The 225,791-nt window shown below is 71.8% G+C and carries 207 protein-coding genes and 4 tRNA genes (1 of these 211 running past the window's edge); 107 read left to right on the forward strand and 104 right to left on the reverse strand.

Annotation, left to right across the window (positions count from 1 at the left end; all coding sequences use genetic code 11):
- Window positions 1–141: 141 nt before the first annotated feature.
- The 3 genes from DAE25_RS11640 to DAE25_RS11650 form a co-directional block, all read right to left on the reverse strand.
- Window positions 142–951, reverse strand: a complete 810-nt coding sequence (locus tag DAE25_RS11640; protein WP_107766384.1) for an ABC transporter permease — start codon at window positions 949–951, stop codon at window positions 142–144.
- Window positions 948–1,967 carry an ABC transporter ATP-binding protein gene (locus tag DAE25_RS11645; protein WP_199907561.1) on the reverse strand — a complete coding sequence of 340 codons (1,020 nt, stop codon included), beginning with the start codon at window positions 1,965–1,967 and terminating at the stop codon, window positions 948–950. Before DAE25_RS11645 ends, DAE25_RS11640 begins: the two co-directional genes overlap by 4 nt.
- A 218-nt stretch (window positions 1,968–2,185) precedes the next feature.
- A complete protein-coding gene (locus tag DAE25_RS11650; RefSeq protein ID WP_107766385.1) occupies window positions 2,186–2,962 on the reverse strand; it encodes an isocitrate lyase/PEP mutase family protein in 777 nt (258 codons plus the stop codon).
- Window positions 2,963–3,032: 70 nt separating this feature from the next.
- Here DAE25_RS11650 and DAE25_RS11655 point away from each other — a divergent pair, with 70 nt between their 5' ends.
- Window positions 3,033–3,668 carry a maleylpyruvate isomerase family mycothiol-dependent enzyme gene (locus DAE25_RS11655; RefSeq protein ID WP_107766386.1) on the forward strand — a complete coding sequence of 212 codons (636 nt, stop codon included), beginning with the start codon at window positions 3,033–3,035 and terminating at the stop codon, window positions 3,666–3,668.
- A gap of 64 nt (window positions 3,669–3,732) precedes the next feature.
- Here DAE25_RS11655 and DAE25_RS11660 read toward each other — a convergent pair whose 3' ends face one another.
- From DAE25_RS11660 to DAE25_RS11670, 3 genes are all read right to left on the reverse strand, one after another.
- Window positions 3,733–8,697, reverse strand: a complete 4,965-nt coding sequence (locus tag DAE25_RS11660) for an Ig-like domain repeat protein (protein ID WP_107766387.1) — start codon at window positions 8,695–8,697, stop codon at window positions 3,733–3,735.
- A gap of 141 nt (window positions 8,698–8,838) precedes the next feature.
- On the reverse strand, window positions 8,839–10,287 hold the full coding sequence (locus DAE25_RS11665) for an MFS transporter (RefSeq protein ID WP_107766388.1): 1,449 nt from the start codon (window positions 10,285–10,287) through the stop codon (window positions 8,839–8,841).
- Complete coding sequence (locus DAE25_RS11670) at window positions 10,284–11,642, reverse strand: M20/M25/M40 family metallo-hydrolase (RefSeq protein WP_107766389.1); 1,359 nt, start codon at window positions 11,640–11,642, stop codon at window positions 10,284–10,286. Before DAE25_RS11670 ends, DAE25_RS11665 begins: the two co-directional genes overlap by 4 nt.
- A gap of 214 nt (window positions 11,643–11,856) precedes the next feature.
- Between DAE25_RS11670 and DAE25_RS23160 the strand changes: the two genes are divergently transcribed.
- The 3 genes from DAE25_RS23160 to DAE25_RS11680 all read left to right on the forward strand — a co-directional run bounded on the left by DAE25_RS23160 (window position 11,857) and on the right by DAE25_RS11680 (window position 14,728).
- Window positions 11,857–12,012 carry a hypothetical protein gene (locus tag DAE25_RS23160; protein WP_159083689.1) on the forward strand — a complete coding sequence of 52 codons (156 nt, stop codon included), beginning with the start codon at window positions 11,857–11,859 and terminating at the stop codon, window positions 12,010–12,012.
- Window positions 12,013–12,107: 95 nt separating this feature from the next.
- A complete protein-coding gene (locus DAE25_RS11675; protein ID WP_107766390.1) occupies window positions 12,108–13,874 on the forward strand; it encodes an ABC transporter ATP-binding protein in 1,767 nt (588 codons plus the stop codon).
- Window positions 13,871–14,728 carry a protein kinase domain-containing protein gene (locus DAE25_RS11680; protein ID WP_107766391.1) on the forward strand — a complete coding sequence of 286 codons (858 nt, stop codon included), beginning with the start codon at window positions 13,871–13,873 and terminating at the stop codon, window positions 14,726–14,728. The genes DAE25_RS11675 and DAE25_RS11680 overlap by 4 nt, the downstream gene beginning before the upstream one ends.
- Before the next feature lie 7 nt (window positions 14,729–14,735).
- On the opposite strand, the gene DAE25_RS11685 is transcribed toward DAE25_RS11680, so the two are convergent.
- The 3 genes from DAE25_RS11685 to DAE25_RS11695 all read right to left on the reverse strand — a co-directional run bounded on the left by DAE25_RS11685 (window position 14,736) and on the right by DAE25_RS11695 (window position 17,543).
- A complete protein-coding gene (locus DAE25_RS11685) occupies window positions 14,736–15,758 on the reverse strand; it encodes an NADPH:quinone reductase (protein WP_107766392.1) in 1,023 nt (340 codons plus the stop codon).
- On the reverse strand, window positions 15,758–16,831 hold the full coding sequence (locus DAE25_RS11690) for an alkene reductase (RefSeq protein ID WP_199907562.1): 1,074 nt from the start codon (window positions 16,829–16,831) through the stop codon (window positions 15,758–15,760). Before DAE25_RS11690 ends, DAE25_RS11685 begins: the two co-directional genes overlap by 1 nt.
- Window positions 16,832–16,946: 115 nt before the next feature.
- Entirely contained in the window at window positions 16,947–17,543 is a 597-nt protein-coding gene (locus DAE25_RS11695) for a nitroreductase family protein (RefSeq protein ID WP_107766393.1), read from the reverse strand.
- 25 nt (window positions 17,544–17,568) lie between these two features.
- Between DAE25_RS11695 and DAE25_RS11700 the strand changes: the two genes are divergently transcribed.
- The 4 genes from DAE25_RS11700 to hutI all read left to right on the forward strand — a co-directional run bounded on the left by DAE25_RS11700 (window position 17,569) and on the right by hutI (window position 22,594).
- Window positions 17,569–18,678, forward strand: a complete 1,110-nt coding sequence (locus DAE25_RS11700; RefSeq protein WP_107766707.1) for a PLP-dependent cysteine synthase family protein — start codon at window positions 17,569–17,571, stop codon at window positions 18,676–18,678.
- Window positions 18,679–18,783: 105 nt separating this feature from the next.
- Window positions 18,784–20,097 (forward strand): allantoate amidohydrolase, encoded by a 1,314-nt coding sequence (locus tag DAE25_RS11705; protein ID WP_107766394.1) that lies wholly within the window; start codon window positions 18,784–18,786, stop codon window positions 20,095–20,097.
- A complete protein-coding gene (locus DAE25_RS11710) occupies window positions 20,094–21,431 on the forward strand; it encodes a formimidoylglutamate deiminase (RefSeq protein ID WP_107766395.1) in 1,338 nt (445 codons plus the stop codon). Before DAE25_RS11705 ends, DAE25_RS11710 begins: the two co-directional genes overlap by 4 nt.
- On the forward strand, window positions 21,428–22,594 hold the full coding sequence (hutI, locus tag DAE25_RS11715; protein ID WP_107766396.1) for an imidazolonepropionase: 1,167 nt from the start codon (window positions 21,428–21,430) through the stop codon (window positions 22,592–22,594). The genes DAE25_RS11710 and hutI overlap by 4 nt, the downstream gene beginning before the upstream one ends.
- A gap of 399 nt (window positions 22,595–22,993) precedes the next feature.
- Here hutI and DAE25_RS11720 read toward each other — a convergent pair whose 3' ends face one another.
- Window positions 22,994–25,552: a CHAT domain-containing protein gene (locus DAE25_RS11720; RefSeq protein ID WP_159083690.1), complete on the reverse strand. Its 2,559-nt coding sequence runs from the start codon at window positions 25,550–25,552 to the stop codon at window positions 22,994–22,996.
- Between the two features lie 104 nt (window positions 25,553–25,656).
- On the opposite strand from DAE25_RS11720, the gene DAE25_RS11725 reads away from it, so the two are divergent.
- Window positions 25,657–26,946, forward strand: a complete 1,290-nt coding sequence (locus DAE25_RS11725; protein WP_159083691.1) for a S8 family peptidase — start codon at window positions 25,657–25,659, stop codon at window positions 26,944–26,946.
- Window positions 26,947–27,008: 62 nt separating this feature from the next.
- On the opposite strand, the gene DAE25_RS11730 is transcribed toward DAE25_RS11725, so the two are convergent.
- Both DAE25_RS11730 and DAE25_RS11735 read right to left on the reverse strand, forming a co-directional pair.
- Window positions 27,009–27,458: a carboxypeptidase regulatory-like domain-containing protein gene (locus DAE25_RS11730; protein WP_107766399.1), complete on the reverse strand. Its 450-nt coding sequence runs from the start codon at window positions 27,456–27,458 to the stop codon at window positions 27,009–27,011.
- Window positions 27,455–28,090, reverse strand: a complete 636-nt coding sequence (locus DAE25_RS11735; RefSeq protein ID WP_107766400.1) for an RNA polymerase sigma factor — start codon at window positions 28,088–28,090, stop codon at window positions 27,455–27,457. The genes DAE25_RS11730 and DAE25_RS11735 overlap by 4 nt, the downstream gene beginning before the upstream one ends.
- 232 nt (window positions 28,091–28,322) lie before the next feature.
- On the opposite strand from DAE25_RS11735, the gene DAE25_RS24135 reads away from it, so the two are divergent.
- The 6 genes from DAE25_RS24135 (at window position 28,323) to DAE25_RS11760 (ending at window position 35,967) form a co-directional block, all read left to right on the forward strand.
- The gene (locus DAE25_RS24135; RefSeq protein ID WP_267895256.1) at window positions 28,323–28,448 is read left to right on the forward strand and encodes a hypothetical protein; all 126 of its coding nucleotides are present in this window, start codon (window positions 28,323–28,325) and stop codon (window positions 28,446–28,448) included.
- 56 nt (window positions 28,449–28,504) lie between these two features.
- Entirely contained in the window at window positions 28,505–31,465 is a 2,961-nt protein-coding gene (locus DAE25_RS24210) for a helix-turn-helix transcriptional regulator (protein ID WP_159083692.1), read from the forward strand.
- Window positions 31,466–31,515: 50 nt separating this feature from the next.
- Window positions 31,516–32,301, forward strand: coding sequence for a sucrase ferredoxin (locus tag DAE25_RS23165; RefSeq protein ID WP_159083693.1), 786 nt, complete (start codon window positions 31,516–31,518; stop codon window positions 32,299–32,301).
- Between the two features lie 19 nt (window positions 32,302–32,320).
- Complete coding sequence (locus tag DAE25_RS11750) at window positions 32,321–33,724, forward strand: cytochrome P450 (RefSeq protein ID WP_107766403.1); 1,404 nt, start codon at window positions 32,321–32,323, stop codon at window positions 33,722–33,724.
- A 60-nt stretch (window positions 33,725–33,784) separates the two neighbouring features.
- Window positions 33,785–35,080 carry an MFS transporter gene (locus DAE25_RS11755; protein WP_234411001.1) on the forward strand — a complete coding sequence of 432 codons (1,296 nt, stop codon included), beginning with the start codon at window positions 33,785–33,787 and terminating at the stop codon, window positions 35,078–35,080.
- A gap of 341 nt (window positions 35,081–35,421) precedes the next feature.
- Entirely contained in the window at window positions 35,422–35,967 is a 546-nt protein-coding gene (locus tag DAE25_RS11760) for a hypothetical protein (protein WP_107766404.1), read from the forward strand.
- Here the strand turns inward: DAE25_RS11760 and DAE25_RS11765 are convergent.
- Together DAE25_RS11765 and DAE25_RS11770 are read right to left on the reverse strand one after the other, a co-directional pair.
- Window positions 35,954–37,147 carry an MFS transporter gene (locus tag DAE25_RS11765; RefSeq protein ID WP_107766405.1) on the reverse strand — a complete coding sequence of 398 codons (1,194 nt, stop codon included), beginning with the start codon at window positions 37,145–37,147 and terminating at the stop codon, window positions 35,954–35,956. The genes DAE25_RS11760 and DAE25_RS11765 overlap by 14 nt on opposite strands.
- A 127-nt stretch (window positions 37,148–37,274) precedes the next feature.
- Complete coding sequence (locus DAE25_RS11770) at window positions 37,275–38,120, reverse strand: aldo/keto reductase (RefSeq protein ID WP_107766406.1); 846 nt, start codon at window positions 38,118–38,120, stop codon at window positions 37,275–37,277.
- A 62-nt stretch (window positions 38,121–38,182) separates the two neighbouring features.
- Here DAE25_RS11770 and DAE25_RS11775 point away from each other — a divergent pair, with 62 nt between their 5' ends.
- Window positions 38,183–38,968 carry a nucleotidyltransferase domain-containing protein gene (locus DAE25_RS11775; protein ID WP_159083694.1) on the forward strand — a complete coding sequence of 262 codons (786 nt, stop codon included), beginning with the start codon at window positions 38,183–38,185 and terminating at the stop codon, window positions 38,966–38,968.
- Here DAE25_RS11775 and DAE25_RS11780 read toward each other — a convergent pair.
- A complete protein-coding gene (locus tag DAE25_RS11780) occupies window positions 38,961–40,973 on the reverse strand; it encodes a M4 family metallopeptidase (protein ID WP_234411002.1) in 2,013 nt (670 codons plus the stop codon). The two genes, DAE25_RS11775 and DAE25_RS11780, sit on opposite strands and share 8 nt — an antisense overlap.
- A gap of 144 nt (window positions 40,974–41,117) precedes the next feature.
- Between DAE25_RS11780 and DAE25_RS11785 the strand changes: the two genes are divergently transcribed.
- Entirely contained in the window at window positions 41,118–41,897 is a 780-nt protein-coding gene (locus DAE25_RS11785) for a GNAT family N-acetyltransferase (protein ID WP_107766409.1), read from the forward strand.
- Between the two features lie 95 nt (window positions 41,898–41,992).
- Here DAE25_RS11785 and DAE25_RS11790 read toward each other — a convergent pair whose 3' ends face one another.
- Window positions 41,993–42,679 carry an SGNH/GDSL hydrolase family protein gene (locus DAE25_RS11790; protein ID WP_107766410.1) on the reverse strand — a complete coding sequence of 229 codons (687 nt, stop codon included), beginning with the start codon at window positions 42,677–42,679 and terminating at the stop codon, window positions 41,993–41,995.
- Window positions 42,680–42,904: 225 nt separating this feature from the next.
- Between DAE25_RS11790 and dnaK the strand changes: the two genes are divergently transcribed.
- From dnaK to DAE25_RS11810, 4 genes are all read left to right on the forward strand, one after another.
- Window positions 42,905–44,770 (forward strand): molecular chaperone DnaK, encoded by a 1,866-nt coding sequence (dnaK, locus tag DAE25_RS11795; RefSeq protein WP_107766411.1) that lies wholly within the window; start codon window positions 42,905–42,907, stop codon window positions 44,768–44,770.
- A complete protein-coding gene (gene grpE / locus DAE25_RS11800) occupies window positions 44,767–45,483 on the forward strand; it encodes a nucleotide exchange factor GrpE (protein WP_234411003.1) in 717 nt (238 codons plus the stop codon). The genes dnaK and grpE overlap by 4 nt, the downstream gene beginning before the upstream one ends.
- 81 nt (window positions 45,484–45,564) lie before the next feature.
- Window positions 45,565–46,755, forward strand: coding sequence for a molecular chaperone DnaJ (gene dnaJ / locus DAE25_RS11805; protein WP_107766412.1), 1,191 nt, complete (start codon window positions 45,565–45,567; stop codon window positions 46,753–46,755).
- Window position 46,756: 1 nt separating this feature from the next.
- Window positions 46,757–47,194, forward strand: coding sequence for a heat shock protein transcriptional repressor HspR (locus DAE25_RS11810; protein WP_234411004.1), 438 nt, complete (start codon window positions 46,757–46,759; stop codon window positions 47,192–47,194).
- A 6-nt stretch (window positions 47,195–47,200) separates the two neighbouring features.
- Here the strand turns inward: DAE25_RS11810 and DAE25_RS11815 are convergent, their stop codons facing one another.
- The 4 genes from DAE25_RS11815 to DAE25_RS11830 form a co-directional block, all read right to left on the reverse strand.
- Window positions 47,201–48,148, reverse strand: a complete 948-nt coding sequence (locus tag DAE25_RS11815) for a PfkB family carbohydrate kinase (RefSeq protein ID WP_107766413.1) — start codon at window positions 48,146–48,148, stop codon at window positions 47,201–47,203.
- Entirely contained in the window at window positions 48,145–48,696 is a 552-nt protein-coding gene (locus DAE25_RS11820; RefSeq protein WP_107766414.1) for a cysteine hydrolase family protein, read from the reverse strand. Before DAE25_RS11820 ends, DAE25_RS11815 begins: the two co-directional genes overlap by 4 nt.
- A gap of 5 nt (window positions 48,697–48,701) precedes the next feature.
- Window positions 48,702–49,490: a pentapeptide repeat-containing protein gene (locus tag DAE25_RS11825; protein ID WP_234411005.1), complete on the reverse strand. Its 789-nt coding sequence runs from the start codon at window positions 49,488–49,490 to the stop codon at window positions 48,702–48,704.
- Window positions 49,491–49,695: 205 nt separating this feature from the next.
- The gene (locus DAE25_RS11830) at window positions 49,696–50,766 is read right to left on the reverse strand and encodes a hypothetical protein (protein WP_199907563.1); all 1,071 of its coding nucleotides are present in this window, start codon (window positions 50,764–50,766) and stop codon (window positions 49,696–49,698) included.
- A gap of 94 nt (window positions 50,767–50,860) precedes the next feature.
- On the opposite strand from DAE25_RS11830, the gene DAE25_RS11835 reads away from it, so the two are divergent.
- A complete protein-coding gene (locus DAE25_RS11835; RefSeq protein ID WP_107766416.1) occupies window positions 50,861–51,319 on the forward strand; it encodes an NUDIX hydrolase in 459 nt (152 codons plus the stop codon).
- Here DAE25_RS11835 and DAE25_RS11840 read toward each other — a convergent pair.
- The gene (locus DAE25_RS11840) at window positions 51,288–51,896 is read right to left on the reverse strand and encodes a hypothetical protein (protein WP_107766417.1); all 609 of its coding nucleotides are present in this window, start codon (window positions 51,894–51,896) and stop codon (window positions 51,288–51,290) included. The two genes, DAE25_RS11835 and DAE25_RS11840, sit on opposite strands and share 32 nt — an antisense overlap.
- A gap of 179 nt (window positions 51,897–52,075) precedes the next feature.
- Here DAE25_RS11840 and clpB point away from each other — a divergent pair, with 179 nt between their 5' ends.
- Entirely contained in the window at window positions 52,076–54,658 is a 2,583-nt protein-coding gene (clpB, locus tag DAE25_RS11845; protein ID WP_107766418.1) for an ATP-dependent chaperone ClpB, read from the forward strand.
- Between the two features lie 182 nt (window positions 54,659–54,840).
- Window positions 54,841–55,668, forward strand: coding sequence for a CPBP family intramembrane glutamic endopeptidase (locus tag DAE25_RS11850; protein WP_234411006.1), 828 nt, complete (start codon window positions 54,841–54,843; stop codon window positions 55,666–55,668).
- On the opposite strand, the gene DAE25_RS11855 is transcribed toward DAE25_RS11850, so the two are convergent.
- The 3 genes from DAE25_RS11855 to DAE25_RS11865 all read right to left on the reverse strand — a co-directional run bounded on the left by DAE25_RS11855 (window position 55,665) and on the right by DAE25_RS11865 (window position 58,528).
- The gene (locus DAE25_RS11855; RefSeq protein ID WP_107766420.1) at window positions 55,665–56,060 is read right to left on the reverse strand and encodes a DoxX family protein; all 396 of its coding nucleotides are present in this window, start codon (window positions 56,058–56,060) and stop codon (window positions 55,665–55,667) included. The two genes, DAE25_RS11850 and DAE25_RS11855, sit on opposite strands and share 4 nt — an antisense overlap.
- 86 nt (window positions 56,061–56,146) lie before the next feature.
- Window positions 56,147–57,592, reverse strand: a complete 1,446-nt coding sequence (locus tag DAE25_RS11860; RefSeq protein ID WP_107766421.1) for an FAD-binding oxidoreductase — start codon at window positions 57,590–57,592, stop codon at window positions 56,147–56,149.
- A gap of 24 nt (window positions 57,593–57,616) precedes the next feature.
- Entirely contained in the window at window positions 57,617–58,528 is a 912-nt protein-coding gene (locus tag DAE25_RS11865; RefSeq protein ID WP_107766422.1) for an AEC family transporter, read from the reverse strand.
- An 86-nt stretch (window positions 58,529–58,614) separates the two neighbouring features.
- Here DAE25_RS11865 and DAE25_RS11870 point away from each other — a divergent pair, with 86 nt between their 5' ends.
- On the forward strand, window positions 58,615–59,535 hold the full coding sequence (locus DAE25_RS11870; protein ID WP_234411007.1) for a 2-hydroxyacid dehydrogenase: 921 nt from the start codon (window positions 58,615–58,617) through the stop codon (window positions 59,533–59,535).
- Between the two features lie 2 nt (window positions 59,536–59,537).
- On the opposite strand, the gene DAE25_RS11875 is transcribed toward DAE25_RS11870, so the two are convergent.
- Window positions 59,538–60,779, reverse strand: coding sequence for an alpha-hydroxy acid oxidase (locus DAE25_RS11875; RefSeq protein ID WP_107766423.1), 1,242 nt, complete (start codon window positions 60,777–60,779; stop codon window positions 59,538–59,540).
- A 74-nt stretch (window positions 60,780–60,853) separates the two neighbouring features.
- Between DAE25_RS11875 and DAE25_RS11880 the strand changes: the two genes are divergently transcribed.
- Window positions 60,854–61,972 (forward strand): L-talarate/galactarate dehydratase, encoded by a 1,119-nt coding sequence (locus DAE25_RS11880; protein WP_107766424.1) that lies wholly within the window; start codon window positions 60,854–60,856, stop codon window positions 61,970–61,972.
- Between the two features lie 39 nt (window positions 61,973–62,011).
- Entirely contained in the window at window positions 62,012–62,686 is a 675-nt protein-coding gene (locus DAE25_RS11885; RefSeq protein WP_107766425.1) for a FadR/GntR family transcriptional regulator, read from the forward strand.
- Between the two features lie 4 nt (window positions 62,687–62,690).
- On the opposite strand, the gene DAE25_RS11890 is transcribed toward DAE25_RS11885, so the two are convergent.
- From DAE25_RS11890 to DAE25_RS11910, 5 genes are read right to left on the reverse strand one after another with little or no spacing between them, the layout of a single operon-like run.
- Complete coding sequence (locus DAE25_RS11890; RefSeq protein ID WP_107766426.1) at window positions 62,691–63,956, reverse strand: glucarate dehydratase family protein; 1,266 nt, start codon at window positions 63,954–63,956, stop codon at window positions 62,691–62,693.
- Window positions 63,953–64,348, reverse strand: coding sequence for a universal stress protein (locus DAE25_RS11895; RefSeq protein ID WP_107766427.1), 396 nt, complete (start codon window positions 64,346–64,348; stop codon window positions 63,953–63,955). Before DAE25_RS11895 ends, DAE25_RS11890 begins: the two co-directional genes overlap by 4 nt.
- On the reverse strand, window positions 64,345–65,904 hold the full coding sequence (locus DAE25_RS11900; RefSeq protein ID WP_107766428.1) for a tripartite tricarboxylate transporter permease: 1,560 nt from the start codon (window positions 65,902–65,904) through the stop codon (window positions 64,345–64,347). Before DAE25_RS11900 ends, DAE25_RS11895 begins: the two co-directional genes overlap by 4 nt.
- Before the next feature lie 19 nt (window positions 65,905–65,923).
- On the reverse strand, window positions 65,924–66,463 hold the full coding sequence (locus tag DAE25_RS11905) for a tripartite tricarboxylate transporter TctB family protein (RefSeq protein WP_234411008.1): 540 nt from the start codon (window positions 66,461–66,463) through the stop codon (window positions 65,924–65,926).
- A 46-nt stretch (window positions 66,464–66,509) separates the two neighbouring features.
- Window positions 66,510–67,508 carry a Bug family tripartite tricarboxylate transporter substrate binding protein gene (locus tag DAE25_RS11910; protein WP_107766430.1) on the reverse strand — a complete coding sequence of 333 codons (999 nt, stop codon included), beginning with the start codon at window positions 67,506–67,508 and terminating at the stop codon, window positions 66,510–66,512.
- A gap of 118 nt (window positions 67,509–67,626) precedes the next feature.
- On the opposite strand from DAE25_RS11910, the gene DAE25_RS11915 reads away from it, so the two are divergent.
- Window positions 67,627–68,538: a LysR family transcriptional regulator gene (locus DAE25_RS11915; RefSeq protein ID WP_107766431.1), complete on the forward strand. Its 912-nt coding sequence runs from the start codon at window positions 67,627–67,629 to the stop codon at window positions 68,536–68,538.
- A gap of 18 nt (window positions 68,539–68,556) precedes the next feature.
- Here the strand turns inward: DAE25_RS11915 and DAE25_RS11920 are convergent, their stop codons facing one another.
- Both DAE25_RS11920 and DAE25_RS11925 read right to left on the reverse strand, forming a co-directional pair.
- Window positions 68,557–69,024 carry a hypothetical protein gene (locus tag DAE25_RS11920; RefSeq protein ID WP_159083695.1) on the reverse strand — a complete coding sequence of 156 codons (468 nt, stop codon included), beginning with the start codon at window positions 69,022–69,024 and terminating at the stop codon, window positions 68,557–68,559.
- A gap of 91 nt (window positions 69,025–69,115) precedes the next feature.
- The gene (locus DAE25_RS11925; RefSeq protein ID WP_107766433.1) at window positions 69,116–70,255 is read right to left on the reverse strand and encodes a CDP-glycerol glycerophosphotransferase family protein; all 1,140 of its coding nucleotides are present in this window, start codon (window positions 70,253–70,255) and stop codon (window positions 69,116–69,118) included.
- A gap of 221 nt (window positions 70,256–70,476) precedes the next feature.
- On the opposite strand from DAE25_RS11925, the gene DAE25_RS11930 reads away from it, so the two are divergent.
- Window positions 70,477–72,279 carry a sensor histidine kinase gene (locus tag DAE25_RS11930; RefSeq protein WP_159083696.1) on the forward strand — a complete coding sequence of 601 codons (1,803 nt, stop codon included), beginning with the start codon at window positions 70,477–70,479 and terminating at the stop codon, window positions 72,277–72,279.
- A gap of 139 nt (window positions 72,280–72,418) precedes the next feature.
- Here DAE25_RS11930 and DAE25_RS11935 read toward each other — a convergent pair whose 3' ends face one another.
- The gene (locus DAE25_RS11935) at window positions 72,419–73,240 is read right to left on the reverse strand and encodes an NAD-dependent epimerase/dehydratase family protein (RefSeq protein WP_199907565.1); all 822 of its coding nucleotides are present in this window, start codon (window positions 73,238–73,240) and stop codon (window positions 72,419–72,421) included.
- Window positions 73,241–73,268: 28 nt separating this feature from the next.
- Here DAE25_RS11935 and DAE25_RS11940 point away from each other — a divergent pair, with 28 nt between their 5' ends.
- Both DAE25_RS11940 and DAE25_RS11945 read left to right on the forward strand, forming a co-directional pair.
- Complete coding sequence (locus tag DAE25_RS11940; RefSeq protein ID WP_107766435.1) at window positions 73,269–74,111, forward strand: alpha/beta fold hydrolase; 843 nt, start codon at window positions 73,269–73,271, stop codon at window positions 74,109–74,111.
- Window positions 74,112–74,159: 48 nt separating this feature from the next.
- Window positions 74,160–75,560, forward strand: coding sequence for an NAD(P)-binding protein (locus tag DAE25_RS11945; RefSeq protein WP_107766714.1), 1,401 nt, complete (start codon window positions 74,160–74,162; stop codon window positions 75,558–75,560).
- 110 nt (window positions 75,561–75,670) lie between these two features.
- On the opposite strand, the gene DAE25_RS11950 is transcribed toward DAE25_RS11945, so the two are convergent.
- Window positions 75,671–77,299 carry an MBL fold metallo-hydrolase gene (locus DAE25_RS11950; RefSeq protein ID WP_107766436.1) on the reverse strand — a complete coding sequence of 543 codons (1,629 nt, stop codon included), beginning with the start codon at window positions 77,297–77,299 and terminating at the stop codon, window positions 75,671–75,673.
- A gap of 192 nt (window positions 77,300–77,491) precedes the next feature.
- Window positions 77,492–79,135, reverse strand: a complete 1,644-nt coding sequence (locus DAE25_RS11955; RefSeq protein WP_107766437.1) for an ABC-F family ATP-binding cassette domain-containing protein — start codon at window positions 79,133–79,135, stop codon at window positions 77,492–77,494.
- A gap of 242 nt (window positions 79,136–79,377) precedes the next feature.
- On the opposite strand from DAE25_RS11955, the gene DAE25_RS11960 reads away from it, so the two are divergent.
- Complete coding sequence (locus DAE25_RS11960) at window positions 79,378–79,581, forward strand: cold-shock protein (protein ID WP_056886861.1); 204 nt, start codon at window positions 79,378–79,380, stop codon at window positions 79,579–79,581.
- A 76-nt stretch (window positions 79,582–79,657) separates the two neighbouring features.
- Here the strand turns inward: DAE25_RS11960 and DAE25_RS11965 are convergent, their stop codons facing one another.
- Window positions 79,658–81,076, reverse strand: a complete 1,419-nt coding sequence (locus tag DAE25_RS11965) for an amidase family protein (RefSeq protein ID WP_107766438.1) — start codon at window positions 81,074–81,076, stop codon at window positions 79,658–79,660.
- A gap of 182 nt (window positions 81,077–81,258) precedes the next feature.
- Between DAE25_RS11965 and DAE25_RS11970 the strand changes: the two genes are divergently transcribed.
- Window positions 81,259–82,224 (forward strand): sensor histidine kinase, encoded by a 966-nt coding sequence (locus tag DAE25_RS11970; protein WP_159083697.1) that lies wholly within the window; start codon window positions 81,259–81,261, stop codon window positions 82,222–82,224.
- Here the strand turns inward: DAE25_RS11970 and DAE25_RS11975 are convergent.
- Both DAE25_RS11975 and DAE25_RS11980 read right to left on the reverse strand, forming a co-directional pair.
- Window positions 82,207–83,592 carry a sensor histidine kinase gene (locus DAE25_RS11975; RefSeq protein WP_107766440.1) on the reverse strand — a complete coding sequence of 462 codons (1,386 nt, stop codon included), beginning with the start codon at window positions 83,590–83,592 and terminating at the stop codon, window positions 82,207–82,209. The two genes, DAE25_RS11970 and DAE25_RS11975, sit on opposite strands and share 18 nt — an antisense overlap.
- Entirely contained in the window at window positions 83,592–85,247 is a 1,656-nt protein-coding gene (locus DAE25_RS11980; protein ID WP_107766441.1) for an FAD-dependent oxidoreductase, read from the reverse strand. Before DAE25_RS11980 ends, DAE25_RS11975 begins: the two co-directional genes overlap by 1 nt.
- A gap of 271 nt (window positions 85,248–85,518) precedes the next feature.
- Here DAE25_RS11980 and kdgD point away from each other — a divergent pair, with 271 nt between their 5' ends.
- The 4 genes from kdgD to DAE25_RS12000 are packed head-to-tail and all read left to right on the forward strand — an operon-like array spanning window position 85,519 to window position 90,529.
- A complete protein-coding gene (gene kdgD / locus DAE25_RS11985; protein WP_107766442.1) occupies window positions 85,519–86,433 on the forward strand; it encodes a 5-dehydro-4-deoxyglucarate dehydratase in 915 nt (304 codons plus the stop codon).
- Window positions 86,434–86,485: 52 nt separating this feature from the next.
- Complete coding sequence (locus DAE25_RS11990; RefSeq protein ID WP_107766443.1) at window positions 86,486–88,012, forward strand: aldehyde dehydrogenase (NADP(+)); 1,527 nt, start codon at window positions 86,486–86,488, stop codon at window positions 88,010–88,012.
- Window positions 88,009–89,334 (forward strand): enolase C-terminal domain-like protein, encoded by a 1,326-nt coding sequence (locus DAE25_RS11995; protein ID WP_107766444.1) that lies wholly within the window; start codon window positions 88,009–88,011, stop codon window positions 89,332–89,334. Before DAE25_RS11990 ends, DAE25_RS11995 begins: the two co-directional genes overlap by 4 nt.
- A 58-nt stretch (window positions 89,335–89,392) precedes the next feature.
- A complete protein-coding gene (locus DAE25_RS12000) occupies window positions 89,393–90,529 on the forward strand; it encodes a hypothetical protein (RefSeq protein ID WP_107766445.1) in 1,137 nt (378 codons plus the stop codon).
- A gap of 293 nt (window positions 90,530–90,822) precedes the next feature.
- On the opposite strand, the gene DAE25_RS12005 is transcribed toward DAE25_RS12000, so the two are convergent.
- The 3 genes from DAE25_RS12005 to DAE25_RS12015 are packed head-to-tail and all read right to left on the reverse strand — an operon-like array spanning window position 90,823 to window position 92,892.
- The gene (locus tag DAE25_RS12005) at window positions 90,823–91,200 is read right to left on the reverse strand and encodes a VOC family protein (protein ID WP_107766446.1); all 378 of its coding nucleotides are present in this window, start codon (window positions 91,198–91,200) and stop codon (window positions 90,823–90,825) included.
- Between the two features lie 44 nt (window positions 91,201–91,244).
- Window positions 91,245–91,724 carry an NUDIX domain-containing protein gene (locus DAE25_RS12010; protein WP_107766447.1) on the reverse strand — a complete coding sequence of 160 codons (480 nt, stop codon included), beginning with the start codon at window positions 91,722–91,724 and terminating at the stop codon, window positions 91,245–91,247.
- Window position 91,725: 1 nt separating this feature from the next.
- Window positions 91,726–92,892: a pyridoxal phosphate-dependent aminotransferase gene (locus DAE25_RS12015; RefSeq protein WP_107766448.1), complete on the reverse strand. Its 1,167-nt coding sequence runs from the start codon at window positions 92,890–92,892 to the stop codon at window positions 91,726–91,728.
- 31 nt (window positions 92,893–92,923) lie between these two features.
- Between DAE25_RS12015 and DAE25_RS12020 the strand changes: the two genes are divergently transcribed.
- The 3 genes from DAE25_RS12020 to DAE25_RS12030 are packed head-to-tail and all read left to right on the forward strand — an operon-like array spanning window position 92,924 to window position 95,333.
- Window positions 92,924–93,628 carry a class E sortase gene (locus DAE25_RS12020; RefSeq protein ID WP_159083698.1) on the forward strand — a complete coding sequence of 235 codons (705 nt, stop codon included), beginning with the start codon at window positions 92,924–92,926 and terminating at the stop codon, window positions 93,626–93,628.
- Window positions 93,629–93,642: 14 nt separating this feature from the next.
- Window positions 93,643–94,182, forward strand: a complete 540-nt coding sequence (gene pyrE, locus DAE25_RS12025) for an orotate phosphoribosyltransferase (protein WP_107766450.1) — start codon at window positions 93,643–93,645, stop codon at window positions 94,180–94,182.
- A gap of 17 nt (window positions 94,183–94,199) precedes the next feature.
- The gene (locus DAE25_RS12030; RefSeq protein ID WP_199907566.1) at window positions 94,200–95,333 is read left to right on the forward strand and encodes an alanine racemase; all 1,134 of its coding nucleotides are present in this window, start codon (window positions 94,200–94,202) and stop codon (window positions 95,331–95,333) included.
- Here DAE25_RS12030 and DAE25_RS12035 read toward each other — a convergent pair.
- Complete coding sequence (locus DAE25_RS12035; RefSeq protein ID WP_234411009.1) at window positions 95,330–96,082, reverse strand: DedA family protein; 753 nt, start codon at window positions 96,080–96,082, stop codon at window positions 95,330–95,332. The genes DAE25_RS12030 and DAE25_RS12035 overlap by 4 nt on opposite strands.
- A 36-nt stretch (window positions 96,083–96,118) precedes the next feature.
- Here DAE25_RS12035 and DAE25_RS12040 point away from each other — a divergent pair, with 36 nt between their 5' ends.
- The gene (locus DAE25_RS12040; RefSeq protein WP_234411010.1) at window positions 96,119–96,805 is read left to right on the forward strand and encodes a TrmH family RNA methyltransferase; all 687 of its coding nucleotides are present in this window, start codon (window positions 96,119–96,121) and stop codon (window positions 96,803–96,805) included.
- Here DAE25_RS12040 and DAE25_RS12045 read toward each other — a convergent pair.
- From DAE25_RS12045 to DAE25_RS12060, 4 genes are all read right to left on the reverse strand, one after another.
- Entirely contained in the window at window positions 96,788–97,285 is a 498-nt protein-coding gene (locus DAE25_RS12045) for a SigE family RNA polymerase sigma factor (RefSeq protein WP_107766451.1), read from the reverse strand. The two genes, DAE25_RS12040 and DAE25_RS12045, sit on opposite strands and share 18 nt — an antisense overlap.
- Complete coding sequence (locus DAE25_RS12050) at window positions 97,282–98,154, reverse strand: hypothetical protein (protein ID WP_107766452.1); 873 nt, start codon at window positions 98,152–98,154, stop codon at window positions 97,282–97,284. The genes DAE25_RS12045 and DAE25_RS12050 overlap by 4 nt, the downstream gene beginning before the upstream one ends.
- Before the next feature lie 76 nt (window positions 98,155–98,230).
- On the reverse strand, window positions 98,231–98,803 hold the full coding sequence (locus tag DAE25_RS12055) for a sigma factor-like helix-turn-helix DNA-binding protein (protein ID WP_107766453.1): 573 nt from the start codon (window positions 98,801–98,803) through the stop codon (window positions 98,231–98,233).
- A 114-nt stretch (window positions 98,804–98,917) separates the two neighbouring features.
- Window positions 98,918–99,265, reverse strand: coding sequence for a hypothetical protein (locus DAE25_RS12060; protein ID WP_107766454.1), 348 nt, complete (start codon window positions 99,263–99,265; stop codon window positions 98,918–98,920).
- A gap of 149 nt (window positions 99,266–99,414) precedes the next feature.
- Here DAE25_RS12060 and fbaA point away from each other — a divergent pair, with 149 nt between their 5' ends.
- Window positions 99,415–100,449 (forward strand): class II fructose-bisphosphate aldolase, encoded by a 1,035-nt coding sequence (gene fbaA / locus DAE25_RS12065; protein ID WP_107766455.1) that lies wholly within the window; start codon window positions 99,415–99,417, stop codon window positions 100,447–100,449.
- Between the two features lie 130 nt (window positions 100,450–100,579).
- On the opposite strand, the gene DAE25_RS12070 is transcribed toward fbaA, so the two are convergent.
- The 6 genes from DAE25_RS12070 to DAE25_RS12095 form a co-directional block, all read right to left on the reverse strand.
- On the reverse strand, window positions 100,580–101,566 hold the full coding sequence (locus DAE25_RS12070; RefSeq protein ID WP_107766456.1) for a type IV toxin-antitoxin system AbiEi family antitoxin domain-containing protein: 987 nt from the start codon (window positions 101,564–101,566) through the stop codon (window positions 100,580–100,582).
- Window positions 101,567–101,803: 237 nt separating this feature from the next.
- Window positions 101,804–102,262, reverse strand: coding sequence for a GNAT family N-acetyltransferase (locus DAE25_RS12075; RefSeq protein WP_107766457.1), 459 nt, complete (start codon window positions 102,260–102,262; stop codon window positions 101,804–101,806).
- Window positions 102,263–102,348: 86 nt separating this feature from the next.
- Window positions 102,349–104,064: a monocarboxylate uptake permease MctP gene (mctP, locus tag DAE25_RS12080; RefSeq protein WP_325050372.1), complete on the reverse strand. Its 1,716-nt coding sequence runs from the start codon at window positions 104,062–104,064 to the stop codon at window positions 102,349–102,351.
- Window positions 104,061–104,396, reverse strand: a complete 336-nt coding sequence (locus DAE25_RS12085) for a DUF3311 domain-containing protein (RefSeq protein WP_234411011.1) — start codon at window positions 104,394–104,396, stop codon at window positions 104,061–104,063. The genes mctP and DAE25_RS12085 overlap by 4 nt, the downstream gene beginning before the upstream one ends.
- Window positions 104,397–104,506: 110 nt before the next feature.
- Entirely contained in the window at window positions 104,507–104,932 is a 426-nt protein-coding gene (locus tag DAE25_RS12090; RefSeq protein ID WP_107766459.1) for a DUF3151 domain-containing protein, read from the reverse strand.
- Between the two features lie 4 nt (window positions 104,933–104,936).
- The gene (locus DAE25_RS12095; protein ID WP_107766460.1) at window positions 104,937–105,620 is read right to left on the reverse strand and encodes a GntR family transcriptional regulator; all 684 of its coding nucleotides are present in this window, start codon (window positions 105,618–105,620) and stop codon (window positions 104,937–104,939) included.
- Window positions 105,621–105,651: 31 nt separating this feature from the next.
- On the opposite strand from DAE25_RS12095, the gene DAE25_RS12100 reads away from it, so the two are divergent.
- Window positions 105,652–106,449, forward strand: coding sequence for a carbon-nitrogen hydrolase family protein (locus DAE25_RS12100; protein WP_107766461.1), 798 nt, complete (start codon window positions 105,652–105,654; stop codon window positions 106,447–106,449).
- 4 nt (window positions 106,450–106,453) lie between these two features.
- On the opposite strand, the gene lysS is transcribed toward DAE25_RS12100, so the two are convergent.
- Entirely contained in the window at window positions 106,454–108,163 is a 1,710-nt protein-coding gene (gene lysS, locus DAE25_RS12105) for a lysine--tRNA ligase (RefSeq protein ID WP_107766462.1), read from the reverse strand.
- A gap of 297 nt (window positions 108,164–108,460) precedes the next feature.
- Here lysS and DAE25_RS12110 point away from each other — a divergent pair, with 297 nt between their 5' ends.
- On the forward strand, window positions 108,461–109,435 hold the full coding sequence (locus tag DAE25_RS12110; RefSeq protein WP_159083699.1) for a helix-turn-helix domain-containing protein: 975 nt from the start codon (window positions 108,461–108,463) through the stop codon (window positions 109,433–109,435).
- Here the strand turns inward: DAE25_RS12110 and DAE25_RS12115 are convergent.
- Window positions 109,432–110,337: a diacylglycerol/lipid kinase family protein gene (locus tag DAE25_RS12115; protein WP_234411036.1), complete on the reverse strand. Its 906-nt coding sequence runs from the start codon at window positions 110,335–110,337 to the stop codon at window positions 109,432–109,434. The genes DAE25_RS12110 and DAE25_RS12115 overlap by 4 nt on opposite strands.
- Window positions 110,338–110,571: 234 nt before the next feature.
- On the opposite strand from DAE25_RS12115, the gene DAE25_RS12120 reads away from it, so the two are divergent.
- On the forward strand, window positions 110,572–111,855 hold the full coding sequence (locus tag DAE25_RS12120; protein WP_107766464.1) for an adenylosuccinate synthase: 1,284 nt from the start codon (window positions 110,572–110,574) through the stop codon (window positions 111,853–111,855).
- A gap of 114 nt (window positions 111,856–111,969) precedes the next feature.
- On the opposite strand, the gene DAE25_RS12125 is transcribed toward DAE25_RS12120, so the two are convergent.
- Window positions 111,970–113,001: a hypothetical protein gene (locus DAE25_RS12125; RefSeq protein ID WP_107766465.1), complete on the reverse strand. Its 1,032-nt coding sequence runs from the start codon at window positions 112,999–113,001 to the stop codon at window positions 111,970–111,972.
- Window positions 113,002–113,213: 212 nt separating this feature from the next.
- Between DAE25_RS12125 and purD the strand changes: the two genes are divergently transcribed.
- The 3 genes from purD to purB are packed head-to-tail and all read left to right on the forward strand — an operon-like array spanning window position 113,214 to window position 116,701.
- Window positions 113,214–114,488: a phosphoribosylamine--glycine ligase gene (gene purD / locus DAE25_RS12130; protein ID WP_107766466.1), complete on the forward strand. Its 1,275-nt coding sequence runs from the start codon at window positions 113,214–113,216 to the stop codon at window positions 114,486–114,488.
- Between the two features lies 1 nt (window position 114,489).
- Complete coding sequence (locus tag DAE25_RS12135; protein WP_107766467.1) at window positions 114,490–115,281, forward strand: DUF402 domain-containing protein; 792 nt, start codon at window positions 114,490–114,492, stop codon at window positions 115,279–115,281.
- A 1-nt stretch (window position 115,282) separates the two neighbouring features.
- A complete protein-coding gene (gene purB, locus DAE25_RS12140; RefSeq protein ID WP_107766468.1) occupies window positions 115,283–116,701 on the forward strand; it encodes an adenylosuccinate lyase in 1,419 nt (472 codons plus the stop codon).
- A 6-nt stretch (window positions 116,702–116,707) separates the two neighbouring features.
- Here the strand turns inward: purB and DAE25_RS12145 are convergent, their stop codons facing one another.
- Entirely contained in the window at window positions 116,708–117,079 is a 372-nt protein-coding gene (locus DAE25_RS12145; protein ID WP_199907588.1) for a DUF5655 domain-containing protein, read from the reverse strand.
- 28 nt (window positions 117,080–117,107) lie between these two features.
- Here DAE25_RS12145 and DAE25_RS12150 point away from each other — a divergent pair, with 28 nt between their 5' ends.
- Window positions 117,108–117,380, forward strand: a complete 273-nt coding sequence (locus DAE25_RS12150; RefSeq protein WP_234411012.1) for an acylphosphatase — start codon at window positions 117,108–117,110, stop codon at window positions 117,378–117,380.
- 4 nt (window positions 117,381–117,384) lie between these two features.
- Here the strand turns inward: DAE25_RS12150 and DAE25_RS12155 are convergent, their stop codons facing one another.
- Window positions 117,385–118,824 carry an MFS transporter gene (locus DAE25_RS12155; protein ID WP_234411013.1) on the reverse strand — a complete coding sequence of 480 codons (1,440 nt, stop codon included), beginning with the start codon at window positions 118,822–118,824 and terminating at the stop codon, window positions 117,385–117,387.
- Between the two features lie 145 nt (window positions 118,825–118,969).
- Here DAE25_RS12155 and DAE25_RS12160 point away from each other — a divergent pair, with 145 nt between their 5' ends.
- The 8 genes from DAE25_RS12160 to DAE25_RS12195 all read left to right on the forward strand — a co-directional run bounded on the left by DAE25_RS12160 (window position 118,970) and on the right by DAE25_RS12195 (window position 124,151).
- Window positions 118,970–119,542: an antibiotic biosynthesis monooxygenase gene (locus tag DAE25_RS12160; protein WP_107766723.1), complete on the forward strand. Its 573-nt coding sequence runs from the start codon at window positions 118,970–118,972 to the stop codon at window positions 119,540–119,542.
- A gap of 33 nt (window positions 119,543–119,575) precedes the next feature.
- The gene (locus tag DAE25_RS12165; protein ID WP_107766469.1) at window positions 119,576–120,472 is read left to right on the forward strand and encodes a phosphoribosylaminoimidazolesuccinocarboxamide synthase; all 897 of its coding nucleotides are present in this window, start codon (window positions 119,576–119,578) and stop codon (window positions 120,470–120,472) included.
- Window positions 120,469–120,900: an SRPBCC family protein gene (locus DAE25_RS12170; protein WP_267895258.1), complete on the forward strand. Its 432-nt coding sequence runs from the start codon at window positions 120,469–120,471 to the stop codon at window positions 120,898–120,900. Before DAE25_RS12165 ends, DAE25_RS12170 begins: the two co-directional genes overlap by 4 nt.
- Before the next feature lie 44 nt (window positions 120,901–120,944).
- On the forward strand, window positions 120,945–122,501 hold the full coding sequence (locus DAE25_RS12175) for a long-chain-fatty-acid--CoA ligase (RefSeq protein ID WP_107766470.1): 1,557 nt from the start codon (window positions 120,945–120,947) through the stop codon (window positions 122,499–122,501).
- The gene (locus tag DAE25_RS12180) at window positions 122,498–122,683 is read left to right on the forward strand and encodes a hypothetical protein (RefSeq protein WP_107766471.1); all 186 of its coding nucleotides are present in this window, start codon (window positions 122,498–122,500) and stop codon (window positions 122,681–122,683) included. The genes DAE25_RS12175 and DAE25_RS12180 overlap by 4 nt, the downstream gene beginning before the upstream one ends.
- A gap of 81 nt (window positions 122,684–122,764) precedes the next feature.
- Window positions 122,765–123,040: a phosphoribosylformylglycinamidine synthase subunit PurS gene (purS, locus tag DAE25_RS12185; RefSeq protein WP_056886903.1), complete on the forward strand. Its 276-nt coding sequence runs from the start codon at window positions 122,765–122,767 to the stop codon at window positions 123,038–123,040.
- Window positions 123,037–123,705: a phosphoribosylformylglycinamidine synthase subunit PurQ gene (purQ, locus tag DAE25_RS12190; RefSeq protein WP_107766472.1), complete on the forward strand. Its 669-nt coding sequence runs from the start codon at window positions 123,037–123,039 to the stop codon at window positions 123,703–123,705. Before purS ends, purQ begins: the two co-directional genes overlap by 4 nt.
- Window positions 123,702–124,151: a DUF3817 domain-containing protein gene (locus tag DAE25_RS12195; protein ID WP_107766473.1), complete on the forward strand. Its 450-nt coding sequence runs from the start codon at window positions 123,702–123,704 to the stop codon at window positions 124,149–124,151. The genes purQ and DAE25_RS12195 overlap by 4 nt, the downstream gene beginning before the upstream one ends.
- Before the next feature lie 23 nt (window positions 124,152–124,174).
- On the opposite strand, the gene DAE25_RS12200 is transcribed toward DAE25_RS12195, so the two are convergent.
- Together DAE25_RS12200 and DAE25_RS12205 are read right to left on the reverse strand one after the other, a co-directional pair.
- Entirely contained in the window at window positions 124,175–126,334 is a 2,160-nt protein-coding gene (locus DAE25_RS12200) for an alpha/beta fold hydrolase (RefSeq protein WP_234411014.1), read from the reverse strand.
- Between the two features lie 4 nt (window positions 126,335–126,338).
- Complete coding sequence (locus DAE25_RS12205) at window positions 126,339–127,442, reverse strand: class I SAM-dependent methyltransferase (protein ID WP_107766475.1); 1,104 nt, start codon at window positions 127,440–127,442, stop codon at window positions 126,339–126,341.
- A 120-nt stretch (window positions 127,443–127,562) separates the two neighbouring features.
- Between DAE25_RS12205 and DAE25_RS12210 the strand changes: the two genes are divergently transcribed.
- Window positions 127,563–130,289, forward strand: a complete 2,727-nt coding sequence (locus DAE25_RS12210) for an ATP-binding protein (RefSeq protein WP_107766476.1) — start codon at window positions 127,563–127,565, stop codon at window positions 130,287–130,289.
- Between the two features lie 49 nt (window positions 130,290–130,338).
- Here the strand turns inward: DAE25_RS12210 and DAE25_RS12215 are convergent, their stop codons facing one another.
- Window positions 130,339–131,742 carry a glycoside hydrolase domain-containing protein gene (locus DAE25_RS12215; protein ID WP_159083701.1) on the reverse strand — a complete coding sequence of 468 codons (1,404 nt, stop codon included), beginning with the start codon at window positions 131,740–131,742 and terminating at the stop codon, window positions 130,339–130,341.
- A 218-nt stretch (window positions 131,743–131,960) separates the two neighbouring features.
- On the opposite strand from DAE25_RS12215, the gene DAE25_RS12220 reads away from it, so the two are divergent.
- The 3 genes from DAE25_RS12220 to purL are packed head-to-tail and all read left to right on the forward strand — an operon-like array spanning window position 131,961 to window position 135,773.
- A complete protein-coding gene (locus DAE25_RS12220) occupies window positions 131,961–132,311 on the forward strand; it encodes a hypothetical protein (RefSeq protein WP_107766478.1) in 351 nt (116 codons plus the stop codon).
- A complete protein-coding gene (locus tag DAE25_RS12225) occupies window positions 132,311–133,435 on the forward strand; it encodes a hypothetical protein (protein WP_107766479.1) in 1,125 nt (374 codons plus the stop codon). Before DAE25_RS12220 ends, DAE25_RS12225 begins: the two co-directional genes overlap by 1 nt.
- Before the next feature lie 43 nt (window positions 133,436–133,478).
- On the forward strand, window positions 133,479–135,773 hold the full coding sequence (gene purL, locus DAE25_RS12230) for a phosphoribosylformylglycinamidine synthase subunit PurL (protein WP_107766480.1): 2,295 nt from the start codon (window positions 133,479–133,481) through the stop codon (window positions 135,771–135,773).
- Between the two features lie 62 nt (window positions 135,774–135,835).
- Here the strand turns inward: purL and DAE25_RS24215 are convergent, their stop codons facing one another.
- A complete protein-coding gene (locus DAE25_RS24215) occupies window positions 135,836–137,428 on the reverse strand; it encodes a M28 family metallopeptidase (RefSeq protein WP_107766481.1) in 1,593 nt (530 codons plus the stop codon).
- 113 nt (window positions 137,429–137,541) lie between these two features.
- Here DAE25_RS24215 and DAE25_RS12240 point away from each other — a divergent pair, with 113 nt between their 5' ends.
- The 9 genes from DAE25_RS12240 (at window position 137,542) to DAE25_RS12280 (ending at window position 147,058) form a co-directional block, all read left to right on the forward strand.
- Complete coding sequence (locus DAE25_RS12240; protein WP_107766482.1) at window positions 137,542–138,399, forward strand: alpha/beta hydrolase; 858 nt, start codon at window positions 137,542–137,544, stop codon at window positions 138,397–138,399.
- Window positions 138,400–138,502: 103 nt separating this feature from the next.
- The gene (locus tag DAE25_RS12245; protein ID WP_159083702.1) at window positions 138,503–138,907 is read left to right on the forward strand and encodes a sterol carrier family protein; all 405 of its coding nucleotides are present in this window, start codon (window positions 138,503–138,505) and stop codon (window positions 138,905–138,907) included.
- Window positions 138,908–139,708 (forward strand): GNAT family N-acetyltransferase, encoded by an 801-nt coding sequence (locus DAE25_RS12250; RefSeq protein WP_107766483.1) that lies wholly within the window; start codon window positions 138,908–138,910, stop codon window positions 139,706–139,708.
- A gap of 37 nt (window positions 139,709–139,745) precedes the next feature.
- A complete protein-coding gene (locus DAE25_RS12255) occupies window positions 139,746–141,083 on the forward strand; it encodes a dipeptidase (protein ID WP_107766484.1) in 1,338 nt (445 codons plus the stop codon).
- Between the two features lie 111 nt (window positions 141,084–141,194).
- On the forward strand, window positions 141,195–143,555 hold the full coding sequence (locus DAE25_RS12260) for a molybdopterin cofactor-binding domain-containing protein (RefSeq protein ID WP_107766485.1): 2,361 nt from the start codon (window positions 141,195–141,197) through the stop codon (window positions 143,553–143,555).
- An 11-nt stretch (window positions 143,556–143,566) separates the two neighbouring features.
- Window positions 143,567–144,061: a (2Fe-2S)-binding protein gene (locus DAE25_RS12265; protein ID WP_056886914.1), complete on the forward strand. Its 495-nt coding sequence runs from the start codon at window positions 143,567–143,569 to the stop codon at window positions 144,059–144,061.
- Window positions 144,062–144,085: 24 nt separating this feature from the next.
- Window positions 144,086–145,615, forward strand: a complete 1,530-nt coding sequence (purF, locus tag DAE25_RS12270; RefSeq protein ID WP_107766486.1) for an amidophosphoribosyltransferase — start codon at window positions 144,086–144,088, stop codon at window positions 145,613–145,615.
- 32 nt (window positions 145,616–145,647) lie between these two features.
- Window positions 145,648–146,727 carry a phosphoribosylformylglycinamidine cyclo-ligase gene (purM, locus tag DAE25_RS12275; protein WP_234411015.1) on the forward strand — a complete coding sequence of 360 codons (1,080 nt, stop codon included), beginning with the start codon at window positions 145,648–145,650 and terminating at the stop codon, window positions 146,725–146,727.
- Between the two features lie 145 nt (window positions 146,728–146,872).
- The gene (locus DAE25_RS12280) at window positions 146,873–147,058 is read left to right on the forward strand and encodes a DUF3073 domain-containing protein (protein WP_056886918.1); all 186 of its coding nucleotides are present in this window, start codon (window positions 146,873–146,875) and stop codon (window positions 147,056–147,058) included.
- A 249-nt stretch (window positions 147,059–147,307) separates the two neighbouring features.
- On the opposite strand, the gene DAE25_RS12285 is transcribed toward DAE25_RS12280, so the two are convergent.
- From DAE25_RS12285 to DAE25_RS12310, 6 genes are all read right to left on the reverse strand, one after another.
- Window positions 147,308–148,393 carry a Glu/Leu/Phe/Val family dehydrogenase gene (locus tag DAE25_RS12285; protein ID WP_107766487.1) on the reverse strand — a complete coding sequence of 362 codons (1,086 nt, stop codon included), beginning with the start codon at window positions 148,391–148,393 and terminating at the stop codon, window positions 147,308–147,310.
- A 93-nt stretch (window positions 148,394–148,486) separates the two neighbouring features.
- Window positions 148,487–149,833, reverse strand: a complete 1,347-nt coding sequence (locus DAE25_RS12290) for a hypothetical protein (protein ID WP_107766488.1) — start codon at window positions 149,831–149,833, stop codon at window positions 148,487–148,489.
- Between the two features lie 59 nt (window positions 149,834–149,892).
- The gene (locus tag DAE25_RS12295) at window positions 149,893–151,119 is read right to left on the reverse strand and encodes an SGNH/GDSL hydrolase family protein (protein WP_107766489.1); all 1,227 of its coding nucleotides are present in this window, start codon (window positions 151,117–151,119) and stop codon (window positions 149,893–149,895) included.
- A gap of 112 nt (window positions 151,120–151,231) precedes the next feature.
- The gene (locus DAE25_RS12300; RefSeq protein ID WP_107766490.1) at window positions 151,232–151,672 is read right to left on the reverse strand and encodes an arsenate-mycothiol transferase ArsC; all 441 of its coding nucleotides are present in this window, start codon (window positions 151,670–151,672) and stop codon (window positions 151,232–151,234) included.
- Complete coding sequence (gene arsB, locus DAE25_RS12305; RefSeq protein WP_107766491.1) at window positions 151,669–152,784, reverse strand: ACR3 family arsenite efflux transporter; 1,116 nt, start codon at window positions 152,782–152,784, stop codon at window positions 151,669–151,671. The genes DAE25_RS12300 and arsB overlap by 4 nt, the downstream gene beginning before the upstream one ends.
- On the reverse strand, window positions 152,781–153,164 hold the full coding sequence (locus DAE25_RS12310; protein ID WP_107766492.1) for an ArsR/SmtB family transcription factor: 384 nt from the start codon (window positions 153,162–153,164) through the stop codon (window positions 152,781–152,783). Before DAE25_RS12310 ends, arsB begins: the two co-directional genes overlap by 4 nt.
- 66 nt (window positions 153,165–153,230) lie before the next feature.
- Here DAE25_RS12310 and DAE25_RS12315 point away from each other — a divergent pair, with 66 nt between their 5' ends.
- Window positions 153,231–154,319 carry an ArsO family NAD(P)H-dependent flavin-containing monooxygenase gene (locus DAE25_RS12315; protein WP_107766493.1) on the forward strand — a complete coding sequence of 363 codons (1,089 nt, stop codon included), beginning with the start codon at window positions 153,231–153,233 and terminating at the stop codon, window positions 154,317–154,319.
- A 7-nt stretch (window positions 154,320–154,326) separates the two neighbouring features.
- Here DAE25_RS12315 and DAE25_RS12320 read toward each other — a convergent pair whose 3' ends face one another.
- Both DAE25_RS12320 and DAE25_RS12325 read right to left on the reverse strand, forming a co-directional pair.
- Window positions 154,327–155,577 carry an MFS transporter gene (locus DAE25_RS12320; protein WP_107766494.1) on the reverse strand — a complete coding sequence of 417 codons (1,251 nt, stop codon included), beginning with the start codon at window positions 155,575–155,577 and terminating at the stop codon, window positions 154,327–154,329.
- Window positions 155,578–155,587: 10 nt separating this feature from the next.
- Window positions 155,588–156,976, reverse strand: a complete 1,389-nt coding sequence (locus DAE25_RS12325; protein ID WP_107766495.1) for an FAD-dependent oxidoreductase — start codon at window positions 156,974–156,976, stop codon at window positions 155,588–155,590.
- Window positions 156,977–157,039: 63 nt separating this feature from the next.
- Between DAE25_RS12325 and DAE25_RS12330 the strand changes: the two genes are divergently transcribed.
- Window positions 157,040–157,894: a helix-turn-helix domain-containing GNAT family N-acetyltransferase gene (locus DAE25_RS12330; RefSeq protein WP_107766496.1), complete on the forward strand. Its 855-nt coding sequence runs from the start codon at window positions 157,040–157,042 to the stop codon at window positions 157,892–157,894.
- Between the two features lie 77 nt (window positions 157,895–157,971).
- Here the strand turns inward: DAE25_RS12330 and DAE25_RS12335 are convergent.
- The 4 genes from DAE25_RS12335 to DAE25_RS12350 form a co-directional block, all read right to left on the reverse strand.
- A tRNA-Phe gene (locus DAE25_RS12335) sits at window positions 157,972–158,045 on the reverse strand.
- A 59-nt stretch (window positions 158,046–158,104) separates the two neighbouring features.
- Window positions 158,105–159,433, reverse strand: a complete 1,329-nt coding sequence (locus tag DAE25_RS12340; RefSeq protein ID WP_107766497.1) for a sensor histidine kinase — start codon at window positions 159,431–159,433, stop codon at window positions 158,105–158,107.
- Entirely contained in the window at window positions 159,430–160,590 is a 1,161-nt protein-coding gene (locus DAE25_RS12345) for a cytochrome P450 (RefSeq protein WP_159083703.1), read from the reverse strand. Before DAE25_RS12345 ends, DAE25_RS12340 begins: the two co-directional genes overlap by 4 nt.
- A gap of 214 nt (window positions 160,591–160,804) precedes the next feature.
- Entirely contained in the window at window positions 160,805–161,197 is a 393-nt protein-coding gene (locus DAE25_RS12350) for a response regulator (protein WP_107766499.1), read from the reverse strand.
- Between the two features lie 170 nt (window positions 161,198–161,367).
- On the opposite strand from DAE25_RS12350, the gene DAE25_RS12355 reads away from it, so the two are divergent.
- From DAE25_RS12355 to DAE25_RS12365, 3 genes are all read left to right on the forward strand, one after another.
- Window positions 161,368–161,440, forward strand: a tRNA-Glu gene (locus DAE25_RS12355).
- A 121-nt stretch (window positions 161,441–161,561) separates the two neighbouring features.
- Window positions 161,562–161,638, forward strand: a tRNA-Asp gene (locus DAE25_RS12360).
- 77 nt (window positions 161,639–161,715) lie between these two features.
- Window positions 161,716–162,069, forward strand: a complete 354-nt coding sequence (locus DAE25_RS12365; RefSeq protein WP_107766500.1) for a metallopeptidase family protein — start codon at window positions 161,716–161,718, stop codon at window positions 162,067–162,069.
- A gap of 19 nt (window positions 162,070–162,088) precedes the next feature.
- Here the strand turns inward: DAE25_RS12365 and DAE25_RS12370 are convergent, their stop codons facing one another.
- Genes DAE25_RS12370 through DAE25_RS12380 form a run of 3 tightly spaced genes read right to left on the reverse strand, consistent with a single transcriptional unit; the run spans window position 162,089 to window position 163,736 of the window.
- Window positions 162,089–162,412 (reverse strand): fluoride efflux transporter FluC, encoded by a 324-nt coding sequence (locus tag DAE25_RS12370; RefSeq protein ID WP_107766501.1) that lies wholly within the window; start codon window positions 162,410–162,412, stop codon window positions 162,089–162,091.
- Window positions 162,409–162,804 (reverse strand): fluoride efflux transporter FluC, encoded by a 396-nt coding sequence (locus tag DAE25_RS12375; RefSeq protein WP_107766502.1) that lies wholly within the window; start codon window positions 162,802–162,804, stop codon window positions 162,409–162,411. Before DAE25_RS12375 ends, DAE25_RS12370 begins: the two co-directional genes overlap by 4 nt.
- Window positions 162,801–163,736: an ATP-binding protein gene (locus DAE25_RS12380; protein ID WP_107766503.1), complete on the reverse strand. Its 936-nt coding sequence runs from the start codon at window positions 163,734–163,736 to the stop codon at window positions 162,801–162,803. Before DAE25_RS12380 ends, DAE25_RS12375 begins: the two co-directional genes overlap by 4 nt.
- A gap of 254 nt (window positions 163,737–163,990) precedes the next feature.
- Between DAE25_RS12380 and DAE25_RS12385 the strand changes: the two genes are divergently transcribed.
- Complete coding sequence (locus DAE25_RS12385) at window positions 163,991–165,472, forward strand: NAD(P)/FAD-dependent oxidoreductase (protein ID WP_107766504.1); 1,482 nt, start codon at window positions 163,991–163,993, stop codon at window positions 165,470–165,472.
- Window positions 165,473–165,493: 21 nt separating this feature from the next.
- Here the strand turns inward: DAE25_RS12385 and DAE25_RS12390 are convergent, their stop codons facing one another.
- Complete coding sequence (locus tag DAE25_RS12390; RefSeq protein WP_199907568.1) at window positions 165,494–166,720, reverse strand: peptidoglycan-binding domain-containing protein; 1,227 nt, start codon at window positions 166,718–166,720, stop codon at window positions 165,494–165,496.
- A 263-nt stretch (window positions 166,721–166,983) separates the two neighbouring features.
- On the opposite strand from DAE25_RS12390, the gene DAE25_RS12395 reads away from it, so the two are divergent.
- The 3 genes from DAE25_RS12395 to DAE25_RS23550 all read left to right on the forward strand — a co-directional run bounded on the left by DAE25_RS12395 (window position 166,984) and on the right by DAE25_RS23550 (window position 167,934).
- Window positions 166,984–167,056: transfer RNA gene (locus tag DAE25_RS12395), tRNA-Lys, on the forward strand.
- A gap of 296 nt (window positions 167,057–167,352) precedes the next feature.
- Window positions 167,353–167,556 carry a transcription antiterminator/RNA stability regulator CspE gene (gene cspE, locus DAE25_RS12400; RefSeq protein ID WP_056886937.1) on the forward strand — a complete coding sequence of 68 codons (204 nt, stop codon included), beginning with the start codon at window positions 167,353–167,355 and terminating at the stop codon, window positions 167,554–167,556.
- Window positions 167,557–167,757: 201 nt separating this feature from the next.
- A complete protein-coding gene (locus DAE25_RS23550; protein ID WP_199907569.1) occupies window positions 167,758–167,934 on the forward strand; it encodes a hypothetical protein in 177 nt (58 codons plus the stop codon).
- A 16-nt stretch (window positions 167,935–167,950) separates the two neighbouring features.
- Here DAE25_RS23550 and DAE25_RS12410 read toward each other — a convergent pair whose 3' ends face one another.
- Complete coding sequence (locus tag DAE25_RS12410) at window positions 167,951–169,000, reverse strand: hypothetical protein (RefSeq protein ID WP_107766506.1); 1,050 nt, start codon at window positions 168,998–169,000, stop codon at window positions 167,951–167,953.
- 45 nt (window positions 169,001–169,045) lie between these two features.
- Here DAE25_RS12410 and DAE25_RS12415 point away from each other — a divergent pair, with 45 nt between their 5' ends.
- From DAE25_RS12415 to DAE25_RS12440, 6 genes are all read left to right on the forward strand, one after another.
- The gene (locus DAE25_RS12415; RefSeq protein WP_107766507.1) at window positions 169,046–169,906 is read left to right on the forward strand and encodes an NUDIX hydrolase; all 861 of its coding nucleotides are present in this window, start codon (window positions 169,046–169,048) and stop codon (window positions 169,904–169,906) included.
- 189 nt (window positions 169,907–170,095) lie between these two features.
- Entirely contained in the window at window positions 170,096–171,058 is a 963-nt protein-coding gene (locus DAE25_RS12420; protein ID WP_234411017.1) for a PstS family phosphate ABC transporter substrate-binding protein, read from the forward strand.
- Between the two features lie 30 nt (window positions 171,059–171,088).
- Window positions 171,089–172,021 (forward strand): phosphate ABC transporter permease subunit PstC, encoded by a 933-nt coding sequence (pstC, locus tag DAE25_RS12425; RefSeq protein ID WP_107766508.1) that lies wholly within the window; start codon window positions 171,089–171,091, stop codon window positions 172,019–172,021.
- Entirely contained in the window at window positions 172,021–172,932 is a 912-nt protein-coding gene (gene pstA / locus DAE25_RS12430; protein WP_107766509.1) for a phosphate ABC transporter permease PstA, read from the forward strand. The genes pstC and pstA overlap by 1 nt, the downstream gene beginning before the upstream one ends.
- Before the next feature lie 134 nt (window positions 172,933–173,066).
- Window positions 173,067–173,837 (forward strand): phosphate ABC transporter ATP-binding protein PstB, encoded by a 771-nt coding sequence (gene pstB / locus DAE25_RS12435; RefSeq protein ID WP_199907581.1) that lies wholly within the window; start codon window positions 173,067–173,069, stop codon window positions 173,835–173,837.
- A 312-nt stretch (window positions 173,838–174,149) separates the two neighbouring features.
- The gene (locus tag DAE25_RS12440) at window positions 174,150–175,058 is read left to right on the forward strand and encodes a hypothetical protein (RefSeq protein ID WP_107766510.1); all 909 of its coding nucleotides are present in this window, start codon (window positions 174,150–174,152) and stop codon (window positions 175,056–175,058) included.
- Between the two features lie 187 nt (window positions 175,059–175,245).
- Here the strand turns inward: DAE25_RS12440 and DAE25_RS12445 are convergent, their stop codons facing one another.
- The 4 genes from DAE25_RS12445 to DAE25_RS12460 all read right to left on the reverse strand — a co-directional run bounded on the left by DAE25_RS12445 (window position 175,246) and on the right by DAE25_RS12460 (window position 179,527).
- Entirely contained in the window at window positions 175,246–176,241 is a 996-nt protein-coding gene (locus tag DAE25_RS12445) for an inorganic phosphate transporter (protein ID WP_107766511.1), read from the reverse strand.
- A gap of 6 nt (window positions 176,242–176,247) precedes the next feature.
- Window positions 176,248–176,865 carry a DUF47 domain-containing protein gene (locus tag DAE25_RS12450; protein ID WP_107766512.1) on the reverse strand — a complete coding sequence of 206 codons (618 nt, stop codon included), beginning with the start codon at window positions 176,863–176,865 and terminating at the stop codon, window positions 176,248–176,250.
- 74 nt (window positions 176,866–176,939) lie between these two features.
- On the reverse strand, window positions 176,940–179,117 hold the full coding sequence (locus DAE25_RS12455; RefSeq protein WP_107766513.1) for an RNA degradosome polyphosphate kinase: 2,178 nt from the start codon (window positions 179,115–179,117) through the stop codon (window positions 176,940–176,942).
- Between the two features lie 47 nt (window positions 179,118–179,164).
- Window positions 179,165–179,527, reverse strand: coding sequence for a DsrE family protein (locus tag DAE25_RS12460; RefSeq protein WP_107766514.1), 363 nt, complete (start codon window positions 179,525–179,527; stop codon window positions 179,165–179,167).
- Between the two features lie 22 nt (window positions 179,528–179,549).
- Here DAE25_RS12460 and DAE25_RS12465 point away from each other — a divergent pair, with 22 nt between their 5' ends.
- The 4 genes from DAE25_RS12465 to mshD are packed head-to-tail and all read left to right on the forward strand — an operon-like array spanning window position 179,550 to window position 182,232.
- Window positions 179,550–180,044: an FABP family protein gene (locus DAE25_RS12465; RefSeq protein ID WP_107766515.1), complete on the forward strand. Its 495-nt coding sequence runs from the start codon at window positions 179,550–179,552 to the stop codon at window positions 180,042–180,044.
- 6 nt (window positions 180,045–180,050) lie between these two features.
- Complete coding sequence (locus DAE25_RS12470; RefSeq protein ID WP_107766516.1) at window positions 180,051–180,482, forward strand: Fur family transcriptional regulator; 432 nt, start codon at window positions 180,051–180,053, stop codon at window positions 180,480–180,482.
- Window positions 180,479–181,423, forward strand: coding sequence for a CAF17-like 4Fe-4S cluster assembly/insertion protein YgfZ (gene ygfZ / locus DAE25_RS12475; RefSeq protein WP_107766517.1), 945 nt, complete (start codon window positions 180,479–180,481; stop codon window positions 181,421–181,423). The genes DAE25_RS12470 and ygfZ overlap by 4 nt, the downstream gene beginning before the upstream one ends.
- Window positions 181,420–182,232, forward strand: coding sequence for a mycothiol synthase (gene mshD, locus DAE25_RS12480; RefSeq protein ID WP_234411018.1), 813 nt, complete (start codon window positions 181,420–181,422; stop codon window positions 182,230–182,232). Before ygfZ ends, mshD begins: the two co-directional genes overlap by 4 nt.
- A gap of 69 nt (window positions 182,233–182,301) precedes the next feature.
- Here the strand turns inward: mshD and DAE25_RS12485 are convergent, their stop codons facing one another.
- Window positions 182,302–183,273 (reverse strand): hypothetical protein, encoded by a 972-nt coding sequence (locus tag DAE25_RS12485; protein WP_107766518.1) that lies wholly within the window; start codon window positions 183,271–183,273, stop codon window positions 182,302–182,304.
- Between the two features lie 107 nt (window positions 183,274–183,380).
- Complete coding sequence (locus tag DAE25_RS12490) at window positions 183,381–184,109, reverse strand: winged helix-turn-helix transcriptional regulator (protein WP_107766519.1); 729 nt, start codon at window positions 184,107–184,109, stop codon at window positions 183,381–183,383.
- An 80-nt stretch (window positions 184,110–184,189) separates the two neighbouring features.
- Between DAE25_RS12490 and DAE25_RS12495 the strand changes: the two genes are divergently transcribed.
- Window positions 184,190–184,453, forward strand: coding sequence for a MoaD/ThiS family protein (locus tag DAE25_RS12495; protein ID WP_107766520.1), 264 nt, complete (start codon window positions 184,190–184,192; stop codon window positions 184,451–184,453).
- 109 nt (window positions 184,454–184,562) lie between these two features.
- Here the strand turns inward: DAE25_RS12495 and DAE25_RS12500 are convergent, their stop codons facing one another.
- Window positions 184,563–184,991 carry an Hsp20/alpha crystallin family protein gene (locus DAE25_RS12500; protein WP_056886955.1) on the reverse strand — a complete coding sequence of 143 codons (429 nt, stop codon included), beginning with the start codon at window positions 184,989–184,991 and terminating at the stop codon, window positions 184,563–184,565.
- Between the two features lie 109 nt (window positions 184,992–185,100).
- Between DAE25_RS12500 and DAE25_RS12505 the strand changes: the two genes are divergently transcribed.
- The 11 genes from DAE25_RS12505 to DAE25_RS12555 all read left to right on the forward strand — a co-directional run bounded on the left by DAE25_RS12505 (window position 185,101) and on the right by DAE25_RS12555 (window position 193,645).
- Window positions 185,101–185,391 carry a MerR family transcriptional regulator gene (locus tag DAE25_RS12505; RefSeq protein WP_107766521.1) on the forward strand — a complete coding sequence of 97 codons (291 nt, stop codon included), beginning with the start codon at window positions 185,101–185,103 and terminating at the stop codon, window positions 185,389–185,391.
- Between the two features lie 66 nt (window positions 185,392–185,457).
- A complete protein-coding gene (locus DAE25_RS12510; RefSeq protein ID WP_107766522.1) occupies window positions 185,458–185,934 on the forward strand; it encodes a thioredoxin family protein in 477 nt (158 codons plus the stop codon).
- A 264-nt stretch (window positions 185,935–186,198) separates the two neighbouring features.
- Window positions 186,199–186,735: a DUF4395 domain-containing protein gene (locus DAE25_RS12515; protein ID WP_107766523.1), complete on the forward strand. Its 537-nt coding sequence runs from the start codon at window positions 186,199–186,201 to the stop codon at window positions 186,733–186,735.
- 57 nt (window positions 186,736–186,792) lie between these two features.
- Window positions 186,793–187,647: a sulfurtransferase gene (locus tag DAE25_RS12520; protein WP_107766524.1), complete on the forward strand. Its 855-nt coding sequence runs from the start codon at window positions 186,793–186,795 to the stop codon at window positions 187,645–187,647.
- The gene (locus DAE25_RS12525) at window positions 187,647–187,943 is read left to right on the forward strand and encodes a DUF1416 domain-containing protein (RefSeq protein WP_056886959.1); all 297 of its coding nucleotides are present in this window, start codon (window positions 187,647–187,649) and stop codon (window positions 187,941–187,943) included. The genes DAE25_RS12520 and DAE25_RS12525 overlap by 1 nt, the downstream gene beginning before the upstream one ends.
- 77 nt (window positions 187,944–188,020) lie before the next feature.
- On the forward strand, window positions 188,021–188,785 hold the full coding sequence (locus DAE25_RS12530) for a hypothetical protein (RefSeq protein ID WP_107766525.1): 765 nt from the start codon (window positions 188,021–188,023) through the stop codon (window positions 188,783–188,785).
- A gap of 135 nt (window positions 188,786–188,920) precedes the next feature.
- Window positions 188,921–189,154, forward strand: coding sequence for a hypothetical protein (locus tag DAE25_RS12535; protein ID WP_107766526.1), 234 nt, complete (start codon window positions 188,921–188,923; stop codon window positions 189,152–189,154).
- 87 nt (window positions 189,155–189,241) lie between these two features.
- Window positions 189,242–190,423 (forward strand): zinc-dependent alcohol dehydrogenase, encoded by a 1,182-nt coding sequence (locus tag DAE25_RS12540; protein ID WP_107766527.1) that lies wholly within the window; start codon window positions 189,242–189,244, stop codon window positions 190,421–190,423.
- Window positions 190,420–191,655 carry an iron-containing redox enzyme family protein gene (locus DAE25_RS12545; protein ID WP_107766528.1) on the forward strand — a complete coding sequence of 412 codons (1,236 nt, stop codon included), beginning with the start codon at window positions 190,420–190,422 and terminating at the stop codon, window positions 191,653–191,655. The genes DAE25_RS12540 and DAE25_RS12545 overlap by 4 nt, the downstream gene beginning before the upstream one ends.
- 71 nt (window positions 191,656–191,726) lie before the next feature.
- Entirely contained in the window at window positions 191,727–193,211 is a 1,485-nt protein-coding gene (locus DAE25_RS12550; RefSeq protein ID WP_159083704.1) for a sensor histidine kinase, read from the forward strand.
- Window positions 193,208–193,645 (forward strand): VanZ family protein, encoded by a 438-nt coding sequence (locus DAE25_RS12555; protein ID WP_107766530.1) that lies wholly within the window; start codon window positions 193,208–193,210, stop codon window positions 193,643–193,645. Before DAE25_RS12550 ends, DAE25_RS12555 begins: the two co-directional genes overlap by 4 nt.
- Here DAE25_RS12555 and DAE25_RS12560 read toward each other — a convergent pair whose 3' ends face one another.
- A complete protein-coding gene (locus DAE25_RS12560) occupies window positions 193,646–195,052 on the reverse strand; it encodes a polysaccharide biosynthesis tyrosine autokinase (protein ID WP_107766531.1) in 1,407 nt (468 codons plus the stop codon).
- A 243-nt stretch (window positions 195,053–195,295) separates the two neighbouring features.
- On the opposite strand from DAE25_RS12560, the gene DAE25_RS23170 reads away from it, so the two are divergent.
- The gene (locus DAE25_RS23170) at window positions 195,296–195,649 is read left to right on the forward strand and encodes a hypothetical protein (protein ID WP_159083705.1); all 354 of its coding nucleotides are present in this window, start codon (window positions 195,296–195,298) and stop codon (window positions 195,647–195,649) included.
- Between the two features lie 81 nt (window positions 195,650–195,730).
- Here the strand turns inward: DAE25_RS23170 and DAE25_RS12570 are convergent, their stop codons facing one another.
- From DAE25_RS12570 to DAE25_RS12620, 12 genes are all read right to left on the reverse strand, one after another.
- Window positions 195,731–197,167 (reverse strand): nucleotidyltransferase family protein, encoded by a 1,437-nt coding sequence (locus DAE25_RS12570; protein WP_107766533.1) that lies wholly within the window; start codon window positions 197,165–197,167, stop codon window positions 195,731–195,733.
- Window positions 197,164–197,943, reverse strand: a complete 780-nt coding sequence (locus DAE25_RS12575) for a hypothetical protein (RefSeq protein ID WP_107766534.1) — start codon at window positions 197,941–197,943, stop codon at window positions 197,164–197,166. The genes DAE25_RS12570 and DAE25_RS12575 overlap by 4 nt, the downstream gene beginning before the upstream one ends.
- A 367-nt stretch (window positions 197,944–198,310) precedes the next feature.
- Window positions 198,311–199,396, reverse strand: a complete 1,086-nt coding sequence (locus tag DAE25_RS12580) for a DUF1972 domain-containing protein (protein WP_107766535.1) — start codon at window positions 199,394–199,396, stop codon at window positions 198,311–198,313.
- Between the two features lie 358 nt (window positions 199,397–199,754).
- On the reverse strand, window positions 199,755–200,711 hold the full coding sequence (locus DAE25_RS12585; protein ID WP_159083706.1) for a WcbI family polysaccharide biosynthesis putative acetyltransferase: 957 nt from the start codon (window positions 200,709–200,711) through the stop codon (window positions 199,755–199,757).
- Window positions 200,712–201,421: 710 nt separating this feature from the next.
- On the reverse strand, window positions 201,422–202,495 hold the full coding sequence (locus DAE25_RS23175; RefSeq protein WP_159083707.1) for a lipopolysaccharide biosynthesis protein: 1,074 nt from the start codon (window positions 202,493–202,495) through the stop codon (window positions 201,422–201,424).
- Window positions 202,496–202,596: 101 nt separating this feature from the next.
- Entirely contained in the window at window positions 202,597–203,652 is a 1,056-nt protein-coding gene (locus tag DAE25_RS12590; protein WP_107766537.1) for a polysaccharide pyruvyl transferase family protein, read from the reverse strand.
- Window positions 203,653–204,108: 456 nt separating this feature from the next.
- Complete coding sequence (locus DAE25_RS23180; RefSeq protein WP_159083708.1) at window positions 204,109–205,086, reverse strand: hypothetical protein; 978 nt, start codon at window positions 205,084–205,086, stop codon at window positions 204,109–204,111.
- Window positions 205,083–205,958 carry a glycosyltransferase gene (locus tag DAE25_RS12600; protein WP_159083709.1) on the reverse strand — a complete coding sequence of 292 codons (876 nt, stop codon included), beginning with the start codon at window positions 205,956–205,958 and terminating at the stop codon, window positions 205,083–205,085. Before DAE25_RS12600 ends, DAE25_RS23180 begins: the two co-directional genes overlap by 4 nt.
- Before the next feature lie 58 nt (window positions 205,959–206,016).
- Window positions 206,017–207,318, reverse strand: coding sequence for a sulfate adenylyltransferase subunit 1 (locus tag DAE25_RS12605; protein ID WP_107766540.1), 1,302 nt, complete (start codon window positions 207,316–207,318; stop codon window positions 206,017–206,019).
- A complete protein-coding gene (gene cysD, locus DAE25_RS12610) occupies window positions 207,318–208,232 on the reverse strand; it encodes a sulfate adenylyltransferase subunit CysD (protein ID WP_107766541.1) in 915 nt (304 codons plus the stop codon). The genes DAE25_RS12605 and cysD overlap by 1 nt, the downstream gene beginning before the upstream one ends.
- 336 nt (window positions 208,233–208,568) lie before the next feature.
- Entirely contained in the window at window positions 208,569–209,894 is a 1,326-nt protein-coding gene (locus DAE25_RS12615) for a hypothetical protein (protein WP_107766542.1), read from the reverse strand.
- 142 nt (window positions 209,895–210,036) lie between these two features.
- On the reverse strand, window positions 210,037–215,793 hold the full coding sequence (locus tag DAE25_RS12620; RefSeq protein WP_159083710.1) for a peroxidase family protein: 5,757 nt from the start codon (window positions 215,791–215,793) through the stop codon (window positions 210,037–210,039).
- 239 nt (window positions 215,794–216,032) lie between these two features.
- On the opposite strand from DAE25_RS12620, the gene DAE25_RS12625 reads away from it, so the two are divergent.
- Window positions 216,033–217,481 (forward strand): AfsR/SARP family transcriptional regulator, encoded by a 1,449-nt coding sequence (locus DAE25_RS12625; RefSeq protein ID WP_107766544.1) that lies wholly within the window; start codon window positions 216,033–216,035, stop codon window positions 217,479–217,481.
- 98 nt (window positions 217,482–217,579) lie between these two features.
- Here DAE25_RS12625 and dtd read toward each other — a convergent pair whose 3' ends face one another.
- On the reverse strand, window positions 217,580–218,014 hold the full coding sequence (dtd, locus tag DAE25_RS12630) for a D-aminoacyl-tRNA deacylase (protein WP_107766545.1): 435 nt from the start codon (window positions 218,012–218,014) through the stop codon (window positions 217,580–217,582).
- Window positions 218,015–218,036: 22 nt separating this feature from the next.
- Here dtd and DAE25_RS12635 point away from each other — a divergent pair, with 22 nt between their 5' ends.
- Window positions 218,037–218,858 carry a BKACE family enzyme gene (locus DAE25_RS12635; protein WP_107766546.1) on the forward strand — a complete coding sequence of 274 codons (822 nt, stop codon included), beginning with the start codon at window positions 218,037–218,039 and terminating at the stop codon, window positions 218,856–218,858.
- Between the two features lie 16 nt (window positions 218,859–218,874).
- Here the strand turns inward: DAE25_RS12635 and DAE25_RS12640 are convergent, their stop codons facing one another.
- The 3 genes from DAE25_RS12640 to cysC all read right to left on the reverse strand — a co-directional run bounded on the left by DAE25_RS12640 (window position 218,875) and on the right by cysC (window position 222,782).
- Window positions 218,875–219,897: an NHL repeat-containing protein gene (locus DAE25_RS12640; protein WP_107766547.1), complete on the reverse strand. Its 1,023-nt coding sequence runs from the start codon at window positions 219,895–219,897 to the stop codon at window positions 218,875–218,877.
- 66 nt (window positions 219,898–219,963) lie between these two features.
- Window positions 219,964–220,974: a sulfite exporter TauE/SafE family protein gene (locus DAE25_RS12645; RefSeq protein WP_107766548.1), complete on the reverse strand. Its 1,011-nt coding sequence runs from the start codon at window positions 220,972–220,974 to the stop codon at window positions 219,964–219,966.
- On the reverse strand, window positions 220,974–222,782 hold the full coding sequence (cysC, locus tag DAE25_RS12650; protein WP_107766549.1) for an adenylyl-sulfate kinase: 1,809 nt from the start codon (window positions 222,780–222,782) through the stop codon (window positions 220,974–220,976). The genes DAE25_RS12645 and cysC overlap by 1 nt, the downstream gene beginning before the upstream one ends.
- Window positions 222,783–222,821: 39 nt before the next feature.
- Here cysC and DAE25_RS12655 point away from each other — a divergent pair, with 39 nt between their 5' ends.
- From DAE25_RS12655 to DAE25_RS12665, 3 genes are all read left to right on the forward strand, one after another.
- Window positions 222,822–223,781, forward strand: a complete 960-nt coding sequence (locus DAE25_RS12655; protein ID WP_107766550.1) for an asparaginase — start codon at window positions 222,822–222,824, stop codon at window positions 223,779–223,781.
- 93 nt (window positions 223,782–223,874) lie between these two features.
- On the forward strand, window positions 223,875–224,258 hold the full coding sequence (locus tag DAE25_RS12660; RefSeq protein ID WP_107766551.1) for a helix-turn-helix domain-containing protein: 384 nt from the start codon (window positions 223,875–223,877) through the stop codon (window positions 224,256–224,258).
- Window positions 224,259–224,322: 64 nt separating this feature from the next.
- The gene (locus tag DAE25_RS12665; RefSeq protein ID WP_107766552.1) at window positions 224,323–225,066 is read left to right on the forward strand and encodes a hypothetical protein; all 744 of its coding nucleotides are present in this window, start codon (window positions 224,323–224,325) and stop codon (window positions 225,064–225,066) included.
- A gap of 231 nt (window positions 225,067–225,297) precedes the next feature.
- Here the strand turns inward: DAE25_RS12665 and DAE25_RS12670 are convergent, their stop codons facing one another.
- Both DAE25_RS12670 and DAE25_RS12675 read right to left on the reverse strand, forming a co-directional pair.
- The gene (locus DAE25_RS12670) at window positions 225,298–225,591 is read right to left on the reverse strand and encodes a DUF2516 family protein (RefSeq protein ID WP_056886982.1); all 294 of its coding nucleotides are present in this window, start codon (window positions 225,589–225,591) and stop codon (window positions 225,298–225,300) included.
- A gap of 14 nt (window positions 225,592–225,605) precedes the next feature.
- On the reverse strand, window positions 225,606–225,791 hold the 3' end of the coding sequence (locus tag DAE25_RS12675; protein ID WP_107766553.1) for a polysaccharide biosynthesis tyrosine autokinase. It continues 1,290 nt past the right edge of the window; 186 of the gene's 1,476 nt are visible here — the last part of the coding sequence; its start codon lies beyond the right edge, outside the window; the stop codon is at window positions 225,606–225,608.

Here is a 225,791-nt window from a genome sequence, read left to right on the forward strand (position 1 = left end):
ACGCCACGGCTTCCAGACCCCGGCCGAAGTCCTGGACCAACTACTGTCCAAAGACACACACGAAGACGGTGTTGCGTGACTGCCTAGATTCCGCCGCGATCTCCGGGGTCCGATCGTCACGGACTACCCCGCGTACGACGCTCAGCTCGAGCGGCGCATCGTCCGCAGCCCCACCACGAGCCCGACGGCAGCGACGCCGACGGCGGCCAGCGCGCCGTACGCGACCGTGTCGACGGGGAAGGTCCCCGCGAAGAGCGCGCGCTCGGCGTCGATGATGTAGGCCAGCGGGTTGAGGTCGGAGAGGAAGCGCAGCCAGCCGGGCGCCGACTCGTCGACCGGCAACAGCACGCCGGCGAGCAGCAGGATCGGGAAGATCAGCGTCTGCTGCACCGTCCAGAACAGCCAGTCCTGGCCCTCCGAGACGATGGCCAGGGCGAAGGACAGTGCGCCGACCCCGACGCTGAAGAGCGACAGGATCACCAGCCCGAGCAGGGTGCCGCCGAGGTGCAGCTCGAAGCTGAACGGCGTGACCACGGCGATGATCAGCACCGCCTGCGCCAGCATCGGCACGACCTCCTTGAGGGCCCGGCCGACGAGCAGCGACGAGCGGCTCAACGGGGACACGAGCAGCCGCTCGTGGGAGCCGCTGTTGATCTCGAGGGTCAGGTTGGAGCCGGTCATCGAGGCGCCCATCAGGGCGGTCATGGCGATGATCCCGGGCACGAACCACTGCAACGCCGAGCCCGACCCGACGTCCGGGAGCAGCGGGGCGAAGAGCGCCAGGAAGACCAGCGGCTGGACCATCGCGAAGAGCACCGACGCCGGCTCGCGCAGCATGGGCTTGAGCTCGCGGGTCATGACGTTCCAGGTGTGGGCGACGAAGCCCGGGTCCTGGGTGTCGTCGTAGGTCATGCCGCGCACCTCGGTGCGGGCGACGTCGGTGGCGCTCATGCGGCTGCTCCTTCGGTGTCGGCCAGCCCGGCCTGCTCGGTGGTCTCGTTGCTCTCGCGCAGGCTGCGCCCGGTGAGGTGGAGGAAGACGTCGTCGAGGGTCGCGCTGGCGACCTCGATGCGGCGTACGGGGGTGTCGTGCGCCGCCAGCTCGGTGACCAGTCCTGCTGCCAGGTCCCGGCCGCGGGCGACGCGGACGGTGACGTCCGGACCGGCGACCTCGACGGAAGCGCCGTCGATCCGGCCCGCCCGGGCGGCCGCGGCGGCGGCGTCGGCCGGGGTGGCGAAGCCGAGGGAGACGAGGTCGCCCAGCCCGGCCTTGAGGCGGGTCGCGCTGTCGTCGGCGATGACCTCACCGTGGTCGATCACCACCACCCGGTCGGCGATGGCGTCGGCCTCCTCGAGGTAGTGCGTGGTCAGCAGGATCGTGGTGCCGAGCTCACGGTTGAGGCGCTGCACCTGCTCCTGCAGGTTGACGCGGTTCTGCGGGTCGAGCCCGGTGGACGGCTCGTCGAGGAACATGAGCCGCGGCCGGTGGACCAGGCCGATCGCCACGTCGAGGCGACGGCGCTGGCCGCCGGAGAGGGTCGAGACCGGGCGGCCGGCGTGCTCGGTGAGGTCGAAGGCCGCGAGCAGCTCCTCCGCCCGCTCCCGCGCGACGGCTCGGGACAGCCCGTGCGCGCGGGCCTGGCTGACGATCTCGTCCCGCCCGCGCTGCTGGTGCCCGGCGGCGTTGCCCTGCCCGACGTACCCGATCGAGCGGCGTACGGCGCGCTGCTCGCGCACGACGTCGTACCCGGCGACCTCGGCCGTGCCCGACGTCGGAGCGATCAGCGTGGTCAGCATGCGCAGCGTCGTGGACTTCCCCGCGCCGTTGGGTCCGAGGAAGGCGACCAGCTCGCCGTCGGCCACCTCGAGATCGAGCCCGCGGACGGCCTCGACCGTCTGCTTGTGACGCGTGAACGTCTTGGTGAGTGCCTGCGTCCGGATCACCGGACCGGTGCGGTGTGTGGTCATGCCGCCACGCTAGGAGGCCTGGCGGTCAGGACCTGTCCGCTATCGGGGATGGGACCCGACACTGGGTAGTTGGGGATGAACTGGTGGGCGATACGGCGCTTCGGGCTACCAGATCGTCCCCCACCACCTCTCGATCCTGGGGTAGTCCGTGACGAACGGACCCCTGAGACCGACGGTCCGGGGTCCGTTCGTCGGGGACTACCCCGAGTGGGATGCGATCAGTTGAGGATGCGCATCGACTTCGGTACGCCGCCGCCGCGCTGGACCTCCTCGGTCAGCTCCTGCAGCGCGGTGAGCGCGACGTTCTGCGACAGCGGGCCGTGCGAGACGCGGGCGACGCCGAGCTCCTGCTGACGCTCGAGCGAGGGCGTGCCGGGGATCGCGATGGTGGTCAGGCGCTGCGGGCCGAACGCGTCGACCAGGGTCACGATCTCGTCCTCGGTGAGGATCGCGGGCACGAAGACGACGGGAGCACCGGCGTCGAGGTAGGCCTTGCCGCGCTCGACGGCGTCGGCCAGCACGTCACCCCGGTCGCGGTCGCGGCCGAGGTGGAAGGCGTCGGTCCGGGCGTTGAGCACGAAGTCCGGCACGCCCTCCGCGGCGGCGGCGGCCATCACGGCCTCCACCTGGGCGACGGCCTCGGCGAGCGGCTTCATCTGGTCCTCGAGGTTGGCGCCCACGACGCCGACGCCGATCGCGCGGCGGATCGTGTCCGCGGCGTCGCCGTACCCGCCCTCGAGGTCGGCGCTCACGGGCAGGTCCGTCGCCTCGACGATGCGGCGGCACATGTCGATCATCTCCTCGACCGGGATCTTCTCCCCGTCGGGATAGCCGAGCGTCGCCGCGATCGAGTGGCTAGCGGTCGCGAGGGCCTTCGTGCCGGGCACGGCGGCGACCGTCTTGGCGGTGATGGCGTCCCAGACGTTGACCACGGTGAGGAGCTCCGGGGCCTGGTGGAGGGTGAGCAGGTCGGTGGCGCGAGCGGATGTCGTCATGACAGTCATCAACCACGTCGGGGCGAATCTGTTCCCCTGCGATGTCGGTGGACTCCGCCAGACTGTCGGCATGACGGACGTGTGGACGCTGGTGCATGCCGAGCGGGCGGCGCTGATCGAGGACCTGGCCGGGCTGACCGACGAGCAGTGGGAGCAACCGTCCCTGTGCGAGGGGTGGACCGTGCACGAGGTGGCGGCCCACCTGGTCGGCAACGCGCGGTCCGCGTCGCCCGTCGGGATCGCGGTCGCGATGGTGCGCGCCCGCTTCGACTTCGACCGGATGAATGCCATGGCCGTCGCCGCAGACCGGGGGGCGACCCCCGCCGAGACGCTCGAGCGGCTGCGGGAGGTGGCCCCGCTGACGAAGGGTCCCGGTGCCCCGATCGACAGTCGGCTCGTCGAGGAGGTCGTGCACGGCGAGGACATCCGCCGCCCCCTCGGCCTGGGCAGGAGCTATCCGCAGGAGGCGGTGCTGCGGGCCCTCGCCTACCAGGCGCACACCTGGGTGGGCCTCGGTGGCGCGAAGCAGCACGTCGCGGGCCTGCGCCTCGTCGCAACCGACGCAGGGCTCGGTCTGGGGGAGGGCGCCGAGGTTCGCGGCCCGGCGTTGTCGCTGCTGCTGGTGGCCTCCGGTCGCACCGTGGCGCTCGACGACCTGACGGGTCCCGGGGCGGTGATCCTCGCCGCGCGTCTCAACGGTCGGTGAAGGAGGATCTCGGTACGGCGACGGTGGGCGTCGCGAGTCCTGCCCGCGGCGCGCACCGTCGACGTCAGACGACCCGCAGGGTGACGGTCCTGGCGGTGGAGCCGGTGACCCCTGTGCCGCCCGCGTAGATCGCGCGGATCTTGTGCTTGCCCTTCGGCAGCTTGGGGAGCCTGATCTTGCCAAGGCCGTTGGCGCCGGCCTTGAGCCGCACCTTGGCGACGACCTTCCGACCGGCGTAGATCTTCACGAGTCCCGTGGGCGAGCCGACGCCGGCTGCGGAGACCACGATCTTGACCTTCGCCCGGCTGCCCGCGGCGACCTTCTTCGGCACCTTGAGCACCGTCTTGGACGATGCCGGGACCGGTGCGGGCGTCGGGGTCGGTGTGGGACTCGGAGCGGGAGTGGGAGTAGGGGTGGGAGTTGGCGCCGGCGCCGGCGCCGGCGGAGGGGTGGCGGGGGTCGCGACGAGGACTGCGACCGACGTCGCCGTACCGGTCGCGTAGCCGGGAAGCGCGGCGCTGATGCGCACCGCGAGGCGCTGGCCCGCGTCGCTGGCCCGCACCACGTAGGTGCGACCTGTCTCGCCAGCGACCGTCGTCCCGCTGAGCAGCCACTGGTAGGTCAGCGTCGCCGCCGTCGGGGTCCATGAGGAGGTCGGCGTGGTGAGAGTCGCGCCCACGACGGCCTGTCCCGTCGGAGCTCCCACGTACGGGGTGGTGAGGGAGTCGCCCACCTTGCCGGTCACCGAGGTGCTGGTGGCGGTCCCGACGGCTCGCCCGGGGAGGACCCCGGAGGAGCGAACCGACAGCGAGGCGCCGACGTCCATCGGACGGACGGCGTATGTCGTTGCGGTCTCTCCGACGATCGGGGCGCCGTTGCGAAGCCACTGAACGGACACCTGCACGCCGCTGAGTTCCCAGGTCGGAGAGGTGCTGACGAGGACGGTGCCGACCTTGCCTGACCCCTCCGGGGCAGGGGTGGCCGTCGCGACGGGCGCGTTACCGAGGAGCCCGGTGACGGGCGCGCTGGTCACGATGCCGTCGGCTCGCCCGGGCACGCGCCCGGTGTAGCGCACGGCCAGCGAGGCACCGACGTCTTCGGGACGCACGACGTACGTCGACGCCGTGGCCCCCGAGACCGGCTGGCCGTTGCGTAGCCACTGGATGCTCTGTGCGACGCCGGCGATCGTCCAGGTCGGCGGCCGCCCCGTAAGGGTCAGGCCGACCTTCGGCGTTCCGCTGATGCCGGGTGCCGTCGTCGCGATGACCGCCGGACCCTGCACGGCCGTGATCGCGTTGCTGCGCGAGGCGGTCGGCGTGCGTCCGGGGAGGGTGCCGGTCACCTCGAGTGTGATCGAGGCGTTGAGGTCACCGGCGACCACCGTGTAGGTGGTCCCGGTCGCCCCGGAGATGTCCGCACCGTCCCGCAGCCACTGGCGCGTGATGGTGGTCCCGGACGGGTTCCAGGTCGGGTCGGTGGACCTGAGCACGGACCCGACCTTGCCGGTACCCGCGATCTTGGTCGCCGAGAGGACCACCGGTCCGGCGCCGGCCTTGCCGGTGACGGCTGCACTGGCCGAGGTGCCGGTGCCGAACTCGGGCGAGCTCCCGGTGACGACCACGGTGAGGGAGCTGTCGACGTCCACGGCCTGAACAGTGTAGGACGACGCGGTGGCGCCGGGGATGGCCTGGCCGTTGCGGCGCCACTGGTAGGAGTTGGTCACGCCGGGGACGTTCCACACCGGATTCACCGCGGTGAGCGCGGTGCCGAAGGCGGCCGTGCCGTTGATCCTGGCCGGGGTGCTGGCGCTCGGCGCGCCACCGATGGTGAGGGAGCGCCAGTCGGTCGGCTCGGACACGCGCCCGTCGACGTCGACCGACGCGACCCGCCACTCGTAGGTGGTCCCGACGGTCAGGGCCGTGGTGGGCGCCCAGGCCGTGGCCGGCGTGGTGACGGGGGTCGCGAAGCCCGCACCTGCAGTGCGCATCTCGACCTTGTACTTCGCCGCCTCGGCGACGCGTCCCCACCGCAGCACGAGTCCGCGGGGACCCACGATCGCCGCCGCGGCCGGGGTGCTGAGGGTGGGGCGGGCGAGGACGACCTTGAGCTCGCCGACGGCCGACCAGCGTCCGGGGTTGCCGAACGAGTCGACCCGGCGCACGCGCCAGACGTAGGGCGTGTCCGAGGCCTGCAGCGTGGGCACGCCCAGCCCACCCGTCGTGTAGGCGGAGCGCTTGCTCGTCTTGTTGACCTTGAGGTTCGCGGACGAGAAGTTGCGGTCGCCGTTGGCGGCCACCTGGATGTCGTAGCCGCGGGCGAACGGCCGGGCCTCCCAGCGGAAGGGGACCGCGCCGCTCACGACCGGGATCGTGCCGCCGGATGCGGCGGGGGAGACGAGGGAGACTGCCGGGGTCGCCTTGGTGACCGTGCGGGTCTCGGACCAGCCCAGGGCGTGGCCCTGGACGTCGATGGCCTGGACCCGCCAGTAGAGCGCGCCCTCGGGGTAGAGGCGTTCGGCAGCCGTGTAGGTCGGCTGGTCCACCCGCTTCGTCTCCAGGGGGGAGGAGAACGTGGGCTGGTCGTCGATCTGGAACTCATACTGCATCGCCGACTGGTAGCTCTTCTCGCCGGTGACGTACGTCGACGCCTGGTTGGTGTCGAAGAAGTCCCGCCACGTGAAGGTGATCTCGGTGTCGGCGGTGGACGAGCCCTGCGCCGGCGTCAGCAGCTCGAGTCGCGGAGAGGTCTTCTTGAAGGCGTGCCGCGCCGGGTTGACCGTCGAGCTCGGAGCCGGACCGCATTGGGTGGCTGACTTGCAGGGCTGGATGTACCAGTAGTACGGCGTCTGCGCGAGGCTGTCCGCCAGTGCCTTGGCGGGGTAGGTGAAGGTGGGTGCCCAGCGGGTGTTGACGGTCCGCGGCGGGCTGGGGTCAAGCACGCCGGAGGTGAAGTCGCCGTCCTTGGAAACGTGCACGCGGTACTCCGACGCGTACGGCACCTTGTCCCAGTCCAGGACCGGGGTGGCCGGGACCTCGTCGCAGATCTGGTCGGCACCGTCGGCGAGGGTCTTGGCGCACACGGTCCCGGCGTCCAGTCCGGATCCGGTGAGCGCGAGGCGCTGGCCCTTCACGACCGTGAGGGGCAGCACCTCGAACTGGCCGATCGGTCCCGCCACGTCGAGCGGGAAGCCCCACTTGTCGAAGGGCCTGACGCGCCAGTTGTAGGTCCCGGGTGCGAGGAAGGCGGTGGACACGTCGGTCGCCGCGGGGAAGGGCAGCTTCTCGTTGAGGATCGGGGCGGTCGACGGGGCGAACCAGTTCTCCGTGACGGCGTTGCCGATCTCCATCCGGTAGTGGTCCGCACCCGGGTAGGCGCCCCACTGCAGGCTGGGGGCGTCGTAGGTCGGCCCCGGCGACGGCACCGGCTGCAGGGGCGAGCTGGTGTCCACGGGGTCGGCGGAGAGCGCGAAGGTGCCACGGACGATCTCGCCACTGCGCCCACGCGCGTCCAGGGCCCGCACCGAGTAGCGGTAGGGACTGCCGTCGATCGTCACGTTCATCGGCGTGAAGGAGGTGGAGTGCGTCTGCCGCTTGGTCAGGATGGTGCTGTTGGCCTTGAGGATCTCGACCTCGTACGTCTCGGTGCCCGGCACCGGTTCCCAGTCGAGGACCGGGACCTGCACCGAGGCGCCCTCGGCGGGGCTGAGGATCTCGAGGGCGTCGGAGTTCCGGTAGTCGAACTTCTGGGCAGGGGAGAAGATGCCCTCGACGCCCGCGGAGGGGTACGGCAGGTCCATCGGACGGACCTTCCAGTAGTAGACGACGCCCTCGAGTGCCGGCATGCACGGGTCGTTCGGTTCGAGCTCTCCGGGCGTGTACGTCGTCCCGGCCACCTTGCACTTGGCCGTCTTGAGGGAGGGATCGGTGAAGTTCTCGTCGCTGCTCACCCAGAGCTCGTAGTGCGACGCGTGCGGGACCGGGGTCCACTCGAAGTACAGGTCGTCCTCGACCGGAGTGACGGCGCCGAACGCGTCGTACGGGTACACGGGCTGCGGGACGTCGCGCCACACGCGGTCGAAGGCGTAGTGCTGCTCGGGTGCGAGCCGGACCCAGTCGGTCGGGTTGTCGTCGAGGTCCCGTGCGCGGACCCGCCAGAAGTACTGGTCGTTGCCGAAGGTGACGGGGGGGGAGAAGCGCGTGCCCAGGACCCGGTCGGGCACCTGCGACGTCTCGGGGCTGCTGAAGTCGAAGTCGTCGTCGACCTCGAGCTCGTAGTACTGCGCGCCGGCGACTGGGTCCCAGTCGAGCACCACGTCGGTGATGTCCTCGTCGTCGGCAGGGCCCGTGATGGTCGGGGTGTCGATCGGCGCGAGGGTGTAGGAGCGCGTGTCGGAGAACTCCGTCGAGACGCCGTCGCCGAGCGTGGCGCTCACGTGCCACCAGTACTCGACGTCCGGGTCCTGATTGTCCGGGACGACGAGGGCTGTCGCGTCGGTGGTGTAGCTGGTGGCACCGACGAACTGCTCCTCGGTGTCCACCTCGACCGTGTACGAGGTGGCACCGGGGACCGGGCTCCACCGCAGCAGCGGCGGGTCGGCGGGCTGGGCGAGCAGGGCGCCGTCATCGGGACCCGTGAGGGTCGGGCCGGCGACCGTGTCGACGGTGAAGCCGAAGGGGGAGCTCCAGCCGCTCCAGGCGTTGCCGGAGTCCTTCGCGCGCACCTGCACGTTCTGCTCCCCGACCGCGAGCATCTTGGTCGGGACCGAGACGGTGTTGACCGTGCTGGCGGTCCACTCCGGGGATCCGAACGCGGGGTCGTTGTCCACCCGCACCTCGTAGCCGGTGGCGCCGGCGACCGGCTCCCAGGTGAGCTCCACCAGCGGCCCTGTCGGGCCGGTAGGACCGGTGACCGTCGGGGTGTCCGGCGCGGCCGACGCGGGCCCGGCCTGGAGCGCGATCGCGGCGACAGCCGCGGACAGCGTGACGTGGGTCAGGCGCCGGGCGTGGCGAGATGACGCGGACGTGGACATGTTTCCCCCTGGATGAGCCCTGGTCGAGCGTCGCCGACGCTAGGGGCGGGACGACATGACCGCGCGGCGATCGGGGAGAAGTAGTCACTTCGGACCATGCCCGAGGGCCGATCGGACGAGGGCGACGCCACGCCGCGCGGCTCAGTGGTCGGTGAAGGAGGACTTCGGTACGGCGACCAGCGCGAGCGCCGCGAGCAGCGCGGCCACCGAGCAGACGGCCCAGACCGTGAGGTAGCCCGCGAGCGGGGCCTGCCCGGTCTCGGGCCCGTCGATCGACCCGGTCGAGGCCAGCGCGATCGCGAAGATCGACGACGCGATGGCCCCGCCGACGGTCTTGGTCGCGTTGGTCATCCCGGTGGCGAAGCCGGTGCGGTCCGCGGGCGCGGCGGCGGCAGCGGCGGCGGGCAGTGCGGCCACGAGGGCTCCCGACCCGATGCCGGCGACGGCCATGTTGATGAGTGCCTGCGTGGTGGTGTCGTGGAACGGGATCCACAGCGCGTAGCCCACCGCGACGAGCAGCGACGAGGCGATGAGGGCCCGGCGGGCGGTGAGCAGCCGTGAGGTGAGCGGCAGGGTGAAGGCGCCGACCGCCAGGCTGACGACGTACACACCGATGAGCGTCGACACGAACGCCGCATCGGCGCCGAGGCCGTAGCCCGCGACCTCGGGGTCGGTGCGCGCGAAGGTGGACAGCGGGATCTGCGCGCCGAGCACGGACATGCCGAAGAGGAACGCGGTCAGCTGCACCGGCCACTGGGCGCGGGTGGCCATCAGGTCGACGTCGATCAGGGGCTCGGGGATCCGGCGCTCGGCCTTCACGAAGGGCACGAGGAGCCCCAGCCCGGTGACGATGAGCAGCCAGGGGAGGAACGAGGACGGACCCTCCAGGCGGATCACGATCAGGCCCGCCATCAGCACGGCCAGGACGCCGGTGATGAGGACGAAGCCGGTCCAGTCGATCCCGCCGGTGGCCCGCCCGGGCACGTCCTCGATGCCGAACCAGATCACCACGAAGCAGATCGTCACCGCGATCGCGGGCAGCATCAGCAGCACGGTCATGGACGTCGACTCGACCAGCGCGCCGGAGGTCAGCGCACCGATGATCACGGCCAGCTCGAGCGCGCCGACGAGGACCGCGGCCGACCGCCGGGTCAGCAGCGCCTGTCGTCCGGTGTGGGCCGTGCGGCGGTGGATGATCGCGACCTCGAGCGGCAGCCACACGACGTACGCACCCTGGATCGCCCAGCCGATGAGGAACGTCGTGAAGCCCGGCGCGAAGGCCAGGACCCACGAGCCGAGCGCGGTGATCGCGGTCGAGAGGAGCAGCACGTTGCGGTGGCCCCACAGGTCGCCGAGGCGGGCGAGCAGGGGCACGCAGAGGGCCGACACGATGAGCTGCGCGGCCTCGAACCAGTTGACGTCGGCGTCCTGGATCCCGAGGTGGACGGCGATGTCGCTGAAGATCGGCGTGTAGTAGCCCTGCAGGATGCCGCTGGCGATCTCGACGGCGACCAGGAAGCCGACGATCCGGACGAGGTGCGGCGCGACCTGGCGCGTCCCGGGGGTCTCGGACGACGAGGTGGTGGTCATGCGGGGAGCCTCTCGATGAGCGTGCGGTACCAGCGGACCCCGTCGACGAGCGCCGAGACCCCGAGGTGCTCGTCGTAGGAGTGGATGGCCTGGCGCTGGGCCTTGGTCATCCGGAACGGTGCGAAGCGGTAGACCCGCTCGCAGATCTCGGTGAAGTGCCGCGAGTCGGTGGCGGCCATCATCACGTACGGCGTGGGCACGGCGTCGGGGAACACCTCACCGATGCAGGACTCGATGAGCCGGAAGGCGTCGTCCATCGGCGACACCGGGCTGGGCTCGCCCGACTCGACGACGTCGATGCGGATGCTGTCGTCCTTGATCGCCGCGCGCAGGTGGTCGACGACGCCGGCGACGGTGTCGCCCACCATCACCCGCACGTTGAGCCCCGCCTTCGCGGTCGACGCGATCACGTTGAGCGCGGGGCTGCCCGAGAGCGTGGTGGCCGCGACGGTGGTGCGGGTCATCGCCGCCGCCTCCGGGCCGGCGGCGAGCAGTGCGCGCGTGACGGCGGGGGCGATCCGGTCGGCGCGGGAGAGCAACGGGCGCAGGGGCAGCGGGACGTGCGGGGCGATCCGGCGCATCAGCTCCAGCGTCGGGGCCGGTGCCGAGGCCGGGAAGGGCGACTTCTCCACCCGCAGGATGGCGCGCGCGATGCGGGCCGTCGGGCCGTTGCGGGCCGGGGTCGACGCGTGCCCGCCCCGCCCCTCGGCGACCAGCTCGACGCTGGTGGTGCCCTTCTCGGTGACCCCGATGACGCCGAGCGGCGGCTTGACCCCGGGGAACGCCTCGTGCGCGATCGCGCCGCCCTCGTCGACCACGAACCACGGCCGGACCCCCGCGGCCCGCAGGTGGTCGACGGCCGCGAGCGCCGCCGTACCGCTCACCTCCTCGTCGCAGCCGAAGGACAGCCAGACGTCCTGGGCGGGCACGTGGCCGGCCTCGAGGAGCAGCTCCACGGCCTCGCAGATCCCGACCACGCAGCCCTTGTCATCGAGGGTGCCGCGGCCCCAGATCGCCGGCCCGGTGGGGGAGTCGGCGATCTCGGCGCCGAAGGGCGGGTGCTGCCAGGGCGCGTCCGCGTCGATCGGTACGACGTCGAGGTGGGCCATGAGCACGACCGGCCTCGCGTCGCTGGCGCCCGGCCAGCGGAAGAGCAGCCCGTGGGTGCCGACCCGGGTCAGCTCCAGCCCGGCGTGCACCCGGGGGAACTGCGTTTCCATCTCGGCGAGCAGCCGGTCGAAGGCGTCGGTGTCGACGCGGGCCGGGTTGCGGTCGGAGACCGTCGGGATCCGGACCAGGGCCTGGAGCTTGCCGACGACGCGGTCGAGGTCGGTCGCTGACGTGGTGGCTGCCATGGGCCGCAACCTAGTCCGCACGCCGGGGTAGTACCGGACGTTCAGGTGGCTTCCATCGGTGTTTCGCCACCCAAAGGTCCGGTACTACCCCGCGTTCTCATCGAATGAGGGACCTCTCATCGAGACCTCACGGACGCTTCATCGCCGCCCTCCAGAGTCGTGGTCGTCCCCGCAAGGGGGGACGGACCCACCACCGAAGAGAGAGGAACGTGTCATGGCTCGCTCGAGCATCTTCACGTCCCTGCGACCGGCCGTGCAGGCCCGTCGGATGGACGACACCAGTGACGACCGTCGTCGGCGCCGCCGCCGGAGGCGTCGTCGTCGGAACCGCAACCGCAGCCGCAGCCGTTCGCGCAGCCGCACCAACTGACGGTCCCGCAGCTCACGCACGACCTGGAACGGGTGGGTGGCTCATCGCAGGAGCCACCCACCCGTCCGGACTCTCGCCCGAGGAAGGAGTCTTCCATGCGTCGCACCTGGCAGCGCCTGGTCGCCTCGCTGCGTCCGGCCGTCGACGAGGCGCCGATCGTGGCCGCCGCCGGCTCGCTGACCGTGACGGACGTCGTACGCCGCTTCTGGCCGCGGCTGCGCCCGCTGCGGGGTTGGCTGCTGCTCGGCATGCTCCTCCTGGCCGCGGCGCCCGCGATCTCCGTCGCCGAGGTGCTGCTCTTCCAGCGCCTCGTGGACGACGTGCTCGTCCCCGCCGACGTCGGGCCGCTGCTGTGGCTCGCCCTCGCGTACGTCGGTCTCAACCTGCTGAGCGGGGTCGTGTCGGGCGCCGACGACTACCTCTCCACCTGGATCTCGCAGAAGTTCCTCGTCGGCCTGCGGCGCGACTCCTTCGCGCACGTGCTCTCGCTGCCCGCCGTCACCCACGACCGCCGCCGGCTCGGCGACGTGCTGACCCGCCTGACCTCCGACGTCGCCGCCGTCGAGTCCTTCATGGTCGGCCAGCTCGCGGGAGGCGTGGGGGCGGCGCTCAAGCTGGTCTTCTTCGTCGGCGCGCTCTTCTGGCTGCAGTGGGAGCTGGCGCTGGCCTCGATGGTCGTCGTGCCCGTCTTCTGGTGGGTGTCGCGGCGCTTCGCCGACTTCACCCGCGACGTGTCGCGCGAGCGGCGCCGCCGCGGCGGCTCGCTCGGCAGCCTCACCGAGGAGAGCCTCTCCAACGCCGCGCTCGTGCAGGCCTTCGGCCGCGAGGAGCAGGCGGTCGCCGACTACCACCGGCAGAACCGCGCCATCGCCGGCGCCGAGCTCGCCGGCAGCCGGGTGCGGGCGTTCTTCCTGCCCCTCGTCGACCTCGCCGAGCTGATCGGCGTGCTCCTCGTCATCGGCCTCGGCGTGTGGTCGCTGGCCACCGACCGCCTCACCCTGGGCGGCCTGCTGGCCTTCCTCACCCTGCTCATGCAGTGCTACGGACCCGTCCGCGAGCTCACCGACCTGGTGCCGAGCCTGTTCTCCGCGACCGCCGGGGTGGAGCGGATCGTCGAGCTCCTCGACGAGCCCGCCGCCCACGACCGGCCGGGCGCCACCGCGCTGCCGGCCGGCGCCGGGGCCGTGGCCCTGCGTGGGGTGACGTACACGTATCCCGGGGCCCGCACGCCGGCACTGGCCGGTCTCGACCTCGAGGTCGTGGCCGGGGAGCGGGTCGCGATCGTCGGGGCCAGCGGCTCCGGCAAGTCGACCGTCGCCAGGCTGCTCGCCCGGCAGCTCGACCCCGACCACGGCACCGTCGAGATCGACGGGCACGACGTCGCCGACCACACCGCCCGGTCGGTGCGGCTCGCCGTCGCGACCGTCCTGCAGGAGCAGCTGATGCTGGACGCCAGCGTCCGCGACAACATCGCCTTCGCACGCCCCGACGCCTCGCTGAGCGAGGTCCGGCTGGCCGCGATGCAGGCCGACGCGCACGCCTTCGTCGAGCGGCTGCCGCAGGGCTACGACACCCGGATCGGCCAGCGGGGCCGCAGCCTCTCCGGTGGTCAGCGGCAGCGCATCGCCCTGGCCCGGGCCCTGCTCCTCGACAGCCGGGTGCTGCTCCTCGACGAGCCCACGACCGGCCTCGACGCCGACTCGAGCCGACGCCTGCTGGGTGCCCTCACCCGCGGCGCCCGCGACCGGACGGTCATCGTGATGACCCACGACCCGATCGTGCTCGAGCACGTCGACCGGGTCATCGACCTCGACGACCTCGCCGCCCAGCACGTCCACGACCTCCGGGGAGCCACCGCATGAGCCCGTCGCTGACCCGCCGCCGCGCCCGTCCCGACCGCACGGATGAGACCGCGGCCGGCCTGCCCGACGGGCTGCGGCCGGTCGCGCTGCTGTCCCACGGCCGTCGCCTCGACACCTGGGACGCGTGGGACGAGGAGCGCCGGACCCGGGTCGTGGTCAAGGTGGCCCGCGCCGAGCGGCATGCGGAGCCGGCCGTCCGGGAGGCGCTGCTGCGCGAGGGGGAGATCGTCACCACGCTCGCCCACCCGCACCTGGTGCGCGGCTACGCCTGCCACGACGACCCGCCGGCCGTGGTCCTGGAGACGCTGCGGGGTGCCACCCTCGCGGCGGTCATCGAGGACGGCACCCTCGACCTGGCCGACGTCGCGGAGCTCGGCCTCCAGCTCACCTCGGTGCTCGGTCACCTGCACCACCACGACTGGCTGCACCTCGACGTCAAGCCCGCCAACGTGGTCGTCGACCACGGTCGGGCCGTGCTCATCGATCTCAGCCTCGCGGGCCGGCCCGGGTCCGGCCGGGCGGGGGCCGGTACCCGCGGCTACCTCGCCCCCGAGCAGGCACGAGGCCGCGACCTCACGGCCGCGACCGACGTCTGGGGGCTGGGGGTCACCCTCATCGAGGCCTTCACCGACGACGTGCCGTACGGCGACGAGGCGACGTGGGACACCGGCCGCCGGTGGCCGCTGGTCCACCGCCGGATGCCGACGGTGCCCGGCGGCCTCGACGTCGTACCGCCCGAGGTGCGCGACCTGCTGGCCGCGTGCGTCGACCTGGACCCGGCCGCGCGGCCGCGCCTGGTCGACGTACGCGCCGTGCTGGTGGGCCTGGTCGACGACCCGCCGCCGTTCGGCTGAGACCGCGTCAGTCGGCGGTGACGTCCAGCAGCACCTTGCCGACGGCGCCGTCCTCGACGGCGGCGTGCGCCGCGGCGGTCTGCTCGAGCGGGAAGTGGTGCACGGGCAGCCCGTGCTCCTCGCCGACGCCGAAGGCGCCGTCGACCAGCGCGGCCGTGATGTCCTCGGCCGCCGCCCGCAGCGCCTCGTGCCCGACCGTGTAGAGCAGCACCCACTGGAAGCGCGCGTTGGTGGAGAACGTCTCGCGCACGCTCACGGTGACCTCGTCGCCGCCGTTGTTGGCGTAGATCGCGATCGTGCCGCGGGGCCGGATGACCTGCACGTCGAGGCGCAGGTTCTGGGCGGGGGCCACCTCGACCACGATGTCGACGCCGTCGGGGGCGATCGCGCGGACCACCTCGACGACGTCCCCCTCGCGGTAGTCGACCGTGTGGTGCGCCCCCGCGGCCGTGGCCAGCGCGGCCTTGGCGGGGCTGCTCACCGTGCTGATCACCGTCGCGCCCGCCCACCGGGCGAGCTGGATGGCGGCGTTGCCGACCGCGCCGGCGCCGCCCGCGACGAGCACCGTCTGCCCGCCCAGGGCTCCGGGGACCAGCCGGTCCGGACCGTCCTCGGAGGTGGTCAGCGCGCGGTGCGCGGTGACGGCCGGGACGCCGAGCGCCGCGCCCACGTCGTACGACGCGGAGTCGGGCAGGACGGTGACGTGGCCGACGGGCAGCACGACCTGCTCCTGCGCGGTGCCGCCGGGGCGCGTGTGCTGGGCGAGCATCGTCCAGACCCGGTCACCGACCGCGAGGTCGGTGACGTCGGGGCCGACCGCGTCGATGACGCCGGCGCCGTCCTGGCCGGGCACGATCTCGGGGAAGGCGAGCTCGCCCATGCCGCCGGCGCGGAACTTCCAGTCCGTGGGGTTGACCCCGGCGCGCACGATCCGCACCCGGACCTCGCCCGGGCCGGGCTCGGCGGCCTCGCGCTCGACGAGCTCGAGGACCGAGGAGTCGCCGCTCTCGGTGTAGACGACGGCGCGCATCAGCGTGCGCCCAGCGTCGGGTAGTCGGTGTAGCCCTCCGCGCCGCCGCCGTAGAACGTCGCCTGGTCGGGCTCGTTGAGCTCCGCCCCGGTGCGCCAGCGCTCCGCGAGGTCGGGGTTGGCCAGGAACTCGCGGCCGACGGCGACCAGGTCGCCGAGGTCCTCGTCGATGATCGACTCGACGTCCTCGATGTCGGTCACCGACCCGAAGCCCGAGTTGAGCATCACCGGACCGCCGAAGCGCGCGCGCAGGTCGGCGACGATCTCGCTGCGCGGGTCGGCGAGGATGCTGAGGTAGGCCAGGTCGAGGTCCTTGATCCCGTCGATCAGCGTCTCGTACGTCGCCCGGGTGAAGGACTGGTCCTCCTCGAGCACGCCCTGGATGTTGTGGGCGGGGGAGATGCGGATGCCGACGCGGTCGCCACCGATCTCCTCGGCGACCGCCCGGGTCACCTCGATCGCGAAGCGCGCGTGCGCCTCGGGGGAGCCGCCGTACCCGTCGGTGCGGGTGTTGGAGGACTGCCCCAGGAACTGGTGGATCAGGTAGCCGTTGGCGGCGTGCACCTCGACGCCGTCGAGCCCGGCGTCGACCGCGTTGCGGGCGGCGGTGACGAACTCCTGGACGACCCCGGCGATCTCGTCGGTCTCCAGCGCGCGGGGGGTCGGCATGTCGACCTGCCCCTCGGCGGTGACCATCTTCCCGTCGGCGGGCAGGGCGCTCGGCGCGACTGACTCGAGGCCGCCCTTGTTGTCCGGGTGGGCGACGCGACCGACGTGCATCAGCTGGGCGACGAGGTGACCGCCGCCGGCGTGCACGGCCTCGGCGACCTTGCTCCAGCCGGCGAGCTGCTCGGGGGAGTGGAAGCCGGGGGTGTCGAGGTAGCCCTGGCCGACCGCGCTGGGCTGCGAGCCCTCGGTGATGATCAGCCCGGCACCGGCGCGCTGGCCGTAGTACTCGGCGTTGAGCTCACCGGGGACGGTGCCCTTCGCGCGGTTGCGCGTCAGGGGCGCCATCACGAAGCGCTGGGGCAGCTTCCAGCTGCCGACCATGATCGGTTCGAATGCCTGGGACACGTGGGGACCTCTCGTCGTGGACTCGTTGACCGTTCACTGGGTCCAAGGGGTCGGAGTGCCGCCTGATTCCCGCGTGTGACGCGGGCCTCCTCCCTGCGGGTGACGCCGGTGGTCGTCACCACCGGCCGCGGTGCACCACGTCCGTACGCCGCTCGCGCCGGGCCGCGGAGCCGCGCGAGCCGGTCGTCTCCGTGCGGTGGCCGACGGTGATCGCGCCGATCGGCGTGTGGTCGTCGGGGATCCCGAACGCCTCGCGGAAGCCCGCCACGTGCTCCCCGGGGATGCCGAAGAAGCAGGCGCCGAGGCCCTCGTCGACCGCGGTCTGGAGGATCAGCAGGGCCGCCATCCCGGTGTCGACGTGCCAGTAGGGGACCGGCCAGCGGGCCTCGTCGCGATCCGTCCAGCCCTTGTCGGGCTCGGCGTAGCGGTCGAGGTAGGCATCCTTGTGGGCGAGCGGGACGATGACGACCGGGGCGGTGCGCATGCCGTCGAGCCATCTGTTGCTGGTCTCGGGGTCTGCGCCGGTGGCCGCCCAGAAGCGGGCGACGTCCTCGGGGGTGTCGAGCACGAGGAAGGCGTAGCCCTGGCTGAAGCCGGCGCTGGGCCCGCGGGTGGCGTTGGCGAGCAGCCGGTCGAGGGTCTCCGGCGCCACCGGGCGGTCGGCGTACCGCCGGACCATGCGGCGTCGGCGTACGACGTCTTGGAACTCCATGCGCCGACTGTGGCACGCTCCGTCCATGGGAGAGGGAGTCGTACCGCTCGTCGAGGTCGACCAGTCCGGCCACGCCGAGCGACCGTGGGTCGTCGAGGCGATCCGGCGGCTCAAGGCCGACCAGCAGCGCTCGGCCGACACGCACCTGCACGCGGTGCGGATGCCGGCGTTCGACGACGTCGACCTCTACCTCAAGGACGAGTCGACGCACCCGACCGGATCGCTCAAGCACCGGCTGGCGCGCTCGCTGTTCCTCTACGGCCTGTGCAGCGGGCTGATCCAGGAGGGCACCCACGTCGTCGAGGCGTCGTCCGGCTCGACGGCGGTGAGCGAGGCGTTCTTCGCGCACCTCCTCGGGCTGCCGTTCACCGCCGTGATGGCGCGCACGACCTCGCCGTCCAAGATCGCGCTGATCGAGCGCGAGGGGGGTCGGTGCGTGCTCGTCGACGACCCCGCCTCGGTGTACGACGTCGCGCGCCGGCTCGCCGACGAGTGCGGCGGGCACTACCTCGACCAGTTCACCTACGCCGAGCGGGCCACCGACTGGCGCGGCAACAACAACATCGCCGAGTCGATCTTCGACCAGCTGTCGATGGAGCGCTTCCCCGAGCCGACCTGGGTGGTCGTCGGGGCCGGCACCGGGGGCACGTCGGCCACCATCGGGCGCTTCGTCCGCTACCGCGGGCTGTCGACCCGGCTGTGCGTCGTCGACCCGGAGAACTCCGCCTTCCTCGCCGCCTTCCGCGACCCGGGCTGCGGTGAGACGACGTGCGGGTCGCGCATCGAGGGCATCGGCCGGCCGCGCGCCGAGCCGTCGTTCCTGCCCGACCTCGTCGACCGGATGATCCAGGTCCCGGACGCGGCGTCCGTCGCCGCGGTGCACTTCCTGCGGGCCCGCATCGGCCAGCTCGCCGGGCCGTCGACGGGCACCGCGCTGTACGCCGCGACCAAGCTGGCCTGCGACATGCGGGCCGCCGGGGAGGCGGGCTCGATCGTCACGCTGCTGTGCGACGACGGGGTCCGCTACCTCGAGACCTACTTCTCGGACGCCTGGGTGGCGGCGCAGGGCTGGGACCTGACGCCGTACCTCGAGGTCCTCACCCGGGCCTGGGACGACGGGGTGTGGACGGGCTGAGTCGCCCCTCCGTCGGTCGGGTGCCGGTCGTTCCGGTCTGGGATCCGAGACATCCGTACGGCGCGTGTCGTTGACCGGGGGACCGGCGACCGGTGGACTCGCCCCATGACGTTCGAGGGGATGTGGCACGACCTGGCCCCGGTGGGCCGGTCGGCGTCGTCGGGGGGCTACTTCCGCCAACCGTGGACGACGGCCGAGTCGGAGCTGCGCGCGTGGTTCACCGAGGCCGCGCTGTCCCGCGGGCTCGAGCTGGAGACCGACGCGATGGGCAACCAGGTGGCGTGGTGGCGTCCTGCGGGGACGTCTGCCGGGGCGTCCGTCGGGTCCGCTGCCGTGGCGTCTGCTGGGGTAGTCCCCGACGAACGGACCCCGGGATCGGCCGCGGAGGGGTCCGATCGTCACGGACTACCCCGACAAGGCATCCTCACCGGCTCGCACCTCGACTCCGTCCTGGACGGCGGGGCGTACGACGGCCCGCTGGGCGTGGTCTCCGCGCTCGCGGCGGTAGACCTGATGCGGGAGCGGGGCGTCGTACCGTCCCGGCCCATCGGGGTCTCGGTCTTCACCGAGGAGGAGGGCTCCCGCTTCGGGCTGGCCTGCCTCGGGTCGCGGCTGGCGACCGGTACGACGACCTGGGCCGACGCCCGCGAGCGCCGCGACCGCGACGGGGTGGCGCTGCCTGACGCGTTGGCCTCCGCGGGGCTCGACGTCGGGTCGCTGGAGGGCGGCGGCGGGCTGGTCGACCTCTCCGAGGTCGGCTGCTTCGTCGAGCTGCACGTGGAACAGGGCCGCGACCTGGTCGACCGGGACATCGCGGTGGGCGTGGCCAGCGAGATCTGGCCCCACGGTCGCTACCGCTTCGACTTCACCGGCGAGGCCAACCACGCCGGCACGACCCGGATGGAGGACCGCCGGGACCCGATGCTGACCTACGCCATGACCGCGCTGGCCGCCAACAAGCAGGCCCGGCTGGCCGGGCAGCGGGCCACCTTCGGCCGGCTCGAGGTCGCCCCCAACGGCACGAACGCCGTCCCGTCGCGGGTCACCGCCTGGCTCGACGCGCGGTGCTCGTCCGACGAGGCGCTCGCCGACCTGGTCGCGGCGATCTCGCGGCAAGGGGCGGAGCGCGCGGAGCGCGACGGCACCGGGCTGGTCGTGACCGCGGAGTCGGTGTCGGGGCAGGTCGCGTTCGACCCGGCGCTGGCCGCACGACTCGCCGCGGTGGGCGGGTGGCCGGTCATCCCGACCCAGGCCGGGCACGACGCGGGAATCCTCTCCGCGGCGGGGATCCCGAGTGCCATGCTCTTCGTGCGCAACCCGACCGGGGTGTCGCACTCACCCGACGAGTCCGCCGAGACCGCCGACTGCCTGGCCGGGGTCGAGGCGCTGGCCGACACCCTCACGGAGCTGGCGCGATGACGACGACGACCTACCTGCTCGAGCACGCGTGGGTCGGCGGACGCGTGGAGCCGGGTGTCGTGGTCGACGTCGAGGACGGCGTCATCACCGCCGTGACCCTCCGGGACCGGTCGTCGTCGCCCGATCGTGAGCCCCGGCCGCTCCAGCCCGACCACGTGCTCCTCGGCCTCACGATCCCGGGCCTGGCCAACTGCCACAGCCACGCCTTCCACCGGGCCCTGCGGGGGCGCACCCAGCGGGGCCGCGGCACCTTCTGGACGTGGCGCGACCAGATGTACGTCGTCGCCGGGCGGCTCGACCCGGACTCCTACTTCGAGCTGGCGCGGGCGACGTACCGCGAGATGGTGGCCGCCGGCATCACCGCCGTCGGGGAGTTCCACTACCTCCACCACCAGCAAGACGGCTCGGCGTACGCCGATGCCAACGCCATGGGGCACGCCCTGCTCGAGGCGGCCCGCGAGGCCGGGATCCGGATCACGCTGCTCGACACGCTCTACCTGTCCGGCGGCTTCGGCAAGGCGCCCCAGGGCGTGCAGGCCCGGTACAGCGACGGCAGCGCGCAGGCCTGGGAGGACCGGGTCGCCGCGATCGACGCCGGTCCCGGTGCCCGCGTCGGGGCGGCGCTGCACTCGGTGCGGGCCGTGCCGCGGGACGCGCTCGAGCACGTCGCGCGCTCCCAGCAGGACGTGCTGCACGTGCACCTGTCGGAGCAGGTCGCCGAGAACGAGGCCTGCCAGGAGGCGTACGGCGTCACGCCGACCCGGCTGCTCGCCGCCCACGGGCTGCTCCGGCCGACCACCACGCTCGTGCACGCGACCCACCTGACCGCGGCCGACATCGCGCTGATCGGCGAGGCCAACGCCTACGTCGACTTCTGCCCGACCACCGAGCGCGACCTTGGCGACGGGGTCGGCCCGAGCCGTCGCCTCGCGGACGCCGGCGCCCGGTTGACCTTGGGCTCCGACAGCCACGCGGTGATCGACCTCTTCGAGGAGATGCGCGCGGTCGAGCTCGACGAGCGGCTCGCGACCATGCGCCGCGGGCACTGGTCGGCCGCCGAGCTGCTCACCGCCGCGACCGCGTCCGGCCACGCCAGCCTCGGGTGGCCGGACGCGGGCTCGATCGCCGTCGGCCAGCGCGCGGACCTGGTCACCCTCGACCTCGCCTCGCCGCGTACCGCCGGGGCGGGCACCGACGAGCACGCGGTGGTGTTCGCCGCGAGCGCGGGCGACGTCCTGCAGGTGGTCGCCGACGGGGAGCTGGTCCACACTCGCGACCAGGTGGTCGAGATCGGTCGCGAGCTCGACCGGGTGATCAAGGCGGTGCACGGATGAGCGTGCTCCTCACCGGCATCGGTGAGCTCACCACCAACGATCCGACGCGCGACGGCCTGCTCGGGCTCGTCGAGGACGCCGCCGTCGTGGTCGAGGGCAGCACGATCGCGTGGGTCGGCCCGGCCGCCGAGGCGCCCGCTGCCGACACGGCGTACGACGCCGGCGGGCGCGCCGTCGTGCCGGGCTGGGTGGACAGCCACAGCCACCTCGTCTTCGCGGGGGACCGCGCGCAGGAGTTCGCCGCCCGGATGACCGGGACGCCCTACTCCGCGGGCGGGATCCGCACCACCGTCGCGGCCACCCGCGCGGCCACCGACGAAAAGCTCACCTCACACGTCGCCCGGCTCGTCGCCGAGATGCGGGCTCAAGGCACCACCACCATCGAGATCAAGAGTGGATACGGACTCTCCGTCCACGACGAGGCGCGGTCGCTCGCCGTGGCCCGTCAGTTCACGGACGAGACGACCTTCCTCGGTGCCCACGTCGTGCCGAGCGGCACCACCCCCGCCGACTACGTCGAGCTGGTCACCGGCCCGATGCTGAAGGCCGCGGCCCCCCATGCGCGCTGGATCGACGTCTTCTGCGAGGACGGCGCCTTCGACGTCGACCAGGCACGCACGATCCTGGCAGCGGGCACCGACAACGGCCTGCGCGGCCGGCTGCACGCCAACCAGCTGACCTACGGCGGTGGCGTCCAGCTGGCCGCCGAGCTGGGCCTGGTCGCGGTCGACCACTGCACCTACCTGTCCGACGACGACGTCAGCGCGCTCGCCGACTCCGGCACCATCGCGACGCTGCTGCCGGGGGTCGAGTTCTCGACCCGGCACCCGTACGTCGACGCCCGCCGCCTCCTCGACGCCGGCGTGCGGGTCGCGCTGGCCAGCGACTGCAACCCGGGCTCGTGCTTCACCTCGTCGATGGCCTTCTGCATCGCGCTGGCCGTGCGGGACATGGGGATGAGCCCGGCCGAGGCGGTGCACGCCGCCACGGCCACGGGCGCGTCCGCGCTCGACCGCGACGACGTCGGCGTCCTGGCCGTCGGCAAGCGCGCCGACCTCGTCCTCCTCGACGCCCCGTCGTACGTCCACCTCGCCTACCGCCCGGGCGTCCCGCTCGTCGCCAGCGTCTGGCAGGGCGGGCGGCCGGTCGTACCCGTCGCCTGATCGCTCGCGGGGAACGAGACCGGCCCCGCCGGCGCCGGTCGGGCCGATCTGGTTCCCCGGGCGGCTCCGCAGGGCCTCGCGCGCGCATGCGACCTGCGGTACCCACGACCGCAGGTCGCAGTGCCTGCCGGGCCTCGCGCGCGTATGCGACCTGCGGTACCCACGACCGCAGGTCGCAGTGCCTGCCGGGCCTCGCGCGCGTATGCGACCTGCGGTACCCACGACCGCAGGTCGCAGTGCCTGCCGGGCCTCGCGCGCGTATGCGACCTGCGGTACCCACGACCGCAGGTCGCAGTGCCTGCCGGGCCTCGCGCGCGTATGCGACCTGCGGTACCCACGACCGCAGGTCGCAGTGCTCGCCGGGGCCGTCGCAGCAGTCCCGGGACGCCGTACGACGGCTCAGGCCGCGCCGAGCGCCACGAAGGACACCGCGGTGGCCAGCCGCACGGGGTCCTCGCCCGCTGCGAGACGCGCCCGGCTCAGGGCCTCGTCGAGGCGCTCGCCGGCGACGAGCCCGGCATGGAGGTCGAGCATCACCTGGACGGTGGCCGCGTCGTCGACGTCGATGAGCGAGGCGACGACCCCGGCGGTCCCCTGGCCGAGCAGCGCCGCCGCGAAGCCGATGACGTCGTGTCCGCCGACCTCGGCCAACGCGCCCGACCGGCAGGCGGGCAGCACGATCCGGTGCGGCGGGTGCCCGAGCCGGTGCACGTCGTCGACGGTCATCGCCCCGTCGGCGAGGTGGAGGCTGGAGAACATCGGCGTCTCCGGGCGGAACGAGCCGTGCGCGGCGATGTGCCCCAGTGCTGCCCCGTCGAGCGCGGCGAGGGCGGCGGCCACGGTCGCGTCGTCGGAGGCGAGCAGCGAGGCCCCCGCGTGCATCCGCGCGATCGGCGCGACCTCGGCGCCCCCGGTCGGCAGGTCCGGTCCCACCACGAGCACGGCCCGCGTCGAGCGCGGCCGGGCCGCGTGCGCGCGCACCCAGGCGGTCGCCGACGGGGTGAGGGCCACCGGTCGGGAGCGCAACGACGGCAGGAGGGTCCACGGCGCGGCGAGCAGGGCGGCGGGCGGTGAGACCACCACGGCACGTCCCGCGGGCAGCAGGCGTACGACGTCCCCGAGCAGGGCCGACTCGAGCCGGATGCCAAGCCGGGCGAGATCGACCGGGCGGCCGCGGGTCGCGGTGCGCAGCCCGTAGAGGGCTGCGTCGAGGGCCTTGGCGGCCGTCGAGGCGGGTCCCACGCTCACGGTCCGCCACCGGCCGTCGCGGACGACCACCGCGTGCAGCGTGCCGTCGACGTCGACCAGCTGCACGAGTACCCGGTCCGCGAGGGCCTCGACCAGCGAGGTGTCCGACGCCGAGGCGTCCCGGCCGCCCGCCCCCGGCGTCGCCGCCCACGCCAGCCGCACGGTCCGCTCGTGCTGCGCCCGCTCGCGCACGAGCGCCTGCAGCTCCACGTGGTCCTCCTCCTCGGCGATCCGGTGGGACAGGCCACGGATGGTCGCGAGCAGCCCGTCGATGGTCGGGTCCTGGGGTGCCGGCACCGGCTCGCTCAGGGAGGCCGCGCGCGCCCGGTCGCTCCACCGCACCAGCGCCCGCGGGCCCCGCGGCAGCGCGTGCCGGACGGCGAGCGCCGCGAGGTCCGAGCCGTGCAGGGCCGTCAGGGCGCGGAGCTCGGGACTACCGAGGGTGGCCCGATGCTCGGCGAGCGCGTCGAGCCCGCGCCCGACGGCGTCGAGCACGCGTGGGCGTCCGTCCACCTCGAGCTCGAGCGCCCGGGCCAGCCAGGCGGTGGTGCGGCTGAGCGGGCTGCCGCGACGGCGGCCGGCGGCGGCCCGGGAGAGGTACGCCGATGCGGCCGCCGGGTCGCTCCTTGCGAGCTCCCGACCCGCCAGCAGGTGGGCTAGCACGGCGTCCTCGGTCGGGTCGTCCGCCAGCGAGTCGGCCAGGGCCACCGCGGCCCGGCGTGATCCGCGGCCGAGCTCGATCCGGGCCTGCAGGGCGACCAGGTCAGCGCGGGTGCACCACCACGCCCTCTCCTGTCGGAGGAACAGGCGCCGGGCGGCCCGGGCGTCCTCCAGCGCCAGGTCGGCCTGGCCGGCCCCGAGTCGAGCCGCGGCCCGCATCACCAGCAGCTCGGCCCGGGCCCGGGGGCGGCTCTGGGCCCAGGTGGGCGCGGACTCGATGACGTCGACCGCCTCGACCGCCAGCCCGGCCACGAGCAGGATCCTGGCCCGGTCGAGGGTCAGCTCGAGGTGCGGGTCTCCCAGGTCGGCGTACGCGGAGGCGAGCTCCGTCAGGGCGGACAGGGCGGCCGGGACGTCACCCTGGAAGAAGCGGATGAGGGCGAGGTTGTGACGGATGTCGAGCACCTCGAACGGCTGGTCGCCGGGCAGGAAGAGGGACTCCGCCTCGCGCAGGTCTCGCGTGGCGTCCGCGAACTCTCCGCGCAGGATCTTCGCGAAGGCCCGCAGGTTGAGCGCCCGCGCCTCCCACAGCCGGTCCCCCGAGCGGCGGAAGCCGCGCACGGCGTCCTGGAGGTCGGCCAACGCGCGGTCGTGGTGCCCGGCCATGGTCAGCACGTTGGCCCGACGCATCTGCGCCTTGGGCCGCACCGTCCCGCGGGCCGTCGCCCCGGAGACCGCCGCGTCCAGCTCGCGGAGTCCCGCGGCGGTCCGGCCCGCCACGGCGAGCGTGCCGCCCAGGGAGGCCCGCACGTCCGCGACCCGGTCCGCGTCGGGCGTCCGCCCCGCGAGCCTCCGCGCGACACGGAGGTGCGTGAGGGCGCGGTCGACCTCGCCGCGCTCGCGCAGCACGATGCCCAGCGCCTGGTGGGCATATGAGAGACCTGTGGCATCGGCGTCGTCGTTCGCGATCACCGCGGTCGCGAGCGACCACGCCTCGTCGGGGTCTGCGATGGCGAGCGCCAGCAGCTCGTCACCGGTCTGGTCCGGCACCGTCGCACCCCTCCTCACCGACGCCTCGGATCGCTATCGTCTGGCGGAGGTGCCACCGGTCCGGTCGCACCCCAGTCTCATCCAAGCCCATCGGGGGAGCGACCATGACGACTTCGAGTTCCGACGGACCGGACGGCGCACCCGTCCCCGGCAAGGACCCCCAGGGCGAGGAGCGGGACCGCCTCCAGGAAGCGGTCCTCCGCGAGCAGGTCGCCTACCTCATCAAGGCGATGGGTGGCCCCGAGTACGCCGCCGCCGTCTGGTCCGAGGACGGCCGCCGCATCGAGTACCTGTACCGCCCGGACTACGTCCTCGCCCGCGACGAGCACTGGCGCGACGTGGCGGACCTGCTCGGCGCCGAGCGCCTGGACGACGAGCGGTCGCAGCGCCAGCGGGGACTGACCGTGCTGCGGGTCACCACGGACGACACCACGACGGTTCCCGACATCCTGGCGCGGGTGGACCGCGAGCTCGGGGTCGGCAAGGCCACGCCCGACCACATCATGTTCGTCACGGGTCCTGGCCGGCTGTGCCCGGCCGTCGAGCCGGAGGAGCCCGGCGCGGACCCCGCGCCGTACCCCGGCATCACCACTGACCTCGGTGCCGGAACCGAGGTGTTCGTCTCCGTCGTGGACACCGGCTGGTGGCCGCCGTGCGGCACCGACCCCGCCACCCCGTGGCTCGCCGGCGTGGACGGCGACCCCGAGACCATCGATCTCGACAACATCCACCCGTACGCCGGGCACGGGACGTTCATCGCCGGCGTCGTCCGCACCCAGGCCCCCGCGGCGAGGATCCGGGTGGAGGGCTTCCTGCCGACCGGTGGTGCCGCCTACGAGTCCGACATGGTCGTCCAGCTCGGCGAGGCACTCGAGCACTCCCCGGACATCATCTCGCTGTCCGCGGGCTGCCCCACGCGCGGCGAGGTGCCGCTGCTCAGCTTCGAGGTGTTCTGGGAGCAGCGCCTGCGCCACCAGAAGGGCACCGTCCTGGTGGCGGCGGCCGGCAACGACGGGCACCGCAAGCCGTTCTGGCCGGCGGCCTTCCCGTGGGCCGTCTCGGTCGGGGCCATCGACCGGGACGGCGAGCGCGCCGACTACTCCAACTTCGGCAGCTGGGTGGACGTCTACGCCCTCGGCACCGGGCTGGTCAACGCCTACCCGACCGGCACCTTCTACTGCCACGAGCCGCCGCACGTCGGGGAGAAGCGCGAGTTCACCGGGATCGCCCGGTGGAGCGGTACGTCGTTCTCGACGCCGCTGGTGAGCGGGCTCATCGCCGCGCGCATGAGTCAGCACGGGATCAGCGCCCGCAAGGCCGCCGATCAGCTGCTCGTCGAGGCCGCCGCGGCGGGTCGTCGGGGAGTCGGTCCGATCCTCTACCCGGCGAACTGAGTCGGACGGGGTTTCGAGGCTCGCTCCGCTCGCACCTCAACCAGCGAGGGCGGTGACCGCCGTCAGAGGGCGACCCAGGGCGTCGTACCGCCCACGTCGCCCTCGACGGTGAAGCGCACCGGTCCGGGCAGCGTGCCCAACAGCACGAACATCCCGTCCTCGTCCGTGGTGGCCTCGGCCCGCTCGCCGGCGGCGTTGGTCATGATCACCGTGACGACCGCCGCGGGGACGACGTGCCCGCGGACGCGGTCGCCGTCGACCTCCACCTCGAGGCTGCCGCGGCGGGACGTGAAGGACAGCGCCCGGGGCTGGGCCGAGACGACCCCGCGCACGGTGCTCGGCTCGTCGAGGGAGTCGTAGGCCAGCTCCATGAGCTCGGCGTCCACCGTGCGCCAGGTGAAGGCCGCCTGCGCCGCCTCGCGGTGCCGGGACTGTACGTCGCGGCGCGCGGCGAGCGCGGCGGTCAGGTCGTCGAGGACGGCTTGGTCCTCGGGGGGAAGGTCGGTGGTCATCGGTGGCTCCCGTCCGGGTCAGGACTGGTCAGGCGGCGGAATGCGCGGGTGCGGCGGAGCTGCTGGAGGGCTCGCGCGCGGGTGGGCCCGATGCTGCCGATCGGGATGCCTGAGCGTTCGCTGATCTCGGCGTAAGTGAGCGGTGGGTCCTCGGTGAGCAGCAGCAGCAGGTCGCGGCGCTGGGCCGGGAGCTCGAGCAGCGCGTCGACGAGGGCGGTGTGCCGCTCGGCGGCGAACAGCTCCTCGAGCAGGTCGGGCGCGTGGTCGGGTCGGTCGAAGGTGGTCGTGGTCTGCGGGTCCGTGGGGACCGAGCGGCCGCGGGTCTGGCGGATCCGGAAGCACTCGTGGCGGGTGACCGTCGACAACCACCCCGGCAGGGCCCGGGGATCGTCGATCCGGTCGAGGTGCTCCACGAGCCGCAACCAGACGGTCTGGTTGACGTCATCGGCGTCGGCCCCGGTCACCCGGTACCGCCGCATGAGGGACGTCACCAGGGGGAGATAGCGCTCCACGAGCTGGTCCCACGCCGTCTGGCTTCCCCCGCGAGCCTCGTCGACGAGCGTGGCGACATCCGTGTCCGTCCCCCCGGTCAGCCACGGAACATCGCCCGGGGCGCGCCGTTCGCTCTCCATGATGACGTCCCTCACGCTAGGTAGGAGCGGTCTCCTGAGTCCCTGATACACCCAATCGTGGACGGTCGTCGATCTCCACACCGCCCCGGTCCACCCACTGAGGTAGCCGGTCGCCCCATCTGAGGTAGCCACGGCCCCCGGGATACGTCTCCCGCCCGATGTCGCGCCCTACCTCAGCGGCGCAATCTCTTCCCATGGCCCGAGAGCCGGGCCGCACAGGAAGGGACATGACATGTTCGCCACGGACAGCTTCATCAACGCCGAGGTCACCTACCGCAACGAGAGGCTCCGCAAGGACTGGGGGACGTTCGGGCGCCGGGCCCGCCGCGCCGCCGGCACCACCCAGACCGGTCGATGACCCCGGGATCGGGAAGCGCCACCACGGTGTCGGTGGGTCAGGCCACAATGGCCGACGTGCCCACCGCCCGCAGCGCCCGTCTCGTCGGACGCGATGCCGAGCTGGAGGACCTGGTCTCCCGGCTCGGCATTCGCGCGTCCGCAGACAGCACGCCGTACGCCGTGCTCCTCGCCGGCGACGCGGGCGTCGGCAAGACGCGACTGCTGACCGAGCTGCGCGACGTCGCGCTCGGCGAGGGCTGGCTGGTGCTCGCCGGCCACTGCCTGGACTTGGCCGACGGCTCGTTGCCCTACCTCCCCTTCTCCGAGATCCTCGGGCGCATCCTCACGGAGCGGCCGGAGGCAGCGGCGAGCGTGACCGAGCGTCACCCCACCCTCGCCCGCCTCCAGCCGGGCCGACGCCTGCGCGCCACCGACGACCGTGACGAGGACCAGTCCCTGGACCGCGGCAACATCTTCGCCGCCGTCCACGACCTGCTCGAGACGCTGGCCCAGGACGGCCCGTTGCTCGTCGTCGTGGAGGACGCGCACTGGGCCGACCAGTCGACCCGCGACATGCTGAGCTTCCTCTTCTCCCGGCCCTTCGCCGGTCCGGTGCGGCTCGTCGTGTCCTACCGCTCCGACGACCTCCACCGCCGGCACCCGCTGCGACCGCAGGTCGCCGAGTGGGCTCGCCTGCGTGGGGTCGAGCGGATCCAGGTCGACCCCCTCACCGACGCCGACGTGCGCCTGCTGATCTACACGATCCACAAGGACACGACGATCTCCGAGGCGAGCATCGCCGAGATCGTCGACCGTGCCGAGGGCAACGCCTTCTTCGTCGAGGAGCTCATCGGCGCCACCTGGGCCACCGGCGGACACGTGCCCGCCGAGCTCGCCGACGTGCTGCTGGTGCACCTCGACCGGCTCGACGACCGGACCCGCGAGGTGGTCCGGGTCGCGAGCGTCGCCGGTCGGCAGGTCTCCCACGAGCTGCTCGCGACGGTGACCGGCCTCGGCGCCACCGACCTCGAGGCCGCGCTGCGCAGCGCCGTCGAGTCCAACGTCCTCACCCGGGCCGGCGGTTCGTCCTACGCCTTCCGCCACGCCCTGCTCGGCGAGGCGGTCTACGACGACCTGCTCCCCGGCGAGCGCACCCGTCTCCACACCGCCTTCAGCGAGGCGCTCCGGTCGGGCGCCGCGACCGGCACCGCGGCCGAGCTCGCGCTCCACTCCCGCCGGGCCGGTGACCGTGCGACCGCGGTGCGGGCGGGGATCGAGGCCGGCAACCAGGCCTTCGCCGTGGGCGGACCCCACGAGGCCGCCATGCAGTTCCTCGAGGCGCTCGACCTCCTCGAGGGGCTGCCCGAGGTCCCCGACGACGTCGACCTGCACGGTCTCGTACGCCGCTGCGCCGAGGCCTTCGTCGCCTCCGGGCGGGTGGGCAAGGCGGTCAAGGTGCTCCGCGCCCACCTCGCCTCGCTCCCGCCCGACGCCCCGGCGGCCGACCGTGGACAGGTGCTCACCTCGATCGCCGCGGCCCTGCTGCTCACCGACACCACCGAGGACCCGGAGGCGATTGCCGCCGAGGCGGTCGCGCTGCTCGCCGACGCCTCGCCCCGGCTGCGCGCCCGGGCGCTGAGCGTCCACGCGCAGACCCTCGGCCGGTGGAACGAGGAACGCGCCCGGTCCGTCGCCATGGAGGGGCTGGACCTCGCCCAGCGGCACAACCTCACCGGCATCTCCGTGGAGATCGCCGCCACCCTGACCAGCCTGGACGAGACCCTCGACCTCGACCGGCTCCGCTCGACGTGGCTCGACACCGCCGACCGGGCGCGGGCCGCCGGCCACGTCGACGCCGAGCTGCGGGCGCTCTACTTCCTCGGCCGGCTCCACCACGACCTGGGCGACTTCGACGGAGCCCTGGAGGCCTACGGCCGGGTTGTCTCCCGCGGGGAGGAGGAGGGCCTGGCCTGGGCGCCCTTCCCGGCGGAGGCGCGCCACATGGTGGCCAGCGTCCTGGTCGCCGAGGGGCGGCTCCGTGAGGCCTACGACCGGCTCGACGTCTCGGGGCTCAACCCGCCGGTCGTCTACGAGTGGCTCTACTACGCGCTCCAGATGCACGTGCAGGTGCTGCGCGGCCACACCAAGCAGGACGCCTTCACGAGCCTGCGCCCCTACTGGCCGACCGACGGGCTCACCGCGATCACCGCGGCGACGGCCGAGCTCGCCCGCGCCGAGCACGACGGCGACGCCGCCCGCGCCGTCGAGGTCTACGACCTCGTGGTCGAGACGGTGCGACCGATCTGGCACGAGTGGTTCCAGGCGCGGTTGCGGCTCTCGACCGTCGCCGTGGGGATCCTCGCGAGCGGTGCCGCCCACCAGTCCGCGGCCGAGCGGGAGGCCGCCGACGACGTCGTACGCCGCCTGCTCTCCGACGGCGAGCGGGTCATCGACTTCTACGCCCAGTTCGAGATCAGCCGCGGCCCGGAGTATCACGCGTGGGTCGCGCGTCGCTCGGCCGAGCAGCTCCGCTGGCGGTGGCTGAGCCAGCTCGACCCGCCCGACGCCGCCGAGCTGGTGGCCGCGTGGCGGGTCGCCGAGGAGGCGTTCGTCGCCTTCGGCCACGTGCCCGAGCTCGCCCGCACCCGCGCCCGGCTCGCCGAGGTGCTGCGCGCGACCGGCGACGCGGCGGGTGCGCGCGAGGTCGCCGACCTGGCGCGCGAGGTGGCCCACGCCGTGGGGCTGCGGCCGCTGGCCGACGAGCTCACCGGCCTCGGGTCGCAGCGGGCCACGGGCGCGGGCGCGGCGCCCCGGGCCGCCACAGACGGCGGCACCGCGCCGGCTGTGTCGCTGACGCCGCGCGAGACCGAGATCCTGGCCCTGGTGGCGGAGGGGCGCACCAACGGCGAGATCGGCAAGCAGCTCTTCATCGCCACCAAGACCGTGTCGGTGCACGTCTCCAACATCCTCGGCAAGCTCGACGCCGCCTCGCGCACCGAGGCCGCGGCCATCGCGCGCCGCACCGGCCTGCTCTGAGCCCCGGCCCCCGTCGCGCCGGCCGCCCGGGCCGCGGGCAGACTGGCCCCGTGACCGACTTCCGCTGCTCCGTCGCCAGTCGCGACGACGGTGAGCCGATCGCCGGCACCGCCCCGACCGACACGACCTTCCTGCTCGTCGAGCACGCCGGGTCGTGGGGTCGCAAGGCGGTCGCCGAGAGCCGGCTGCCCGAGGCCGTCCGCGACCACCTCGCCGGCCTGACCGGCGTGCGGGTGCAGCTGATCCGCCGGCACGGCGGCGAGTCCGGCCCGGGCGTGCGGGTCTTCCACGCCCGCGCCACCCCCGACGGCGTCGACGTCCGCACCGTGGTGCTGCCCGACGCCGAGGCGCTGCTGGACCTGGACCTCGACGGCGACCTCGACGGCGACCTCGACGGCGCCTGGGCGGCGTACGACGCCCCGCTCTGGCTCGTCTGCACCAACGGCCGGCGCGACCGCTGCTGCGCCGAGATCGGTCGGCCGATCACCGCGGCGCTGGCCGAGCGCTGGCCCGAGGCGACGTGGGAGACGACCCACCTCGGCGGGCACCGGTTCGCCGGGACCCTGCTGGCCCTCCCGTCCGGGCACACCCTCGGCCGCCTCGACGTCGCGTCCGCCGTCGAGGCGTGCGCGATCCTCGAGAAGGGGTCGGTCCCCGTCGAGGTCTCCCGCGGCCGGGCCGGCCTCACCCCGGCCGAGCAGGTGCGCGAGCTGCACGTGATCGCCGGCGGTGACCCGGACGTCGACGTGGTCGAGGTGCCCGCGCAGCCCCGCCGGGCGAGCTGCGCCGACCTGGTCGAGAAGCCCACCACGCGCTGGGAGGTCCGGGCGCGCTGACCGGCCTACGATCGGCTGCATGACTGCCGTGCGCGACCTGCCGGAGGAGCTGCCCCACGACGCCGCCACCGCGGCGCTCACCGAGAAGCGGGTGCGGCGGATGCGGGTCTTCGGCGGTCCCGCCCCGACGATCGACCGGTCCACGCTGCCCCCGGGCCCGGGCTGGCCGCCGCTGCTCCAGAGCATCGGCCTGCTGCGCTTCCGGCACCAGTTCGTGCCGTGGGCGCACCGTCGCTACGGCGACGTGTTCACCGTCCGGCTGCTGCCCGACCGCCCGCTGGTGCTCTTCACCCGCCCCGAGCACGCCCGTGAGATCTTCGCCGCCGACCCGGAGACCTTCCTCGCCGGCAAGGCCAACTCGATCCTCGGGCCGATGATGGGGGAGCACTCGCTGCTGCTCCAGGACCGCGGGGCGCACCAGCGGGCCCGCAAGCTGCTGATGCCGGCCTTCAACGGGCACGCGCTGCGGGAGTACGGCGACCTGGTCACCGAGGTCGCCCGTGCGGACCTCGCCAGCTGGCACGACGGCGAGGAGCTGCGCGCGCTCGACCGGATGAACCGGCTCACCCTCGAGGTGATCCTGCGCGTCGTCTTCGGCGTGACCGACGAGAGCCGGCTCGCGCTGCTCCGGCCGCGGGTCACCCGGGTCGTGGACATCAGCCCCGCCGTGCTCTTCGGCTGGTCCGTGCCACGGCTGCGCCGGCTCGGCCCGTGGCGCGCCGCCCGGCAGAACGCCCACGAGCTCGACCAGCTCATCCACGCCGAGATCCGTGAGCGGCGTACCGCTCCCGACCTGGCCACCCGCACCGACGTGCTCTCCCGGCTGATCCGGGCGCGGGGCGAGGAGGGGGACGCCCTCACCGACGAGGAGCTGCGCGACCAGCTCGTCACCCTGCTGCTCGCCGGCCACGAGACCACGGCGACCGCGCTCGCGTGGGCGCTCTACGAGCTGGGACGCGACGCCGCGTTGCTGGCCCGGACCACCGCGGCGGCCGACGACGGGGACGACGTCTGGCTGGAGGCCGTGCTCAAGGAGTCGATGCGCCTGCACCCGGTCATCCCCATGGTGGTGCGCACGCTCACGGCCCCGGCCACCATCGGCGGCATCGAGCTCCCGGCGGGGGTGACGGTGGGCCCGTCGATCCTGCTCGCGCACGCCCGCCCGGACAACCACCCGCAACCCGGCGTGTTCCGTCCGGATCGGTTCGTCGGGGGCAACCCGCCCCCGAACACCTGGATCCCCTTCGGCGGCGGGGTCCGCCGGTGCATCGGTGCCGGCTTCTCGCTGATGGAGGGCGTGGTCGTGCTGCGCGAGCTGCTGACGGCGTACTCGATCGAGACCCTCGCCGACGACCGCCCGAAGGTCCGCAACATCACCAGCGTGCCCCGCGACGGGGCCCGGATCCGGGTCACCGCCCGCTAGGCCGGAACAGGCCGTATATCGCGCGCGCCGGGCCCGCCCCGCGTGCGACGATCGCCCCTTGTGAGCACCACCCCGTCCCTGCGCGAGCGCCTCCGCCGAGTGCGGATGGACGTCACGCCGCTGCGCGAGTCGCGCGACTTCCGGCTGCTGTTCACCGCCGGCACGGTGTTCTACCTCGGCGGGATGGTGTCCTACGTCGCGATCCCGTTCCAGGTCTACGACATGACGGGCAGCAACTTCCTGGTCGGTGCGATCGGCCTGGTCGAGCTGGTGCCGCTGATTGTCTTCGGCCTGTACGGCGGTGCGCTCGCCGACCACGTCGACCGCCGCAGGCTGCTCGTCGGCAGCGGGCTGGCGCAGCTGGTGCTGATGGCGGTGCTGGCGGGCAACGCGTTCCGGGCCGAGCCGAGCCTCCCGCTGCTCTTCGTCGTCGCCGCCCTGCTCGCGGCCACCTCGTCGCTGCAGCGTCCGTCACGCGAGGCGCTCGAGCCGCGCACGGTGCGCCACGACCAGATCACCGCCGCCAACGCGCTGTCGAGCTTCGGCATGCAGGTGGGCGTGCTGCTCGGCCCGGCCATCGGCGGGGTGCTCATCGCCTGGGTGGGGATCGGCTGGTGCTTCGTCGTCGACGTCGTCGCCCTGGCGGTCGCGTGTGCCCTGTACGCCGCGATGCGGCCCTACCCCCACCGCGGCGAGACCACGCCCCCGAGCCTGCGCGGCATCGCCGAGGGGTGGCGCTATGCGGTCGGTCGCCGCGACCTGCTCGGCACCTATCTCGTGGACATCGCCGCCATGCTGCTCGCGATGCCGATCGTGCTCTTCCCGGCACTGGCGGCCGAGGTCTTCGAGCGCCCCGAGCTGCTGGGACTGCTCTACTCCGCGGAGACCGTCGGCGCCCTCCTCGCGACCGCGCTCAGCGGCTGGACCTCGCGCGTCCACCACCACGGACGGGCCATCGTCATCGCCGCCGCGGCGTACGGCGCCTGCATCGCGCTCGCCGGCCTCGCACCGTCGTTCGGGGTGGCGCTGGTCTGCTTCGCGATGGCCGGCGCGGCCGACATGATCTCGGCCGTCTTCCGCGGGACGGTGTGGAACCAGACCATCCCCGAGCACATGCGCGGCCGGCTGGCCGGCATCGAGATGCTGTCCTACTCCGTGGGTCCGCTGGGTGGCCAGGTCCGCGCGGGCTTCGTGGCCGACGCCTGGTCGGTGCGCGGCTCGATCGTCTCCGGCGGGGTCGCGTGCGTCGGCGGCGTGCTGCTGACCGCGGCGCTGCTGCGGGACTTCTGGTCCTACGACAACCGCACCGACGTGCACGCGATCGCCGAGAGGGAGCGCCGGGGCGCCGAGACCTGAGTCGCCGGGGAACTCGGCCGGGACGGTCTCCGGGGTCCTTGCGCGACCTGTGACCTGCGGTCGTGGGTACCGCAGGTCGTACTGGCCGGGAGTGTCGCGCGCGGGGTGTGACCTGCGGTCGTGGGTACCGCAGGTCGTGCTGGCCGGGAGGGTCGCGCGCGGGGTGTGACCTGCGGTCGTGGGTACCGCAGGTCGTATTGGCCGCGAGGACACCCGGAGGACCCCCGCGAGGGGCGCCCGGCGGCGGGCCGGGTTGGTCCGGAGCACCCGGGTCGCCCACAATGGCGGGCAGCCGCGGCGCAACCACCGCGCGCGATCGTCGTACGAGCGAGAGGTGTCCCGTGTCCGAGAGCAAAGACCGCCCGGTCCTGACCGGACTGGTGGCCCTGGTCGCCGTGGCCGCCGTCGTGGGTCTGCTGTTCGGGCTGGCCGCGCTGTTCGGCACGAAGGTGCTGGGCCTGGACGGTGGGGGAGTCGACGCGTCGGCGGAGGCCACGTCCGGCAGCGAGACGACGATGTACCTCCCCGAGCCGGAGCCGACGGAGACCACGGAGCCGACGACGACCGCCGAGGCGCAGCCCGGCCAGGCGCCCTCCAGCACGGAGACCACGCCGGCCGAGCAGATCTCCCTCTCGGCGGGCCAGGTCAGCGTCAGCCCCATGCAGCAGATCGACCTCACCGGCACCTACGCCCAGGGTGAGGGGGCGATCCTGCAGGTGCAGCGCCTCGAGGGCGGCACGTGGTCGGACTTCCCCGTGACCGTGTCGGTGAGCAACCAGACGTTCTCGACCTACGTGCAGACGAGCCAGGCCGGGGTCAACAAGTTCCGGGTCAAGGACACCGACTCGAACATCACGTCCAACGAGGTCGAGGTCACCGTCGGCTGAGCGCCGACTGCCGGTCCACCCGGCGCGTCCAGTAACCGACCCACACCGTGCCGACGGCGGCCAGTCCGCCCAGCACGACGCAGGCCGTGGCCAGCGGGGTCACGGCGACGAGGACGCTGACGAGCACCGGTCCGCCGGAGACGCCGATGTCGCCGCAGAGGCGCCAGCCGCCGAGGAACTGCGCGCGGCCCTCCGTCGGCGCGGCGTCGGCGCCCAGTGTCATCACGATCCCCGACCCCAGGCCGTTGCCGGCGGCGATGAGCACCATCACCGCGGCCACCGTGGCGGTGGTGGTGGCCAGGGGGAGCAGCAGGCAGGCGACCGCGGTCGACGCCACGACCGGGATGGCGACCACGAAGCGGCCGCGGGTGTCCATCAGCCAGCCACCCGGGAAGAAGAAGGCGATGTCGATCGCCGCGGCCACGGCGAAGATGAGCGAATTCGTGCTCGCGGAGAGGCCGACGTGCTCGGCCCACAGCGGGAGCAGCACGGTGCGCAGCGAGCGGCTCGCGGCGATGATCACGACGGCCGTGCCCAGGGTGAGCAGCACCCGGCGATGGGCGCGCAGCACCGACAGCACCGACAGGTGCTCGGTGACCTGCTTGCGCGACTCGGAGCCGAAGTCGGGCATGGTCAGCGCGAGCAGCGCCGACGCGAGTGACATCGCCGCGGCGAGCCAGAAGACCCAGGTGAGGCTGCCGACCTGGATCAGGCCGGCGCCGAGGAGCGGGCCGACCAGCACGCCCACCCGCATGCTGCCGCCGAGCATCGACATGGCCCGTGCCCGGAAGGCCATCGGCACGGCGTCGATCATGAAGCCCTGCCGGGCCATCAGGAAGACCGTCCACGTCATCCCGCTGAAGGTCACCGCGATCCCCAGCGCGAGCACCGACTCGGTGAGCGCGGCCGCGGCCATCGCGACGGCGTCCAGGCACCCCACGATGGTCAGCGCCCGGCGCTCACCGATCCGCGCGACGAGGGCCCCGGCGGGCAGGGAGGCGATCAGGCTGCCGATGCCGAGCAGGGCGACGACCATGGCCGCGGTGCTCACGTCCGCCCCGAGCTCGCGGGCCCGCAGGGCCAGGATCGGCATCACCGCGCCGTGGCCGATGGCGCTGAGGATCGAGGGTCCGTACGCCGGGAGGGCGATGTCGCGGAAGCGGAAGTCCCCCGAGGCCATCACCCGCCCATCTTCGCAGCGACCCGCCCGGCCGCCGGACACGGTGCCGGGGCCGGACGGGTCGTGGATCGGTGGATCAACCGGCGAGGTGGATCAACCGGCGAGGTGGATCAACCGGGGAGGCGGATCAGCCGGGGATGTAGTCGAACGTGTCCGGGTTGGGTCCCATCCGGCCGGACTCGCCCCGGTCGAGACCGTCGAGGGCGGAGACCTGCTCGGCGGAGAGCTCGAAGTCGAAGATCTCGAAGTTCTCGCGCATCCGCTCGGCCTTCATGGACTTGGGGAAGATGATGTCGCCGCGCTGCACGTGCCAGCGCAGGGTGACCTGGGCCGGCGAGCGGCCGACCGCCGAGGCGATCTCGCCGATCGTGTCGTCGTCGTTGACCTTGCCCTGCGCGATCGGGGACCACGCCTCGGTGAGCACGCCGTGACGCGCGTTGGCCGCCCGCACGTCCTCGTTGGCGAAGAACGGGTGCACCTCGACCTGGTTGACCACCGGCACGACGCCGGTCGCCTCGACGATGCGGTCCAGGTGGGCGGGCTGGAAGTTGGAGACGCCGATCGAGCGCGTCTTCCCGGCCTGCTGGGCCTCGATCAGTGCCTGCCACGTCGAGACGAAGTCGCCGTCGTACTGCGTGGGCAGCGGCCAGTGGATGAGGAACAGGTCGGTCTGCTCGAGGCCGAGGCGCTCGAGGGACTCATCGATGGCCCGGCGCGCGTCGTCGAGGCGGTGGAAGCCGTTGTTGAGCTTGGTGGTGACGTAGAGCTCGTCGCGGGACAGGCCGGAGTCCTTGATCGCGGCGCCGACGCCCGCCTCGTTCTCGTACATCTGCGCGGTGTCGATGTGGCGGTAACCGGCCTCGAAGGCCTGGGCCACGGTGTCCGCGGTCTCCTCCGGCGGGACCTGGAAGACGCCGAAGCCGAGCTGCGGGATGGACGTGCCGTCGTGGAGCTTGATCTGGGGAACAGTCATACGAGGCCCTACACGGATCGGCCGCCCGATATTCCGTTGCGCCCGTCCCTAGGGTGGGGCGAGTGCCCGACCTGGACCTCCCTGCCCACCTCTCGCCGCAGCACGCCGCCGCCATCCAGCGCCTGGCCGACCGCAACGACGCCGACCACGGTGACGGGTTCCTCGGCCTCGTGCTGAGCGGCTCCACCGGCCGCGGGATGGCCACGGAGCGGTCCGACCTCGACGTCCTCGTCGTGCTCACCGACGAGGCCGCGGCAGGGCGGCGTACGACGAAGTCACCCGACGTCGACGAGGTCCCGACTCCCCTCGCCGAGCTCGAGGAGCTGCCGCCCTTCGGGACCGACGGCTGGTGGTACCGCTGGTCCTGCGCCTGGGCCCCGGTGCTGCTGGACCGCACCGGCGGCGTGCTGCCCGACCTCGTACGCCGCCACGCGACGCTGGCGCCGGACGAGCAGCGCGAGGTGCTGGTCACCCACGACCGGTTGGACGGCTACGTCAACTACGCCTTCCGATCCCTCAAGAACGACCGGGACGGGCGGCCCCTCGAGCGGCGTCTCGACGCGGCGGAGTCGGTGCCGTGGCTGCTCGACACGGTCTTCGCGCTGGAGGGGCGGGTGCGGCCCTACATGAAGTACCTCCCGTGGGAGCTGCGCACCCACCCGCTCCCGCACTGGCCGGCCGAGGAGACCCTCGAGCTCCTGGAGCGAACCCTGGACGGCGACCCGCAGGCGGTGCGCGAGACCTTCACCCGCGTCGAGCGGGCGGTGCACGCACACCCAGCCGCCGAGGAGCTGGCTGCGATCCTCGACGGCTGGGGTGACCAGCTGGCCCTGCTCCGGGTCAGCTGACCGCGACGGCCGCGTCGTCGAGGACGAAGCTCGTCTGCAGCGACGAGTCCTCGTTCATCAGGAACTTCACGGTCACCGACTTGCCCTTGTAGGCGAGCAGGCTGTGCGAGTACTGCGTGTACGTCGCGTTGGTGCCGACGTTGCTGAAGGTGCGCAGCGTGGTGGTGACCCCGTCGACGACGACCTGCACGCGGAACGTGTCGTACGCGGTCGAGCCGGACTCGGCCGTGTCCGTGCGGATCCAGTAGGACAGGTTGGCCGCGGTCGCCGTCGAGGGGACGGTCACCGCCTGGGTCAGCGTCTCGGTCGAGGTGGTGGCGTTGCCGCCGAACCACGCCTTGTAGGAGCCGGTGCGGGCCGGGCGGCTCGCGTTGGTGGTGATGATGCCGGTGTTGCCGGCCCACGACGCGGCGCCGGACTCGAAGCCCGGGTTGGCGAGCAGGTTGCCGCCGGTCGGCGGGGGCGTGGTGCCACCGCAGGTCGGGTCGGCGGTCTGTGCCGGCACGTTGACCGCGTCCCACGCCGCCTTGACGGCGTTGAACTGGGTGCAGGTGCTGTCGAGGTTCTTGGCCGCGGTCAGCGTCCAGGTGCGGTACTTGAGGTAGGACGACGAGGACGTCTTCATCAGCATCGCGTTGTACATGATCTTGCCGGCGTTCTGGATGCCGACACCGGAGACCGACGTGCTGTCGCAGCGCGACGTACCGCCCTGCGAAAGCAGGTAGAAGAAGTGGTTGCCGGGGCCGGCGGCCGCGTGCACCTCGGTGGACGGGATCGAGCTGGTGTAGCAGGCCGGGTCACCGACGGCGGCCGGGTTGGCCATGTCGCGGATCGGGCCCTGGCCGACCAGGTTGATCTCCTCGCCGATGGTCCAGTCGGGACCGTCGTACGACGCGGACTGGTTGTCGTAGTACTCCGTCAGCGTCGCCAGGACGTCGCCGACGAACTCCTGCGTGCCGGCCTGCGAGATGCCGCCGGGGGTGCGGTCGTCGACGCCGTGGCCGTACTCGTGGGCCACCACGTCGAGCGAGCTGATCCACTGGCCGGACTGGTTCTTGCCGATCTGGACCTGGGTGCCGTCGTAGTAGGCGTTGATGTCGTTGAGCCCGACACGCAGCGGGACCCAGCCGCCCGAGCCGGTCATGCCGTTGCGGCCCAGCCAGGACGTCATCATCCCCTTCATCTGCTGGGCGGCGTAGAGGCCGTCGACGCAGCCGGTCTCCTTGTTGGTGGCGTTGCCGTTGCCCCACGCGTCGTCGGTGCCGCTGAAGGTCACGTTGGTCGCCGAGTCCTGGCACTTCAGGGTCGTGGCCGACGGGTCGGTCATCGTGAAGCTGCTGCCCGAGCCGCTGGTCGCGATCGGGAGCGGGTTGGGTCCGGAGTACGCCGCGGTGCCCGTGCCGTGGGCGATCTGCTCGCGGCCCTCGAGGACCGAGCCGTCGCCCGCGTCGACGTACACGAACTGCCACGACGGCTCGCCACCCTCGGTGGTACCGCGGACCTGGGTCTCCCACGCGAGGGCAGTGCGGTCGCGCTGCCAGACCACGAGGCGGGGCTCGGAGACGTCGGAGACCTCGGCGACGCGTCCGCGGGCCGCCTCGACGGCGCGGTCCCGGCCCACGGTCGGGGTGGTCGAGGCGAGGTCGACCGGACGGTCCTGGGCGACGGACGTGGCGAGCACGTCACCGGTCGCGTCGGTGACGACCACGAAGTCGCCGCCGACGACCGGGAGGCCCTGGTGGGTGCGCTCGTAGGCGACCGCGCGGGTGTCGTTCGCACCGGTCAGCGTGCCGGTGCGGACGAAGGCGTCACCGCGGGCCTCCTTGACCTTGCCGGGGTGCTTGTCGATCCAGGAGCGCGAGGCGTCCTGGGCGAGCCGGCTGCCGTCTGCGGCGGACGCGACGGTCTTCTGGGGGGCCGCAGAGCTCGCGGTGGTGACGGGGGAGGTCGTGAGGGCGGCGGCGATGGCCATCGTCCCGAGACCCGCGACAAGAGTTCGCTTCACGCGATCGAACCTTTCGGGTGGGCGGCCAGGTCCGGCCGCTGGAGGCCCGCTGGGGTGGCGGGCACGTGCACAGAGTTGCGATCCGGGTGTCGTCCGGCAATGACTTCCGTGTTGCAGGTCTGTGCAATGCGTGAAGATGTGGCAATGACCAGCGCTCATGACCTCCTCGAGGCCTACGACCGGCAGCTGCGACGCGAGGGAGAGGTGGGTCGCGCCACCGAGGTGGTCGAGCTGGGGCCGTTGCTGCTGGCGACCTTCGACCACGGGGGATTCGTCACCTACGCGTCGCTCGAGGGCCACGACGTCGACACCCTGGTCTCGGGCGCGATCGTGCACTTCCGCGACCGCACGGAGGTGGCGACCTTCGAGTGGAAGACGCGCGGCCACGACTGGCCGGACGACCTCGGCGAGCGGCTCGTGGCGCACGCCCTGGTCGCCGAGCCGGCGGAGACCGTGATGATCGGCGAGGCGTCCGCGCTCGCCGTACCCGTCGACGTGCCGGGCGTGACCGTCCGCCGGGCCGGGGCCACCGGGGACGCGCGCCGCGACGTCGAGGCGATGCTCGCGATGCAGGAGTCCGTCTTCGGCCGGGGGCGCGGCCCGTCGGTCGAGTCGTCGCTGGCCACCCTCGAGTCGGGCGAGGCCGAGCTGTGGCTGGCCGAGGTCGACGGCACCGTCGTGTGCGCCGGGCGGCTCCAGGTCGTGCCGGGCACCGACTTCGCCGGGATCTGGGGCGGCTCGACGCTGCCTGAGTACCGGGGCCGCGGGATCTACCGGGCCCTGGTCTCGGCCCGGGCCCGCTCGGCGGTCGACCTCGGCGTCCGCTACCTCCACTCCGACTCGACCGACATGTCGCGCCCGATCCTGGAGCGCTCCGGGCTGCTGCCCGTGACGACCACGACGCCGTACGTCTGGACCCGCTGAGTCGGGGTAGTCCGTGACGAACGGACCCGGGAAGCGCGGATCAGGGGTCCGACCGTCACGGACTACCCCGGAAATCGCCGGAGAGGCAGGAACCCTCAGCCGAGCAGGCCGAGGTCGCCGAGCCGGTCCGCGACCGCGTCGCCGAAGATCTCGTGGCCCTCGGGCGTCAGGTGCAGCCGGTCGGGCAGGTAGGGCAGGCGCAGGTCGCTGGTGGCGACGTACGGGACCCCGCTGTCGGCCGCGAGCCTGGCGAGCAGCCGGTCGACGCGGGGTACGGCGTGGGCGCGCGAGGGGGCGGTGGCTGGTCCGACGACCACGACCCGGTGCCCCTCGAGGGACTGCATCAGCCGCGCGAAGCCGAGGGTGATCGCCGTGGACGAGCGGTCGAAGTCGTTGAGGCCACCCTCGACGACCACCAGGCCCTCCAGCGGAGCCTCGAGCGCGCGGGTGCCGAACGACTCGTCGCCGCACGGGCTCGCCGTCCGGCTGAAGCCCGACCCGGAGAAGCCGGCGACGGTCACCCGGCCGGGCAGGCGCGACGGCCAGGACCCGGCGAGCCGGTCGAGGCCGAGGCCCACCGACCACGAGTCGCCGACCACCGTCACGGGAGTGCCCGAGCCGGTGACGAGCTCGGCCCGCTGCGCGGCCTGGACGCTGTGCCGGGCGCAGTAGGACATCCCGGCGCCGGCGCGCTCGACGAGCTGGACCGTGAGCACGGCGGCGACGACCAGCACGGCCAGCAGGGCCGGCACGGCGTAGCGGAGGTCGAGGCGGGTGGTCACGGCCCAATCATCCGGTCTGGACCACCGAGGCGCACGCGATCTGCGGAAATGCACACCGATGTGATGACAACGTCATCGTCCGGGAACAAGGCGGGTGGGGGCTGCGTTGTCACCCATGAACGAACTTGAGTTGATCCGGCTCAACTTGTTTGTCAGACTCGCCGCAGGGCGGCAGGATGACGCCCACACCCAGACATTCCAGCTATCCAGCGGAGGTAACACCCCATGGCACGTGCCGTCGGCATCGACCTTGGTACGACGAACAGCGTGGTCGCCGTACTCGAAGGTGGCGAACCCACCGTCATCGCCAACGCAGAGGGCGCCCGCACCACCCCGTCGGTGGTCGCGTTCGCGAAGTCCGGTGAGGTCCTGGTCGGCGAGGTCGCCAAGCGCCAGGCCGTCACCAACGTCGACCGCACCATCCGGTCCGTCAAGCGCCACATGGGCGAGGACTGGAAGGTCGAGATCGACGACAAGTCCTTCACCCCCCAGCAGATCAGCGCCTTCGTGCTGCAGAAGCTCAAGCGCGACGCCGAGGCCTACCTCGGCGAGCCGGTGACCGACGCGGTCATCACCGTCCCGGCCTACTTCTCCGACTCGCAGCGCCAGGCGACCAAGGAGGCCGGCGAGATCGCGGGCCTCAACGTCAGCCGCATCGTCAACGAGCCCACCGCCGCGGCGCTGGCCTACGGCCTCGACAAGGGCGACGACCAGACGATCCTCGTCTTCGACCTCGGTGGCGGCACGTTCGACGTGTCCCTGCTCGAGATCGGTGAGGGCGTCGTCGAGGTCAAGGCGACCTCCGGTGACAACCACCTCGGTGGCGACGACTGGGACAACAAGATCGTCGAGTGGATGGTCACCAAGTTCAAGAACTCCAACGGCGTGGACCTGGCGGCCGACAAGATCGCCAAGCAGCGCCTGCAGGAGGCGGCGGAGAAGGCCAAGATCGAGCTGTCGTCCAGCTCCGAGACGACCATCCACCTGCCGTACATCACCCACGGCGAGGGCGGGCCGCTCCACTTCGAGGAGAAGCTGACCCGGTCCGAGTTCCAGAAGCTCACCGCCGACCTGCTCGCCCGCACCAAGGCGCCGTTCCAGAGCGTGCTCAAGGACGGCGGCGTCGAGGTCGCCAAGATCGACCACGTCGTGCTCGTCGGTGGCTCCACCCGCATGCCCGCCGTCAGCGAGCTGGTCACCGAGCTCCTCGGCGGCAAGCAGCCCAACAAGGGCGTCAACCCCGACGAGGTCGTCGCCATCGGCGCGGCGCTCCAAGCCGGTGTCCTCAAGGGCGAGGTCAAGGACGTGCTGCTGCTCGACGTGACCCCGCTGTCGCTGGGCATCGAGACCAAGGGCGGCGTCATGACCTCCCTGATCGAGCGCAACACCACGATCCCGACCAAGCGCAGCGAGATCTTCACGACGGCCGACGACAACCAGCCGTCCGTCGAGATCAAGGTCGCCCAGGGCGAGCGCCCGATGTGGGGGGAGAACCAGCCCCTCGGCAACTTCGAGCTCACCGGCCTGCCGCCGGCACCGCGCGGCATCCCGAAGATCGAGGTCACCTTCGACATCGACGCCAACGGCATCGTCCACGTGTCCGCCAAGGACCAGGCGTCCGGCCGCGAGCAGTCGATGACGATCTCCGGCGGCTCCGCGCTGTCCAAGGACGAGATCGACCGGATGGTCAAGGAGGCCGAGCAGTACGCCGAGGAGGACGCCAAGCGTCGCGAGGCCATCGAGGTCCGCAACCAGGCCGACTCGCTCGTCTACTCGACCGAGAAGTTCCTCACCGACAACGACGACAAGCTCCCCGAGGACGTCAAGACCGAGGTCAAGGCCGACGTCGAGTCCCTCAAGGAGCTGCTCGCCCGCGAGGACGCCTCGGCCGAGGAGCTGACCGCCGGGGTCTCCAAGCTCGGTGAGTCCAGCCAGAAGATGGGTGCGGCCATGTACGCCGCCGCGGACGCCGACCAGGCGGCCGCGGGTGGCACGTCCGAGGCGACCGGCGAGTCCGACGACGACGTCGTCGACGCCGAGATCGTCGACGAGCCCGCCGAGGGCACCGACACCGAGGGTGAGAACAAGTGACCTCTTCCGACGGATCCTTCGGGGACGCCGCGGGCGAGATGGCCAACGAGACCGAGGTCGAGGTGACGCCCCAGGGCGACGCCTCGGCCTCGGCCGGCGCCACCGGGTCCGGCACGCCGGACGACACCGGCGCCGGCCCCGCGATGGGCACTCCCACCGGCCACGCGCCGGGTGAGGACATCAGCGGCGTCGACAACTGGGTCGAGGAGGGTGGCCCCCTCGAGCCCCAGGACGTGGCCGACGTGGAGGGTGGTGCGGCCGAGGCCGACCCGCTCACCGCGGCCGAGACGGCCCTGGCCGAGCGGACCGTGGACCTGCAGCGGCTGCAGGCCGAGTTCCTCAACTACAAGCGCCGCGTCGACCGGGACCGCGACCTCATCGCCGAGAACGCGACGTACAAGGTCCTCAGCCCGATCATCGAGGTGCTCGACACCATCGACCGGGCCCGCGAGCACGGGGAGGTCGACGGCGGCTTCAAGTCCGTGGCCGACCAGCTCGAGCGGATCGTCGCGGGTCTCGGGCTCACCAAGTTCGGCGCGCCGGGCGATGCGTTCGACCCGACGATCCACGAGGCGCTGAGCCACATCGGCGAGGATCCCGACGTGGAGGTGACCACCGCCAAGGTGGTGGCCAAGTCCGGCTACAAGATCGGCGACCGGGTGGTCCGCGCGGCACAGGTGCTCGTGGTCGACCCGGCCACGCCGACCGCGTGACGCAGGCTCGACCGGCCCGGCGACTCCTGTCGCCGGGCCACCCGCACGGCACACTCACCAGGCACGAGAGGAGGGGATGGCATGGCTGACAACGACGGCTTCCGCAACGACTGGGCGACCAAGGACTTCTACCAGGTCCTCGGCGTCGCCAAGGACGCGTCCGCCGACGACATCAAGAAGGCCTACCGCAAGCTCGCGCGGGCCAACCACCCCGACTCCAACCCCGGCGACTCCGTCAAGCACGACCGGTTCAAGGCCGTCGCCGAGGCCTACGACGTCGTCGGCGACGCCGACAAGCGCACCAAGTACGACGAGTTCCGCCGGCTCCAGTCCAGCGGCGGGTTCGGCGGCTTCGGCGGCGGTGCCGGTCAGCCCGGTGGCGGCTTCGGTGGCGGTGGCTTCGACATCAACGACCTGCTGCGCGACCGGGCGGGCGGCGGTGCCGGCGGCCTCGGCGACATGTTCGGCGACATCTTCCACCAGGGCGGCGGGGCGCGGGCCCGCCAGCCCCGACCCCGTCGCGGCGGCGACGTCGAGACCACCGCCACCATCGGGTTCGTCGACGCCCTCGAGGGCGTCACGATCTCGCTGCGGCTGACCTCCGACGCGGCCTGCGCCACCTGCCAGGGCACCGGCGGCAAGCCGGGTACCCGGCCGCACATCTGCCCCGAGTGCGAGGGCGCCGGCTTCGTGGTCGCCAGCGCGGGCGGCGGGTTCTCGATGAACGAGACCTGCCCGGCCTGCGGCGGTCGCCAGCTGGTCTACGACGAGGCGTGCCCCACCTGCCACGGCACCGGCCACGGCACCTCGGCGCGCACGATCCAGGCCCGCATCCCCGCGGGCGTCAAGGACGGCCAGCGGATCCGCATCAAGGGCAAGGGCACTCCCGGCGAGAGCGGCGGCCCGGCCGGCGACCTCTTCGTCAAGGTCAAGGTCTCCCCGCACCGCGTCTTCGGCCGCAAGGGCGACAACCTCACCATCGACGTGCCGGTCTCCTTCGACGAGGCCGCGCTCGGCGCCGAGGTCAAGGTGCCCACGCTCGGCGGCGCTCCGGTGACCCTCAAGCTGCCGCCCGGCACGCCCAACGGCCGCACCTTCCGGGTGCGCGGCAAGGGAGCGACCAAGGCCGACGGCTCGAAGGGCGACCTGCTCGCCACCGTCGAGGTGCACGTCCCCGCCACCCTCGACACCACCGCGCGGGAGGCGCTCGAGGCCTATCGGGCCGCCACGGCCGGCACCCCGCTCCGCACCCAGCTGTTCGAGGCGAGCTGACATGGTCTCCTCGATGGGCACCCCGTTCGGCAGCCCGTCCCCGGACATGGCCGTCTACGTCATCAGCGTGGCCGCCGAGCTGACCGGGCTGCACCCGCAGACCCTGCGGGCCTACGAGCGGATGGGCCTCATCACCCCCGGTCGCACCGGCGGCGGCGGCCGGCGCTACTCGCACCGCGACCTCGAGCTGCTGCGCGAGATCGCCGACCTGACCAGCGCCGGCATCGGCATCGAGGGCGTACGCCGCATCCTCCAGCTCGACAACCAGGTCACCGCGCTGCGGGCCCGCAACGACGAGCTCGCCGCCGAGCTCGCGGCCACCCGGGAGGCGCTGCGCCAGGCGCTCGCCGCCGCCCGGTCGTCGTCGCCCAACAAGCTCCCGGTGCTCCGCGGCCCCGACCCGGGCCAGTCGCTGATGGTCTGGCGCCGCTCGCGCTGAGCCAGGTCAGCGACCGGCCAGGAACTCCTCCACCTCGGCGGCGGTGGGCGCCGTCGCCGGACCCCGCCGCGTCACCTTGATCGCGGCGGCCGCGTTGGCGCGCCGGCAGGCGTCGACCCAGTCGCGACCGGCCGCGACGTCGGCGACGAGCGCCCCGGTGTGGGTGTCGCCCGCGCCGTTGGTGTCGACCGGCGTCTGCGGGTACCCCGGCAGCAGCGTCGTCTCGCTGCCCACGGTCACGGCGCACCCGTCCGGCCCGTCGCGCACGATGGTGACCGCCTCACCCCGCAGCAGCGGCGCCAGCGCCCGGGCGGGCGCCACCATGGAGTCGGCGTCGTCGGCCATCGGCCGCCCCAGCGCGGCGAGCAGGTCGGCGGCCTCCTCGGCGTTGCCCGACCACACGTCGGTGAGCTCCAGCATCGGGTCGCGGACCTCCGCCGGCAGGTGGGCGAAGGCGGCCCCCGGATCCAGTACGACGACCACGCCCGCGTCGAGGGTCGCCAGCCAGGCCAGCAGCGGGTCCCGCGTCTCGGGCAGCACCAGCGAGTAGCCGGTCACGCAGACCAGGTCGCCCGCCACCGGGGCCGCGGTGGACAGCGACTCCACGCTGATCTCCCGCTCGGCGCCCAGGGTGGTCACGAAGGTCCGCTCGGCCGACGGCTCGACGAGGACGAGGCAGGTGGCGGTGTCGCGGGCGGTGATCGCCGGGGCCGAGAGCGTGACGTCCTCAGCGGCCAGCGAGGCCCGGACCAGGTCGCCGTTGGGTCCGGTCCCGTGGGCGCCGGCGTGGACGCAGGCGGCACCGAAGCGGGCGGCGGCGACGAGGACGCTGACCGAGCCCCCGGCGTACCGGGTGCTCGATCCGGCCATCACGTTCTGGCCGCGTCGCGGCAGCGACGGCACCTCCACGACCACGTCGACGAGCGCCTGGCCGGTGTGGATGACGCGCCTCACCCGAGGAGCCCTGCCGTGACGTCCGCGGTCGTGGCCAGGGTGATCTGCGGCGGGTAGAGCGCCATCACGTCGAGGGCCGCGCGGTGGTTGTCGGGCGTGGACCCGGCGCACGCGTCGGTGACGATGGTGAGCGTCGCCCCCGCGTCGGCCGCGGCCAGCGCGGTCGAGACGACGCAGCAGTCGGTCGAGACGCCGGCCACGACCAGGTGCGGGGTCTCGCCGGTGATCGCCACGAGGTCGGGCACCCACTTGCCGAAGGTCGTCGCGGTCACCACCGGAGCCTCGATGTCGCGCACCTCGTCGACGAGGTCGTAGAGGTGGTCGTCGGCGGGGACGCGGGCGAAGGGCCACGCGTCGAGGTAGGGCACCCAGCTGCCGCGGGCCGGGTCCGGCGCGACCCAGCGGGTCAGGACGGTGCGGCCGGCGTGGGCCGCGGCCAGCCGGTGCACCGGGTCGAGGATGTCAGGGAACATCGGCGACCCCCACGGGCTGTCGGGCGAGGCGAAGATGCGCTGCGGGTCGATCACGACCAGCCAGGTCTCGGGCATGGGCGTCACTCTCGCAGCCAGTGGCCGGGCCGGGCGAGGCCCCCGGGCAGCCGGGTGTCGAGGTCGCCACGCATGCCGTTGACCTGGGGCTGGGTGAGGAAGAGCGCGCCCTCCAGGGTCGCGCCCCGCACGTCGGTGTCGCGCACGTCGGCGCCCAGGAGGTCGGCCCCGGTGAGGTCGGCGCCCCGCAGGTCGGCCCCGATCAGCAGCGCCCCGCGCAGGGCGGCACCCCGCAGGTCCGTCCCGCGCAGGTCGCGGCCGGCGAGGTCGTCGTGGGCGAGGTCGATCCGGCCCGCCCACCGGGCCCGGGCGCGGACGCTGGCCCGGGCCAGCACGTCGCCGACCTCGGCGCGCAGCTCGTCGACGTCGAGCGCGAGCAGCTCGGTCGGGGTCTGCGCGACCAGCGCGCCGATCCGGTCGCGGAGGTCGCCCGTGACGCCGGCGACCCGGTTCTCGGCCTCGACGAGGTGCCGGAGCATCTCGTGCAGCTGGCGCATCACCGACAGCACCGCGGACATCTCGCCGAGGTTGTCGTGGTCGCGCCAGGACTGCCCGCCGTACGTCACCTGCGAGACCTGCTGCCCGGCGCCGAAGCACTCGAAGACGGTGCACCCCGGCCAGCCGTCCTCGCGGAGGGTGGCGTGGATGCCGCAGCGGTCGTCCAGCTGGAGGTGGTGGCACGGGGTGCCGCTCGCCTTGGTGACGCCGAAGCCCGACTCGCGGGAGAACGGCATCAGGACGCAGCACAGGCCGAAGCAGCTGCCGCAGTCCGCACTCAGGACGGGGAGGTTCACCCCGCCATCATGGCGGGCGGCGCGGGCGTGGGGCTCAGCGGTAGAAGCCGTAGGCCATGGCGTGGGCGTTGACCACGGCGAGCACGGCGAACGTGCTGACGACCCATCGCTGGTCGGTGATGTGCGTCGCGAGCCACTTCATGCGATCGACGGTGGCACCGCGGCGGAAACGGTGTCGAGGGCGGTCGCGCGATCCGTCGTGGATTTACCCCATCGGGGGAGGGGTGGTCCGGACACGGTGCGCGTGCACCGGCTGCCACGCGTCGTGCAGCGTGGTGATGAGGATCAGGAGCATCACGAAGAACAGCGTGGTGCTGATGTCGAGGTTGCCCCGGCCGAGCAGCGCCGAGGCGGCGAGCACGAGCAACACGTTGACGACCAGCCGGACGCCGAAGGAGATGAGCAGGCTCTCGGTGCTGAACGAGCGTCGCGCCGCCGCGAGGACCAGGGCGGCGTTGACCACCACGAAGGCCCCGGTGCCGAGGAAGAGCTCCAGGTTGCTCGCGTCGACGCCCGGCACGGTCTGGGCGAAGATGACCGAGAGCAGGCCGACGAGCACGACCTTCTCGGCGGTGATCCCGGAGCGCACCCGCGTGGCGTCGGCACGCCAGGCGGCGCGCTCGGCGGCGGTGTCCATCTCCTCCGGGAGCGGGTCGGGGCTCATGCGCAGCGCCCAGTCCGGCTCCGGCAGGCGCGGACGCACCACGAACCAGAGCACGGCGGCGAGGACGACGATCAGCGTGATGAGCAGCGGCCACGCCCAGTCGTACTCCTCGAGGGTGTCGGTCACGTCCAGCTGGGCCACGTGGATCCAGTACTCCTGCGGGAGCTTGATGAAGATCCAGATCAGGGCGGCCACGACGATCCACCAGCGGCGTACGAACCGCATGGGGTTCCACCTCGAGCGGACGGTCTCGTAGGCGATGAAGAAGTACTCGAACGTGTTGGGGAAGATCAGCAGCAGGACCCGCGACTGGAGGAGCTCGAAGGCCACGACGCCGACGAGCCGGTAGAAGTACAGGAAGCGTCCCACCTGGAAGGCGCCCGGCGAGACCCAGTTGCGCAGCATCGAGAGGTACGCGATCGCCAGGTAGTAGACGTCCATGGCCTTGTCGTAGCCCTGGTATCCGGGCGGGTCGTAGCCGAACGCCTGGAAGATCGACTGGTCGACGCCGTCCACGATGAGGCAGCCGATGATGGCCGGCAGCGGGTAGCGCGGGATCAGCAGCGGCAGCAGGAAGCGCACACCCACGACGAGGACGAACAACCACTCCATGACGAGGAGCATGGCGGGTGCGGCCGGTGATGTCACCGGTCCGGGGTCGTGGTCTGGTCACGGGTGCCCGACGGCCGGTCGGCAGACTGGGGCCATGACCGGCACCTTCGTCGTGGCCGCGGTCGCCTTCGTGCGCGACGGCCACGTGCTCACCGTCCGCAAGCGCGGGACCAGCCGCTTCATGCTGCCGGGCGGCAAGCTGGAGCCGGGGGAGAGTGCGTACGACGCCGCGGTGCGCGAGATCCGCGAGGAGGTGGGCCTCGTGGTGGACGACCTGACGCTGCTGGGCGAGTTCACCGCGGACGCCGCCAACGAGCCGGGCCACCTCGTCGAGTCGACGGTGTACGTCGCGTCGTTGCCGCTCACGGCGAGCGGGGCCCGGGTCGAGCCGACCGCGGCCGGCGAGATCGCCGAGTGCTCCGCTGGACCGCGCTGGCCGGGGAGCACGACGACCTGGCGCCGCTGCTCTCCGACCACGTCGTGCCGCGGCTGCTCCCGGGCTGAGGCCGGGCCGGCCGAGCTCAGGCCGGGGCGGCCATCCTGGGGTCCTTGAGGTCGAAGAACTTCTGCTCGCCGACCGAGAGGGAGTCCATCTCGGCCATCACCTCCTGCAGCTCCGGCGGCAGCTCCTTCTGCTCCCCGGCGCGGGCCTCGGCCTCCGACGTGAAGTAGATCGCCATCGTCCACTCGCCGTCGTCGTGGTCGAGCAGGACGGTGCCGAGGATGTCCGGGCGGAACGCCTGCCAGTCGGTCGGGTCGGCCGACATCAGCTCGTGGCTGCGGGCGGGGTCCTTGGAACGGCCCTGCATCACCTGCACGAACCCGGCCTCCCCGGGATCGCCGTACGCATCGACGTCCACCGACGTGCTGTTGCGGAACTCCGGCTCGGAGGTGAAGTGCGCCTCCACCTCGGCCCACCAGGCGCCCTGCTCGGGACGGTTGCTGTTGCGCTGCGCCGCCTCCTCGGACTCGAAGCGCGCCAGCGCGACGAGGGTCCCGTCGTCGGTCACGCCGGCCGTGCTGCCCAGCCAGCCGTCGGCCCCGGGGGCCAGGTCCCGTATCCACTGGTCCAGCAGTCCGAGGACCGCGTCTCCGCTGCCCACCTGCCCCTGGAACACCTGCACGAACATGTCGTACCTCCCTGCTCGACGAGTCCCCGGCCGCCTCTCGACGCTACGCGCGGGACCACCGGGCGGGTATCGCAAGAACGGACCAACTTCCCAAAGTTGAGGGGAATCGACTCAACTTCTGGCGCGTTGGAACGAGTGGGACCACAGTGGTTCCACACCACGAGCGAGGAGAGTCGGAGTTGAGCCAGTTCGGCGCCGAGAAGTTCACCACCCGCAGCCGCGAGGTCATCGAGGCCGCACAGCTCGCCGCGACCACGGCGGGCAACACCCAGACCGAGCCCATCCACCTGCTCGTCGCCCTGCTCCGCCAGGAGGACGGCACCGCGCGCAACCTCGTCGGCAAGGCCGGGGTCGACGCCGCCGCCCTCACGGCACGGGCCGAGCAGGCGATGCAGACCCTGCCCCGCGCCAGCGGGTCGACCGTCCAGCAGCCCGCTGCGAGCGCCTCGCTCACCCGGGTGCTGGCCAGCGCGCTCGACCTCGCCGCCGGCATGAAGGACGACTACGTCGCCACCGAGCACCTGCTCATCGCGACGGCCACCGTGGAGAGCAGCGCCAAGAAGCTCCTCACCGACGCCGGCCTCACCGAGTCCGGCATGCGCGAGGGGCTCACCGCCGTCCGCGGCAACCGCCGCGTCACCAGCCCGGAGGCCGAGTCGTCGTACGAGTCGCTCGAGAAGTACTCCGTCGACCTGACGAAGGCGGCCGAGGACGGGCGCCTCGACCCGGTCATCGGGCGGGACTCCGAGATCCGCCGGGTGATCCAGGTCCTCAGCCGGCGTACCAAGAACAACCCCGTGCTGATCGGCGAGCCCGGCGTCGGCAAGACCGCCGTCGTCGAGGGCCTCGCCCAGCGCGTCGTCGACGGCGACGTCCCCGACAGCCTCAAGGGGCGCCGGGTGCTCAGCCTCGACCTGGCCGCGATGGTGGCCGGCGCGAAGTACCGCGGCGAGTTCGAGGAGCGGCTCAAGGCCGTCCTCGAGGAGATCAAGGACGCCGGCGGGCAGGTCATCACCTTCATCGACGAGCTGCACACCGTCGTCGGCGCGGGTGCCGGTGGTGACTCCGCCATGGACGCCGGCAACATGCTCAAGCCGATGCTGGCCCGCGGCGAGCTGCACATGATCGGCGCGACCACGCTGGATGAATACCGCGAGCGCATCGAGAAGGATCCCGCTCTGGAGCGCCGCTTCCAGCAGGTCTTCGTCGGCGAGCCCAGCGTCGAGGACACCATCCAGATCCTGCGCGGCATCCAGGAGAAGTACGAGGCGCACCACGGCGTGCGGATCACCGACGCCGCGCTGGTTGCGGCCGCCACCCTCTCCGACCGCTACATCACCGGTCGCCAGCTGCCCGACAAGGCCATCGACCTCATCGACGAGGCGTCGTCGCGGCTGCGGATGGAGCACGAGTCCTCCCCGGAGGAGATCGACCAGCTCCGCCGCCAGGTCGACCGGCTCAAGATGGAGGAGTTCGCGCTCGAGAAGGAGACCGACGACGCGTCGCGCGAGCGGCTCGCCGCCCTCAAGGCCGACCTCGCCGACAAGGAGGAGGAGCTGCGCGGGCTCGAGGCCCGCTGGGAGCGGGAGAAGTCCACGCTCGAGGGCGAGGGCGAGCTCCGTCGCCAGCTCGACGCGCTGCGGATCGAGGCCGACAAGCTGCTCCGCGAGGGTGACCTCGCCGGCGCCAGCAAGATCAACTACGAGTCGATCCCGGCGCTGGAGCAGCAGATCGCGACCGCCGAGTCCGGCGAGCTCGCCCAGAGCGAGAAGCTCGTCGGCGAGGAGGTCGGCGCCGAGCAGATCGCCGACGTCGTCGAGGCCTGGACCGGCATCCCGACCGGCCGGCTGCTCCAGGGCGAGACCGCCAAGCTCCTCGAGATGGAATCGGTGATCGGCGAGCGGCTGATCGGCCAGCGCGACGCGGTGACCGCGGTGAGCGACGCCGTACGCCGCTCGCGGGCCGGCATCGCCGACCCCAACCGGCCGACCGGGTCGTTCCTCTTCCTGGGCCCGACCGGCACCGGCAAGACCGAGCTGGCCAAGTCGCTGGCCGACTTCCTCTTCGACGACGAGCGGGCGATCGTCCGCATCGACATGAGCGAGTACGGCGAGAAGCACTCGGTCTCGCGGCTCGTCGGCGCCCCTCCCGGCTACGTCGGCTACGACGAGGGCGGCCAGCTCACCGAGGCGGTGCGCCGGCGCCCCTACAGCGTCGTGCTGCTCGACGAGGTGGAGAAGGCGCACCCGGAGGTCTTCGACATCCTGCTGCAGGTGCTCGACGACGGCCGGCTCACCGACGGCCAGGGCCGCACGGTCGACTTCCGCAACACGCTGCTGATCCTCACCAGCAACCTGGGGTCGTCGTACCTCGTGGACCCGTCGCTGTCGCCGGAGGCGAAGAAGGACGCCGTGATGGGCGTGGTGCGCTCGTCGTTCAAGCCGGAGTTCCTCAACCGGCTCGACGAGATCGTCATGTTCGACGCGCTCACCAAGGACGACCTCGCGCACATCGTCGACCTCCAGCTGACGCTGCTGGAGAAGCGGCTCGCCGTCCGCCGGATCACCATCCACGTCACCGACGCCGCGCGCGCCTGGCTCGCGGACACCGGCTACGACCCGGCGTACGGCGCCCGCCCGCTCCGCCGGCTGATCCAGTCGGCCATCGGTGACCCGCTCGCCCGCCTGCTCATCGGCGGCGACGTCACCGACGGGGGCTCCGTCACCGTCGACGTCGGGGAGGACGGGCTCGTCCTGCGCTGATCCCGCCCCTTGCGGCGGAGTCCCCGCTCAGGCGGGGACTCCGTCACTGTGTGACCGTTGCAACGGTCACAGGGTGACGGACTCGCCGACGAAGTGACGTGAGGGTCGTACGACGCCGCGCGGGCCCGGCGATCCTCAGCCGGCGATCAGGCGACTGCGCGATGCTGTGTCCCGTGAGTGACGTGACGACCACCGATGTCCGTCCGTGGTGGCGGCTCCGGGACACCCCCGTGCCCGGCGGCGTGCCCGAGCTGGCCCGCGCGCTCCTCTGGTTCGAGCTGGCGATCGTCCTGCTCGTGTCGCTGGGGCGCTCGGCCGTCTACTCGGTCGTCAGCATCGTGTCCGCGCTGACCGCGCCGGGCCCGCTGTCCTCGCAGGCGGCCAACCTCAACAACTCCTTGGCCCCCGACCGGCCCTGGCTGGACCTGACCTACCAGCTGCTGCGCATCGGCTTCGCCCTCGTGCCGGTGGCGCTGGCGGCGTACCTCCTGGTCCGCTCGGGCACCCGCGTCCGCGACGTCTGGGCCCGCGGCGGGCGCTGGGCGACGTGGGGCGACCTGGGCCGCGGTGCCTGGCTGGCCCTGGGCGTCGGCACGGTCGGTGTCGTGTTCTACGTCGCGACCTTCGCGCTCGGCACCAACCTGACGGTCGTCGCCCAGTCGCTGCCGGGCGAGTGGTGGCAGGTGCCGGTGCTGGTGCTCGCGGCCGCCGAGAACGCGGTGCTCGAGGAGCTCGTGGTCCTCGGCTTCGTGCAGGTGCGGCTGCGCCAGCTCGGCTTCGGCGACTCGGCGGCGATCGGCCTCGCCGCGCTGCTGCGGGGCAGCTACCACCTCTACCAGGGCCTCGGCGGCTTCGTCGGCAACCTCGCGATGGGCCTGCTGTTCGGCTGGCTCTTCCGTCGCTGGGGCCGGGTGATGCCGTTCGTGGTCGCCCACACGCTGCTCGACGTCGGTGCCTTCGTCGGGTACGCCGCCCTGGCCGGGCGGGTCGACTGGCTGCCGACCCTCTAGTCCCGACGCCGCGAGAGCCAGCCGCCGCCCCACAGCGCCCAGAGCACCAGCACCGGCTGGAAGAACAGCCGGACGAGGCGGGCCCGGTCGGAGTCCAGTCCGAAGGCGTCGACCCCCTCGACGTACTGCGCGACGTTGCCCGGGAAGATCGCCACGAAGAACGCGGCGAGCAGCCCGCCGACCAGGCGCCGGCGCTGCGGCAGCGCGATGAACGCCGCGCCGAGCCCGATCTCCACCACCCCGGACGCGACGACGGTGAAGTCCTCGTCCAGCGGGAACCACGAGGGCACCTGCGCCTGGAACTCCTCGCGCTGGGTGGTCAGGTGGAGCACGCCGGCGCCCACCATCGCCGTGCCGAGCAGGAGACGGGCGGCGGTGCTTGCAGTGCTCATGGTCCGCAGCCTAGGGGCTCCCCGTCGGGGTAGTCCGTGACGAACGGACCCCGGTCGCGGCCGGTGAGGGGTCCGATCGTCACGGACTACCCCAGCAGGACCGGGGGCAGCGGCAGCACCGCACCCGGGTTCATCAGCCCGGCGGGGTCGATCGCGTCCTTGACGGCCCGCATCAGCGCGACCTCGACGTCGCTCTTGTAGGCCGCGGCGGCGGCCGCCTTGGACTTCCCCAGGCCGTGCTCGGCGCTGATGCTCCCGGTGAGCTCGGCGACCGAGGCGTTGACGACGTCGGACAGGGCAGCGGCGTGGGTGAGGAACTCGTCCGACGTCAGGTGCTCGGGCCGCGACAGGTTGTAGTGCAGGTTGCCGTCGCCCACGTGGCCGTAGACGAAGAGCCGGGTGCCGGGCAGCTGCGCCTCGATGGCCGGGCCTGTCCGGGCGACGAAGTCGGCCAGCGCGGTGATCGGGACCGAGACGTCGTGCTTGACCGTCGGGCCGTGGACCTCCTGGGCCTCCGACACCCGCTCCCGCAGTGCCCACAGGCCGGAGCGCTGGGTGGGGGAGCCCGCGATCGCGGCGTCGAGGACCAGCCCGGCCTCGACCGCGTCGCCGAGGGCGGCCTCGAGCGGGGTGGCGACGTCGGCGCCGGTGGGCCCGGCGAGCTCGACCAGGCCGTACCACTCCGACGAGGTCGACAGCGGGTCCGTGAGCCCTGCCGCGACGACGAGGTCGCGCGCCGGGCGCGACACAAGCTCCCACGTGGTCAGTCGGTCGCCCCCGTGGTCGCGCAGCACCCCGAGGAGCTCGGCGGCGGCGGCCACGTCGCGCAGCGCGACCCACGCGGTCGCCCGCGACGGGGTCGCCGGCTGCAGCGTCAGCACCGCGGCGGTCACCACGCCGAGGGTGCCCTCGGCGCCGATGAAGAGCTGCTTGAGGTCGTAGCCGGTGTTGTCCTTGCGCAGCGACCGCAATCCGTCCCACACCCGCCCGTCGGGCAGCACGACCTCGAGCCCGAGCACCTGGCTGCGCATCATCCCGTAGCGCAGCACCGCGGTGCCGCCGGCGTTGGTGGAGATGTTGCCGCCGATGGTGCAGCTGCCCTGGGAGCCGAGCGTCAGCGGGAACAGGCGGTCCACGCCCGCGGCCGCGGCCTGCACGTCGGCCAGCACGCAGCCGGACTCGACGGTGATCGTCCCGCCCACCGCGTCGACCTCGCGCACGGCACGCATCCGGCCCAGCGAGAGCACGACCTGCGAGCCCGAGTCGTCGGGGACCGCCCCGCCGCTCATCCCGGTGTTGCCGCCCTGTGGCACCACCGCCACGCCCGCGGCGTGGGTGGCGGCCAGCACGGCGGCGACCTCGGCGGTGCTGCCGGGGCGTACGACGGCCAGCGGGCGTCCGCTGTAGGCGCCACGCCAGTCCGTGTCGTACGCCGCGAGGTCGGCCGGGTCGGTCAGCACGTGGGCGTCGCCCACGGCGGAGCGCAGCTCGGTCAGCAGGTCGACGAGCAGCGGGGTGGGGGCGTCGGTCATGGCTCTCCTGGGAGGTGTGGTGGGTCAGCCGAGCAGGACGGCGATGAGCAGGGCCACCGGCAACGATGCCAGTGTCGTCACGAGGATGGTCTCCCGCGCCACGTCCTCACCGGTCCGGTAGCGGGTCGCGTGGAGGAAGATGTTCTGCGCGGTCGGCAGGGCCGCGGTGATCACCACGCCGAGCAGCACCCGCCCGTCGAGGCCCAGCGCGGAGCCCACGGCCCAGGCGACGACCGGCATCACGCCCAGCTTGAGCACGGTCGCGACGAGCACCTCGCGGTTGTGGCCGGCCTTGCCGGGCCACGGGCTCAGTCGCAGCGCCGCGCCGTACGACAGGAGCATCGCCGGGATCGCGAGCCCGGCCAGCAGCTCGATGGGCGACGCCACGATCCGCGGCAGCTCCCACCCGGTCAGGGCGAGCACGACGCCGAGCAGCGCCGCAACGGTGAGCGGGTTGGTGGTGAGCCGCTTGACGACGGCCAGCGTCCCCGAGCCCCTCCCGGTCAGCCGGTCGAGCATGACGAGCGCGGCCGGCTGCACGACCAGCATCTGCACCAGCAGGGTGGGCACGACGACGGTCGTGTCGCCGACGACGAAGGCCGCGACGGCGATGCCGAGGTTGCCCGCGTTGACGTACGACGACGCCAGCGCGCCGATGAGCACCGAGCCGGTCCCGAGCCCGCGTCGCCACCGCGCCCACGCGGCGTACAGCAGGAAGCAGGTGGCCAGGGAGGCCGCCGACGCGGCGAGGTTGGCGACCGCGCCGCCGATCTCGACCTCGCTGATCACCACGATCATCAGGGCGGGGGAGGCGACGAAGAACGCCACCTCGCCCAGGGTGCGCTGGGAGCGCGCGTCGAGCACGCCGGTGTGCGCGAGCGCGGCGCCGCAGGCGATCACCACGAGGATGGTGACGAAGCCGATCAGGAGGTCCACGAGTGCTCCTGGGTGCGGGGCCGGCGCATGGCGCGATGCCCAGGGGGCAATGGACGTCGGCGGACGGGCCCGGCGAGGATGGTGGGGTGACCCAGCCTCGAGTCGTCCGTGTCGGCCCCCTGATGCCCTTCCTGGAGGAGGCCCTCGTCCGCGAGTACGACGCCCCGTCGCTCGCCGACGTCGGCTCCGCGACCGCGGGGCTCGAGGTCGCCGTGGCCGGCGGTGGCACCCTGGTCGGCGCCGCGGAGATGGACGCCCTGCCCGACCTGCGCGCGGTGACCAACTTCGGCGTCGGCTACGACAACGTCGACGTCGAGGAGGCCACCCGCCGCGGGATCGTCGTCTCCAACACCCCCGACGTGCTGACCGACGCGGTGGCCGACCTCTCGGTCGCGCTGGTGCTGGACGTGATGCGCCAGGTCAGTGCCGCCGAGCGGTGGTTGCGCCGGGGCGAGTGGGCCTCGGGCGGCAGGTTCCCGCTCACCCGCGACGTCCGCGGTGCGACCGTCGGCATCCTCGGCCTCGGCCGGATCGGCCACGCGGTGGCCGAGCGGCTGGTGGCCTTCGGGGCGATCATCGCCTACCACTCGCGCAGCCCCAAGGACGTGTCGTGGGCCTACCACGACAGCCCGCTCGCGCTGGCCGCGGCGAGCGACGTGCTGGTGGTGCTGACCCCGGGCGGGGCCGGCACCGAGCACCTCGTCGACGCGGCGGTCCTCGACGCGCTGGGGCCGGAGGGCTACCTCGTCAACGTCGCCCGCGGCTCGGTGGTCGACGAGGACGCGCTGGTCGCCGCCCTCGAGGCCGACCGGATCGCCGGGGCCGGGCTCGACGTCTTCGCCGACGAGCCGCACGTTCCGGCCGCGCTGCTCGAGCGCGAGGACGTCGTGCTCCTGCCGCACGTCGGCAGCGCCACCGTGCAGACCCGCGAGGCGATGGCCCGCCTGGTGCTCGACAACGTCGCCGCGTTCGTCGGGAAGGGCGAGCTCGTCACGCCCGTCGGCTGACCTCACGCGCGCGGTCCCGTGCGCGTGAGGTCCAGGGCCACGTGCCCGGGGTGGAGGTCCGCGACCGTCGCGGCGCCCAGCAGCGACATGGTGTGCGCGAGCTCGTCGACCAGGAAGCCCAGCGCGGTGTCCACTCCGCGTCGTCCGCCGACCATCAGCCCGTAGAGGTAGGCGCGCCCGACCATCACCGCGCTGGCGCCGAGCGCCACGGCCGCCGCGACGTCCGAGCCGGTGCGGATACCGGAGTCGACCATCACCTCGGCCCGGTCGCCGACCGCGGCGACGACGTGGGGGAGCAGCTCGAGCGGCACCGGCGCGCGGTCGAGCTGGCGTCCACCGTGGTTGGAGAGCACCACCGCGTCGGCGCCCGCGTCCACCGCGGCGGCCGCGTCGGCGACCGACAGCACGCCCTTGACCACGACCGGCCCCGACCACCGGTCCTTGAGCCAGGTGATGTCGGCCGGTCGCAGCGCCTGCTCGCGCAGGGTGTTGGACATCCCCCAGCGCGCGTAGTGCGAGTCCTCGGGGAACGTCGCGAACCGCAGCGGCTCGGTCGTCAGGATGTCACCCACCCACCGCGGCCGCCGTGCCATGTCGGCGAAGGTCCGCAGCGTCAGCGCCGGCGGGATCGAGAAGCCGTTGCGCCGGTCCTGCCACTTGGCGCCGGACAGGGCGGTGTCCACGGTCAGCACCAGCGCGTCGTACCCGTGCTCGCGGGCCTGGCGGACGTGCTCAAGGCTCACGTCGCGGTCCTTCATCAGGTAGAGCTGGAACCAGTTCCGCCCGCCCGGGGCCGCCCGCGCGAGGTCCGGGATCGAGGTCGTGGCGTACGTCGAGAGCGTGTACGGCAGCCCGGCGGCCTCGGCCGACGCGGCCACCGCGCACTCCCCGGAGTGGTGCGAGAGCCGGGTGTAGCCGGTCGGCGCCAGGACGATCGGCGCGCTCGCCGGCCGCCCCAGGATCGTCGTCGAGGTGTCCGGCTCGCCCACGGCCTCGAACGTCGAGGGCCGCAGCTCGAGGGCGTCGTACGCCGCACGGTTGCGGTGCATCGTGCGCTCGGTCTCGGCGCCGGTCTCGACGTAGTCCAGCACCGCCCGCGGCACCCGGCGGCGGGCCTCACGGGCCAGGTCGTCGACGCACACGCAGCGCGCGAGGCGGCGTACGACGGGGTCCGCGGACCAGGGCCGGGTCACGAGGAAGGGGGCCACGTCGGCCCACCGGGGGACCCGCCTGACGGTCGTCATCTCTGGACAGCACCTCACTCATCGGATAAGTTCTCAACTCATCATACAAGTTGGCCCTCCCCGAAGGAACCCCGATGTCCGACTCCATCCGCAGCCTCACGCTGTCCCACGTCGTCCTGCCGATCGCCAACCCGGTGAGCGATGCCAAGGTGCTCACCGGCAAGCAGAAGCCGCTCACCGAGACGGTGCTCCTCTTCGTCGAGGTCACCACCGAGCAGGGCCTCACCGGTATGGGGTTCTCCTACTCCAAGCGCGCGGGCGGCAAGGCGCAGTTCGCCCACCTCAAGGAGGTCGCCGAGGTCGCGATCGGGCAGGACCCGAGTGACATCGCCAAGATCTACGAGTCGCTGATGTGGGCCGGCGCCTCGGTCGGCCGCTCCGGGGTCGCGACCCAGGCCGTGGCCGCGCTCGACGTCGCTCTGTGGGACCTCAAGGCCCGCCGCGCCGACCTGCCCCTGGCCAAGCTGCTCGGCGCGCACCGCGACTCGTGCCGCGTCTACAACACCTCCGGCGGCTTCCTGCAGGCGTCGCTGTCGGAGATGAAGGAGAAGGCGACCGCGTCCCTCGAGGCCGGCATCGCGGGCATCAAGATCAAGGTCGGTCAGCCCGACTGGCGCCTCGACCTCGAGCGGGTCGCCGCGATGCGCGAGCACCTCGGCGACGGGCCGTTCATGGTCGACGCCAACCAGCAGTGGGACCGCGCCCGCGCGCGCCGGATGTGCCGCGAGCTCGAGCAGCACGACCTCATCTGGATCGAGGAGCCCCTCGACGCGTGGGACGCCGTCGGCCACGCGGACCTGTCGCAGGAGTTCGACACCCCGATCGCGACCGGCGAGATGCTGACGTCGGTGGCCGAGCACATGGCGCTGCTCGACGCCGGCTACCGCGGCATCGTCCAGCCGGACGCCCCGCGCATCGGCGGCATCACCCCGTTCCTCGAGTTCGCGACGATCGCGGCCCACCGCGGGCTCGCGCTCGCCCCGCACTACGCGATGGAGATCCACCTGCACCTCGCCGCGGCGTACCCCACCGACCCGTGGGTGGAGCACTTCGAGTGGCTCGACCCGCTGTTCGACGAGTCCGTCGAGATCCGCGACGGGCAGATCTTCGTCCCGCAGCGCCCGGGCCTCGGCTTCACGCTGTCGGAGCAGATGCGCGCCCACACCGAGGACACGGTCACGTTCGGGGCCTGACGGCTCCCGGCGTCGCGACGGGGAGGCATGATGCCGCCCATGAGGACCCGCCCGCAGCACGTCGTCGCCGGGCTCAAGGACAAGATCCTGCGCGGCGACCTCGCCCCCGGCGCCAAGCTGCCGTCCGAGGCCGAGCTGATCGAGGAGTACGCCGTCTCCCGCACCGTCGTGCGGGAGGCGGTGTCGCGCCTGCAGGCCGAGGGGCTCGTCGAGACCTTCCAGGGCCGCGGCTCGTTCGTGCTCGCCGTGCCCGAGCCCTCGTCGTTCACCCTCGAGACGTCGGCGATCCGCAGCCACCACGACGTGCTGGCGATGGTCGACTTCCGGATCGGGGTCGAGACCGAGGCCGCCGGGCTCGCGGCGTCCCGGGTCACGCCGGACTCCTCGGCGTCGATCACGGCCGCCCACGAGTCGTTCACGGCGGCCGGCCACGAGGGGGCGGTCGAGGCGGACTTCGCCTTCCACCGGGCGATCGCGGCGGCCACCGACAACCGCTTCTACGTCGACCTGCTCGACTCGCTCGGCCCGATGATGATCATGCTGCCGCGCACCCGCCTCGGCGACGAGTACACGATGACCGACTCCACGCACGTCGAGCGGGTCCAGCGCGAGCACGACAACGTCGCCGCCGCGATCCTGGCCGGCGACGCCGACACCGCCCGCGCGGCCATGCGCCTGCACCTGGGCAACACCCGCCGGCGCCTCACCGGCTGACCGGTCACCAGCGCGAGGTGTTGACCTCGAAGTCCGGCTGGATGGTGCGCATGTAGACGGTGTCCTCACGACGTCGTACGCCGCACTCGAGGTACTGCTCGTGCAGCAGCCCGAGCATGTCCCGGTCGAGCTCGACCCCGAGGCCGGGACCCGTGGGCACCGACAGGGCTCCGTCCACGAAGGACAGCACGCCCGGCTTGATGAGGTCCTGGGTCTTCCACGGGTAGTGGGTGTCGCACGCGTAGGTCAGCGTCGGCGACGCGGCGGCCAGGTGGGTCATCGCGGCGAGCGAGACGCCGAGGTGCGAGTTGCTGTGCATCGACAGCCCCAGGCCCCAGGTCTCGGTGATCCCGGCCAGCAGCTGCGAGCGGCGCAGGCCGCCCCAGAGGTGGTGGTCGGAGAGCACGATCTGCACGGCGTCGGCCGCGATCGCCGGCGGCAGGTGCTCCATCGCGATGACGCACATGTTGGTCGCGAGGGGCACGTCGGTGCGTGCCGAGACCGCGGCCATCCCGTCGATGCCGGGCGTCGGGTCCTCGAGGTACTCCACGACATCGGACAGCCGCGAGGCCACGGCGACCGACGTGTCGACCGTCCATGCGCCGTTGGGGTCGAGCCGGAGCGGCAGGTCGGGGAAGGCGTCGCGCAGCGCCTCGATCGCGTCGCACTCCTCCGACGGCGGCAGCACGCCGCCCTTCAGCTTGAGGGAGCCGAAGCCCCAGCCGTCCACCATCCGGTGCGCCTGCGCGACGAGCTGGTCGGGCGTCAGCGCCTCGCCCCACTCGTCGTCGGGGAGGCCCGGGTGGCCGGCCCACTTGTAGAAGAGGTAGCCGCTGAACGGCACCGAGTCGCGGACCCGACCGCCGAGGACCTCGCTCACCGGGCGCCCCGTCTCGTGGCCCTGGAGGTCGATGCACGCGACCTCGAAGGGGGAGTGGACGGTGTCGACGGCGGACTTCACGTCGAGCATCCCGCCGAAGCTCGCGCCCGCACCGCCGGTCTCCCGGCCGAGGACGTCGACGACCACGCGGCGTACGGCGGCGAGGTCGAACGGGTCGATGCCGCCCAGGGACGAGGCGACGGCAGAGAGGCGGGCGAGGTGGGCCTCGTCGGCGTACGTCTCGCCGAGCCCGACCAGGCCGGAGTCGGTGTGCACCTCGACGATCGCGCGCAGCGCCCATGGCTGGTGCACGCCGACGACGTTGAGCAGCGGCGGGTCGGCGAACGCGACCGGGGTGACGACGACCCGCGAGATCCTCGAGCGGCTCATCGGGCGGGCTTGACGGCCAGCACCGGCGCGTCGAGCTCGAGCAGCAGCCGCTGCGCGTCGCTGCCCATCACCAGCTTGCCGACCGGCGAGCGGCGGCGCAGGCCGATCACGACCAGGCGGGCGCCGGTGCGCTCGACGGCGGTCGAGAAGGCGTCGACGATGTCGGCGCCGTGGTCGGCGTGGTCGACCGACGCGGTGACGCCGAGCGCGGCCGCGGCGGCGACGATGCGGGCCTCGTCGTCCGGGCCGACGAGCCGGGCGTCGACGGTGCTGCCGCGGCGCGGGCTGTTGAGGACCACGGCGTCCTCGCCGTGGGCGGCCGCCTCGGCGAGCCCGGCCTCGAGGGCCGCCTCGCCGACGGGGGTGGGCACGTAGCCGATGAGGACGGTCATCGCACGCCTGCTTCCTGGTCGTGGTGCTCGCTGGGGTTGCTGGGATCGCTGGGGGTGTTCGAGGAGGACCGGCGACGCAGCACCAGCTGGATGACGGGCAGCGCGATCACCATGACGATGAAGACGATGATCACCCCGGAGATGGGCCGGGTGACGAAGCCGGTCGGGTCGCCCTCGAAGAGCAGCATCGAGCGGCGGAAGCTCGACTCCACGAGCGACCCGAGCACGAAGGCCAGCACCATCGGACCGGGCTCGAAGCCGGTCTTCTTCATGAGGTAGCCGACGATGCCGAAGGCGATCATCACGAAGATGTCGAAGACCGAGTTGTTGATCGTGTAGACGCCCAGGATCGTGATGAGGGCGGTGATCGGGGCCAGGATCGCCGGCCGCACCCGCAGGATCTTCACGAAGATGCCGACCAGCGGGATGCTCAGGGCGAGCAGGATCAGGTTGCCGATGTACATCGAGTTGACGACGCCCCAGAACAGGTCCGGGCGCTCGTCGATCAGCTGCGGGCCGGGCGCGACGCCGACGACCAGCAGCGCGGCGTACAGCATCGCCATGGAGGCGTTGGCCGGGATGCCGATGGTGAGCAGCGGGATGAACGACGACGTGGCGGCGGCGTTGTTGGCCGACTCCGGGCCGGCGACGCCCTCGATCGCGCCGCGGCCGAAGCGGGAGGGGTCCTTGGCGACCTTCTTCTCCGCGGCGTACGCCGCCAGCGAGGCCATCACGGCGCCGCCGCCGGGCAGCACGCCGAGGAAGAAGCCGATGACCGAGCCGCGGGCGATGGCCGGCGACGACTGCTTGAGGTCCTTGCGGGAGGGCCAGATGTTGGCGATCGCGGCGGGCACGTGCGGCTTGCCGTGGCGCTCCTCGAGGTTGTAGAGGATCTCGCCGACGCCGAACAGGCCCATGGCGACCACGACGAAGTCGATGCCGCTCTGGAGCTCGAGCGTGTTGAACGTGAACCGGTCGGCCGAGCTGAAGCTGTCGCTGCCGACGGTGGCCAGCAGCAGGCCGATCGCCGCGGCGACCAGCGCCTTGACGGTGTTGCCGTTGCCGACGGTGGCCACGAGCAGGACGCCGAGCAGTGCGAGTGCGGCGTACTCCGGAGGTCCGAAATCGAGGGCGTAGCTCGCGACGATCGGGCCGAGCAGCGTCAGGCCGATGATGGAGACGGTGGCGCCGACGAAGGAGCCGATGGCGGCGATGCCGAGGGCCGTGCCGGCCTTGCCCTGCTTGGCCAGGGCGAAGCCGTCGAAGACGGTGACCACCGAGCTGGCCTCGCCGGGGATGCGCAGCAGGACCGAGGTGATCGTGCCGCCGTACTGGGCGCCGTAGTAGATGCCGGCGAGCATGATGATGGCCGCGACCTGGTTGCCGTCGGAGGCGGCGCCGTAGGCGATCGGCAGCAGGATGGCCATCGTGGCGGCGGGGCCGAGGCCCGGCAGCACGCCGATGAGCATGCCGATCAGGACGCCGATCAGGCAGTACATGAGGTTGGTCGGCTGGGTCACGACCGCGAAGCCGTCGATGAAGGCGTTGAAGTCCATCAGGGTCTCCTCTCGTCGCTCAGAAGGCGATCAGGTGGGGCAGCGGGATCTTGAGGCCGTAGAGGAACAGCACGTAGAACACCGCGGTCGTGGCGACCGAGATGACGATCGTGCTGCGCCAGGTCTCGCCGCCGAGGAACCGCAGCCACACGATGCCGAGCAGGATCGCCGGGATCTCGAAGCCGAGGGTCGGGAGGAGCAGGCCGAGGCCGACGAACGTCGCGGCGCCGACCAGGACGAGCAGGCTGGACCGGGTGAACTTCTCCGCGTCGTCGAGGGTGCGGCCGACGACCAACAGCACCACCGCGAGGACCATGATGAGCACCGAGACCGCGAAGGGCCACAGCCCCGGGCCGGGCCGCCGCAGCGACCCGAGCCCGTAGCCGTGGGCGAGGTACGCCGCACCCGCACCGAGGACGAGGACCACGAGCGCCGGGATCACCTGGTACGCCGGGCCGCCGGCGGGCGGTCGCTCCTCGGCGAGGTCGCGGGCGACCTCCGCCTGGAGCTCGGCCAGGATGTCCGGCTCGTCGGCCGTCCGCGTCTCGCGCTCGCTCATGGTCATCTCGTCTCGTCGGTTCCGGGTGCGGCGGGTGGAGCGTGCGTCAGCTGGCGTCGCCCAGGTCGATGCCGTACTCCTCGACCAGGTCGGCGTACCGCTGGGTGTCCTCCTCGAGCTGCGCGACGACCTCGTCACCCGAGATCTCCATCGGGGTGAGGTTGTTCTGCTCGTTGAAGGCCTGGTACTCCTCGGTCTCGAACGTCGCCTGCATGGCCTCCGCGATGGCGTCCTGGACGTCCTGCGGGGTGCCCTTCGGCACGGTCATGAAACGGTACTGCGCCACCTCGACGTCGAGGCCCGACTCCTGCGCCGTGGGCACGTCGGGGAGGAACTCGACGCGCTCGGGGCCGAAGACGGTGATCGGGGTGATCTTGCCGGCCTCGATGTTCTCGATGGCCTCGCCGACCTGCAGGCAGGCGGTGTCGACCTGGTCGCCGAGGAGGGCGGTCAGGGCGGGGGCGCCGCCGTCGAAGGGGATCGCCTCGGCGGGGGTCTCGTTGACGTTGAAGGTCAGCGCGCAGGCGAGCTGGGCGCCGGTGCCGACACCGGTGGTGCCGTAGGTGATCTTCTTGTCGGCGCCCGCGAAGTCGTCGATCGAGGTGAAGCCCGAGCCCTTGCTGGCGACGAGGACGTAGTCGTCGCGGGACACGCCCTGCACGACGTCGAAGTCGTCGATGCTGGTGACCTCGTCCTCGCCGACCGCGAGCGGGGTGATCGCAAAGAGCGATGCATTCTGCACCGAGATCATCGAGCCGTCGGGCTCGGCCTGGGCGACCTCGGCCGCGGCGAGCGCGCCGTTGGCGCCCTCGCGGTTGATGACCGGGAACGAGCCGCCGAGCTCCGCGGAGAGGCCCTGCGAGACCTGGCGGCTGATGAGGTCGGAGGAGCCGCCGGCGGAGGCGCCGACCGGCATCTCGACGGCACCCGACGGGTACTCGCCGGAGTCGCTGCCGCCGCCCGCGGTGTTCTGGACGCCGCCGCAGGCGGTGAGGGCCACGACGGCGAAGGTGGCGACCGCTCCGAGGCTGAGGTGCTTGCGCATGCTGTGCTCCTTGGAATGTGATGTGACCGCCGACACTAGGTACCCGCGTCGATGCGCGTCCAAGCCCGATTCGGCATGGAATGATATGCGGCGCGCATCGTCGACTAGGCTCGGCCCCGTGATCACCCTCGACCAGGTGCGGTCCTTCGTGGCCGTCGCCGAGGAGCTGCACTTCGGCCGGGCCGCCGAGCGGCTCCAGATGACCCAGCCCCCGTTGTCGCGCCAGATCCAGAAGCTGGAGAAGTCCGTGGGCGCCCAGCTGCTCGAGCGCGACAACCGGCGCGTCGAGCTGACCGGCGCCGGGGCGGCCTTCCTCGACGAGGCCTACCGGCTGCTCAACCTCGTGGAGGGCGCGGGCGACCTCGCCCGGCGCGTGGACGCGGGCGCGGCCGGCGTCGTACGCCTGGGCTTCACCGCGGTCTCCGCCATCTCCATCCTCGGCCCGTTGCTGCGCCGGCTCACCGCCGCGCTGCCCGACGTCGAGGTGCTGCTGTCCGAGCGGGTCACCCAGGCCCAGGTCGACGGCATCCGGCGCGGCGAGCTCGACATCGGGCTCGCGCGCCCGCCCTTCGACACCTCCCTGCTCTCGTCCAAGGTCGTCCTGCGCGAGCCGCTGATGGCCGTCGTGCCCACCGACCACCCCCTGGCCGCGCTCGACCGTCCGCTGAGGCCGCAGGACTTCGACGGCCAGCCGGTGATCGGCTACCACCCCCAGCAGTCGCGCTACTTCCACGAGCTGTCGGTGCGCTTCCTCGCCAACGCGCACCCGCGCATCGAGCAGCGCGTGCACCAGGTGCTGACCGCGATGCTGCTCGTCGCCGCCGACCGCGGCCTCGCACTCGCCCCCGCCTCCGCGACGTCGCTCCAGGTCGAGGGCGTGGTCTTCAAGGACCTCGCCCACGGCGGCGGCGACACCCGGCTCGACGCCGACCCCGACCGCCCGGTCGAGCTGTACGCCGTGTGGTCGCGCGAGGCTGTCACCCCGGTCGTACGCCGCGTGCTCGACGTGGTCACCCAGGTCGCGGGCTAGCAGCCCTCGCGGCTCCGCTCAGTCCAGGAACCAGGACATCAGCGCCCGCCCGAACGGCGAGAACAGCCAGCCGATCGTGCCGATCGCGACCGCCGCGGCCACCAGGGCCGGCGCGGTCCGGCGCAGGTCGCCCGCCGCGATGCCCTGTCGGGTGCGGACCACGGCCCAGGCGAGCGTCGCCAGGGCGAGGGCCGGACCGAGGAGGAACGTGGCCATCCCGGCCAGGCGGAACGACGCCCACCCGCCCTGCGCGTGCGGCCACAGGTCCTTGGGGTCGTGGTAGCCCATCGCCACCTCCTCGAGCGGAAAGCTGTCGAGGTCGTTGACGTAGTAGGGGAGGACGAGGAAGACGGCGTAGGACCCGGCGCACGCGAGGGCGACGAGCAGCGGCGGCCAACCACCGCGCCACCAGTGCCGCCACCGGGCGTGCCGCAGGACCGGAGCGACGGACACGTCGATCGGGAAGGGGGCGGCAGGTGTCGTCACGCTACGGATGCTGGCGGCTGCGGGGTCACCGCCGGTGGCGTCGGCGGCGCGAATCCCCACAACGGATGAAGCCTGCGGACGAGATGGACCGTCAGGCCGTGATCGCGTCCCCGACCAGCCGGCTGCTGAGCAGCCGGTCGCGCAGCGCGGCCAGCTCGCCGACCGCGTCCAGGAATCGGGTGGTGCTGTCGCCGACCTGGAGGTCGTCGAAGTAGAAGTGCCGCATCGCCAGCCGGGCCAGGTGGTGCTCGTCGTGGTCGAGCCGCGAGGCCAGCAGGTCGGCCAGCCCGGCGACGGTGGACTCGTCGACGACGTCGGCGCACCGGCTCACCGGGACGTCCTGGCGGAAGCGGTCGACGTCCTGGTGCCGGTCGGTGATGAGGATCGGCGCCTCGGTGCGCAGGTAGAGCCAGTCGAGGCCGACCGACGACACGTCGGTCACCATCGCGTCGCAGTCGGGCATGACGGCCAGGATGTCGCCGCGCAGGACGGACGTGTGCCCCGCCTCGGGCTCGCGGGCGGTGGCCGCCGCGACCATCTGCAGGATCGCCAGGTGCGCCTCCTGCACGGCGGGCGTGAGGCTGGTCGTCACCTTGGGGTGCGGCTTGTAGACGAGGCGCACGTCGGGCACCGCGAGGATCGCGCGCACGATGCGGGTGCCGATGGTGTCGAGCGACGTGTAGTCGTTGTAGTCGGCGTCGCCCTCCCAGGTGGGCGCGTAGAGGACCGTACGACGCGTGGTCGGCGCGAGCAGCGATGCGGGCCGGAGGTCGAGCTGCGGCCGGCCGACGCGCACCAGGCGGCGGGTGTCGAACTCGAGCAGCCCCTCGATGTGCCGCTGCACGGCGGCCTCGCCGGCGACGAAGACGCGGTCGTAGGCCTTGGCGTTGTTGCTCGCCATGGACTGCTTGTCGCTCTCCCCGTGGTTGATGTGCGCGTGCAGCATCCGCCCGTCGATGAGCGACTGGAAGTTGAGCATCGAGTTGTTGCAGTAGAGCGCGACCTTGGCGTCGAGCGCGTCGTACAGCTCGGTCAGCTCGGGGAACGACGGCGCCGTGAAGATCGGGAGGTCCGTGCGCTCGCCCAGCAGCGTCGCGACGTCGGGGTCGCGGACCACGATCCCCACCGGGTGGTGGGCGTGCAGGGTCTCGAGGACCTCCAGCCACTGGATCAGCTGGTAGCTCCGCGTGGGGTCGTCGGCGTAGTACGCGATGACATGGACGTCGTTCACGTACAGATTCTAGGCGTCACGCCCAGCGCCGGAGGCCGTTTCGCCCCCGGCGGACGGGCGGGACGCGCCGGGACTGCGGGCGGGACGCCCCGGGTCGACGGGCAGGGCGGCCGAGGTCCTACGGTGTCATGGACGTCTTGACGCGTTCCAGGGCCTCGCGCCCACGTCCTCACTATGCTGTGGCGTCGACGGTCAACGGTGTCGAGGGGATCGACACAGGGATGGGAGACGGTGTGGTGCAGTCCCGGGAGCGCGGCGTGGAGGCCGTGGACTCGTGGTCCGACGCCCCGACCCGTGCCTCCCTCCAGGTCCTCGCCGAGGGGGCGGCCACGCTCGCCGGCTTCGCCCAGTCGGCCATCAGCGTGCGCCGCGGCGACCACCTCGAGGTGGTGGCGACCTCCGGTCCCGAGCTGGCCGACCTGGTGGGCACCTGGCTCCCGGTGGAGGTCCTGGAGAAGGAGCTCGCCAAGTCCGACGACTGGGGAGACCTGCGGTTCGTGCCGCACGAGCGGGTCGGTGACGAGGTCCTCGAGTACAGCCACGTCCCGGACCTCGACCCCGTCGCCGGCCCCGACGGCTGGCACCCGCTCGACCTGCTCGCCGCCCCGTTGTACGACGACGCAGGCGAGCTGCGCGGGCTTCTCACCGTCGACGCGCCCGTGGACGGCCTGCGTCCGGGGCCCCACCAGCGAGAGGTGCTGGCGAGGTACGCCGGCGTCGCCCGCAGCTCGGTCCTCCTCGCCCTCGAGCGCGAGGTGCTCTCCGAGCGCGTGCGGATGGCCACCGAGGCGCGCGAGATGGTGCGCCGTGCGATGGGGGAGCCCTCCCTGGAGCGGGTGATCGTGGCCTGCCGCGCGGCGGTCGTCTCGTCCTTCGACGCAGTTGGCATGTGGCTGTCGGCCTTCGAGTCGGACGGCACCACGTCGAGCACCTGGTTCGCCGAGGGCGGCCAGGGACGACCTGTGCTGGACGAGCTCGACGAGGTGCTGGTCCGGCTGGCCCACCGCTACTGGGCCGACCAGTACGTCGCCCACTTCTCCGCCAGCCGCGCCGACCACCCGGGGCTCGAGCCCGAGGAGGCCGCGCAGATGCTCGACTTCCTCGACAGCATCCACATCGGCTCGATCCTCTTCGTCCCCCTGGGGGCCGGCCTCGAGTGCCTCGGCTTCCTCGCCCTCTCCCGGGTCTCGGACAACCAGGCGTGGACCGAGGTGGAGTACGACGCCGCGCTCGACATCGGTCGCGACCTCGGGCGGGCCGTCGCCAACGCCCGGCAGCGGGACGCCGAGCGCGCGCTCGTCACCCGGCTGCGCGACCTCGACGGCTATCGCAGCGAGCTGGTCAGCACCGTGGCCCACGAGCTGCGCAACCCGCTCAGCTCCGTGGTCGGCAACCTCGAGCTGCTCGAGGACGAGACCCTCACCGACCACGGCCGCCGCTCGGTCGAGTCGGCGATCCGGGGTGCCGGTCGCATCGAGGGCGTGATCGACGACCTCCTCACCGTGGCCCACGTGTCCGACCCCGACGCGGCCTTCGACCCGGTGCCGGTCGACCTGCGCCAGGTCGTGCTCGACGTCGAGGACGAGTGCGCCCACGCCGCCGCGAGCCGGTCCATCACCCTCACCCGGTCCCTCCCGACCGGCAGCCTGCTCGTGCCGGGTCGCCCCGACGAGCTGCACCGGATGCTGGCCAACCTGGTGAGCAACGCGCTCAAGTATTCCGAGGACGGCAGCTCCGTCGCGATCGGCCTTGCGGTCAAGGGTGCAGCCGGCGAGGGGGAGGGCGACGAGGCGCGGGTCGCCCTGAGCGTCGTCGACCACGGACTGGGCATCTCGGAGGAGGACCAGGCCGGCCTGTTCCGTGAGTTCTTCCGCTCCCGCAACCCCGAGGCCCTGTCCCGACCGGGCAGCGGGCTCGGCCTGGTCATCGTGGACCGGATCGTCCGCCGCCACGGCGGTCGGATCGACGTCCACTCCGCGCTCGGCGCCGGCACCACCATGACGGTCACCCTCCCGGCCGGCTGATCGCCGTGGCCGGGAACCCCGCTCACGATCGGGGAACATCGTCCCGCGAGGAGCGGGTCGAACTTCCCCGATCTTTCCCGCCGACACCTGGGACCTGAGTCACCCAGCGACGCAGCTCGCACGGGTCGGCCGCGCCTCCTCAGCCCACCCCGGCGTACCCCTCGCGGTAGCTCGGCCACGAGGGCACCCACCCGGTCGCGCGCAGCCGCGCGTTGGAGAGCCGCTTGCCGTGCCCCTGCTCGGGGTCGGCGGAGGGTGGGGCGGGAGCGCCGAGCCGCTCGGCGAGGTACGCCGCGACGTCACCCAGCTGCGCGGGCTCGTCGTCCGTCCCGAGGTAGAGCCGCTCCGGTGCCTCGGGACGGGTCAGCAGGTGCACGACCGCGTCGGCGGCGTCCTCGCGGTGGATGCGGTTGGTCCAGCGGTGCGGGTCGGTGACCCGCCCCTCGCGGACCGTGTCGAGCAGCCGGGTGCTGGAGCCGCCGTACAGGCCCGACAGCCGCAGCACCGTCCCCGTGGGCAGCCGCTCGAGGAAGAGCTCCTCGGCCGCGAGCAGCATCCGGCCCGGTCCGTCCGCCGGTCGCGGGGGAGTCGTCTCGTCGTCGAGGGGAGGCCGGTCGTGGCTGCCGTGCACGGCGGTCGAGGAGACCAGCACGGCCCGCTCCGGCGGCGTGCCGGTCGCGGCCAGTGCGTCGAGCGCGCGCCGCATGCCGTCGACGTACGTCGCCCGGTAGGACTCCTCGGTCCGCGGGCGGGCGGTGAGTGCGACGACGGCGTACCGCGCCTCGAGGTCCGGCAGGGCGGGGACCTCGCGCGTCAGGTCGACGGACAGCCCGCGCAGCGGGGGCGGGACCAGCGTCGCGGTGCGGCGCAGGGCCAGCACGTCGTGCCCGCGGTCGGCGAGCCGCAGGCCGACCGCCGCGCCCAGGTCTCCGCAGCCGACGAGCAGCACGTCCGAGGTCACGGCGGCACGCTACGCCTACGCTGCGGGGATGGAGCGCACCACGTTCACGGCCGCCACGGGGACAGGGGACCTGACGGGATGGGTCGCGGGTGACGGACCGCCCGTCCTGGCCGTCCACGGTGGGCCGGGACTGGGTCATGAGTACCTCGACGGACTGGTCGAGGAGCTCGCGTCCCGCTACCGGGTCGCGACCTTCCAGCAGCGGGGTCTGCCCCCCTCGACGGAGCAGGGGGACTTCACCGTCGCCGAAGCCGTGACCGACCTCGTGGCCGTCCTCGACCACCTGGGCTGGGCGACGGCGTACCTGATGGGCCACTCGTGGGGAGGCCACCTGGCGTTCCACGCGGCGGCGGCGATCCCGGGCCGGCTCGACGGGGCCCTCGCCGTCGACCCGCTCGGCGCGGTCGGTGACGGTGGTGCGGCCGATTTCGGCGCGACCCTCCGGGCGCGCGTCCCCGAGGACGTCCGGGCACGTCTGGACGAGCTCGACGAGAAGGAGTCCGCCGGCGCGCTGACCCTCGAGGACGACCTCGAGGCCCTGGGCATCCTCTGGCCGTCGTACTTCGCCGACGCGCAGGCGGCGCCGCCCATGCCCGCTGTCCGGATGAGCATGGCCGCCGGTGACGGACTGTGGGCCGACCTCGTCTCCCGGCTCCAGGTGCTCGAGGCATCCCTGTCCTCGATCACCGTCCCGGTGGGAGTGCTCGTGGGCGAGCGCAGCCCGATGCCGCCGAGCGCCGGCACCGGGACCGCCGCGCGCATCCCCGGCGCCTGGTCCCACGTGGAGCCGGGGGTCGGCCACTTCGTGTGGATCGAGTCGCCCGGGTGCGTGCTGGTGGCCATGGACCGTCTCGTCGCGGGCCGCGGCTAGCCCGACTGCGCCGTGGACGCGGCGTACGACGGGTGCGACGGTGGACCCATGACGCGTACGCTCGATGTCGACTACCTCGTCGTGGGGGCCGGGGCGATGGGGATGGCGTTCACGGACGCGCTCATCGACCACTCCGACGCCCGGGTGGCGCTCGTGGACCGCCGGCACGGGGTCGGCGGGCACTGGCTGGAGGCGTACCCGTTCGTCCAGCTGCACCAGTCCTCCGCGTTCTACGGCGTGCCCTCGACGCTGCTCGGCGGCGGCCAGCTCCAGCAGCACGGTCCCGAGGCGGGCCTGCAGGAGCGCGCCACCCAGGCGGAGATCACGGCGTACTACGCCCGCGCGATGGACCGGATGCGGGAGACCGGCCGTGTCGACTTCTTCCCCAACAGCGAGCACGACGGCGACCGCACCGTGGTCTCACGAGTCTCGGGAGCCACGTTCCGGGTGCCCGAGACCTGCCGGATCGTCAACGCGCACTACCTGGCACCGAGCATCCCCGCGGAGGTGCCGCCCCCCTTCGCAGTCGGTGACGGCGTCCGCGTGGTGCCGGTCAACGACCTCGCCCGGCTGGAGGAGGCGCCCAGCCAGTACGTCGTCGTGGGCTCGGGCAAGACCGCCACGGACGCCTGCATCTGGCTGATGGCGCGGGGCGTGGACCCGGACGCGATCTGCTGGGTGCGCCCGCGCGACCCGTGGATGTTCAACCGGGCGCTCATCCAGCCCGACCTGGAGATCTTCCTCGGCATGGCGGCGGACCTGATGGAGTCGGCGGCCACGTCGACGTCCCTCGAGGACCTGTTCCTCCGGCTGGAGGAGCACGACATCATGCTCCGCATCGACCGCTCGGTGATGCCGACGATGGCCAAGGCGCCCACCCTGGCGACGTGGGAGCTCGACCGGCTGCGCAGCATCGAGGACGTCGTACGCCGCGGCCACATCACCTCGGTCGCTCGCGGCAAGCTCGAGATGACCGAGGGGACGACGGTCGGCATCGCGGACGACGCCCTGGTCGTGCACTGCGCGGCCGACGGCCTGAAGTACCCACCGCTCGTCCCGGTCTGGCGTCCGCAGGACATCACCCTCCAGCCCATCCGTGCCGGCTTCCCGTGCTTCGGCGCAGCGCTGGCCGGCTACGTCGAGGCGACCCGCACCGACGACCACGAGAAGAACCGGCTGTGCCCGCCGTCCAACTACGGCGACTCGATGGCGCAGTGGGCCGAGATGAACGTCCGCGGCACCCGGGCCACGCTGTCCTTCTCGGCCGAGAAGGACATCAAGCAGTGGGCGGACGGGGTGGCGCTCAACCCGACGCGGGTCACGCCGGACCAGCCGTCGTCGGCGGCCCTGGACGACGCCCGCGGGAGGCTGGCCGCCCACACGCGGCCGGCGCTGGAGCGGCTCGAGGAGCTGGTCCGGGGCGCGCGCTCGGGGCCCCGGGAAAAGTAGAACCGCCCACGGTCTCGGGTCCGTGGGCGGTTCTGAGGACGAATCTACCTCCTGATCGTCACCAGTGGTGCACAGGCGATGCACAGATCGGCAACGAGATGGTCACCGCCTCACGGGATCCCGAGGGCGGCCTTGAAGGCGGCGTACGAGATGAACGTGCCGTGCCCGCCGGCGATCCACTTCGGGGTGAGCCCCCGCGCCGTGACCATGGCGGCGATCGCCTGCGCGTTGGGGTCCGTCGGAGAGGGGAGCCCGGGCGGCGAGTAGATGTCGCTCGTGAAGAGGACTCCCTGGTCGGCCACGTAGGGAACCACCATGTCCACCGAGTGCTCGGTCTGCAGCGGGAACACCTGGATGCCGTTCGGCAGCGAGAGGCCGGCGGCGGGGACGCCCTGGACGTTGGCGGCGACGGTCGTCCCGTCCAGCCGGTCGGGCAGGACCGTGGAGCCGCGGTCCGCGAAGACCTGCTGGAAGAACGGCACGGCCTGCTCGCCCACGACGGCGGTCGCGCCGAGCGCGACGTACGGGCGCATCCCGCTGGCGTGGTCGGCGTGGTGGTGCGTCGTCACGACGTGCGTGATCGGTCCGGTGAAGTCGGGGCTGTCCTCGATGTACTGGATGACGGCCTCGGCGCGGTGGTCGTGCAGCGCACCTTCGAAGACCACGACGCCACCGGGCCGTTGCACGACCAGCGAGTTGTTGGCCACGCCCCCGAGGAGCCTCACTCCAGCTGCGGTGGTCGTGCCGTCGGTGATGGTGATCGGGTTGATCGCGCGCTGCCCGCCGTCCTTGATGAAGCCGAGGGCGACGAAGGACAGCAGCCACTCGCTCGTCCGTGTGCCGATGTCCGCGAGGTCCGCGTCGTACACCGGGTCCACGGCGCTCGGGAAGCGGAAGACGCGGCCCTTGATGCGCGGGTTGACGTCGACCTCCGTACGCCGCTCGCGCACCATCTCGAAGCCGTCGGAGGTGAGCGCCACCCGGCGCGGGAAGCGCACTCCGTCGTCCTCGCGGCGCCAGCCGCCGTAGGTGACCTCGATGGGCACGTCGCGACGCAGGTAGTCGTGCTGCGTGGTGCGCAGCATGGCGATCCGCTCCTTCCGCACGTCGACGAACAGCTCGATCGGGGCGACGGCGTCGCGCAGGACCAGCACCCGGTAGCGCCGTCCGTCGATGGTGCGCTGGCCGCCGTTGCTGGCCAGGGACGGGCGGTCCAGGGCCCGGCTCAGCAGCACGTGCGGGTTGAGCAGCTCCTGCTCCCGGTGGATGGCCGCCCACCGGTCGGAGGTCATCGCCTTGGTGGCCGGCTGCGAGAAGTTGGCATCCACGCCGCTGATGTAGCCGCGTCGCCCCGACAGGACCTCACGCACCGGACGGTCGACGCCCAGCGACGTCCGCACGTTGTCGATGCGGACCCGTGGTGGCCTGCTCCCCTTGAGCCGGTAGCGCACGCGCGCCTCGACCGTCGCGGCCGGCGAGGCGCCGCTGCCCGGCACCGCGCCCTCGTCGAGGATCGAGCGCGCCGCCCCGGCGCGGTACTGGAAGGTCTTGAGCCCCCGGAGTGCCGAGGCGCCGCCGACCGCGTCGACGGCCATGCGCAGCGACCCCGCCGCACGCTGGGAGCCCTCGGCCGTGGCCGCCGCTCCTGATGTCGCACCGGCCGGCACGAGCCCGGTCAGTCCCATCGTCAATGCCAGCGCTCCGAGCGCCGCGCTGCTGGACAACCTGCTGGGTCCCATCTGACGTCCTCCCCAAGGGTCACGGGTCTCTGGAGTCACGGGCCGCGCGTCCCGAGTCCCTGGCACCCGACGCCGGCGATCCCGGAGGACGGAGCGGTCGCGACAGATCGTCTCCACGGTCGTCGCGCGCCGATCGGGGGGCAATGGCACTTTGGTACTACGACCTCGGGGGAGGGAGCAGCCACGTCCGGGTCAGGTGTGCCGTACGACGACGCGTCCCGCGGCGACGTCCCAGCGCTGGTCCAGCCGGACGTTCTCGAGCAGGCGGCGGTCGTGGGAGACCAGCAGCAGCGCCCCGTCGTACGACGCCAGCGCCTGCTCGAGCTGCTCGATGGCCGGCACGTCGAGGTGGTTGGTGGGCTCGTCCAGGACGAGCAGGTTGACCCCCCGTGCCTGCAGCAGCGCCATGGCCGCGCGGGTGCGCTCGCCCGGGGACAGGCGCCCGACCTCGCTGGTGACCTGGTCGGCCTTGAGCCCGAACTTCGCGAGGAGCGTGCGCACCTCGGCCTGCGTCATCTCCGGCACGGCGACCTCGAAGGCGTCCCCGAGGGGCAGCGCGTCGTCGAGGCCGGTGCGGGCCTGGTCGATGACGCCGACGGCGACCGAGGCGCCCAGCGACGCGGAGCCGCTGTCGGGGTCCGTGTCGCCCAGCAGCAGCCCGAGCAGCGTCGTCTTGCCCGCTCCGTTGGGACCGGTGATGCCGATCCGGTCGCCGGCGTTGACCTGCACGGAGACGGGGCCGAGCCGGAAGTCGCCGAGGTGGCGCGTCGCCTCGTTGAGGGTGGCGACCACCTCGCTGGACCGCGGGGCGGCGGCGATGTCGAACTGCAGGACCCACTCCTTGCGCGGCTCCTCGACCTCGTCGAGCCGGGCGATCCGCGACTCCATCTGGCGCACCTTCTGGGCCTGCTTCTCGGAGGACTCGGTGGCGGCCTTGCGCCGGATCTTGTCGTTGTCGGGGCTCTTCTTCATCGCGTTGCGCACGCCCTGCGAGCTCCACTCGCGCTGGGTGCGAGCCCGCTGCACGAGGTCGGCACGGGTGCCGGCGTACTGCTCGTAGGCCTCCCGGGCATGGCGCCGGGCGACGGCGCGCTCCTCGAGGAAGGCGTCGTACCCGCCGTCGTAGACCGAGACCTGGCCCTGGGCCAGGTCGAGCTCGACGATCCGGGTGACGCAGCGGGCGAGGAACTCCCGGTCGTGCGAGACCAGCACCACGCCCCCGCGCAGGCCCTGCACGAAGGACTCCAGCCGCGCGAGGCCGTCGAGATCGAGGTCGTTGGTCGGCTCGTCGAGCAGGACGACGTCGAAGCGGCTGAGCAGCAGCGCGGCCAGCGCCACCCGTGCGGCCTGGCCGCCGGACAGGGCGGTCATCAACGCCTCGGGGCCGACGTCGAGCCCGAGGTCGGCGAGCACCGGTGGCATCCGGTCGTCGAGGTCGGCGGCACCGCTCGCCATCCAGCGGTCGAACGCGACCGCGTAGGCGTCGTCGACCCCCGGCTCGTCCGAGCCGAGCGCCGCGGCGGCGGCCTCCATCGCCGCGGTCGCCTCGGCCGCGCCCGTACGCCGCGCGAGGTAGTGCGCGACCGTCTCGCCCGGCACGCGCTCGTGCTCCTGGGGGAGCAGACCGACGAACGCGTCCCGCGGCGCACAGCCGACCGACCCGGCCATCGGCTGGGCCACCCCACCGAGCAGGGACAGCAGGGTCGACTTGCCGGCACCGTTGGCCCCCACGACGCCGATCACGTCACCCGGGGCGACCGTCAGGTCGAGTCCCTCGAAGAGGACCCGGTGACCGTGCCCGCCGGACAGGTCCTTCGCGACGAGGGTGGCGTTCACCCGGTGGAGCCTAGTCACGGGTCCCGTCCGGGACCGGGCAGGTGCCGCCGAATCCCGATCACGCACCCGATGCCCTATCGTGGGTCGTGTTGAAGGGTCGGCCGCAAGCCGTCCTGGCCGCCCACGATGGTGCGGCTCGTATCTTGTACTCCTGGTTTTCGGTTCGCTGGACATCAGCACAGGTGGATGTCTTCAGCGCCTCGAGGGGCACACTGCCCCCCGACGAAACAAAGGAACAGATCATGGCTTCAGGCACCGTCAAGTGGTTCAACGCCGAAAAGGGCTTCGGCTTCATCGCCCAGGACGGCGGCGGCGAGGACGTGTTCGTCCACTTCTCCGCGATCCAGTCCGGCGGCTACAAGTCGCTCGACGAGAACCAGAAGGTCGAGTTCGACCTGGCGCAGGGCCCCAAGGGTCCCCAGGCCGAGAACGTTCGCGTCTCCTGATCTCACCCGAAGGGCCCCGACCGCATGCGGTCGGGGCCCTTCGTGCGTCCGGGCGCCGTGAGGTGGTCCGGGGTCCTCAGACGAACGCGGGGAACGTGGGGGCGGCGAGAGGGCCACTGGACCGGTCCCGCGCCACCTCGTACGCATGGGCGATCTCGATCAGCCGGCCCTCGCTGCCGGCGGTGCCCCAGAACGACACGGCCACCGGCAGGCCCGCGGCGAGCTCGGTGGGCACCGTGACCAGGGGGTAGCCCGCGATCGCGGTCGGACCGGTGCAGGCGCCGGCGAGGTGCTCGGCGTTGACGAGGTCGATGGGGTTCGCGGGTGGGTAGGACGGCGTCACCAGCGCGTCCAGACGGTGCTCGCGCAGCACCCGGTCGATCCCGCCGGTCCGCGTGGCTGCGACCCCCCTCGCCCGCGCCGCGCGGTGCTCGGGGCTGCCGGCGAGCGGGCCGGCCAGTGCCTGCTCGAAGAGCCCCTGGCCGAAGTGGGCCAGCTCGGTCGCGGCGTGCTCACGGTTGAAGGCCACGATCTCCTCCAACGTGCGGGGCACGTCACCGGGGCGGGTCGCGAGGTAGTCCGCGACCCCCGCACGGAACTCCGCCAGCAGCACCAGCAGCTCGTCGTCCGCGACCTCGTCGTCGTACGCCGGCAGGTCGGTGTCGTCGACGATCGTGGCCCCCGCGGCGGCGAGCAGGCCCAGCGCCCGCTCGGCCGCGGCGTCGGCGTGCGGGGAGTAGCCCCAGTACGTCGCGCGTGGCACGCCCACGCGGGTGCCGGCCAGTCGGCCCGTCACGGCGTGCCCGGCGTAGTCGGTGCCGTCCGCAGCGAGCACCGTGAGCAGGGCCGCCGCGTCCCGGACGGTCCTGGCCATCGGTCCGGGCGAGTCCTGGGAGGGTGAGATCGGCACGACGCCCGCGGTGGGCACGGTCCCCACGGTCGGCTTGATCCCCACGCATCCGTTGAACGCCGCCGGACAGCTGATCGAGCCGTCGGTCTCGGTGCCCACGGCGAGGGGGGCGAGGCCGGCCGCGACCGCGGCGCCGCTGCCGGAGCTGGAGCCCCCCGCGGACCGGTTCAGCCCGTAGGGGTTGCGGGTGAGCCCGCCGAAGGCGCTCCACCCCGACGTCGACGACTCGTCGCGGATGTTGGCCCACTCGGAGAGGTTCGTCTTGCCCAGCACGATCATCCCGGCGGCGCGCAGTCGCTGCACGAGGGCCGCGTCCCGGCTCGGCGGCGGTGCATCGGCCAGCGCCAGCGATCCGGCCGTGGTCGCCAGGTCGTGGGTGTCGATGTTGTCCTTGACGAGCACGGCCCGACCGTGGAGCGGGCTCCGGGGGCCCCGGTCGGCGGCCTCGGCGTCGAGCCGGTCCGCCTGTGCCAGTGCGTCCGGGTGCAGCGTGCAGATCGCGTTGATCCCGGGCTCGACGACGTCGATCCGCTCGAGGAGCTCCTCGACCGCCACGCGGGCGCTGGCGGCTGTCGACGCGGTCATCGCCAGAGTCTGCCCGACGGTGTCGACGAACCTGTAGCCCGTGGCGGGTTCCTGACCTACAGTGCGGGAGTGAGCCCGGGCTCCTGCGGCACCGTTCTGATCCTGGGCTCGCCCGAGCCCGGGATGCACTCGTGCGTGCTCTCCCGAGACGGCGGCCGTCCGACGAGTCCGAGGTCGACGTCATGACCGTCCCCGCCACGCACTCCAGCCTGTTCTACGACGGCGCCCGGCACTACGCGACCGAGGCCGGCGGCTTCCTCCGTGACGGGCTCGAGCGCGGCCACCGCGGCCTGGTCATGGCGCCCGCGCGCCGGGTGGACCAGCTGCGCTCGGCGCTGGGCCGGGACGCCGACGAGGTGACCTTCGTCGAGGACACCGTCGCCTACACGCCGCAGTGGAACGTCTACCGCGTCATGCTCGACTTCGCCGCCACCTCGCCCGGCGTCCGCTCGTGCGTCGTCGCCGAGCAGACGCTGTCCGGGCGGACCCCCGCCGAGCTGGTCGACTACCGCCGTCTCGAGGCGGCGATCAACCTCGTCTTCGCCGGGCACGACGTCGACCTGCTGTGCCCCTACGACGCCGGCTCGCTGCCGGCGCACCTGCTGGACATCGCGGAGCACACGCACGGCGTGGTGCTCGCGGGCGGCGTGCTGACACCCGACGCGCGCTTCGACGACCCGTCCGACCTGCTCGCCGTGCTGGCCGCCGTGGTGCCGCCCCCACCGGAGGCCACCACCCTCGACTGCTCGTCCCCGGCAGACGTGTCGAGCGCGCGCCGGCTGGTGCGCGCCCGGGGCGCCGAGCTCGGGATCGATCCCTGCAGGGTCGACGACATGGCGCTGGCGGTCACCGAGGTGCTCACGAACGCACTCCTGCACGGTCAGCCGCCCGCGCGACTCCACGTGTACGAGGCGGGGGCCACCTGGGTCTGCCACGTGCACGACAGCGGTCGGGGACTGGTCGACCCGCTCGTGGGACTGCTGCCCCCGGCCCAGCCGTCCGACCACGGCTACGGACTGTGGCTGGCGCGGCAGCTCTGCGCGGCCGTGGACGTCGGCACCGACTCGTCCGGCACCCACGTCCGGCTCCACACGCGCACGGCCGCCCGCTCCAACGGACGCCGGCAGGCCTCAGCCCGACGGTCGTAGCGGCAGGCGCACCCGCACCACGGTGTCGCCGGGAGCCGGGTCGACCGTGATCTCCCCGCCGTGCCGCTCGACGACGATCCGCCGCGAGATGTCGAGCCCCAGGCCGGTGCCCCGGCCGACCTCCTTGGTGGTGAAGAACGGCTCGAAGGCGTGTGCGGCCACGTCCGGGGTCATGCCCGGCCCGGTGTCCGCGATCTCGACGACGACGGCGTGCTCGTCGGCGTACGTCCGGACCGTCAGGGTGCCGCCGCCCGCCATCGCGTCGACGGCGTTGTCGACGAGGTTGGTCCACACCTGGTTGAGCTCACCGGGGGAGGCGACGACGAGTGGCAGGTCGTCGGCGTACTCGCGGCGCACGGTGACGCCCTCGCGCAGCTTGTGGCCCAGCATGATCAGGGTGCTCTCGAGGCCGTCGGTCACCTTGACCTCCTGGACCGTCGCGCGGTCGAGCTGCGAGTAGGACTTCACCGCGGAGACGAGGTCGGAGATGCGCCGCGTCGCGTCCTGCGCCTCGCTGATCAGCGAGGCCATCGTCACCGCGCTGGCCACCCACTCCAGCCCGGCCTGGAGGGCGGGACCCTCCAGCGCCGCGGCCGCCTGCTCGCACCAGGCGAGGTCGGCGCCGGCGCCGGCGAGGGCGGGGGCGATCACCCAGTCCCGGTCGAGGTCGTGGTCGACCAGCCAGGTCGAGAGCTCGTCCTCGCGGTCGGCCAGCGCGACGCCGGTCGGCTCCGTGGCCTGCTCGATCGTCCGCCGCAGCATGTCGAGCGCCACGAACTGCGAGGCGGTGATCTGCTCCGCCGCCAGCCGGTGCAGCGACTCGAGGAGGTGGTCGCTGCTCTCCCCGAGCGCACCCACCGACCGCACCGCGGCAGACGCGGGGTTGTTGATCTCGTGCGCGAGACCGGCCGCCAGGGTGCCGAGCGCGACCAGGGCCTCACGCTGGCGGGCGTTGTGCTCGATGCGCCGCGCCGTCCCGATCAGGCCGCGCAGCAGGTGGACGGCGAAGGGGAACCACGCCTCGCCGTGCGAGCCCAGCGCCTCGGCGGTCAGCCGGAAGACCCGGCTCGGTGCGATGGCCCGGCCGCTGCCCATGTAGACCCCGTGCTCGTCCCAGGCGCGGAAGCCCCCGGCCCACTGGCCCGGCACGGTCATCGACGCCATCACCGCCTCCTCGTGGCCGATGCGGCGGACCAGGTCGATGTGGCCCTCGAGCAGCACCCACCAGTCGTCGGCCGGACGCCCCTCGTCGAAGAGGTGCTCACCCGCAGCGACGGTCACCTCATCGCCCGACCCGGTCAGCTCGGCGACCTGCTCGTCGGTGAACCCGTCGAGCAGGGAGAGGGCGCGGAGCTCGTCGTACAGCATCAGGTCGTCGCCAGGTAGCGGTGGACGAGGTAGACCGACATCGCGCCCTCGCCGACGGCGGAGGCGACCCGCTTCATGCTGTCGAGGCGGACGTCGCCGGCGGCGAAGACGCCGGGCACGCTCGTCTCCAGGGCGTACGGCGCGCGCTCCAGCGCCCAGCCGACCTGCGGGCCCGGGGGCAGCTCGGGACCGGTGAGCACGAAGCCGCGACCGTCGCGGGCCACGGCGTCGCCCAGCCAGTCCGTGCGCGGGGCCGCGCCGATGAAGACGAACAGCCAGCCGGTCTCGACCTCCTCCGCGGTGCCGGAGTCCCGGTCGGCCAGGGTGACCGCCTCGAGGTGGCCGTCTCCCCGGGCGCCGACGACCTCGGTCCGCAGCCGGACCTCGATGGTGGGGGTGGTGAGGATGCGGCTGACGAGGTAATGCGACATCGAGGCCTCGAGGGAGGCGCCGCGGACGACGAGGACCACGCGCTTGGCGTAGCGGGCGAAGTTGAGCGCCGCCTGGCCGGCGGAGTTGGCCGCCCCGACGACGTACACGTCCTCGCCGCGGGTCTGGCTCGCCTCGCTGGCGCTCGCGCCGTAGTAGATGCCGCGCCCGACGACGTCGTCGACGCCCGGGGCCTCGAGGCGGCGGTAGGAGACGCCGCTGGCCACGAGCACCGCCCGGGCCTCGATGTCGGTGGAGCCGTCGAGGAGCACGGCCCGCACCGGACCGCGCGTCTGGAAGCCGACCACGTCGCGGGCCAGCACCATCTCGGCGCCGAACCGGGCGGCCTGCGCCACCGCTCGGTGCGTGAGGTCCGCGCCGGACAGCCCCTTGGGGAAGCCGAGGTAGTTCTCGATGGACGCGCTCTGCCCGGCCTGGCCGCCCGGGGCGTCCCGCTCGACGACCACCGTCTGGAGCCCCTCGGACGCGGCGTACACGGCGGCGGCGAGACCGGCGGGGCCGGCGCCGACGATGCAGAGGTCGTAGAGGGGCCGCTCGGCCCGGGTGCGCAGGCCGAGGGCGTCGGCCAGCTCGACGGTGGTGGGGGACCGGAGGGCGACACCGTCGGGCAGCGCCACCACCGGCAGGTCGTCGACGCCTGCCTCCGCCAGGTCGAGGAGGCGGGTCGCCTCCTCGCTCTGGTCCACCTCCAGCCAGCGGTAGGGGACGTGGTTGTGGGCGAGGAAGGACTTGACGTCGTGGGTGCGCTCCGACCAGCGGTGGCCCACCACCCGCACCTCGGACTCGCGGTCGGGGTGGGCGTGGGCCCAGTCACGCAGCAGCTCGTCGAGCACCGGGTAGAGCCGGTCCTCGGGCGGGTCCCACGGCTTCATCAGGTAGTAGTCGAGGGCGATGTCGTTGATCGCGCGGATGGCGACGTCCGTGTCGGCGTACGCCGTCAGCAGCACCAGCTTGGCGTCGGGCGCCTGCTGCCGCACCTCCCGCAGCACCTCGATGCCCGTCATCCCCGGCATCCGCTGGTCGGTGACGACCGCGGCGACGGGGCGGTCCTTGAGGACGAGGTCGGCCAGGATCTCGAGCGCCTCGGCGCCCGACGTCGCCCGCAGCACCCGGTGGTCCTCGCCGTAGCGGGTCCGCAGGTCGCGCACCACGGCCGCGACGACGGCCGGGTCGTCGTCGACCGCGAGGATGGCTGGCTTGGCCATCGATCTCCTCCCCGGCTGGCGGGACGCCGCACTCCTCCGACGCTCACCCTGTCGTCACGCCCCGCCCGATGCGTGCCGGCGGGCGGTCCTTTCCCCAGTTCTCGGGAGACGACCGCCCGGGGTCGCCGTGGATGCCGTGGACGCATCGCCGGATACAAATTCGGGCTTGGACAGGCATCGTCGCAGCGCCCTAGCGTGATGGGACCGGCGAGGAGCCGGCGTTCCCGCTAGCCACTTCCGGTAGCCCCCGCGACGACGAGAAGGACCCGCCGTGACCGAGTACAGCCCGACAGACCTGGCCGCCCAGCTCAAGAGCGGCCTGCTGTCGTTCCCGGTGACCCACTTCGCCGACGACCTGTCCTTCGACGAGGCGGGCTACCGCAAGCACCTCGCGTGGCTCGCGCAGTACCCCGTCGCCGGGCTCTTCGCCGCGGGTGGCACGGGCGAGGGCTTCTCGCTGACGCTGGAGGAGACCGACCAGGTCGTCCGCAGCGCCGTGCACGAGGTCGCGGGCGCCGTCCCCGTCCTCGCGCCCGCCACGGGCAGCACCGCCAACGCCATCGTCCAGGCGAAGGCCGCCCGGGCCGCCGGCGCCGACGGCCTGCTGCTCATGCCGCCCTACCTCACCGAGGCCAGCCAGGCCGGGCTCGTCGAGCACGTCAGCCGGGTCTGTGAGGCGACCGACCTCGGCGTCGTCGTCTACAGCCGCGCCAACGCCGTGCTGCGCGACGAGGCCGTCGCGGTCCTCGCCGACCGCAACCCGACGATGATCGGCTTCAAGGACGGCGTCGGCTCCATCGAGCAGATGACCCGCACCTACGCCCGCGTCGGCGACCGCCTCATGTACGTCGGGGGGCTGCCGACCGCGGAGACCTTCGCGCTGCCGCTGCTCCAGCTCGGCGTGAGCACCTACTCCAGCGCGCTCTTCAACTTCGTGCCGCAGTGGGCCATCGAGTTCTACGACGCCGTCGTCGCCCAGGACCGCGACGAGGTCTACCGCCGGCTCGAGGAGTTCGTGCTGCCCTACCTCGACATCCGCGACCGCACCCAGGGCTACGCCGTGTCGATCGTCAAGGGCGGCCTGGCCGCCATCGGTCGCCCGGCCGGGCCGGTCCGGCCGCCGCTCACCGACCTGCGTGAGGACGAGGTCGCCGAGCTCAAGGACCTGATCGACCGCATCTCCTGACGACGTACGGTCGAGACGACGTACGCCGCACGCCCCCGCTTGAGAGGAACGCATGACCAGCACTGCTGAGCAGGCCCGCTCGATCATCGCCGGCACGCCGGCGGACACCGCCGACGTCGAGGCCGCGACCACCGCCGCCGCCGAGGCGTTCGCGTCGTACCGCGCCACCAGTCCCGCCCGGCGCGCGGACTTCCTCGAGGCGGTCGCCGCCGAGATCGAGGCCGACAAGGACTCGATCATCGAGGCGGCCGTGGCGGAGAGCAGCCTGCCGCTGGCCCGCATCACCGGTGAGGTCGGCCGCACCACCGGCCAGCTGCGGATGTTCGCCGGCGTCGTCCGCCAGGGCGACCACCTCGGCGTCCGCATCGACCCCGCCATGCCCGACCGGGCGCCGTTGCCCCGCTCGGACATCCGCCAGCGGATGGTCCCGCTCGGCCCGGTCGCCGTCTTCGGCGCCAGCAACTTCCCGCTCGCCTTCTCCACCGCCGGTGGCGACACCGCGTCCGCGCTGGCCGCCGGCTGCCCCGTCGTGGTCAAGGGACACCCGGCCCACCCGCGCGCCGGTGTGCTCGTGGCCAGCGCGATCGCACGCGCCGTCGAGTCGCAGGGGCTGCACGCCGGCACCTTCTCCTTCCTGCTGGCCGCCGACGGCCGGAGCGGGATCGAGCTCGGCCAGGCCCTCGTGCAGGACCCGCGCATCACCGCGGTCGGCTTCACCGGCTCCCGCGCCGGCGGCCTCGCCCTCGTCGAGACGGCCTCCAAGCGCGCCGTGCCCATCCCCGTCTACGCCGAGATGTCCTCGATCAACCCGGTCGTCGTCCTGCCCGGCGCGCTCGCCGAGGCCGACACGACGGCGTTCGCCCAGGCCTACGTCGGCTCGCTCACCCTCGGGGCCGGCCAGTTCTGCACCAACCCCGGCCTGCTCTTCCTGCCGTCCGGCGAGGCCGGTGACGCCTTCCTCGCGGCCACCGCCGCCGCCGTCGCGGAGGCCACCGGCCAGCGGATGCTCACGCCCGGCATCGCCGCGGCGTACACCTCCGGCACGCAGGCGCTCGAGGACACCGACGGCGTACGCCGCGTCGGCCGGGGCGCCGACGGCGGCGAGCACGCCCCCGCCCCGGTCGTGTCCGAGGCGCCGGTCGAGCTGCTGGCCCAGGCCGACAGCGCCGTCGCGCACGAGGTCTTCGGTGCCTCCGGCGTCGTGGTCCGCTACGACGACGTCGACGGCCTGCTCCCGCGGCTCGCCGACCTCGAGGGCCAGCTCACCGCCACGGTCCACGCGACCGCCGCCGACAGCGCCGACGCCGCCAAGCTGCTGCCGGTGCTGGAGCTCAAGGCCGGTCGCATCCTCTTCAACGGCTGGCCGACCGGCGTCGAGGTGGGCCACGCGATGGTCCACGGCGGCCCGTTCCCCGCGACCTCCGACAGCCGCACCACCAGCGTCGGCAGCCTCGCGATCGAGCGGTTCCAGCGCCCGGTCGCCTACCAGGACGTCCCCGCCGACCTCCTGCCCGACGCCCTGCGCGACGACAACCCGTGGGGACTGACCCGCCGCGTCGACGGGACGCTGGAAGCATGAGTGCTGCCACCATCGCCAAGGTCGACGTCGTCCCGGTCGCCGGGCACGACTCGATGCTGCTCAACCTGAGCGGCGCCCACGGCCCGTTCTTCACCCGCAACATCGTGGTCGTCACCGACTCCGAGGGCCGCGAGGGCCTCGGTGAGGTGCCGGGCGGCGAGGCCATCCGCAGCACCATCGCCGACGCCGCCGCGATGCTCGTCGGTGAGCCGGTGGCGCGCTTCCGCACCCTGCTGCGCCAGGTCGCGACCCGGTACGCCGACCGCGACGCCGGTGGTCGTGGCCTCCAGACCTTCGACCTGCGCACGACCATCCACGCGGTCACCGCGCTCGAGTCGGCGCTGCTCGACCTGTCCGGCCAAGCCCTCGGCGTCCCGGTCGCCGAGCTGCTCGGCGACGGCCAGCAGCGCACCCGCGTGCCGATGCTGGGCTACCTCTTCTACGTCGGAGACCCCGACCGCACCGACCTGCCCTACCTCCGCGAGCCCGACGGCGTGGACGCCTGGACGCGTGTACGCCGCGAGGAGGCGATGACGCCCGAGGGCGTCGTACGCCTGGCCGAGGCCGCCCAGGCGCGGTACGGCTTCAGCGACTTCAAGCTCAAGGGCGGCGTGCTCCCCGGCGAGGAGGAGGTCGCCGCGGTCACCGCGCTGCACCAGCGCTTCCCCGACGCGCGGATCACCCTCGACCCCAACGGCGGGTGGCTGCTCGACGAGGCCGTCCGCCTGCTGCAGGGCAAGGACGACGTGCTCGCGTACGCCGAGGACCCCTGCGGCGCCGAGGGCGGTTTCTCCGGGCGCGAGGTGATGGCCGAGTTCAAGCGGCGTACCGGCCTGCGCACGGCCACCAACATGGTCGCCACCGACTGGCGGCAGATGGCCGACGCCGTGCGGACCAACGCGGTCGACATCCCGCTCGCCGACCCGCACTTCTGGACGATGGCCGGCTCGGTCCGGGTGGCGCAGCTGTCCCACGACTTCGGCCTGACCTGGGGCTCGCACTCCAACAACCACTTCGACGTCTCGTTGGCGATGTTCACCCAGGTCGGCGCCGCGGCGCCGGGGGAGATCACGGCCCTGGACACGCACTGGATCTGGCAGGACGGACAGGGCCTGACCCAGTCCCCGCCGGAGATCGTCGACGGGCACATCGCCGTGCCGGAGGCCCCCGGCCTCGGGGTCGTGCTGGACCGCGACCGCCTCGCCGAGGCGCACGCGCTCTACCTCGAGCACGGGCTCGGCGCGCGCGACGACGCCATGGCGATGCAGTACCTCGTGCCGGACTGGAGCTTCGACCCCAAGCGTCCCTGCCTGGTGCGCTGACCGGTGCGCCGACTCGTGCGATGGGGGCTGCTCACCACGTCGATGGTGGAATGACCCCGTGAGCACCCCGACCAGACCGCGCCAGACGACCTTCGCCGGCGGGATGATCATCGTCGGCTCGATCTTCCTGCTCCTGACCGTCTGGGAGTCCATGACCGGCCTGCGGGGCATCGAGTCGCGCGACGCGGTCGAGGACTTCCTCGCCGAGTCGCCCGGCAGCGAGACCGGGCTGACCGTCGAGGGGACGCTGCAGCTCCTGCGCGGCGTCTCCACCGTCGCGGGCGTGTGCGCGGCCGTCGCCGCGGTCCTCGGCGTCTACGCCCTGCGTGGCCACCGCCCGGCCCGGGTCGGGCTGTCGGTCCTCGCCGTGCCGCTCTTCGTCACCGGGATCGCGGCGGGTGGCTTCATGTCGTCGATCGTCGCGGTGGCCATCGCGCTGCTGTGGCTCTCGCCCTCGCGCGAGTGGTTCAAGGGCGAGGTCGCCCCCGACCGGGCTGCGTCCGACAAGGCGGCCGAGTCCGTCTGGCCGCCGCCGCTGCCGCCGTACGACGCGTCCTCCTCCTCCCCGTCGCCCTCGGGGTCCACGTCGTCCTCGCCGGCCGGCTCTGCCGGGCCTGCCGGGCCTGCCGCGCCGGTCCCGCCGCCGGCGGGCGACGGCCCGCCCGCGCCGAGCCAGCCGGGGCCGTACGCCCATCCCTTCGGTGAGCCCCCGACCCAGCACGGCACGTGGCCGTCGCTGCCGACCGCCCCCTCCCCGGACCGTCGACCCGAGGGCGTGGTGCTGGCCTTCGTGCTCACCCTCGTCTCGGCCGGTCTCGTGCTGGTGCTGGTCAGCATCAGCGTGCTGGTCATGGCCGTCTCGCCCGACCTGATGCTGGAGGAGGTGCTCCGCCAGCAGCCCGAGCTCGCCGACCAGGGCGTCACCCAGGCGATGCTCCAGACCACCACCTTCGTCATGGGTGGCGTCGTGATCGCGTGGGCCGCGGCCGCGATCGTGCTCGCCTTCCTGACCCTCGGGCGGCGCCGCGTCGCGGCCCAGCTGCTCATGGTCTCGGCCGCGCTCAGCGCCGTGCTGTGCGTGGTCGGCACCTTCGCCTCGCTGCTCCTCGCGCTCCCGGCCTTCGCGTCGATCGTCACCGTCGCCGTCCTGCGCCGCCCCGACGTGCGCGCCTGGCTCGCGGGCGCCCCGCGCTGACTCTCCCCTCCTCGTGAGGAGATGGCGGCTCCTGCGGTCCGCCGGGTGGACCTGACAGGCCGCTGTCTCCGTGGGCTCGCGTGAGCGCGTACGCCGCCGGATGGTGCGGATCGGGCACGGGGTCGTAGACACGCGGACACAACACCCCCGGCGTGCGACGCCCAGGCGGGCGGGCCGCCACCGGCACCGGGTTGTGTCCGCGCGTCTACTGGGCCCGCACCGGGAGCCCCGGCTGCGGCAAGCCACGGTGGAACATCCGACGGCCGTGAGGCATCGGATGTTCCGAGCTGGGCTCAGGCGGTCGGTGGATGCTCCGCGACGCAGAAGAGGTTGCCCTCGGGGTCGGCCATCGTCGTCCACTGGACGTGGGGGTACTCATCGAGCACGTCCCAGCGTCGGGTCGCGCCCAGCGCCTCGAGGCGCTCGACCTCGCCGACCCGCTCGCCCCAGGGGACCGTCAGGTCCAGGTGCATGGTCGCGCGCTCGGGACGTGCCTCGGTCATCGGCTGGAAGAACATGGCGAACCCGCCGGGCTCGGCCGGAGGGAGGTAGAAGGCTCCGTCGGCACCCGAGGGCGTGCTACCCGTGAGGGCTGCCCAGAAGGCGGCGAGCGACGCGGGGTCCGCAGCCTCCATGTTGACGGCACCGAGCGTGATGCGGGTGACGGGCATGGTTCGACCCTAGGCGCTGCCGGCCGCGTCACAGGGCACCGACGTCACAGCGCGTCGATGTCGCGGACGGTCGCCGGGACTCCCTCGGCGAGCACGATCGCCAGCTGGGCGTGCAGGTCCCGCGGGCTGAAGGTCACCTCGCCGGCCGCCAGCTCGTCCGGGGAGAACCAGCGGATGTCGTGGACGCCCTCCGCGACCAGGTCCACCCGGGGCCGGGGGTCGAAGCGAGCAGCGCGCACGAGGTGGGTGACGTCGGTCTGCCCGTCCCAGTGCTCCATCGGGAAGAGCCGGGTGAGCCGCCAGACAGGTCCGTGGACGTCCGCGGTGTCCAGGCCGAGCTCCTCGGACAGCTCGCGCCGCAACGCGTCCTCGGGCGCCTCCCCGGGGTCGATCCCACCGCCGGGGCAGGCCCAGAAGCCGCCGGGGACGTAGCGCCCGTCGGCGTCGAAGTGCACGAGCAGCACGTGGTCGTCCTCGTCGAGGAGCAGGGCCCGCACGGCCTGGCGGAGTCGGGGCGGCGCCACCTCAGCGCCGGTGCAGGTCGGCGGCCGCGAGGCGTCGTACGCCCTCCCCGATCACGTCGGCCTCCTTGCAGAAGGCCCAGCGCACCAGGTGCCGCCCCTCCTCGCGGTCGTCGTAGAAGGCGACGTTGGGGATCGCGACCACGCCGGCCACGTCCGGCAGCGCGAGGCAGAACTCCCGGCCGTCGGCCCAGCCGAGGTGGCTGATGTCGGTGGTCGCGAAGTAGGTGCCCTCGGGGACCCGTGCTGTCAGGCCGGCGTCGGCGAGGCCCGCCACGAGCAGGTCGCGCCTCGTCTGCAGCGAGGCCGCGAGCTGCGCCGGGAAGTCCGGCTCGTGGTCGAGCGCGTGCGCGACGGCCGGCTGCAGCGGCGAGCCGGACGTGAAGGTCAGCCACTGCTTGGCGGCCAGGACCGACCCCACGAGGGAGCGGGGTCCGGTCGCCCAGCCCACCTTCCACCCGGTGAAGGAGTAGCTCTTGCCTGCGCTCGACAACGTCAGCGTGCGCTCCCACATCCCCGGCAGCGTGGCGAGCGGCACGTGCGTGTGGTGGTCGAAGACGAGGTGCTCGTAGACCTCGTCGGTCACCACGACCAGGTCGTGCTCGATCGCCACGTCCGCGACCGCCTGCAGCTCGTCGCCGGTGAGCACCGTGCCGGTCGGGTTGTGCGGGGTGTTGAGCAGGATGAGCCGGGTCCGCGGCGTGATCGCGGCACGCAGCGCGTCCACGTCGAGCCGGTAGTCGGGGGCGCGCAGCGTGACCGGGCGGCGTACGCCTCCGGCGAAGTCGATCATCGCGAGGTAGGAGTCGTAGTAGGGCTCCAGCACGACCACCTCGTCGCCCGGGTCGACGAGCCCGAGCAGCGCGGCGGCGATGCCCTCGGTGCACCCGGTCGTGACCACGACCTCGGTGTCCGGGTCGACCTCGAGGCCGTAGTGGCGCTGCTGGTGGCGGGCGATCGCCTGGCGCAGGGCGGGTACGCCGATGCCGGGGGCGTACTGGTTGGCGCCGCCCTCGAGGGCGCGCACCGCCTCGGCGATGACCGACGGCGGTCCGTCGACGTCGGGGAAGCCCTGCCCGAGGTTGACCGCACCTGTGCGCACCGCGAGCGCCGACATCTCGGAGAAGATCGTGGGCGGGATCGAGGCGACGCGTGCTGACGTGGTCCGCATGCTCGCGAGCGTAATCGGGGACACTCGTCGCATGTCCCCCCGCTCGTCGCGCACCGCCACCTGGATGCGGCGGGTCGGGGTGCTGCTCGTCGTGGCCGGCCTGGTGCTGGCGGGGTACGTCGCGTGGCAGCTGTTCGGCACGAACGTCGCCTCCCAGCGCACCCATGCCTCCCTGGTGGAGGAGGCGGAGCAGGCGTGGGAGGTCGCCGACGACGACCGGGCGGGGCAGATCGACGAGAGGGACGCGGTGCCGACCGACCACGGCGAGATGACCGCGATCGTCCGGATCCCTGCGCTCGGTGACGACTACGCGGTGCCGGTCCTGGAGGGGGCGTCCGACGAGGTGCTGGCCGCCGGCTTCGGCCACCTCGAGGACACCGAGGGGGCGGGGGAGCGGGGCAACTACGTGATCGCGGCGCACCGGGTCACCCACGGCGAGCCGCTGCGTGACATGCCGTCGCTGGAGCCGGGCGACGAGGTCATCATCGAGACCGGGCGCTGGGTCTACACCTACGTGCTCGACACCCCGGGCGACGGCCTCACCGTGCCGTTCACCAGCGCCTGGGTGCTCGGGGACCTGCCGCGCAACCCCGAGCCGGGCGGCGTACAACCTCCCGACCGGGAGCCCGGGCAGCGACTCATCACGCTCACCACCTGCTCCGAGCTGTTCCACACCGACAACCGGCTGGTCGCCTTCGGCCACCTGGACTCCAAGGAGCCCCGGTCGGCGTCCTGAGTAGGCTCGTCGCCGTGGCCGACACGACCCCTGACGAGACCCTTGCCCGTGACATCGACGCGACCTGCCGCCTGACCGGGGAGTTCACCCTCAGGTCCGGGCAGGTGGCCGACACCTACTTCGACAAGTACCTCTTCGAGGCGCAGCCGGCGCTGCTCGACCGCGTCGCCGCCCAGATGCTCGACCTGCTGCCGCAGGACACCGAGCTCCTCGGCGGCCTCGAGCTCGGCGGCATCCCGATCGCCACCATGGTGTCGGCGAAGACCGGGCTGCCGGCGCTCTTCGTGCGCAAGAAGGCCAAGGAGTACGGCACCTGCAAGCTCGCCGAGGGCCCGGACGTCGCGGGTCGCCGGGTGACGATCATCGAGGACGTCATCACCACCGGCGGTGCCGTCCGCGACGCCACCCGGGAGCTGCGCGCCGCGGGCGCGACCGTCGAGGTCGTCGTCTGCGCGATCGACCGCTCGCCGGCGGGTGAGAACCCGCTGGCCGACGTGGGCCTCGAGGTCCGCTCGGTGCTCACCCGGGCGCAGCTGGACGCCGCCCAGGCCTGAGTCCCGGTCGTCCGCGCGTGAGCCCGTCCCTGCCCCAGCTCCGGCTGGACGTCGACGCGCTCGACCACAACATCCGCACCATGGCCGCGTGGTGTGCCGAGCACGACGTGGCGCTGGCGCCGCACGTGAAGACCACGATGAGCGAGCCGGTCGTGGCCCGGCAGGTGGCCGCCGGGGCCGTCGGGGTCACCGTCGCCACGGTGGACCAGGCCGGGATCGCGCTCGGCTGGGGTCACGACCTCCTCATCGCCAACGAGGTCGTCGACGCCGCCGGCCTCGCCGGTCTGCGGCGCCTCGTCGAGCAGTACCCGCAACACCAGGTGAGGTGCCTGGTCGACTCCGAGGCCGGTGTCGCGGCCGCCCGCGCCGCCTTCGCCGGAGCCGGCGCCGACGCAGCCCTGGAGGTGATGGTCGACGTCGGCACCCCCGGTGGCCGGACCGGCGTACGGACGCGTGACGAGGCGCGTGAGATCGCCCGGCTGGTGGGGCGGGCGTCGGACCTGCGGCTGGTCGGGGTCGCGGGCTACGAGGGCGTCGTGCCCAACGACCGGACGACCGCCGTCCTCGACGCGGTGGACGCCCACTGCGCCGCCGTCCGGGACGTCTTCCTCGACCTCGCCGCTGTCTTCGAGACCGACCGGCCGGTCTTCACGATGGGCGGCTCCGCCTTCCCCGACCGGGTCGTCGAGCACCTGCCGGGCGAGCGCGACGTGCCCGGCACGCTGCGGCTGCTCCGGTCGGGCTGCTACGTCACGCACGACCACGGGACCTACGCCCGGGTGACCCCGTTCCCGGAGCTCCGGGCCGCGCTCACCGTGCGCGCCGCCGTCGTCTCGGCGCCCGAGCCCGGCACCGTCGTCGTCGGTGCCGGCAAGCGGGACCTGCCGTACGACGTCGAGCCCCCGGTCGTCGTGGCCGTCCACGACGCCGACGGGCGGGCGCGGGTGCCGGCGGGGCAGGTGCGCTCGATGTACGACCAGCACACCGTGCTGACCGGGGCCGACGGCCTCGCGGTGGCCGACGTGGTCACCTTCGGGATCTCGCACCCGTGCTCGGCCTTCGACCGCTGGCCGGCGTACGTCGTCACCGACGGCAGCGGCCGGCAGGTCGACGTGTGGACGACGAGGTTCGACCGCCCCTCGATCGCCTAGGAGTGGTCCCCGCGCGGGGGGACGTCCTGGCCCGCGATGTCACGGTCAGGTCGGCCGTCGTGGTCGTTGTCCTCGGCCTCGGGGCCGGAGGTGCGCTTGTGGCGCCACCACTCCCAGGCGATCGGGAGCACCGAGAAGGCGAGGATCAGGATGATCGCCTTGTCGATGTTCTCGCCGAGCGACGGGAACGCCGCGCCGAGGAAGAAGCCGAGCAGGGTGATCGACAGGACCCAGCCGACCGCGCCGACGAAGCTCCACGTGATGAAGCGGGCGCGGTCCATGCGGGTCACGCCGGCCACCACGGTGATGTAGGTGCGCACGAACGGAACGAAGCGACCGATCACCAGCGCCTTGTTGCCGTGCTTGTCGAAGAACGCCGTGGTCTGGTCGAAGTACTTGCGCTTGAGGACCCGGCCGTCGCGCTCGTAGAGCGGCGGGCCGATCGCGCGGCCGATCTCGTAGCCGGCGATGTTGCCGGCGACCGCGGCCACCAGGAAGAGCAGCATCGCGATCGCCAGCTCGACGACCGGCGGTCCGGCGAAGACGTCGATCTGCTCGGTGGCGATGAAGAGCCCCATCGCGAACAGGAGCGTGTCACCCGGCAGGAACGGGAAGAAGAGACCGCACTCGACGAAGATGATCACCAGGCTGAGCCAGAAGAGCGCGTCGCCGAAGTTCTCCAGCAGCCAGTAGGGATCCATCCAGTCCATGCCGAGGAGCAGGGGCAGGATCTCGAGCGGCAGGGTCACCGGATCACCCTAACTTCCGCGGCCTAGGGTGCCCGCATGGACGAAGAGCGGGCGCCGTACGACCCGATGCCGCACGGGCCGGCCGAGGTCGGGGTCGGACCGTGGGAGGGCCCCTGGCCGACCGGTCCGGAGTACGACGCGACGCTGCTGGCCGAGGGTGACCGGCGCAACGTGGTCGACCGCTACCGCTACTGGTCGATGGCCGCGATCGTGGCAGACCTCGACACCCGCCGCCACGACTTCCACGTCGCGATCGAGAACTGGCAGCACGACTTCAACATCGGCACCATCGTGCGCTCCGCCAACGCGTTCCTCGCCCGCGAGGTGCACATCGTCGGCAACCGCCGGTGGAACCGTCGCGGTGCGATGGTCACCGACCGCTACCAGCACGTGCGCCACCACGAGAGCGCCGACGACCTTGCGGCGTACCTCCACGGGCTGCCCGAGGAGTCGGGCGGCCCGGTGCGCCTGCTGGGCATCGACAACCTCCCCGGCTCGCAGCACCTCGAGACGATGGAGGTGCCGCGCCGCGTGTGCTTCCTCTTCGGCCAGGAGGGTCCGGGCCTCTCCGAGCGGGCGCGCGAGGTCTGCGACGGCACGTTCTCGATCGCCCAGTTCGGCTCGACGCGCTCCATCAACGCCAGCGCGGCCGCGGCGATCGCGATGCACTCCTGGGTGCGCCAGTACGCCGACCTGTCCGGCGACTCAGCCTGGCGCGGATGACGCCAGAGCCTTCTCCAGCGCGGCGAGTCCCCGCGACGAGTGGCTCTTGACGGTGCCCTCGGAGATGCCGAGCTCCTTCGCGCTCTCGGCGACCGAGAGCTGGAGCCAGTGCCGCAGCACGACCACCTTGCGCTGCATCGCGGGCAGCTCCTGCAGCGCATCGAAGAGCGCCGAGCGCTCCTCCAGCTGGTGGTCGGCGCCGGCCGCCAGCTCCGGCACCTCGTCGGTCACGTGCTCACGCCGCCACGGTCGCCGGTGCTCGTCGATGTTGGCGCGCACCATGATCTGGCGGACGTAGGCGTCCTCGGTGCCCTTGCCGCACACCCGCGGCCACGCGACGTACAGCTTGGTCAGCGAGATCTGGAGCAGGTCGTCGGCGCGGTGCCAGTCGCCGCAGATCGCGTAGGCGATCCGGCGCAGGTGCACCTGGCGGGCGGCGACGTAGTCGGTGAACGCCGCCTCGCGCTCCGCGCGCCTCATCGCAGGCCCTCGCCGCTGTCGCCCTGGGCGGCCAGGTGGCGCAGGAACGCCGCCATCGTCGGCGTCTCCAGGACGGCCGGGTCGACCGTGGTCGAGTCCCCACCCGCGATGAGCAACGCGAACTCGATGTCGCCCTGGGGCGTGCGGTACTTCACCGCCGCGGTGTCCTCCACCGGGGCGTACGCCGCCGCCTCGGCAGGCGCCCTGACCTCCTCCAGCAGGTCGACGTCGGCGTAGACCCCCAGCACACCTTGGCTGTCGAGGAAGACGGGGCCCTCGGCGACGGACTTCCGTGCGAACTCGACCTGGTCGACGAGCCAGTCCCGGAACGTGGCGTGCCGCTTGCGGGCGTCGTCCCACGTGGCCGACGACGGGCGACCGTCGCCACCGGTTAGCACCATCCACCGTTCCTCGCCGTCACGCACCAGCGCGACAGCGAAGGACTGCTGCGGCGCCTCGAAGTCGAGCGGGTTGGCGACGACCTCCTTCACCTCGACCCCCTGGAGCACCGTGAGGCCCTCGCCGTCGATCTCCACCCACTGCACCGCGAGCGGCGCGTCGGGATTGCCGGGCGCGGGCACCCGGCGGATCGGGACGCCCGTCGTCGTCGTCTCCGACGGGCTCGGGCTCTCCGCAGTCGCCGGCGACGGGTCGGTGGCGACCCGCCCGGCGTCGGCGCCGGGGTCACCGGGAAGAGCGGCCCAGCCGACGCCCCCGATGACCAGCGCCGCGGCGACCGAGGCGGCACCCGCCGCGATCCGGCGGCGTCGTACGGCGGCGCGTCCGGCCTCCACGTACGTCGCGGGGGCCGGGGGTGTGGGGCCGTCGCCGAACGACCGCTCGATCTCGTCCGCCCACCTGGTGTCCATGGCTGCTGTCCTCTCCCCGTCCGTCACCGTCACCGGGAGTACGGAGCGCGGGGTCCGATCGGTTGTCCGACCGGGGTCAGATCGTGTCGGGCATCAGCATCGCGAGCGTCGCGCGACCGCGGGACGCGTGCCGGTGCACGGTCGTCACGTCGATCCCCAGCGCGCCCGCCACCTCGTCGGCCGGCAGGTCGAGCCAGTCGTGCAGCACCAGCACCTTGCGCTGGACCGCGGGCAGCGACTGGAGGCCGTCGAAGATCAGCGACTGGTCCTCGACGGGGAAGTCGTCGGCGCGGTTCTCCCCGCAGCTGCGCGGGCTCGGCGAGTCCTGCACGTCCAGGCGGGCGAGCGCGCGGTGGACGAAGGCGTCCGCCTCGGCGGCGTCGGACAGGTGCGGCCAGGCGTCCTCGAGGCGGGCGAGCGTGCGTCGTACGGCGTCCTCGGCCCGCAGCCAGTCGCAGCAGATCGCGTGGGCCACCCGGCGCACGTGCTGCTGGCGGGCCACGAGGTAGTCGGCGAAGCCGTCGGCGACCCGGACGTCGCGACGCGCGCGCCAGCCGGCCACGTGCCGGCGTGCGACGTAGACGTCGGCCGATGCGTACCCGTCGAACGACGCGTCGATCTCGTGCACCCAGTCGATGCTGGTGGTCATGGCGGTTCCCCCTCGCCTGTGCTGCAGTCCCGAGCGGCGCCCCGGCGGGCGTCACGTCTCAAGACGCAGCGAATGGTCGTTCGGTTGCGTCGGTGGGCAGATCCGCCCGGTGGATCAGACCTGTCCGGTGACGATCACGGCGACCGCCGCGAGAGCGGCCAGCACACCGAGGACGAGGGCGGCCCGGCCCGCGGGCGCCGCCAGCGGGTCCGCGGTCGTCGACGCCGACCACCCGAGCCCGGCCCCGGCCAGTCCCAGCAGGAGACCGGGCAGTCCCTGCGCGACCATGCTGTACGACCCGGCGTCGGCGTTGGTCCCGAGGAAGAGGTAGAAGACGGCGCTGCCGAGCATCCCTCCGCCCATCAGGCCCACGAGCGCGAGGCCCAGTCCTGTGAAGGCCCGCGTGCGGGCGGCCTGGTCGGTGCTGTCCTGCGTGAGGCGCGCGTCGTACTGATCGTTCATGGTGGTTCCCCGTCGTTCATGGCCGCGCGAGCGCGACCCCCGTGGGGGTGAAGGCTAGCCGTCTCGGCGTCGCTCGTCCGCCGTTCGCAGACCGGCCGGTAGCCACTAGTGTCGGAGGCGTCCCGAGACGTCCTCCCAAAGGATCCGACATGCCCATCGCCACCCCCGAGGTCTACGCGCAGATGCTGGACGCCGCGAAGGACAAGTCCTTCGCCTACCCGGCCATCAACGTGTCCTCGTCCCAGACCCTCAACGCCGCCCTCAAGGGCTTCGCGGACGCGGGGTCCGACGGCATCATCCAGATCTCGACCGGTGGTGCGGAGTACCTCTCCGGTCCGAGCGTCAAGAACATGGTGACCGGCTCCGTCGCCTTCGCGGCGTACGCCGCCGAGGTCGCGAAGAACTACCCCGTCAACATCGCGCTGCACACCGACCACTGCCCTAAGGACAAGCTCGACGGCTTCGTCCGGCCGCTGATCGACATCTCCGCCGAGCGCGTGGCCCGGGGCGAGGCGCCCCTCTTCCAGTCGCACATGTGGGACGGCTCGGCCGTGCCGCTGGAGGAGAACCTCCAGATCGCGCAGGAGCTCCTCGAGAAGTGCGCGGCCGCGCACATCATCCTCGAGGTCGAGATCGGCGTGGTCGGCGGCGAGGAGGACGGTGTCGTCGGCGCGATCGACGACAAGCTCTACTCCACCCCCGAGGACGCGCTCGCGACCGTGCGCGCGCTCGGGGCCGGCGAGAAGGGCCGCTACATGACGGCCCTGACGTTCGGCAACGTGCACGGCGTCTACAAGCCCGGCAACGTCAAACTGCGCCCGGAGATCCTCAAGCACGCCCAGGAGGCCGTCGTGGCCGAGCTCGGGCTGGAGTCCGGAGCCCGGCCGTTCGACCTCGTCTTCCACGGCGGGTCCGGCTCGACCGCCGAGGAGATCGGCGCGGCCGTCGACTACGGCGTCGTGAAGATGAACGTCGACACCGACACCCAGTACGCCTTCACCCGCCCGGTCGCCGCCCACATGTTCGCCAACTACGACGGCGTGCTCAAGGTCGACGGCGAGGTCGGCAACAAGAAGCAGTACGACCCGCGCGCCTGGGGCAAGGCGGGCGAGGCCGGCATGGCCGCTCGCATCGTCGAGGCCTGCGAGAACCTCCGCTCGGCGGGCACCGCGCTGGGCGCCTGACCTTCACCCTCGCGCCGTCGGGAAACCAACCCGGCCGGACGCGACAAGTAACGCGGTGTTAGTCAGACGGGACGAGGCTTCGAAGCCCTGTTTCGTCCGACTGACACCGCGTTACTTGTCCGGGGCGATCTCAACCGGCGTTCCGACGCCGCACGACGTACGGCGCCAGGTCGCTGATGTCGGTGCCGTAGCGCGCCACGGTGGTGGCGTACTCCCGCGCGAAGCGGCGCAGGGCAGCCTCCGGGTTGCGGGTGTCATGGTCCGTGATGCGCGAGACCCCCAGCTTGAAACCGGTGATGAAGTCCTGTCGGGTCTTCTCGCGCCAGAGGTCCTCGCGGGCCGGCTTCCCGTCGATGCCGTACTTGAGCAGACCGTCCGGTTCGAAGATGTGACGCCCGACCCGGATGTCGCACCAGACGGTACGGTCCCCGTCCCTGAGCCCGAACTGGCACTCGGGTCTGCCCAGACCGAGCTGCCAGACCAACCAGCGTCCCAGCGACTCGAGGTACGACTCGGCGAGCGGATCTGCCCGCTCGATGGCCACGCGAGCACCTCTGATCCCGCGCCAGTGGTGCATGGCCGTGGCGACCTTGACCAGCTCTGCGCGCGAGACACCGTTGCGGAGCGCTGCGTCGCATGCGGCGAGCCCGTGGGCCGGTCCGTGCTCCCGGGCCATGTCCACGGCCGTCCTGGCCAGGCTCAGGACGGGCAGGCCGTCGGCCTGCGTCCGCTGTGAGGCGGTGGTCACGGCTCCGTGGTGCTTGATGCCGGCGTCGATGCGGCTGCCCCGCACGTGGTCCCGGGTGACGTGGACGAGAGCCGTGCGCGGATCGGGCGTGCCGATGCGGTGCACCAGGGCCGCCGAGTCATGACTCAGGTGGTGACCGACCTCGAGCACGAGTCGTGCCGCATGGATCCGGGTGAGGGGGCGCCCGCGGAAGTCGTCGAGCTCCTCCCACGTCGACCGCTGCACGTACACACCGCGCCGCACCCGCTCCCACTCACCCGTCACCACGAGTCGACGGATCGCGTCGGGATCGAGACCGGCGGCCAGCGCCTGGCGCCACGTGATGAGCCCGTGCTGATGGACGGCGGGGAGGTACGACGTGAGGTCCATGGCGGCTGACTGCCCCGCGCCACGCGGTCCACACTCCACCCATCGCCGGCTGGGGACGGTCTCGGTCTGCGTGGTGGCTGTGGAGGGCAGGGGGCCCGATCACGGGGCCCCACCAGTCAAGTAACGCGGTGTTAGTCGCGCGAGACAGCCAGTCGACGGCCCGTTTCGTCCGACTAACACCGCGTTACTTGTCCGGGGCGGGGGAGGGCCGGGGCGGCGGCGCGGCGAGGACCGGAGTCAGTCCAGCGTGCGCTCGTAGTAGAACGACAGCGCCCCGTCGGGGCGGCCCTCGGTCCGGTCGAAGCCGGCCGACTCGTAGAGCTTGCGCGCGGCCACGTCGTCCTCGGAGGTGCCGAGGTCCATGTAGTCGGCGCCGCGCTCCCGGGCGGTCGCCATGCAGGCCTCGAGGAGCGTCCGGCCGATGCCCTGCCCGCGCAGGGACGGTACGACGTACAGCTCGGCGAGGTAGGCCTCGAGCGCCGGACCCCACAGCGAGCGCCGCAGCCGCAGCACGCCCACCCCGTCGGCCTCACCGGCGACCAGCACCACCGTGTCGTCGCCCTCGACCAGGGTGGCGAGGTGCTCGGCCAGCCACTCGGGCCCGGGCGACGGCTCGTCGTACTCCCGGTTGAAGTCGTCCAGCAGCCGCGCGGCGAGCGGCGCCTCCTCGGCGGTGATCACGCGCACGTCGACCATGCGCCGAGCCTAGGACGAAACTCCGACCAACGGCAGGGGCCCGCCCCCGAGGTTCGGGAGCGGGCCCTGCCCTGGTTGTACGACGCTCAGCGGGCGCCGGCGTTGCCCGGGACGTCGTCGGGGTCGCCGTACAGGTCCTCGTGCGACTGGTGCTGCGCGAGGTCCTTCTGGACGCGCGGGTCGTCCGCGTCGGCGATGTAGTCGAACGGGATGGTCTCGTCCTCGCCGTTGGACACCTTGGCGGCGTTGAGGATCGCGCTGAGCACGACCGAGATCACCAGGTTGAGCACGAACGCCGTCATGGCGATGTAGCCCATCTGCTCCAGGCCCGGGATCATCCCGAGCGAGCCGCCGAAGTTCTTGCCGGTGACCGGGTTGACCACCTGGTAGGCCTCGACGGTGCCGTAGACCATCGCGACCGCCCAGCCGGCGAGCAGGGCGTAGCGGTGGAACCAGCGGGTGTAGAGGCTGAACACCACGACGGGGAAGGTCTGCAGGATCCAGATCCCGCCGAGCAGCTGGAAGTTGATCGCGTTCTGCTTGTCCAGGGTCAGCACGAAGATCAGCGCGAAGCCCTTGACGACCAGCGACATCAGCTTGGAGACCTTGGCCTCCTGCGCCGGGGTGGCCGCGGGGTTGAGCCACTCCTTGTAGATGTTGCGGCTGAACGTGTTGGCCGCGGCGATCGACATGATCGCGGCCGGCACGAGCGCACCGATCGCGATCGCGGCGAAGGCCACGCCGGCGAACCACGCCGGGAACATGTCCTCGAACAGCTGCGGGATCACCAGCTGCGCGTTGGGCTCGCCGTCGAGGCCGATCGGGTTGGTGCCCGCCGCGATGGCCACCCAGCCGAGCAGGGCCAGCAGGCCGAGCACGAAGGAGTAGGCCGGCAGGATCGCGGCGTTGCGCCGGATCGTGTTGCGGCTGTTGGACGACAGCGACGCGGTCACCGAGTGCGGGTACATGAACAGCGCGAGCGCCGAGCCGAGCGCCAGGGTGGCGTACGCCCAGTGGGTGCCGTCCACCGAGATGAAGGTGCCCGTGGGCTTGCCGGTGGCCTCGTTGGTGGTCGCCATCTTGTCCTGGGCCGCCCCGAAGATCTCGGTCCAGCCACCCACCTGCCCGGGCAGGTAGATCACCGCGACGATGATGACGAGGTAGATGAGGATGTCCTTGACGAACGCGATGACCGCGGGTGCGCGCAGGCCGCTCGAGTACGTGTACGCCGCCAGCAGCGCGAACGCGATGAACAGTGGCGCGTCCTTGGCAATGATGTTGTCGCCGCCGCCGAGGCCGGCCACCTCGAGCACCGCCTGGATGCCGACGAGCTGGAGCGCGATGTAGGGCATCGTCGCCACGAAGCCGGTGACGGCGACCGCGAGCGACAGGGCGCGGGAGTTGTAGCGCCCGCGCACGAAGTCGGCCGTGGTGACGTAGCCGTGGCGGTGGCTCACCGACCACAGTCGGGCCATGAAGATGAAGATGATCGGGTAGAGCACGATCGTGTAGGGCACCGCGAAGAAGCCCGCCACTGCACCGGTCGCGAACATCGCCGCCGGCACGGCGACGAAGGTGTACGCCGTGTAGAGGTCGCCGCCGAGCAGGAACCAGGTGATCCAGGTGCCGAACTTGCGGCCGCCGAGGCCCCACTCGTCGAGGGACTCCAGCGAGTCCGCCCGCTTGAAGCGCGACGCCATGAAGCCGGCCACCGTCACGATCGCGAAGAGCACGATCAGGACGGCCAGCGCGACGCCGTTGATGCCCGTGTCGGTCGCCATCACGGCCAGCTGCGCGCTCATCGGTCACCGTCCGTGCTGTCCGAGCCGTCCGGACCGGGGCCCGCGATGGACTCGCCCGGCGTACGACGCGGGCGCGCGGCCAGCGTCAGCCGGTAGGCCGTGTAGGTCAGCGCGGAGCACAGGAAGACCCAGAGGAACTGGTACCAGAAGAAGAACGGGAACCCGAGGAGCTCCGGCTCGATCCTGGCGTACGACGGCACCCACATGAGGGCGACGATCGGGATCATCAGCAGCACGCCTGCGGTGATCATCTTGCCGCGGTCGGTGGGTGGGACCTGAGGGGTGTGGCCGCGCTCAGGGCGCGGCTGAGGAGGGGTGTGCCCGAGAGTCATGCGCGGGAGGTTACCCCTCGTGACTCACGTCACCGCAAGGCCCGGGCCGTCTCAGGCGCGCGACCCGGCGAGGACGCCCGCCAGCAGGCCGGCGCGACCGCCGGCCCGCCTCACAGCAGTGCGTCGGCCGCCGCGGGGCTGGAGTCGCGCAGGAAGGTGGAGCAGCGCTCCCACTCCTCGGTCTCGCCGATGGCGCGGGCGCTGACCGCGAGGAGCGCCAGCGCGCGCAGGAACCCGCGGTTGGGCTCGTGCTCCCACGGCACCGGGCCGTGGCCCTTCCAGCCGTTGCGGCGCAGCATGTCGAGGGAGCGGTGGTAGCCGACCCGGGCGTAGGCGTAGACGGTCACGTCGTCGGCGCCGGCCTCCTGGGCCTGGAGGGCCAGTGCGGCCCACGCGGCGGGCGACGCCGGGTGGCGGCGTACGACGGCGGCAGGGGCGTCGCCACCGGCCAGCTCGGCGTCGGCGGGGTCCACGGGGAGGTGGGTGGGAGGGGGGCCGGCCATCAGGTCGCCGCCCTGGAAGGGGCCAGTGCTCATGCGGCTACCCTCCCACGCCCGCGGGCGGCCGGCCGACGCCGGCCGCCGGAAGGCCCGCCCCGGTGAGCACCCGCTCGGTCTGCGCGAGGTGTGTCCAGATCGCCTGCTCCGCCGCGTCGGCGTCGCCGCTGCGCAGGGCGGCCACGATCGTGTGGTGCTCGTGGACCACGGTGGCGTGCGGGAGCCCGTGCCGCCGGGCGGCGGTGAGGCCGAGCAGCACGTGGCGGGCGTGCAGCGCGTCGTACATCCGGTCGAGCAGCGGGTTGCCCGCGGCGCGGACCAGCAGCACGTGGAACTCGCTGTCGACCCGCGCGAACTCGTCGTCGGGGCCGTCCAGGACCAGCTCGTCCTGCTCCCGCAGCCGGGCCGTCATGGCGGCCAGCGGCACCGTGCCGGCGGCGATGCAGTGGCGGGCGGCCCAGGTCTCCATGACGCCGCGCGCCTGCAGGATCTGGCGCGTCTGCTCCGTGGTGACCGGGGCGATGAAGGCGCCCCGGTTGGGCCGGAGCTGGACCAGGTCCTCGGCGGCCAGGCGCAGCAGCGCCTCGCGGACCGGGGTGCGGGAGACGCCCACGGCGGCGGCGATGTCCTGCTCGTTGATGAACGTGCCGACGAGCCCCGGGTCGGTGAGCACCGACGCCCGGAGATACTCGTAGGCACGTTCGCGCCCCGATCGCGGGGATGGCATGTTCGTGTTATAGCCCCCCGGAGGAGCCCGCATGACCGGTTCGCGCAAGCTCACCGTCGCTGCCGCCCAGCTGCGCAGCGGCACCGACCCCGTCGCCAACCTCGCGCAGGCCGTCGAGGCCGTACGCCGCGCGGCCGACGCGGGTGCCCGGCTCGTGGTCCTGCCCGAGGCCACCAGTGCCAGCTTCGCCCGCAACCCGGCGCGGGCCGCCGAGCCGCTGGACGGGCCGTTCGCGAGCGGCGTACGGGAGGTCGCCGCGGCCGCCGGGATGACCGTGGTGGTCGGCCTCTTCGAGCCCGCCGACGACGGCCGGGTGCACAACACGCTGCTCGTGACCGGTCCCGCCGGCGAGGCGTCGTACCGCAAGGTCCACCTGTTCGACGCCTTCGACTCACGCGAGTCCGACACGGTGGCGCCGGGGGAGGACTACGTGGTCGCGGACGTCGACGGCGGCGACGCAGGGACCGTGCGGGTCGGGCTGGCCACCTGCTACGACGTGCGCTTCGCCGACCAGTTCACCGCGCTCGGGGCCCGCGGTGCCGAGCTCGTCGTGCTCCCCGCGTCGTGGGGAGACGGACCCGGCAAGGCCGACCAGTGGGACGTGCTCGTGCGGGCGCGCGCCCTCGATGCCCAGGCCTGGCTGCTCGCCAGCGCCCAGGCGTGGCAGGAGCCGGTCCGGGGAGCGCCGCTCGGCATCGGCCGCAGCGCGCTCGTCGACCCCCTCGGCGCCGTGCACGGGCGGCTCGGGGCGGAGCCCGACCTGCTCGTCGGCGAGGTCGACCTGGACGTCGTGGGCGAGGTCCGGAAGCGGATCCCGGTCCTGCCCTGAGGGATCAGGCCCCGAGCAGGGACCGGACCTTGTCCTGCCCGAGCGCCACGATGAGCGTGGGCAGCCGCGGGCCGCGGTCGGCCGAGACGAGCAGGTTGTAGAGCAGCCGGAAGAAGTCCTTCTGGTCGGCCTTGACCTGGTCGGTCGGTGCGTCCTCGAAGCCCAGGCCGCGTGCCACCTTGGGCACGCCGTAGACGACGGTGGTGACCTCGTCGAGCTCGAGCTGCTCGGGCAGCCGGTCCAGGAAGATCCGCAGCCACAGCTCCTCGTCCTCGCTCAGCGAGGCGAGCCGCTCGGCGTCGGGCGTCTCGCGCACGATGGTCCGCTCGGACTCCGGCAGCGACGCGGTCCAGGCCATCGCCCGGCCCAGGCGCGGCTCGAGGTCGGCCACGCTGTCGTGCGGGAAGCCCACGTGCTCGACGACGCGGCTGATCAGGTCGGCCGAGCCGGCGGTGACGTCGGCGACCGACGACAGCGTCCGGAACGGGACGGCGACCGCCGGGACCGGCAGCGGCCCGCCCGCGTGGGTCGCGGAGGCCCGCTCGAAGGCCAGCACCTGGGCGTCCCGCTTGGCGGGGTCGGCGGCCTTGCGGCCCAGCGCGTCCCACTCGTCGTACAGGCGCACGACCTCGGGACCGAAGTCGATGGTGAAGGCCTGCTTGGGGGCGCGGCGGGTGTAGAGCCAGCGCACCATCGGCGCCTCGAGGATCTGCAGCGCGTCGGCCGGGGTGGGCACCCCACCGCTCGACGACGACATCTTCTGCACGCCGGCGATGCCGACGAAGGCGTAGGTCACCCGGGCGGGCGCCTGCCAGTCGAAGATCGAGGAGACCAGCTCCTGGCCGACGGTGTACGACGACCCGGGCGTCATGTGGTCGAGGCCGGCGGGCTCGAAGTCGACCTTCTCCCACGCCCAGCGCATCGGCCAGTCGACCTTCCACACCAGCTTGCCGGCGTCCTCGGTGGCGACGTTGGTGACCCCGGAGTGGCCGCACTCGCGGCAGGTGTAGGCGAGGTCGGTGGTCTCGTCGTCGTACGACGTCACGTCGGTCGTGTCGCGCCCGCACTCGGCGCACCACGGCTTGTAGGGGAAGCGTGCGAACGCTCCCGCCCCGGAGTCCTCGGACTCCTCGTCGTTGGCGACCGACTCGGCGAGCTCGGCGGCCTCCTCCTCGGTCTCGGCGGCGGGCGCGGCCTTGGTGCGGTAGCGCCCGAGCACCTCCTCGATCCGGTCGCGGTGCCGGATCGCGTGCAGGATCTGCTCGCGGTAGGTGCCGGCCCGGTACATCTCGGTCTGGCTGACCTCGTCCATCTCGACGCCCAGCTCGGCGAGGGCAGCCTGGAGCGGCGCCTTGAAGTGCTCGGCCCAGGACTCGTGGCAGCCCCACGGGTCGGGGACGGCGGACAGCGGGCGGCCGATGTGCTCGGCCCACTCGGCGGGCACGCCCGCGGGGACCTTGCGGAAGCGGTCGTAGTCGTCCCAGCTGTGCAGGTGGCGTGTCTCGATGCCGCGACGGCGCAGCTCCTCGGCGACGAAGTGCGGGGTGAGGAACTCGCGCAGGTTGCCGAGGTGGATCGGCCCCGACGGGCTGGCCCCGGAGGCCACGGTGACCTTGTTGCCTTCACCCGCGTGCCGGATCGCGTCGTCGGCGGCACGGGTCACCCAGTCGATGGGGTCTCCCTGCTGTCCGCCCTGCCGTCCACCGCGTGCCATGCGCGCAGATTATCGGCCGACCGCCGGGGAGCGGTGATGGGTGCGGCCCGCGGGACCGGCCCGCCGCGCAGACCTGAGCAAACGCCCCCTGGTGCGGAGACGGGTCCGGACGTGACAAGGGCGTCGAAGCCGTCCCCTGCGGCGACTTCGACGCCCTACGCGGCCGGGTCCACCGGGACTCTGCCCGGCGGAACACCCCCGCGGTCCGCCGGACACCGACACGCGCTCGTCAGATTCTCACTGACGTTCCCGGGCGGGGCGTGGCCCGAAATGGCCGCTGGCACTAACCTGCCAACCGTGCCCCGTCGACCGCTCGCGTCCGCCTTCGGCCTGCCCGGCCCCATGGAGGAGCTCTACCGCCAGGTCCTCTCGGGCTCCGGTGGCTCCTTCGAGGTGCTCGCCCGCTCCCTCTTCGTGACCCCCGACGAGCTCCGGAGCCGTGTCCGCCCGCTCCTCGAGCTCGACATCGTGCGGCTCGAGGGGGACCGGGTGACGGTCGCGTCGCCGGTCGAGGCGGTCTCGAGGTACGTCGCGGCGCAGGCCGTCACGATGAGCGAGGCCGGCGCGGACCTGGCCCGGCTCGCCGAGGCCATCCCGATGCTGGCCGACATGGGCGCCGACGCGCCGCTGCTCGACTCCACCGCCATCGACGGGGAGGTGACGACCGGTGGCGACATCGCGGGCGCGATCGTCCGCTGGATCAACGAGTCCCCGGGCGACCTGTGCTTCCTGCGTCCGGACCAGTGGCGGCTGCCGAGCGAGTCCGAGATGGCGCTGGCCGTCAACCGTGCGGTCCAGCAGGGCCGCCGGGTGCGGGCGATCTATCCCGCCCGCGCCCTCCAGGAGGCGCCCGCCATCCTCATCGGCCGCGCGGCCATCGGGGAGCAGATCCGGGTCCTGCCCGAGGTCACCACGCGGTTGCTCGTCATCGGCACCTCGCGCGCCCTGCTGCCGGACCCGCTCGGCGTGGGCAACGACCGTCGGGTCGCGATCCGCCAGCCGTCCATCGTGCAGGTGGTGACGCGGTACTTCGACCTCCTGTGGGACCGGGCCACGGCCGTGCCCACCCTCGACCGGGGGGAGGCCCGTCCCGACCTACGACGGTTGCTGCTCGGCCAGCTGGCCGACGGCGCCAAGGACGAGCAGATCGCGCGCAACCTCGGGCTCAGCCTGCGGACGGTGCGGCGCCGGATCGCGGCGGTGATGTCCGACCTGGGCGTGGACACCCGCTTCCAGGCCGGTGTCGAGGCCGCGCGGCGGGGCTGGATCTAGCGGGGCAGCACCATCTTGTACGCCGCCCGCTCGATGCGCCACGTGCGGCTGCGCTCGGGGCCGTAGATCTCGCCGTCCGCGGAGACCCAGAACTCCTCGCCGCTCACCGAGACCGTCGAGCCCCGGAGGTGGACCACGTCGTCGCGCTCCTGGTGCTCGCCCTTGCGGAGCTTCGCGACGTACCCGATCTTGGCGCCGGGGCTGATCGCCCGGCTGATCATCACGTCGAGCGAGCCGCTCTCGGGGTCGGCGTCGGGAGTGATCTCCGTGCCGCCGCCGACGTTGGCGCCGTTGCCGATCGCGACCATGAGCAGCGGCTGGTCGACGTCGTTGACCACCACGCCGTCGACCTCGACGCGCAGGCGGCGGTTGGGCGGGTGGAAGGCCGCGAGCAGGGCGCCGATGGGATAGCCGAGCTTGCCGATGTTGACCTTGCCCACCCCGATCGAGCCGAGCCGGGTCTTCCACTTGTGGGCCTTGCGGCTGGCCTGGGCGCCGGTGCCGACGTGCACGTTGTTGACGACGATCGAGCCGGTCTCGTCGACGATGAGGTCGACGGGGCGGGGCTCGCCCTTGAGCACGAGGCGCGCCGCCTGGTCGATGTCGAGCGGGATGTCGGTGCCGCGGGCGAAGTCGTTGCCGGTGCCGAGCGGCAGCAGGGCCAGCGTGCGGCCCTCGAGCTCGTGGCGCTTGTGCAGCGCCGCGACCACCGCGTGGAGGCTGCCGTCACCGCCGGCGACCACGATCCGGCGCGACCCGGCGCGATGCAGGACGCCGTCGAGCTCGCCGGGGTTGGAGGTGGCGGCCACCTCGACCGACGACTCCTCGCGGAGGATCGCCAGGGCGCGGTCGAGCGTCTCCTGGTCGGAGGTGCCGGCGCCGGCGTTGGTGATCACGAGCATGGGGTCCACGCGCTGGACAGTAGTCGACCGTGCCCCGCCATCGGCGGCCACGCGGCGCCGGGATGCACGCGCCGTGCGGTCCGTCACGCGCCGGGCCGATGTGGGCACGATCCGGCGGGCCCCCGCGAGGTGCGGTAGCGTGACGCCGCAAGAGCTCCGGTGCACTTGTGCCGGGGCTGTTTCTTTTGGCCCACGCCTCTCGTGGGTACAGCCGGATTCCTGAGGAGGGCTGCGATGCCCGCGATCGTCGTACTCGGTGCCCAGTGGGGTGACGAGGGCAAGGGCAAGGCCACCGACCTGCTCGCCACCAGCGAGACCATCGACTTCGTCGTCCGCACGAGTGGCGGCCACAACGCCGGCCACACGATCGTCATCAACGGCGAGAAGTACGCCACCCACCTGCTCCCCAGCGGCATCCTCACGCCCGGCGCCACCAGCGTGATCGCCAACGGCGTCGTGGTCTCGCCCGAGGCGCTCTTCCGCGAGCTCGACGGCCTCCTCGAGCGCGGCGTGGAGATGGGCGGCCTGGTCGTCAGCGCCAACGCGCACGTCATCGCGTCGTACCACTCGACGATCGACAAGGTCACCGAGCGCTTCCTCGGCAAGAACCAGATCGGCACCACCGGTCGCGGCATCGGCCCGGCGTACGCCGACAAGATCAACCGCGTCGGCATCCGGGTCGCGGACCTCTTCGACGAGGGCATCCTCCAGCAGAAGGTCGAGGCCGCTCTCGACGTGCGCAACCACCTGCTGACCAAGGTCTACAACCGTCGCGCGGTCGACGCCGACGCCGTCGTCGAGGAGCTGCTGTCGTACGCCGACCGGCTGCGCCCGATGGTCGCCGACACGTCGCTGCTGCTCAACAAGGCGCTCGACGAGGGCCGGACCGTGCTCTTCGAGGGCGCCCAGGCCACCATGCTCGACGTCGACCACGGCACCTACCCGTTCGTGACGTCGTCCAACGCGATCGCCGGTGGTGTCTGCACCGGCGCCGGCGTCGGCCCGACCCGCATCGACCGGGTCATCGGCGTGATCAAGGCCTACTCGACGCGCGTCGGCTCGGGTCCCTTCCCGACCGAGCTCTTCGACGACGACGGCCTCAACCTCCAGAAGCTCGGCGGCGAGATCGGTGTCTCCACCGGCCGCACCCGGCGCTGCGGCTGGTACGACGCCGTGGTCGCGCGCTACGCCGCCCGCGTCAACGGCCTCACCGAGTTCTTCCTGACCAAGCTGGACATCCTCGGCGCCTGGGACGAGATCCCGGTGTGCGTCGGCTACGAGATCGACGGCACGCGCGTCGACGAGATGCCGATGACCCAGACCGAGTTCCACCACGCCAAGCCCGTCTACGAGACCTTCGAGGGCTGGAACTCCGACATCTCCGGCTGCCGCACCTTCGCCGAGCTCCCCAAGCAGGCGCAGACCTACGTGCAGGCCCTCGAGGACATCTCCGGCGCCCGCATCTGGGGCGTCGGTGTCGGTCCGGGGCGCGAGCAGACGCTCACCGTCCACGACTGACCCGGGCTCTCCACACGGCGTACGACGTCCGGCACATGTCCGGGTGTCGCCACGAGTGTGCGTGGATGCGCCGTGGAAAGCCCGCGGATGGTGCATTCACGCACACTCGTCGGGTCAGTCGTCCCACTGCTCCTCGCGCAACCGGTCGCGATGGTCGAGGGCCTCGTCGAGGCTGACCTCGTCGGTCCACCCGGGTGGCGGGGTCAGCGTCCAGGTCCGCTGCTCGGGCGGGAGGTGCAGCGCCCGGGCGTAGGCCCCGTCGATGCGCTGGACCACGAGATCCCGGTCGTGCACGTCGGCACCCACGGCCGCCATCGTCTCGAGGCCGTGTCGCCGCAGGGCGGCGTCGCGCTCGGCGTCCCGGCGGGCGGCGGCCGCCCGCCGGTGGATGCTGCCGTTGTACTCGCCGGTCACCCCCGCGTCCGGGTCCAGCAGGTCCGGGACGGCCAGCACCCGCCCCTGGAGGTCGAAGACGGGCTTGTTGCACAGGGGGAGGGGGCGTCCGGCGTCGAGCACCCAGATCAGGCGGAGCCGGGGCTCTCCCGGGGACAGGCTCTTCTCGTGGGCCCACCGCAGCGCCCAGCGCAGGCGTCGTACGCCGGGGGCTCGCGGCCGGGTGGCCAGGAAGGCGGTGATCCGCCGCAGCGAGGTGAGGCTCGCGGCGCACGCCATGTCGATCGCGACCACGAGCTCGCGGTCGTCGGGCTCGGCGCGGGCATGGTCGAGGAGTGCCTGCTCGGGCGACACGACCCGGACGCCGGCCACCACCGTGCGCTCGTTCCCGGCTCTCCCGCGGATCGCGACCAGCTGCGGTCCGGCACGGAGCTGGCGGTCGGGGGAGCGGAGCGGGACGCCGAGGACGGCGCCGGTGCGACCGACCCCGTCGAAGAACGCCGCACCCAGGAGCCTGAGCGCGGCCCATCCGGTCACGGCACCCGCCGGACCGAGGCGCACGGCGACGTCGAGGATCCGCTGCTCGACCACGTCCGGGGCGTCCGCGGGGCGGTGGTGCCCGCTGCCGACCGACACCCACCGCCCACCCCGGGCCCGGCCGCGGGTGGGCCCGGCGCGACCGTCGGGGTCGAGGGCGGTCGGCAGGACCAGGCCGGAGGGGAGCCGGCACGTCGGGGTGAACTCGTCGGACATGAGGGGCTCCTTCCCGGCCCCGGGGCCGGGAATGCCGCCGACCCGTCGTCTGTGGATGACCGACCGCTGCATGGGTGTGCGTGGAAGCACCGCTGGCCTCGAGCCACACGTGCTTCCACGCACACTCGACGAGGGCCTTCGCGCGGGGTACGCCGTCCGCGGGACCCGCGGCGTACGAGGGTCGCGCCCGTACGCCGATAGGATCGACGCCCGTGAAGTCCCTCGTCATCGGCACCGGCGGCCGCGAGCACGCGCTGGCCCGCTCCCTGGCCCTCGATCCCGACGCCGAGGTGCACGCCGCGCCGGGCAACCCGGGCATCGGCGAGGTCGCGACGTTGCACGACGTCGACCCGATGGACGGGGCCGCGGTGGCCGCACTGGCCACCCGCCTGGGCGTCGACCTGGTCGTCGTCGGGCCCGAGGCCCCGCTGGTCGCCGGGGTCGCCGACGCAGTCCGCGCCGCCGGCATCGCGGTCTACGGCCCGTCCCGGGAGGCGGCCCGGCTCGAGGGGTCCAAGGCCTTCAGCAAGGACGTGATGGCGGAGGCCGGCGTGCCGACGGCCCGCTCCTTCGTGTGCACCACCCCCGACGAGGCCGCGGCCTCGCTCGACGCGCTGGGCGCGCCGTACGTCGTGAAGGACGACGGCCTGGCCGCCGGCAAGGGCGTCGTGGTGACCACCGACCGGGCCGAGGCGCTGGCCCATGCCTCCGGGTGCGAGCGCGTCGTGGTCGAGGAGTTCCTCGACGGTCCCGAGGTCTCGCTCTTCGCCGTCTGCGACGGGCGTACGGCGCGGGCGCTGCAGCCGGCGCAGGACTTCAAGCGGATCTTCGACGGCGGGCGGGGTCCCAACACCGGTGGCATGGGGGCCTACTCGCCGCTGCCGTGGGCGCCCGCCGACCTCGCCGACCAGGTCCTCGCGACGGTCGTCCAGCCCACCCTCGACGAGATGGTCCGCCGCGGCGCCCCCTTCGTCGGCACCCTGTACGTCGGGCTCGCGCTCACCGCTGCCGGGCCGCGGGTGATCGAGTTCAACTGCCGCTTCGGTGACCCGGACGTCCAGCCGGTCCTCGCGCTGCTGACCTCCTCGCTCGGCGACCTCCTCAAGGCGGCCGCCGACGGCGACCTGGGCGCCGTACCCGCCCCGACCTTCGCCGACGGCGCCTCGGTGACCGTGGTGATGGCCAGCGCCGGCTACCCGGAGTCGTCCTCGAGCGGCGACGTGATCGTGGGCACCGAGACCCTCGCGGTCGAGACCGACGTCGACGTGATCCACGCTGGCACCGCCCGCGGCGGCGACGGCCCGCTCGTGACCGCCGGAGGGCGGGTGCTCGCGGTCCGGGCCACCGGCACCGACGTCGCTGACGCGCGAGCCAAGGCCTACGAGGGCATCAACACCATCTCGTTCCCGGGTGCGCAGTGGCGCCGGGACATCGCCGCCGAGCCGCTGGGTGTCGTCGAGGGTGCCTCGCTGACCGAGGGTGCGTGACGTGACGGGGACTCCCGACGACGAGCAGGTGGTCACCGACTCCGGCGGCACCATGACCCGGCTCGCCGGTCCCGTGGCCGCCGGGGTGGAGCCCGACCTCGACCTGCTCGACGACCTGCGGTGGTCGTCGTACGACGGGCCGGTGCGCGCCGCCGGTGCGGCACCGCACTTCGAGCACGGCGCCGTCATCACCTGGCACTACGCGCTGGGCGTCGACGTGCTGCGCGTGGTGCGCGACGACGAGCGCGGGCTGGTCGCCTGGCTCCCGGCTGGGTCCGAGCGCCTCGCGGCCGTGCCCCGGGACGGCAAGGGTCTGCGCGAGCGCAGCCTGGAGGAGCGGGCCGCCCTCAGCGCCCGCCGCGACTACGACCACCTCCGCAGGACATGGGACGGCCCGGGGATCCTGCGCATCGCGCCGAGCGGCGTGCCGTGGTCGCTCTGGTACTTCTGGGAGGACGACGGGTCCTTCGCCGGCCACTACGTCAACCTCGAGCTGGTGCACGAGCGTCCGGCCTCGGGCGCGGCGCAGGTGCACACCCGCGACCTCACCCTCGACCTCTGGCTCGACGACGACGGCCAGCTGTGGCTCAAGGACGAGGACGAGCTGGCGGCGTTCACCGCGGCCGGCCGCTTCGCCCCCGCGCAGGCCGACGCGATCCGCGCGCTCGCCGACCGCGTCCGCACCGAGCTCGTCGAGCCCCGCGCCTGGCCCCTCAGCGAGGACTGGGAGTCCTGGCGCCCCCAGCCCGAGATCGACCGACCCCTGACGCTGCCCGACCACCTGGAGTCATGACATGACCGTTCCCAACGTCCTCGCCACCCGCTACGCCGGGGCTGACCTGGCCGCGATCTGGAGCCCCGAGCACAAGATCGTGCTCGAGCGGCAGCTGTGGATCGCCGTGCTCACCGCCCAGCGCGACCTCGGTGTCGACGTGCCCGACGGGGTCATCGAGGCCTACGAGAAGGTCGTCGACCAGGTCGACCTGGCCTCCATCGCCGCCCGCGAGCGGGTCACCCGCCACGACGTGAAGGCGCGCATCGAGGAGTTCGCCGCGCTGGCCGGGCACGAGCACATCCACAAGGGCATGACGAGCCGCGACCTGACGGAGAACGTCGAGCAGCTCCAGGTCCGCCAGTCGCTGACGCTGGTGCGCGACCGCGCCGTCGCGACCCTCGTGCGACTCGCCCGTCTCGCCGCCGAGCACGAGACCACCGTGATGGCCGGCCGCTCCCACAACGTGGCCGCGCAGGCGACCACCCTCGGCAAGCGCTTCGCCACCGTCGCCGACGAGATGCTGATCTCGGTGCAGCGCATCGAGGAGCTGCTCGCGCGCTACCCGCTGCGGGGCATCAAGGGCCCGATGGGCACCTCGCAGGACATGCTCGACCTGCTCGGGGGCGACGCGACGCTGCTCGACGAGCTCGAGACCCGGGTGGCCGCGCACCTCGGCTTCGACCACGTGCTCACCAGCGTCGGCCAGGTCTACCCGCGCTCGCTCGACTTCGACGTGCTGTCCGCGCTGGTCCAGCTGACCGCCGGCCCGTCCAACCTGGCCACCACGATCCGGCTGATGGCCGGCATCGAGCTGGTGACCGAGGGCTTCAAGGAGGGCCAGGTCGGCTCGTCGGCGATGCCGCACAAGATGAACACCCGCTCCTGCGAGCGGGTCAACGGCCTCGCCGTCATCACCCGCGGTTACCTGTCGATGGTCGGCGAGCTCGCCGGGGACCAGTGGAACGAGGGCGACGTCTCCTGCTCCGTCGTACGCCGCGTCGCGCTGCCCGACGCGTTCTTCGCCGTCGACGGGCTCTTCCAGACCTTCCTGACCGTGCTCGACGAGTTCGGCGCGTTCCCGGCCGTGATCCAGCGCGAGCTCGACCGCTACCTGCCGTTCCTGGCCACCACCAAGGTGCTGATGGCCGCGGTCCGCAAGGGCGTCGGTCGCGAGGTCGGCCACGAGGCGATCAAGGAGGCGGCCGTCGGGGTCGCCCTCGACATGCGCCAGGGGCAGGCGGAGAACGACGTCTTCGACCGGCTGGCCGCCGACGAGCGCCTCGGGATGACCCGCGAGGAGATCGACGGGCTGGTGGCCGAGCCGATCGAGTTCACCGGCGCGGCCGTCGCGCAGACTCGAGCCGTGGTCGCTCGCGTGGAGGCGCTGGCGACCGCCCACCCCGCCGCCGCGGCGTACACCCCGGGCGCCATCCTCTGAGCCCGCTCACCGGGCGGCGTGCTCCCACGCCTCCCGGAGCCAGGCCCGCACCTCGTCGTCGACCTCGCTGACGTCGTGGAGCTCGAGGTGATGCATCCACACGTGTGGCGACGGGTGCACGGCCTCCTTGAACCGCGGCGACGCCACCTCGCGGGGCAGGGCGATCGACAGCACCGCGGGGACGTCGGAGCGGACGTACTGCCCCGGCCGCCACACGTACGCGAAGCCGCGACCGTGCCGGAAGGCCACCTGGCTCCTCGAGGTCCGCGACTCCACCTCGCCGAGGGCGTCGACGATCGAGGCCACCCGGTCGTGGATCGCCAGCCCGGCCGGGAACCCGTCGAACAGGTCCGCCGGCGTCGGGGCCTCGTGGCTCATCCGGCCAGTCTCGCGCCATGATGGGCGCGTGACCACGGCAGCCGACCTCCACGTCACCGGCCGCGTGCAGGGCGTCGCCTACCGCGCGTGCACGCAGCAGGAGGCCGAGCGCCTCGGCGTGACCGGCTGGGTGCGCAACGAGCCCGACGGCTCGGTCGCCGCACACGTCGAGGGGGCGCCCGATGCGGTGGACGCGCTGGTCGCCTGGTGCCGCCGGGGACCGTCGGGGTCCAAGGTCCGCGACGTGGCGGTGCGCCCGTCCGCCGTGGCCGGCCACCGCGGGTTCGAGATCCGCTACTGAGGGTTCAGTCCCCGAGCCGCCAGGACCGTACGGCGGCCGCGAGCGCCACCGACAGCACGGCGAGCGCGGCGACGAGCGCCCATCGGGCGGCGACCTCCACGGACGTGAAGGACTGCGAGGCCTGGTAGACGGTCATCAGCAGTGCGGCGCCGAGCGCCGAGCCGATCCGCTGGCCGGTCTGCAGGGCACCCCCGGCGGCGCCACCCATCTGCGGCGGCACCTCGGCCAGGGTGAGCGTGAAGTTGGGGGAGATGACCCCACCCCCGCCGATGCCGGCGAGGAACATCGCCGGCGCGAGCGTCCACCACAGGGTGTCGGCCGGCGACGTGACCAGCCAGGCCGCGAGCGCCGTACCGGTCATCATCACCGACAGTGCGATCAGGGTGACCCGCCGCCCGATCCGGCCGACTAGGCGACCCGCCAGCGGCGACGTCGTGGCGGCACCGACCGCGAAGGGGGTCATCAGCAGCGCGGCCTGGAGCGGCGAGAAGCCGACGCCCTCCTGGAGGTGGACCGACAGCACCAGGAAGATGCCCGTGAAGCCGGTGAAGTAGAGGGTGCCGACGAGCAGCCCGTTGGCGTAGCCCGGCAGCCCGCGCAGCAGCGACACGTCCAGCAGCGGCGGGCGGCCCGTCGCGACCGTGTGCTGCTCCCACCGGAGGAACGCCCACACCAGCGGCGGGAAGGCCAGCACGATCACCAGCGGCCACCGCGCACCGCCCTCGAGGCTGATCAGCGGGTAGAGCACCGAGACGACCGCCAGCCCCAGCAGCAGCGCGCCCGGGACGTCGATGCGGGTGTCCTTGACCGCGTCGCGACCGCCGGGGTTGTCCGGGACGAGGCGCCACACGGCGACCAGTGCGACCAGGCCGATGGGGACGTTGACCAGGAAGAGCGCCCGCCAGCCGTTCTCCTCCCCGAGCACCGCGATCAGCAGCCCACCGATCAGCGGCCCTGCGGCGGAGGCGACCGCGACCGTGAAGCCGAACATCCCGAAGGCCCGACCGCGCTCGTCACCCCGGAACAGCTGCTGGATCAGCCCGGAGTTCTGCGGCGTCAGCAGCCCGGCGCTCGCGCCCTGCGCCAGCCGGGCGACGACGATCGCGGCGGCGTTGGGGGCGAGGCCCGCGGCGGCGCTGGAGACGATGAAGCCGATGAGCCCGATCACCATCATCCGGCGGCGTCCGTGCGCGTCGCCGAGGCGCCCGCCGGCGACGAGGGTCATGCCGAAGGCCAGCGCGTAGCCCGAGACCACCCACTGCACCGCACCGGCCGACGTCTCCAGCCCGGCGCGGATCGAGGGCACCGCGACGTTGACGATGGTGACGTCCAGCAGCGACATGAAGCCGACGAGCAGGGACACCGCCAGGATCCGCCACCGACGAGGATCGGGGACGTGCTCCTGCTCGGCCGCGACGGCGTCGGCCTCCTCGTGCTGGGTCACGCCCGCCACCTTCTCACCGCCCCGAAGCGGCCCCCTGATCGGCAACCTGATCGGCGACCCGGTGAGGAGCGTGGTCGCGGGTGTGTCGCAGATCCCGTCCCCGTCAGTTCGGTACGACGCGCGCGCACGACCGACAATGGGCGGCATGTCCGCTCCCGTCACCGTCTCGGTCACCCGGCACATCGACCCGTCCCAGGAGACGGAGATGCGCGCGTGGGTGCAGGCCGGCACCTCGCTGGCGGAGAACTTCGACGGCTTCCTCGGCTCCGGGTGGGTGCGGCCCTCGCAGGACTCGCCCGAGTGGCACATGCTCTACCGCTTCGCCGACGCCGAGTCGCTGGCCCGCTGGGAGGCGAGCCCGCAGCGCGCGTGGTGGCTCGAGGCGGCGCAGGGGCGGATCGAGTCGACCCGCACCGAGCGGCGTACGGGCATCGAGGGTTGGTTCGACGAGCCGTCCGCGGTCGAGTCGCTCAGCCCGGCTCCCGTCGCGCCGCCGCGCTGGAAGCAGGCCTGCACCATCTTCCTGGTGTTCTTCCCGCTCAGCCTGGTCGCCAACTGGGTGCTCGGGCACACACCCGTCGCCGACTGGCCGCTCCCGCTGCGGGTGCTCCTCACCGTGCTCGTGATGACGCCGCTGATGACCTACGTGCTGCTCCCGTGGATCACCCGCCAGATGTCCTGGTGGCTGCAGGGCAAGCCCGCTCCCTGGCGACGCTGACCCGACGGCGGCCCGCGCCGCTAGGGTCGGCACGTGGCCGACCACAACATCCCTGACGCCCCGGCGCTCGAGGGCGCGACGCACCTCCACTCCGGCAAGGTCCGCGACCTCTACCGCATCGAGTCCGGCGAGCACGCCGGTCGCCTGCTGATGGTGGCGAGCGACCGGATCTCGGCGTACGACTTCGTGCTCGACACGACGATCCCCGACAAGGGCGAGATCCTCACCCGGATGTCGCTGTGGTGGTTCGACCAGCTCAAGGGGCTGGTCGCGCACCACGTGGTGTCCACCGACGTCCCCGAGGCCGTGCGCGGTCGCGCGGTGATCTGCGAGGCGCTGGAGATGTATCCCGTCGAGTGCGTGGCCCGCGGCTACCTCACCGGTTCCGGTCTCCTCGACTACCGACTCCACGGTGAGGTCTGCGGCATCCGGCTGCCGGCCGGCCTGCAGGACGGCTCCCGGCTCCCCGAGCCGATCTTCACGCCGGCGACCAAGGCCGCGATCGGCGACCACGACGAGAACGTCGACTACGAGGCGGTCGTCGAGGCCGTCGGGGACGACGAGGCCGCCGAGCTGCGGATGCTCACCATGGAGGTCTACGGCCGCGCCCACGAGCTGGCGAAGACCCGCGGCATCATCCTGGCCGACACCAAGGTCGAGTTCGGCGCGCGGCCCGACGGCACCACCGTGCTCGCCGACGAGGTGCTCACGCCCGACTCGTCGCGCTTCTGGCCCGCCGACCAGTGGCAGCCCGGCCGCGCCCAGCCGTCGTACGACAAGCAGATCGTCCGCGACTGGCTCACCTCCCCGGAGTCCGGCTGGGACCGCACGTCCGGCGAGGCCCCGCCGCCGCTGCCGCCCGAGGTCGTCGAGCGCACCCGCTCGAGGTACGTCGAGGCCTACGAGCGGTTGACGGGGGAGACGTTCTGACCGGCTTCCACGCCTCCGTCGACCTCCCCGTGCCGGTCGAGGTGGCCTACGCCTACCTCTCCGACCCGCGCAACCGGCCGGAGTGGCAGTCGTCCTTGCGCTCGGTCACCGTGCCGGCCGACGAGGAGCCGCGGCTCGGCCAGCGCTGGCAGGAGACCACGTCGGTGGGCGTGCGTCCGCAGATGGAGATCACCGAGATGGACCCGCCGCTCGTGTGGGCCGAGCGCGGCTGGTGGCGCGGGGTGTCCGCGACGCTGACCCTGGGCTTCGCCCGTACGCCGCGCGGTTGCCGCGTCGACATCAGCGGCGACGTCGACGGGCGCGGGGCCTGGGCCGTGCCGGCGACGGTGGCGGGCCGACTCGCGGGGATCGCGGTCGCCGCCGACGTCCGCAAGGCCGGCAAGATCCTCGCGCGGCGTACGACCTGAGACGACGGGTGACGGGCGTCACGACCGCTGAGTAGGTTGGCGCCATGCCGAACCTCTCCTCGCTGCTCGAAGACTCCGCCAGCCAGTACGCCGACCGGGAGGCCGTCGTCCTCGGCGACACCCGGTTGACCTACGCCCAGGTCAACGGCGCCGCCAACCAGGTGGCCAACCTGCTCGTCGCACGCGGCATCCAGCCCGGCGACAAGGTGGCGCTGAGCTGCCCCAACCTGCCCTACTTCCCGATCGTCTACTACGGGATCCTCAAGGCCGGGGCGACCGTGGTGCCGCTCAACGTGCTGCTCAAGGGCCGGGAGGTGGCCTACCACCTCGCCGACTCGGACGCGAAGGCCTACTTCTGCTTCCAGGGCACCGAGGAGCTCCCGATCGGCCAGGCCGGCCACGAGGGCTTCGAGGCCACCGAGGGCTGCGAGCACTTCTTCATGATCACCGTCGACCCGACGGCCGCCTCGCCCATCGAGGGCACCGAGACGCTGGGGCAGGCGATGGCCGGCCAGCCGCCGACCTTCGACACCGTCGCCGTGGACGACGACGACACCGCGGTCATCCTCTACACCTCGGGCACCACCGGACAGCCCAAGGGCGCCGAGCTGCGGCACCGCAACATGCACTCCAACGCGATCGCCGGCAAGGACCTCTTCGGTGCCGACGCGTCCCGGCCGGACACCTACCTGTGCGTGCTGCCGCTCTTCCACTCGTTCGGGCAGACCGTCATCCAGAACGCCGGCTTCGCCTACGGCGGCACCGTGGTGATGCTGCCCCGCTTCGAGGCCGACGCCGCGCTCAAGACGATGGCCAAGGAGGGCGTGACCTTCTTCGCCGGCGTCCCGACGATGTACTGGGGCCTCCTCGGCGCCCTCCCCGACTCCGGGGTCGACGTCCAGGCGCTCGCGGCCAACCTGCGCATCGCCGCGGCCGGCGGCTCGGCGCTCCCGGTCGAGGTGCACAAGGACTTCGAGAAGAAGTTCGGCGTCACCATCCTCGAGGGCTACGGCCTGTCCGAGACGTCGCCGGTCGCCAGCTTCTCGCCGTACGGCCAGGAGGTCCGCGTCGGATCGATCGGCGTCCCGATCCCCGGTGTCGAGATGAAGCTCATCAACCCCGAGCCCGGCAGCTGGGACGACGCCGAGGGCGACGTCGGCGAGATCGCCATCAAGGGCCCCAACATCATGAAGGGCTACTACGACCGCCCCGACGCCACCGCCGAGGCGATCCACGACGACTGGTTCCGCTCGGGCGACCTGGCCCGCAAGGACGAGGACGGCTACTACTACATCGTCGACCGGTCCAAGGACATGATCATCCGCGGCGGCTACAACGTGTACCCGCGCGAGATCGAGGAGGTGCTGATGACGCACCCCGCGGTCAGCCTGGCCGCCGTGATCGGCGTCCCGCACGAGAGCCACGGCGAGGAGATCAAGGCCGTCGTCATCCCGGAGAAGGACGTCGACGTCACCCCCGAGGAGCTCGTCGAGTGGAGCAAGGAGCAGATGGCGGGCTACAAGTACCCCCGCATCGTCGAGCTCGTCGACGCCCTGCCGATGACCGCGACCGGCAAGATCCTCAAGCGCGAGCTCAAGTGAGGCGCGTCGTCGGCATCCCCCTCGGGGTGGTGATGGTCGTCTTCGGGACCCTCTTCACCTTCCAGGGCCTGGGGTACGTCGGCGGGTCGGCGATGACGGGTTCGTCCTTCTGGGCGATCGCCGGACCGGTCATCGCCGGTCTCGGCGTCGCGCTGCTGATCGTCTCCGCGCGGCGTACCTGACCCGACCCGGACGCGGTGTGCCGCAGGACGGCGGCGCCGATAGGATCGACCCGCACCCCGCCGCCGTCCCAGGAGCGTCCCGTGGCCCGATACGTGGTCGATGTCATGCCCAAGCCCGAGATCCTCGACCCGCAGGGCAAGGCCGTCCTCGGCGCCCTGCCGCGGCTGGGCTTCGCCGGCGTCACCGACGTCCGCCAGGGCAAGCGCTTCGAGCTCGAGCTCGACGGGGACGCCTCCGACGAGCTGCTCGCCGAGGTCACCCAGATGGCCGAGACGCTGCTCTCCAACCCGGTCATCGAGGACTTCGTCGTCAGCATCGAGGGCGACGACGCGCTCGGCGGGAAGCACAAGGCATGAGGGTCGGCGTCGTCACCTTCCCGGGCTCGCTCGACGACGTCGACGCGCAGCGCGCGGTCCGCTTCGGGGGCCACGAGGCGGTCGCGCTGTGGCACGGCGACCACGACCTGCGCGGCGTCGACGCCGTGGTCCTCCCCGGCGGCTTCTCGTACGGCGACTACCTGCGGTGCGGCGCCATCTCGCGCTTCGCGCCGGTGATGACCGAGGTCATCGAGGCTGCGGGCAAGGGGATGCCGGTGCTCGGCATCTGCAACGGCTTCCAGATCCTCTGCGAGTCCCACCTGCTGCCCGGCGCGCTGATCCGCAACGACCACCGCAAGTTCGTCTGCCGTGACCAGCGCCTGCGCATCGAGAACACCCGCACGCCGTGGACGTCGGCGTACGCCGAGAGCGCCGAGGTCACCATCGTCCTCAAGAACGGCGAGGGCGGCTTCATCGCCGACGAGCCCACCCTCGACCGGCTCGAGGGCGAGGGTCGCGTGGTGGCGCGCTACCTCGACGACAACCCCAACGGCTCGGCCCGCGACATCGCCGGCATCACCAACGAGCGCGGCAACGTCGTCGGCCTGATGCCCCACCCCGAGCACGCCGTCGAGGACCTCACCGGTCCCGGCACCGACGGGCTGGGGTTCTTCACCTCGCTCGCCGCCGCGACGTTCGCATGAGCACCCTCACCCCGCGCCGGCTGTTCCGCGCGCTCGCGACCGCCGAGGCGATCACCTGGGCGCTGCTGCTGACCGGCATGTTCCTCAAGTACGTCACCGAGACCACCGAGCTCGGGGTCCAGGTCTTCGGGATGGTCCACGGCGTCGTCTTCATCGCCTACGGCCTCGTCACGATCCTGGTGGCCGTCGACCAGCGCTGGTCGCTCGGACGGCTCGTGCTGGGCCTCGCAGCCGCGGTGCCGCCCTTCGCGACGCTGCCCTTCGAGCGGTACGCCGACCGGCGCGGGTTGCTGGGCGACGCCTGGCTGTCCCGTCCCGACAGCCCCACCGCGGCCCAGCGGGCGGTGTGCTGGCTGCTCGAGCACCAGCGCCGGGCGCTCGGCATCGGTGTCGTCGCGGTGCTCGCACTCACCGGCCTCGCGCTGGTCGTCGGACCGCCCGCCTGACCTGCCCCCGAGCCGCATCTTCGTCAGACCAGCTCGGCGAGCATCCGTGCGGCTCGCGCGGCTCCGCCGGTCTCCACCGCCCGGTAGTCCACGTCGCGGCCGAGCTCCCTCACCAGCGTCTCCGCGAGGACCTCGGGCTCGCTGGCGCCCGCATAGTCCAGGCAGGTGCCGGCGCGGTATCCCTCCAGCCGCCGCCGTACGTGGAACGCCTGCTCGAAGTGGTGCTGCAGCGGCACGTAGACGAACGGCTTGCGCAGCGCGGTCAGCTCCATGCAGGTGGTGAGCCCGCCCTGGGTGAGGGCGACGTCGCAGGCGGCCAGGTGCTCGGTGAGGTCGGGCAGGTAGCCGTGCACTTCGGCACCGTCGACCGCCGGCAGCGACCGGGGGTCGATGCGCGGTCCCGCCACGACCACGAAGCGCAGCCCGGGAACCGCCCGCCGGGCCAGGGGCACGGCGTCCAGGACCCGCCGGAGCAGGGGCAGCCCGACCCCCGAGCCTCCGACCGTGACGACGCAGACCTTCTCGTCCGGGCGGTGGCCGAGGCGTGCCCGCAGCTCGTCGACGTCGTACGCCGTCGGGTCGAAGCCGGTGACGTAGCCCGAGAAGTCGAACTCCTGCTCGGTCCAGTCCCGGATCGCGGGCAGCCCCGGCCCGAACCGGTCGGGCACCACGTCGTCGGGGTTGCCGACGAAGATCGAGCGGTCGCGCAGCGCGCGGAAGCGGGCCCGGTGCTCGATCATCTCCGCGTTGAGGTCGGCGGTGAGGACGGCCTCCTCCTCGCCGCCGTCCGGCATCGGCAGCCACCCCACGAAGTCGGTGAACCAGGCGTACGGCGTGCGCTTGAGGTGCGGGTTCTCGTGCAGGAAGTGGTCGACGTCCCACGCCTCGTCGCCGATGACGAGGTCGAAGTCCTCGCGCTCCATCAGCTCGTCGAAGACCATGAAGTTGTTGACCAGGATCTCGTCCATGCGCCGGAGGGCGTGGAACGCGTGCAGGTCGTGCTCGCCCGACTCCTGCTCGACGTGTCCCGACTCGCTGGCGAGGTGGCGCGACGCGGGGTGGATGCGCTCGCCGTGGGCTGCCAGCACCCGCGTCACCGGGTCCTGGGCGAGCCAATCGACCTCGAGGTCGGGGTGCAGCCGGCGCAGCTCACCGGCCACCGCCACGTCGCGGCGGGCGTGCCCGAGGCCGATGGGGGAGGAGATGTAGAGGGCCCGCCGCCGGCGTCCTACGGCGCGCGTGCGGGACCGTCGTGGGACGACCGGCGCAAAGCGCTCGGCGAAGGCACGGAGCTCGTGGTTGACCAGCACGGGGTCGCGCAGGAGCGGGCCGTGGCCGGCACCCTCGACCACGACCAGGCTGCCCCCGGTCAGCTCCGCGAGCCGCTCGCCGTACGCCAGTCCGCGCACCTGGTCCTCCGACCCGTGCAGCACCGTGACCGGCACGGTGAGCTGCGCGCACCGCGCCTCGATGTCGCTGCAGACCGCGCCGTCGCACCCGAGCCTCCCGGCCGTCACGTCGACGAGGGTCTGCGGGGCCACCTGCCGACCCCACGCCACGGCGTCCTCGAGCTGCTTGGTCGAGTGCGGCTCGTGGAACATCCGTCCGAAGAAGAAGTGCAGGAAGTCGTCGTAGCCGCCGCCCAGCCAGTGGTGCTTGTTGTACTTCTCCCACCCGACGGCGCCCGGCAGAGGCTCGTCCCACGGCACGTGGTCGCGTTCCGGGTCGGCCACGGAGGAGAAGCCGCACGACGGGGCGATCGCGAAGAGGCCCAGCACCCGGTCCGGGTGGTCGGCCGCCACGTGCACGGACCAGGCCGCGCCGCAGGAGAGCGAGACCAGGACGGCCCGGTCGATCCCGGCGGCATCCATCACCGCGACCGTGTCGGCGGCGTACTCCTCGTTGGTGTACGCCGCCGCCCCCGACGGCCGCCCGGAGGCGCCGCTGCCCCGGCCGTCGAAGGTGACGACGCGGAAGTGGCGGGCGAGGTAGGGCACCTGCGCCTTCCAGATCCGCGACGGCACGATCGACCACGTCGGCATCAGCACCAGGGCCGGCGTACCGCCGCCGTAGGACTCCCACGCCAGCGGCACCCCGGCGCGCTCGGCCACGCCGGCGACGTCCGGCAGGCGGGCGCGGCTGGCAGGGGCCGCCGCGTCGCCGTACCGGGTCGCCGTCGTCACCAGGTCACTTCCTGACCTCGAGCACGTTGTTGAACGGAGTCTGGGCCGCGATCCGGAACCGGCTGAAACCGGCGGCGGTCATGATGTCGCGGATCCGGGCCGGACCGGCCTGGGTCCCGATGGCGAGGCCGACGTCCTGGGACAGCGACCCCGGCGTGCAGAGCAGGGTGGAGAACCCATAGTAGGCCCGTCCCACGGGGTTGAAGTTGTCCTCCACACGGTCCCCGGCGGCCGGTTCGACCACCATCCACGTTCCGTCCTCGGCCAGGGCCTCGTGGACGCGCCGCGAGACGCCGACCGGGTCTCCCATGTCGTGGAGGGCGTCGAAGGTCGTCACCAGGTCGTAGCCGGACCCGGTCAGCGCGGTGGCCGGCGCGACCTCCCACCGGATGCGGTCGCCGACCCCGGCCGCGGCGGCCCGGTGCCGAGCGGTCTCGATCGAGGGGGCGTGCACGTCGGAGCCGACGAAGTCCGACTCCGGGAAGGCCTGCGCCATCAGGACGGTCGAGGCACCGTGGCCGCAGCCGAGGTCGTGGACACGGCCCCCCTGCTCGAGCTTGGCGACGACCCCGTCCAGGGCCGGCAGCCACTCGGCCACCAGGTGGGCGGCGTACCCGGGGCGGAAGAAGCGCTCGCAGCCGGTGTGCACGTCGCTGTTGTGCTCGCCCCAGCCGAGTCCGTCGCCGTCGCGGGCGAGCTCGATGATCCGGTCGGCGTCCCGGACCGTGCCGAAGGCGATCTGGAAGAACCCCGGCAGGAAGGCGGGGCTGCTCTCGTCGGTGAGCGCGACGGCGTGCTCGGCCGGGAGGGTGTAGGCCCGGGTGACGGGGTCGTAGGTGACGAACCCGCCGGCCGCCTGCGCGTTGAGCCACTCGGCGGCGTAGCGCTCCCCGGTGCTCGTACGACGCGCCAGGTCGGCGGCGTCCAGCGGTCCGTGGTCGGCCAGCGCGCGGTAGTAGCCGAGCCGGTCGCCCATCACGACGAGCGCGCAGTTGAGGGTCGCGCCCACCTCGTCGACGGCGCGGAAGACGAAGGACATGAGGGCATCCATGTCCAGCGGTGCAGCGGTGGGCTCGGCGCTCGTGTCCGTGCTCGTGTCGGTCGTCATGCGGTTCTCCTCGGGAAGGGCCGGGCCTCGCGCCCGGCGTCGACCTCGAGGCTCGCCCCGCCACCGGGTCCCTCGCATCCGGGACCCCACCTAGTGCGTCGGGCCCTAGGATCGAAGATCATGCTCATCGGCCGGCAGGACGAGCAGCGCACCCTTGATGCGCTGCTCGCCGGTGCCCGTGTCGGTCGCAGCGGCGTGCTCGTGCTCAGCGGCGACGCCGGCATCGGGAAGAGCGCCCTGCTCGCCCACGCGCGAGAGTCGGCGGCGGGGCTCCGGCTGCTGCAGGGGGTGGGCACGGCGGCCGAGCACGACCTGCCGTTCGCGGGGCTCGCCGGGGTCCTGCAGCCGCTTCTCGCGGGGCTGGACGACCTGCCGGCGCCGCAGGCACAGGCCCTCGGGGTCGCTCTCGCCCTGCGCGAGGGGGACGCCGTCGACCGTTTCGCCGTGTCGGCGGCGGCGCTCACCCTGACGACCCGGGCGGCGGAGTCCGGTCCCCTCGGTCTGGTGGTGGACGACGCCCACCTCCTGGACACCCCCTCCGCCCAGGCCCTGGCGTTCGTGGCCCGCCGGCTGCTCGTGGACGCGGTGTTCCTGCTCGCGGCCGTCCGTCCGGGGGTGACCGACGTGTGGAACGGCCTGCCGACCCTCGACCTGCTACCGCTCGGGCCGATCGCCGCCGACGAGCTGGCGGTCCTGGCCGCCCGAGACGTCCTCACCCCCGAGCAGCGCCGCCGGATCACGGCAGTGAGCGCCGGCAACCCGCTCGCCATCCGGGCACTCGCCCAAGAGCCCGACTGGGTCGGCGCCACCCCGCCCGGTCTCGCCGCGGCCGTGCCCAGCGTGATCGCCGAGGCGTTCGCCCGACGGACGGCGGGGCTCACGGTCGACGAGGTCCGGGTGCTTCAGGTCGCGGTCATCGCGTCCGGCGACGTGCCCACCATCGACGCCGTCTGCTCCGCCGAGGGCCTGTCCCTCGACCTGCTTCGTCGCGCCGAGACGCTCGGCGTCGTGGCCCTCTCGCCGTACCGCATCGAGCTGACGCACCCGCTTGTCGCGTCCGCGGTCTACGCCGGCATCGCCCCGGACGAGCGCAGGCGGTTGCACGCGCTCGTGGCGGACTCGCTCGCCCCGGGTGAGGACGACCGGCGCGCCTGGCATCGCAGCGAGGCCGTGCTGGGCCCGGACGACGGCGTGGCCGTCGAGCTCGAGGAGGTCGGGGTCCGGGCCACCGGCCGCGGCGCCTTCGCGGTGGCGTCGTCGGCCCACGAACGTGCGGCCACTCTTTCCACGGACCCCGCGGTGCGAGCGAGACGTTTCCTGGCTGCGGGGGAGGCAGCCTGGCTGGCCGGGGATGACTCCCGGGCGCCGGCCCTGCTGGGCGAGGCTGCCCGGCACGCGCCGCACGCCGTCGGGCGGGCACGGGCCCGCGCGATGGCGGGTCAGGTGGCCGCCCGGGGCGGGTCCCTGGCCGAGGCGCGCGACCTCCTCGTGGCCGCGGCCGCCGACGCAGAGGACGACGCCCCCGACGAGGCGCTGATGATGTACGCCGCGGCCGTCGACGCATGCTTCTACCTCCTGGACGCCGCCGGGGCGCTGGCTGCTGCCCACCGGGCGGCGGGCGTCCTCGCGCGGCGAGCGGAGCCGACCCGCGGTGCCTCGGCCATCGCCTCGATCGCGGTCGGCATGGGGCGGATCGTGGCGGGGGAGCCCGGTGCCTCCTGGCTGCGGACCGGGGTCGACGCCCTCGACCGGCCGGACCTCGCCGGTCCGGAGCCCGACTGGGCCGTCACCGGCCTGCTCTACCTCCGGGAGACCGGAGCCGCGCGGGACCTCCTCCACGACACCATCGAGGGCCGCCGACGGGGCTCGTTGCTGGGACAGCTGCCGCACCTCCTGTTCCACCTGGCGCGCAGCGACGCGACGACCGACCGCTGGTCGCACGCCGACACGGCGTACAGCGAGGCCATCGAGCTGGCCCGCGAGTTCGGGCAGCTCACCGAGCTCGGGGCCTCGCTCGCCGGGCTGGCCGCGGTTCGGGCCCGGCAGGGCCGGGCGGAGGAGTGCCGGAGCCTCGCCGCCGAGGCGACGCAGGTGGGGCTGGGCCGCGACGTGCGCATGGTCGCCGCGTGGACGGGGTTCGCGCTCGCCGAGCTCGACCTCTCGCTCGGCGACGTGGGGGCCGCGGTCAGTGGCTTCACGGCGCTGGCGGACCTGCTCGACGACCTCGGGGTGGGCGACCCCGACCTGTGGCCCGGCCCCGAGCTCGTCGAGGCCCTGCTGCACACGGGCGAGCGCGCGCGGGCCGTCGTCGTGGACGCCGACTTCCAGGAGCGGGCGGTCCGCAAGGGCCAGTCCTGGTCACTGGCGCGGGCGGCCCGGTCAGGCGCCCTGCTCGCCGGTGACGACGACCTCGACGAGCGGTTCGGGGAGGCGCTGCTGCTCCACGCTGCGGGGTCCGACACCTTCGAGCAGGCCCGCACCCTGATGTCGTACGGCGCCCGGTTGCGGCGCGCGCGGCGCCGGGTCGACGCACGGGTCCACCTGGAAGAGGCCCGGGCGGCCTTCGACGTGCTCGGAGCCAGGCGCTGGTCGGACGTCGTCGCGGCCGAGCTGGAAGCCACCGGGCTGCGCGCCCGCTCCCGCACGAGCGGCCGGATGCTGGACCTCACGCCCCGGGAGCTGCAGATCGCGCAGCTGCTCGTGGAGGGGAGGACGACGCGGGAGGCAGCCGCCGCCCTCTTCCTCAGCCCCAAGACGGTCGAGTACCACCTGAGGCACGTCTACACCAAGCTCGACATCACCTCGCGCGCCGAGCTGGCGCGACGGCTGCCGGAGGTCGCCGGATGAGCACGGATGAGTGCCGATGGGCACCGGGGGAACGACGGGTGTGCCTCCCTCAGAAGCGCCCCTTGGCCAGCTTCCGCCACGTCGCTGCGTCGGTGGTGCCGGTGGCTGCCGTCCTGACCTTCGCCTGGTAGGCGAGCAGGGCGGTCCGGGTGGCCTCGTCGAAGCTCCCCGTCACGGCGGTCCGCTGCCGGGCCGCGGTGAGCGCTCGCTGGAGGCGCGAGACGGCGGGACCGGTGGCACCGACGGCCAGCACGGGGCGCTCCTGGCCGGCGAGCAGCGTGACCCAGTGCTTGCGCCGCCAGGTGGCCGTGGGCTTGAAGCCTCGTGACCTCATCCACGCGCCGGCGGCGCGCCGGGTGGCGCGGTCGTAGTCGCCGTCGAGCTTGCCGACGTACCGCTTCTTCTCCTTGAGCAGGCACTGCAGGGCCAGGGTGCGGGCCCGGCTGGCCGCCCGCGGCTTGAGCGTGTAGTACGCCGGGAAGTCCACGCGCGTGCCGCCGCAGTGGGTCTCGGGCGACGCGGCCGGTGCTGGCGCCGGTGCCGGCGCGGGCGCCGGCACGGGGGCGGCCGGCGCGGCCGGGGTCCCGCTCAGCTCGAGGTAGTTGCTGTCGATGTTGATGGTCACACCGCCCCAGGTCTCGTTGTGCCCGCCGCGGTACTGCTTCATCCGGCCGCCCGGGCGCCAGCCGTCCTCGGGGATGTAGCTCGTCGACGTGTTCGCGACGCCGTCCCAGCGGGCGATCCAGATGCGGTCCGGCAGGGCGAACTGGCCGGGACGGAGGCGGCGGGCGTCGTCGAGCATCTTGATGCCCGAGCTCGCGCTGGAGTAGAAGCCGGCGACGTAGCCGAGCTGCTTGATCCGGGTCACCCACGCGCTGGTGAAGGCCAGGGCGGACTCCCGGCAGCTGGTGTTGCCGAGGTCGAAGGCCTCGAGGTCGTACCAGAGGGTGGCCCCGGCGCCGATGCCCAGCGCAGCGGCGTCCGCGGCGTTCTTGTCGGCCTCGACGACGCCCTGCGCGCGAGCGGCGGCGTACCCGCCTGCGGACCGGGGGTCGATCTTGAAGTCGTCCGAGTAGCGGGGGAACCGGTCGAGGCAGGACGCCTGCGGCCCCAGGGCGATCGGGAGCAGCCGCCAACCGCGCGACACCTGCGTCGAGACCCAGGTGGGCGAGAGGTTGGGCTGGGTGCGGCAGGCCCGTGAGTCCCCGGAGATGTAGATCCCCACGGCCCGGAAGGGGGAGTGCTTGATCCACGCGTCCATGGCGGCCTGGGTCGGCGCGACGCACTGGTCGAAGCCGTGCCCGGTGAAGTCCCCCGGCGTCGAGGCGGCGATCCGGGCGGCGGCGCGGGCGGACGGAGCGGTCGGGTCGGACACGGCCGGCGACGGGGTCGCGAGCAGCGTGCCGGCGAGGGCGACGGCAAGGGTGACGAGGATGCTGGTACGGCGACGCACGGTGACTCCCACGACTCGGTGACGGGCCGTCCCGGGAGCGACGGCACGCCACCATAATCACTTCAGTCACACCCGTCACAGGGGTTCGGCTGAACTACAACGGAGTAGTTCGGCGGGGACCCGCGCGCCCGCGAGGACCCGTCGCCGGGAGGGTTTGAGCCGAGTGCGCGGCGGGGTAGGCCACCCGGGTCACCGTCGTCGCAGCCGAGGAACGTCGCATGAAGGTTGATCCCGCCGAGCTGGTCGGCCTCGCCCGCCGGTCCGAGGAGACCGCGGCCGACCTGCGGCAGCGCTGGGCAGGCGGCGTACCGGGTCGCGAGGTCCCCCGCGAGGCGTGGGGTGACCACCCGTCCGCCGCCCACGTGTCCGCGACGTACGACGGGGCGGCGCTGGCGGCCGGCTCCGCGCTCTCGGCGCTGGTCGCAGCGCTCGAGCTCGGCGCCCGCGCCCTCGTCGACGCGGCCGACGACGTGACCGCCGCCGACGAGACGTCGGCCGAGCTGCTGCGCGTCCCCGGCGAGCAGGGCCCGCACAGGGGACCCGCAGATCACGACCGGGGCGGGTCCTGATGCCCGCGCACCCGTGGCAGCTGCGCTGCGACACCACCCCGCTGACCGCGGCGGCCGCGCTCTGGCTCGAGCTGGCCGAGGGCATGACGGCGGCGGCCGACGACCTGGTCCGGGCCTCGCGGCGGGTGCGCGACCACGGCTGGGAGTCCGGCTCCGCGGAGGTGTACGACGGCCACCGCAAGCAGGTCGTCGGCGGGCTCGACACGGTCGCCGTCGCAGCCCGCGAGATCAGTCGTGTCCTCGACGACATCGCCGGGACGCTGTCGACGACCCAGCGGCGGCTCGACCGCGAGTGGTCGGACGTGGCCGCCGTCCCGCACACCACGCTGGGCACCCAGGGGGTGCTGGTCTTCCAGGAGGACTCCGACGACCAGCGGGGGCAGGTGCAGCGGGCGACCCGCACGGCCCAGTCGATCCGGACCGAGCTCGACACCACCCTGGAGGGGCTGTCGGGTCGGTTGCGGGCGGCGCACGTCGAGCTCCGGCGGGCGGCCGACTCCGCCGTCGCCGGCTCGACCGGCAGCGGGGCCGTCGGCGGGATCGCCGGCATCGCGGAGCGGATCAGCGCATCGGTGGCCGAGGACCTCGCGGCCTCCCTGCGCGGGGGCTCCTCGAGGACCGTGGCCGGCGGACTCGACGCCGGGGCGGCGTACGCGGTCCCGCTGGGCGCGACCTCGGTCCCGACGTCGTCCCTGTCGGGGGCGTCGTCCGGCATCGACGGTGCCCTCGCTGGTGGGGCACTCGCAAGCCTCGGCCTGCGCGGGCGCCGGGGCCGCCAGGTCGAGCAGGCGGGCCCCGCCATGTCCCCGGGGATGACGACCGGGCGGGGTGGCCCGGGGAGTCGGCAGGGGAGTCCACAGGGAGGTCGGTCGGGGAGCGGGCCGGGCGCGACCCGCACCGGGACCGTGCGCCCGGGTGCGGCCGGGGCGCGTGCGACGGAGCCCACCCGGACCGACACGGAGACCGACGTCGAGCGGGCCGCCCGCCGAGCCAGGGAGAAGTCCGACGGCAGGGTCGACGCCAGGGCCGCCACCAGGCTCGTCGCGCAGGAGCGCCAAGCATCGCGGGCCGCGCGGCGAGTGGAGGGTGAGCGGTCGGACGGGTCCGGGGAAGCCACGGTCTGACCGACCGGTCGGCGCCGCGTCGGCGGCCGGTAGATTGGCGCCCGTGCCCGAGACCCAGCAGGCTCCCCGCTCCAGCACCCTCGACACCGTCGCCGTCGCGTCCGGCGACCCCGGGCGCGACCAGCCGTGGGCCGACCTCGGGCTGAAGTCCGACGAGTACGACCGGATCCGCGAGATCCTCGGCCGCCGCCCGACGAGCAGCGAGCTCGCGATGTACTCGGTGATGTGGAGCGAGCACTGCTCCTACAAGTCCTCCAAGGTGCACCTCAAGCAGTTCTCCGAGATCCCGCAGGAGACGCCGGTCGGCAAGATGCTCGCCGGCATCGGCGAGAACGCCGGCGTCCTCGACATCGGCCAGGGCTACGCCGTGACCTTCAAGGTGGAGTCCCACAACCACCCGTCGTACGTCGAGCCCTACCAGGGCGCCGCGACCGGCGTCGGCGGCATCGTGCGCGACATCCTCGCCATGGGTGCCCGCCCGGTCGCGGTGATGGACCCGCTCCGCTTCGGACCCCTCGACGCCCCCGACACCCACCGCGTGCTGCCCGGGATCGTGGCCGGTGTCGGCGGTTACGGCAACTGCCTCGGCCTGCCCAACATCGGCGGCGAGGCCGTCTTCGACAGCAGCTACCTCGGCAACCCGCTCGTCAACGCCCTCTGCATCGGCGTGCTGCGCCACGAGGACCTCCACCTCGCCAAGGCGTCCGGCGTCGGCAACCAGGTCATCCTGTACGGCGCCCGCACCGGCGGCGACGGCATCGGCGGCGTCTCCGTGCTCGCCTCAGAGACCTTCGACGCCGACGGACCTGCGAAGCGTCCGAGCGTGCAGGTCGGCGACCCCTTCATGGAGAAGCTGCTCATCGAGTGCACCCTCGAGATCTTCGCCGCCGGCCTCGTCGCCGGCATCCAGGACCTCGGCGGCGCCGGGCTCTCGTGCGCGACCTCCGAGCTGGCGAGCGCCGGCGACGGGGGCATGCAGGTCGAGCTCGACCGGGTACCGCTGCGCGACTCCACCCTCGCTCCCGAGGAGATCCTCATGAGCGAGTCGCAGGAGCGCATGATGGCCGTCGTCGAGCCCGGCGACGTCGACGCCTTCATGGCGATCTGCGCCAAGTGGGACGTCGAGGCTGTCGTCGTCGGCGAGGTGACCGACACCGGCCGCCTCCAGATCGACTGGCACGGCGAGCGCGTCGTCGACGTGCCTCCGCGCTCGGTCGCCCACGACGGCCCGACCTACCAGCGGCCCTACGCCCGGCCGTCGTGGCAGGACGCCCTCCAGGACGACCGCGCCGAGGTGCTGGACCGTCCGGGCTCGGGCGACGACCTGCGCGCGACGATGCTGAGACTGGTCGCCTCGCCCAACCTGTGCGACAAGTCGTGGATCACCGACCAGTACGACCGCCACGTCCGCGGCAACACCGTGCTCGCCCAGCCCGCCGACAGCGGCATGGTGCGCGTCGACGACGAGACCAACCTGGGCGTCTCGGTCGCCACCGACTGCAACGGCCGCTTCGCCAAGCTCGACCCCTACACCGGCGCCCAGCTCGCGCTGGCCGAGTCCTACCGCAACGTCGCCACCGGCGGCGCGCGACCGCTCGCCATCTCCGACTGCCTCAACTTCGGCTCCCCGGAGGACCCCGACGTGATGTGGCAGTTCGCCGAGGCCTGCCGCGGGCTCAAGGACGGCTGCCTCGAGCTCGGCATCCCGGTGACCGGCGGCAACGTGAGCCTCTACAACCAGACCGGCGAGACCGCGATCCTGCCCACCCCCGTCGTGGCCGTGCTCGGCGTGATCGACGACGTCACCAAGCGCACGCCGTCCCACTTCGCCGCCGCCGATGAGCGCGTCTTCCTGCTCGGTGAGACCCGCGAGGAGCTCTCCGGCTCGGAGTGGGCGCACGTCGTGCACGGGCACCTGGGCGGCCTCCCGCCCCGGGTCGACCTGGCGGCCGAGAAGGCGCTGGGCGCCCTGCTGGCCGACGCGTCGAGCGATGCAGTTGTCACCAGCGCCCACGACCTGTCCGACGGTGGACTGGCCCAGGCCCTGGCGGAGGCCTCCTTCCGCAACGGAGTCGGGGTCTCGGTGTCGGTGGCCGACGTGGCCGGCGGGGACGCCTTCGTCGCCCTCTTCTCCGAGTCCGCTGCACGCGCCATCGTGACGGTGACCACCGACAACGCCGATCGCCTCGTCGCCCTGGCCGAGCGCCACGGCGTACCCCTCACGCCGATCGGGCGGACCGGGGGAGAGACGGTGTCGGTCGAGGGACAGTTCGACGTCTCTGTCGCCGAGCTGCGTGACGCCTGGAGCGCCACGCTGCCGGCTGCCCTGGCCCACTGACCCGTTGACGACGAAGGGCCCCCGCCGGAGCGGGAGCCCTTCGCGCGTGGGTGGCCGTGCCGTCAGCTGCGGGGCAGCTCGTCGTGGTCGTCGTGCAGGCCGCCACCACTCGGGGTGCCGTCTCCGCGGACCGCGCCGGCAACCGGCGCCGAGAGCGAGCTCAGGTCCCGGGCGTAGGTCAGCACGGCGTGGGCGATGGCGTCGGAGTTGTAGTTGATCGCGTCCCGGTTGTTGTTCGTCAGCGTGTCGCACGCCTGGTGGTAGCACGCGTCGTAGGCGACACCTGCTTGACCACCGAAGAGCGCGGCCTGGTCGGCGGTCTTGATGCCTTCGGCTCCGGTGAAGAGCCCGCCGGCCGGGATGCCCTTCGCGATGAACGGCCCGTAGTCGCTGCGACCGCTGAACGGGGTCTCGGCGGACGGCAGGCCCTGCGACTCGAAGTAGTCGTGGAACTGCTGCTCGATCTGTCCCGAGCCCGCGGGACCCAGGGCAGCGCCCGGACCGACCGGGAAGGCCGAGTTGTCGCCGTCGTAGACGAACAGCCCGTAGTTGGGCGAGCCGACCATGTCGAAGTTGAGGTAGAGGGCGATCTTGCGCAGGGTGGAGGGCCTGTTGGCGGCGAGGTCGTTGATGTAGTGGTTGGAACCCAGGAGTCCGAGCTCCTCGGCACCCCACCAGGAGAACCGGACCCGGTTGGCCGTCTTGGTCCTGGCCATCTGCTCAGCCACCTCGAGGAGGGCCGCCGAGCCGGACCCGTTGTCGTTGCTGCCGGGACCTGCGACCACGCTGTCGAGGTGGGCTCCGGCCTGGACCATGGTCTCGCGGTCGCCGGTCTTGCTGTCGGCATGGACGTTCCACGTCTTGCGGATCTCGGACTCGGTGCTGGCCGCGAGGGAGACCGTGGTGCCGCTGGCGGCCAGGGACCGGCCGATCTCGAAGCTCGTACCCACGGACGGCACGGTGCCGATCGGGGCGCCCAGCGTGCCCGCGAAGGCGGCGGTGTTGCCCGCGGTGCCGGTGTTCATCACGATGACGGCGGACGCGCCCGCGTCCTGCGCATTGACCACCTTGACGCCGAAAGAGCAGCTGCCGCGGCGGATCAGGGCGACGTTGCCGGCCGTGAAGCCGGCGAAGTCCGAGGTCTCGCAGCCGCTGGTCGAGGCGCTCAGGTCTGGGTTGCCCAGGTCGAGGTCGACACCCTGCACGGCCTTCGACATGACAGTGCCGGACCCGGAGTAGGTCATCAGTGCGTAGTCGGTCCCTTCGACGAAGGTGCGAGCCGTCGTCGCGGTCTGCGAGAAGCTGGACGGGCCGAGCTGACGGTAGAACGGGAAGTCGAACTCCTGGATCGTCGGCTTGTAGCCGGCAGCCCGGAGCTTGCCCACGACGTAGTCCCGCGAGGCCAGATAGCCCGGGGTCCCGGAGGCCCGGGTGTCGTCGTTGGCGTCGGAGATGGCCTGGAGTGCCTCGAGGTGGTCGAAGACGCCGTCGACGGTGACGGCGTCGCGCAGGGACGACGACGCGGAGACAGGGTCCGGGGTGTCTCCGGTGGCGGCCGGGGCGGCGAGGGCTGCGGTGGTGAGCGCGGCCGTGGAAGCCAGGGCCAGGAACGCGGTGCGGGGGGTCCGCGACGCCCTGGGGCGGGTGTGGTCCATGGGGGGTCCTTCCGAGAGGGGCGTGCCGGAAGACGTGCGGCACTCGAGGCAGGCTAGGTGTGACACAGGTCACTGGCAAGGGGGACCGGGTGTCACATGAGTAGCCTCGGGCGGTGACCACCGTCCGGCGCGCGGCGCCACCCCGCGTCGACCGGCGCGCGGTCCTCGTCCTCGTGGTCAGCGGGGTGGCCGCCTGTGCGGTCGTCGAGCGGCCGGTTTCCACCGACGACCCCGAGGAGCAGCCGATGGCCGACCGACTCACCTACGGCGACGACGAGTCCCAGTGGGCCGACCTGCGCCGCCCCGAGGGCGCCGGTCGCGGCGTCGTGGTGATCATCCACGGCGGCTTCTGGAAGGCGGAGTACGACGCGTCGCTGGGCGAGCCGCTGGCCGCCGACCTGACGGCGCAGGGATGGACGACGCTCAACGTGGAGTACCGCCGGGTCGGCAACGGCGGCGGCTTCCCGGCCACCTTCGACGACGTGCACGCCGCGATCGAGGCGCTCGCGGGCACCGACGTCGACACCACCACGGTGGTCACGCTCGGCCACTCGGCCGGGGGGCACCTGGCGACCTGGGCGGCCGCCCGAGGGCGCTTCGAGGAGTGGCCCACCACGGTGCCGGTGACCCACGTCGTCTCCCAGGCCGGCGTCGTCGACCTGACCACGGCGTACGACCAGGACCTCGGCGGCGGCGCGGTGGAGGCGCTGATGGGCAGCGCGCCCGACAGTCCCGACTACGAGCTGGCCGACCCGATGCGCCACGTCCCGCTGGATGTGCCGGCGTGGATGGTGCACGCCGCCGACGACCCGGTCGTGCCGATCAGCCAGTCGCGAGACTACGTGGCCGCGGCCCGCACGGCTGGCGCGGAGGTCGAGGTCGTCGAGGTCGAGGGCGGCCACTTCGGGGTGATCGAGGTCGGGTCGCCGGCGTGGACGGACATCGTCGCGGTCCTCGACGCCATCGCCTGACGCGCACGCCGCAGGCAGCTCGCGAGGCCCGGCACGAACGCCACGCCCGACGCCCGTCCCTGCGCCGCGAGCTGCCCGAGCGGTGCGGGATAACCTCCCCGATGTGCCCGCCCGTCTCCGTGTCGCCGACCCCGCCGCCGTCGCGGCGGCCCTCGCCGCCCGCGGCGCGGCCGACGACAAGCTGCTGGTCAAGCACTTCCTCGCCGTCCTGTCCGAGCGCGCCCCCGGCAACTCCGTCGAGGTCCGGGTCCCTCCCGTCGCGGCGGTCCAGGTGATCCCCGGGGTCCGGCACACCCGCGGGACGCCCCCGGCCGTCGTCGAGACCGACCCGGACACCTGGATCGCCGTCTCCAGCGGTGAGCTCACCTGGCACGAGGCAGTGGCCAGCGGCCGCGTGCTGGCCAGCGGCGAGCGCACCGACCTCACGGCGTACCTCCCCCTCACCACGAGCCCGACGAACACCACGAGCCCGACGAACCCCCCGACCCGCACCCCGAACGAGGACTGAATGGACATCCGCTCCCTCGGCTTCCGTACCGACCTGCGCCTGCTGGAGATGACCGGCAGCGAGATCGAGGACCGCGGCACCCACCTCGTGGTCCGGACGCCTGCCAACCCGACGTACTTCTGGGGCAACTTCCTGCTCCTCAAGCAGCTGCCCGTCCCCGGCGGCGAGCGCGAGGTGATCGGCGCCTTCCACACCGAGTTCCCGCAGGCCGGGCACGTGTCCATCGGCGTCGACGGCACCGAGGACCTCACCGAGGCCCTGCAGCCGTTCGCCGCAGCAGGCATGGAGGTCGACGTCGGGACCGTTCTGACCACCGGCACCCTCGTCGCTCCCCGGCCGGTGGCCGAGGGCGTCGTGGTCCGCCCCCTCGAGAGCGACGACGACTGGGAGGGCCGGGCACGGCTCAGCCACCACCTGTGGTCGCAGACCGACGAGGCGACGTTCATGACCTACGCCCGTCGCAAGAACGACCAGGAGCGGGGTCTCGTCGCACGCGGCCTCGGCCGGCGGTACGGCGCGTTCGTCGGCGACGAGCTGGTCAGCACGGCCGCCGTCTTCGTCACCCACGCCGGCATCGCCCGCTACCAGAGCGTCGAGACGCATCCCGACCACCGACGTCAGGGCCTGGCGGCCGCCGTGGTGCACGCGGCGGGCGAGCACGCGCTCGCGGCGTACGGCATCGAGGTGCTGGTGATCGCCGCCGACACCGACGGCGACGCGATCCGGATCTACCGCCGCCTCGGCTTCGCCGATGTCGAGCGGCACAACACCCTGGAGCGCCGCGAGGAGGGCTGGGCCTGATCCCCGGGGGTCGGTGCGTCCTACTAGGGTGCGGGCCATGACGATCGACATCCGCGCCCGCCTCGCCGAGGTGCTCCCCGGCATCCGCCAGGACCTCGAGGACCTGGTCCGCATCCAGTCCGTCAGCGCCGACCCGGCCCGCGCCGGCGAGGTCGAGCGCAGCGCCGAGGCCACGCGCGACCTCTTCGCCGCCGAGGGCTTCGAGACCGAGATCGTCCGGGCGTACGACGGCGCCCCGCCCGCCGTCATCGCCAAGAAGGCCGGCCCGGCGGGCGCCCCCACGGTGCTGCTCTACGCCCACCACGACGTGCAGCCGGAGAACGACCACGCCGACTGGGACTCCCCGCCGTGGGAGCCCACCGAGCGGGGCGACCGGCTCTACGGCCGCGGTGCCGCCGACGACAAGGCCGGCATCGCCGCCCACCTCGGCGCGGTCCGCATCTTCGTCGACGAGCTCCCGGTCAACCTGGTGATGTTCATCGAGGGCGAGGAGGAGGTCGGCTCCGACACGCTCGTCGAGCTGCTCAACACCTACAAGGCCCGTCTCGAGGCCGACGTCATCGTCATCGCCGACTCGGGCAACTGGGACATCGGCGAGCCCGCCCTGACCACCAGCCTGCGCGGCCTGGTCCGCATGGACGTCGAGGTCCGCACCCTGACCCACGCCGTCCACTCGGGCATGTGGGGCGGCCTCGTGCCCGACTCGATCATGGCCCTGAGCCGGCTCATCGCCAGCCTCAACGACGACGCCGGCAACGTCGCCGTCGAGGGCCTCTTCTCCGGCCCGGCCGCCGACGTGGAGTACCCCGAGGCCCGCCTGCGTGCCGAGTCCGGCGCCGCGCCCGGCATCGAGTGGATCGGCGAGGGCAGCGTCGTCGAGCGGCTCTGGACCAAGCCGTCGATCAGCATCACCGGTCTCGACGCCCCCAAGGTCGAGGGCGCCTCCAACACCCTGGTGCCGGCCGCCCGCTGCCGCATCAGCATGCGCATCGCCCCCGGCGACACGACCGCCAACGCGGTCGAGTGCCTCCAGCGCCACCTCGAGAAGCACGTCCCCTGGGGCGCCACCCTCGACACCACCGTCGTCGACACCGGCGAGGCCACCCGGATCAACGCCACCGGCCCGGCGTACGACGCCGCGCGCAACGCCTTCGCCGAGGCCTGGGACGGCACCGCGCCCGTCGACATGGGCGTCGGCGGGTCGATCCCCTTCATCGCCGAGTTCCTCGAGGCGTTCCCGCAGGCCAGCGTGCTCGTGACCGGCGTCGAGGACCCCGACACCCGCGCCCACGGCGCCAACGAGGGGCTGCACCTCGCCGAGTTCGAGAAGGTCGTGCTCGCCGAGGCGTTCCTGCTCCGCAACCTCGGCGCCTGACGAGACACTCCTTGGAAGTTGACAGTTCTACTGTCATAGTGGGCGGCGGTCCTGGGAGGGACCTCCGCCCCGGGAGGCTGCCGGGGCTGCACCGGATCGGGTGATCCCGCGATGAACGCACCGCACCCCGCCCACACGCCCACCACCACGAGCACCCCCGCCGGCAGCGACGTCGTCCCCACGACACTGCCGCTGGACCGTCGACGCTTCCTCGGCTACGTCCTCGCGGGGTCGACCCTCGTGGCCGCCGCCGACCTCGGGGGAGCCGCACCGCCGGCCGCCGCCGAGATCCCGACCCCGCCGCAGATCCCCGAGCTGTACGACCTCAACGACATGCTCACGGACGCGGCGAGGCCGACCGCCAACCTCATCACGGTGGTCATCCGCGAGGACGGCACCGCGACCTTCGCGCTGCCGCGGATGGAGGTCGGCCAGGGCATCACCACCTCGACGGCGATGCTCATCGCCGAGGAGCTCGACCTGCCGCTCGACAAGGTCGAGGTCACGCTCGCGCCGGCGCGCCAGGAGCTGCTGTTCAACCAGCTCACCGGTGGCTCCAACACCACCATCTCGACGTACACCCCGATCCGGGTGGCCGCCGCGGTGGCCCGCGCCGCGCTGCTCGACGCCGCCGCGATCGTCCTCGGCGACACCGTCGCCGGCCTCGTGGCCAAGGGCGGCGTCATCACCGCCCCCGACGGCTCCTCCGTGACGTACGGCGAGCTGGCGGCGCGCGCGGCCAGCCCCACGACCGTCGAGGTCGAGGTCCAGCTCAAGGACGAGGCCGACTTCGCCGTCGTGGGCACCCCGACCAACCGCGTGGACGCCCTCGCCGCCGTGACCGGGCAGAAGGACTACACCACCGACCTGCAGGTCGAGGGCGCCCTCCCGACGATGGTCTGCCGGGCCCCCACGCTCAACGGCACCCCCGTCCGGGTTCGCAACCAGGACGCGGTCGAGCAGCTGCCCGGCGTGACGCACGTGGCCACGGTCAGCACCGGGGTCGCCGTCCGGGCCGAGACGTTCGGCCAGTGCATCGACGCCGTCCGCGCACTCGACGTGGAGTGGGCCGACGGGCCGGTCGCCGGGGAGAGTGACTCGACCATCCTGCGCAAGCTCCGCTCGGCGCAGCTGCCGATGCCGGCCCTGCCGCCCAACCCGCTGGCCAGGACCGTCGGCGGGGACTTCACGTTCTACTTCCGCAGCAACTCCGCGATGGACACCAACTCCGCCATCGCCGACGTCCGCGACGACGGCGCCACCATCTGGGCCGGGCTCAAGTCCCCGATCGTCGCGCAGCAGCGGATCGCCGAGAAGCTCGGCATGCGGCCGGACCAGGTGACGGTCAACGTCGTCACCGCGGGCGGCTCCTTCGGGCGCCGGCTGTTCTTCGACGCCGCGCTCGAGGCCGCGGAGATCTCGCAGGCGATGCGGCAACCGGTCAAGCTGATGTGGCACCGCGCCGACGACGCGCGCGTCGGTCGCGGGCACCCGATGGGCACCTGCCGGGTGCAGGCCGTGGTGCTCGGCCAGGAGGTGCTCGCCTTCAACCAGTCGCTGACCTGCGTGGAGACCGACTTCCGCCACGGGCTCGGCGAGATCATCACCGCCAAGGCCGCCGACCTGCCCGGCGGCCTCGGCAACCAGGGGTTCGCGCAGACGATCTTCGCGCTCACCCAGGAGGTGCCCTACGACTTCGGCGCCGTCACCCAGACGATCATCGAGACCGACGACCGCTTCAACACCGGGTCGATGCGCAACATCTACTCGCCCGACGTCCGCGTCGCCGGCGAGCTCGTCGTCGACCAGATGGCCGCGAAGATGGGCCTCGATCCCTACGAGTTCCGCCGCAAGTTCCAGCGCAACGAGCGCCTGCTCGCCGCCCTCGACAAGGTGGCGGAGGTCGGCGAGTGGGGCAGGCGGATGCCGGCCGGCACGGCGCAGGGCATCGCGATCCACAAGGAGTACAAGGGCGTCTCGGCGTGCCTCGTCGAGATCGACTGCCGCCCGCAGACGACCGGACGGCAGATCGGCGAGGCGGTCACCGGGCCGCGGGTCACCAAGGTGACGTACGCCGTCGACGTCGGCCTCGCGATCAACCCGCGGGGCCTGGAGGCCCAGATGCAGGGCGGCATCAACGACGGCATCGCGCTGGCCCTCACCTCGAGCCTGCACCTGCGCGACGGCCACTTCCTCGAGGCCAGCTGGGACAACTACTTCTACACGCGCCAGTGGAACACCCCGCCCGAGGTCGAGGTGATCGTGATGCCGTCCACGGAGAAGCAGCCCGGCGGTGCCGGGGAGGCCGGCGTCGCGGCGACCTTCGCGGCGGTGGCCTGTGCCTACGCCCGGGCGACCGGGACCGTCCCGACGTACTTCCCGATCAACCACAAGCAGCTCTCCTTCGAGCCCAAGCCCTTCGTCCCGCCGATCCCCGAGTCGCCGACCAACGGCCTCGACCTGACCTCCTGAGGAGCCCCCGCATGCCTCTCCAGACCTTTGTCCTCAACGGCAAGACCGTCACCGTGGACGTCGCCGACGACGTCCGGCTGCTGTGGGTGCTGCGCGACCGACTCGGCGTCACCGGCCCGAAGTACGGCTGCGGCATCAACGTCTGCAAGGCCTGTACGTCGCACATCAACGGCAAGGCGTTCAACCCCTGCGCCGTCCCCGTCGGCCGCGTCGGGCCCGACGACGAGATCACCACCATCGAGGGGCTGCCCGAGCAGGTGGAGGCGCCCCAGCGCGGCCCGAACGGCCTGCACCCGATGCAGGAGGCGTGGCTGGACCGCGACGTCGCCCAGTGCGGCTACTGCCAGCCGGGCCAGATCATGGCCGCCGTGGCGCTCGCCAGGAAGGTGCGCGAGGAGGGTCGCGAGGTCACCGAGTCCGACCTCGACACCATCCGCAACATCTGCCGCTGCGGCACCTACACGCGCATCCGCGAGGCCATCGTGGACGGGGCCGCACGGATGTAGGTGCCGGGCCCGTAGAATCCATGCGTGCCCACGCCGACGAGCAAGCGCAAGGGCGGTGACGGCCGTCTGACGGCTGCCATCGACCCCCACGACCAGGGCCCCCAGGACGCGTGTGGTGTCTTCGGGGTCTGGGCGCCGGGGGAGGACGTCGCCAAGCTCACCTACTTCGGGCTCTACGCGCTCCAGCACCGGGGGCAGGAGTCCGCCGGCATCGCCGTGAGCAACGGCCGCCAGATCCTCGTCTACAAGGACATGGGCCTGGTCTCGCAGGTGTTCGACGAGTCGACCCTCGAGTCGCTCAAGGGCCACGTTGCGGTCGGTCACTCGCGCTACTCCACGACCGGCGCCAGCACCTGGCACAACGCCCAGCCGACGTTCCACCCCACCGCCACCGGCTCGATCGCGCTGGCCCACAACGGCAACCTCATCAACACCCCCGAGCTGGCCCAGATGGTCGTCGGCGCGGAGGGCGGTGAGCACCTCGACCTGCAGATGCGGATGCCGCCCGCGTCCACCAACGACACCTCGGTGGTCACCCAGCTGCTCGCGCACCACCCCGGCCAGACGGTCGAGGAGCGGGCCGCGGACCTGCTCCCGCAGATCCAGGGCGCCTACTCCTTCGTCTGGATGGACGAGCACACGCTGTACGCCGCCCGCGACCCGCAGGGCATCCGGCCCCTGGTCCTCGGCCGGCTCGAGCGGGGCTGGGTGATCGCGTCCGAGACCGCCGCCCTCGACATCGTCGGTGCGTCGTTCATCCGCGAGATCGAGCCCGGCGAGATGGTCGCCGTCGACGAGGACGGGCTGCGCACCCAGCAGTTCGCCGAGCCGGCGCCCAAGCACTGCCTCTTCGAGTTCGTCTACCTCGCCCGCCCGGACACCCTCATCACCGGCCAGCGCGTGCACAGCGTCCGCGTCGAGATCGGCCGCAAGCTGGCCAAGGCGTTCCCCGCCGACGCCGACCTGGTGATCCCGGTCCCCGAGTCCGGCACCCCGTCCGCGATCGGCTACGCCGAGGCGTCCGGCATCCCCTACGGCATGGGCCTGGTCAAGAACTCCTACGTCGGCCGCACCTTCATCCAGCCCAGCCAGACGATCCGCCAGCTCGGCATCCGGCTCAAGCTCAACCCGCTGCGCGACGTCATCGAGGGCAAGCGGCTCGTGGTCGTCGACGACTCGATCGTGCGCGGCAACACCCAGCGCGCGCTCGTGCGGATGCTGCGCGAGGCCGGCGCCCGCGAGGTGCACGTGCGGATCAGCTCGCCGCCGGTCAAGTGGCCCTGCTTCTACGGCATCGACTTCGCCACCCGGGCCGAGCTGATCGCCAACGGCCTCACCACCGACGAGATCTGTCGCTCGATCGACGCCGACTCGCTGGGCTACATCAGCCTCGAGGACCTCGTCGAGGCCACCTCGGTGCCCAACGACGACCTGTGCCGCGCCTGCTTCGACGGGGTCTACCCGATCCCGCTGCCCGAGCCGGAGCGCCTCGGCAAGGGCATCCTCGAGCCCTCGGCCGACCGCGTCGCGCTGCCCGTGCTCAACAACCCCTGACCACTCGCCGTACCCACCCCCGCAGGAGCGACGTGACCCACCCCGTGCCGCCCACCGACCAGCAGGGCGCCTACGCCGCCGCCGGCGTCTCCATCGAGGCCGCCGACCTGGCCATCGAGCTGATGAAGGGGTCGGTCGCCAAGGCGACCCGCCCCGAGGTGATCGGTGGCCTGGGTGGCTTCGCCGGGTTGTTCGACGCCTCGGCCCTCACGAGGTACGAGCGCCCGCTCCTCGCCACCTCCACCGACGGCGTGGGAACCAAGGTCGCGATCGCCCAGGCGATGGACGTCCACGACACGATCGGCTTCGACCTCGTCGGCATGGTCGTCGACGACCTGGTCGTGTGCGGCGCCGAGCCGCTCTTCATGACCGACTACATCGCCACCGGCCGGGTCGTCCCCGAGCGGATCTCCGCCATCGTCAAGGGCATCGCCGACGCGTGCGTCGTGGCCGGCTGCGCGCTCATCGGCGGCGAGACCGCGGAGCACCCGGGGCTGCTCGAGCCCGACGAGTACGACGTCGCGGGCGCGGCCACCGGCGTGGTCGAGGCCGACCGGCTGCTCGGCCCCGGGCGCGTGCGCCCCGGTGACGTGGTGCTCGCGATGGGCAGCAGCGGCCTGCACTCCAACGGCTACTCGCTGGTCCGCCACGTGCTCCTCGGCGCCGGCGGCCCGGGCTGGTCCCTCGACCGGGACGTCGACGTCCTGGGCCGGACCCTGGGTGAGGAGCTCCTCGAGCCCACCCGGATCTACACCAAGGCCTGCCTCGACCTCGCCGCCCAGACCGAGGTCCACGCGATGTCCCACGTCACCGGTGGCGGCCTCGCGACCAACCTCGAGCGGGTCATGCCCGTCGAGGTCTCGGCGACCCTCGACCGGTTCACCTGGTCGCTGCCGCCGGTGTTCTCGCTGGTCGCCGAGGCGGGCGGCGTGTCGCGGGAGGACCTCGAGTCGACGCTCAACTGCGGCGTCGGCATGGTGGCCCTCCTGCCGGCCGACTCCGCGGACCGGGCCATCGCCGTCCTCGACGGCCACGACATCCCCGCCTGGGTCGCCGGCGAGGTCTCCAGCGGCGGCGAGGGGCGCGTGACGCTCACCGGGGACCACCGCTGAGGGGCGTTTCGTCACATTGTCGGGAAATCGCGGTGCCCCGGCGTGCGGGAACAGCCAGGTAACAGGTAGCGTTGTCCTCACGAGAAATTCTTGAGACAGCCCGGGAGCCTTGGTGCCCCGGCCGATTTGCGAGGGGGCTGACCCTATGGGGCGCGGCCGAGCGAAAGCCAAGCAGACGAAGGTCGCCCGCGACCTGAAGTACCGCACTCACGAGACGGACTTCGGGGCACTCGCCAGTGAGCTTCACGGCGACAGCGGCAAGAAGGACGAGCAGGTGGACCCTGAGGTCCTCGAGAAGTGGTCCGACGTCATCGAGACCTCGCGCGACTGACTCGCACACCCGGTCACGCTGACCGGGCGGTTCCTGCGTCGTACGACGCGGTGATCGGGCGGTTCCGTGCGCCTGCACGGCGCTGACCGGGCACTTGCGTGCACGTGTGAGGCGGTGACCGGGCATGGGTGTGCGCGTGCAGCCCGGTGAGCGGGCACTTCCGTGCGTCTGACGACGACCGGGCACCCCCGGCAACAGCCTGGAAGTGCCCGGTCGGCGTTGGTCAGCGCGCAGGAAGTGCCCGGTCGGTCAGGGGAGCCAGACGGAGCGCAGCCGGCCGACGTCGCGCATGCGACGCTCGGCGAGCCGGTCGGCCGCGATGGCCGGCGCGACCCCGTCGGCGGCCGCGAGCTCGAACACGGCCTTGGTCGTGTCGAAGATCCCGGTCGCCCGCGACTTCGCGCGCTCGAACGAGAATCCCTCGAGCTCGTCGGCGACCTGGATCAGGCCGCCGGAGTTGACGCAGTAGTCGGGCGCGTAGAGGATCCCGCGCTCCTCGAGCTGCTTCTCGACGCCCGGGTGGGCGAGCTGGTTGTTGGCGGCTCCGCAGACGACCTTGGCCGAGAGCACCTCGACGACCTCGTCGGTGAGGGCGCCGCCGAGCGCGCACGGGGCGTAGACGTCGAGCGGGCTGGCGACGAGCTCGTCGGTCGACCCGACGGCGGTGACGGACTCGTGCTCGGCGACCAGCGCGTCGACCGAGGGCTGGTGGACGTCGGTGATGACCACCGAGGCGCCGTCCTCGACGAGGTGGCGCACCAGGTGGCGCCCGACCTTGCCGACGCCCGCGACGCCGACGGTCCGGCCGTGGAGCGTCGGGGCTCCCCAGACGACCTCGGCGGCCGCCCGCATGCCCTGGAACACGCCGTACGCCGTGAGCACCGAGCTGTCGCCCGCGCCGCCGTGGGCGGTGGTGCGGCCGGTGACGAAGGAGCACTCGCGCGCGATGTGGTCCATGTCGACGGAGAAGGTGCCCACGTCGCAGGCGGTGTAGTAGCGCCCGCCGAGGGACTGCACGAAGCGGCCGTAGGCGCGCAGCAGCGCCTCGGTCTTGAGGATCGCGGGGTCACCGATGATGACCGCCTTGCCGCCGCCGAGGTCCAGGCCGGCCAGCGCCGCCTTGTAGGACATGCCGCGCGAGAGGTTGAGGACGTCCTCGATGGCGTCGTCGGTGCTCGCGTAGGGGTAGAAGCGGGTGCCGCCGAGGGCGGGACCGAGCGCGGTGGAGTGGATGGCGACGATGGCCTTGAGGCCGGTGGCCCGGTCGTTGCAGAAGACGACCTGCTCGTGCTCGCTGCCGAGGTCGAAGACGTCGACAGGGGGTTGTCCAGACATGGGTGCTGTCCTTCGGTGCGTCGTGGCGGTCGCGGGGTGGTGCGACCCTTGTCGTGACGGTCGCGTGGGTGGTGACCGCCGTCACCTCGAAGGTTAGTCCGACTCGCGCATGATCACGATGTCGCCGTGCGTGCCGTAGCCGAGCAGCCGTCCGCCCGCCCGGACGCCGTTGAAGGCGACCATCAGCCAGCGGTCGTCCACGCGGGCGAGGGTGGGCCACGGGATGTTCGTCGGGTACGGCGCGTCCAGCGCGCCGCGCTCGACCAGGTCGGTCCCGAACACGGGGAAGCGCGCCCGCTCGCCCCGACGGCCGTCCCGCCCGTCGCTGGCCAGCACGAGCAGCTCGCCGTCGACGCGCAGCAGGGTGGTCCCCTCGGTGGCCCGACGGTCCGGGGCTGCAGCCACCAGGGTGAGCTCGTCGAGGGACGGGCCGGCCGCGAACGCGGGGTGGAACCGGAAGAACCTGCTCGCACTGACGTAGCCGACCAGCCACCGGTCGCCGTCCCGCACCAGGTGCGGGTCCCACACGGCGACCGACGTGAACCCGTCGGTCGGCAGTGGTAGCTCGGTGGCGTCGAGCACGTGCTCGCCGTGGAGCAGGTCGACCGACGCGTCGACGGAGGCGAGCGTCACCCGCAGCGTCGACGGCTCGATGCGCGAGGCCCGGGTCGTCGGCTGCTCGAAGTCGCCCCACGTGCTGGTCGCCACCAGCCACCGGTCACCGTCGCGGACCACGTGGGTGGCGTGGTCGCCGTACACGCCCGGCCGGTCCGGCCGCCGGAAGAACAGGTCACCGGTGTGCCGCAGCTCCAGGGTGTCGGGGGACAGCCGCCAGAGGCTCGTGTGCCCGCTGTCGAAGAAGCCCGGACCGGCCGAGGTCGCGCTCAGCCAGAGGTCGCCCTCGTCGAGCAACGGGGTGCCGTCCGCGTGGCTGACGAGCCGGAGGTCGCGCAGCCCCAGCTGGCCGAAGCCGCCCGCCACCGACGGCCGGGCCGGCAGCTCGACCTGCAACCCGGCCAGGGCTGCCTCGTCGTGGAGCAGGGCGACGGCGACGTCGTCACGCAGGTCCCGGCGGGCTCGCGCGACCCACGCGCCCTGCTCGCGCGACCAGGCGGTCAGGTGGGTGCCGGTGAGGGTCAGCCCCAGCTCGGTCGGCGCCTCGGTCCGAGCCATCCGCCGGCTCCGGTGCTCGCTCGTGGTGCCGTCGACCGTGACGGCCAGCGCCAGCGATGCGCCGTCGTACGACAGGCCCAGCCGCACTCCGGGGAGGTGCAGCGCGAGCGCCGTCGGTGTCGTGGGGGAGTCGAGGGTCGTCGTCGCGGCGACGTACGGCGCGAGCGCGGGCAGGGCGTGCAGCCCGCCCTCGTCGGTGGTGATGCGGGCCCGCGACGCCAGGTCGACCGGGCGCAGGCGACGCACGATCTCGAGGCGGGGCAGCACCGGGCGATTGTCGCAGCCGGTGCCGCCCCGCCCCGGGAGGGTCGGTGCAGGGAGGCGGATCAGCCCAGCGTCATCCGCGGCTCGCCGCCGACGAGCCCGGTGCCGGCGATGGTGCACTTCCCGCTGCGGACGGTGCCGCCGTTCCACGCCTGCCGGACGCACGACCGGGTGGCCATCTGCGCCCAGTAGTTCGGGTGCAGCGACTCCTGGATGTAGTACGGGCTGGCGGAGCCGCAACAGGTGGAGACGGTGCGGATCTGGTTGATCCACTCGGTCTGGTCGACCGCGCCGGCCTGGGTCCAGGAGGACAGGCCCTTCTCCTCGTAGAGGCCCACGGTGTTCTCGCAGAGCCGGCGGCCGTTGAAGGCCGACGACAGGTCGAGGGTGCGCACGTTGGTGAGGCCCGAGTCGTTCGCCCCGCCGAGGACGGCGCCGTTGATCTTGGGCAGCGCGGTGGCGTTGGCCCAGTCGGCGTCGCGGTTCCAGAAGCCGCAGCCGCCCTTGCTCATCCGGGTGTAGCCGGACTCGGAGTAGCGGAAACCGGACGAGCTCGGCAGCGGCGAGGGGTAGTTCTGGACGAGCAGCGTCCACGCGTTGTCGGCGTACCCGGCGTTGCGCATCGCCGTACGCACGTTCTGCAGGGCGGTCGCGATGGCCGCCCGCTTGGCGGCCACGGCCGACGCGGTGAAGTTGCTGGCGACCGACGAGTCGTCGTTGCAGTAGTTCTTGGCCCAGGTGGGGGAGGTCAGCCAGTTGGTCACGCAGGTCTGCACGATCGAGGCGAAGTTGAAGTCGTTGCCGCCGATGGAGACCGAGACGAGCTTGACGTTGTGGGTGGCCGCGAAGCCCTGGAGGGCCAGCGCCTGACCCTGCCGGCCGTTGCTGTTGTAGAAGTCCAGGCCCGGCTTGAAGTTGCCGTTGGAGTCGGTGAAGGTCGTCGTGCGCGAGCCCGAGCAGGCGAGGTTCATGCCCAGCGTCCCGGCACCGATGTGCGCCTGCGCAGACTTGCTGCGGTGGCAGCGGTTGATCTGCTCGCCCGTGTTGGTGGCGTTGTCGAAGTACGCCGTCCCGCCGAGCGCGTCGGCGCTCGCCGTGGACGTGTTGGAGCTGCCGGCCCAGCGCCCGGCCTCCCCGCTGATGTAGGAGTCGCCGAGGGTGACGACCCACGGGGTGCCCTGGCCGGGGCCGTCGGCCAGCGCCGGAGCGGCGGTGGTGGTGACGGCGAGGCCGGAGGTGAGCAGCGCGAGCACGCTCAGCACGAGCGCGCGAGGACGCGAGAAGTTCATCGTTCTCCTGACGGTGTGGGTGGAGGGTGCCGGCCCCACACCGGCGATCGGAGTCTTGTGGCGCCCGTCACACCTGTCAACGAGCGTCAGGTGAAAACTGCTGCGACGACGATCAGCCCTCGAGCACGGACGCGGGCAGCTCGATGCCCGGCACGATCTCGACCAGCAGGTCCCGCACCCGCGCGTCGAGGTCGGCGACGATCGCGCGGACCGTCTCGTCGTCCTGGCCGCCCGGGTCGGCGACCGGCCAGTCGCGGTAGGTCACTCCCGGGACGAAGGGGCACTCCTCGCCGCAACCGAGGGTGATCGCCATGCTGCTGGCGGCGATGGTGTCCCGGGTCAGCAGGGTGGGCTCCTCCCGCGAGGTGTCGAGCCCGAGCGACGCGAGCGCCCGGGCCACCTCGGGGTGGATGTGCTCACCGGGCTGCGTGCCGGCCGACAGGGCGGTGACCCGGCCGCCGGCGTAGTGCTCGGTCAGCACGCGGCTGATCACCGAGCGTCCGCCGTTGCGGACGCAGGCGAAGACGACCTGCGGGGTCGAGGTGTCGGTCATCGGGCATCTCCTGCGGTGTCGGGGTGGGGGGTGGTGTTCCGGAAGAAGCGCCGGGCCCAGAGGCTCACGTAGACGAGGCCCACCAGCACGGGGACCTCGATGAGGGGCCCGACGACGCCGGCGAGTGCCTGCCCCGAGGCGACGCCGAACACCCCGATCGCCACCGCGATGGCGAGCTCGAAGTTGTTGCCGGCGGCGGTGAAGGAGACGGCGGTGGCGCGGCCGTAGTCGAAGCCGAGGGCGCGGGTGAGCACCATCGAGCCGCCCCACATCAGCACGAAGTAGGCGAGCAGCGGGAGCGCGATGCGGACCACGTCGAGCGGCTGGCTGGTGATGGTGTCGCCCTGGAGGGCGAAGAGCAGCACGATGGTGAAGAGCAGGCCGTACAGCGCGGCGGGGCCGATGCGCGGGAGGAACGTCCCCTCGTACCACTCCCGCCCCCGGGCCCGCTCGCCGAAGGTGCGGGTGAGGTAGCCGGCGAGCAGCGGGATGCCGAGGAAGACCAGCACCGACCGCGCGATCTCCCACATGGAGACGTCCAGGTCGGACTGGGCGAGGCCGAGCCAGCCGGGCAGGAGCTCGAGGTAGAAGTAGCCGAGCAGCGCGAAGGCCAGGATCTGGAAGATCGCGTTGATGGCGACCAGGATCGCCGCCGCCTCGCGGTCGCCGCAGGCCAGGTCGTTCCAGATGAGCACCATCGCGATGCACCTCGCGAGGCCCACGATGATCAGGCCGGTGCGGTACTCCGGGAGGTCGGGCAGCAGCAGCCAGGCGAGCGTGAACATCAGCAGTGGCCCGATGACCCAGTTGAGCAGGATCGAGGTCGCGAGCATCCGCCGGTCGTGCGTGACGTGGCCCAGCTCGTCGTACCGCACCTTGGCCAGGACCGGATACATCATGATCAGCAGCCCCACCGCGATCGGCAGGCTGACCGAGCCGATCTCGACGGCGGCCAGTGCGTCGTCGAGGCCGGGCACACCACGCCCGAGCAGGAGGCCGAGCACCATGGCCAGGCCGATCCAGACCGGCAGGAACCGGTCGAGGGTCGAGAGGCGTTGGAGGACGGCGTCGTCGGGACCGGGCGAGGGCTCCTCGCGGACGACGTCGCTCATGCGTCCACCGTCGTCCGCGCGTCGGCGGCGAACAGGCCCGCCAGTGCGGCCATCGCCTCCGGACGCGCGATGTAGTAGACCCACGTGCCGCGCTTCTCGCGGTCCACGAGCCCGGCCTCGTGCAGCACCTTGAGGTGGTGGCTGATCGTCGGCTGCGAGAGGTCGAAGTGGGGGAGTAGGTCGCACACGCAAGCCTCGCCGCCCTCGTGCGACAGCACCAGCGACAGCAGCCGCAGCCGGGCCGGGTCGGCGATCGCCTTGAGCATCGGGACGACGGTCGCGGCCTGGTCGACGGTGATCGGCTCGCGGGACAGGGGCACGCAGCAGGTCAGCGGATCGGCGCCCGGGGGGACGAGGCCGTCGGAGCAGGAGTTCGACATGCGTCAATGTTGACACACATCGATATGCGGCGGCGCTGAGGGTCGGGAGGTGGCTACGGTGGGCCCATGGTGCTGGAGGTCGACGTCGTCGTCATCGGCGCCGGTCAGGCCGGCCTGGCCACGGCCTACCACCTCCGCCGGGCGGGCCTGCGCCCCGGCCGCGACGTCCTCCTCCTCGACGCCGACGAGCGGCCGGGCGGGGCGTGGCGGCACATGTGGGAGGGGCTCCGGCTCTTCTCGCCGGCGGCCTACTCCTCGCTGCCCGGCTGGATGATGCCTCCGTGGGACGACGCGACCCGGGGCTTTCCCCCGCGGGACCACGTCGTCGACTACCTGACGCGCTACGAGCAGCGCTACGACCTCGACGTACGACGCCCGCACCGGGTCCGCTCGGTCGTGCGGGAGGCCGGGGGTGACCGGCTGCTCGTCCATGCGGACGGGCTCGACGTCGCGGCCCGTGTCGTGGTGTCGGCCACCGGCACGTGGACCCAGCCCTTCTGGCCGGTGTATCCCGGCGCCCGCGACTTCCGGGGGCGGCAGCTGCACGCGGCGCACTACCGGCGCCCGCACGACTTCGCGGGCCGGCGGGTCCTGGTGGTCGGCGGGGGCAACTCGGGTGCGCAGGTGCTCGCCGAGGTGTCCACCGTGGCCGACGCGACGTGGTTCACCACCCGGCCGCCCCGCTTCCTGCCCGACGACGTGGACGGCCGGGCGCTCTTCGCGGCCGCGACCGAGCGGATCGAGGCGTTGCGACAGGGGCGCGAGCACCCGGGGGTCGGCGGGCTGGGCGACGTGGTGATGGTCGAGAGCGTGCGCGCCGCCCGCGACCGGGGAGTGCTCGTGGCCCGGCCGATGTTTTCCCGCCTCACCGCCACCGGCGTGGTCTCGCCCGACGGTGCGACCCACGACGCCGACGCGATCATCTGGTGCACCGGCTTCCGCCCCGCCCTGGGCCACCTCCGGGGGCTGGTCCCGCGCGAGGCGGGCGGCCGGATCAGGGTCGACGGCCCGAGCGGGACCCGGGCCGTCGCCGAGCCACGGCTCCACCTGGTCGGCTACGGCGACTGGACGGGGATGGCCTCGGCGACCCTGATCGGTGTCGGGCGGTCCGCCCGGGCCACCGCGGAGGAGGTCGTCGGGACCCTCCGGCCCTGACGGGCCCTCAGTCGTCGGCGGCCGCGTCCCGCGGCGTGGCGCCCAGCATGAGCAGGGCTGCGGCACCGGCCACGAGGGCGAGCACGAGGAACGCGGCGGCGTACGACCCGAGGCCGGCGGCGAGCGCGGCCCCGGCGAAGGGCGCCAGGGCGGAGGCCAGCAGGGCCGGCGCGGTGAGGATGCCGTTGAGGGTGCCGTAGGCGCTCGGCCCCCAGCGGTCGGTGACGGCGGTGGCCTGGACGAGCGTGTAGACCCCGCGCGCCACGCCGAGGACCATCCCGATGCCCACGAGCAGTCCGGCGGACGCCGGCGCGAGCGCCAGCGCGGCCGTGGCGGCGGCGACCGCCGCCACGACGAGGACGGCGCGCGAGGTGACCGAGGTCCGGGCGGCGAAGCGGGCGTAGGCCAGCCGGCCCGCCACCTGGCCGACCCCACCGAGGCCGAGGGCCAGGGCCGCGGCGTTGCGGCTCATCCCCTGCTCCACGAGCATCGGGACGAGGTTGATCACCACCGCGAAGACCGCCAGGGCCACCAGTGCGTTGGCGAGCGCCAGCAGGACGAACGGCCTGCTGCGGACGGTGGTCGGCACGGTCGGCACGGTCGGCACAGCGGGCGCGGGGCGGGTGGCGACGGCGGTGCGACCGGTGGTCCGCCAGGGGTGGTCGAGCCCCCACCAGTGCAGCGGCACCGTGATCACGACCAGGGCGGCGAGCAGGACGAGGTAGGCCTGGCGCCACCCGAGCGCGTCGTCGAGCGCCGACGCGAGGGGCGCGAAGACCGTGCTGGCGAGGCCGGCCACCAGGGTGAGGGTCGTGAGCGCCCGCACGCGTCGTACGCCGCCCCAGTGGGTCAGGGCGGCGAACGCCGGCGGGTAGAGGGTCCCGGCCATGGCCGCACCGGTGACGACCCACCCGGCGTAGAAGACGGTGAGGTCCGGGGCCAGCGCGACCATCGAGAGGCCGGGTATGGCGAGCAGCGACGCACCTGTCATCACCCGGCGCGGACCCACCGCGTCGAGGTGGCGACCCACCCACAGGCCGACGCCGCCGGCGACCAGCTGGGAGACCGAGAAGGCTCCGGTGACCGCCATCGCGGACCACCCCGTGTCGGCGGTGATGGAGGACTGGAGGGCGGCGAAGGCGTAGTAGAGGCAGCCCCACGACACGATCTGCACCGTGCTGAGCACGGTGACGACGCGCCGCAGCCCGACGTCGTCGAGGGCGTCGGACTGCGGCGCAGCGGTGTCGGGGAGGGTCATCGCCCCGCGGTCACTGCCCGGACGGGCGACCGATGGTCACGAGCTCCGGGCCGGACGTCGCAGCGCTGCAGCACCCGCCACCCACCGCGGTGTCCGCGAGGGCGTCGGGCGCGTCGAAGGCCCCGGCCCCGTTGCACACGCCGGTCTCCGGCAGCACCAGCTCGACGCGTCCGGCCGCCTCGAGGTCGCCGTCCAGGGCGGCGACGACCGACCGCACCTGCTCGAAGCCGGTCATCGCGAGGAAGGACGGGGCGCGGCCGTAGGACTTCATGCCGACGAGGAACAGTCCCGGCTCCGGCTGGGCGAGCTCGCGATAGCCGTGCGGGGCCACGTCGCCGCAGGAGTGGTGGTCGGGGTGGATCTGGTCGGCGAGGGCACGCGCCGAGCCCAGGGCCGGGTCGAGGTCGAGGCGGACCTCGGAGAGGAACGAGAAGTCCGGCCGGAAGCCGGTGACGACGATGACCTCGTCGACGTCCGTCACCTCGGCGCCGTCCACCGATCGCAGCGTGAGGCGCCCGTCCGGCTGTCCCGCGACCGCCTCGGTGCGGAACCGGGTGACGTGGGTGATCGCCCCGCCGCCGGCCGCCGCCCGGGCCTCCTGCCCGAGCCGGCCCCGCTGCTCGAGCTGGTCGTTGTCGCCGCCGCCGAACGCATCACCGACGCTCGGCCGGCGCAGCAGCCACGAGACCCGGGTGTCCGCGTCGCGCTGGGCCAGCGCGGCCAGGCCGATGAGCACGCCCTGGGCCGAGGCGCCCCGGCCGGCGACGGCGACGTGCTTGCCGGCGTACCGCGCGGCCACGGCCGGATCGGCGAGGTCGGGGATGCCGTAGGTGATGCGTACGGCGTGCTCGCGCTCGCCGAGGGCGGGGTAGCCGTCGGCGCCGAGCGGGTTGGGGGTCGTCCACGTCCCGGAGGCGTCCACCACGGCCCGCGCCAGCAGGCGTCGGTGGCCGGTGCGGTCCTGCACGTGCACGGCGAACGCGTCGGTCTCACGACCGGAGTCGACGAGCAGGTCGCGACCCGCGCGCCCGACGCCGGTCACGCGGGCGTCGTACTCCACGCTCCCGAGGGCGTGGGCGTCGAGCAGCTCGGCCAGGGGGTGGAGGTAGTGCTCGCGCCACTCGCCGCCGGTGGGGTAGGCACCGTCGTCCGGCGCGGTCCAGGTGCCGGCCGCGTCGAGGAGTCGTCGGGCGGCGGGGTCGACGAGCTCGGCCCAGGACGAGAAGAGGCGCACGTGTGCCCACTGCCCGATCGCCGCGCCGGCGTCGGGACCGGCCTCGAGGACGACGACGTCCATGCCGCGCTCGACGGCGTGCGCTGCGGCCGCGAGCCCGACGGGGCCGGCGCCGATGATGACCACGGGGTGCTGCATGGGAGTCCTCCAGATCGTCTGCTTCATCGACGAGCGTCGATGAAGTGACTTTATCGATCGAGATCGATGAAGACAAGGTATCCTCACCGCATGACTTCCGCACCCACCGACGAGCGGCGTACGGCACCGGGCCTCGACAAGGCGGACGCCGAGAGCTACGCCGAGTGGTTCGCCGTCCTCGCTGACCCCACCCGGGTGCGCCTCCTGCACACGTTGTCCACCTCGCCGTCGGGCGCGATGCGCATCGGGGACCTCGCCGAGGCCCTCGGCATCAGCCAGAGCACCTGCTCGCATCACTGCCAGCTCCTGCGCAAGGTCGGCTTCGTGGTGGTCGACAAGGTCGGGACCTCGAGCATGGTGTCGGTCAACGCCGCCTGCTGCACGGGCCTCCCGCACGCCGCCGACGTCGTGATGGGCACGTTGTCGTCGCCACCCTGCTGCCCCGAGGACCTGCCCGCCGACGTCACCACCCGCCCGGTGGAGGACGCCGACATGGAGGCGGTCCTCGTGATCTACGCCGAGGGGCTGGCCACCCGCAACGCCACCTTCGAGACGACCGTGCCCACCGCCCGCCAGATGGCGGCGAGGTGGCTGCCCGGACTCGCGTGGGTGGCCGAGGTCGAGGGGGAGGTCGTCGGCTGGACCGCGGTCGGCCCGGTGTCCTCGCGCGACTGCTACTCGGGTGTCGGGGAGAGCTCGGTGTACGTCGCCGCGTCGGCGCGCGGACGTGGCGTCGGCAAGGCGCTGCTCCATGCGCAGGTCAACGGAGCCGACGACGCCGGGATGTGGACGCTCCAGACCTCGATCTTCCCGGAGAACCGCGCCAGCCTGGCGCTGCACCACTCGGCCGGCTACCGCACGCTGGCCGTGCGCACGCGCATCGCTCGCCTCGACGGGGAGTGGCGCGACACGGTGCTGCTCGAGCGGCGCAGCGAGGTCTGCTGACCGCGGCCCCCGACGTACCGTGCGGCACCAACAGCGAAGCGCCCGGTCGGGACGTGACCGGGCGCTTCGCGTGCGTGTGGCCAGGGGCGGGGTCGAACCGCCGACCTACCGATTTTCAGTCGGTCGCTCGTACCAACTGAGCTACCTGGCCAAGCGCGTGGAATGCTACATGAGCGTCGCAGGCACTGCGGAATCGGCCGTTGCCGGAGGTCAGGCGGGCGTGTCCGCCTCGCGGACCGGGAGCTCGACCCAGAACGCGGAGCCCCGTCCGGGGGTCGAGGTGGCGTCGACGGTGCCGCCGTCGCGCTCGGCGAGGGAGCGGGAGAGGCTGAGCCCGAGCCCGGTGCCCTTCACGCCGGGCCGGGCGTAGCGGACGAACGGGTCGAAGACGCCGTGCAGCTGCTCGGCGGTGAGCCCCTCGCCGGTGTCGCGGACGATGACCCGGAGCCGGGGCTCGCCGGACTCGCCGCGGAGGTCCTGGGTCTGCACGGTCACCGTCCCGCCCGGGTTGTGCACCACCGCGTTGCCGATGAGGTTGGACAGCACCTGGCGGAAGCCGGCGGCGTGCGCCCACACGGTCGGGCCGTGAGGCACCGCGCAGTCCAGCTCGACCTCGGCTGCCCGCGCCGTGGCCCGGTGCCAGTGCAGGACGTCCTCCACGGCGGCGGCGACGTCGACGCTCTGCCGGATCTCCTCGGCCCCCATCGTCCGGCCGGCGCTGAGGAGGTCCTCCACGACGGCCATCAGCTGCTCGCACGCGCGGAGGATGACGGCGCCGTCGCGACCCACGGCCTCGGCGAACGGGTCGGTCTCCTGCTGCTCCGCCTCGTCGACCAGCATCTCGGTGTAGCCGACGATGGCGGTGAGCGGGGTGCGGAGCTCGTGGCCTACGGAGGCGAAGAAGTGCTGCTGCGCCTCCCGGGTCTGGGCGCCGGCCGCCACGGCGTCGGCGAGGGAGCGTCGGGCCTGCTCGTGGGCGATGCGTGCCGTCAGTGCCGCATTGAGGAGCCGGAAGTCAGCTACATGGCCCGGATGCCACAGACCGGTCCTGGTGCCCCCCATGGCCAGGCTTCCGTACATCAGGCCGTCGGCGACCTGCGCCTGGACCACCATGCTGCGGATCTCGATGGCGGATAGTTCCTTGCGGTCGTGGTCGGCCTCGTCCGGCAGGAGGTCGATGTCCGTCAGGACAAGGGGTGCCTCACGGGCGCGGGGTGACACCCACGGCATGGACAGCGCGGCTTCGGGCCCTGACTCCGGGGACGGGACGACCGAGCAGGTTGCTCCGGGGGCCATCCACTCGATCAGCCAGGCACGTTGGCCCAGATGTACCCACCCGTTCTCGTCGTCCGGGGCGAACGTGGTGAGCGCGGCCGTCACGGACTCGACCCGCGGCGACGTGAGCAGGTGGTTGGCCACCAGCGTGTAGGCGTCGTTCAGGCGCGTGCCGGTGTCGAGGACCTGGGTCGCAAGCTGGGCGGCCTCGGGTGACACAGGGGTGTCGAGCGGGACGTCCTGCAGGGCGGGGAAGTCAGTCACTCGTCGGACTCCTCCCGGGGCAGGGCTGTCATGCGGGCTGGGCTGGGGAGGATCCCCCGGCTCTGGTCGATTGTGACGGACGACGTCAACGAGAGGTGGTGTCGGCTCGCCCACTGGGCGACCTCGCGCAGCAGGGCCAGGCCCAGGGTGCGGCCGGGACAGGCGTGTGCCCCGGCCCCGAAGGGCAGCCAGGCCCCCGGGCGGACGTCGTCGCGGTCCCAGCGCTCGGGGCAGAAGGCGGGCAGCGCGGCCGGGGTGTCGGGCGCCAGGTCGGCACGGCGACCGAGGAGCAGCGGGCTGACCAGCACCATCGCGCCGGCGGGGAGCTGCTGGCCGGCCACTTCGACGGGCGTCGTGGTCACCCGCGCGGTGAGCCACGTCGGCGGGCTGACCCGCAGCGTCTCCCACACCGCGTGGTCGGGATCGACGGTGCCCTCCGGCCGGGCGGCGATGTGGACGAGGAGCCAGGACCCGGCGGCGATCGGCACCTGGATCCCGGCCGCCAGCATGGTGGCCACGATGGCGGGGGAGTCGGTGATGCCGCAGCCGTCGAGGACCAGCGCCAGCGCGTCCTCCAGCGCGAGCCGCGAGCGGTGCTCGGCGCGACGGACCCGGCTCCAGCGCCGGGGTGCCCGGGGGCTGGAGATCACCGGGGCGAGGGCGTCGATCCAGGCGAGGACGAGGTCGGCCACCTCGTCGCGCCGGTGGGTGTCGAGGTCGGTGAGCACCGCCGCGCAGGTCGCCCGGGCGATGGGTCGTCGCAGCAGCTCCATCGCCTCGAGCTCCCGGGCGTCCGGGTGCGGCGAGGGCAGCGGGGAGTCTGCGGCGGCCAGGGCGAGGTGCCACTCGGTGGCGAAGACGGCGCGCCCGCGCTCCACCTCGACCGGGGTGAGCGGTGTGAAGACGTGGTGGCCGGTGCGGCTCTCACCGGCGCTGGCCGAGAGGTCGGTGCTGCGGCTGACGCTCGTGGGGAAGTCGAAGGTCGCGGCGTCCATCAGCACCTGCCGGGACTGCTCCGGGGTGGTCGCGAGCCAGGGACCGTCGGGGCCCAGAGGGGTGAGTCCGGCCGCTCGTGGTGCGGCAAGGACAGCGCCGAGGCGGCCTGGGGCCGCCTCGGCGCTCTCGATCTTGGTGACGGGGCACGAGGTCCCGCCCACGGTGTTGTCGTTCAGCGACCGGGGCCGCTCGGACGCCACGAGTACATCGCGAACATCTGGTCGGCGGTCTTCTTGGCGGCGCGGCGCTGGATCAGCTTCATCATCGGGGTGCTCCCTCTTCTCGGGTGTACGACGCCCCAGGGGGTGTGGCGTCGTCGGGAGGCCCGACCTCCCGGCAGGGCTCCGTGAGCCCAGCGTATCGACGGTAAAGGCTTTACGGGGCGGTTCCGGCGGACTTCCCCTCGATGAGGTCCCGCAGCTGCTGTCCGCGCAGGGGCTTCGGCAGCACGCTGGTCACTCCGAGCTCCTGCAGGACGGCCCGCTGCTCGCCGGCCCAGGCGCTCACCACGACCACGTCGAGGCCCTCGCCGCGGTCGGGGTGCTCGCGCAGCCAGCGCACGACGTCCTCGCCGCTCATCCGCGGCATGGTGAGGTCGAGCAGCATGATGTCGTAGGAGTTCTGGGCCAGTGCCTCGACCGCCTCCACGCCGTCGGCGGCCTGGTCGGCGAGGTGCCCGAGACGCACGACCATCCGGGACATCAGGTCACGGATGTCCTCGGTGTCGTCCACCACGAGGAATCGCAGCGGGGCGGCCTGGGTGCTCACGTACTGAGGCTAGCGGTGAAGGTGGTCGGGTTTCTCGCGACTTCGACGATGTCCACCACTCGATCTCGTCGATCCCGCCCGCGCGTGGGGGATTGGGAGGCCGTTCGGGGGCGCCCTATGCTGTACGACGCCTTCGGCCGCGCGGTTCCGACCGTGCTCACCGGGGGCGGGCCCCCATCGTCTAGCGGCCCAGGACCCCGCCCTTTCACGGCGGTAGCGCCGGTTCGAATCCGGTTGGGGGTACGGCTGTCACACCGGTCGACGGAGCGGGCCACCCTCGATTGGGAGCCCGGGAAGACGATGGGTTAGAGTTCCACCGCTTCGCCTCGCGGAGCAGAAACACCGTCACACCAGTAGTTCACCTGGCCCCGTAGCGCAGTTGGTTAGCGCGCCGCCCTGTCACGGCGGAGGCCGCGGGTTCGAGTCCCGTCGGGGTCGCCACCAGGCCGGCTCGGAGCACACGCTCCGGGCCGGCCTTCTGCATGTGCGGGTGCGGACCGCCCGCCTACGCTGGCGGCATGCCCGTGGAGATCGAGCCCGACGACTTCGACCGCCTCGTGGAGTCTGCGCTCGACGAGCTCCCCGACGAGATCGCGGTGCTGGTGAGCAACGTCGTGGTGCAGGTCGAAGCCGACGCACCCGCCGACGACCCGGACCTGCTCGGCATCTACGACGGCGTCGCGCTGACCGACCGGGCCGCCAACCACAGCGGCATGCTGCCCGACCGGATCCTGGTGTTCCGCCGGAACCTCGTCGAGATGTGCGACTCGCTCGACGAGCTCCGCGACGAGGTCCGCATCACCGTCGTCCACGAGATCGCCCACCACTTCGGGATCGGCGAGGAGCGGCTGCACGCACTCGGCCTCGGCTGACTCGTAGGTCCCGAGACCCTCAGCCCGCGAGGACGAAGCCCAGCGCGGCCGCGGCGACCGACAGCACGACGGTCGCGGCGGCGTACGCCAGGCCCCGCCGGCCGAGGTCGACGGAGTGGACCGCGGCCGAGGAGTACGTCGTGAACCCGCCGCAGAAGCCGGTGACGAGCAGCGCCCACGCGTCCCCGGAGACGGCGAGCCCGGCGAAGACGCCGGCCAGCCCCGAGCCGACCACGTTGACCACCAGCGTGCCCGCCGGCCAGCGTCCGTCCAGGGCGTGCGCGACGGCGTACCGCAGCGGTGCCCCGACGGCGGCGCCGAGTGCGACCAGCAGCGCGGTCATGCGGCGGCCTCCGTGCGCCGGTGGACGAGGGCCCGGCCGGCCGCGGCCGCGGCCAGGCACAGCAGCAGGGTGCCCGCGGCGTACGCGAACGCCACCAGGGCCTCGCCGGTGTCCGCGAGGTCGACGGTCTCGACGGCCATCGCGGAGACCGTCGTGAAGCCGCCGAGCACCCCGGGGCCGAGGAAGCGGGCGAGCGTGGGGGAGCGGCGTACGACGCCAAGCACGGGCAGGGCGCCCAGCACCAGGCAGCCGACCACGTTGATCACCAGCGTGGCCCACGGGACGGACCCGCCGGCCGCGGCCTCGGTGATCGTCCAGCGCAGCACCGCGCCGAGCGCGCCACCGAGCGCGACGGCGAGGAGGTCGCGCGCCGGGAGGGGAGCCCGCGTCACGAGACGTGCTGGGTGTCGACGCGGCCGGTGTCGCCGCCGTCGGCGTGCCACGACCGCGGCCGCTCGCCGGACAGCTGGCGCACCATCTCGCCGAGGTACCACAGGTGGAACTCGCGCTGGTCGGGCGTGCGCTGCAGGGAGAGCAGCCGCTCGGCCTTGCAGAAGGCGTCGGCCAGGTCGAACATCTCCATCATCGTGGAGACGATCGAGGACGCCTCGGGCTCCATCCGCACCGACACGTCGACGGTGCGGGCCCCGGCCTGCCCGGCGCTGCGCACGGCCCGGTGGATCTCGTCGGGGACCTGGCGCTCGTAGCTGGCGAACATCGCCGAGAGGTCGGCGGCCAGCGGGTAGTGGTCCTGGTGGGCGACGGCGAGCAGGCGCAGCTCGCGCCGCAGCTCGTAGTACTGCCGGCTGAGGGAGGAGTAGAGCCGCAGATCGACGCCGAGGAAGCGGACCTCCTTGGCGGCGTCGCTGACCGCGCGGGGCTCGTCGTCGACGGTGCTGTCGATGACGGCCTGCGCGCCGCCGTCCTCGCGGACCTCGGACGCCGGCTCGAACCAGACGACCTTGCCGTCGGGCTCGATGGAGGCCCCCCACGCCACCGAGCTCATCGCCACGATCGACAGTCCGCGACCGAAGGTGGTCAGGAACTCCTCCGGGTCAGCGGAGGGGGTGGGAGGGCTGGGCGGCTGGGACGAGCCATCGATGACCTCGATGCGCGGGTGGCTCCTCGTCCCCCGCACGCGTACGGCGATCGGCTCGGCGCCGTGCAGGACGGCGTTGGTGGTGAGCTCGGAGACCCCGAGCTCGGCGCACTCGACGAGGTCGTCGCGGCCCAGCTCCACGCAGATGTCGCGCACCCAGCGACGCGCATCCGCCACGGCGCGCGGCGACGCCGAGAGGGGGAGGGCTTGCTTCGTCAGGGGCACTAGTCACTCACCGGGGGAGGATGTGGGTAGTCCAGCGGGGCGTACGTACCCAGTGCAGTCACCAACCAAACACGGCAGTCCGAGATTTGTCCGCGAGCTGGCTGCGACTGGCTGAGTTTCTCGTGGGACGCACGAGATCGCGAGATGTGACGCACGGAACCGGACCGACATTTGGGCGCCGGTCGCACGAGGCGGGACAATGGTCACGACGGCGACGCTTCCACACGCGCGCGCACTGCTCCAGGAGGAAAGACATGTCGAGTCCCCAGGCCCAGCAGCAGGCACCCCACAAGGTGATCGTGATCGGCTCCGGGTTCGGTGGTCTCTTCGGCACCAAGGCGCTGCGCAAGGCCCCCGTGGACGTCACCATGGTCGCCAAGACCACGCACCACCTCTTCCAGCCGTTGCTCTACCAGGTGGCGACCGGCATCCTCTCCGAGGGCGAGATCGCGCCCCCGACCCGCGAGGTCCTCAGCGGCCAGAAGAACGCGCAGGTCCTGCTCGGCGAGGTCACCGGAGTCGACCTCGAGGCCCGCACGGTCACCAGCCACGTCCTCGGCCGCGAGACCGTCTCGGAGTACGACTCGCTCATCGTCGCCGCCGGTGCGGCCCAGTCCTACTTCGGCAACGACCACTTCTCCGAGTACGCCCCGGGCATGAAGAGCATCGACGACGCCCTCGAGCTGCGCGGCCGGATCTTCGGTGCCTTCGAGATGGCCGAGCTCGGCGCCAACCGCGGCGACGACATCGACCACCTGCTGACCTTCGTGGTCGTGGGTGCCGGGCCGACCGGCGTGGAGATGGCCGGCCAGATCGCCGAGCTCGCGCACCGCACGCTCAAGCGCGACTTCCGGGCGATCAACACCCGCGAGGCGCGCGTGATCCTGCTCGACGCCGCCCCCCAGGTGCTGCCGCCCTTCGGCCAGAAGCTCGGCGAGAAGGCCAAGGGCGAGCTCGAGAAGCTCGGCGTCGAGGTGATCCTCGGCGCGATGGTCACCGACGTCGACGAGCGCGGCATCGAGATGAAGTTCAAGGACGGCCGCGTCGAGCGCATCAAGACCGTCACCAAGATCTGGGCCGCCGGGGTGCAGGCCAGCCCGCTGGGCAAGACCCTCTCGGAGCAGACTGGCGCCCCGCTCGACCGCGCCGGACGCATCGGGGTCAACCCCGACCTCACGCTCCCGGGCCACCCCGAGGTCTTCGTCGTGGGCGACATGATCGCGCTCGACAACCTGCCGGGTGTCGCCCAGGTCGCGATCCAGGGCGCCAAGTACGCCGCCAAGGAGATCGACGGCCGGCTCACCGGCAAGGCGCCCCAGGGGCCGTTCAAGTACTTCGACAAGGGCTCGATGGCGATCATCAGCCGCTTCCGCGCGGTCGCCATGGTCGGCAAGCTCCGGCTCACCGGCGTCATCGCCTGGCTGATGTGGCTGGCCGTGCACCTCGTCTACATCACCGGCTTCAAGAGCCGGGTGACCGCGCTGCTGCACTGGGCCATCTCGTTCCTCGGACGCGGCCGCTCCGAGCGCACCACCACCGAGCAGCAGATCTTCGCCCGCACGGCGCTGGCCCGGCTGCGCCGCGGTGCCACCGACCTGGTCTCCGAGCCCGGGGCGTACGACGCCGCGCGCCAGATGATGGAGACCACCCGGCGCGAGGAGCTCGAGGCGATGGCGGCCGAGGAGGCCCGGCTCACCGACTCCGGCGCCCGCGGGGTGCCCGCAGAGCAGCGCTGACGCGCGTCGTACGACCCCACGTCAGTCGGATGACGTTGAGCTCTCACCCTCGCTCGGCTCGATCTCCTCGTCGGCAGCGTCGTCCTCGGAGGGCGTGGCGGACGGGCTGACCTCGGGCTCGCCCAGCTGCGCTATCGCGCGCTCGAGCGCGGCGATGGTGACGGCGTCGACGGTGCCGGTCGCCGGCACGCCGAGGTCGGTCTGGAACGCCTTCAGCGCCTCGGTGAGGGCGGGGGTCCACTCACCGTCGACCGGTCCGGTCCAGAAACCGGCCAGGATCAGTGTCTGCTGCACGGCCGCGGTCGTGGCGACCGACTGCTGCTCCGCGGCACCGCCCTGCGCGGCCACGTCGGACTGCAGAGCGGCCGCGGTGGCCTTGTCGACCGCGCCCGTGGCCGGCAACCCGTGGGCCTCCTGCAGGGACACGACCGCGTCGACGGTCGCGGGACCGTAGACCCCGTCCACCTCCGCGGTGTAGTGACCCGCGAGCGCCAGGGAGTGTTGGAGCGTCGCGGTGACGTCATGGACGGCGGATGCGGCCTGCTCCTGCTGCTCGTCGGTCAGGCACCCCACCTCCGAGAAGAGGCGCAGCCACGACATCTCGAGCGCCACCACGGCGGCGTTGAATTGCTCGGCGGCGTTCTGCAGCGGTGTCTGGTCGCTGATCCCCTCGAGCGCAGCGTCGAGGTCGGCCTCCGCCTGCTTCACCCGGTCGACCGACGCAGGCGCCACCTCGGGCACCAGCGTCGTGGCGGTGCTGGTCGGCGTGGGCTCCGGGGACGTGCCCGTCGCCTCGGCGAGCGCGACCTGGGCCTCCGCCAGGTCCTGCTCGGCCGCCACCACGTCCTCCCGGGCGGCAACCGCATCCTCCGCGCTGGACACCACGTCCTCACCGGGCTCGACGAGGTCGGTGCCGGCCTCCCGGACGTCGCCGACCGTCGGCTTCGTCGAGCTCAGCAGGTCGCCGTACCGGTCCAGCGCGACGATGTAGTCCTTGGTCTGGTCGCAGAAGGCGGTGGCCGCCGCCTCCGCCGCCTCCTCCGCGTCCAGGAGATCGGCCTGCGCCGCCTCGACCCTGGCCTGCGCCCTCTCCACGTCGGTGTCGCCGTCGTCACCGCAACCGACCAGGACCAGGGACGCGAGGACGACAGCCCCCGCGGGTCGCACACCGAGGGCCAGCAGGGGCGAGCCTCGCCGTGGACGCAGGCGCGCGGGGGCAGCTGCGCGGCGTCTGTCGATCGAACGCACGACGGTTGCGTCCGTCCGGTCGAGATGTCGTGGGTCCTGGCCCCGGTTCTTCGACATGTTCGCTCCTCGCCCTGGTCCGGGACGTCACGTCGGACGGCGACCGCGTCACTCGGACTGCCGTGTGCCGCGGCTGCGACGGGAAGCCCGTGCCTGGACACCGCGGCAACGGTGGCAGCCCGGGTGGGCCGCGGGATCACCCGCTTCGGACGAAACGACGGCCCGGCGGTGACGCCGGGGCCAATGGCCATCGCTAGGCTGCGCGTGGGCCATTAGCTCAGTTGGTAGAGCACCGGACTTTTAATCCGTGGGTCGTCGGTTCGAGCCCGACATGGCCTACCGCGACCACCCCGCCGGGGTCGTCGTCACCTCGCCGTAGCGCATCGGGTGCGCAGAGTTCACACGAGTGCGCAGATTCACCGTGGGCTCGGAGGTTTCCTTCGAGCGCTTCCTTGGTAGTGTCTGCACTGCAACAGGTGCAAGTTCCAGCAGGTAGACGCCCGCGGAGTTTGTGATCCAACGGCGTTTCAGCTTCGGGCCATGCCAGTCCCGCTAGTCGGAGCGACGTGTCACCGCATCTATTGCGGGATCGTCGAAGTGACGGTCTTTCGCCCGATAACAGGAGTAACACAGCAATGGCTCAAGGCACCGTGAAGTGGTTCAACGCCGAGAAGGGTTTCGGCTTCATCGCGCAGGAGGACGGCGGCGACGACGTCTTCGTGCACTACTCGGCGATCCAGTCGCAGGGCTACAAGTCCCTCGACGAGAACCAGAAGGTCGAGTTCGACGTCACCCAGGGCCCCAAGGGCCCGCAGGCGGAGAACGTTCGCGCCGTCTGACGACACCTCGAAGCCCCGGCGCAGCACCTGTTCCGGACTTCTGAGCAGCGAGGCCCTACCCGTTCGGGTAGGGCCTCGCTGTCCGTTCGGGCCATTGTGTTGGCCCGGCATACTTTTTACGATTGGATCAGTTTGAACGTCCGGCTGCGGGGGCACGGTCGTCCTTCGATGTCCGTCCCTGCGAGTGAGCTGGAGGTAGTGGTGCCTGACCAGTTCGACGTGAGCCTCGAGGACGACGACCTCCTCGGCGAGGTGGAGCTGACCACGACGCTCATCATCGCCGCCAGCGAGGCCGACGAGCACCTCTCCCAGGAGGAGATCGACCGGCTCCTGGGCGTGACGCCGCGCCCGCCCGAGCAGCGCGGCTCGCAGGACTGAGTCGCCCCGCGACCGCTCAGCAGGTCGCGAAGAGCACCGGTCCGCTGGTGAGGTCGGAGAGCACGTACTGCCCCGGCACCGGTGCGAGGTCGAGCGTCACCACGCCGTCCTCTGCCACCGCGTCCTCGAGCGTGAAGCGGTCCGCGAAGTCCCCGCCCTGCCCGGGAGCGGGCCCGCTCGCCAGGGTGGCGCGGGTCTCGGCGTCGGTGCGTGCCGCGTCGTCGTCCGCGAAGGACATCGCCACCCGGATGTCGCCGTCGGTCCGCAGCGCCATCGCGAAGCCCGTCATCGGGTGCACCTCGCCGGCCTGCTCGAGCAGGGCGTCCGCCTCGGCCTGGTCGTCGGCGTCGGCCGACGCCATCGCGAGCTGCTCGCAGGCGTGGGCGCCGGTGAACACGCTGGCCGCCACCGGGGAGCCGCTCGCCTCGACCACCTCGTCGACCGACTCGAGGGCGTCCGCGTCACCGCGGGCCACCTCGACGGCCGCCTCGAGGGGGGCGATCTGGTCCGAGGTCAGGACGATGCCCTCGTCGGCTAGCAGGGCGACGTACTGCAGCTCGGGGGTGAGATCGGGGCCGATCCGGGCCAACAGGTCTGGACCACCGGCCCAGACGCCGTCGTCCTCGTCGGGCTCGGTGAAGCCGAGGTCGCGGAGGCGGTCGGCGAGCTCCGGCACCTCGTCGGGGTCGCCCAGGCCGAGGACGTCGACCGCCCCGTCGGGCGACTGGGTGAACAGCTCCCAGTCCAGGGTGCCGGGCGAGATGCCGAACGCGTCCTGCATGGTGAGGCTCGAGCCGACGAGGGCCGACGTCGAGGTGAGGTCGTCGGCGTACGCCTCGTCGAGGAAGGCGACCACCTGCTCGCCGTCGGGTGACGCGCCGAGGTCGGCGTCGACCTGGCGGCGTACGGCGCTCCAGTCGGTCCACGACAGCCGCTCGGTGCCCGCGGGGGCCAGCGCGACCGCCCGCTGGAGCCGGGTCTCGTCGCCGCCCAGCCAGGCCACGAGACCGGCCGCCACACCGAGGGCCAGCAGCGTCGCCAGGCCCAGCGCGAGAGCGCGACGCATGGGCAGACTCCTCACAGGCGGGAAAGTGGTGTGAGACTAGCGTCCATGCCGCCCCGGGATGTGCGCGCTGCAGGCGCCGTGGTGACCCGCAAGGGCGGAGACGTGCTGCTCGTCCACCGCCCACGGTACGACGACTGGTCCTTCCCCAAGGGCAAGGTGGACCCCGGCGAGCACGTGGTCACCGCCGCCATCCGCGAGGTCGCCGAGGAGACCGGGCTCGACGTGCGCCTCGGCCCGCCGCTGCCGGGCCAGCGCTACGGGCTCACCAGCGGCCGCACCAAGGCCGTGTCCTACTGGACGGCGCGGGTGATCGGCGACGACGACGTGAGCCGGTACGCCGTCAACAACGAGATCGACGAGGTCGCCTGGGTGGCGTGGGACAAGGCCCGGGAGGTGCTGACCTACGACCGCGACCGCCAGACCCTCGACGACGCCGGTCCGCTGCGCCGCAAGACCCGCGCGCTCGTGGTGCTGCGGCACGGCCACGCGCGCTCGCGCAAGGCCTGGCGCGACGACGACCGCCGGCGACCGCTCCTCAAGCCGGGCGGCGTCCAGGCCGAGAAGCTGATCCCGCTCCTCGCCGCCTTCGACGTGACGGCCGTCCACACCTCCTCGAGCACCCGGTGCCTCGACACCGTCGCGCCGTACGCTCACACCACCGGCTGGCCGCTAGTGGCCCACGACTGCCTCTCCGAGGAGGGCGCGACCCTCGAGGAGGTCGTCGACCTCGTGGACGACCTGCTCGAGGAGCCGGACGGGTCGGTGCTGTGCTCCCACCGCCCGGTGCTGCCCACGGTCCTGGACGCCGTCGGCGTCACCGGCGACGTGCGGCTCGAGCCGGGGGAGATGCTCGTCGTGCACCACCGCAAGGGCCGGATCGTGGCTCTCGAGCGTCACCTGCCCTAGTCCCGGCCGACCCGGTTCGTCAAGGTGCCGTCAACGAGTTCATGTGACGGCCGTCTCCTTCCCGGCTGGCCGACGCCAGTCGGCCCGGTCGAGTTCACCGCTCGTTCACCGACGGCGCCGTGCTCGGTCACCTGCGCTCCCTAGCGTCCCGTCCGTCAGCACGTCACCAGACTTTTCAGGAGTTCCGAAGTGAAGCGCACTTCCCACCGCTTGGCCCTCGCGTCGGGCGCGGTCGCCCTCGCTCTCACCCTCGCCGCCTGTGGCGGCGGGGACGCCGGCGAGTCCTCCGGCGGCGACGAGTCCTCCGCGAGCGGCAGCGTCGCCGTCGACGGCTCGTCCACCGTCTACCCGATGAGCGTCGCCGCCCAGGAGCTCCTCAGTGAGGAGAACCCCGACGTGCAGGTGACCGTCGGCGAGTCCGGCACCGGCGGCGGCTTCGAGGCCTTCTGCGCCGGCGACACCGACATCTCCGACGCCTCCCGTCCGATCGAGGAGGACGAGATCGCGGCGTGCGAGGAGAACGGCATCGAGTACACCGAGCTCCAGGTCGCCACCGACGCCCTCACCATGGTCGTGCACCCCGACCTCGCGGTCGACTGCCTGACCGTCGACCAGATCGTCGACCTGTGGGGCCCCAACGCCACCGCCACCAACTGGAACGAGATCGACCCGTCCTTCCCGGACCAGGAGATCTCGTTCTTCGGCCCCGGCACCGACTCGGGCACCTACGACTACATGGCCGCCGACGTGATCGGTGACGAGTCCGAGGCCACCCGCAAGGACTACGAGGCGTCCGAGGACGACAACGTGCTCGTGCAGGGTGTCTCCGGCACCGAGGGCGCCACCGGCTACTTCGGCTTCACCTACTACGAGCAGAACGCCGACACCCTGAAGGCGCTCGAGATCGACAACGGCGAGGGCTGCGTCGCCCCGTCCGCCGAGACGGCTCAGGCCGGGGAGTACACCCCGCTCGCCCGCCCGCTGTTCATCTACGTCAGCAACGCGTCGTACGCCGACAACGAGGCCGTCAAGGCGTACGTCGACTTCTACATCGAGAACCTCGCTGACATCGCCGAGATCGGTCAGTTCATCCCGCTGAGCGACGACCTCTACTCGGAGACGCAGTCCAACCTCGAGGCCCTCGGCTCCTGAGGCCGGGGAGACTAGGGAACACTCCTTCACATGAGTAGCAACTCCAGCAGTGGGGCAGGCTCGTCCTTCGGGACGGGCCTGCCGCCCGCTGTCGACCTGCGTGCCAAGTCGCGGCCGGGCGAGCGGGTCATCCGGATCGTGCTGGTCGCGTCCGCGCTGATCTCGGTGGCCATCACCTTCGGCATCATCCTGGCCCTCATCGAGCCGGTCATCGCCTTCTTCCGCGAGGTGCCGTTCGGTGACTTCTTCGCGTTCGAGGGCGACTTCGCCGTGCTGCCGCTGGTGACCGCGACGCTGATGGTGACCGTCATCGCGCTGCTCGTCGCCGTGCCCCTGGGCCTCGGCGCGGCGCTCTACCTCTCGGAGTACGCGTCGCGGCGGTCCCGCAAGATCCTCAAGCCGACGGTCGAGCTCCTCGCCGGCGTGCCCTCGGTCGTCTACGGCTTCTTCGCGCTGACGTTCGTCACGCCCACGCTGCTGCAGGACATCCTCAACGTCGGGGTCGGCTTCACCAACGCCCTGGCCGCCGGGCTCGTCCTCGGGGTGATGATCATCCCCACGATCGCGTCGCTCGCCGAGGACGCGTTCTCCGCGGTGCCCCACGCGCTTCGGCAGGGCTCGTTCGCGATGGGGGCCAACCGGATGCAGACCAGCGTCCGAGTGGTCCTGCCGGCCGCCCTCTCGGGCGTGGCCGCGGCCGTCGTCCTCGGCATGTCCCGCGCAGTCGGCGAGACGATGATCGTCGCGCTGGCCGCCGGTGCCCTCAAGAACTTCAGCCTGGACCCGCGCGAGGGCATGCAGACGATGACCGGCTTCATGGCGCAGACCGCCGGTGGCGAGAGCCCCGTCGGCTCCCTCGACTACAACAACCTCTTTGCGGTGGGCATGCTCCTCTTCCTCATCACGCTGGTCCTCAACATGGTCAGCATCAGCTTCGTCCGACGATTCAGGCAGGTCTACTGATGAGCGTTGCCACCACCACGGCGGCCCGCACCGTCAAGACCACTGTCGCCACGGGCAAGAGCCGGGACCGCACCACGGTCTCCCTGGTCTTCCTCGTCGCGCTCTGGTTCTCCCTGTTCTTCGGCGTGGTCGTGCTCCTGGCGCTGATCATCAGCACGGCGACCAAGGGCGCCGCCCGCTTCGACATGGAGCTCCTCACCAACTACACGTCCTTGGTGAGTCCCGAGACCTCCGGCTTCCGTGCCGGCATCCTCGGCAGCCTGTGGCTGATGCTCTTCACGGCGCTGTTCGCCGTCCCGCTCGGGATCGCCGCGGCTCTCTACCTCGAGGAGTTCGCCGACTCCGAGAAGTGGTGGAACCGGCTGATCGAGGTCAACCTCCAGAACCTCGCGGCGGTGCCGTCGATCGTCTACGGCCTGCTCGCCGTCGCGGTGATGGCCCTGATGGGCTTCAGCGACTCGGGCACCGTGCTGGGAGGCTCGGTGGCACTGGCGCTGCTGATCCTGCCCGTCATCATCATCACCACGCGCGAGGCCGTCCGAGCCGTGCCACGCGAGATCCGCGACGGCTCGCTCGCGCTCGGGGCCACGGTGTGGCAGACCACGTGGAAGCAGACCCTGCCGGCCGCCATCCCCGGCATCGCGACGGGCACCATCCTGGGCCTCTCCCGGGCGATCGGCGAGGCGGCGCCCCTCGTCATCGTGGGTCTGGCCGGTTCGATCCGGTTCGACCCGGAGGGCCTCATGAGCAACGCCACCGCCCTGCCCATGCAGATCTACTCGCTGACGTCCCAGTCGCAGGAGGCCCTCCGTCAGGCGGCCTCGGCTGCGATCATCGTCCTGCTGGTCATGATCCTCGGGCTCAACGCACTCGCGATCTTCATCCGCAACAAGTTCCAGCGATCCTGGTGAGGAAGAGAACCTCCATGTCAACCACCCCCGCAACCTCCTCCACGAGCCGCACCGACCAGGGCCAGATCGGCTCCCTGGCCGGCGTGCACTCGGACTCCGACCGGGAGCTTCCCGCGCACCCCGCCCAGCCGGTGATGGAGGCCAAGGACCTCAACGTCTTCTACGGCGACTTCCACGCCGTCCACGACGTCAACCTCGCCTACGGTCGCAACGAGATCACCGCGATGATCGGCCCCTCGGGCTGCGGCAAGTCGACCGTCCTGCGCTGCCTCAACCGGATGAACGACCTCGTCGCCGGAGCCCGCGTCGAGGGCCAGGTGATGTACCACGAGCAGGACATCTACGCGAAGAACGTCGACCCGATCGCGGTCCGCACACACATCGGGATGGTCTTCCAGAAGCCCAACCCGTTCCCCAAGTCCATCTACGACAACATCGCCTACGGCCCCCGGGTCACCGGCATGAAGGTCGACAACATGGACGACCTGGTCGAGGAGGCGCTGCGTGGTGCTGCCCTCTGGGACGAGGTGAAGGACAAGCTCAAGCAGTCGGCGTACGGCCTCTCGGGCGGCCAGCAGCAGCGGCTCTGCATCGCCCGCACGATCGCGACCAAGCCCGACCTGATCCTGATGGACGAGCCGTGCTCCGCGCTCGACCCGATCGCGACGGCTCGCGTCGAGGACCTGATGCTCCAGCTGCGCAACGACTACACGATCATCGTCGTCACCCACAACATGCAGCAGGCAGCGCGCGTCTCGGACCGTACGGCGTTCTTCACCGCCCGCCCGGACGAGACCACCGGCAACCGCACCGGGCTGCTCGTGGAGTACGACCTCACCTCCAACATCTTCTCCAACCCCAGTGACAAGCGGACCGAGGACTACATCTCCGGTCGCTTCGGCTGACCCCTCTTCCTCCGTGAGTAGTTTGGGACGATCTGGGGGCTGAAACACCGGTCTGGCCTACCAGTTCGTCCCCGACTACCCCGGTGAACCGTGGCCTGTGGATGACATCTGCGGGCGGATCGGCATTCGGGTCACGATGGGTGGGTGACCTCGGGGGAGTGGACGGCCGGAGCTTGGCCGGTACGTGGGCTGGGCCCGCGCGAGGGCTTGCCCCCCGGTCTCGTCTGGCCGGCCCGCCGAGGCGCGCCGGAGGGGCCGACCGAGTGGCAGACACGCTCGGGAGCCTTCCGAAGCGTCGGCGGAGGCCTGTGGTTGCCTGCGGAGGTCGACCTGTCGGTCGAGCAGAGGATCGTGGAGGCGGCGGCGCGTTCGTCGGCCTTCGGAGCGGTGACCGGGTGGGCCGCCCTGCGGTGGCGGGGTGCCACGTGGTTCGGCGGCACAGGCCGTCGACAGGAGCCGCTGCCGGTGACGGTCGCGACCGGTACGACGCACTCGCTGCGGGCCGACTCGCGCCTCCGGGTCTCCAGGGAGGTCATCCCGCTCGCCGCGCTCGGCCGCTGGCGAGGGATTCGCCTGACGCAACCCCTGTGGAGCGTGGCCTACGAGATGCGCAAGGCTCCCGACGACGAGGCCGCCGTGGTGGCCTTCGAGCTCGCGGCGTTCCACGACCTCGTGTCCACGGCGGAGCTCGAGGAGTACGTCGACTCCAAGCTGGGGACGCGGCAGGGCGTGCAGCGGATCCGTGACCTGCTGCCGGAGCTCGAGGAGAACAGCTGGTCGCCCGCCGAGCCGGTAATGCGTCTCACGTGGACCGGCGCCGGATTCGCGCGACCGTTGGCCAACCGGCCGGTCTTCAACCTCGAGGGGCGCTTCGTCGGGACGCCCGACCTGGTCGACCCCGTTGCCGGTGTCTACGGACAGTACGACGGCGCTCTCCATCTCGCGGGCGAGGTGAGGCAGCAAGACATCGCCAAGGAAGCGGCGTACCGCCGTCTCGGCCTCGAGGGCGTCACGATGATGGCGGGCGACCTGGGCAACCGCGACCCGTTCGTCGTACGTCTGGCCGAGGCCTACCGGAGGGCTGCACGACGACCAGCAGACCAGCGACTCTGGACGGTCGAGCGGCCGAAGTGGTGGATCCCGACGATGACGGTTGATCAGCGGCGCGCCCTGTCGGCGTACGACCGTCAGCGGCTCCTCAAGTACCGGCGAGCGGCCTGACACGTCCTCGACTGGGGGCGGGTCCTGTGGTCCCCGACACCGGGGTAGTTGGGGGCGAACTTGTAGGTGGAACCGCCCTCCGGCCTACCAGAACGTCCCAAACTACCCAGCGGAGGCGGCGGGGCCCCAAGAAAGCGGGCGACAAGGCGCGGGCCCGAGGCAGGGAATTCCAGCGGGGAGGTGGGGATCAGGGGAGGAAGAGGTGTGCGATCCAGTAGCAGACGGCGGCGACGAGGGCGGCCATCGGGAAGGTGAGCACCCAGGCGATCAGGATCGACTTCGCGACACCCCAGCGGACAGCGGAGAGGCGCTTGGTGGCGCCGACGCCCATCACGGCGGAGGTGATGGTGTGGGTGGTCGAGATGGGGGCCTCGAAGGCGTACGCCGTGGTGTAGAGCACCGACGCGGCCACCGACTCGGCGGCGAAGCCGCGCGCCGGGTCGAGGTGGATGATCCGGCGACCCAGGGTGCGCATGATGCGCCAGCCGCCCGACCAGGTGCCGAGCGAGATCGCGGTGGCGGCGGCGAAGATCACCCAGAGGGGGAGGGGGTCGCCGGCGGCGACGTACCCGCCGGTGAGCAGCGCCAGGAAGATCACGCCCATCGTCTTCTGGGCGTCCTGGAGGCCGTGGCCGAGCGCCATCGCGGCGGCGGAGACCGACTGGGCGACCTTGAAGCCGCGGTTGGCCTTGGACGGGTTGGCCCTGCGGAAGGCCCACATGATCCCGACCATCGCGGCGAAGCCGAGGCTGAAGGCGACCAGGGGGGAGACGAACATCGGGATGACGACCTTGGAGATCACGACGTCCCAGTTGGCGGTGGCTCCCGCGGCGACCGCGGCACCGACGAGGCCGCCGATGAGGGCGTGCGACGAGGAGGACGGGAGGCCGAAGTACCAGGTGATGAGGTTCCAGGTGATGGCGCCCAGCAGGCCGCACATCACGATCACCAGCCCGTGCGTGCCGGTCCCGGGGTCGATCGTCTCGGACACCGTCTGGGCGACCTTCTGGCCGAGGAAGGCGCCGACGAAGTTCATCACCGCGGCCATCGCGAGCGCGACGCGCGGGGTGAGCGCGCCGGTCGAGACGGAGGTGGCGATGGCGTTGGCGGCGTCGTGGAAGCCGTTGGTGTAGTCGAAGACGAGCGCAACGACGACGACCGCGACAATGATCGCGATTTCCATCTGGGGTCAGGACTCCTTGACGGCGATCTGCTCCACGATGTTGGCCACCTTCTCGAAGGCGTCGATGGCGCCCTCGAGGGACTCCACCACGTCCTTGAGCTTGATGACCTCCAGCGCCTTGCGGTCCCCGTTGAAGAGGCCGGCCAGGATGCGGCGGTAGCTGCGGTCGCCGGCGTTCTCGAGCCGGTTGATCTCGATCCAGTACTCGTCGAGCGAGGCCATGGTGCGCAGGCCCGGCATCGCGTTGGCGGTCAGCTCGGCGCAGCGCTGGAGGACCTCGACCTGCTCGGAGGTCTCCGGCGGCAGCGTCGTGACGTCGTACAGCAGGACCAGGTCGACCGCCTCGTCCATCATGTCCATGACGTCGTCCAGCGCGCTGGCGAGGGCGTAGATGTCCTCACGGTCGAACGGCGTCACGAAGGTGCTGTTGGCACGCCGGACGATCGCGTGGGTGGTCTCGTCGGCGGCGTGCTCGGCGTCGCGCATCTGCTGGGCGATGCCCTCACGGTCGTTGCCTTCCCCGAGCATCTCGGCGAGCAGGCCTGCGCCCACGACGAGGTGGGCGGCGGCCTCGCTGAAGAGCTCGTAGAAGGAACCGTCGACGGGGCGGAAATTCAAACGCACGGAGAACTCCGGGTGAGGGGGGACCAAACGACGGCAATGCTAGGGGGTGACCGTCGCCCGGGGTCAATCGCGCGTCAGCGGCGGCGGCGCTGGCGCGTGATCAGGTCCTCCTGCAGGTGCCTCGACCCCTCGTTGAGGGTCCACTCCCCGCTCGCGTCGAGCTCCCACGCGGAGGTGTCGGCGTCGAACGCGAGGTCGAGCAGCGCGCCCACCTCGGCCACCTTGCGCACCCCGGGCAGCCGCACGAGCACCTCGACCCGACGGTCGAGGTTGCGGTGCATCATGTCGGCTGACCCGATCCACGCGAGTGGGTCGCCGTCATTGGCGAACCAGAACACCCGGCTGTGCTCGAGGAACCGGCCGAGCACCGAGCGCACCTTGATGGTCTCCGAGAGGCCGGGTACGCCGGGGCGGATGGCGCAGATGCCGCGGATGAGCAGCTCGACTGGCACGCCGGCCTGGGAGGCGAGGTAGAGCGCGTCGATGACCGCCTCGTCGACGATCGAGTTGGCCTTGAAGCGGATCCCGGACGTGCGGCCCGCCTGGTGGTTGGCGACCTCGGCGTGGATCTGGGTGATGAGGCCGTCGCGCACGCTGTCGGGGGCGACCAGCAGCCCGTCGTACGTCGTGTTGCGGCTGATGCCGGACAGGTTGTTGAAGAGGTGGGCGACGTCCTCGCCGACGGCCGTGTCGGCGGTGAGCAGCCCGAGGTCCTCGTAGAGCCGCGCGGTCTTGGGGTTGTAGTTGCCGGTGCCGATGTGGGTGTAGCGGCGGATGCCGTCCGGCTCGTCGCGCACCACCATCGACAGCTTGCAGTGGGTCTTGAGGCCGACGAGGCCGTAGACGACGTGGCAGCCGGCGTGCTCGAGCTTGCGGGCCCAGCGGATGTTGTTGGACTCGTCGAAGCGCGCCTTGATCTCGACGATCACCAGCACCTGCTTGCCGGCCTCGGCCGCGTCGACGAGGGCGTCGATGATCGGGCTGTCGCCGGAGGTGCGGTAGAGCGTCTGCTTGATCGCGAGCACGTGCGGGTCGGCCGCGGCCTGCTCGAGGAAGCGCTGCACCGACGTGGCGAACGAGTCGTAGGGGTGGTGCAGCAGGACGTCCTGGCGTCGTACGGCGTCGAACACGTCGACCGGCTTGGCGGTCTCCACCTCCGCGAGCTGGGGGTGGGTGATGGGGAGGAAGGCGGGGTACTTGAGGTCCTCGCGCGGCAGGTCGGCGATCGAGTGGAGGCCGCGCAGGTCGAGGGGGCCCTGGAGCCGGGTGACCTCGTCGCGGGTGACGCCGAGCTCGGAGATGAGCAGGTCGAGCACGGTCGCGTCGATCGACTCCTCGACCTCGAGGCGGACGGGCGGGCCGAAGCGGCGGCGCAGCAGCTCCTTCTCGAGGGCCTTGAGGAGGTTCTCCGCGTCGTCCTCCTCGACCTCGAGGTCCTCGTTGCGGGTGACCCGGAAGGTGTGCGCCTGGAGCACCTCCATGCCCGGGAAGAGCTTCTTGAGGTGCTCGCCGATGACGTCCTCGAGGGGGACGAAGCGCTGGTTGCCGACCGGCACGAAGCGGCTGAAGATCGGCGGCACCTTGACCCGCGCGAAGTGCTCGGTGCCGGACTTGGGGTTGCGCACGACCACGGCGAGGTTGAGCGAGAGGCCGGAGATGTAGGGGAAGGGGTGCGCGGGGTCCACGGCGAGCGGGGTGAGGACCGGGAAGATCCGGTCCTTGAAGAGCTTCTTGCAGATCCGCTGCTCCTCGCGGTCCAGCTCGGACCAGCGGACGATCTCGATGCCCTGCTCGCGCAGCTCGGGGATGATCTCCTCGTTGAAGACCCGCGCGTGGCGCTGCATCAGCTCGCGGCTGCCCTGCCAGACCTGCTCGAGCTGGTCGCGGGGGAGGAGCCCGCTCGCCGCCCGTACGGCGACCCCGGCGGCGATGCGCCGCTTGAGGCCGGCCACCCGGACCATGAAGAACTCGTCGAGGTTGCTGGCGAAGATCGCCAGGAAGCGGGAGCGCTCGAGCAGCGGCAGCGACGGGTCCTCGGCCAGCTCGAGCACCCGCTGGTTGAAGCGCAGCCAGGACAGCTCGCGGTCGACGAACCGGTCCTCGAACTTCTCGACCGCGGCGATCTCCGCGGCGTCGGGGACGTAGGGCGGCTCCACGTCGAAGGTGTCGGTGGGATGTCCGAACGGCTCAGCCGTGGGGCCGTCCTCAACAGAGGCGCCGACAGTCGTGGGAAGGGCAGTGGTGTCGGACATGTCGTGAAGTGTGTCACCGGATCGTGAACGGTGGGTGGCCGATTCAGTCAGTAGACGAGCGCCTGCACGCCGTCACCGAGGATCTCCTCGGTGAAGACGGCCGCTCCGGCGATGGTGGCGCCCTCGACGAGGTCGCTCTCCGCGAGGTCGCGCCGCGCCGCGCACTGCGAGCAGACGGTCAGCCGTCCGCCGGCGAGCACCGCGTCCCGGAGGCCCGCGAGCGGCGTCGCGAGGGGCAGGTCGAAGGCCTCGGCCCGGCCCGGTACGCCGAACCAGGCGGCCTCGCCGGTGAGCCACAGCGAGACCTCGGCGCCGGAGGCGACGGCGGCCGCGGCGACCGTGAACGCCTGGTTGGCGCGCTCGGGATCCTCGGCACCGCAGGTGACCTTGACGACGAGTGGGCGTGGCATGGAATCACCCTAGACTCGTCCCATGCCCTTCGAGCTCCCCGACAACCTGCACCCCAACTGCGGCCCCGTCGCCTGGCTGCTGGGCACCTGGCGCGGCAACGGCCACGGTGACTACCCGACGATCGACAAGTTCCAGTTCGGCCAGGAGCTGATCTTCACCCACGACGGCCGCCCGTTCTTCCACTACATGGCGCGTGCCTGGGTCGTCGACGAGGAGGGCGAGTTCGTCCGCGACGCCGCCATGGAGTCCGGCTTCCTGCGCTGCCCCGAGCCGGGCAAGGTCGAGATGGTGCTCTCGCACAACATCGGCTACTCCGAGATCTGGTACGGCGCCGCCGGTGACGGCAAGCTCGAGATCCACTCCGCCGGCATCGGCTTCACCGAGACGGCCAAGGAGGTGACCGCGGGCTCGCGGATCTACGGCAACGTCGAGGGCGACCTGCTCTACGCCTACGACATGGCCGCGGTCGGCCAGGAGCTCCAGCCCCACCTCTGGGCACGGCTCAAGAGGGCCTGACCCCTGATGGCCGACGACCTCGCCGACCGGCTCCGTGGGAGCGGCTACCGCCTGACCCCCCAGCGGCAGCTGATCCTCGGCGCGGTCGAGCAGCTGGGCCACGCGACGCCCGACGAGGTCCTCGCCGCGGTCCGGGAGCAGGCCAGCGCGGTCAACGCCTCGACGGTCTACCGCACCCTGGAGGTGCTCGAGGAGCTCGGCCTGGTCCGGCACGCTCACCTCAGTGACCGGGCGCCGACCTACCACTCCACCCGGGGGCCGGAGCACTTCCACCTGGTCTGCCGGAATTGCGACCGCGTCCAGTCCGTTGACCCTGACGTGGCGTCCGCACTGCTCGAGGCCCTGCGCCGCGAGCACCGGTTCGAGGTCGACCTCGGCCACCTGGCGATCTTCGGTCGCTGCACCGACTGCCCCCCACCGTCTGGAGACACCGCATGACCTCCCCGCTCCTCGGCCTCCCCGGCGCCGTCGCCGGCGACGGCATCGACGCCCCGGTCGCGGCCCACTACGGCTCCTTCAACGGTGAGCAACGCGCGCTCGTGACGACCGGCGGCTTCGTCGACCTCTCCCACCGCGACGTGGTGCGGATCGAGGGACCGGACCGGCTCACCTGGTTGCACTCCCTGACCACGCAGTACGTCGAGGGCCTCGCGCCCGGCACGTGGGTGCAGGCGCTGGTGCTCAGCCCGCAGGGGCACGTCGAGCACGAGCTCACCGGCGTCGACGACGGCACCGCCTTCGTCGCCCACACCGAGCCGGGCGCCGGCCAGGGCCTGGCCGACTTCCTCGACCGGATGCGCTTCATGATGCGCGTCGAGGTCAGCGTCGTGACCGACGACGTGGCGGTCGCCTGGCGCGTCACGGGTGACGGTGCGACGTACGACCTGGTGCCCCGCACCCGCCTGGAGGAGTACGCCGCCGCGGCGGGGCCCGCGGCCGGTCTGTGGGCCTACGAGGCGCTGCGCATCGAGCGTGGCGAGCCGCGCTTCGGGGTCGACACCGACCACCGCACCATCCCCAACGAGGTGGGCTGGATCGGGCCGGCGGTGCACCTGGAGAAGGGCTGCTACCGCGGCCAGGAGACGGTCGCCCGCGTGCACACGCTCGGCCGCCCGCCGCGCCGCCTCACCCTGCTGCACCTCGACGGCTCGGAGAACCGGCTGCCGTCGCCGGGCAGCCCGGTCACCCTCCCCGGCTCCGACAAGCAGGTCGGCTTCGTCGGCTCCAGCGCGCGCCACCACGAGCTCGGGCCGATCGCGCTGGGGCTGCTCAAGCGCAACATCCCGGTCGACGCCGTGCTCGAGGTCGACGGGATGCCGGTCTCCCAGGAGGTCGTGGTCGACCCCGAGGTCGGGCTGCACGTCCGCCCCCAGCTGTGAGCCTGCTCGGCCGCGTCGAGCAGGTCGCCGCCGCGGCCGAGGCCGCCGACGGGGTGGCGCCGCTCGACGAGGCCACGTGGCTGTGGCTCCGCTCCGGTGCCTGGCCCGAGCGTCGCGACGGCGTCGGCGACGTCGTACGCCCCACCGGCTTCCTGCTGCGCCGGGGCGAGGAGATGCACCTCGTGGTCCATCCCGACCACCGCGCCCAGGGGCTCGGTCACGCCTCGCTCGCCACCGTGGAGGGGCCCGCCCACGCCTGGTCGCACGGCAACCACCCGGCGGCGGCGCGGCTGGCCGCCCGGCACGGCTTCGAGCGCGTCCGGGACCTCTGGGTGATGCGCCGCCCGACGAGCGAGCCGCTCCCCGAGCTCGACGACCCCCGGATCCGCACCTTCACCGACGCTGACGCCGCCGAGCTGCTGCGCGTCAACGCGGCGGCCTTCGCGCACCACCCCGAGCAGGGCGCCCTCGACGAGGCCGGGCTCGCGGCCCGGATGGCGGAGCCCTGGTGGGACCCGGCCGGGCTGTTCGTCGCGATGGACGGCGACCGGATGCTCGGCTTCCACTGGACCAAGCAGCACGACGCCCGGCTCGGGGAGGTCTACGTGGTCGGCATCGACCCCGCCGCCCAGGGGCAGGGGCTGGGGCGGGCGCTGACCCTGGCCGGGCTGCACCACCTGCAGGCCCTCGGGGTCGAGGAGGTGCTCCTCTACGTGGAGTCCGACAACGCGCCGGCGCTCGCGACGTACGGGCGGCTCGGCTTCACCCACGCCGACGTCGACACCCACGTGATGTACGCGCGGGCCTGAGGTCGGCTGCTCAACCTGGAAGATCGGGGAACATCGTCCCGCGTGGGTCGGGAGGATCTTCCCCGATCATCACGTCGTGTCGGCGAGGTCGCAGGCGGGGCCGCACGCCACGGCAGTGCCCTCCCACCCGCGGACGCGGAAGACGGTGGCGAGCTGGGCGGCAGTCCGACAGGGGGTCCCGAAGACCTGCCGGTAGCGGAGTCGGCCCACCACCCGCCCGGAGGCCAGGTCGTCGAGGTCCCGGTCGGCGTCGTCGGCCCGGGCAGTGGCGGTGTCGTGGGTGACGCCGTCGAGCTCGACGGTGAGGCCGAGCTCGTCGTACTCGACGTCGCGGTACTCGCGGCCCCGGGCTCCGGTCCGCGGAGCCTGGCGGTCGCTCGGCTCCAGCAGCCCGTGCGGGCGTACGACGCGGGTGAGGAACCCGTGCTCGAGCACGCTCTGGGTGCCCGCGTCCAGGTCCTCCACCAGCGCGAGCAGCAGGGACCTCCGGCGCAGTCGCGTGCGCCCCGCTGCCGCGGTGCGGAGCTTCTCCGCGGTGGTGCGTCGCGCGCCGACCACGTCGGCCAGTGCGGAGATGGCCGCCAGGTCGTCGCGAGCGCGGTGCGCGACCTCCAGCGCGGCGAGCTCGACGCGCAGCCGCGGCGGGGAGGCGTTCCAGCGGACCATCCCCGCGAGGCCGCGGACCCGGTGGATCCGCAGCCCCGGTCGTGCCTGGACCCGGCGGGTCCAGTCGATCGCCACGTGCACGGGTCCGACGGGGTTGGGTCGGGCCACGCCCCGGTGGTCGACCGTGAGGTGGAGTGCGGAGCCGAGGTGCAGGGCCGCAGCGGGCCCGGCGTACAGCACCGCAGCCCACGCGCGTTGGGACCAGGTCGGGGTGCCGGTGTGGCTGACGTAGGCGCCGGGGAGGACGGCGACCAGCTCGCGGCGGCGGATAAGGGTGTCGACGCGCGACTTCGTGAGCCCTGCGTGAAGGAGCTGGGTGCGCGAGACGACGCCGTCCTGCAGGACCAGTAGGTCGGCGACGGCATCGAGGGACACCCCTGATGCATCCCCGGTGGCCTGCGCGGCGACACCCGCGGATCGCAGCCTGTGGACAACACGATCGGGGAAGATCTTCCCGCGAGGAGCGGGACGATGTTCCCCGGTCAGGCGTCCGAGGTCTCCTCGGCCGGGGAGTGCTCGGCGGCCTTGTCCTTGGACGGCAGCACGAAGCGGTAGCCGACGTTGCGGACGGTCCCGATGAAGTGCTCGTTCTCGGGGCCGAGCTTGGCGCGCAGCCGGCGCACGTGGACGTCGACGGTGCGGGTGCCGCCGAAGTAGTCGTAGCCCCACACCTCCTGCAGCAGCTGCTGGCGGGTGAAGACGCGGCCCGGGTGCTGGGCGAGGAACTTGAGGAGCTCGAACTCCTTGTAGGTCAGGTCGAGCGCGCGCCCGCTGACCTTGGCGGTGTACGTCGCGTCGTCGACGACGACCTCACCGGTGCGGATGACGTGTGCGGCCGGGTCGTCGGCCTCGCGCTGGGCGGTGAGGCGACCGATCGCGAGCCGGATGCGGGCCTCGAGCTCGGCGGGGCCGCAGGTGTGCAGCACGACGTCGTCCATCGCCCAGTCGTGGGCGACGACGGCGAGGCCGCCCTCGGTGACGACGAGCAGCACGGGCACGTCGGTGCCGGTGGTGCGGATCAGGCGGCACAGGTCCCGCGCGTGGGCGAGCTCCTGGCGGCCGTCGACGAGCAGGAGGTCCGAGTCGGGCGCCTCGAGCAGCGCGCTGCCCTCGGAGGGGAGGATCCGGACCGAGTGGCCGAGCAGGGCCAGGGCGGGCAGCACCTCGGCCGAGGGCTGCAGGGCGCTGGTCAGCAGGAGCAGGGTGCTCATGTCCGTCTCCTCCGGGTGGGGCGGATAGGGAAGGATAACGAGACATGGAAGCAACCGCGGGACGAACGCACGGGGGTGAGATGGCTGTCACCGTGCACTACTGGGCCGCCGCGCGGGCCGCGGCGGGGGTCGCGAGCGAGGACTTCCCCGTCGACGGGCCCGTCACCCTCGCCGATCTCGTACGCCGCGTGGTCGCCGCACACCCCGGCTCGGACGTCGAGCGGGTGGTCGGCGTGTGCTCGGTGCTGGTCGGCGAGCAGCCCGTCGGATCGCGCGACCCGGGCGCCGTGCTGGTGCAGCCGGGCGACGTCGTGGAGCTGCTGCCACCCTTCGCCGGCGGGTGACGGGCGGGGCCCCGGCGGATCGCTCCGCCGAGGCCCGTCTCGTCCGGGCGACCCCCCCGATGGTGCCGTCGCGCCACGCTGCGTGAGGGGCGCGACGGCCTCGTCCGGCTCAGGCCTCGATCGCGGTGCGACCTGAGTCGCTGCTGCTGGTGACCTCGATCTTGCGAGGCTTGGCCTTCTCGGCGACGGGGACGCGCAGGCGCAGGACGCCGCCGTCGTACGCCGCCTCGATGCGGTCGAGGTCGAGGTTGTCGCCGAGCACGAGCTGCCGGCTGAAGATCCCGCGCGGTCGCTCGGAGGCGAGCATCTCCCAGTCGCCGTTGCGGGAGACGCGCTCGGCGCGGACGGTGAGGACGTTGCGCTCGACGTCGAGGTCGATCGAGTCCGGCGCGACACCGGGCAGGTCGAACTCGATGGTGAACGTGTCGCCCTCGCGCCAGGCGTCCATCGGCATCACGGCCGGGCGGTTGGTCGTGCCCAAGAGCTGCTGGGCGAGGCGGTCGAAGTCACGGAACGGGTCAGTGGTGCGGATCAACATGATCTCCTCCCGGGGATGCGGTCGCCGCTCGGCGACCTGTATCGTTGGTTACAGGTTTTATATAGCGCCTGGAGCGGCGCCGTTCAAGTCCTGCAGGGGAGGAAGTGCGATGACCGGACCACGCGTCGGGGTCTACGCCATCTCGGTGGCCGCCGAGATGGCCGGGACCAACGTGCAGAACCTCCGCGTCTACGAGCGCAAGGGCCTGGTCGCCCCCGACCGGACGGCCGGCGGCACGCGGCTCTACAGCCGTGACGACGTCGACCGACTGGGCCGCATCCGGGACCTGCTCGACCTCGGGCTCAACCTCGCCGGCATCGCCCTGGTGCTGGAGCTGGAGGCGGACAACGCCCGCCTGCGCGGAGACGTACGCCGCCTGCGGGCGGCCGCGCGGGCGTGATGCAGGCCTGATGGGAGCTGGGGGACGGCCCGGAACACCGCGGCGCTCCGCGGCGTTGGGCCCACCATGACCACCGGTGCCTGGATCCTCGTCGCAGCCGTCGTGCTGGCGCTCGTCGTCGGACTGTGGCGGGCCGCGACCGACGGCCGGTTCCGCGGCACGCACCAGGTCCGCGGCGCCGACGACGCATCGAGCGGAGCCGAGACCCGGCCCGAGGCCCCCGTCGAGACCCCGCCCGGCGCCGCGCTGGTCGCCGAGGTCGGCGAGACCCTGGGGGAGCGGGCCACGCTGCTCCAGTTCTCCAGCGCCTTCTGCGCGCCCTGCCGCGCCACCCGGCGGATCCTGGCCGACGTGGCCGAGGTCGTGCCGGGGGTGGTCCACGTGGAGGTCGACGCCGAGCACCACCTCGAGGCCGTCCGCCGCCTCGGCGTGCTGCGTACTCCCACCACGATCGTCCTCGCGGCCGACGGCACCGAGGTGACCCGGGCTGCCGGGGCGCCGCGCAAGGAGCAGGTGCTCGCGGCCCTCGCGTCCACCGACTGAGCGCGTCCGACATGTGGAACGCCCATCCACATTCCGAGACGCGGGAATGAACCGGGCTCGCAGATCCCTAGGGTTCACATCATGTCCTCGACCTTCCTGACCAAGCGACGCGCAGTGGATCACTGCCGCGTGCGCTCGGCGCTGTGTCGAATGCGGTGACGGGTCCGTCGATCAACCTCCCCTAAGTCTACTGTTTAAGTGGACTATGCTTGGCAGGGATCCGGACTCGAGACGAGCCCATCCCGGCCTTCCCGCAGGAGAGACATGTCCACGATCCACGAGCGCGCCACCGAGCGCGCCGACGCCGCCCCGACCGGCACGCCGGTCACTACCCCGGCCGGCATCGACCCGCGCGGTCCCCAGCTCGCGGCGGCGCTGACCGCCGTGGTGCTCGCCGCCGTGCTGCTGCTCGCCCCGCACCCGGCCGGCATCGCACTGCTCGGCGTACAGACCGTGCTCTTCGCCATCGGCGCGGTGGCCGGAGTGCAGCGCACCCCCACCGCGTGGCTGTTCCGCACCCTGGTGCGGCCCCGCCTCGCCCCGCCGACCGAGCTGGAGGATCCGGCCCCGCCGCGGTTCGCCCAGGCGGTCGGCCTCGCCTTCGCGCTGGTCGGCCTGGTCGCCCTCCTGGCCGGCGCGACGGTCCTGGGGCAGGTCGCGGTCGGGTTCGCCCTGGCCGCCGCCCTGCTCAACGCGGTCTTCGCGTTCTGCCTGGGCTGCGAGGTCTACCTCCTGGTTTCGAGGCTCCTCGCTGGCGCTCGTCGCACCTCAACCACCGAGTCAGCCCGCGCGACCGCCTGACCCACAGACACCGACACACCCGTTCACACCCGAGTTCACACACCAAGGAGCAATCACATGAGCCGCGAGTCTTCGCTCGTCACCGCCCAGTGGGTCGAGGACAACCTCGACACCGACGGCATCGTCCTCATCGAGGTCGACGAGGACACCACGTCCTACGACAAGGGCCACATCCGTGGCGCCATCAAGCTCGACTGGACCACCGACCTGCAGGACCAGGTCCGCCGCGACTTCGTCAGCAAGTCGCAGTTCGAGGCCCTGCTGTCCGACCGCGGCGTCAGCAACGACGACACCGTGATCCTCTACGGCGGCAACAACAACTGGTTCGCCGCCTACGCCTACTGGTACTTCAAGCTCTACGGCCACCAGGACGTCAAGCTCCTCGACGGCGGCCGCAAGAAGTGGGAGCTCGACTCCCGCGAGCTGACCGACGAGCTGCCCACCCGCGAGAAGACGTCGTACACGGCCCAGGAGCAGGACCACTCGATCCGCGCCTTCCGCGACGAGGTCGTGGCCGCGATCGGTACCCAGAACCTGGTCGACGTGCGCAGCCCCGACGAGTACGCCGGTCGGCTGCTCGCCCCGGCCCACCTCCCGCAGGAGCAGGCCCAGCGCGCCGGCCACGTGCCCACCTCGGTCAACGTGCCGTGGAGCAAGAACGCCAACGACGACGGCACCTTCAAGTCCGACGCGGACCTGACGGCCCTCTACGACGAGGTCGGCTTCGACACCGACAAGGACACCATCGCGCTGTGCCGCATCGGTGAGCGCTCCTCGCTGACCTGGTTCGTCCTGACCGAGCTCCTCGGCCGCAAGAACGTCAAGAACTACGACGGCTCGTGGACCGAGTACGGCTCCCTCGTCGGCGTCCCCGTCGCCCTCGGCGACGAGCCCGGCAAGGCGGACGCCTGATGTGCGGCGCCACTGAGGGCGGCCTGTCGCTCGACGGCGTCGACGTCGCCAAGGAGGCCGTGATCCAGGGCCAGGTGCTCCGCGGCGAGGACCCGGTCCCCAACGCGTACGTCCGGCTGCTCGACCGCACCGGTGAGTTCACCGCCGAGGTGCCGACCAGCGCCACCGGTCACTTCCGCTTCTTCGCCAACGACGGCGAGTGGACCCTGCGCACGCTGGCCCCCAAGGCCGACCCGGTCGACACCCGCGTGGTCGCGGCGACCGGCTCGGTGGCGGAGGTCGCGGTCGCGATCTGATCCACCCTGCTACGACACAAGGCCGCTCCGTGCTGATCCACGGGGCGGCCTTCGTCGTCCGCTGCCATGATGTCGCCATGCTGACGGGGAGCCCGGCGTCGCCCGAGCAGGCCCGCGACTTCTGCGATCGGTGGCCGGGGATGCTGCGCGACCGCCTCCCGTGGTTCGTCGACGAGGTCGGCGTCGGGGCGCCGTCGGTCGAGGCGCTCGACGGCCTGGTCGTCACCGTGGTCGGGCGGATCGGGGAGGACCGGCCGGTCGAGCCCGTCCCCGAGTGGTACGACGCGTCGCTCGCGGCGGTCGGCTGGTCGGCGTACGGCGCCGCGCTCGCGGAGGGGCTGATGGCCTGGGTGGCGGAGCTCCACGCCGCCCGAGCGGGCCGACCGCTCCCGTGGGTGCTCGACGAGGACCCGAAGAGCGCCTACCACCTCAAGCCGGTGGTGGACCTGCCCGGCATCGCCCCGCCCTGGCGGCAGGTGATGGGCGCGCTGCGCCTCGCCCAGTCGGGTGGTGACCCGGGTCGCCTGCGGAGCGTCGTCGAGCACAACCTGGCCCAGCTGCCGGAGGGGGCGACGGCACCGCACAGAGATGAGGACGCCCTCGTCGAGCTCACGGCCCTCGGCCGGGGCCGGTGGCAGGTGTCCTTCCCCGAGGACATCGACTCACGGCTCGGGGCGACGGCGTACGCCTCGCTCGAGGAGAAGCTCGGGGGAGTCGACGGTGTCACCGTCGCGTTGATGGAGGACCGGGACCGGGCCCTCCTCAGCACGCGGAGCGACGTGGACGAGGCCCAGCTGGAACTGCAGCTCGACCGGCTCGTCCGCTCGCTCGCCTCGCCCTGACGGAGGTTGGCGCGCGTTCCAGTGGGTTGGCCAACCGCCCCGTAGGGGTGGGGATTCCTTGTCCGACCCCATCGCGAACAGCACGATGGAGATACTCGCCATTTCAAGGCGGGCACCCCGACGAAGGAGCCGCAGATGACCGAGCAGGACGCCACCACCGAGGCCCGGACCGAGGCCCTGCGCAACGTCGTCGACCGGGTGACGTCGTGGCAGGAGAGCGCCACCGACGGGACGATCCGCGAGGAGCTCGACGCCGCGCTCGCCGAGGTCGGCATCGACCTCACCGACGCCCAGCGCCAGGCCGTGACCCAGCACATCTCCGACGGCCGCGAGGTGGACGTCGCGGCGCTCGCCGCCGACCGCGGCTGACCACGTCACCCCGGAGGGCGGTGTGACGAACAACCCGCCACCCCTCCGGGTCTGACAGCCCGCCCACGACCCTGTGACGGTGGATTGATGAAGGCACTCACCTGGCAAGGCAAGCGCGACGTCCGCGTCATCGACGTCCCGGACCCGCGGATCGAGGAGCCGACCGACGCGATCATCAAGGTGACGTCGACGGCCATCTGCGGATCTGACCTCCACCTCTACGACCCGCTCGGCCCGTTCCTCTCCGCCGGCGACGTCCTCGGTCACGAGACCATGGGCATCGTCGAGGAGGTCGGCCCCGAGGTCACCCACATCGCCCCGGGCGACCGTGTGGTCGTCCCGTTCAACATCTCCTGCGGCCGCTGCTGGATGTGCGAGCGCGGCTTGATGGCCGCCTGCGAGACCACCCAGGTCCGCGAGCAGGACAAGGGCGCGGCGCTCTTCGGCTACACCGAGCTCTACGGCTCGGTGCCCGGCGGCCAGGCGGAGTACCTCCGCGTGCCGCAGGCCCACTTCGGCCCGATCAAGGTCCCGGAGGGCGTCGCCGACGAGCGCTTCCTCTACCTCTCCGACATCCTGCCCACGGCGTGGCAGGGCGTCGCGTACGCCGCCGTCTCCGAGGGCGACACGCTGCTCGTCATGGGCCTCGGCCCGGTCGGTCAGCTCGCCACCCGCATCGCCCAGCACTGGGGCATCCGGGTCCTGGCCGTCGAGCCCGACGCCTACCGCGCCGGCGTCGCCCGCCAGCGCGGCGTCGAGATCATCGACGCGATCAAGCCCGCGGAGATCGCCGCTGCGGTCCGCGACCTCACCGACGGCCGCGGCGCCGACGGCACCCTCGACGCGGTCGGCATGGAGGCGCACGGCACCCCGATCGCGGAGGGCGCGATCAAGTCGGTCGGCTACCTGCCCGACGCGGTCGCCAAGCCGCTGATGAAGACGGTCGGCATCGACCGGCTCGGCGCCCTGCGTGGGGCCATCTCGTCCGTACGCCGCGGCGGCACCGTGTCGATCTCGGGCGTCTACGGCGGCATGAGCGACCCGTTCCCGATGATGGAGATGTTCGACAAGGGCATCAGCCTGCGGATGGGCCAGTGTCACGTGAAGCGCTGGGTCGACGAGATCGTCCCGGTCGTGATGGAGGACGGCGACCCGCTGGGCCTCGAGACGCTCGCGACGCACCGGTTGCCGCTCGCCGAGGCGCCGGCGGCGTACCAGATGTTCCGCGACAAGGCCGACGACTGCCTCAAGGTGGTCCTCAAGCCGTGACCGGCTCCGACGTACGCGCCCCGCTGCCGCAACCCCGCGGTCCGCTCTCGGGGGCGGTCGCGACGACGCTGTCGCGCCCGCCCGGGCGCACCCACCTGGCGCCCGACGTGGAGGGCGCGCTGGCCGCGCTCGACGAGGCCGCCGGCTACGTCCACGACGGCGACGCGCAGCTCGCGCTGTGGATGCTGCTCGAGCTGCACCACCGCGGCTTCGAGGGCGTCGACGACGAGTGGGAGTGGCAGCCCGACCTGACCCGGCTGCGTACCGTCCTGGGCCGTCGGCTCGAGGAGGTCGTGCACGCCGAGGTGGCGGACGCGATCACCGAGCAGGTCCCCGGCATGGTCGCCGACCCGGCCACGACGCTCTTCGCCGTCGTCGGGGACGGCAGCCGCTCATCGCTGGCGCGGCACGTGCGCCGCAAGGCGAGCCTGGAGCAGTGGCGCGAGCTGCTGGTGCTCAAGTCCGTCTACCAGCTCAAGGAGGGCGACGCGCACTCGTGGGCCATCCCGCGCGCGCACGGCGCCGTCAAGGTGGCGCTCACCGAGATCCAGTACGACGAGTACGGCTCCGGCGACCCGACTCGCCAGCACGCCGCGCTCTTCGCCCGCGCCATGGCGGCCAGCGGCGTCGACGCGACGTACGGCGCGCACGTCGACCGGGTGCCGGCCGTGGTGCTGGCCGTCAACAACTTCATGGCCGTCTGCGGGATGCAGCGCCGGCTTCTCGGCGCGACGCTGGGGCACCTCGCGATGTACGAGGCGACCAGCTCGCTCCCGCACGGCATGTACGCCGCCGCGGCCCGGCGGCTGGGCCTGGGCGAGGACGTCACGGACTACTTCGACGAGCACGTCACGGCGGACGCGATCCACGACCAGATCGCGGTGCGCTCCATGTGCGCGCCCTTCGTCGGCGGCGACGCCGGCCGGGCCGGGCAGGTGCTCCTCGGGGCGATTGGTGGCGCGTGGCTCGACGACCAGATGGCCGACCTGGTCCTGGACGCCTGGCACGACGAGGAGAGCGCGCTGCTGCCCTCACCGCCCGGCCGGGCACGCGGGGGAGCACCCCGGCTCCAGGTCTGCGAGGACGGCCCGCTGCTGGTGCGCGGCGCCGAGGAGTGGGTCGACCGCGACGGCGAGGTGCACGCGCTGACCCGCCCGGTGACGGCGGTCTGCCGGTGCGGCGGCTCGGCGCGGCAGCCGTGGTGCGACGGCACCCACAAGGTCAGGACCTGACGGTCATTCCGGACCATTCCCTCTCCGACGCCGGGCGCACTAGAGTGCCGCCGGGCGGAGGGGGTGTGTCGATGCAGGACCTGGGTGACGCCCTGCTGCGCCTCGCCATGCGCCACTCGCCGGTGGGCATGATGGTCGCCTCCCCGGCGGGGGAGATGCTGGCGGTCAACGAGGCCGCCTGCGCGATGCTCGGCTACGACCGCGACGAGCTCACGGGGATGAGCTGGCAGGACATCACCTACCCCGAGGACCTGGCGACCGACACCGACCTCGTCGCGGCGACCCTCGCGGGCGAGCGGGCGTCGTACCGGCTCAACAAGCGCTACGTCCGCAAGGACGGAGAGGTGCTGTGGGGCGACCTGTCGGTGGCGCTGCTGCGCGACGACGACGGGGCGCCGCTGCACTTCATCTCCCAGATCGTCGACGTCACCGAGCAGCGGATAGCCGCCGAGCGGATCGAGGAGGCCAACGCCACCATCGAGAAGCACGCGCGGACCGTGGCGGCGATCTACGACGCCGTCGACGTGGGGCTGGTGCTCATCGACCGGTCAGGGCGCTACGAGCAGGTGAACAGGCGGCACAGCGACTTCATGAGGCTCGCCTACCCCGAGGGCCACCACGGGATGGCCGGACAGACCGGCGAGGTCTTCGAGGCCGACGGGGTGACGCCGATGGCCCGCCAGGATCTGCCGTCGCACCGGGCGACCGCGGGCGACGAGTTCGACGACGTACGGCTTTGGGTCGGCAGCGACCCCGCCACCCGACGGGCGCTGTCGGTCTCCGCACGCTCCACCCGGCACGCCGACGGCAGCCTCGCGGGCGCGGCGCTGGCCTACAAGGACGTCACCGACTTCATGCGGGCGCTGGCGGTCAAGGACGAGTTCGTCGCCTCGGTCTCCCACGAGCTGCGCACCCCCCTGACCTCCGTGCTGGGACACCTCGAGATCCTCGAGCAGCGCCGCGACCTGCCCCACGACGTGCGCACCCAGCTGGCCGTCGTCGACCGCAACGCCGCACGGCTCGAGATGCTCGTCTCCGACCTGTTGTACGTCGCGCAGGAGGCCGACGCGACCCTCCAGGTCCGGCGCATCCCGGCCGACGTGGCCGCGGTGGTGCGCGACGCCGTCGAGGCGGCGCGCCCGATGGCAACCGGCGCCGGGGTGGACCTGTCCGCAGACCTGCCGGACTCGCTGCTGGCGATGTGCGACCCGCAGCGGCTGCGCCAGGTGGTCGACAACCTGGTGTCCAACGGCCTGAAGTACACCGACGCCGGCGGCGAGGTGCGCGTGCGGCTCCGGGCGGTCGACGACCGGATGGTGCTCGAGGTCTCCGACACCGGCATCGGCATCGCCCCCGAGGACGTGGCCCGGCTCTTCGCCCGCTTCTACCGGGCGGACACCGAGCGGGTGAAGCTCACGGCCGGCACCGGCCTCGGGCTCAACATCGTGCGCTCGATCGTGGAGGCGTGCGGTGGCGAGGTCCGGGTCGACAGCGAGGTCGGCCGGGGCAGCACCTTCACGGCGTGGATCCCGCTCGTGGCCCCGGGAGACGGGTGAACGGCGAACGGCGGATCGCCGTGTGCAGCGTCCTGCTGTTCGTCTACGTGATGGCTCTGCTCCTGGTGGTGCTGACGCCCGGCACCGGAGGGCCCGACCGGATCCTGGCCGCGCTCGTGGACGTCGCGGTGGACGCCGGGGCGCAGCGCCGGTCGGCAGACAACACCATCGAGATCATGCTCAACGTCCTCCTGACGGCCCCAGCGACCTTGTTGGCGTCGGTGGTCTGGCCCAAGCCGTCCTGGCGCGACTGGACGGCCTGGGCGTTCCTGCTCTTCGGGACGGTCGAGGCCGTGCAGCTGCTGCTGCTCCCGGCGCGGCACGGGTCCTTCTCCGACGTCGTGGCCAACACGGCCGGCTGCTGCCTCGGCGCCCTGGTGGTGGCCGCCGTACGTCGCGGGGGCGCGCGGCGGGCCGCGAACTCACCGGCCTGATCAGGACCGGGCGGAGCCCTTGCTCTTCTGCTCGGGGGCGGTCGTCTCGACGTAGTCGTCGGGCGCGTAGCCGTAGTGGGCGTAGTTGCCCGACCCCACGTTGCGGCGCGACACCCGGTTGAGGATGACGCCCAGCGGCCGGGCGTGCACCGCGTGCAGGTGCTCGATGGCCGAGGTGAGCTCGGTGTCGAGGGTGCGGCCGGCGCTCACCGTGATGAGCGCGCCGTCGGCGCTGTGCGCGACGATCGCGGCGTCGGTGACGGGCAGCAGCGGGGGAGCGTCCATGACGACCATGCCGACGCGGGCGAGGTCGGCGACGACGCCCCGCATGGCCTGGGAGCCGAGGATCTCGCTGGGGTTGGGCGGCCGGCTGCCGGAGGTCAGCACGCTCAGGCCGGTGATCTCGGGGTGCTCCTGCACGGCGTCCACGAGCTGCACCCGGCCGGCGAGCACGTCGGTGAGCCCGACGGTGTCGTCGAGCCCGAGGCTGCGTGACACGTTGGGCCGGCGCAGGTCGCAGTCGACGAGGGTGACGGGCTGGCCCGACAGGGCGATGGCCGCGGCGAGGTTGGCCGCGACGGTGGACTTGCCGTCGCCCTGCTTGGGGCTGGTGACGACGATGGCCCGTGGCGGGTTGTCGACGTCCATGTAAGAGAGATTCGTCCGCAGCCGGCGGATCGCCTCCGCGGCCTGGGCATGGGTCCCCACGCCGCTCGCGGTCACGAAGAGGTCGTCGTGCTTGCCGAGGTCGGGCACGGAGCCGACGACCGAGAGCTTGGCGGCGCGCTCCACGTCCTCGGTCGATCGCAGGCGACGGTCGAGGAGGGTGCGGGCGACGGCATAGCCGGCGCCGAGCAGGGCGCCGAGGACCGCGCCGAGCAGCACGTTGCGCTGGACGTTGGGCGAGACCGGGCTGGTCGGCAGCTGGGCCGACTCGGAGACCTCGATCCGCATCCCCTGGCCGCCCTTGGCACCCTCGATGTCGGACACCCGCCGCGCCAAGGCACCCACCCACGCATCGGCCAGCTCCTGGGCGTCTTCCGGGGTGCCGGCGCGCGCGGTGATCTGGATGAGCACGGTCTCCGGGGTCTGCGCGGCGTCGATGCTGCCGACCAGGCTCTCCGGCGCGGTGTCGAGTCCGAGGTCGTCGATGACGATGCTGGCGGTCTCGCGGTCCTTGGCAAGCACGACGTACGACGCCGCCCGCGACTTGGAGAGCGAGTCGTTGAGGCTGTCGAGGCCTGGGTCGCCCCCGGAGCCGGACGTCACGAAGCCTGACGAGCTCGCGGCATAGACCTTCGGTTGGAGGCTGCTCCAGCCGAACGCGACGGCAGCGGCCACGATCACCATCGCCGTCACGGCGATCCAGTGGTTGCGCAGGATGCGCAAGTAGTCGGCCAGTTCCATCGAGACATCCCTGTGGTCGGAGGCGGGTCTTTGCCCGCGGCGAGTCTAGGCGCGAGGCCGCTCGGCAGGCGGCGCTTCAACCACTCCGTTACTGGACCAGTCCGGTTTTCCACGCCGCGTGCACATCTCGGAACGGTGCGTGAACGGGCCCCCCACAGGCCGTTTGCATCCCTCATTTGGGCGATTGACTCCAGTCCTCGGGACCACCTGCCACGGCGCCATACGACCCACAAGGGACTTTTCATGAGCACGCAGCCCCGCCTCCAGCCCACCCGCCGCACCGTCCTCCGCACCGCGGCGTGGACCGCGCCGGCCGTCTCCATCGCAGTGGCGGCGCCCGCCTTCGCGGCCATCTCCGTCGACGCGTGCAGCGTCACCAACCCCACGCGCAACGGGGCCAACTTCTACCTGTCGATCGGATGCAAGCCCGGCGTCGGGGCGGTCACCTCCGTGACGATCGGAACCAGGGCTGCGAGCTGGGACGGGACGCGCTGGCACGCCAAGATGACCGGCGTCGGCCAGATCGGTTCCACCCACAACGTCATCATCCGCGTTGGTCAGGACTCTGTGACGAAGACAGTCACCTTCATCGGCTGACGAACCGCGAACCGCGCCCGCTCGCCGGTGACCCGGAGAGCACCCGCCTCCGGGATTACGAAGGTAGTGCTGATCACCGGGCTAGAGACGCTGAGGGCCACCTCGGGACCGGGCGAGGCGACCAATCATGAGTCGTATGCGCCGAGCCATCACTCGCGGCGCGGCCACAAGGACAGTCGTGGAGGGTTCGTCCACGGTAAGCCACGTCGGGAGCAACGAACGCGAGAGCACACGCGGGACCTCGGTGATGGCGGACCGACTGCGCCACGAGCCACGCAGGGTGCGTATCAGTGTCGTCCCTGGCGTGGCTGGCGACACGTGGGTCTGCAGGGTGTGCAGGTGCAGGGCTGTGGAGTCATCCCAGTACGGCTGGGCGAGGCGGACGGCGTGGTCGACGACCGGTGGAGCACAATCGGGCCTGCCGAGGGCGAGGACCGATAGGCCTAATGTGACGAGCTCGTCATGTCGCAGAGGGCGGTCCGCATGCCATGTCCGGGAGTCCGATGCTAGGGCGTGGACGTCCACTAGGCTGCGCATCCATCGCCACTCGTCCTTGGCCGAGTGGGCTGCCGAGTGCGCCAGCGCGTCGTAGCGCGAGAGCGTGGACACCTCGCGATGGCCGAGGTTCAACACCTCGCGCCGTTTCCACAGGTCGTCGAAGCTAGGACACGTGCTCTTCATCGGGGACAGGTGCCAGTGAAGGTCGACGACGCTGGTGTCGGACTCGAGGGTCAGCTCATAACCCGTCCGGAGTGCGTGTCTCCATGCCCAGGATGAGCCGGGAATCGGATGAGCCGGGTCATGGCGCCAGCCTGCCTCGACGAGGGCCTTGTGAGCCGTCGCGACATCGGCCGGTGGGACCACCAAGTCCAGGTCGCCGGCTCCACGCACGGTGCTGTCGCCGTAGGCCTGCGCGGAGAGGGCGAGGCCCTTGATGGCCAGAGCCCGTACGCCTGCCCGATCAAGGGCGTCCAGCGCGCGGCCCAGCTCGCCTGCAAGAAGTCGCACCGAGGCGTCGGTCCGTGTGGTCGTCATTCTCAACGCGGACTCCAGGTCCGACGGCAGCACGAGTCGGTCAATGTGGTGCGCGACCAAGGACGTCACATGGTGCTGGCGTCCGCTGGCCAGGAACTCCCCGGGTGTCACGTCCTCAGGGATCTGCCAGCGAGTGTGGTCCGACGACCTCAGGTGACGGAGTGCGTCCTTCAGCGCCTCGGTGCTGCGCTGCGTGGGCGCCGTCGCCACGATGGGATCGTCGTCGACGAGAACACCGTGAGCGATGAGGTCGAGAACCTGATTTCGGGTCATCTCTGCAGCGTCACCGGGGCGTGGAGGTGGTCCGAACTCATCGAGGACCACTTGGGTGATGTCGTCGAGGCGCGCCGTGCCGTTGTCCTGGACCGTGTCGAGTATGACCGTGGCCATCTCGGACAGGACGATGACCTGATCATCGACGTAGACCGCTGCCCGACCGTCTTCGTAGACAGCATCACGGACGTCGCCTCTGCGCACTCTCATGACGTCAGGTGACCCAGGTCTCGCGCTAGCAGGGGGGCGAGTTCCTCCGCGTCGCGATAGGTAACCCGCTTTGCGCCGCCGGCCCGGTGCAGTAGGTCGGCCAGCCGCTGGAGTGGGCGATCGAACTTGCCAAGGAATGAGACCTGGGGGGCTAGTTCGGCCAAGGCGTCGATCGTGTCGAGGGCGACGACCACAGGGAAACCTTGGTGCTCGTGGTCGCGCTCGAGGATGTAGAGGGCGGCCAGTCGTCCAGCGTTGGCCTCGGTGATCAATCCCATCTCCGACGGTGCCCTCTGTGTCTTGAACAGCGGTGACTCGATCACTGACAGAGGCTTCCGATAGGCGAGGACGTCGCCGCCCTCCGTGATGCCCGCGGTTTCGTCTGAGAGGTAGGCGAGGGTGCGGCCCAGCGTCATGGCCGCCGTCGTCTTGCCCGTTCCCGAGGGAGCGACGAGGACGGCCGCGGCCCCCGTGCGAGGATTTGCGAGCGCAGCGGCATGAAGCATCACCAGCCTTCCGGCTTGTGCGCCAATCACCTCGCGCGTCACCGTAGGCGAGAGGGTGTGCATGATCTCGTTGATGTCGGGGGAGTGGACGTCAGCCCCGGGTTCGAAGCTCACCGTCACGGTGCGCGCATCGGAGTCGGGTGACTCGACTGCAGCATCTCGCCAGGCATCGCGAACGCGTCTCGCGATCGCGGGGTGGTCGGACTGGATGACGATGTCGACGCCGAGTCCGCGCACGTAGAGACGCTCGCCCTCACCTGCCTTCGTCACAGACGCAGGCTACGGGCTCCCGATGCCGTCAATGCAGAAAACCGACAGGCGGATGACTGTTCGTGACCCGACTACTCGAGGCGGTCGATGTCAGTGATGGCAGGCCGCGGGGCATCCGCAGTGCTCGTCGCCTGCAATGCTGGTCATGTCGATGACCGCCGAGCAACGATGACGCACCAGGACTCGACTCACGTGACGGACCGGGTGCCCGGTCTCCTCGCTGTGCCCGCACTCGGGACAGACGATGGGTTGATGCTCACCGTTGAGGCGAGGTCGCGGAATGTGCATGGTCACATTGGGCACCATCCAGCGTCTTGCGGCAGGAGTCAACGGTTGAAAATCCTCACCTTGAGGTATCCCCTCGCGGCTATCGGCTCCTGGAGTGCGCCAGATCGAGCAGCAGTCGTTCGTAGCCGTCGGTAACGTCGTCCCACCGATAGGCCCGTGCGGCATGGGCCTTACCCAGGACTCCTCTGGCGACGGCTGACTTGGAGTCCTTCTCGTCGGCGGTTATCGCCTCACCCGCGGACTGGGGGTCAGTGAAGTACGACGCGTGACCTGCGGTGACTTCGCGGTTGAAGTTCACGTCGTACGCCGTCACCGGCGCGCCACAGCCGAGCGCACGAAGCAGGGAAGGGTTGGTTCCTCCCACCGAATGGCCATGGAGGTAACTGAGGCTGTTGGCATAGAGCTGGTTGAGCACCTCTTGGTCCCACACCGCACCCAAGAGCCGCACGTCGCCCCGCTCGGCGAGCGAGCGGATACGCGCCATGTACTCGTCTCCATACGGGGCGGACCCCACTACGACAAGTGGATGGTCGCGGTGCGAGGAGACGTAACCCTCGACAATCTGAGCGACGTGGTTCTCCGGCTCCATGCGCGCCACCACCAAGTGGTACGCCCGAGGATCCAGTCCTAGTTCGGACAACCGCTCTGCCCCCGGGTCAATGATCGGAGCACCGTAGGGGAGGAAATGACTTGTGAGGCCGTAGGCCTCCATCAAGTAGTCCGCAATACCTCGAGCATCGGCTATCAGGGGCAGTCCGGAGGCTGCGGCCTTCTCTTCAGCACGCTTGTAGTATCGCGCGCCGGCCCCCTTCCACTTCTCGCGCTTCCACTCCAAGCCATCGACGTGCACCGCGGTGGGGATGCGAGCCGCCTTGAGAATTGGTAGGTATGGGGCGTTCGCGGCGTTGAACACGATTGCGGCGTCCGGGCGGTTGGCGACCGCATGTGCGACAGAGAGTCCGCTGTGGCTGAGCGTCTCGAGGGACCGCTTTCGGACCGCGGGGAGGTTGATGAGGCGCATGCCTTTGTGTTCACGAAGGCTCTGGCCCGGGTTGCGGCAGTAGACGTCTACGGCGTGTCCGCGCTCGACGAGCCGAGCGCCGATCTCCTCGATGGCTGTCTCGAAGCCGCCGTACTGAGCCGGCACGCCGCGGGTGCCGATCATGGCAAAGCGCAAGCGTGTTTTCGGCACTCTCCCGAGCCTCCCGCTGTCGAATGTCGTCGGTAAAGATCGTGATGCCCTGAAGTTCCTTCTCGTGCACGGAGAAGGTCAATCGAGGGCGACAAGACAGCCTAGACGCTTTTGGGTGGGGCCGACCGGTTGGGGTGTGCTGGTTTGAAGCCGATCGGCGCGATGCAGCTCAGGACTTGCGATCGCTTCCGGAGGGGCGACCGCCGCCCGCCTCGAGGTCGGGTGACACCGCGAAGGGTCGCGAGCGAATGGGCATCAGACGGCTGAGTCCGCATGCAGGCAGTGCCACGCTTGCCCGGTCGTCATCCACGGCTCGCCCATCTTGGGCTACCTAGGTTGCGAACCGCGCGGCGGTCATCCGGTCAAGGTGCTTCGCCAGGCCCGACTCGAGTATCTGGGGGTGTTCGGTGTACCAAGCAAGGTGCGTCTGGGTAATTCTTGGCTGGTCGACTTGTTGCCCCCGCACACGCCAGTCACTTGTGCCGCCAAAATCGGGTAGCCGGAGTGCTGCGAGCACCGAAGAGTCGACTGGGGCTTGCAGGGAGTCCAAGTACTCCCGCCGCGGGGGGTCCATCTCCGTGCTGAGTCCGAGCGACGTGAGTACCTGGGCTGCCACGCCACCCACAATGAGGTTTGAGGGGTGGTTGAGGGTGAAAAACGAGCGCCCTCCGTGCTCTCGGATCCCCGGCGTGACTTTCGTGTCCAACGGTTCTTCGCGGTCCTCGAGTGTCTGCATCGAACCGCTGTAGACGGCGCGTACGTAGGCCTCGTCTGCGGAGTGCCCGTCGAGCCACGCCTGGGTAGTCCGGGCGTCCCAGTTCTCCGCGGCGGCATGCATCAGTCGGAGGTCGTGGTAGTCCGTGAGCGGGGCCGCGGTGCTTAGGTCTGCGCCAGGGGCATGAACCGTGACTTGGTAGGGGTGGAAGCCGTCGAAGTACATCGAAGGGAATGTGATGGTGCGGGCGCGTGAGGGAAGGTAGTGGGCAACCTGTGCTGTCCCGATAGGCATCCCGCGCAAGTTGTCTCGGATGGGCTGGGTGATGAACACGTCAGTACGCCGGACCACGTCCATGAGCGGGCGCAGCTGTGATCGGGTGATCATGTGCACGGGTGGCACTGGCGTGGCGACGTACCGTTCCCGGAAGGCTGGAGCAAGCGACAGCATGTGCCGCAGGGCCTCGGCCTGACAGTTGCCGTGGATCACCACGAGCCGCTTTTCGCCGCGTCGACCGGCCGCGTACATCTGGGCGACCGACTTCCACTGCTTCAATGCTTGTCTCGGATCCACTCGCGAACCCTACCGACGATGGAGCAAGCTTCTGTAAGGACCAGGGACGCGCGCCGCGGCTCTGCCGGCCATGGGCATGGCGTAGCACTGATCACGTTGGCGATGACCGCCCCGAATCGCTCCGTCGCCAAGGCGGCCGCATCCCCTGCTACTGCTGCGACCCTTGATGGCACTGATTCGTTTCCGGGGTCGTCGCGGAAGGTTCTCAGGGGGGATCGCTGAAGCGTCCCTTCGGCTTTCGGATCCGGGACCGAGGAAATGATCCGGCTGCGCTACTGGCAGCTGGCACGCACGTTTACGCAACACGTCTCGATGGGCTTGCGGACCTCGGGAGAAGCCACGCGGTGTGGCGGGTTCGGCTGGCATCACCTGATGCATCCGGTCAACACCATTTGGAAGCACGCGGCGCCCGCTTGCCGGAGGGACTCCCGCAAGGCCCTACATCAGCATTGCGACCGCACTCACGAGCCGAAGTGTCGTGGGCGGGCTGACCCACCCTAATCCGGAGGTCGCGGATGTCGCTCGCGTGGTGCGCCCAGTTGTGGGGACACGCGCTGCCGCTTCAAGTCGAGAATGAATGCATCGCTTGCACAGCAAGACACCCTTGGTAGGGCGCGCGCAGCTTCAGAGCAATATCCGCGCTGCGGCGACGCTCTAGTCGAAAAGCGAGTTCGACCAAGGCCCGCCCCAGCGGCTGACATGAGAGGCGATTAAGTGGCGACGGCGCTGCGAAGTCGCGCCACCGTAAGCAAGAGCCTTGCCACCGTACTGAGGAGGACCGTGACCGCTCCGAGAACTAGACCGAAGGTCGCTCCCACAACCGCCAGGGCCGCGAGCGATACGCCCTGCGTTAGTACGGCGAGTCTCCCGACGTACTTTTCATGTCCTAATCCTTGTAGGGCAGCAGAGGCAGGTGCCGTGGCAGCGGCAATCGTGGCTGTGGCGAGCAGAATTATGCAAACCGACGCGGCGCCGCGGTATTCCTCTCCGAGTAGCCATGCCAGTACGTCAGGAAGAAGGGGTGAGAAGAGAATGATGAGCGCTACTCCAGACGCGGCAAAGGCGATCGCTTGCCGAAGGATCCCTCGAGCCGCGTCTGCGCCCCTCGTGGCCGCGTCAGCCAGAGCCATCTGCGCTAGGGCGCTACCAATCAGCGCCATAGGTCGTGCTAGTCGGAAACCGACGGCGTACAGCGCGCCAGCGGCTGGCGAGATCGCGAATGCAACAATAGGAACTTCGAGTTCCCGGCTTTGAGAAGCGGTCGCGGAGATATAGAGGTGAATAGATTCGTGGAGTGTGTGACCGTAAGCACTTCGCGGCCGTCTCCACATGCCCTTGAGAGATCCGACATGGCCAGCGAGAACGAGGAGCGCGCCGATTGCCAAGGCGGCGCAGTAGGCCATCGTTGCTCCGACTCCGGACTGCATAAAGAGCACTTGGAGTACGAGCGGGGTTAGGCGTCGAAGTACGGTCAGGGTAGACGCGGAGCCCAAACTGTTCTGGGAAATCCTCACGGCAAGAGGTAGTTCAATCAACTTCTCCAGCGCGGGCCAGAGGCAGAGCATTAGGAATGGAATAAGGGCGAGTTCAATGCCCAAGAGTACGGCGATCGCGAACGTCAGCGGCGGGGCTGCAAGTGAAGTCCAGACAGCTAGACGCAACGACGCGGTCGAACCCTCTTCGTCCTGCTGGCTTAGCTTCTTTAGGAAGAGTGATGACACGCCCAAATCAACAAAGATGATCGTAAAGAGCGCGATGCCGGTTACTCCGGTGATATTCCCCAACGTTGTTGAGTCTGTAGCCCGAGCCAAAACGATGAGCATGGCCGCCTGGCCAACACTCGAGACCACTCGCGTGACAAGGAACGTGGCCCGACCCCAAGAGTTCACAGGTCGTCAAGTTGCCGAATAGTGCTGGGCTGTGTGCCCATTGGGAGGGTCTTCGCTAGCCAAACCCTGTTGGCGAATTCCGCTTCTCCCCAGGAAGTGCTGTGGTCGGTGTATCCACTCAGAGCGGTTTGAACAGCCTCCAAGTCGTCACACGGGCTAATTGCCGACTCGACGCCTATCTTGGAGAGGGTCGGGCGGACTTTCCCGCAGTAAGGGACCGCCACGGTCGGTTTGTTCATCATGGTCGCGAGTAGAGAGGGATGCATCCGGACGCTGAATAGGGCATCCGCCGACCCGATTGCCGAGGCGAGGCCGCGTGTTGACCGAGGGCGGATAATGGGGAGATCGCCCATTGAGGCCATGAACATCGCGTCCTGTTCGCTGGCCGCCAGACCAATTGCCCGGTCCCCAAGTGTCCTCAGCAGGGACCGAGAAAAGTCAGCCCAGCGAGCAACATCTATCTCTGCCTCCGAAGAGTCGCTTCGACCGCTGATGTCGAGCAAGTTGACCAGGATCTTGCCGCGGAGAGCAGGAACCTCACGTACGTATGCGTTGAGGTGCGGCTGGAGCAATGCAATCGAGTCGGGAAGGACGGTTACGTCGCCTGCGCCCAATGCCCTCGCCTCTCGTGCCGACTTCTCGTCACGCACACCCACGCGCGAGCGTGCAACTAGAGCGGCGGCATCGGCGGCGTACTTGGACTCGGCAAGATTCCGTAGCTCAACGCCATGCAGGGTCACGGTGCGCCCCTCTACCGCGCGACGGATCCGTCTCAACTTGGACCCCACCTCGCGTGACCAGTGGCCGTTCAGGTATCCGCCTCCGCAGATCAAGACGTCTGCGGACTGTTTCCTAGCAGCGGTATTAAGCGGAACCAGATGCTCGGACGCGAAATGAGGAGTTCTCATCTGTGCGGCGCGGGTCCGGCTAGGGCGGTTGCTGTACACCCGGGAGACGGGCAATGCCTCCAAGTAGCCAGTCAAAATTGCTTCGTCACCAATATTGTCGTACCCCCAGCCGCCAATTAGATCAACCTGTCCCAAAGCCTTCACGTGGGCTCCTCCGGTGTGATGACTACTTTGGAATGCAGATCCATGCGTTCGGCTCCGAGATCTAGAGAATTCTCAAGCGTGTTCAAGATTGCTCGGCTCGGAACGACGGCACCTGACTCAATGCAGATTGGGAGCTCGCCATTGACTGTGACGTTCCAACCAATTCGGGCGTTGTCGCCAACCGTGAGGTGCGGGTTTCGTAGCCGGAGCCCAGGTCGCAAGGTTGCGCTTGGTGATATAGACAACATTGTTAGCCTCGTACCCTTTAGAAGCCATAAAGGAGGTCGAAGTCCGGCGAAGACAAGCGGACGAATCGCAAATTTCAGGGCCGCATGCTTCGCGTCCTCGCGTAAACGCTCCATGGCTCGCTCCTGTCGTTCAGATGGCTTGGCGAAGGTCTAATGTCGCGGACTCTGCGGTCGCGACTGCTTCAGAGGGCGTGGAGAGTGGACGGGGTCATAGGCCCAACACTTGGCCCCATTGTGCATTGAGAATGCGACGTGTCTCATGGGCTTTTCTGGCGACCTCGCTGGTGTCTGAAGTCAAGACTGCCTTTGTGGCGGCGACCCAATCCCCATCGGGCCCGACGAGGCCTGGCCAGTCAGCGCCATAGAGCTCGACCAAGTGCTCGTGTGCGGGGCCGACGATCGGTACGCCGAGTTCCAGACACCTAACGGCGACTCCGCTCTGGTAGAAGCGGGCGTACGGGATGACCACGCAGTCCGAGGTGCGCAGGCGATCATCGAAATCCGACTCGCTCAGGAACCCGGGATCCACCTTCCAGCCATCTACCTCGGGCCATCCTCTCCCACAGATCTCCAGCTGCGCGGTCGATGTCAAAGCCCGGCCTATCTCGACCAGGGGTTGAAGATCTCGACTTGGCTTGAACTGTCCAAGGACTCTGACGGTGGGTGGTGCGCCCACTGAACTGGGCACTTCCCGGATGCGTCCCACTGGGTGAGGCACAACAACGGAGTCGCGACCAAGGGCGCTTGATAGGTCATGGTGAGCCAGTCTTGTGTGCGTGAGAAGTGTGAGGCGGGGGTTCAATGAAGCGAATCGCCCAATCGAGCGGGCGCCCGCCGAGTAACCAAACTGGCGCCTGATCGGAATCGGATCGTGAATGATCACGATTACGCGGTGCTTCATCGAGGCTGGAAGCCAAGCAAGGCACTCCAAGAACCCCAGGCCTGGCCAGAGCGCGATAACTGTTCCGCGAGATCTTCTCAAAGTGCTGGCATAGGCGAAGACCGTGCGAACGGCCATTGCAATCCGACTCACGGCATTTTGACCGACTTCGATACTTGGCGTTTCCAGGTGCTCCCATGTGAGTCCAAGGTCCTCGAGGGTGCCCGTCAGAGCCTCTTCGTAGTGATGCAGCGCTTGCGGTAGAGAATTCGAAATGTAGATTGGACGAAGCTTCTGGATCTTCATACATCCCTCACGAAGAGTGTTCTCATTTCACCCTCGCGACGCAGGCCGTCGACAATTCCGAGTGCTCGAGCCTGAACTCGCAGAGCGTTGTTCGGAGCGAACGAGTCGCGCACGATCATGCGCACAAGCGCTTCGACGACCGATGCCAAGAGGGTCACCCACTGCCGACGCTCGCGCCAGTACTTGAGGCGGTTTCTGGTGTTGAAATAGATGGGCGCGGAGTTCGTTCCCTGCTCGGCGCGAGCGCGGGTGCTGCAAAGCACGGGTCCGGAGGCTGCCAATCGCGTGCTTATCTCGACATCCTCCCAATACAGAAAGTAGCTCTCGTCAAAGGTGCCGTAGTTCGCTAGAGCGTCTTGAGCAATGAGCAGGCACGCACCATCTAGCCAAGTGGCGCGCCGAAAGTCATGCTCGGAAAAGGAGGTGTCGTGCTTTGTCTGACCCCGACGCCCCAGTTCCCCGCCTCGAGACCATGCTGTTCCGTCCCCAAGGAACAGTGTTGGCCCCACGATGGCTGCAGCTTGCACTGTTGCTACCCGTAGTAACTCCTCCGCCGCTGTCGGGGCGAGCCTGACTTCGTGGGTCAAGAAGAGCACATAATCGAGGTCGGACTGGGCCAGTTGCTGCAACCCAGCGTTCATGCCTGCCGAGTACCCGCCGTTGCTGGCGCATTCATGAACGGTCACCTCGGGGCCCAGGCGTCCGTCCGATTTCAGCCTCTTCAGGACCCCGTCGCCGCTTGCGTTGTCGACCACCACAACACTTATGGGCGCACGAGTTTGCTCCCGCAACGCCTCCAAGGTGTTGATGACCGAGGGGCCGTGTCGAAAGTAAAGGACCACAGCCCCATAACGCGTTCGATCTGATGTCACGGGATAGCTATCCTTAGCGGCTTGCCTAGACGTGGCGAGAATCCGCCCGGTGGGTCGGTCAGCTACCGCTGTTGATCATGCCGGCGCCGACGGTGACGCCCGTCGCCTCGTCGATCAGGATGAATGAGCCTGTGGTGCGGTTCTTCGAGTACGGGTCGCACAGCAGCGGCACCGTGGTGCGCAGCTGGACGCGGCCGATCTCGTTGAGACCGAGCTCCTTCGTGTCCTGGTCGCGGTGCAGGCTGTTGACGTCGAGCCGGTACTGGATGTCCTTGACCATCGCCCGGGCTGTGCGGGTGGTGTGCTTGATGGCGAGCTTTTGGCGCGGGCGCAGCGGCTCGTTGGTCATCCAGCAGATCATCGCGTCGATGTCCTGGCTGGGCTTGGGGGCGTTGTTGACGCGGGCGATCATGTCGCCGCGCGACACGTCGACGTCGTCCGCGAGACGCACCGTGACCGACATGGGCGGGAACGCCTCGGTGACCTCTTGGTTGAAGAGGTCGATGCCCTCGATGGTCGACGTCATGCCGCTCGGCAGCACGACGACCTCGTCGCCGGGCTTGAGCACACCTCCGGCGACCATGCCCGCATAGCCGCGGTAGTCGTGGAACTCGTCGGACTTGGGGCGGACGACGTACTGCACCGGGAACCGGACGTCCTGCAGGTCGCGGTCGGAAGCGACGTGGACGTGCTCGAGGTGGTGCATCAGCGTGGGCCCGTGGTACCAGGGGGTGTTCTCGGACCGGTTCACCACGTTGTCGCCCTGGAGCGCCGAGATCGGGATGACCTCGAGGTCCGGGATATTGAGCTTGGTGGCGAACGCCGTGAACTCGTTGTGGATCTTCTCGTAGACCGCCTCGTCCCAGTCGACGAGGTCCATCTTGTTGACCGCGAGCACGAGGTGGGGGACCCGTAGCAGGGAGAGCAGCACGGCGTGGCGACGGCTCTGCTCGGTCAGACCCTGACGGGCATCGACAAGCACGAGGCCGAGGTCCGCGGTGGAGGCGCCGGTGACCATGTTGCGGGTGTACTGGATGTGGCCCGGGGTGTCCGCGATGATGAACTTGCGGGTGGGCGTCGCGAAGTAGCGGTAAGCCACGTCGATCGTGATGCCCTGCTCGCGCTCGGAGCGCAGGCCGTCGGTCAGCAGCGCGAGGTCGGTGTAGTCGTAGCCCTTCGACACCGAGGAGGCCTCTACGGCCTCGAGCTGGTCCTCGAAGATCGACTTGGAGTCGAGCAGCAGACGACCGATGAGGGTCGACTTGCCATCATCGACCGAGCCGGCGGTCGCGAAACGGAGCAGATCCATCGGGGCGCGACCCTCGTGGGCCTCCGCGACGGGAGAGATCTCGGGGCTCATCAGAAGTAGCCTTCCTTCTTGCGGTCTTCCATGGCCGCCTCGGAGAACCGGTCGTCACCACGGGTCGCACCGCGCTCGGTGACCCGGGCGATGGCGATCTCGTCGATGATGTCGGCAGTGGTCGCAGCGGTCGATTCCACACACCCGGTCTGCGATTTGTCGCCGACGGTGCGGAAGCGGACCATCTTGGTCTCGACGGTCTCGGAGCCCTTGGGCTGCACGGCGTCGGAGAGCGAGAGCCACATGCCGTCGCGGAGAATGACCTCGCGCTCGTGGGCGAAGTAGATCGAGGGGATCTCGATCTTCTCCCGGTCGATGTAGTGCCAGATGTCGAGCTCGGTCCAGTTGGACAGCGGGAAGATCCGCATGTGCTCGCCCGGGTGGATGCGCCCGTTGTAGAGGCTCCACAGCTCCGGACGCTGCATCTTCGGGTCCCACTGGCCGAACTCGTCGCGGTGGGAGTAGACGCGCTCCTTGGCGCGAGCCTTCTCCTCGTCGCGTCGGCCGCCACCGAAGGCGGCCGTGAAGGCGTTCTCCTCGATCGCGTGCAGCAGGGCGCCGATCTGCTGACGGTTCCGCGAGGTCTTGCCGTCGTCGACGATGGTGCCGTCGGCGATCATGTCCTCGACGCTCGCGATATGGATGCGCGCGCCGAGGCGGTTGACCCAGTTGTCCCGGGTCTCGAGGACCTCGTCGAAGTCGAGGCCGGTGTCGACCTGAAGCAGCGGGAACGGGAGCTTGGACGGGTAGAAGGCCTTCTCCGCGAGGCGGAGCATGACGATCGAGTCCTTGCCTCCGGAGAACATCAGGACCGGCTTCTCGAACTCGGCAGCGACCTCACGGAAGATGTGGATCGACTCAGCCTCGAGCTGGTCCAGCTGGCTCAGCTGGTAGTCGGGGTGCGTTTGGGTCATGACAGACGAAGGGCCTCTCTAGGGACAGCAGCCCACATCGTAGCCATGGCCGGGCCGATCGCTGCACTCATGCCCGCTATGAGCGTCACAGGTCGAGACCGATGTCGACCGACCTACACCACAATGGGTAAAGAAGGCCCGATGGTGCGCAGTCACATCCCTGCTCGTTTGGCATCCTCGGCATGTCTCGTGTCCATCGTCGCGCCCACCGATGTCAGCGCTGTCGCCTCAAGTGCTCAGCCTGTCCGCACAACCGGCGGTATCACCTCTAGTAGCTCGAACGAACTCGTCCTTTGGGCAACAAAGTCGCGCAGGGATGGTTGCGGCATCACAGCGCTACGGGGCCACCCGCCACACCTCGCCCAGTGGCGTGCGCGTGCCCGCGTCGAGGTCATCGGGTTGCGTCGGGCCCTCGATCTCCGGCCCCCCTCTGCTCACGGCGTTCCGTCTGAGCGACCTCGATACCACGGTCACCCCTGCTACGAACCACACAAAGCTCTGCCATTGGGTCAACAAGGCGACGGTCAGCAACATGACGGAGGTCGCGGCCAAGGCGATTTCGCCGGCGCCAGCGTCTCGGCGCACGACGGCAACCACGGGCAAGAGCGCCAAGACGGCAAAGAGGCACAGCGGGATCCAACCCAGCTCGAGACCCAGGCGCAGGTAAGCGTTGTCCACCGAGAAGTAGGTTGCTCCGGCGTCGCCCAGCGTCTTGATCTGTTTGAAGCCGTACTGCCATAACGTCTCGCGGTAGGCCGTCGAGGTCTGCACCTCCGTGCCCACGCCCTCCCCGAAGAGCAGCCCACGCCCGAAGTACGTTACTGCGGCCGCGCCCGCCGCGGCCGCGACGAGAACCCGCTTCCTGGTCGTCGAAGTCCAGATCATCATCGCCACGACGAGCGCAAGGGAGATGAAACCCGATCGCGCAAGTGTGCACGCGACCCCGGCGGTCAAGATGACGAGGCCCAACAGGGGCCTCCGTGATCGCAGCACCCATGGTGAGGTCAGAACGATCATTGCGGCCAGGGGGATCGAGTGGCCGAAGGCGGCCTCGGACCGGTCGAACGCGCCTCGCGTCTGGATCTCGCTCCACCGGTTCAGGACCTCGATCTGCCCCGAGATCGAGGTGAATGGGTGCCACCTGAACGTGAACTCCACGATGGCCCACACCGCGCACAAGAGCCCGAGGCGGATCATGAGTGTCGGCAACCGGTTTGGGTCGATCCGCGTCATCGCGACGCGGCCTAGTACATAGGGGAGTATCCAACTTACGGTGATCTCGGAGAGCGTTGACGCCCGGCCGCCGTAGAGGGCGACAGAAACTAGCGCGCTGAACAACAGTGCCGCGACGAGAGAGTCAACCATTCCCAGACGGACCGTGTTGCGCCGCTCTGCCACCAGAAGGCCCACCAATACCGGCAAGGCGAGCAAGTCGGCCGGGGTGAGCCCAACTCCGGAAATGCCGACGGCCATCCAGGACGGCGTAGAAGCAGACGCAAACACCCAGACAGCAACTCCGGCTACTGGGTGACGATGAGCGATGACGGCGAGCGTGGCGCAGCCCACGAGCCCGGTCGTGGCAACGGGGGCGATCGATACGCCAAGGCCGACAATCCCAGCAATAAGTACCGAGAGCACGAACATTTGCCTGCCGTCAACCACTTGGCGACCATACCCGGAGGAGCGCTGACCGCAGCACTTTTCAGCGAGCTGGCCAGATGGACGGACCTGTCAGACACCTTGCTTCAACGCCAGTCGGGTCGACACCCGAAGGTGTCGACCCGACCGGTTTGCATCGCTCGCTCTAGGGACGCGTCGTGAAGGTGAACGACTGGGTCTCCAGCGGTACTCCTCCCAGTGAGCGGAGGGCGTTGGTCCCGCCGGTCAGGGTGACCCGGTATTCGGTTCCTGGGTCGAGCTGCTCGGGTGCGCCGGCGGCGCCTCCGAACGGGTTGATGTACAGCCTGTTCTCGGTGGTATTGAAGCCCCGGGTGAAGTCGATTTCTGCTCCGTCCGAGACCCTGGTCAGGGTCACGGCCGAGCCACCGATCCCGGTCATGGTTTCCGAGAAGTTGACCCACACGTGCTGGATTCCAGTGTCGACACCCACGGCCCCGTCATTGGGACGTGTGTCCACCACTAGGGGTGCCTCTCCTTCGGGCGTTGCTGTGGTGAAGGTGAACGACTGGGTCTCCAGCGGTACTCCTCCCAGTGAGCGGAGGGCGTTGGTCCCGCCGGTCAGGGTGACCCGGTATTCGGTTCCTGGGTCGAGCTGCTCGGGTGCGCCGGCGGCGCCTCCGAACGGGTTGATGTACAGCCTGTTCTCGGTGGTGTTGAAGCCCCGGGTGAAGTCGATTTCTGCTCCGTCCGAGACCCTGGTCAGGGTCACGGCCGAGCCACCGATCCCGGTCATGGTTTCCGAGAAGTTGACCCACACGTGCTGGATTCCAGTGTCGACACCCACGGCCCCGTCATTGGGACGCGTGTCCACCACGGACGGCTGGCTGCCTCCGAAGAACACCGGACCCATCAGCTCGGACGCCGCGCTTGTGCCGGCTGCGTTGATGGCCGCCACGGTGAACTCGTACCGCGTACCCGGGTTCGTGTCGAGGTCGGCGACCACCAGGTCGGTGGCACCGGCACCCGCCGTGCGCGTGTCGAGCACCTCCCCGTCGGCGTAGACCGTGACGTCGTACCCCGTGATCGGCGCACCTCCGTCGTCGACCGGCGGGGTCCAGGAGACCTGGATGCTGCCGGTCCCGTCGATGACCGCGGTGTTGCTGAGGGGTGCGGTCGGTGCCACCGGAGCGGGCGGTGCCTCGGCGACCTGGTCAACGGTCGACAGGGACGCTGCCTCCTCGGCGGTGCCGTGGTCGTCGGTGTAGCTGGCGACCACCCGGAGGTACTTGCCGATGTCGTCGGCGTGAGGCACGTAGCCCGTCACGGTGTACGGGTTGATGCTCACGACCTCCCACGTGCCGGCCTCCCCGGTGTCGGAGACCTGCCAGGTCCACTGCAGGGTCTCTCCCGCCGTGGCGATGCCGTCCCCGTCCTGGAGGCCCGAGGCGCGGACCACCTGACCCACCACGGGGCTCTCCATACTGAGCACCGGCGGGATCGGGGTGTCGTTGACGTTCTCGACAGTCTCCGTCGTCGGGTCGGACGTGATCGTCCGCAGGACGTTCTGGTCGTCGAAGAAGGTCACCTCGACCCTGACCAGGTGGTCCACCTCGAAGTCACCCGGGGTGAAGGTGGCCTCACACACGAGGTGATCGTCACCGTTGGGTTCACAGCTCTGCGGAGACTGGACCACGCTCGAGCGCCAGCCCTCGGCACCGTTGAGCTCGTCCTCGGTCGCGATCACCCAACGGAACTGGACGTTGGTCGGGGTGTCGACCGTGTTCGTCCCGTCGAAGACGACCCGAGCGGTGATGGGCTCGTCCTCTGTCGCCGGCGGCTCGTAGTCGAGCGACGCGGTGCCATAGCTGCCACACGCCTCCATCGGCTCCTCCCCGAGCACGAAGCACCCGTTGGAGAACTGCAGGAGCTCGATGTTGCGGAGGATGTCCGCCCCCTCCCTCAGGTCGGGTGCGGTGTCGGTGTTGTCGTGGGCGACCTGCCAGTAGCCGTCACCCATGTCGGTCACGGTGTACTGGCTGCTGGGGGCGCCGAAGACCGCGATGTCGTTGTCCTCCGGGTTGGGTGTCGTCGCGACCTCCCGGAAGGTCTGGATGTCACCCGGGTCGATCGTGCCGTTGAAGATCCCGTTCTGGAGGGCCGTGGCGCTCGGGCTGTTGTAGCGGGTGCCGTTGACCCTCACGAAGACGTCCAGCTGGGCGTCGCCGTCGAGGAAGTCGTCGCCGGCCCGGCCCTGCAGCATGTCGCTGCCGGGGCCGCCGATGATCAGGTTGCTCACGCCCCGGGTGACCGGGTCGATCGCGCCCGCCATGAAGCGCTCTGCGTAGTTGTTGGCGTGGCCCGGGTCGAGCATCGCCTCGAGCCCACCGGTGATGTCCAGGGTCTCCTGGGTCAACGCCTGCCCGTCGAGGGTGGCCAGGTCGTCGACGGACTGACCCATGCCCCGCAGGACGTCGTTGCCGTTGCCACCCGAGACCGCCTCGACCAGGTCGTAGCGGTCACGGATCGCCTGGGCGTCGGGCCGCTGCAGGGTCGTGAACCGGAGGTCCACGTCGACGTCGCTGTTCTCACCACGGTAGGTGGCCCAGTCGAAGCCGCCGAGGCCCTCCATGCGGTCCGTGCCCAGCGCGCGGCCGACCAGGACGTCATGTCCACCCTCGCCCTCGATGTCGTCGTTGCCGGCACCACCGTCGACGATGTCGTTGCCGCCGTGCGGGTTGGCCTGGAACTGGTCCGCGTTGTCGCCCTGCAACAGGTCGCCGTGCGCACCACCCTCGATCCAGTCGTCCTCCTCGCCGCCGAACACGGTGTCGCGACCGTTGCCGCCGACGATGAAGTCGCGACCGGTGCCCGAGAACACCGTCTTGAACTCACTGCCGGTGTTGACGTAGTCGTGGCCGTGTCCGCCGAGGACCAGGTCGTCACCGGACCCCGCCTTGATGGCGTCGTTGCCCCAGCCTCCCTTGATGTTGTCGTCACCGAAGGTGTCGGTGAGGATGTCGTTGCCCGCACCGCCGAGGTGGCTGTCGTTGCCGGAGCCGCCCTCGATGCGGTCGTTGCCGGCGTAGCCCCAGAGGGCGTCGTCACCCTGTCCGGCCCGGATCTTGTCGTTGGTGGCAGGGATCTCCCCGGTCCGGAGGCCGTGGATCTCGATGTGCTCGTCACCGTCCCAGCGATAGGTGCCGTCCGCCATCTGCACGAGGCCTTCCGGCAACGGGGTGGGCAGGTTCTCCAGATCGATGAAGGGGTCCTGGACCCCGAAGATGTCCGCCGGCAGCAAGGTGGCGTCGGTGTTGCGCTGGATCAGCCCGGAGAACGAGTTCGCCTCGAGTGCCGCGAAGAGCTGGTTGCCCTGGTTGCGGAACAGGTAGTAGAACCGGTCGCCGAACTGCAGGTCCTCGAGCTGGCGCTCGAAGACGTAGTTGAACGTCGAGCCGAGCATGCCGCCGAAGGGCTCCAGCGCCTCGGCGAGACCACCCATCCAGAAGTCGACCTCCTCGAGGCCGGTGACGGTGTTGCCGCCCTGGTTGGCCCAGTCGCCGGTGCCGGTCATGAAGTCGACCCTGTCGGCCGGCGCACCGTCGCCACCGTTGACGATCAGGTCGGCCGCGTCACGCTTGCCCACCACCGTCGAGACGCTGGTGATGGTGTCGTGCTTGCCGTACGCCGCCACGAAGTTGACCAGCGACGCGTTGGGGTTGGCCGACTCGCGACCGAAGTTGTCACCGTTCTTCATGCCCAGGCCGAAGTCGACCCAGTTGTCGTAGGGCTCGAGCAGCGGGTCGCCGCTCTCCTCGAAGAAGACCTTCCTCGCGGTCTGGAGCGGCGGCACACCGGCGTCCCGGGCACGCACCATGTTGATCGTCGCCAGGTCGAGCGGCAGGCCGAGCAGGTTGTTGCGCAGCGTGTCGATGACGTGCTCATCGATCTGGCCGCCCACCTGGTTGGTCGTGCCGTTGATCACGGCACCCGCAGCCTGGTCAGGGGTGAGGGCCCCGTCGTTGTCGTAGGTCCTTGGGTTGAGGAAGCCGTCGAGCAGGCTGACGTCCTCCACACCCGGGACTCCCGGCAAGCGACGCTCGATGTCCTCGGTGAGCATCGAGTGACCGAAGCGGTAGACGACGTGGGCGAACTCGGCCGTGGTGGCCGGGTTGAGGGTCGCGTCGTAGCTGTTCTCGTTGAACACGATGGCGTCGATGGCCGGCTGCACCTTGCGGGCGAACTCCTCGAACACGAGGTGCTGGTACTGCATCTCGGTCGGGAACTTCGCTGCCTGGAAGAGCCGCTGCTCGTAGGTCCAATCGTCGGCCTCGGGGCCGTCGGGGAGCTCCTCGCCGAGCAGCTCGTCGTACTGGTTGTCCTCGCCCATGAACGCGAGCTTGAGCTCGGCGTTCTCCGGCTTGTCGAGGATGTCCTCGATCGCCTGCGCCATCCGGTTGTGCTCGGAGTGGAAGACGTGGTGGACGGAGGTGAGGCCGATGTTCTCGTTGCCGCGGCCGTCACCGGTGATGAAGTGCTCGTTGAGGGTCACGTTGTCGTAACCGCTCAGGTCGTCGGGGTCCTGGGAGGCACCGTGCGCGATGTCGTCCAGGAAGGCGTGGTTGGTCCGGGCCGCACCCACGGTCGTGATCGGAGCCACGAGGTTGCCCTCGATCCTGTCCCCGTTCTGCATCTGCAGCACGGGGAAACCGTTCTCGCCGCGGACGAAGTTGCCGTACGGGTCCACATCGACCTGCGGGACGTTCGCGACGTCCGGGTAGTCGTTGTTGCCCTCGCTGGGAGTGCCCTGCGCGCCCAGTGCGATGCCGAGCACCTCGCGAGCCTGCCGCTTGACGTCCGCCCACGTGGCGAGGCCGCCGGTGCCACCGTTGGGCAGGGTGCCGTCGAGCAGGTGACCGGTGTCCACCGGCACGTCCGGGGTCCCCGGGTCGCCGTCGTGGTCACGCAGCTCGTACTCCCGCAGGAACACCTGGTGGGACGGGTGCGAGGTGTAGGTCTGGTTCTGGTCGATGAACGGCGTCGTCTGGTTGTTGTGGACGTCGTCCTCGGTGCCGACCTGCCCGTCGGGGCCCGGGTAGCGCGTGGCCCGCGACAGCATGAGGAAGTTGTTGGCGAAGTCGTCGGCGTTGCCGGGGATGTCGTCGAAGCCGTCGGTGTCCCACAGCGGGTCGTCGGGTCGCAGCGGCACGACCATGGTCCCGTTGCCGCCCTTGTTGACCAGGTCGAGGCCGTGGTCGAAGAACTGGCCGAAGAAGGTGAACCACGCGTTGAAGGGGGCGGAGAGGCCCTCGTCCGGCGCGGTGTTGGGGATGAAGACGTTGCCCTGGCCGTCGACGCTGGAGCCCGGGGTGTTGTCAGCCGCGTTGGCGGCCGCCGGGTTGTTGAGCGTCTGGTCGACGATCAGGTTGCTGATGATGCGGGGCTCGGAGTCGTAGACGAATCCCTGGCTCTGCCGGTAGCAGGTCGCACCCGCGGGCTGGTTGTCCGGCGCGGTCTGGCAGATGCCCGTCGTGCCAGGGATCTGCGGCGCTCCCGGCGGAGGGGTCTCGCCCTTGCGCCAGTACGTCGGCAGCTTGCGCGGGAAGGGCTGGTCCGCCGCGCCGTACGTCGGCTCCAGCAGGTTGTTGCCGGACCCGTCGACCGTCCGCAGACCGAGCGGCAACGCAGCGTCCGGGACGCACTTGCCGGTCGTGTCGGTGGGGCTGGCACACAGCAGGTTGCCGCCGGCGGCGTGGGCCTCGGCGATCTGGATCTGCTTGAGGATGTGCTCGAGGTCCGTCTCGATGAGAATGAAGTCGGGGTTGGTGTCCTTGGCGTGGGCCATCGGGGCGCCGACGACGCCGCCGGTCACCCCCGACAGGGCCAGGACTGTTGCCAGCGCGCCGAGCAACCCGGCTCGTGGCTTCCGCGGGCCGACCCCCACGGATGTTCCTCTTCGACTCATGACGAGTCCTCCCTCTGACTGCCACCGCACCTGCGTACGGCGGTGGGCGCAGGCGCGCCCGCTGCCGCAGTGTCAGGAGGGTCCTGTCACAGATCTGTGAAACCTGAGGGCCCTACCGCAATTTGGGTGAGTGCATTCTGGGGGGTTGTCTTCCCCCCAAAGGAGGGGTGCATGGTGGCTCATCCACACTTTCTCGGTGACCCGAGAGGACACGCCACATGCCCGCGTTTGCCCGACTGCTGGGTCCGGGTCAGATCCACGACAGCGGCGGCGCTGTCGTGCCTGCCGCCGCCTGGCGGACCACCAAGACGTTCGACCTGTTCCGGGTGCTGGCCCTGGCCGAGGGACAGCCTGTCCCGATGAGCAAGCTGACGCACCTCTTCTGGCCCACGGCGGACACTGAGCGCGCCGGCACCAGCCTGCGCACGGCCACTTCCCAGATCCGCAAGGTCCTTGGCACGGAGACGGTCGAACGGGTCGGTGCCGGCCTTGCGCTGCGCGACGTGTGGGTCGACGTCGCCGCCTATCGCGCTTTGGTGGGCAGGATCGAGGAGGTGCATGACCAGCCCGCGCAGGTAATCCACCTCGCCGAGGAGTCTGAGGTGCTCTATGGCGGTGACCTCGACGTGGCCGATGCCGACTGCAGGGTGCTCACGGAGGCTCGCGACGAGCTGCGTCGACAGAGGATCCAGGTGCTGCTCGACGCAGCCGCGGCGGCCGGCAGGTGCGCCGACTGGCACAGATCCCTCGACTTCGCACAGCGCGCTGGCACGGTCGAGCCCTCCGACCGGTCGACGCGTGCCGTCATGCGCGCCTGGTTCGCCATGGGGGAGACCGCGCGGTGCGTCGAGGAGTTCGAGCGCCTGCGACGGCACCTCGCGGACACCTATGGCATCGACCCGTCAGCTCAGACCCGCGCGCAGTACCTCCAGGTGGTGCGCTCCTGCGCGGAGTGGCCGCCCCGCGAGACCACGGTGGGTCGCGAGAGCGAGATCCGACAGGTCAGGTCGGCGCTCGAGGCGTTCCTGTTGGGTCCGGACGGTCCGCGGGGTGTCGTCTGGTTGGTCGGCGAGCCCGGCTCGGGTCGTGAGACCGTCGCCAGGGATGCCGCGCGGTCCCTCATGCTCCCGATCGCATACCCGCCCGCGGGCGACGAAGCCGGGGCGATCGTGGAGCTATTTCCCGACCAGGGGGCTCTCACCCCAGGGCTGATGGCGATGGTGCAGGGGCTAGCTGAGGACCGTCATCGCGTGGCGATCGTGCCGGTGTCCCGCATGCCCCGGGATGGCGTGGGGGGCTGCGGGGCCGTCGTCGAGGTGCCCCCCCTCGGTCGACACGACTTCCGTCGGCTGGTTGCCCTCGTCCTCCAGGCGGAGCCGACCGACCAGTTGGCGGAGGAGCTGCACGCCGCGACAGGGGGGCTCCCGGGCAAGGCATGTCGGGAGACTCGCCGCAGGCTCGAGGCCGGTGAGCTGACCTGGGCGCCCGCGGGCGTCGACGCAGCACCATCGACCACGACGCGTCGGGCGAAGGCCCTGCGCGCGCTCGCGACTATCCCCTTCGTCTTCCTGGGGGTGCTCGGTGGCGAGTCGGGCGTCCTCGTGGAGGCGACCGGGATGGTGACCGAGGAGCGGGGGCGGCACCCGGCCGCGGCAGCTGGTCATTGATCGCGACTTCGACAGTCACGTATGTGCCGACCGAGTGCGTGGCGTGCTTACTCAACAACGCTTGCCGCAGCGGAGGATTCGAAAGGCTCCTCAAGGGCTCATGGCTGGACCCTGGACTCGATGACCAGCGTCACCGGTCCGTCGTTGACCGACGCCACCTGCATGTCCGCGCCGAAGATCCCCCGCTCCACGTGGGTGCCGAGGCGCTCCAGCTCGCCGCACACGGCCTCGTAGAGCGGCTCGCTCACGGGACCGGGAGCCGCGGCCGACCAGGTGGGACGGCGGCCCTTGCGAGCGTCGCCGTACAGCGTGAACTGGCTGACCAGCAGCACCGGAGCGCCCACGTCGCCGACGGACTGCTCGTCCCGGAGGATGCGGACGTCGCGGATCTTCCGCGCCATCCAGGCGGCCTCGACTTCGGTATCGGTGTGCGTCACTCCGAGGAGGACGAGCAGTCCGCCGTCGATGCTGCCGACAACCTCGGCCTCGACCGTGACGGAGGCGGAGAGGACCCTCTGGAGCACAGCACGCATGTGGCGACCCTAAGGTGCTCCCATGGCTGACGGACTGTTGATCACCGTGGCACCGACGGGTGCCGAGACGAGCAAGGCGGACTGCCCGCAGCTGCCCACGACTCCGGAGGAGATCGCGGACACGGCCGCGGAGTGCGAGGCGGCCGGCGCGGCGATGATCCACCTCCACGTGCGTGACGGCGAGCACGCGCCGACGCTCGACCAGTCGCTGCTGCGCGAGTGGGTCGCGGCGGTCCGGGAGTCGAGCAACCTCGTCGTGCAGCTGTCCAGCGGCGGCTCGGTCCACGACCCGCTCGACAAGCGGCTCGAGGTGCTCGACGCCGAGCCCGACTCGTGCAGCCTAACGATGGGGACGACCAACTTCGGCGATGACGTCTTCAGCAACCCGTGGCCCTTCGTGTGCGAGCTCTACCAGCTTGCGCAGGAGCGGAGGGTCGTGCCGGAGTTCGAGCTCTTCGACCTCGGTCAGGTGCACGCCCTCGGGCGGCTGCTCAAGACCTACGGCCTGCCGCATGGCGGCAAGGTGCACTGCGACTTCGTGATGGGCGTGCCCGGCGGCATGCCCGGCACAGCCGACGCGCTGGTCGCGGGCGTGGCGATGCTGCCGCCCGAGGTGACCTCCTGGTCGGCCACCGGAATCGGCCGCACGACCCTGTCGGTGGCGCTGGCCTCGTTGTCCAAGGGCGGCCACCTGCGGGTCGGCATGGAGGACGTGCTCACCATCGCGCGGGGCGTGCCCGTCGAGAGCAACCGCCAGCTCGTCGAGCGCGCGGTCGAGCTGGGTCGCCTGGCCCAACGTGAGCCGATGACGCCTGCGCAGTGCCGCGAGCTGCTCGGGATGTGACCCAGCCGCGGGGTCTTCAGTCCGGGAGTGGAAGCGGGACCTGGTGCACGGCCAGGTGGTCGTGGTTGGTGATCCACAGCGCCCGGTCGGTTGCGGCCACGCTGCCGCTGCCGGGTGGCAGCTCGATCCAGTGCGTCACCGCGCGGGACGCAGGATCGATGCGGGCCACGGCGGTGTCGGTGCGCAGCCAGACTGCCCCGGCGCCGGTGGTCAGGTCACCTCCGCCGATCGCGTTGCCGGTCACGGCAAAGGTCTCGGCCTCCGGCGACCTGCCGTCGACGCGCGTGATCGAGCCGTCCCCCTGGTTCATCACCCAGACGGCTCCGAAACCGACGTCCATGAACCGGGGCCGGGGACCTACCGGGATGCTCGTCCACTCGCGGGACTCGAGGTCCATGCGCTCCACGGTGTTGAGGCCCGTGGGCACCCAGAGGGCGTCGAACGCTGCTCGGACGCCCGTTGCTGTGTCGGGGGCGGCCAGGGTCTCGGCCAATTCGTCGCCCCTGACCACGGCGATGGTCGGCTCGAGAGGATCCATGAGGACGTAGCCCGTGCCGTCGGCCGCACCGACCACGCCCTCCGCCACCGGGCTGGCCGGCAGTGGCACGCGTGCCAGGACCTCACCGGTGGTGGCGTCGAGGCGCAGGAGCGCGCTGGGTCCGCCCGTGGGCACGAATACCTCGTCGCCCGACTCCTCGAGGGCCTGCGTCACGGACCCCCGGACGGGGGTGCGCGCGGTGACCGCGCCCGAGGTGTCGTCGTAGCGCACCGCGCCGGGCGCGACCCCGGACACCCAGACGCCGGAGCCGCTCGCCACGGCGAAGTCGGCGAACGGCTTGGCCGTGATCGTGCGGCCGTCCACGTCGCGCAGGGTCAACGGGTCAGGCAGGTCACCCGCCGAGAGGTAGGTGACCTCGGGGATGGTCTCCGGGGTGGACGTGCGTGGAGGGTCCGTGGGCGCGGTGTCGCCGCCGTCGTCGGCGCAGCCCACCAGAGAGGCAGCCAGTGCTGCCAACAGGACGGCGCGGACGATCGCCATGCCGCCGACGATCCTCCGTGGCGTCGGTCTGTGCCACGCACTTTGTCGACCGGTCTGGACCGGCGATCAGTCGTCGGTGCGCTTCATCCCGATGAGGCCGGGCTGGAAGCTCGGATCCTCGAGCTCGGCGATGGTGGGCTTGCCGAACATCGGCAGGCCTTCGCTCTTGCGGAGGAAGCCCCACACGATCGGCAGGATGACCAGCACGAAGAGGCCGACCCCGGCGATGAGCATCGGGTGCGTGTCGTCCTCGCCCGCGCCCAGGGGCGGCCAGCCGGCCTTGTCGAGCAGCGCGACGCCGCTCATGGTGAGCACGACGACGATGCCGCGACGGATGATCGACTGCGGGACCTTGGGGGCGATCTTGGCGCCGATGAGCGTGCCCGGGACGGATCCGATGAGCAGGGGGATCAGCACGCCCCAGTCGAGGCCGTGGATCGCGATGTTGGAGATCGCGGCCGCCATCACCAGCGGCACCGCCTGGACGAGGTCGGTGCCGACCAGCTTCACCGCGCTGAGCCCCGGGTAGAGCATGAGCAGCGCGATCATGATGACCGAGCCCGAGCCGACGCTGGTGATGCCCACCAGCAGGCCGCCCAGGGCGCCAACGAGCAACGTCGGGAGGATGCGGACGGCAGGGTTGTCATCCACCACGTGGGTGCCGTTGCGCACCCGCTTGAGGTTGATGTAGAGCCGAAGGGCGTAGGTCGCAGCGGCGAAGAGCAGGGCGAATCCGATGCAGAGCTTGAGCGTGCTGTCGAGGTCGTCCGGGTCGGCGAAGGTCTTGACCAGGTAGGGCCCGAGCAGGGCCATCGGCACCGACCCGATGATGAGCCACTTGGCGAGCTGCATGTGCGGGGAGCCCTCGCGCTTGTGCACGATCGCGCCGCCTGTCTTGTAGACCGCGGCAGCGGTCAGGTCGGCCGTGACGACGACCGCGGCCTCGCCGACGCCCAGGAAGATCAGCGCCGGCGTCATCAGCGCGCCGCCACCCATGCCGGTCAGGCCGACGACGATGCCGACGACGAAGCCCGCCACCACGATTGACAGGGCGGTCAGGGTGATCAGCTCGGCCATCAGTCCTCCTCGGCGAGCGCTTCCACAATCACGCTCAACATTGTCGACATCTTGCCTGCTGCGGCCTCAGCGGCCGCATCCCCGCGCCGGTAGGGGTCGTCGATGTCGTCGTCGGGGACGGGGGCCGTACGCCGCTCGCCGGCCGCTGCGAGCAGGTCGCGGCCCCGCAGGTGGGGGGCCGCCTGGGCGGCCCGGGCGAACTGCCCCAGCGTGAAGACCTTGCGCAGGGCCTGGGGGTGCTCCTCGAGCACGAAGGCCCGGTGGCTGCTCTCCGCGGTGAGGATGAGGTCGGCCTGCTCGACGATGTCGCGGGTCAGGCGTCGGCTCCGGAAGCCCTCGTCGGCGGCGTCGAGCGTGCTCGACATCACGGCGTCCATGGGGTGCGCGTCGAAGCCGTGGGTGCCGGCGCTGCTGAACTCGATGCCGTGCGTGTCCATCGCGCGGGCGGCCTGCTCGAGCCACGCCGAGCGGCAGATGTTGGCGGTGCAGACGAAGAGGACTCGGATGGGGGAGGGTTTCGAGGCTCGCTCCGCTCGCACCTCAACCACCGACGGAGAGGGCTCGCCAACCACCGTCGGAGAGGACTCGCCCAGCGAGAGGTGGCCGGTGTCGGCCAGTGCGTCGAGGACGTCGTCGAGGGCGTCCTCGATGGTGCGGCCGGTGGTGTCGACGCGCACCGCGGCGTCGTCGGGCTCCTCGTAGGGCGAGGAGATGCCGGTGAAGTCGGGGATCTCGCCCCGGCGGGCCTTGGCGTAGAGGCCCTTGCGGTCGCGCCGCTCGCACTCCTCGAGGGGGGTGGCCACGTGCACGAGGAAGAACTCGCCACCGGCCTCCTCGACCATGTCGCGCACCGTCGCGCGGGTGGAGGCGAAGGGGGCGATGGGGCTACAGATCGCGACCCCGCCGTGGCGAGCGATCTCGGCGGCGACCCAGCCGATGCGGGTGATGTTGGTCTCCCGGTCCTCGCGGGAGAAGCCGAGGCCGGCGGAGAGGTGGCGGCGGACGACGTCGCCGTCGAGGCTGGTGACCGTGCGCTCGCCCTGCTCGAGGACGCGGTCCATGAGGGCGCGGGCGAGGGTGGACTTGCCGCTGCCGGACAGGCCGGTGAAGAAGAGGACCAGGCCCTGCTCGCCGGGCTCGGGGAGGTCGCGGTCGACGATGGTCTGGATGGTCGGGGGGTGGGGTGGTTTCGAGGCTCGCTCCGCTCGCACCTCAACCAGCGAGGGCGGGGGCTCGGCCAACGCGTGGACGGGGTCGCTGCCGGCGTAGGCCTGGGCGACGCGGACGCCGAGCTGGTGGTCGGCGTCGGCGTCACCGTGGTCGGCGAGCGGCACGACCACGACGACGGCGTCGTCGAGCAGGTCGGCGGCGGCCAGGGTGGCGCGGATGAGGGCGACGGGGGAGAGGTCTGACGTGCCGTGGCCGGCGAAGACGAGCAGCAGGCTCGGGCCCAGGCCGCGGACCTCCTCCAGCTGGGTGGCGGTGAGGGCATCGGTGACGGGCACCACGGTGCGGCCGGCGTGCTGCTCGCGCACCTGCTTGGCGGAGAGGTAGAGCCGGCGGAAGGGGCCGTACTGCGCGTGGGTCAGCGCGGTCACGTCGCCGGTGGCCGGCGCGACACGGGCCAGCGGCAGGCCCTCGGGGTCGACCAGCTCGACCTCGTCGGCGGTGGCCAGGTCGCCCGGCAGGTCGATGGTGAGCACGCTGCCCGGGGCGTTGAACGCGGTCAGCGGGTGGACGGCCCCGGTGGTGAGGAGCTCGAGGTCGTCGAGCTCGCGCGGGCTGGGGTGGTGCTGGGGTGTCGACACGGGTCAATCCTGCCAGTCCGGCGTCGGTAGCCTGCAGCCATGTCGAGAGCAGTGGTGGTGGCCGAGATCGTCCGTTCGGGGTTCGTGGAGGGGCACCACTACGGATCCGTCGTGGCGCTCGACTCGGACGGGGGAGTCGACTGGTCAGTCGGGGTGGTCGACGAGCCCGTGCTGCCGCGCTCGTGCAACAAGCCGATCCAGGCCCTCGGCATGGTCCGGGCCGGCCTCGACCTGCCGCCGGACCTGCTGGCGCTGGCCTGCGCCTCGCACTCCGGCGAGCCCTTCCACGTCGAGGGCGCCCGACGCATCCTCGACTCAGCCGGACTCACCGAGGACGCGCTGCAGACGCCGCCCGACTGGCCGGTCGACGACGCCGCTCGCGATGACGTCATCCGCGCGGGCGGCACGAAGACGTCGATTCTGATGAACTGCTCGGGCAAGCACGCGGCGATGCTGGCCACCTGCGTGATCAACGGCTGGCCGGTCGAGACCTACCTGGCACCTGACCACCCGCTCCAGCAGGTCATCGCCGAGACCTTCGCCGACCTCACCGGGGAGCCGGTCACCACGGTCGCCATCGACGGCTGCGGCGCCCCGCTCCTCTCCACGTCGCTGGTCGGGCTCGCCCGCGCCTTCCGGACGCTGGCGGTGGCCACCGACGGGCCCGAGCGCCGGATCGCCGACGCGATCCGCGAGCACCCGGCGTACGTCTCCGGCACCCGGCGCGACGAGCTCGCTCTGCTCACCGCCATCCCCGGCGCGATCGGCAAGGCCGGCGCCGAGTCGGTCTATGCCGTCGCGTTGCCCGACGGTCGTGCCTTCGCCCTCAAGACCGACGACGGCGCTCCCCGGGTGCGCCCCGTGCTGATGGCCGAGGCACTTCGGCGCTCGGGCGTTCTCGAGCTCGACGGGGTCGACGCAGAGGCCGTAGGCCGGACCGGTCAGCACGTGCTGCTGGGCGGTGGCCAGCCGGTCGGCGAGATCCGCGCGACGTACTAGCTAGCGCCCATCTCCCAGTCCTGATTGGCAGTGTGAGCGCACTCACGGCCCCTTAGTTTGCATTTTGCTAACAAGTGTTAGCACTATGGAGGCATGGCCAAGGACAGCAAGGACGGGAAGACCGTCGTCGGCTCCCTCGGAGACTTCCTCAGGGAGCAGCGACTCGCGTCGCGGCTGTCCCTGCGGCAGCTCGCCGAGCAGGTCGGCGTCAGCAATCCCTACCTGAGCCAGATCGAGCGTGGTCTGCGCCGTCCCTCCGCCGAAGTGCTCCAGCAGATCGCCAAGGCACTGCGCATCTCCGCCGAGCAGCTCAACGTGCGGGCGGGGATCGTGAGCCCCGAGCCGGGCGTCGGGGGGTCGGTCGAGCTGGCCGTCCTGGCCGACACCGGACTGACCGAGCGCCAGAAGCAGTCGCTGCTGGACGTCTACGCCTCCTTCCTCGCCCTCAACGCGGGCCAGGCAGGCGACAAGAGCTGATCCGACCCCGACCGCGATCATCGTGATCGGGTCGGTCCACACGTCAACACGAAGGAGCTCCACCATGGCCAAGGCCACCCTCCCGAAGCCCGTTCTCGCCTACGTCGGCGTGACCGACCTCGCCGTCGAGATCGTCCGCGACCTCGTCACCGAGACCCAGACCCGCATCGCGGGCGTCCAGAAGGACGTCACCGCCCGCGTCTCCGACGTGCAGAAGACCGCCGGTGACCCCAAGGCCCTGGCCGACCGCGCCACCACCGTCGTCAACGCCCGCGTCGACGCCCTCGCCAAGGACGCCAAGGCCCGCCGCGAGGCCATCGAGGCCCGCGTCGCCGAGCTCCAGGCCGAGGCCAAGGCCTACCCGGGCAAGGTCCAGAAGCTGGTCGACGACAACGTCGCCACCGCGACCGACACCTACGACGACCTGGTCAAGCGCGGCGAGACCCTCGTGGGCCGCGTCCGCCGCCAGGAGTCCACCAAGCGGACCGTCGCCTCGGCCAAGACCACCAAGGCCAAGGCCAAGACCACCGCGACGCAGGCCAAGAAGGCCGTCGACGCGGAGACCACCGCCACCAAGAAGACGGTCACCGCCAACAAGACCGCCGCCAAGAAGGCCGCCGCGAAGAAGAGCGCCAGCAAGACCGCGGCCACCAAGACCGCGGCCAAGAAGGCCCCGGCCCGCAAGGCTCCGGCCAAGAAGACCGTCACGGCCCAGAGCAGCGCCAAGGCCACCGTGACCGCGGCCCAGAAGACCGCCGCCAACGCGACCCAGGCCGTCACCGAGGCCGCCGAGAAGGTCGGCGACTGAAGGACTGGTGCCCTCAGCGGCACCGACGACGACCAGCTGGCCCTCTTCTGAAGGCCGCGGTCTGAATCACACAACGACCCCCGGCCGGATGGCTGGGGGTCGTTGTCGTTGGTGAGGATCGGCTTCGGTTTCGAGACAGGCGCCAGAGCGCCTTCCTCAACCAGCGGCGGTGGCAGAGCGCCTTTCTCAACCAGCGGTGGTGGCCAGGGCGACTTCCTCGACCAGCGTTCTTTAGCGGCCGGAGGTGACCTCGGCGAGGGCGGGGCGCACGTCGGCAAGGTAGACGAGGGCCGCGATCGTGAAGGCCAGGTGGATCAGGTTGATGGGGGAGGAGCTGATCAGCAGCACCTGGGCGAGCAGGCCGAGCCCGAGGATGATGCTCCACGCGGGCTTGGTGAGCTTGCCCGTGGCCGTGTAGGCCTCGGCAGGGAAGAGCAGGGAGCTGATGAAGGCATACGACTTCACAGCCAGCAGGGCCAGCATGACGATGAGGTAGACGTAGCCCTCGATCTGGAAGAAGCTCACGGGTCCAGAGTAGTTCAGGCCCGGCGACGGCCGGCCTTCGTGGGTTTCGTGGCCGACGCCTTGGACTCCGCCCTGGTGCGGGCGGTCGCCTCGCGGCGCGAGCGCTTGCTGTCCACCTCGACCTCGGACGCGAAGCCATAGCCATAGCCATACCCGTAGCCGTACCCGTAGCCGGTGCGGTTCTTGCGACTGGGCGCCTG

This window comes from Nocardioides terrigena, assembly GCF_003047265.1.
Taxonomy (GTDB): domain Bacteria; phylum Actinomycetota; class Actinomycetes; order Propionibacteriales; family Nocardioidaceae; genus Nocardioides; species Nocardioides terrigena.

What these genes read in the sequence shown, in the direction of transcription:
- DAE25_RS12570 (WP_107766533.1), bottom strand. Translation starts at nt 197,167, where the DNA reads ATGAGAGTGCGCAGAGGCGACGTCCGTGATGCTGTCTACGAAGACGGT.
- DAE25_RS11640 (WP_107766384.1), bottom strand. Translation starts at nt 951, where the DNA reads ATGAGCGCCACCGACGTCGCCCGCACCGAGGTGCGCGGCATGACCTAC.
- DAE25_RS12050 (WP_107766452.1), bottom strand. Translation starts at nt 98,154, where the DNA reads ATGGACACCAGGTGGGCGGACGAGATCGAGCGGTCGTTCGGCGACGGC.
- DAE25_RS12280 (WP_056886918.1), top strand. Translation starts at nt 146,873, where the DNA reads ATGGGGCGCGGCCGAGCGAAAGCCAAGCAGACGAAGGTCGCCCGCGAC.
- DAE25_RS11655 (WP_107766386.1), top strand. Translation starts at nt 3,033, where the DNA reads ATGACGGACGTGTGGACGCTGGTGCATGCCGAGCGGGCGGCGCTGATC.
- pstB (WP_199907581.1), top strand. Translation starts at nt 173,067, where the DNA reads ATGGAGGCCAAGGACCTCAACGTCTTCTACGGCGACTTCCACGCCGTC.
- DAE25_RS24215 (WP_107766481.1), bottom strand. Translation starts at nt 137,428, where the DNA reads ATGGACCACACCCGCCCCAGGGCGTCGCGGACCCCCCGCACCGCGTTC.
- DAE25_RS11840 (WP_107766417.1), bottom strand. Translation starts at nt 51,896, where the DNA reads ATGTTCGTGCAGGTGTTCCAGGGGCAGGTGGGCAGCGGAGACGCGGTC.
- DAE25_RS12515 (WP_107766523.1), top strand. Translation starts at nt 186,199, where the DNA reads ATGTCCACGATCCACGAGCGCGCCACCGAGCGCGCCGACGCCGCCCCG.
- DAE25_RS12115 (WP_234411036.1), bottom strand. Translation starts at nt 110,337, where the DNA reads ATGCTCGTGATCACCAACGCCGGCGCCGGCACCTCCGACCAGGAGACG.
- lysS (WP_107766462.1), bottom strand. Translation starts at nt 108,163, where the DNA reads ATGGCACGCGGTGGACGGCAGGGCGGACAGCAGGGAGACCCCATCGAC.
- arsB (WP_107766491.1), bottom strand. Translation starts at nt 152,784, where the DNA reads ATGAGCGACGTCGTCCGCGAGGAGCCCTCGCCCGGTCCCGACGACGCC.
- DAE25_RS11900 (WP_107766428.1), bottom strand. Translation starts at nt 65,904, where the DNA reads ATGGACTTCAACGCCTTCATCGACGGCTTCGCGGTCGTGACCCAGCCG.
- DAE25_RS11990 (WP_107766443.1), top strand. Translation starts at nt 86,486, where the DNA reads ATGACCAGCACTGCTGAGCAGGCCCGCTCGATCATCGCCGGCACGCCG.
- DAE25_RS11965 (WP_107766438.1), bottom strand. Translation starts at nt 81,076, where the DNA reads ATGACCGCGTCGACAGCCGCCAGCGCCCGCGTGGCGGTCGAGGAGCTC.
- DAE25_RS11945 (WP_107766714.1), top strand. Translation starts at nt 74,160, where the DNA reads ATGACGCGTACGCTCGATGTCGACTACCTCGTCGTGGGGGCCGGGGCG.
- mctP (WP_325050372.1), bottom strand. Translation starts at nt 104,064, where the DNA reads ATGAGCGCGCAGCTGGCCGTGATGGCGACCGACACGGGCATCAACGGC.
- DAE25_RS11885 (WP_107766425.1), top strand. Translation starts at nt 62,012, where the DNA reads ATGAGGACCCGCCCGCAGCACGTCGTCGCCGGGCTCAAGGACAAGATC.
- DAE25_RS12605 (WP_107766540.1), bottom strand. Translation starts at nt 207,318, where the DNA reads ATGAGCCCCGAGATCTCTCCCGTCGCGGAGGCCCACGAGGGTCGCGCC.
- DAE25_RS11940 (WP_107766435.1), top strand. Translation starts at nt 73,269, where the DNA reads ATGGAGCGCACCACGTTCACGGCCGCCACGGGGACAGGGGACCTGACG.
- DAE25_RS12075 (WP_107766457.1), bottom strand. Translation starts at nt 102,262, where the DNA reads ATGGTCGACGTGCGCGTGATCACCGCCGAGGAGGCGCCGCTCGCCGCG.
- pstA (WP_107766509.1), top strand. Translation starts at nt 172,021, where the DNA reads ATGAGCGTTGCCACCACCACGGCGGCCCGCACCGTCAAGACCACTGTC.
- DAE25_RS12260 (WP_107766485.1), top strand. Translation starts at nt 141,195, where the DNA reads ATGAACGCACCGCACCCCGCCCACACGCCCACCACCACGAGCACCCCC.
- DAE25_RS12495 (WP_107766520.1), top strand. Translation starts at nt 184,190, where the DNA reads ATGGCTGTCACCGTGCACTACTGGGCCGCCGCGCGGGCCGCGGCGGGG.
- DAE25_RS11830 (WP_199907563.1), bottom strand. Translation starts at nt 50,766, where the DNA reads ATGGAGTGGTTGTTCGTCCTCGTCGTGGGTGTGCGCTTCCTGCTGCCG.
- DAE25_RS11855 (WP_107766420.1), bottom strand. Translation starts at nt 56,060, where the DNA reads ATGAGCACTGCAAGCACCGCCGCCCGTCTCCTGCTCGGCACGGCGATG.
- DAE25_RS12100 (WP_107766461.1), top strand. Translation starts at nt 105,652, where the DNA reads ATGACCGGTTCGCGCAAGCTCACCGTCGCTGCCGCCCAGCTGCGCAGC.
- DAE25_RS11770 (WP_107766406.1), bottom strand. Translation starts at nt 38,120, where the DNA reads ATGACTGTTCCCCAGATCAAGCTCCACGACGGCACGTCCATCCCGCAG.
- DAE25_RS12385 (WP_107766504.1), top strand. Translation starts at nt 163,991, where the DNA reads ATGTCGAGTCCCCAGGCCCAGCAGCAGGCACCCCACAAGGTGATCGTG.
- DAE25_RS12320 (WP_107766494.1), bottom strand. Translation starts at nt 155,577, where the DNA reads ATGACCCTCCCCGACACCGCTGCGCCGCAGTCCGACGCCCTCGACGAC.
- DAE25_RS11695 (WP_107766393.1), bottom strand. Translation starts at nt 17,543, where the DNA reads ATGGAGTTCCAAGACGTCGTACGCCGACGCCGCATGGTCCGGCGGTAC.
- DAE25_RS12120 (WP_107766464.1), top strand. Translation starts at nt 110,572, where the DNA reads ATGCCCGCGATCGTCGTACTCGGTGCCCAGTGGGGTGACGAGGGCAAG.
- DAE25_RS12250 (WP_107766483.1), top strand. Translation starts at nt 138,908, where the DNA reads ATGGACATCCGCTCCCTCGGCTTCCGTACCGACCTGCGCCTGCTGGAG.
- DAE25_RS12085 (WP_234411011.1), bottom strand. Translation starts at nt 104,396, where the DNA reads ATGACTCTCGGGCACACCCCTCCTCAGCCGCGCCCTGAGCGCGGCCAC.
- DAE25_RS12635 (WP_107766546.1), top strand. Translation starts at nt 218,037, where the DNA reads ATGGCTGACGGACTGTTGATCACCGTGGCACCGACGGGTGCCGAGACG.
- DAE25_RS11895 (WP_107766427.1), bottom strand. Translation starts at nt 64,348, where the DNA reads ATGACCGTCCTCATCGGCTACGTGCCCACCCCCGTCGGCGAGGCGGCC.
- purQ (WP_107766472.1), top strand. Translation starts at nt 123,037, where the DNA reads ATGAGGGTCGGCGTCGTCACCTTCCCGGGCTCGCTCGACGACGTCGAC.
- DAE25_RS11975 (WP_107766440.1), bottom strand. Translation starts at nt 83,592, where the DNA reads ATGCTGTACGACGAGCTCCGCGCCCTCTCCCTGCTCGACGGGTTCACC.
- DAE25_RS11670 (WP_107766389.1), bottom strand. Translation starts at nt 11,642, where the DNA reads ATGGCAGCCACCACGTCAGCGACCGACCTCGACCGCGTCGTCGGCAAG.
- DAE25_RS11835 (WP_107766416.1), top strand. Translation starts at nt 50,861, where the DNA reads ATGACCGGCACCTTCGTCGTGGCCGCGGTCGCCTTCGTGCGCGACGGC.
- hutI (WP_107766396.1), top strand. Translation starts at nt 21,428, where the DNA reads ATGAGCGTGCTCCTCACCGGCATCGGTGAGCTCACCACCAACGATCCG.
- DAE25_RS11725 (WP_159083691.1), top strand. Translation starts at nt 25,657, where the DNA reads ATGACGACTTCGAGTTCCGACGGACCGGACGGCGCACCCGTCCCCGGC.
- DAE25_RS12465 (WP_107766515.1), top strand. Translation starts at nt 179,550, where the DNA reads ATGCCCTTCGAGCTCCCCGACAACCTGCACCCCAACTGCGGCCCCGTC.
- DAE25_RS11890 (WP_107766426.1), bottom strand. Translation starts at nt 63,956, where the DNA reads ATGAGCCGCTCGAGGATCTCGCGGGTCGTCGTCACCCCGGTCGCGTTC.
- pstC (WP_107766508.1), top strand. Translation starts at nt 171,089, where the DNA reads ATGAGTAGCAACTCCAGCAGTGGGGCAGGCTCGTCCTTCGGGACGGGC.
- DAE25_RS12580 (WP_107766535.1), bottom strand. Translation starts at nt 199,396, where the DNA reads ATGATCGGCACCCGCGGCGTGCCGGCTCAGTACGGCGGCTTCGAGACA.
- DAE25_RS12255 (WP_107766484.1), top strand. Translation starts at nt 139,746, where the DNA reads ATGACGATCGACATCCGCGCCCGCCTCGCCGAGGTGCTCCCCGGCATC.
- DAE25_RS11785 (WP_107766409.1), top strand. Translation starts at nt 41,118, where the DNA reads ATGACCAGCGCTCATGACCTCCTCGAGGCCTACGACCGGCAGCTGCGA.
- DAE25_RS11960 (WP_056886861.1), top strand. Translation starts at nt 79,378, where the DNA reads ATGGCTTCAGGCACCGTCAAGTGGTTCAACGCCGAAAAGGGCTTCGGC.
- DAE25_RS12325 (WP_107766495.1), bottom strand. Translation starts at nt 156,976, where the DNA reads ATGAAGCAGACGATCTGGAGGACTCCCATGCAGCACCCCGTGGTCATC.
- DAE25_RS11930 (WP_159083696.1), top strand. Translation starts at nt 70,477, where the DNA reads ATGGGAGACGGTGTGGTGCAGTCCCGGGAGCGCGGCGTGGAGGCCGTG.
- DAE25_RS12300 (WP_107766490.1), bottom strand. Translation starts at nt 151,672, where the DNA reads ATGACCGACACCTCGACCCCGCAGGTCGTCTTCGCCTGCGTCCGCAAC.
- DAE25_RS12470 (WP_107766516.1), top strand. Translation starts at nt 180,051, where the DNA reads ATGGCCGACGACCTCGCCGACCGGCTCCGTGGGAGCGGCTACCGCCTG.
- DAE25_RS11875 (WP_107766423.1), bottom strand. Translation starts at nt 60,779, where the DNA reads ATGACGACCGTCAGGCGGGTCCCCCGGTGGGCCGACGTGGCCCCCTTC.
- DAE25_RS12660 (WP_107766551.1), top strand. Translation starts at nt 223,875, where the DNA reads ATGGCCAAGGACAGCAAGGACGGGAAGACCGTCGTCGGCTCCCTCGGA.
- DAE25_RS12455 (WP_107766513.1), bottom strand. Translation starts at nt 179,117, where the DNA reads ATGTCCGACACCACTGCCCTTCCCACGACTGTCGGCGCCTCTGTTGAG.
- DAE25_RS12500 (WP_056886955.1), bottom strand. Translation starts at nt 184,991, where the DNA reads ATGTTGATCCGCACCACTGACCCGTTCCGTGACTTCGACCGCCTCGCC.
- DAE25_RS12005 (WP_107766446.1), bottom strand. Translation starts at nt 91,200, where the DNA reads ATGCCCGTCACCCGCATCACGCTCGGTGCCGTCAACATGGAGGCTGCG.
- DAE25_RS12095 (WP_107766460.1), bottom strand. Translation starts at nt 105,620, where the DNA reads ATGCCATCCCCGCGATCGGGGCGCGAACGTGCCTACGAGTATCTCCGG.
- DAE25_RS11765 (WP_107766405.1), bottom strand. Translation starts at nt 37,147, where the DNA reads ATGGCCTCGGGGGACTTCCGCTTCCGCGACATCGCCCTCCCGGCGTAC.
- DAE25_RS11645 (WP_199907561.1), bottom strand. Translation starts at nt 1,967, where the DNA reads ATGACCACACACCGCACCGGTCCGGTGATCCGGACGCAGGCACTCACC.
- DAE25_RS12265 (WP_056886914.1), top strand. Translation starts at nt 143,567, where the DNA reads ATGCCTCTCCAGACCTTTGTCCTCAACGGCAAGACCGTCACCGTGGAC.
- DAE25_RS12210 (WP_107766476.1), top strand. Translation starts at nt 127,563, where the DNA reads ATGCTCATCGGCCGGCAGGACGAGCAGCGCACCCTTGATGCGCTGCTC.
- dnaJ (WP_107766412.1), top strand. Translation starts at nt 45,565, where the DNA reads ATGGCTGACAACGACGGCTTCCGCAACGACTGGGCGACCAAGGACTTC.
- DAE25_RS12415 (WP_107766507.1), top strand. Translation starts at nt 169,046, where the DNA reads ATGCCGCCCCGGGATGTGCGCGCTGCAGGCGCCGTGGTGACCCGCAAG.
- ygfZ (WP_107766517.1), top strand. Translation starts at nt 180,479, where the DNA reads ATGACCTCCCCGCTCCTCGGCCTCCCCGGCGCCGTCGCCGGCGACGGC.
- DAE25_RS12285 (WP_107766487.1), bottom strand. Translation starts at nt 148,393, where the DNA reads ATGTCTGGACAACCCCCTGTCGACGTCTTCGACCTCGGCAGCGAGCAC.
- DAE25_RS11750 (WP_107766403.1), top strand. Translation starts at nt 32,321, where the DNA reads ATGACTGCCGTGCGCGACCTGCCGGAGGAGCTGCCCCACGACGCCGCC.
- DAE25_RS11675 (WP_107766390.1), top strand. Translation starts at nt 12,108, where the DNA reads ATGCGTCGCACCTGGCAGCGCCTGGTCGCCTCGCTGCGTCCGGCCGTC.
- DAE25_RS12055 (WP_107766453.1), bottom strand. Translation starts at nt 98,803, where the DNA reads ATGACCACCAGCATCGACTGGGTGCACGAGATCGACGCGTCGTTCGAC.
- DAE25_RS11810 (WP_234411004.1), top strand. Translation starts at nt 46,757, where the DNA reads ATGGTCTCCTCGATGGGCACCCCGTTCGGCAGCCCGTCCCCGGACATG.
- DAE25_RS12550 (WP_159083704.1), top strand. Translation starts at nt 191,727, where the DNA reads ATGCAGGACCTGGGTGACGCCCTGCTGCGCCTCGCCATGCGCCACTCG.
- DAE25_RS12310 (WP_107766492.1), bottom strand. Translation starts at nt 153,164, where the DNA reads ATGTCGAACTCCTGCTCCGACGGCCTCGTCCCCCCGGGCGCCGATCCG.
- DAE25_RS23170 (WP_159083705.1), top strand. Translation starts at nt 195,296, where the DNA reads ATGAGCACGCAGCCCCGCCTCCAGCCCACCCGCCGCACCGTCCTCCGC.
- DAE25_RS11650 (WP_107766385.1), bottom strand. Translation starts at nt 2,962, where the DNA reads ATGACGACATCCGCTCGCGCCACCGACCTGCTCACCCTCCACCAGGCC.
- DAE25_RS12645 (WP_107766548.1), bottom strand. Translation starts at nt 220,974, where the DNA reads ATGGCCGAGCTGATCACCCTGACCGCCCTGTCAATCGTGGTGGCGGGC.
- DAE25_RS12220 (WP_107766478.1), top strand. Translation starts at nt 131,961, where the DNA reads ATGAAGGTTGATCCCGCCGAGCTGGTCGGCCTCGCCCGCCGGTCCGAG.
- DAE25_RS12015 (WP_107766448.1), bottom strand. Translation starts at nt 92,892, where the DNA reads ATGCGGACCACGTCAGCACGCGTCGCCTCGATCCCGCCCACGATCTTC.
- dnaK (WP_107766411.1), top strand. Translation starts at nt 42,905, where the DNA reads ATGGCACGTGCCGTCGGCATCGACCTTGGTACGACGAACAGCGTGGTC.
- DAE25_RS12505 (WP_107766521.1), top strand. Translation starts at nt 185,101, where the DNA reads ATGACCGGACCACGCGTCGGGGTCTACGCCATCTCGGTGGCCGCCGAG.
- DAE25_RS12665 (WP_107766552.1), top strand. Translation starts at nt 224,323, where the DNA reads ATGGCCAAGGCCACCCTCCCGAAGCCCGTTCTCGCCTACGTCGGCGTG.
- DAE25_RS12060 (WP_107766454.1), bottom strand. Translation starts at nt 99,265, where the DNA reads ATGAACGATCAGTACGACGCGCGCCTCACGCAGGACAGCACCGACCAG.
- DAE25_RS12530 (WP_107766525.1), top strand. Translation starts at nt 188,021, where the DNA reads ATGCTGACGGGGAGCCCGGCGTCGCCCGAGCAGGCCCGCGACTTCTGC.
- DAE25_RS12040 (WP_234411010.1), top strand. Translation starts at nt 96,119, where the DNA reads ATGGACGAAGAGCGGGCGCCGTACGACCCGATGCCGCACGGGCCGGCC.
- DAE25_RS12370 (WP_107766501.1), bottom strand. Translation starts at nt 162,412, where the DNA reads ATGACCGCGCTGCTGGTCGCACTCGGCGCCGCCGTCGGGGCACCGCTG.
- DAE25_RS12090 (WP_107766459.1), bottom strand. Translation starts at nt 104,932, where the DNA reads ATGAGCACTGGCCCCTTCCAGGGCGGCGACCTGATGGCCGGCCCCCCT.
- DAE25_RS11700 (WP_107766707.1), top strand. Translation starts at nt 17,569, where the DNA reads ATGGGAGAGGGAGTCGTACCGCTCGTCGAGGTCGACCAGTCCGGCCAC.
- DAE25_RS12655 (WP_107766550.1), top strand. Translation starts at nt 222,822, where the DNA reads ATGTCGAGAGCAGTGGTGGTGGCCGAGATCGTCCGTTCGGGGTTCGTG.
- DAE25_RS23160 (WP_159083689.1), top strand. Translation starts at nt 11,857, where the DNA reads ATGGCTCGCTCGAGCATCTTCACGTCCCTGCGACCGGCCGTGCAGGCC.
- DAE25_RS12205 (WP_107766475.1), bottom strand. Translation starts at nt 127,442, where the DNA reads ATGACGACCGACACGAGCACGGACACGAGCGCCGAGCCCACCGCTGCA.
- DAE25_RS12560 (WP_107766531.1), bottom strand. Translation starts at nt 195,052, where the DNA reads ATGGAACTGGCCGACTACTTGCGCATCCTGCGCAACCACTGGATCGCC.
- DAE25_RS11735 (WP_107766400.1), bottom strand. Translation starts at nt 28,090, where the DNA reads ATGGAGAGCGAACGGCGCGCCCCGGGCGATGTTCCGTGGCTGACCGGG.
- DAE25_RS12160 (WP_107766723.1), top strand. Translation starts at nt 118,970, where the DNA reads ATGTCCGCTCCCGTCACCGTCTCGGTCACCCGGCACATCGACCCGTCC.
- DAE25_RS12445 (WP_107766511.1), bottom strand. Translation starts at nt 176,241, where the DNA reads ATGGAAATCGCGATCATTGTCGCGGTCGTCGTCGTTGCGCTCGTCTTC.
- DAE25_RS11705 (WP_107766394.1), top strand. Translation starts at nt 18,784, where the DNA reads ATGACGTTCGAGGGGATGTGGCACGACCTGGCCCCGGTGGGCCGGTCG.
- dtd (WP_107766545.1), bottom strand. Translation starts at nt 218,014, where the DNA reads ATGCGTGCTGTGCTCCAGAGGGTCCTCTCCGCCTCCGTCACGGTCGAG.
- cysD (WP_107766541.1), bottom strand. Translation starts at nt 208,232, where the DNA reads ATGACCCAAACGCACCCCGACTACCAGCTGAGCCAGCTGGACCAGCTC.
- DAE25_RS12295 (WP_107766489.1), bottom strand. Translation starts at nt 151,119, where the DNA reads ATGAACTTCTCGCGTCCTCGCGCGCTCGTGCTGAGCGTGCTCGCGCTG.
- DAE25_RS12525 (WP_056886959.1), top strand. Translation starts at nt 187,647, where the DNA reads ATGTGCGGCGCCACTGAGGGCGGCCTGTCGCTCGACGGCGTCGACGTC.
- DAE25_RS12535 (WP_107766526.1), top strand. Translation starts at nt 188,921, where the DNA reads ATGACCGAGCAGGACGCCACCACCGAGGCCCGGACCGAGGCCCTGCGC.
- DAE25_RS11660 (WP_107766387.1), bottom strand. Translation starts at nt 8,697, where the DNA reads ATGTCCACGTCCGCGTCATCTCGCCACGCCCGGCGCCTGACCCACGTC.
- DAE25_RS12625 (WP_107766544.1), top strand. Translation starts at nt 216,033, where the DNA reads ATGCCCGCGTTTGCCCGACTGCTGGGTCCGGGTCAGATCCACGACAGC.
- DAE25_RS24135 (WP_267895256.1), top strand. Translation starts at nt 28,323, where the DNA reads ATGTTCGCCACGGACAGCTTCATCAACGCCGAGGTCACCTACCGCAAC.
- DAE25_RS12490 (WP_107766519.1), bottom strand. Translation starts at nt 184,109, where the DNA reads ATGAGCACCCTGCTCCTGCTGACCAGCGCCCTGCAGCCCTCGGCCGAG.
- cspE (WP_056886937.1), top strand. Translation starts at nt 167,353, where the DNA reads ATGGCTCAAGGCACCGTGAAGTGGTTCAACGCCGAGAAGGGTTTCGGC.
- DAE25_RS11710 (WP_107766395.1), top strand. Translation starts at nt 20,094, where the DNA reads ATGACGACGACGACCTACCTGCTCGAGCACGCGTGGGTCGGCGGACGC.
- purB (WP_107766468.1), top strand. Translation starts at nt 115,283, where the DNA reads ATGACCGTTCCCAACGTCCTCGCCACCCGCTACGCCGGGGCTGACCTG.
- DAE25_RS12640 (WP_107766547.1), bottom strand. Translation starts at nt 219,897, where the DNA reads ATGGCGATCGTCCGCGCCGTCCTGTTGGCAGCACTGGCTGCCTCTCTG.
- DAE25_RS23180 (WP_159083708.1), bottom strand. Translation starts at nt 205,086, where the DNA reads ATGAAGATCCAGAAGCTTCGTCCAATCTACATTTCGAATTCTCTACCG.
- DAE25_RS12540 (WP_107766527.1), top strand. Translation starts at nt 189,242, where the DNA reads ATGAAGGCACTCACCTGGCAAGGCAAGCGCGACGTCCGCGTCATCGAC.
- DAE25_RS11880 (WP_107766424.1), top strand. Translation starts at nt 60,854, where the DNA reads ATGTCCGACTCCATCCGCAGCCTCACGCTGTCCCACGTCGTCCTGCCG.
- DAE25_RS11685 (WP_107766392.1), bottom strand. Translation starts at nt 15,758, where the DNA reads ATGCGCGCCGTCGTCTACACCGAGAGCGGCGACTCCTCGGTCCTCGAG.
- DAE25_RS12410 (WP_107766506.1), bottom strand. Translation starts at nt 169,000, where the DNA reads ATGCGTCGCGCTCTCGCGCTGGGCCTGGCGACGCTGCTGGCCCTCGGT.
- DAE25_RS11995 (WP_107766444.1), top strand. Translation starts at nt 88,009, where the DNA reads ATGAGTGCTGCCACCATCGCCAAGGTCGACGTCGTCCCGGTCGCCGGG.
- DAE25_RS12315 (WP_107766493.1), top strand. Translation starts at nt 153,231, where the DNA reads ATGGTGCTGGAGGTCGACGTCGTCGTCATCGGCGCCGGTCAGGCCGGC.
- DAE25_RS12125 (WP_107766465.1), bottom strand. Translation starts at nt 113,001, where the DNA reads ATGTCCGACGAGTTCACCCCGACGTGCCGGCTCCCCTCCGGCCTGGTC.
- DAE25_RS12070 (WP_107766456.1), bottom strand. Translation starts at nt 101,566, where the DNA reads ATGGACCTCACGTCGTACCTCCCCGCCGTCCATCAGCACGGGCTCATC.
- DAE25_RS11970 (WP_159083697.1), top strand. Translation starts at nt 81,259, where the DNA reads ATGACCGTCCCCGCCACGCACTCCAGCCTGTTCTACGACGGCGCCCGG.
- DAE25_RS12175 (WP_107766470.1), top strand. Translation starts at nt 120,945, where the DNA reads ATGCCGAACCTCTCCTCGCTGCTCGAAGACTCCGCCAGCCAGTACGCC.
- DAE25_RS11905 (WP_234411008.1), bottom strand. Translation starts at nt 66,463, where the DNA reads ATGAGCGAGCGCGAGACGCGGACGGCCGACGAGCCGGACATCCTGGCC.
- DAE25_RS12145 (WP_199907588.1), bottom strand. Translation starts at nt 117,079, where the DNA reads ATGAGCCACGAGGCCCCGACGCCGGCGGACCTGTTCGACGGGTTCCCG.
- DAE25_RS12520 (WP_107766524.1), top strand. Translation starts at nt 186,793, where the DNA reads ATGAGCCGCGAGTCTTCGCTCGTCACCGCCCAGTGGGTCGAGGACAAC.
- DAE25_RS11910 (WP_107766430.1), bottom strand. Translation starts at nt 67,508, where the DNA reads ATGCGCAAGCACCTCAGCCTCGGAGCGGTCGCCACCTTCGCCGTCGTG.
- DAE25_RS11680 (WP_107766391.1), top strand. Translation starts at nt 13,871, where the DNA reads ATGAGCCCGTCGCTGACCCGCCGCCGCGCCCGTCCCGACCGCACGGAT.
- DAE25_RS11665 (WP_107766388.1), bottom strand. Translation starts at nt 10,287, where the DNA reads ATGACCACCACCTCGTCGTCCGAGACCCCCGGGACGCGCCAGGTCGCG.
- DAE25_RS12510 (WP_107766522.1), top strand. Translation starts at nt 185,458, where the DNA reads ATGACCACCGGTGCCTGGATCCTCGTCGCAGCCGTCGTGCTGGCGCTC.
- DAE25_RS12365 (WP_107766500.1), top strand. Translation starts at nt 161,716, where the DNA reads ATGCCCGTGGAGATCGAGCCCGACGACTTCGACCGCCTCGTGGAGTCT.
- DAE25_RS12330 (WP_107766496.1), top strand. Translation starts at nt 157,040, where the DNA reads ATGACTTCCGCACCCACCGACGAGCGGCGTACGGCACCGGGCCTCGAC.
- DAE25_RS12020 (WP_159083698.1), top strand. Translation starts at nt 92,924, where the DNA reads ATGTCCCCCCGCTCGTCGCGCACCGCCACCTGGATGCGGCGGGTCGGG.
- DAE25_RS11820 (WP_107766414.1), bottom strand. Translation starts at nt 48,696, where the DNA reads ATGCCCGAGACCTGGCTGGTCGTGATCGACCCGCAGCGCATCTTCGCC.
- DAE25_RS11730 (WP_107766399.1), bottom strand. Translation starts at nt 27,458, where the DNA reads ATGACCACCGACCTTCCCCCCGAGGACCAAGCCGTCCTCGACGACCTG.
- DAE25_RS12195 (WP_107766473.1), top strand. Translation starts at nt 123,702, where the DNA reads ATGAGCACCCTCACCCCGCGCCGGCTGTTCCGCGCGCTCGCGACCGCC.
- DAE25_RS12225 (WP_107766479.1), top strand. Translation starts at nt 132,311, where the DNA reads ATGCCCGCGCACCCGTGGCAGCTGCGCTGCGACACCACCCCGCTGACC.
- fbaA (WP_107766455.1), top strand. Translation starts at nt 99,415, where the DNA reads ATGCCCATCGCCACCCCCGAGGTCTACGCGCAGATGCTGGACGCCGCG.
- DAE25_RS11980 (WP_107766441.1), bottom strand. Translation starts at nt 85,247, where the DNA reads ATGGCCAAGCCAGCCATCCTCGCGGTCGACGACGACCCGGCCGTCGTC.
- DAE25_RS11950 (WP_107766436.1), bottom strand. Translation starts at nt 77,299, where the DNA reads ATGGGACCCAGCAGGTTGTCCAGCAGCGCGGCGCTCGGAGCGCTGGCA.
- DAE25_RS12460 (WP_107766514.1), bottom strand. Translation starts at nt 179,527, where the DNA reads ATGCCACGCCCACTCGTCGTCAAGGTCACCTGCGGTGCCGAGGATCCC.
- DAE25_RS11860 (WP_107766421.1), bottom strand. Translation starts at nt 57,592, where the DNA reads ATGACCGACGCCCCCACCCCGCTGCTCGTCGACCTGCTGACCGAGCTG.
- DAE25_RS12045 (WP_107766451.1), bottom strand. Translation starts at nt 97,285, where the DNA reads ATGAGGCGCGCGGAGCGCGAGGCGGCGTTCACCGACTACGTCGCCGCC.